Annotated in this window: 219 protein-coding genes, 2 tRNA genes and 2 pseudogenes (2 of these 223 only partly in view); 135 read left to right on the forward strand and 88 right to left on the reverse strand. The window is 64.2% G+C overall.

Features of this window, described 5'->3' with window-relative positions:
- Positions 1-322: the 5' portion of a protoporphyrinogen oxidase HemJ gene (gene hemJ, locus E4P09_RS06215; protein ID WP_137388660.1), read on the reverse strand. 116 nt of this gene lie to the left of the window's left edge; only the first 322 of its 438 coding nucleotides appear in the window; its start codon is at positions 320-322; its stop codon lies off the left edge, out of view.
- Positions 315-1,388, reverse strand: coding sequence for a uroporphyrinogen decarboxylase (gene hemE, locus E4P09_RS06220; RefSeq protein WP_137388661.1), 1,074 nt, complete (start codon positions 1,386-1,388; stop codon positions 315-317). The genes hemJ and hemE overlap by 8 nt, the downstream gene beginning before the upstream one ends.
- Before the next feature lie 404 nt (positions 1,389-1,792).
- Between hemE and E4P09_RS06225 the strand changes: the two genes are divergently transcribed.
- Genes E4P09_RS06225 through dnaQ form a run of 5 tightly spaced genes read left to right on the forward strand, consistent with a single transcriptional unit; the run spans position 1,793 to position 5,419 of the window.
- Positions 1,793-2,620, forward strand: coding sequence for a pyruvate, water dikinase regulatory protein (locus E4P09_RS06225; protein ID WP_137388662.1), 828 nt, complete (start codon positions 1,793-1,795; stop codon positions 2,618-2,620).
- Positions 2,617-3,219 carry a Maf family protein gene (locus tag E4P09_RS06230; RefSeq protein ID WP_338048989.1) on the forward strand — a complete coding sequence of 201 codons (603 nt, stop codon included), beginning with the start codon at positions 2,617-2,619 and terminating at the stop codon, positions 3,217-3,219. The genes E4P09_RS06225 and E4P09_RS06230 overlap by 4 nt, the downstream gene beginning before the upstream one ends.
- Positions 3,216-4,061 (forward strand): shikimate dehydrogenase, encoded by an 846-nt coding sequence (locus tag E4P09_RS06235; RefSeq protein WP_137388663.1) that lies wholly within the window; start codon positions 3,216-3,218, stop codon positions 4,059-4,061. The genes E4P09_RS06230 and E4P09_RS06235 overlap by 4 nt, the downstream gene beginning before the upstream one ends.
- Entirely contained in the window at positions 4,058-4,669 is a 612-nt protein-coding gene (coaE, locus tag E4P09_RS06240) for a dephospho-CoA kinase (RefSeq protein WP_137388664.1), read from the forward strand. The genes E4P09_RS06235 and coaE overlap by 4 nt, the downstream gene beginning before the upstream one ends.
- Positions 4,670-4,672: 3 nt before the next feature.
- Positions 4,673-5,419, forward strand: a complete 747-nt coding sequence (gene dnaQ / locus E4P09_RS06245) for a DNA polymerase III subunit epsilon (RefSeq protein WP_137388665.1) — start codon at positions 4,673-4,675, stop codon at positions 5,417-5,419.
- 42 nt (positions 5,420-5,461) lie between these two features.
- Here dnaQ and E4P09_RS06250 read toward each other — a convergent pair whose 3' ends face one another.
- Positions 5,462-11,029, reverse strand: coding sequence for a hypothetical protein (locus E4P09_RS06250; RefSeq protein ID WP_137388666.1), 5,568 nt, complete (start codon positions 11,027-11,029; stop codon positions 5,462-5,464).
- Positions 11,030-11,252: 223 nt separating this feature from the next.
- Between E4P09_RS06250 and E4P09_RS06255 the strand changes: the two genes are divergently transcribed.
- Entirely contained in the window at positions 11,253-13,670 is a 2,418-nt protein-coding gene (locus E4P09_RS06255) for an FAD-dependent oxidoreductase (RefSeq protein ID WP_137388667.1), read from the forward strand.
- Here E4P09_RS06255 and E4P09_RS06260 read toward each other — a convergent pair.
- The 4 genes from E4P09_RS06260 to E4P09_RS06275 all read right to left on the reverse strand — a co-directional run bounded on the left by E4P09_RS06260 (position 13,667) and on the right by E4P09_RS06275 (position 18,923).
- Positions 13,667-14,434, reverse strand: a complete 768-nt coding sequence (locus E4P09_RS06260; protein WP_137388668.1) for an ABC transporter substrate-binding protein — start codon at positions 14,432-14,434, stop codon at positions 13,667-13,669. The two genes, E4P09_RS06255 and E4P09_RS06260, sit on opposite strands and share 4 nt — an antisense overlap.
- A gap of 80 nt (positions 14,435-14,514) precedes the next feature.
- Positions 14,515-14,979: a cyclic nucleotide-binding domain-containing protein gene (locus tag E4P09_RS06265; protein ID WP_137388669.1), complete on the reverse strand. Its 465-nt coding sequence runs from the start codon at positions 14,977-14,979 to the stop codon at positions 14,515-14,517.
- 44 nt (positions 14,980-15,023) lie between these two features.
- Positions 15,024-17,750, reverse strand: coding sequence for an ABC transporter transmembrane domain-containing protein (locus E4P09_RS06270; protein WP_137388670.1), 2,727 nt, complete (start codon positions 17,748-17,750; stop codon positions 15,024-15,026).
- A 165-nt stretch (positions 17,751-17,915) separates the two neighbouring features.
- Complete coding sequence (locus tag E4P09_RS06275) at positions 17,916-18,923, reverse strand: radical SAM/SPASM domain-containing protein (protein ID WP_137388671.1); 1,008 nt, start codon at positions 18,921-18,923, stop codon at positions 17,916-17,918.
- Positions 18,924-20,072: 1,149 nt separating this feature from the next.
- Here E4P09_RS06275 and E4P09_RS26855 point away from each other — a divergent pair.
- The 11 genes and pseudogenes from E4P09_RS26855 to E4P09_RS06330 form a co-directional block, all read left to right on the forward strand.
- Positions 20,073-20,318: pseudogene (locus E4P09_RS26855) on the forward strand (glycosyltransferase); the annotation flags it as partial.
- A gap of 270 nt (positions 20,319-20,588) precedes the next feature.
- Entirely contained in the window at positions 20,589-21,857 is a 1,269-nt protein-coding gene (locus tag E4P09_RS26860; protein WP_137389265.1) for a glycosyltransferase family 4 protein, read from the forward strand.
- A gap of 7 nt (positions 21,858-21,864) precedes the next feature.
- A complete protein-coding gene (locus E4P09_RS06290; protein WP_137388672.1) occupies positions 21,865-22,944 on the forward strand; it encodes a glycosyltransferase family 4 protein in 1,080 nt (359 codons plus the stop codon).
- Positions 22,941-24,122: a glycosyltransferase family protein gene (locus tag E4P09_RS06295; protein ID WP_137388673.1), complete on the forward strand. Its 1,182-nt coding sequence runs from the start codon at positions 22,941-22,943 to the stop codon at positions 24,120-24,122. The genes E4P09_RS06290 and E4P09_RS06295 overlap by 4 nt, the downstream gene beginning before the upstream one ends.
- Positions 24,119-24,874 (forward strand): polysaccharide deacetylase family protein, encoded by a 756-nt coding sequence (locus tag E4P09_RS06300; protein WP_137388674.1) that lies wholly within the window; start codon positions 24,119-24,121, stop codon positions 24,872-24,874. Before E4P09_RS06295 ends, E4P09_RS06300 begins: the two co-directional genes overlap by 4 nt.
- Positions 24,861-25,424, forward strand: a complete 564-nt coding sequence (locus E4P09_RS06305; protein WP_137388675.1) for an AAA family ATPase — start codon at positions 24,861-24,863, stop codon at positions 25,422-25,424. The genes E4P09_RS06300 and E4P09_RS06305 overlap by 14 nt, the downstream gene beginning before the upstream one ends.
- Positions 25,425-25,494: 70 nt before the next feature.
- A complete protein-coding gene (locus tag E4P09_RS06310) occupies positions 25,495-26,058 on the forward strand; it encodes a hypothetical protein (RefSeq protein WP_137388676.1) in 564 nt (187 codons plus the stop codon).
- Complete coding sequence (locus E4P09_RS06315; RefSeq protein ID WP_137388677.1) at positions 26,055-27,965, forward strand: ABC transporter ATP-binding protein; 1,911 nt, start codon at positions 26,055-26,057, stop codon at positions 27,963-27,965. Before E4P09_RS06310 ends, E4P09_RS06315 begins: the two co-directional genes overlap by 4 nt.
- The gene (locus E4P09_RS06320; RefSeq protein WP_137388678.1) at positions 27,962-29,905 is read left to right on the forward strand and encodes an ABC transporter substrate-binding protein; all 1,944 of its coding nucleotides are present in this window, start codon (positions 27,962-27,964) and stop codon (positions 29,903-29,905) included. The genes E4P09_RS06315 and E4P09_RS06320 overlap by 4 nt, the downstream gene beginning before the upstream one ends.
- 58 nt (positions 29,906-29,963) lie before the next feature.
- Positions 29,964-30,989: an ABC transporter permease gene (locus E4P09_RS06325; RefSeq protein ID WP_137388679.1), complete on the forward strand. Its 1,026-nt coding sequence runs from the start codon at positions 29,964-29,966 to the stop codon at positions 30,987-30,989.
- A complete protein-coding gene (locus E4P09_RS06330) occupies positions 30,986-32,173 on the forward strand; it encodes an ABC transporter permease (RefSeq protein ID WP_239025037.1) in 1,188 nt (395 codons plus the stop codon). The genes E4P09_RS06325 and E4P09_RS06330 overlap by 4 nt, the downstream gene beginning before the upstream one ends.
- A 5-nt stretch (positions 32,174-32,178) precedes the next feature.
- Here E4P09_RS06330 and aroA read toward each other — a convergent pair whose 3' ends face one another.
- Positions 32,179-33,522 carry a 3-phosphoshikimate 1-carboxyvinyltransferase gene (aroA, locus tag E4P09_RS06335; RefSeq protein WP_137388680.1) on the reverse strand — a complete coding sequence of 448 codons (1,344 nt, stop codon included), beginning with the start codon at positions 33,520-33,522 and terminating at the stop codon, positions 32,179-32,181.
- Between the two features lie 146 nt (positions 33,523-33,668).
- Here aroA and E4P09_RS06340 point away from each other — a divergent pair, with 146 nt between their 5' ends.
- Both E4P09_RS06340 and E4P09_RS06345 read left to right on the forward strand, forming a co-directional pair.
- Positions 33,669-34,067: a TIGR02300 family protein gene (locus tag E4P09_RS06340; RefSeq protein WP_137388681.1), complete on the forward strand. Its 399-nt coding sequence runs from the start codon at positions 33,669-33,671 to the stop codon at positions 34,065-34,067.
- Between the two features lie 103 nt (positions 34,068-34,170).
- Positions 34,171-34,246: transfer RNA gene (locus E4P09_RS06345), tRNA-Ala, on the forward strand.
- Here the strand turns inward: E4P09_RS06345 and E4P09_RS06350 are convergent.
- Together E4P09_RS06350 and E4P09_RS06355 are read right to left on the reverse strand one after the other, a co-directional pair.
- The gene (locus E4P09_RS06350; protein WP_137388682.1) at positions 34,247-35,557 is read right to left on the reverse strand and encodes a methyltransferase domain-containing protein; all 1,311 of its coding nucleotides are present in this window, start codon (positions 35,555-35,557) and stop codon (positions 34,247-34,249) included. It lies immediately after the preceding tRNA gene.
- A gap of 109 nt (positions 35,558-35,666) precedes the next feature.
- Positions 35,667-36,596, reverse strand: coding sequence for a sulfotransferase domain-containing protein (locus tag E4P09_RS06355; RefSeq protein ID WP_137388683.1), 930 nt, complete (start codon positions 36,594-36,596; stop codon positions 35,667-35,669).
- Between the two features lie 243 nt (positions 36,597-36,839).
- Here E4P09_RS06355 and E4P09_RS06360 point away from each other — a divergent pair, with 243 nt between their 5' ends.
- The 8 genes from E4P09_RS06360 (at position 36,840) to E4P09_RS06395 (ending at position 49,434) form a co-directional block, all read left to right on the forward strand.
- Positions 36,840-37,787: a sulfotransferase gene (locus E4P09_RS06360; RefSeq protein WP_170984256.1), complete on the forward strand. Its 948-nt coding sequence runs from the start codon at positions 36,840-36,842 to the stop codon at positions 37,785-37,787.
- A 124-nt stretch (positions 37,788-37,911) separates the two neighbouring features.
- Positions 37,912-38,838 carry a phytanoyl-CoA dioxygenase family protein gene (locus E4P09_RS06365; RefSeq protein ID WP_137388685.1) on the forward strand — a complete coding sequence of 309 codons (927 nt, stop codon included), beginning with the start codon at positions 37,912-37,914 and terminating at the stop codon, positions 38,836-38,838.
- 18 nt (positions 38,839-38,856) lie between these two features.
- The gene (locus tag E4P09_RS06370) at positions 38,857-40,173 is read left to right on the forward strand and encodes an aspartate aminotransferase family protein (RefSeq protein ID WP_137388686.1); all 1,317 of its coding nucleotides are present in this window, start codon (positions 38,857-38,859) and stop codon (positions 40,171-40,173) included.
- A 38-nt stretch (positions 40,174-40,211) separates the two neighbouring features.
- On the forward strand, positions 40,212-41,858 hold the full coding sequence (locus E4P09_RS06375) for an acyl-CoA dehydrogenase family protein (protein ID WP_137388687.1): 1,647 nt from the start codon (positions 40,212-40,214) through the stop codon (positions 41,856-41,858).
- Positions 41,859-42,112: 254 nt separating this feature from the next.
- Entirely contained in the window at positions 42,113-43,891 is a 1,779-nt protein-coding gene (locus E4P09_RS06380; protein WP_137388688.1) for an N-acetylglutaminylglutamine amidotransferase, read from the forward strand.
- 19 nt (positions 43,892-43,910) lie between these two features.
- The gene (gene ngg, locus E4P09_RS06385) at positions 43,911-45,725 is read left to right on the forward strand and encodes an N-acetylglutaminylglutamine synthetase (RefSeq protein ID WP_137388689.1); all 1,815 of its coding nucleotides are present in this window, start codon (positions 43,911-43,913) and stop codon (positions 45,723-45,725) included.
- Positions 45,713-46,879: an osmoprotectant NAGGN system M42 family peptidase gene (locus E4P09_RS06390; protein ID WP_137388690.1), complete on the forward strand. Its 1,167-nt coding sequence runs from the start codon at positions 45,713-45,715 to the stop codon at positions 46,877-46,879. The genes ngg and E4P09_RS06390 overlap by 13 nt, the downstream gene beginning before the upstream one ends.
- A gap of 125 nt (positions 46,880-47,004) precedes the next feature.
- On the forward strand, positions 47,005-49,434 hold the full coding sequence (locus tag E4P09_RS06395; RefSeq protein ID WP_137388691.1) for a DNA translocase FtsK: 2,430 nt from the start codon (positions 47,005-47,007) through the stop codon (positions 49,432-49,434).
- A gap of 4 nt (positions 49,435-49,438) precedes the next feature.
- Here E4P09_RS06395 and E4P09_RS06400 read toward each other — a convergent pair whose 3' ends face one another.
- The 3 genes from E4P09_RS06400 to E4P09_RS06410 are packed head-to-tail and all read right to left on the reverse strand — an operon-like array spanning position 49,439 to position 51,926.
- The gene (locus tag E4P09_RS06400; RefSeq protein WP_137388692.1) at positions 49,439-50,389 is read right to left on the reverse strand and encodes an aldo/keto reductase; all 951 of its coding nucleotides are present in this window, start codon (positions 50,387-50,389) and stop codon (positions 49,439-49,441) included.
- Positions 50,390-50,432: 43 nt separating this feature from the next.
- Positions 50,433-51,167, reverse strand: a complete 735-nt coding sequence (locus E4P09_RS06405) for an aspartate/glutamate racemase family protein (RefSeq protein ID WP_137388693.1) — start codon at positions 51,165-51,167, stop codon at positions 50,433-50,435.
- Positions 51,168-51,191: 24 nt separating this feature from the next.
- Positions 51,192-51,926, reverse strand: a complete 735-nt coding sequence (locus E4P09_RS06410; RefSeq protein WP_137388694.1) for an aspartate/glutamate racemase family protein — start codon at positions 51,924-51,926, stop codon at positions 51,192-51,194.
- 142 nt (positions 51,927-52,068) lie between these two features.
- Here E4P09_RS06410 and E4P09_RS06415 point away from each other — a divergent pair, with 142 nt between their 5' ends.
- A complete protein-coding gene (locus E4P09_RS06415; RefSeq protein WP_137388695.1) occupies positions 52,069-52,785 on the forward strand; it encodes a GntR family transcriptional regulator in 717 nt (238 codons plus the stop codon).
- 26 nt (positions 52,786-52,811) lie between these two features.
- Complete coding sequence (locus tag E4P09_RS06420) at positions 52,812-53,351, forward strand: cytochrome b (protein ID WP_239025038.1); 540 nt, start codon at positions 52,812-52,814, stop codon at positions 53,349-53,351.
- An 11-nt stretch (positions 53,352-53,362) separates the two neighbouring features.
- Here E4P09_RS06420 and E4P09_RS06425 read toward each other — a convergent pair whose 3' ends face one another.
- Genes E4P09_RS06425 through pxpB form a run of 3 tightly spaced genes read right to left on the reverse strand, consistent with a single transcriptional unit; the run spans position 53,363 to position 55,917 of the window.
- Entirely contained in the window at positions 53,363-54,133 is a 771-nt protein-coding gene (locus tag E4P09_RS06425; protein WP_137388697.1) for a LamB/YcsF family protein, read from the reverse strand.
- A 4-nt stretch (positions 54,134-54,137) separates the two neighbouring features.
- The gene (locus tag E4P09_RS06430) at positions 54,138-55,178 is read right to left on the reverse strand and encodes a 5-oxoprolinase subunit C family protein (protein ID WP_137388698.1); all 1,041 of its coding nucleotides are present in this window, start codon (positions 55,176-55,178) and stop codon (positions 54,138-54,140) included.
- Positions 55,171-55,917 (reverse strand): 5-oxoprolinase subunit PxpB, encoded by a 747-nt coding sequence (gene pxpB / locus E4P09_RS06435; protein ID WP_137388699.1) that lies wholly within the window; start codon positions 55,915-55,917, stop codon positions 55,171-55,173. Before pxpB ends, E4P09_RS06430 begins: the two co-directional genes overlap by 8 nt.
- Positions 55,918-56,103: 186 nt before the next feature.
- Here pxpB and E4P09_RS06440 point away from each other — a divergent pair, with 186 nt between their 5' ends.
- The 9 genes from E4P09_RS06440 (at position 56,104) to E4P09_RS06480 (ending at position 63,780) form a co-directional block, all read left to right on the forward strand.
- Positions 56,104-56,742: a DUF1989 domain-containing protein gene (locus tag E4P09_RS06440; protein WP_137388700.1), complete on the forward strand. Its 639-nt coding sequence runs from the start codon at positions 56,104-56,106 to the stop codon at positions 56,740-56,742.
- The gene (locus E4P09_RS06445) at positions 56,739-57,569 is read left to right on the forward strand and encodes an amino acid ABC transporter ATP-binding protein (protein ID WP_137388701.1); all 831 of its coding nucleotides are present in this window, start codon (positions 56,739-56,741) and stop codon (positions 57,567-57,569) included. The genes E4P09_RS06440 and E4P09_RS06445 overlap by 4 nt, the downstream gene beginning before the upstream one ends.
- Positions 57,566-58,231, forward strand: coding sequence for an amino acid ABC transporter permease (locus tag E4P09_RS06450; RefSeq protein ID WP_239025039.1), 666 nt, complete (start codon positions 57,566-57,568; stop codon positions 58,229-58,231). Before E4P09_RS06445 ends, E4P09_RS06450 begins: the two co-directional genes overlap by 4 nt.
- Complete coding sequence (speB, locus tag E4P09_RS06455; RefSeq protein ID WP_137388702.1) at positions 58,215-59,189, forward strand: agmatinase; 975 nt, start codon at positions 58,215-58,217, stop codon at positions 59,187-59,189. Before E4P09_RS06450 ends, speB begins: the two co-directional genes overlap by 17 nt.
- A gap of 87 nt (positions 59,190-59,276) precedes the next feature.
- Positions 59,277-60,059, forward strand: coding sequence for a transporter substrate-binding domain-containing protein (locus tag E4P09_RS06460; RefSeq protein WP_137388703.1), 783 nt, complete (start codon positions 59,277-59,279; stop codon positions 60,057-60,059).
- Positions 60,060-60,120: 61 nt separating this feature from the next.
- Positions 60,121-60,771, forward strand: coding sequence for a GntR family transcriptional regulator (locus E4P09_RS06465; RefSeq protein WP_137388704.1), 651 nt, complete (start codon positions 60,121-60,123; stop codon positions 60,769-60,771).
- On the forward strand, positions 60,771-61,790 hold the full coding sequence (locus tag E4P09_RS06470; protein ID WP_239025040.1) for a hydroxyacid dehydrogenase: 1,020 nt from the start codon (positions 60,771-60,773) through the stop codon (positions 61,788-61,790). The genes E4P09_RS06465 and E4P09_RS06470 overlap by 1 nt, the downstream gene beginning before the upstream one ends.
- Positions 61,784-63,040, forward strand: coding sequence for a Zn-dependent hydrolase (locus tag E4P09_RS06475; protein ID WP_137388705.1), 1,257 nt, complete (start codon positions 61,784-61,786; stop codon positions 63,038-63,040). Before E4P09_RS06470 ends, E4P09_RS06475 begins: the two co-directional genes overlap by 7 nt.
- Positions 63,041-63,069: 29 nt before the next feature.
- Positions 63,070-63,780: a fumarylacetoacetate hydrolase family protein gene (locus E4P09_RS06480; protein ID WP_137388706.1), complete on the forward strand. Its 711-nt coding sequence runs from the start codon at positions 63,070-63,072 to the stop codon at positions 63,778-63,780.
- A 59-nt stretch (positions 63,781-63,839) separates the two neighbouring features.
- On the opposite strand, the gene E4P09_RS06485 is transcribed toward E4P09_RS06480, so the two are convergent.
- The gene (locus E4P09_RS06485; RefSeq protein WP_239025041.1) at positions 63,840-64,478 is read right to left on the reverse strand and encodes a TetR/AcrR family transcriptional regulator; all 639 of its coding nucleotides are present in this window, start codon (positions 64,476-64,478) and stop codon (positions 63,840-63,842) included.
- Positions 64,479-64,568: 90 nt separating this feature from the next.
- Here E4P09_RS06485 and E4P09_RS06490 point away from each other — a divergent pair, with 90 nt between their 5' ends.
- From E4P09_RS06490 to E4P09_RS06510, 5 genes are read left to right on the forward strand one after another with little or no spacing between them, the layout of a single operon-like run.
- Complete coding sequence (locus E4P09_RS06490; protein ID WP_137388708.1) at positions 64,569-65,696, forward strand: acyl-CoA dehydrogenase family protein; 1,128 nt, start codon at positions 64,569-64,571, stop codon at positions 65,694-65,696.
- A 47-nt stretch (positions 65,697-65,743) separates the two neighbouring features.
- Complete coding sequence (locus E4P09_RS06495; protein WP_137388709.1) at positions 65,744-66,505, forward strand: 3-hydroxyacyl-CoA dehydrogenase; 762 nt, start codon at positions 65,744-65,746, stop codon at positions 66,503-66,505.
- A complete protein-coding gene (locus tag E4P09_RS06500; protein WP_137388710.1) occupies positions 66,502-67,680 on the forward strand; it encodes an acyl-CoA dehydrogenase family protein in 1,179 nt (392 codons plus the stop codon). The genes E4P09_RS06495 and E4P09_RS06500 overlap by 4 nt, the downstream gene beginning before the upstream one ends.
- A gap of 30 nt (positions 67,681-67,710) precedes the next feature.
- Positions 67,711-68,883, forward strand: a complete 1,173-nt coding sequence (locus tag E4P09_RS06505; protein ID WP_137388711.1) for an acetyl-CoA C-acetyltransferase — start codon at positions 67,711-67,713, stop codon at positions 68,881-68,883.
- A gap of 1 nt (position 68,884) precedes the next feature.
- Positions 68,885-69,889 carry an NAD(P)H-dependent flavin oxidoreductase gene (locus tag E4P09_RS06510; protein WP_137388712.1) on the forward strand — a complete coding sequence of 335 codons (1,005 nt, stop codon included), beginning with the start codon at positions 68,885-68,887 and terminating at the stop codon, positions 69,887-69,889.
- 78 nt (positions 69,890-69,967) lie between these two features.
- Here E4P09_RS06510 and E4P09_RS06515 read toward each other — a convergent pair whose 3' ends face one another.
- The 3 genes from E4P09_RS06515 to E4P09_RS06525 are packed head-to-tail and all read right to left on the reverse strand — an operon-like array spanning position 69,968 to position 72,088.
- Positions 69,968-70,180 (reverse strand): hypothetical protein, encoded by a 213-nt coding sequence (locus tag E4P09_RS06515; RefSeq protein WP_137388713.1) that lies wholly within the window; start codon positions 70,178-70,180, stop codon positions 69,968-69,970.
- A gap of 20 nt (positions 70,181-70,200) precedes the next feature.
- Positions 70,201-71,370, reverse strand: coding sequence for a zinc-dependent alcohol dehydrogenase (locus tag E4P09_RS06520; protein WP_137388714.1), 1,170 nt, complete (start codon positions 71,368-71,370; stop codon positions 70,201-70,203).
- Positions 71,371-71,383: 13 nt separating this feature from the next.
- Positions 71,384-72,088 carry an SRPBCC family protein gene (locus E4P09_RS06525; protein ID WP_137388715.1) on the reverse strand — a complete coding sequence of 235 codons (705 nt, stop codon included), beginning with the start codon at positions 72,086-72,088 and terminating at the stop codon, positions 71,384-71,386.
- A gap of 184 nt (positions 72,089-72,272) precedes the next feature.
- Between E4P09_RS06525 and E4P09_RS06530 the strand changes: the two genes are divergently transcribed.
- On the forward strand, positions 72,273-72,488 hold the full coding sequence (locus E4P09_RS06530; RefSeq protein WP_137388716.1) for a DUF3072 domain-containing protein: 216 nt from the start codon (positions 72,273-72,275) through the stop codon (positions 72,486-72,488).
- A gap of 108 nt (positions 72,489-72,596) precedes the next feature.
- Here the strand turns inward: E4P09_RS06530 and E4P09_RS06535 are convergent, their stop codons facing one another.
- The 11 genes from E4P09_RS06535 to E4P09_RS06585 form a co-directional block, all read right to left on the reverse strand.
- Positions 72,597-73,907 (reverse strand): NAD(P)/FAD-dependent oxidoreductase, encoded by a 1,311-nt coding sequence (locus E4P09_RS06535; RefSeq protein ID WP_137388717.1) that lies wholly within the window; start codon positions 73,905-73,907, stop codon positions 72,597-72,599.
- Positions 73,908-73,910: 3 nt separating this feature from the next.
- Complete coding sequence (locus E4P09_RS06540; protein ID WP_137388718.1) at positions 73,911-74,639, reverse strand: NAD-dependent deacylase; 729 nt, start codon at positions 74,637-74,639, stop codon at positions 73,911-73,913.
- Positions 74,640-74,685: 46 nt separating this feature from the next.
- Complete coding sequence (locus E4P09_RS06545) at positions 74,686-76,407, reverse strand: aminotransferase class V-fold PLP-dependent enzyme (RefSeq protein WP_137388719.1); 1,722 nt, start codon at positions 76,405-76,407, stop codon at positions 74,686-74,688.
- A 172-nt stretch (positions 76,408-76,579) separates the two neighbouring features.
- Positions 76,580-77,752 carry an ABC transporter substrate-binding protein gene (locus E4P09_RS06550; RefSeq protein WP_137388720.1) on the reverse strand — a complete coding sequence of 391 codons (1,173 nt, stop codon included), beginning with the start codon at positions 77,750-77,752 and terminating at the stop codon, positions 76,580-76,582.
- Positions 77,753-77,814: 62 nt separating this feature from the next.
- Positions 77,815-78,816, reverse strand: coding sequence for a branched-chain amino acid ABC transporter permease (locus tag E4P09_RS06555; protein WP_137388721.1), 1,002 nt, complete (start codon positions 78,814-78,816; stop codon positions 77,815-77,817).
- A 3-nt stretch (positions 78,817-78,819) separates the two neighbouring features.
- Positions 78,820-79,737, reverse strand: a complete 918-nt coding sequence (locus E4P09_RS06560) for a branched-chain amino acid ABC transporter permease (RefSeq protein WP_137388722.1) — start codon at positions 79,735-79,737, stop codon at positions 78,820-78,822.
- Positions 79,738-79,761: 24 nt separating this feature from the next.
- Complete coding sequence (locus E4P09_RS06565) at positions 79,762-80,463, reverse strand: ABC transporter ATP-binding protein (protein ID WP_137388723.1); 702 nt, start codon at positions 80,461-80,463, stop codon at positions 79,762-79,764.
- 5 nt (positions 80,464-80,468) lie between these two features.
- Positions 80,469-81,230 carry an ABC transporter ATP-binding protein gene (locus E4P09_RS06570; protein WP_137388724.1) on the reverse strand — a complete coding sequence of 254 codons (762 nt, stop codon included), beginning with the start codon at positions 81,228-81,230 and terminating at the stop codon, positions 80,469-80,471.
- Positions 81,231-81,302: 72 nt separating this feature from the next.
- Positions 81,303-82,313, reverse strand: coding sequence for a zinc-binding dehydrogenase (locus tag E4P09_RS06575; RefSeq protein WP_137388725.1), 1,011 nt, complete (start codon positions 82,311-82,313; stop codon positions 81,303-81,305).
- A gap of 40 nt (positions 82,314-82,353) precedes the next feature.
- A complete protein-coding gene (locus tag E4P09_RS06580; RefSeq protein ID WP_239025042.1) occupies positions 82,354-83,877 on the reverse strand; it encodes a class I adenylate-forming enzyme family protein in 1,524 nt (507 codons plus the stop codon).
- A 13-nt stretch (positions 83,878-83,890) separates the two neighbouring features.
- Positions 83,891-84,310: a PaaI family thioesterase gene (locus tag E4P09_RS06585; protein WP_137388726.1), complete on the reverse strand. Its 420-nt coding sequence runs from the start codon at positions 84,308-84,310 to the stop codon at positions 83,891-83,893.
- A gap of 165 nt (positions 84,311-84,475) precedes the next feature.
- Here E4P09_RS06585 and E4P09_RS06590 point away from each other — a divergent pair, with 165 nt between their 5' ends.
- Positions 84,476-85,096 (forward strand): VOC family protein, encoded by a 621-nt coding sequence (locus tag E4P09_RS06590; protein WP_170984257.1) that lies wholly within the window; start codon positions 84,476-84,478, stop codon positions 85,094-85,096.
- Here the strand turns inward: E4P09_RS06590 and E4P09_RS06595 are convergent.
- Positions 85,093-85,821, reverse strand: coding sequence for a GntR family transcriptional regulator (locus tag E4P09_RS06595; RefSeq protein ID WP_205042026.1), 729 nt, complete (start codon positions 85,819-85,821; stop codon positions 85,093-85,095). The two genes, E4P09_RS06590 and E4P09_RS06595, sit on opposite strands and share 4 nt — an antisense overlap.
- A gap of 144 nt (positions 85,822-85,965) precedes the next feature.
- Between E4P09_RS06595 and E4P09_RS06600 the strand changes: the two genes are divergently transcribed.
- On the forward strand, positions 85,966-86,250 hold the full coding sequence (locus E4P09_RS06600) for a hypothetical protein (RefSeq protein WP_137388729.1): 285 nt from the start codon (positions 85,966-85,968) through the stop codon (positions 86,248-86,250).
- A 43-nt stretch (positions 86,251-86,293) separates the two neighbouring features.
- On the opposite strand, the gene E4P09_RS06605 is transcribed toward E4P09_RS06600, so the two are convergent.
- From E4P09_RS06605 to E4P09_RS06615, 3 genes are read right to left on the reverse strand one after another with little or no spacing between them, the layout of a single operon-like run.
- Complete coding sequence (locus E4P09_RS06605) at positions 86,294-87,877, reverse strand: alpha-amylase family glycosyl hydrolase (protein ID WP_137388730.1); 1,584 nt, start codon at positions 87,875-87,877, stop codon at positions 86,294-86,296.
- Between the two features lie 2 nt (positions 87,878-87,879).
- Positions 87,880-88,884, reverse strand: a complete 1,005-nt coding sequence (locus E4P09_RS06610) for a TIGR03885 family FMN-dependent LLM class oxidoreductase (protein WP_137388731.1) — start codon at positions 88,882-88,884, stop codon at positions 87,880-87,882.
- 19 nt (positions 88,885-88,903) lie between these two features.
- Positions 88,904-89,275, reverse strand: a complete 372-nt coding sequence (locus tag E4P09_RS06615) for a sensory rhodopsin transducer (protein WP_137388732.1) — start codon at positions 89,273-89,275, stop codon at positions 88,904-88,906.
- 118 nt (positions 89,276-89,393) lie between these two features.
- Between E4P09_RS06615 and E4P09_RS06620 the strand changes: the two genes are divergently transcribed.
- The gene (locus E4P09_RS06620) at positions 89,394-91,016 is read left to right on the forward strand and encodes an alpha-amylase family protein (RefSeq protein ID WP_137388733.1); all 1,623 of its coding nucleotides are present in this window, start codon (positions 89,394-89,396) and stop codon (positions 91,014-91,016) included.
- Positions 91,017-91,024: 8 nt separating this feature from the next.
- Here E4P09_RS06620 and pdeM read toward each other — a convergent pair whose 3' ends face one another.
- From pdeM to E4P09_RS06645, 5 genes are all read right to left on the reverse strand, one after another.
- On the reverse strand, positions 91,025-91,753 hold the full coding sequence (gene pdeM / locus E4P09_RS06625; protein WP_239025043.1) for a ligase-associated DNA damage response endonuclease PdeM: 729 nt from the start codon (positions 91,751-91,753) through the stop codon (positions 91,025-91,027).
- Entirely contained in the window at positions 91,746-94,292 is a 2,547-nt protein-coding gene (locus tag E4P09_RS06630) for a ligase-associated DNA damage response DEXH box helicase (RefSeq protein WP_137388735.1), read from the reverse strand. Before E4P09_RS06630 ends, pdeM begins: the two co-directional genes overlap by 8 nt.
- Before the next feature lie 36 nt (positions 94,293-94,328).
- Entirely contained in the window at positions 94,329-94,820 is a 492-nt protein-coding gene (locus E4P09_RS06635) for a DUF992 domain-containing protein (protein WP_170984258.1), read from the reverse strand.
- Positions 94,821-94,845: 25 nt separating this feature from the next.
- Complete coding sequence (locus E4P09_RS06640; RefSeq protein ID WP_137388737.1) at positions 94,846-96,459, reverse strand: phosphoenolpyruvate carboxykinase; 1,614 nt, start codon at positions 96,457-96,459, stop codon at positions 94,846-94,848.
- 260 nt (positions 96,460-96,719) lie between these two features.
- Positions 96,720-97,115, reverse strand: coding sequence for a carboxymuconolactone decarboxylase family protein (locus E4P09_RS06645; RefSeq protein WP_137388738.1), 396 nt, complete (start codon positions 97,113-97,115; stop codon positions 96,720-96,722).
- Positions 97,116-97,224: 109 nt separating this feature from the next.
- Between E4P09_RS06645 and ndk the strand changes: the two genes are divergently transcribed.
- Entirely contained in the window at positions 97,225-97,647 is a 423-nt protein-coding gene (gene ndk, locus E4P09_RS06650; protein WP_137388739.1) for a nucleoside-diphosphate kinase, read from the forward strand.
- A gap of 4 nt (positions 97,648-97,651) precedes the next feature.
- On the opposite strand, the gene E4P09_RS06655 is transcribed toward ndk, so the two are convergent.
- Together E4P09_RS06655 and E4P09_RS06660 are read right to left on the reverse strand one after the other, a co-directional pair.
- Positions 97,652-98,896 carry a patatin-like phospholipase family protein gene (locus E4P09_RS06655; RefSeq protein WP_137388740.1) on the reverse strand — a complete coding sequence of 415 codons (1,245 nt, stop codon included), beginning with the start codon at positions 98,894-98,896 and terminating at the stop codon, positions 97,652-97,654.
- A 155-nt stretch (positions 98,897-99,051) separates the two neighbouring features.
- The gene (locus E4P09_RS06660) at positions 99,052-99,477 is read right to left on the reverse strand and encodes a hypothetical protein (protein WP_137388741.1); all 426 of its coding nucleotides are present in this window, start codon (positions 99,475-99,477) and stop codon (positions 99,052-99,054) included.
- A gap of 296 nt (positions 99,478-99,773) precedes the next feature.
- Here E4P09_RS06660 and E4P09_RS06665 point away from each other — a divergent pair, with 296 nt between their 5' ends.
- From E4P09_RS06665 to E4P09_RS06690, 6 genes are all read left to right on the forward strand, one after another.
- Positions 99,774-101,363: an ABC transporter substrate-binding protein gene (locus E4P09_RS06665; RefSeq protein WP_137388742.1), complete on the forward strand. Its 1,590-nt coding sequence runs from the start codon at positions 99,774-99,776 to the stop codon at positions 101,361-101,363.
- Positions 101,364-101,455: 92 nt separating this feature from the next.
- Positions 101,456-102,475 carry an ABC transporter permease gene (locus tag E4P09_RS06670; protein WP_275406457.1) on the forward strand — a complete coding sequence of 340 codons (1,020 nt, stop codon included), beginning with the start codon at positions 101,456-101,458 and terminating at the stop codon, positions 102,473-102,475.
- Positions 102,472-103,404, forward strand: a complete 933-nt coding sequence (locus E4P09_RS06675) for an ABC transporter permease (RefSeq protein ID WP_137388743.1) — start codon at positions 102,472-102,474, stop codon at positions 103,402-103,404. The genes E4P09_RS06670 and E4P09_RS06675 overlap by 4 nt, the downstream gene beginning before the upstream one ends.
- Positions 103,401-104,243 (forward strand): ABC transporter ATP-binding protein, encoded by an 843-nt coding sequence (locus E4P09_RS06680; protein WP_137388744.1) that lies wholly within the window; start codon positions 103,401-103,403, stop codon positions 104,241-104,243. The genes E4P09_RS06675 and E4P09_RS06680 overlap by 4 nt, the downstream gene beginning before the upstream one ends.
- A gap of 1 nt (position 104,244) precedes the next feature.
- Positions 104,245-105,027 carry an ABC transporter ATP-binding protein gene (locus E4P09_RS06685; RefSeq protein ID WP_137388745.1) on the forward strand — a complete coding sequence of 261 codons (783 nt, stop codon included), beginning with the start codon at positions 104,245-104,247 and terminating at the stop codon, positions 105,025-105,027.
- An 18-nt stretch (positions 105,028-105,045) separates the two neighbouring features.
- Positions 105,046-105,654: a glutathione S-transferase family protein gene (locus E4P09_RS06690; RefSeq protein WP_137388746.1), complete on the forward strand. Its 609-nt coding sequence runs from the start codon at positions 105,046-105,048 to the stop codon at positions 105,652-105,654.
- A 6-nt stretch (positions 105,655-105,660) separates the two neighbouring features.
- On the opposite strand, the gene crcB is transcribed toward E4P09_RS06690, so the two are convergent.
- The gene (gene crcB, locus E4P09_RS06695; protein WP_137388747.1) at positions 105,661-106,050 is read right to left on the reverse strand and encodes a fluoride efflux transporter CrcB; all 390 of its coding nucleotides are present in this window, start codon (positions 106,048-106,050) and stop codon (positions 105,661-105,663) included.
- Positions 106,051-106,177: 127 nt separating this feature from the next.
- Between crcB and amaB the strand changes: the two genes are divergently transcribed.
- Positions 106,178-107,722, forward strand: a complete 1,545-nt coding sequence (gene amaB / locus E4P09_RS06700; RefSeq protein ID WP_137389271.1) for an L-piperidine-6-carboxylate dehydrogenase — start codon at positions 106,178-106,180, stop codon at positions 107,720-107,722.
- A gap of 172 nt (positions 107,723-107,894) precedes the next feature.
- Here the strand turns inward: amaB and E4P09_RS06705 are convergent, their stop codons facing one another.
- Positions 107,895-108,572: a FadR/GntR family transcriptional regulator gene (locus E4P09_RS06705; protein ID WP_137388748.1), complete on the reverse strand. Its 678-nt coding sequence runs from the start codon at positions 108,570-108,572 to the stop codon at positions 107,895-107,897.
- A 172-nt stretch (positions 108,573-108,744) separates the two neighbouring features.
- Here E4P09_RS06705 and E4P09_RS06710 point away from each other — a divergent pair, with 172 nt between their 5' ends.
- From E4P09_RS06710 to E4P09_RS06765, 12 genes are all read left to right on the forward strand, one after another.
- Positions 108,745-109,614 (forward strand): fumarylacetoacetate hydrolase family protein, encoded by an 870-nt coding sequence (locus E4P09_RS06710; RefSeq protein ID WP_137388749.1) that lies wholly within the window; start codon positions 108,745-108,747, stop codon positions 109,612-109,614.
- Complete coding sequence (locus E4P09_RS06715; RefSeq protein WP_137388750.1) at positions 109,611-110,387, forward strand: alpha/beta fold hydrolase; 777 nt, start codon at positions 109,611-109,613, stop codon at positions 110,385-110,387. Before E4P09_RS06710 ends, E4P09_RS06715 begins: the two co-directional genes overlap by 4 nt.
- 79 nt (positions 110,388-110,466) lie before the next feature.
- Positions 110,467-111,816, forward strand: coding sequence for a metal-dependent hydrolase family protein (locus E4P09_RS06720; protein ID WP_137388751.1), 1,350 nt, complete (start codon positions 110,467-110,469; stop codon positions 111,814-111,816).
- Between the two features lie 28 nt (positions 111,817-111,844).
- Complete coding sequence (locus E4P09_RS06725; protein ID WP_137388752.1) at positions 111,845-112,843, forward strand: branched-chain amino acid ABC transporter permease; 999 nt, start codon at positions 111,845-111,847, stop codon at positions 112,841-112,843.
- Complete coding sequence (locus E4P09_RS06730; RefSeq protein WP_137388753.1) at positions 112,840-113,889, forward strand: branched-chain amino acid ABC transporter permease; 1,050 nt, start codon at positions 112,840-112,842, stop codon at positions 113,887-113,889. Before E4P09_RS06725 ends, E4P09_RS06730 begins: the two co-directional genes overlap by 4 nt.
- A 45-nt stretch (positions 113,890-113,934) precedes the next feature.
- The gene (locus E4P09_RS06735) at positions 113,935-115,176 is read left to right on the forward strand and encodes an ABC transporter substrate-binding protein (protein WP_137388754.1); all 1,242 of its coding nucleotides are present in this window, start codon (positions 113,935-113,937) and stop codon (positions 115,174-115,176) included.
- A 6-nt stretch (positions 115,177-115,182) separates the two neighbouring features.
- Positions 115,183-115,971 (forward strand): ABC transporter ATP-binding protein, encoded by a 789-nt coding sequence (locus E4P09_RS06740; RefSeq protein ID WP_137388755.1) that lies wholly within the window; start codon positions 115,183-115,185, stop codon positions 115,969-115,971.
- Positions 115,964-118,189, forward strand: coding sequence for an ABC transporter permease (locus E4P09_RS06745; protein ID WP_137388756.1), 2,226 nt, complete (start codon positions 115,964-115,966; stop codon positions 118,187-118,189). Before E4P09_RS06740 ends, E4P09_RS06745 begins: the two co-directional genes overlap by 8 nt.
- Entirely contained in the window at positions 118,189-119,052 is an 864-nt protein-coding gene (locus E4P09_RS06750) for a phosphoenolpyruvate hydrolase family protein (protein ID WP_137388757.1), read from the forward strand. The genes E4P09_RS06745 and E4P09_RS06750 overlap by 1 nt, the downstream gene beginning before the upstream one ends.
- Entirely contained in the window at positions 119,049-121,283 is a 2,235-nt protein-coding gene (locus E4P09_RS06755) for a flotillin family protein (protein ID WP_137388758.1), read from the forward strand. Before E4P09_RS06750 ends, E4P09_RS06755 begins: the two co-directional genes overlap by 4 nt.
- A gap of 7 nt (positions 121,284-121,290) precedes the next feature.
- A complete protein-coding gene (locus E4P09_RS06760) occupies positions 121,291-121,734 on the forward strand; it encodes an SRPBCC family protein (protein ID WP_137389272.1) in 444 nt (147 codons plus the stop codon).
- Between the two features lie 19 nt (positions 121,735-121,753).
- Positions 121,754-123,262, forward strand: a complete 1,509-nt coding sequence (locus tag E4P09_RS06765; RefSeq protein ID WP_137388759.1) for an SRPBCC family protein — start codon at positions 121,754-121,756, stop codon at positions 123,260-123,262.
- Between the two features lie 17 nt (positions 123,263-123,279).
- Here E4P09_RS06765 and E4P09_RS06770 read toward each other — a convergent pair whose 3' ends face one another.
- On the reverse strand, positions 123,280-124,347 hold the full coding sequence (locus E4P09_RS06770; RefSeq protein ID WP_137388760.1) for a maleylacetate reductase: 1,068 nt from the start codon (positions 124,345-124,347) through the stop codon (positions 123,280-123,282).
- Positions 124,348-124,722: 375 nt separating this feature from the next.
- On the opposite strand from E4P09_RS06770, the gene E4P09_RS06775 reads away from it, so the two are divergent.
- The 13 genes and pseudogenes from E4P09_RS06775 (at position 124,723) to E4P09_RS26440 (ending at position 136,747) form a co-directional block, all read left to right on the forward strand.
- Positions 124,723-126,282, forward strand: coding sequence for an ABC transporter substrate-binding protein (locus tag E4P09_RS06775; protein ID WP_170984259.1), 1,560 nt, complete (start codon positions 124,723-124,725; stop codon positions 126,280-126,282).
- Positions 126,283-126,358: 76 nt separating this feature from the next.
- Positions 126,359-127,300: an ABC transporter permease gene (locus E4P09_RS06780; RefSeq protein ID WP_137388762.1), complete on the forward strand. Its 942-nt coding sequence runs from the start codon at positions 126,359-126,361 to the stop codon at positions 127,298-127,300.
- A 5-nt stretch (positions 127,301-127,305) separates the two neighbouring features.
- Positions 127,306-128,220 carry an ABC transporter permease gene (locus E4P09_RS06785; protein ID WP_137388763.1) on the forward strand — a complete coding sequence of 305 codons (915 nt, stop codon included), beginning with the start codon at positions 127,306-127,308 and terminating at the stop codon, positions 128,218-128,220.
- A gap of 10 nt (positions 128,221-128,230) precedes the next feature.
- Positions 128,231-129,304, forward strand: a complete 1,074-nt coding sequence (locus E4P09_RS06790) for an ABC transporter ATP-binding protein (protein WP_137388764.1) — start codon at positions 128,231-128,233, stop codon at positions 129,302-129,304.
- Entirely contained in the window at positions 129,301-130,296 is a 996-nt protein-coding gene (locus tag E4P09_RS06795) for an ABC transporter ATP-binding protein (protein WP_137388765.1), read from the forward strand. Before E4P09_RS06790 ends, E4P09_RS06795 begins: the two co-directional genes overlap by 4 nt.
- Positions 130,297-130,449: 153 nt before the next feature.
- On the forward strand, positions 130,450-131,469 hold the full coding sequence (locus E4P09_RS06800; RefSeq protein ID WP_137388766.1) for an AraC family transcriptional regulator: 1,020 nt from the start codon (positions 130,450-130,452) through the stop codon (positions 131,467-131,469).
- 138 nt (positions 131,470-131,607) lie between these two features.
- Complete coding sequence (locus tag E4P09_RS06805) at positions 131,608-132,768, forward strand: muconate cycloisomerase family protein (protein ID WP_205042027.1); 1,161 nt, start codon at positions 131,608-131,610, stop codon at positions 132,766-132,768.
- A 27-nt stretch (positions 132,769-132,795) separates the two neighbouring features.
- Positions 132,796-133,155 (forward strand): YciI family protein, encoded by a 360-nt coding sequence (locus E4P09_RS06810; protein ID WP_137388768.1) that lies wholly within the window; start codon positions 132,796-132,798, stop codon positions 133,153-133,155.
- 22 nt (positions 133,156-133,177) lie between these two features.
- A complete protein-coding gene (locus E4P09_RS06815) occupies positions 133,178-133,888 on the forward strand; it encodes a dienelactone hydrolase family protein (protein ID WP_205042028.1) in 711 nt (236 codons plus the stop codon).
- A 70-nt stretch (positions 133,889-133,958) separates the two neighbouring features.
- Positions 133,959-134,162 (forward strand): hypothetical protein, encoded by a 204-nt coding sequence (locus E4P09_RS25860; RefSeq protein ID WP_170984260.1) that lies wholly within the window; start codon positions 133,959-133,961, stop codon positions 134,160-134,162.
- Positions 134,155-135,549: an amidase gene (locus E4P09_RS06820; protein ID WP_170984261.1), complete on the forward strand. Its 1,395-nt coding sequence runs from the start codon at positions 134,155-134,157 to the stop codon at positions 135,547-135,549. The genes E4P09_RS25860 and E4P09_RS06820 overlap by 8 nt, the downstream gene beginning before the upstream one ends.
- 81 nt (positions 135,550-135,630) lie before the next feature.
- A pseudogene (locus tag E4P09_RS26435) lies at positions 135,631-136,239 on the forward strand (enoyl-CoA hydratase-related protein); the annotation flags it as partial.
- A 4-nt stretch (positions 136,240-136,243) separates the two neighbouring features.
- Positions 136,244-136,747 carry a CoA transferase gene (locus E4P09_RS26440; RefSeq protein ID WP_239025098.1) on the forward strand — a complete coding sequence of 168 codons (504 nt, stop codon included), beginning with the start codon at positions 136,244-136,246 and terminating at the stop codon, positions 136,745-136,747.
- A gap of 19 nt (positions 136,748-136,766) precedes the next feature.
- Here E4P09_RS26440 and E4P09_RS06835 read toward each other — a convergent pair whose 3' ends face one another.
- From E4P09_RS06835 to E4P09_RS06855, 5 genes are all read right to left on the reverse strand, one after another.
- Positions 136,767-137,378 (reverse strand): DNA-3-methyladenine glycosylase I, encoded by a 612-nt coding sequence (locus tag E4P09_RS06835; RefSeq protein ID WP_137388772.1) that lies wholly within the window; start codon positions 137,376-137,378, stop codon positions 136,767-136,769.
- 81 nt (positions 137,379-137,459) lie between these two features.
- Positions 137,460-138,443 carry a cyclase family protein gene (locus E4P09_RS06840; protein WP_205042029.1) on the reverse strand — a complete coding sequence of 328 codons (984 nt, stop codon included), beginning with the start codon at positions 138,441-138,443 and terminating at the stop codon, positions 137,460-137,462.
- Positions 138,444-138,545: 102 nt separating this feature from the next.
- On the reverse strand, positions 138,546-138,833 hold the full coding sequence (locus E4P09_RS06845) for a YciI family protein (protein ID WP_137388774.1): 288 nt from the start codon (positions 138,831-138,833) through the stop codon (positions 138,546-138,548).
- Positions 138,834-138,907: 74 nt separating this feature from the next.
- On the reverse strand, positions 138,908-139,525 hold the full coding sequence (locus tag E4P09_RS06850) for a TetR/AcrR family transcriptional regulator (protein ID WP_137389274.1): 618 nt from the start codon (positions 139,523-139,525) through the stop codon (positions 138,908-138,910).
- Positions 139,526-139,675: 150 nt separating this feature from the next.
- Positions 139,676-140,149: an Lrp/AsnC family transcriptional regulator gene (locus E4P09_RS06855; RefSeq protein WP_137388775.1), complete on the reverse strand. Its 474-nt coding sequence runs from the start codon at positions 140,147-140,149 to the stop codon at positions 139,676-139,678.
- Positions 140,150-140,241: 92 nt separating this feature from the next.
- Here E4P09_RS06855 and E4P09_RS06860 point away from each other — a divergent pair, with 92 nt between their 5' ends.
- Complete coding sequence (locus tag E4P09_RS06860; RefSeq protein WP_137389275.1) at positions 140,242-141,162, forward strand: EamA family transporter; 921 nt, start codon at positions 140,242-140,244, stop codon at positions 141,160-141,162.
- A 144-nt stretch (positions 141,163-141,306) separates the two neighbouring features.
- Here E4P09_RS06860 and E4P09_RS06865 read toward each other — a convergent pair whose 3' ends face one another.
- The 13 genes from E4P09_RS06865 to E4P09_RS06925 form a co-directional block, all read right to left on the reverse strand.
- Positions 141,307-141,927: a hypothetical protein gene (locus E4P09_RS06865; protein ID WP_137388776.1), complete on the reverse strand. Its 621-nt coding sequence runs from the start codon at positions 141,925-141,927 to the stop codon at positions 141,307-141,309.
- A gap of 424 nt (positions 141,928-142,351) precedes the next feature.
- Entirely contained in the window at positions 142,352-143,602 is a 1,251-nt protein-coding gene (locus E4P09_RS06870) for a cation:proton antiporter (RefSeq protein ID WP_137388777.1), read from the reverse strand.
- A gap of 66 nt (positions 143,603-143,668) precedes the next feature.
- Positions 143,669-144,049: a hypothetical protein gene (locus E4P09_RS06875; RefSeq protein ID WP_137388778.1), complete on the reverse strand. Its 381-nt coding sequence runs from the start codon at positions 144,047-144,049 to the stop codon at positions 143,669-143,671.
- Position 144,050: 1 nt separating this feature from the next.
- On the reverse strand, positions 144,051-146,579 hold the full coding sequence (ctaD, locus tag E4P09_RS06880; RefSeq protein ID WP_137388779.1) for a cytochrome c oxidase subunit I: 2,529 nt from the start codon (positions 146,577-146,579) through the stop codon (positions 144,051-144,053).
- Positions 146,576-147,553 carry a cytochrome c oxidase subunit II gene (gene coxB, locus E4P09_RS06885; protein ID WP_137388780.1) on the reverse strand — a complete coding sequence of 326 codons (978 nt, stop codon included), beginning with the start codon at positions 147,551-147,553 and terminating at the stop codon, positions 146,576-146,578. Before coxB ends, ctaD begins: the two co-directional genes overlap by 4 nt.
- A 7-nt stretch (positions 147,554-147,560) precedes the next feature.
- Positions 147,561-148,004, reverse strand: coding sequence for a c-type cytochrome (locus tag E4P09_RS26190; RefSeq protein ID WP_205042030.1), 444 nt, complete (start codon positions 148,002-148,004; stop codon positions 147,561-147,563).
- The gene (locus E4P09_RS06895) at positions 148,001-148,942 is read right to left on the reverse strand and encodes a c-type cytochrome (protein ID WP_137388781.1); all 942 of its coding nucleotides are present in this window, start codon (positions 148,940-148,942) and stop codon (positions 148,001-148,003) included. Before E4P09_RS06895 ends, E4P09_RS26190 begins: the two co-directional genes overlap by 4 nt.
- Positions 148,939-150,708, reverse strand: a complete 1,770-nt coding sequence (locus tag E4P09_RS06900; protein WP_137388782.1) for a GMC family oxidoreductase — start codon at positions 150,706-150,708, stop codon at positions 148,939-148,941. The genes E4P09_RS06895 and E4P09_RS06900 overlap by 4 nt, the downstream gene beginning before the upstream one ends.
- A 14-nt stretch (positions 150,709-150,722) precedes the next feature.
- Positions 150,723-151,499: a gluconate 2-dehydrogenase subunit 3 family protein gene (locus E4P09_RS06905; protein ID WP_137388783.1), complete on the reverse strand. Its 777-nt coding sequence runs from the start codon at positions 151,497-151,499 to the stop codon at positions 150,723-150,725.
- Between the two features lie 20 nt (positions 151,500-151,519).
- The gene (locus E4P09_RS06910) at positions 151,520-151,873 is read right to left on the reverse strand and encodes a hypothetical protein (RefSeq protein ID WP_137388784.1); all 354 of its coding nucleotides are present in this window, start codon (positions 151,871-151,873) and stop codon (positions 151,520-151,522) included.
- Entirely contained in the window at positions 151,874-152,641 is a 768-nt protein-coding gene (locus E4P09_RS06915; protein WP_137388785.1) for a c-type cytochrome, read from the reverse strand.
- Positions 152,642-152,791: 150 nt separating this feature from the next.
- Positions 152,792-153,073 (reverse strand): SH3 domain-containing protein, encoded by a 282-nt coding sequence (locus E4P09_RS06920; protein WP_137388786.1) that lies wholly within the window; start codon positions 153,071-153,073, stop codon positions 152,792-152,794.
- Positions 153,074-153,176: 103 nt separating this feature from the next.
- Positions 153,177-153,779 carry a DUF2238 domain-containing protein gene (locus E4P09_RS06925; protein ID WP_137388787.1) on the reverse strand — a complete coding sequence of 201 codons (603 nt, stop codon included), beginning with the start codon at positions 153,777-153,779 and terminating at the stop codon, positions 153,177-153,179.
- A 204-nt stretch (positions 153,780-153,983) separates the two neighbouring features.
- On the opposite strand from E4P09_RS06925, the gene E4P09_RS06930 reads away from it, so the two are divergent.
- On the forward strand, positions 153,984-154,688 hold the full coding sequence (locus E4P09_RS06930; protein ID WP_239025044.1) for a phosphatase PAP2 family protein: 705 nt from the start codon (positions 153,984-153,986) through the stop codon (positions 154,686-154,688).
- A 241-nt stretch (positions 154,689-154,929) separates the two neighbouring features.
- Positions 154,930-155,364 (forward strand): hypothetical protein, encoded by a 435-nt coding sequence (locus E4P09_RS25865; RefSeq protein WP_170984263.1) that lies wholly within the window; start codon positions 154,930-154,932, stop codon positions 155,362-155,364.
- A gap of 684 nt (positions 155,365-156,048) precedes the next feature.
- On the opposite strand, the gene E4P09_RS06940 is transcribed toward E4P09_RS25865, so the two are convergent.
- Positions 156,049-156,663, reverse strand: coding sequence for a hypothetical protein (locus E4P09_RS06940; protein ID WP_137388790.1), 615 nt, complete (start codon positions 156,661-156,663; stop codon positions 156,049-156,051).
- Positions 156,664-156,938: 275 nt separating this feature from the next.
- Entirely contained in the window at positions 156,939-157,841 is a 903-nt protein-coding gene (locus E4P09_RS06945; RefSeq protein ID WP_205042031.1) for a PRC-barrel domain-containing protein, read from the reverse strand.
- Between the two features lie 633 nt (positions 157,842-158,474).
- On the opposite strand from E4P09_RS06945, the gene E4P09_RS06950 reads away from it, so the two are divergent.
- The 6 genes from E4P09_RS06950 to E4P09_RS06975 all read left to right on the forward strand — a co-directional run bounded on the left by E4P09_RS06950 (position 158,475) and on the right by E4P09_RS06975 (position 164,057).
- A complete protein-coding gene (locus E4P09_RS06950; protein ID WP_137388791.1) occupies positions 158,475-159,821 on the forward strand; it encodes a tyrosine-type recombinase/integrase in 1,347 nt (448 codons plus the stop codon).
- 76 nt (positions 159,822-159,897) lie between these two features.
- The gene (locus tag E4P09_RS06955) at positions 159,898-160,344 is read left to right on the forward strand and encodes a MerR family transcriptional regulator (protein ID WP_137388792.1); all 447 of its coding nucleotides are present in this window, start codon (positions 159,898-159,900) and stop codon (positions 160,342-160,344) included.
- Positions 160,334-160,909: a PIN domain-containing protein gene (locus E4P09_RS06960; protein WP_137388793.1), complete on the forward strand. Its 576-nt coding sequence runs from the start codon at positions 160,334-160,336 to the stop codon at positions 160,907-160,909. Before E4P09_RS06955 ends, E4P09_RS06960 begins: the two co-directional genes overlap by 11 nt.
- 149 nt (positions 160,910-161,058) lie before the next feature.
- On the forward strand, positions 161,059-161,883 hold the full coding sequence (locus E4P09_RS06965; RefSeq protein ID WP_137388794.1) for a hypothetical protein: 825 nt from the start codon (positions 161,059-161,061) through the stop codon (positions 161,881-161,883).
- Positions 161,884-162,156: 273 nt separating this feature from the next.
- Positions 162,157-163,110: an ArdC family protein gene (locus E4P09_RS06970; protein WP_010398869.1), complete on the forward strand. Its 954-nt coding sequence runs from the start codon at positions 162,157-162,159 to the stop codon at positions 163,108-163,110.
- Positions 163,110-164,057: a hypothetical protein gene (locus E4P09_RS06975; protein WP_137388795.1), complete on the forward strand. Its 948-nt coding sequence runs from the start codon at positions 163,110-163,112 to the stop codon at positions 164,055-164,057. Before E4P09_RS06970 ends, E4P09_RS06975 begins: the two co-directional genes overlap by 1 nt.
- 115 nt (positions 164,058-164,172) lie before the next feature.
- On the opposite strand, the gene E4P09_RS06980 is transcribed toward E4P09_RS06975, so the two are convergent.
- Entirely contained in the window at positions 164,173-164,475 is a 303-nt protein-coding gene (locus E4P09_RS06980) for a hypothetical protein (RefSeq protein WP_010398874.1), read from the reverse strand.
- 361 nt (positions 164,476-164,836) lie between these two features.
- Between E4P09_RS06980 and E4P09_RS06985 the strand changes: the two genes are divergently transcribed.
- The 38 genes from E4P09_RS06985 (at position 164,837) to E4P09_RS07170 (ending at position 199,931) form a co-directional block, all read left to right on the forward strand.
- Positions 164,837-166,984, forward strand: a complete 2,148-nt coding sequence (locus E4P09_RS06985; RefSeq protein ID WP_137388796.1) for a ParB/RepB/Spo0J family partition protein — start codon at positions 164,837-164,839, stop codon at positions 166,982-166,984.
- A 972-nt stretch (positions 166,985-167,956) separates the two neighbouring features.
- Entirely contained in the window at positions 167,957-168,121 is a 165-nt protein-coding gene (locus E4P09_RS25870; protein WP_170984264.1) for a hypothetical protein, read from the forward strand.
- A 198-nt stretch (positions 168,122-168,319) separates the two neighbouring features.
- Positions 168,320-168,877, forward strand: a complete 558-nt coding sequence (locus E4P09_RS06990; protein WP_137388797.1) for a hypothetical protein — start codon at positions 168,320-168,322, stop codon at positions 168,875-168,877.
- A 72-nt stretch (positions 168,878-168,949) separates the two neighbouring features.
- On the forward strand, positions 168,950-169,351 hold the full coding sequence (locus tag E4P09_RS06995) for a hypothetical protein (RefSeq protein WP_137388798.1): 402 nt from the start codon (positions 168,950-168,952) through the stop codon (positions 169,349-169,351).
- Positions 169,352-169,360: 9 nt separating this feature from the next.
- Positions 169,361-169,555 carry a hypothetical protein gene (locus E4P09_RS07000; protein ID WP_137388799.1) on the forward strand — a complete coding sequence of 65 codons (195 nt, stop codon included), beginning with the start codon at positions 169,361-169,363 and terminating at the stop codon, positions 169,553-169,555.
- A gap of 74 nt (positions 169,556-169,629) precedes the next feature.
- On the forward strand, positions 169,630-170,046 hold the full coding sequence (locus E4P09_RS07005) for a hypothetical protein (protein ID WP_137388800.1): 417 nt from the start codon (positions 169,630-169,632) through the stop codon (positions 170,044-170,046).
- Positions 170,039-170,683 (forward strand): antitoxin of toxin-antitoxin stability system, encoded by a 645-nt coding sequence (locus E4P09_RS07010; protein ID WP_137388801.1) that lies wholly within the window; start codon positions 170,039-170,041, stop codon positions 170,681-170,683. Before E4P09_RS07005 ends, E4P09_RS07010 begins: the two co-directional genes overlap by 8 nt.
- Before the next feature lie 159 nt (positions 170,684-170,842).
- Complete coding sequence (locus tag E4P09_RS07015) at positions 170,843-175,189, forward strand: bifunctional class I SAM-dependent methyltransferase/DEAD/DEAH box helicase (RefSeq protein ID WP_137388802.1); 4,347 nt, start codon at positions 170,843-170,845, stop codon at positions 175,187-175,189.
- Positions 175,190-176,227, forward strand: a complete 1,038-nt coding sequence (locus tag E4P09_RS07020) for a DUF7146 domain-containing protein (RefSeq protein ID WP_137388803.1) — start codon at positions 175,190-175,192, stop codon at positions 176,225-176,227.
- A 334-nt stretch (positions 176,228-176,561) separates the two neighbouring features.
- Positions 176,562-177,494, forward strand: coding sequence for a DUF2493 domain-containing protein (locus E4P09_RS07025; RefSeq protein WP_428977700.1), 933 nt, complete (start codon positions 176,562-176,564; stop codon positions 177,492-177,494).
- 164 nt (positions 177,495-177,658) lie between these two features.
- Positions 177,659-178,075 carry a hypothetical protein gene (locus tag E4P09_RS07030; RefSeq protein WP_137388805.1) on the forward strand — a complete coding sequence of 139 codons (417 nt, stop codon included), beginning with the start codon at positions 177,659-177,661 and terminating at the stop codon, positions 178,073-178,075.
- Between the two features lie 698 nt (positions 178,076-178,773).
- Positions 178,774-179,175: a single-stranded DNA-binding protein gene (locus E4P09_RS07040; RefSeq protein WP_137388806.1), complete on the forward strand. Its 402-nt coding sequence runs from the start codon at positions 178,774-178,776 to the stop codon at positions 179,173-179,175.
- A gap of 281 nt (positions 179,176-179,456) precedes the next feature.
- Entirely contained in the window at positions 179,457-179,717 is a 261-nt protein-coding gene (locus E4P09_RS07045; RefSeq protein WP_029371814.1) for a helix-turn-helix domain-containing protein, read from the forward strand.
- Positions 179,718-179,811: 94 nt separating this feature from the next.
- Positions 179,812-180,075: a DNA -binding domain-containing protein gene (locus E4P09_RS07050; RefSeq protein WP_170984265.1), complete on the forward strand. Its 264-nt coding sequence runs from the start codon at positions 179,812-179,814 to the stop codon at positions 180,073-180,075.
- Between the two features lie 112 nt (positions 180,076-180,187).
- Positions 180,188-180,442 carry a transcriptional regulator domain-containing protein gene (locus tag E4P09_RS26445; protein ID WP_083825825.1) on the forward strand — a complete coding sequence of 85 codons (255 nt, stop codon included), beginning with the start codon at positions 180,188-180,190 and terminating at the stop codon, positions 180,440-180,442.
- 190 nt (positions 180,443-180,632) lie between these two features.
- Positions 180,633-180,959, forward strand: a complete 327-nt coding sequence (locus E4P09_RS07060) for a DUF2285 domain-containing protein (RefSeq protein WP_083825826.1) — start codon at positions 180,633-180,635, stop codon at positions 180,957-180,959.
- 135 nt (positions 180,960-181,094) lie between these two features.
- On the forward strand, positions 181,095-181,376 hold the full coding sequence (locus E4P09_RS07065; protein ID WP_003167739.1) for a helix-turn-helix transcriptional regulator: 282 nt from the start codon (positions 181,095-181,097) through the stop codon (positions 181,374-181,376).
- Positions 181,377-181,393: 17 nt separating this feature from the next.
- A complete protein-coding gene (locus tag E4P09_RS07070; protein WP_137388807.1) occupies positions 181,394-182,554 on the forward strand; it encodes a replication initiator protein A in 1,161 nt (386 codons plus the stop codon).
- A complete protein-coding gene (gene parA / locus E4P09_RS07075; protein WP_137388808.1) occupies positions 182,551-183,189 on the forward strand; it encodes a ParA family partition ATPase in 639 nt (212 codons plus the stop codon). Before E4P09_RS07070 ends, parA begins: the two co-directional genes overlap by 4 nt.
- The gene (locus E4P09_RS07080; protein ID WP_137388809.1) at positions 183,186-183,440 is read left to right on the forward strand and encodes a hypothetical protein; all 255 of its coding nucleotides are present in this window, start codon (positions 183,186-183,188) and stop codon (positions 183,438-183,440) included. Before parA ends, E4P09_RS07080 begins: the two co-directional genes overlap by 4 nt.
- On the forward strand, positions 183,437-183,958 hold the full coding sequence (locus E4P09_RS07085; RefSeq protein WP_003167735.1) for a DUF2840 domain-containing protein: 522 nt from the start codon (positions 183,437-183,439) through the stop codon (positions 183,956-183,958). The genes E4P09_RS07080 and E4P09_RS07085 overlap by 4 nt, the downstream gene beginning before the upstream one ends.
- Entirely contained in the window at positions 183,955-184,500 is a 546-nt protein-coding gene (locus E4P09_RS07090) for a S26 family signal peptidase (RefSeq protein ID WP_137388810.1), read from the forward strand. Before E4P09_RS07085 ends, E4P09_RS07090 begins: the two co-directional genes overlap by 4 nt.
- A 68-nt stretch (positions 184,501-184,568) precedes the next feature.
- On the forward strand, positions 184,569-184,907 hold the full coding sequence (locus E4P09_RS07095) for a DUF736 domain-containing protein (protein WP_003167733.1): 339 nt from the start codon (positions 184,569-184,571) through the stop codon (positions 184,905-184,907).
- A gap of 3 nt (positions 184,908-184,910) precedes the next feature.
- Positions 184,911-185,696, forward strand: coding sequence for a lytic transglycosylase domain-containing protein (locus tag E4P09_RS07100; protein WP_137388811.1), 786 nt, complete (start codon positions 184,911-184,913; stop codon positions 185,694-185,696).
- Between the two features lie 250 nt (positions 185,697-185,946).
- Complete coding sequence (locus tag E4P09_RS07105) at positions 185,947-187,710, forward strand: relaxase/mobilization nuclease domain-containing protein (protein ID WP_137388812.1); 1,764 nt, start codon at positions 185,947-185,949, stop codon at positions 187,708-187,710.
- A gap of 30 nt (positions 187,711-187,740) precedes the next feature.
- On the forward strand, positions 187,741-189,732 hold the full coding sequence (locus E4P09_RS07110; protein ID WP_137388813.1) for a conjugal transfer protein TraG: 1,992 nt from the start codon (positions 187,741-187,743) through the stop codon (positions 189,730-189,732).
- A gap of 3 nt (positions 189,733-189,735) precedes the next feature.
- Positions 189,736-190,182 (forward strand): CopG family transcriptional regulator, encoded by a 447-nt coding sequence (locus E4P09_RS07115; protein WP_137388814.1) that lies wholly within the window; start codon positions 189,736-189,738, stop codon positions 190,180-190,182.
- Positions 190,183-190,347: 165 nt separating this feature from the next.
- Complete coding sequence (gene trbB / locus E4P09_RS07120) at positions 190,348-191,337, forward strand: P-type conjugative transfer ATPase TrbB (protein WP_137388815.1); 990 nt, start codon at positions 190,348-190,350, stop codon at positions 191,335-191,337.
- A complete protein-coding gene (locus tag E4P09_RS07125; RefSeq protein WP_137388816.1) occupies positions 191,334-191,666 on the forward strand; it encodes a TrbC/VirB2 family type IV secretion system protein in 333 nt (110 codons plus the stop codon). The genes trbB and E4P09_RS07125 overlap by 4 nt, the downstream gene beginning before the upstream one ends.
- Positions 191,666-191,947: a VirB3 family type IV secretion system protein gene (locus tag E4P09_RS07130; RefSeq protein WP_003170524.1), complete on the forward strand. Its 282-nt coding sequence runs from the start codon at positions 191,666-191,668 to the stop codon at positions 191,945-191,947. The genes E4P09_RS07125 and E4P09_RS07130 overlap by 1 nt, the downstream gene beginning before the upstream one ends.
- A gap of 13 nt (positions 191,948-191,960) precedes the next feature.
- Positions 191,961-194,417: a conjugal transfer protein TrbE gene (gene trbE, locus E4P09_RS07135; protein ID WP_137388817.1), complete on the forward strand. Its 2,457-nt coding sequence runs from the start codon at positions 191,961-191,963 to the stop codon at positions 194,415-194,417.
- On the forward strand, positions 194,414-195,193 hold the full coding sequence (gene trbJ / locus E4P09_RS07140; RefSeq protein ID WP_137388818.1) for a P-type conjugative transfer protein TrbJ: 780 nt from the start codon (positions 194,414-194,416) through the stop codon (positions 195,191-195,193). The genes trbE and trbJ overlap by 4 nt, the downstream gene beginning before the upstream one ends.
- An 11-nt stretch (positions 195,194-195,204) precedes the next feature.
- On the forward strand, positions 195,205-195,492 hold the full coding sequence (trbK-alt, locus tag E4P09_RS07145) for a putative entry exclusion protein TrbK-alt (protein ID WP_137388819.1): 288 nt from the start codon (positions 195,205-195,207) through the stop codon (positions 195,490-195,492).
- 3 nt (positions 195,493-195,495) lie between these two features.
- Entirely contained in the window at positions 195,496-196,854 is a 1,359-nt protein-coding gene (gene trbL / locus E4P09_RS07150) for a P-type conjugative transfer protein TrbL (RefSeq protein WP_137388820.1), read from the forward strand.
- Positions 196,851-197,540: a conjugal transfer protein TrbF gene (gene trbF / locus E4P09_RS07155; protein WP_010395139.1), complete on the forward strand. Its 690-nt coding sequence runs from the start codon at positions 196,851-196,853 to the stop codon at positions 197,538-197,540. Before trbL ends, trbF begins: the two co-directional genes overlap by 4 nt.
- Entirely contained in the window at positions 197,537-198,520 is a 984-nt protein-coding gene (gene trbG / locus E4P09_RS07160) for a P-type conjugative transfer protein TrbG (protein WP_137388821.1), read from the forward strand. The genes trbF and trbG overlap by 4 nt, the downstream gene beginning before the upstream one ends.
- A gap of 68 nt (positions 198,521-198,588) precedes the next feature.
- Complete coding sequence (locus E4P09_RS07165; RefSeq protein ID WP_428977701.1) at positions 198,589-199,713, forward strand: TraB/TrbI/VirB10 family type IV secretion system protein; 1,125 nt, start codon at positions 198,589-198,591, stop codon at positions 199,711-199,713.
- Entirely contained in the window at positions 199,710-199,931 is a 222-nt protein-coding gene (locus E4P09_RS07170; protein ID WP_137388823.1) for a DUF2274 domain-containing protein, read from the forward strand. Before E4P09_RS07165 ends, E4P09_RS07170 begins: the two co-directional genes overlap by 4 nt.
- Positions 199,932-199,959: 28 nt before the next feature.
- Here E4P09_RS07170 and E4P09_RS07175 read toward each other — a convergent pair whose 3' ends face one another.
- The 11 genes from E4P09_RS07175 to dapA all read right to left on the reverse strand — a co-directional run bounded on the left by E4P09_RS07175 (position 199,960) and on the right by dapA (position 211,889).
- Positions 199,960-201,009, reverse strand: a complete 1,050-nt coding sequence (locus E4P09_RS07175) for a LysR family transcriptional regulator (protein ID WP_239025045.1) — start codon at positions 201,007-201,009, stop codon at positions 199,960-199,962.
- Positions 201,010-201,103: 94 nt separating this feature from the next.
- The gene (locus tag E4P09_RS07180; protein ID WP_137388824.1) at positions 201,104-201,556 is read right to left on the reverse strand and encodes a PTS sugar transporter subunit IIA; all 453 of its coding nucleotides are present in this window, start codon (positions 201,554-201,556) and stop codon (positions 201,104-201,106) included.
- A 46-nt stretch (positions 201,557-201,602) separates the two neighbouring features.
- The gene (locus tag E4P09_RS07185) at positions 201,603-202,298 is read right to left on the reverse strand and encodes a response regulator transcription factor (RefSeq protein ID WP_137388825.1); all 696 of its coding nucleotides are present in this window, start codon (positions 202,296-202,298) and stop codon (positions 201,603-201,605) included.
- Positions 202,295-205,000: a sensor histidine kinase gene (locus E4P09_RS07190; RefSeq protein ID WP_170984266.1), complete on the reverse strand. Its 2,706-nt coding sequence runs from the start codon at positions 204,998-205,000 to the stop codon at positions 202,295-202,297. Before E4P09_RS07190 ends, E4P09_RS07185 begins: the two co-directional genes overlap by 4 nt.
- A 58-nt stretch (positions 205,001-205,058) precedes the next feature.
- Positions 205,059-205,634 carry a potassium-transporting ATPase subunit KdpC gene (gene kdpC / locus E4P09_RS07195; protein ID WP_137388826.1) on the reverse strand — a complete coding sequence of 192 codons (576 nt, stop codon included), beginning with the start codon at positions 205,632-205,634 and terminating at the stop codon, positions 205,059-205,061.
- A 75-nt stretch (positions 205,635-205,709) separates the two neighbouring features.
- Positions 205,710-207,779: a potassium-transporting ATPase subunit KdpB gene (kdpB, locus tag E4P09_RS07200; RefSeq protein ID WP_137388827.1), complete on the reverse strand. Its 2,070-nt coding sequence runs from the start codon at positions 207,777-207,779 to the stop codon at positions 205,710-205,712.
- 227 nt (positions 207,780-208,006) lie between these two features.
- On the reverse strand, positions 208,007-209,704 hold the full coding sequence (kdpA, locus tag E4P09_RS07205) for a potassium-transporting ATPase subunit KdpA (RefSeq protein WP_137388828.1): 1,698 nt from the start codon (positions 209,702-209,704) through the stop codon (positions 208,007-208,009).
- A gap of 30 nt (positions 209,705-209,734) precedes the next feature.
- Entirely contained in the window at positions 209,735-209,824 is a 90-nt protein-coding gene (gene kdpF, locus E4P09_RS07210) for a K(+)-transporting ATPase subunit F (RefSeq protein WP_114076011.1), read from the reverse strand.
- Positions 209,825-210,300: 476 nt separating this feature from the next.
- Entirely contained in the window at positions 210,301-210,549 is a 249-nt protein-coding gene (locus E4P09_RS07215; RefSeq protein ID WP_137388829.1) for a hypothetical protein, read from the reverse strand.
- 54 nt (positions 210,550-210,603) lie between these two features.
- On the reverse strand, positions 210,604-210,798 hold the full coding sequence (locus E4P09_RS07220; protein ID WP_137388830.1) for a hypothetical protein: 195 nt from the start codon (positions 210,796-210,798) through the stop codon (positions 210,604-210,606).
- A gap of 182 nt (positions 210,799-210,980) precedes the next feature.
- Positions 210,981-211,889 carry a 4-hydroxy-tetrahydrodipicolinate synthase gene (dapA, locus tag E4P09_RS07225; RefSeq protein ID WP_211325915.1) on the reverse strand — a complete coding sequence of 303 codons (909 nt, stop codon included), beginning with the start codon at positions 211,887-211,889 and terminating at the stop codon, positions 210,981-210,983.
- A gap of 239 nt (positions 211,890-212,128) precedes the next feature.
- On the opposite strand from dapA, the gene E4P09_RS25875 reads away from it, so the two are divergent.
- The gene (locus E4P09_RS25875) at positions 212,129-212,524 is read left to right on the forward strand and encodes a hypothetical protein (RefSeq protein ID WP_170984267.1); all 396 of its coding nucleotides are present in this window, start codon (positions 212,129-212,131) and stop codon (positions 212,522-212,524) included.
- 24 nt (positions 212,525-212,548) lie between these two features.
- On the opposite strand, the gene E4P09_RS25880 is transcribed toward E4P09_RS25875, so the two are convergent.
- The 3 genes from E4P09_RS25880 to E4P09_RS07240 all read right to left on the reverse strand — a co-directional run bounded on the left by E4P09_RS25880 (position 212,549) and on the right by E4P09_RS07240 (position 214,213).
- Positions 212,549-212,698 (reverse strand): hypothetical protein, encoded by a 150-nt coding sequence (locus E4P09_RS25880; RefSeq protein ID WP_170984268.1) that lies wholly within the window; start codon positions 212,696-212,698, stop codon positions 212,549-212,551.
- Positions 212,695-212,997 (reverse strand): hypothetical protein, encoded by a 303-nt coding sequence (locus tag E4P09_RS07235; protein WP_137388831.1) that lies wholly within the window; start codon positions 212,995-212,997, stop codon positions 212,695-212,697. The genes E4P09_RS25880 and E4P09_RS07235 overlap by 4 nt, the downstream gene beginning before the upstream one ends.
- 70 nt (positions 212,998-213,067) lie before the next feature.
- Positions 213,068-214,213: a porin gene (locus tag E4P09_RS07240; protein WP_137388832.1), complete on the reverse strand. Its 1,146-nt coding sequence runs from the start codon at positions 214,211-214,213 to the stop codon at positions 213,068-213,070.
- A 320-nt stretch (positions 214,214-214,533) separates the two neighbouring features.
- Here E4P09_RS07240 and E4P09_RS07245 point away from each other — a divergent pair, with 320 nt between their 5' ends.
- A complete protein-coding gene (locus E4P09_RS07245) occupies positions 214,534-215,310 on the forward strand; it encodes a 2-keto-4-pentenoate hydratase (RefSeq protein WP_137388833.1) in 777 nt (258 codons plus the stop codon).
- An 18-nt stretch (positions 215,311-215,328) separates the two neighbouring features.
- Here the strand turns inward: E4P09_RS07245 and E4P09_RS07250 are convergent, their stop codons facing one another.
- The 5 genes from E4P09_RS07250 to E4P09_RS07265 all read right to left on the reverse strand — a co-directional run bounded on the left by E4P09_RS07250 (position 215,329) and on the right by E4P09_RS07265 (position 217,086).
- Positions 215,329-215,601, reverse strand: coding sequence for a hypothetical protein (locus tag E4P09_RS07250; RefSeq protein WP_067179857.1), 273 nt, complete (start codon positions 215,599-215,601; stop codon positions 215,329-215,331).
- A 19-nt stretch (positions 215,602-215,620) separates the two neighbouring features.
- Complete coding sequence (locus tag E4P09_RS25885; RefSeq protein ID WP_170984269.1) at positions 215,621-215,782, reverse strand: hypothetical protein; 162 nt, start codon at positions 215,780-215,782, stop codon at positions 215,621-215,623.
- Between the two features lie 228 nt (positions 215,783-216,010).
- Positions 216,011-216,087: transfer RNA gene (locus tag E4P09_RS07255), tRNA-Arg, on the reverse strand.
- A 388-nt stretch (positions 216,088-216,475) separates the two neighbouring features.
- Entirely contained in the window at positions 216,476-216,832 is a 357-nt protein-coding gene (locus tag E4P09_RS07260) for a DUF1491 family protein (RefSeq protein WP_137388834.1), read from the reverse strand.
- Between the two features lie 47 nt (positions 216,833-216,879).
- The gene (locus E4P09_RS07265; RefSeq protein WP_137388835.1) at positions 216,880-217,086 is read right to left on the reverse strand and encodes a hypothetical protein; all 207 of its coding nucleotides are present in this window, start codon (positions 217,084-217,086) and stop codon (positions 216,880-216,882) included.
- A gap of 223 nt (positions 217,087-217,309) precedes the next feature.
- Between E4P09_RS07265 and polA the strand changes: the two genes are divergently transcribed.
- From polA to E4P09_RS07290, 5 genes are all read left to right on the forward strand, one after another.
- Complete coding sequence (gene polA, locus E4P09_RS07270; protein WP_137388836.1) at positions 217,310-220,246, forward strand: DNA polymerase I; 2,937 nt, start codon at positions 217,310-217,312, stop codon at positions 220,244-220,246.
- 17 nt (positions 220,247-220,263) lie between these two features.
- Positions 220,264-220,830, forward strand: coding sequence for an orotate phosphoribosyltransferase (pyrE, locus tag E4P09_RS07275; protein ID WP_137388837.1), 567 nt, complete (start codon positions 220,264-220,266; stop codon positions 220,828-220,830).
- Positions 220,831-220,849: 19 nt separating this feature from the next.
- Positions 220,850-221,650, forward strand: coding sequence for a class I SAM-dependent methyltransferase (locus E4P09_RS07280; RefSeq protein WP_137388838.1), 801 nt, complete (start codon positions 220,850-220,852; stop codon positions 221,648-221,650).
- A 139-nt stretch (positions 221,651-221,789) separates the two neighbouring features.
- Positions 221,790-222,710, forward strand: coding sequence for a DMT family transporter (locus E4P09_RS07285; RefSeq protein ID WP_205042032.1), 921 nt, complete (start codon positions 221,790-221,792; stop codon positions 222,708-222,710).
- Positions 222,711-222,801: 91 nt separating this feature from the next.
- Positions 222,802-224,997 carry a transglycosylase domain-containing protein gene (locus E4P09_RS07290; protein WP_137388839.1) on the forward strand — a complete coding sequence of 732 codons (2,196 nt, stop codon included), beginning with the start codon at positions 222,802-222,804 and terminating at the stop codon, positions 224,995-224,997.
- 6 nt (positions 224,998-225,003) lie between these two features.
- Here the strand turns inward: E4P09_RS07290 and E4P09_RS07295 are convergent, their stop codons facing one another.
- Positions 225,004-225,495 carry an MmcB family DNA repair protein gene (locus E4P09_RS07295; RefSeq protein WP_137388840.1) on the reverse strand — a complete coding sequence of 164 codons (492 nt, stop codon included), beginning with the start codon at positions 225,493-225,495 and terminating at the stop codon, positions 225,004-225,006.
- A gap of 92 nt (positions 225,496-225,587) precedes the next feature.
- On the opposite strand from E4P09_RS07295, the gene truA reads away from it, so the two are divergent.
- Positions 225,588-226,346 carry a tRNA pseudouridine(38-40) synthase TruA gene (truA, locus tag E4P09_RS07300; protein WP_137388841.1) on the forward strand — a complete coding sequence of 253 codons (759 nt, stop codon included), beginning with the start codon at positions 225,588-225,590 and terminating at the stop codon, positions 226,344-226,346.
- Here the strand turns inward: truA and E4P09_RS07305 are convergent.
- On the reverse strand, positions 226,336-226,887 hold the full coding sequence (locus tag E4P09_RS07305) for a hypothetical protein (protein ID WP_137388842.1): 552 nt from the start codon (positions 226,885-226,887) through the stop codon (positions 226,336-226,338). The genes truA and E4P09_RS07305 overlap by 11 nt on opposite strands.
- 25 nt (positions 226,888-226,912) lie before the next feature.
- Positions 226,913-227,341, reverse strand: partial view of a succinyl-diaminopimelate desuccinylase gene (gene dapE, locus E4P09_RS07310; protein ID WP_137388843.1) — the 3' end only. 735 nt of this gene lie beyond the right edge of the window; the window shows 429 of its 1,164 coding nt (coding positions 736-1,164); its start codon lies beyond the right edge, outside the window; it ends in the stop codon at positions 226,913-226,915.

The following is a 227,341-nucleotide window of genomic DNA, read 5'->3' on the forward strand; positions in this document are numbered from 1 at the left end:
CCATGGTCTTGCCGAGGAAGCCGTGCAAGCCGCTCATTCCCACGACGAGCGCCAGCTTGGCGTAGATCCAGCCGCTGCTCCATATGCCAGGACTGAAGATCCAGGCAAGCCCTAGGCCGAACAGCCATGTAGCGGCCATAGCAGGCCGCATGATGGCATTATATAGGCGCCGCTCCATGATCTTGAAGGTTTCGCTTTGAACACTGCCAATCTCTGCCGCACAGTGGTAGACGAACAGCCGCGGCAAATAGAACATGCCAGCCATCCAGGCAATCAGCGAGATGATGTGAAAGGTCTTGAGCCAGGGATAGAGCTCAGCCACCGGATTCCTCGTTTCTGGTCTCGCTGTCGCGCAGCCTCACCCGCGCGACGAACTGCGACACATGCTCGATCGGTGTGCTCGGCAGGATGCCATGGCCGAGATTGACCACATGCCGGCGGCGCGGCAGGCCCTGCACGAGTTCATCGACCGCCGCATCGAGGGCGGGCCCGCCGGCCAGCAACAACAGCGGATCGATATTGCCCTGCACCGCGCAGATCGGGCTCAGCTGATCGCGCATGACCTTGACCGACACCCCCGCGTCGACCGCCACGGCGTTCACCCCGGCCTGTTGGGCGAAATCGATGATGTTCGTGCCCGCAGCCCTGGGAAAACCAATGATTCGCGCATCCGGAACCTGCGCCCGCACCCCGGCGACCAGCTGCCGGACAGGCTCGATGCACCACCGGGAGAAGGCGCGGGCCGGCAGGTCGCCCGCCCAGCTGTCAAAGATCTGAACGGCTTCGGCGCCCGCCCGCAACTGCGCCACGAGGTAATCAATGGAAGCCTGGGTGATCACTTCGAGCAGCGCGGCAAACCAGCTCGGCGCGGCCAAAGCCGCAAGCCGCGCCCGCTCCCGGGTCGATCCTCTGCCTTCGATCATGTAGCTCGCCACCGTCCACGGGGCGCCGCAAAATCCGATCAGTGTCACATTGACGGGCTTGGCCGCCGCCACGCGCGCGACCGTCTCGTAGATCGGCGCAAGACGGTCAGCAGCACCTTCTAGCTTGAGCGCGGCAACCTGCTTGTCATTGGCCACGGTGGAGAGGACCGGGCCTTCCCCCTCGGAGAAGGTGAGGTCGGCACCCAGGGCCTGGGGGATCAGCAGAATGTCCGCAAACAGGATGGCTGCGTCGAGATCGAACCTTTTCAGGGGCTGCAGCGTTACCTCTGCGGCGAGTGCAGGATTATAGCACAGAGAGAGAAAAGAACCGGCCCTGGCGCGGGCCTCACGGTACTCCGGCAGGTAGCGGCCGGCCTGGCGCATCATCCAGACCGGACGTCGCAAAGGCGGCCGGCCGTCGAGAACCTCGAGCAAGGGTGCGTGCGACAGGGGAGAGGAAGCCATTCAGTTTACCAAATATTAAGAATCTGACTCTTAGACTCTGAAGCTGATATTGCCCGCCGAAAGTCGGGGGTTCAAAGCTGCGCCAGGCTTTCCCACAGCCCCGCCGAGTTTTGCCCGCTGATCCGTTTCATACCGCCCGATCGAGGCTGCCGCCCCCGAGGCCGCGGCACACTTGGGCCACGGCAACCCGGCTGGCTCCGCTATTAATCGTTTCTTAACAATTCGTCCACGCGCCCGTTCCTCCTGCCCAGCTTATGCCCCGAATGCGCGCGCCTCGACCCACAGGCCGGCGACATGTTGATAAAGCTCTGGACAGGCGAAGCAAGATGGCAGAAGGCTCACGCGGTCCAGTGAATTGTGCACAAATGATCCCTCGGGCTGACCTGAACATGTGAACAACCGGCGTGAAGACCTTTTTCCATCTGCACCTGATTTCGGACTCGACCGGCGAGACCCTGAACACGGTGGCGCGGGCTGCGGTGGCCCATTACACCGAGTTTCGCGCCATAGAGCACACCTATGCCCTGGTACGCACGCAGAAGCAGCTCAAACGGGTGCTGCAGGACATCGAGGAGACACCGGGGATCGTGCTGTTCACCCTGGTCGACCCTGAGTTGCGGGCAACCCTGGAGGCGCATTGCCGGCAGCTCGAGCTGCCAGCCATCTCGATCCTCGATCCGGTGGTCTCGACGCTCGCCAGCTATCTCAATGCCAAGTCGCAGCCCCGCATCGGGGCCCAGCACAGTCTCAATGCGGAATATTTCAGGCGGATAGAGGCGCTGAACTACACGATGGCCCACGACGACGGTCAGCATAGCAACGATCTCGACACCGCCGACGTGGTGCTGATCGGCGTGAGCCGCACCTCAAAGACGCCGACGAGCATTTATCTCGCCAATCGCGGCATCAAGGCGGCGAATATTCCAATCGTCCTGGATGCGCCGCTCCCGCCGAGCATTCACGAGGCCAAGCGGCCGCTGATCGTGGCGCTTGTTGCCACTGCCGAGCGCATCGCTCAGATCCGCCGCAACCGTCTTCTGTCGCTCAATCAGCCCGAAGACACGAAATATGTGGACCGCGCCGCCATCGCCGCCGAGCTGGTATTCACCCGTAAGCTTTGTGCAAGGCATAATTGGCCAATCATTGATGTCACGCGACGATCCATCGAGGAAACCGCCGCCGCCATTATGAACTTGCTGTATGAAAGACAGCACGCGAGGATCCACACATGATGCTCAGCCGTAGCCAGATTGTCCTGGCATCCACAAGCCCAGCGCGCCGGTCCATGCTCGAAGCGGCTGGCGTCAGACTGACCGTAGCGCCGCCCGAGATCGACGAGAACGCGGTGAAGCAAGCTATCGCTCCCAGCGATCCCGCCGATATGGCCATGATCCTGGCCCAAACCAAGGCAGTGACCGTTTCTGAGGCGAATCGAAGTGCCCTGGTGGTGGGTGCAGATCAGGTCCTGGCCGTTGATGGGCAGGTGCTCGACAAACCGAAAAGCAAGGCTGAAGCACGCGATCAGCTGCTGGATCTGCGGGGTCGGCAGCATGTCCTGTTCAGTGCCGTCGCCTGTGCCCGCAACGGTGCGGTCATATGGAGCCACGATGCGGAGGCTACCCTCTCCATGAGAGCCTTTTCCACCGAATTTCTCGGCGCCTATCTCGCGGCTCTCGATGAAAAGGTGACGGAGACGGTTGGCGGCTATCACCTGGAGGGCTTGGGTGCCCAGATGTTTGACAAGATCGAGGGCGACTACTTCACCGTTCTCGGCTTGCCGCTGCTGCCCCTTCTCGCCTTTCTTCGCGAAGAGGGTGTGCTGCTCACATGATTGCCAAGAGGCAGGCCTGTGTTATCGGCTGGCCTATCGACCATTCCCGCTCGCCGCTCCTCCACGGCTTCTGGCTCGAGAAATACGGCATCCCTGGCCGGTATGACCGAATTCCTGTCCGGCCGGAGGACCTGAGCGATTTCCTCCATGGTTTCCGCGCGCGTGGTCTGGTCGGCGGCAATGTCACCTTGCCCCATAAGGAAGCCGTGTTCAGGCAAGTCACCGTGCGCGACCCTCTCACCGCGAAACTCGGTGCGGTGAACACCCTTTATTTTGAAGATGACACTCTGTGTGGCACCAGCACCGACGGCTACGGTTTTGTCGCCAGCATCGAGCAAGAGGTGCCGGACTTCACCTTCAGCGGCGCGCGGGTGACCATCCTCGGGGCTGGCGGCGCGTCGCGCTCGATCATCGGGGTCATACTCGAGGCCGGCGCGCAGAAGATTTCGGTCGCGAATCGATCCCTCGCCCGCGCCGAGCAGCTGAGGTCCGATTTCGGACCGCAGGTCATACCGATGGAGTGGGGTCGTGCAGAGGATGTTCTGCCGGGCACAGACCTGTTGGTCAACACAACCTCGCTCGGCATGGCTGGCAAGGCGCCCCTGACCATCGATTTGGCGGGCCTTCCCGGTCATGCGGTCGTCAGCGATATCGTTTACGTGCCGCTCACCACGCCGCTTTTGACTGCGGCCCGCGCGCGGAACCTGCGCACCGTGGATGGTCTCGGCATGTTGATGCATCAGGCAGTGCCCGGGTTCGAGCGCTGGTTCGGAATACGGCCCGAGGTGACGCCTGAACTGCGGGCGCTGCTCGAAGCGGACATCGAGGGGCGGCGTCTATGATCAAGATCGGCCTTACCGGCTCGATCGCCATGGGAAAATCGGCGACGGCCGACATGTTTCGCCGTCTGGGCATCCCGGTGTTCGATGCCGATGCGGTTGTGCATGAACTCTACCGCAGGGGTGGCGAGGCGGTTGCACCCGTAGCGGCCCTGTTTCCTGAGGCCGTGACCAACGGTGCGGTGGATCGAACCGCCTTGGGCAAGGCGGTGCTGGGGGATGAGGCCAAGATCAAGGCGCTCGAGGCCATCGTCCACCCGCTGGTGCGGGCGCGCGAAGCCGCTTTCCTCCTGCAGGCGGAAAACGCAGGGGAGGATCTCGTGGTGCTCGATATTCCCCTGCTCTTCGAATCAGGGCAGCATGGGAGGGTCGACTGCATCGTCGTGGTGAGCGCGCCAGCTGAGGTGCAGAGGCAGCGCGCCCTGGCCAGGCCGGGTATGACCGAATCCAAGCTCCAGGCGATACGCGCCCGGCAGCTTCCGGACGAGGAAAAGCGGGCCCGCGCGGATTTCGTGGTTGACAGCTCCAGGGGCCTCGATGATGCCTTCGAGCAGGTGCGGAGCATTGTCGCGACGCTGCGGCGGCGTATGGCGGGTGAGGTTGGGGGTTGACCGATGAGATACATCGTTCTCGACACGGAGACGACCGGTCTGTCCCACGAGAACGGCGATCGCATCATTGAGATCGGCGGCATCGAGGTTCTCAACCATGTGGCGACCGGCCGGTATTTCCATGAATATCTCAATCCGGAGCGCGACGTTCATCCCGATGCGCTGCGGGTGCACGGGATCACCAACGAATTCCTGGCCAGCAAGCCAGTCTTTGCCGCCGTTGCGCAGAAGTTCCTGGAGTTTATCGAAGGCGCGCTGCTCGTCATTCACAACGCCGCTTTTGATATCGGCTTCCTGAATGCCGAGCTCCGTCGGCTGAACTATCCGCCAATCCTGGAAGAACAGGTTATCGACACGCTGGCCTTGGCTCGCCGGCGCCATCCCATGGGCCAGAACAGCCTCGATGGCCTGTGCCGTCGCTACAGTATCGACAATTCGAAACGCACCAAGCACGGGGCCTTGTTGGATGCGGAACTGTTGGCGGAGGTCTATGTCGAGCTGATCGGCGGACGGCAGCCCCACCTCACCCTGGTGACGGCGGAGGAGGTGACCCGCGAGGTGCGGGTCGTCCAGACGGTCACGCTAGGGCCGCGGCCAAGGCCGCTGGCTCCGCGATTGAGCAACGAGGAACGGCTGGCCCACAGTGCCTTCGTGCGGGAGCTCGGCAGCGAAGCAATATGGCTGAGCTTCTTGGAGACGATGGATAGCAGGACCCCGCAAGCCGTCGCCGAGATCGAAGTCGTCGCCTGATCGTCCGGGCGCGGCGCGGACCATGCCTGTGCCGCGCGGCCTCTAAATCCAGATGGTCGTGACCTCTTCCACCGCGGGCGAGTGCTCCCGCGCCTGGGCGTAGTGGCTGTAATACGGAAGGTCTTCCGACTGAGGCCGCACGACCGGGTCTGCGATGATCTCCAAAGTCTCGCGTCCCTCCCCTCCATTGTGTTGTCCAGTCTCTTCCACGTCTAGTGCGCGCTTCTGGCGGTTCTGTACACCCGCGCCGGAGTGCTCGCCCTGGTCCGCCTCGCTGCGCATTTGCGCATCCTTCTCGGCAATCTCCCTGACCTTGTTCAAAAGCCGGCGATCGAACTTGTGCTCCAGACCATTTAGTCGGTCGAAAATGCTGCTGCGTCCCGACCGGCCGCTTCCCATACTTGCGACCTCGGGCTCGACTGGCTCAGCTTGTTCGATCGGGCTGGGCTGCCGGTACTCGACCGGGGTTCCGCCTTCCCGGTCGGACGAGCCCTCTCCGCCGCTCGCTTCTGTCTGGTCTGCTGCCTGATCGGCGCGCTGCGCGACGTCTGCCTCGTGGTGATCGCCGATGACCCCTTCACTCGGCATCTGTTCCAACGCAGGCTCGATCTCTGCTTCGAGCGGAAGCGGTTTGGTCCGGACCACGATCGACCCGTCGCGCGGCAAGAACTGAAGTACGGCCTTGCTGTTTGTGAGCTCGCCATATTTCTCGTTCCAGTTGCGAGCGAACTGCACGGCATGCCAATGCCGCTCGCTGACCGTGTCCCCAGGCTGAAAGGTGTAATACTCGTTTTCATACCAATAGACACCACGCTCGACGCGATGCCCGCCATTCCGGATGACGGCACCGTCACCGATATCGCCTGGCTGAAAGTCGATGACCGGCATCTCGTCGGGTGAGACCGGCTTGATCTTGAGCGAAGTCACCGCTCCGTACTTGCCGTGCGGCTGGTTGAAGCTGCGCCCGAATCCCTCCCGCATCGGGATGAGCGGCGTGCTGACGGCATACACGCCGTCATCCAGCTCATGGACCTTGGCGCGCCCGAACCAATATTCCTCGTATTGAGCGTTCCAGCGCCGCGCCGCGGCTTTGGCCCGAACAACCGGCGACGTTCCCGGGACGTCATCGAAAAGTACGGTCCAGGCCCTGCCCTCATACAGATAGAGCGGGCCGAGATAGTCGACCCCGACATGATAGCCCTTCTCTTGAAGGGTGGTCGCGAGCGAGCGGCTGTTCTCCACGGAGTCACCGGCAAGACCACGAACATGCCAGAGATCGCGCCCCTCCAGCGACTGGTCGAAGTCGATCCAGTCCTGGAGAAAGACGTCACGTTTCAAGCCGTGGGCGGGATCGTCCTTGGCCACGACGAACAGCTCGGCTTTGTCGGCAAGCTCGGATATTCTTGTGGTGAATGGTTTGACGGACCTGCCGGCGGAGTTGATCGAGAGCACATCGGCGCTTGTTAAAGCGGGCTCATACACTTCGACTGGCATCTCGACGGTCTGCGCCCGCGACCGGATGCTCGTCAGGTCTATGCTCGTGAGGTCGGCGACATCCTCGTTCGAATAGCCGGCGCCAGTGAACATCCCTTCGCTGCCCTCCTTGGCAACCTCATCGACGGACTCGGGGTACTTGAAGCTGGATGCTTTGGATTCGCTCCCCTCATCGGCGGTCATCGCGTCGCCGACCCAGCTACTCCCCATGCCATCGTCAAATCCCTTGCGGCCGATAACCGTGGCGGTATCGCTGCGCAGGCTTTCTTCTAAGCCGTCCCATTGCTGGGCCACGATGACGGTGGCCTCATCGTCTCCGCTGTTTACCGACCCTCCTGATGAAGCATTGTCATCGACATGGGAGGCGGAAGAGGTGCCCCCTTGCTGAATCTCGTCGGCAGGGTGGCTTCGGCTGCCGTTTCCGGTGCCGGAGCGCTCGGGCGGTGCATAGGGCACATCATCCATTTCCGGCAGCTGCGGCCTTGAGCAGCATGGCCCGCCCCCCTTTAGACCCTCGCGCGGCACCAGCGTTCCGGTCCGCGTGTCGAAATCGTAGATTTTGCCGCTCAGCAACCCCCCGGTCCCCGACTCGATGACCCGGAACGACCCAGGGCTGCCGGGCACGGCGGCCCAAGTGACCTCCTTCTCCAGGCCGTCGAACCAGGTCTTGAGTATGACGCCATGGTTCACGTCGTACCCATACATCTTGCTCTGTGGCCGCACCGGCTGACCATCCGACAAGAACGCCGCGACCCGTTCGCGAAATGACGCCTGAGATCCGGACTGGAAGCCGCCTGCGCGGTTAGCCCCGTCGGGATCGGACGGAACATCCGTATCTCCGCCTGCATTGGAGGCTGCAGAACTGCGCTCGGCCGCCTCCTCCTCTCCGCCGCGCACGGCAGCTTCATTGTCGCCCGCCTTGATGGAAGCTGTCTCGGTGGCGGCTCTGCTCAAGGCTTCTTCGGTGACCGGCCTGGTGCGGACGGCCACCATCTTATCGCCCTCGAAGATCTGTACCACCGCCTCGCTATTGGTGGCTTTCCCATAAAGCTGGTTCCAATTGCGCGCGAACTGGAGGGCGTTCCAATGGCGCTCCTTGACGGTGCTACCGGTCATGAAGGTGTAGTACTCGTCCTGGTACCAGTAGACCCTGTCGCCCACCCAATGGCCGCCGGTGCGAATGACGCCGGCATCGGCGATCGTGCCGGGTTCCGGCCTTATGCCGAGCACCGGCAGGCTGTCCATCTCGATGGGCTCGATCTTAAGGACGGAAATTGCCCCATAAGGCCCTTTAGGCTCGTTATGGGCGCGACCGAAACCTTCCTTGATCGGAATGAGGGGCGTGCTGACCGCGAAGTCGCCGTCGCCCAAATCATGAGCTTTGGCGCGGCCAAAGGCATAATCATCGTAGCGGCCGTTCCAGAGCTGGGCGGCGGCCTTCGCCCGCCCTGCGGCAGGCGCGTCGCCCTGCTCGGAGAGCAACCACCATGCCCTGCCGCCATAGAGATATGTCTGCCCGAGCGCATCGTCGCCAACCGGCTGACCCTGCTGTTTGATGATCTCCCTGGTTGGCCCGTTGAGCTCGATCGGCTCGGTTAGGAAATCTTCTTTGGCCCAGAGTTCCCGCCCCACCATCGAGTCATCGAATTCCGTCCAGTCCTGACGATAGGCGGTGCGTTGAAAACCGGTGACCGGATCCTCTCGGGCGACGACATAGAGCGGTGCCTCTTCGGTAAGATCGGCCATGCGCATGGAGAAAGGCAATGGCGGCTCGTCTGATTTGACGGTCACGATGTCGTCCGCGAACGGGTTCACCGGTCGCGGTGCGGCGAACTCATTCAGCGTATCGACAGTGTTTCTGCTGTTTTCGCCCACGGACATGTCGATGCTGAGAACCTCTCCATCAGCATCGGAACCATCGGCAATTGCACCGCCCATGCTCTCGCGGCCCTCCTCGGCCGTGGACACGGAGCTTCCGTGACTCCCATTCTCCGTTTCGTCTCCTTTGCGGCCGATGACGGTGGGCGCGTTGTCGCTTTGCTCCAACGGGTTGTTTATGAGCGGCTCGTTGATCCCCGAATATTCGGCTGGCGTATAGGGCGGGTCTTCAGGGTCGAACGGCTTCGAACAGCACGGGCCGCCGCCCTTGAGCCCGTTGCGCGGCACCATGGCACCGGTTCGGCCGTCAATGTCGTAGATCTTGCCGGTCAGGAAGGCGCCTGTCTCGGGATTTATGGCCCGAAACGAGCCGGGACTGCCGGGCACACCCACCCACGTGACTTCCTGCTCCATGCCGTCGAACCAGGTCTTGAGCACCATCCCGTGGGTCGGATGGTCCGTATAGACCTTGTGCTGCATTTTGAGCGGCCTGGCGCCGGCCATGACATCGGTCATGGTCGCCGGCTGCGTGTTCACGACAGGGCCGGGGGCATGGCTTTCCTCCACGCCGGCGCGCATCGATCCCTCGATGCTTTCGACCAGATGGGGTGCACTGCCGCGGGCGCCAGCCTCGATGCCGGTTTCCGGGCTCACACCACCGCGACGCATGGACAGCGCGAACCCCCCAACCTCCATGGTAAGCGCCAAGCCGCCGCCGATGATCTGCTTGACCTGGTGGTGGCGAATGCCCTCTTCGATGTTGTAAATGCCACCGACGATCGGAATCTGGCTGATATACCAGTCTTTTAGGAAGTAAAGACCATTTATGAAATGGCGATGGTTTTCGGTCTCAGCCCCGTAATTCTCAACAAGTTTGTATGTTTCCTCCTTGATGTTTTCCTCGGAGAGTTCCTTCTCCGCAAGGCGGAGGTTTTCCTTTGCGCGGGCGATGACCCACGGGTTCTTCAGCAGATCGACGTCGTACTGGTTCTCTCTGTTCTGCAGGGCGTCCCGCGGCCTGATCTGATGCGCGTAATGCTCATGGTCTGCACGTTCGCAGGGCAGCACGAGCGTATGGCCGACCCCGGGGCGGTCCGCCAGCGTCAAGAAGCGTTCGAGCGGCGTCCCGTAGACGGTCTCGGTCAGCCCCCAAGGGTGGTGGGACGAGAAGGCGATCTTATGGGTCTGCAGGTACTCACGCGAGTGGCCGGTCATCTCCTCCAGGATTTCCAGCGCGGCCTCCTCGCGGTTGAAAGCCGGCGGTTTGCCGAAATTCGCATTCCAGCGCTCGGAAAAAATGGTGAGCGCCTGGTTCAGGATTTCTTCATCCGAGCCTTTGAGCTCGTCACCGCTCGATTGGGCTAAGTGAAGGGCCGCCTCCACCGTGGGGTTGAACGATTTGTCCGGGTGCTCCTGCCAGCGCTGAACCTCCAAGTCGAAAGCCTTGAGGAGGGCGGTCCGATCCTCCAGCCCCTGGGGCAACGGCTCCCCCCGGCCCACCGCTCTTTGACCGAGAACGCTGGCCAGCGAGAATTCAATCGTGCCGATCTTGTGCTGGCAATCCAGGCCTTTTTCCCTGGCCCATTCCGTCAGGATCTCCACCCGTTCTGAACTGCTCAGCCCGTCCACGCCGGCCAACTGCTTGATAGCGCCGTGCTCGGCGAGGTCCTTGATCGTCTTGCCCCGTGCATTCTCGAAGGTGAAGCCGTTGAACCGGGGCGCGGAATGGTCTTGGTGGTCATGGACATGATGCTGAAAGAGGTTGGCCTTGAGCCACTCCCGCTTGAGGGCGTCCATATACGTCTTCCGGACTGCCGACAGCCTTTGCGGCGAGCCTGCCTCGTGCGACAAATTTTCCGGCGTCAGATTGCTGTAGAGCAGGGCTGCCCTGTCCACGTGTTTTGCGAGGGCCGAATTGTGATCGCTCTTGAAGGCCTGCGAGAGATCCGTCGCACCTAAGGCGAAGCGCCCACCGAGCACCCGCGGATCGATCCTGATTTCGGGATGGTTTTCGTTGACCGTGCTGAGAGCGGCCATTGCGGAGAGCGGCTTGCGTCCGTGCGCCTCCCAGTCGACCCAGTCGAGCGACTGCCGCAGTTCAGGGATAATGAAGCGTCCGAGAACGGTGTTCGCCGCCCTGTCCCCCGGCGTGACGGCTTGCTCCTGGGCGCCCGCCTTGTTTTCGAGTTCCGCCGGCTGTTGTGGCCCTGAATCGGCGTCCGCGGAAGTGATTGTCATCCCAACCAGTCCTCATGTTGCACGATGGCGCAAATGGCGGGAGATGACGGCAGCGGATAGTGGTTTCTTGCTGGCCAAAAAACGACGACCCTGCATGGGTCCGGACTATGTACTGACAAATAGAATTCACCAGTTCGGGCAAATAACTCACTGGACGGCCCCGCGCTCTCCGCGCTCTACTGCGCCGCGATGATGGGTGAGGCGCTGCGACGGAGGCATCAGAATGAAATCCCATAGCCGAGTGGTGATCATTGGCGGCGGGGCGATGGGGGCCGGCCTTCTGTACCATCTGGCCCTGGAAGGCTGGACCGACGCGGTGCTCGTGGAAAAGGGCGAGCTCACCTCCGGCTCCACTTGGCATGCGGCAGGCCAATGCCCCCAATTCGTGGGCTCGCTGTCGATCGCCCATATCAACAATTACGGAACTGAGCTCTACCCCAAGCTCGAAGCCCTCACCGGCGTCTCTGCAACCTGGCATGGCTGCGGCGGCATTCGCCTCGCGCTCACCGATGAGGAGGTGAACTGGTTTAAATACGTCCACGGGCTGTCGAAGCTCGTCGGCTATGAAATGCATCTGATCGGCCCTGAGGAGATCAGGCAGCATCATCCCTTCATCGAGACCTTCGGTGTGAAAATGGGCGCCATGACGGTGACCGACGGCCATGTGGATCCGTCCGGCGTCACCAATGCCATGGCCAAGGGCGCCCGCGACCTCGGCGCCGAGATCTATCGGCGCACCCGGGTCACCGAGACCCGTCGCCTTCCCTCGGGCGAGTGGGAGGTGGTGACCGACAAGGGCACCATCATCTGCGAGCACCTGGTCAATGCTGCTGGCTCCTATGCGGATATTGTCGGCGGCTGGGTGGGGCTGAAGGTGCCGATCAGCAATATGCTGCACCACTACATCGTCACCGACCCGCTGCCGGAGATCGCAAGCCTCTCCAAGGAACTGCCGGTGGTGCGTGATCCCTATGTGAACGGCTATCTGCGTCAGGAGCAGCAGGGACTGCTGATCGGCCTTTACGAGCGGGAGGGCGCGACCGACTGCTTCAAGGACGGCATTTCCTGGGACTTCGAGAGCGAGCTGCTGCCGCCCGAGCTCGACCGTTTGATGCCGTGGTTGGAACGCGCCGCCGAGCGTTTGCCGCTGTTCGGACAGGCCGGTATCCGCCGCATCGTGCCCGGCGCGATCACCCACACGCCCGATGGCAATCTGCTGCTCGGTCCGGCACCGGGCTTGCGCAACTACTGGATGGCCTGCGGCGCCTCCTTCGGCATCTGCCAGGCGGCCGGTGCCGGCAAATATCTCGCCCAGTGGATGGTGCATGGCGCCGCCGACATCAACATGGCCGCGGTCGACCCGCGCCGCTACGGCAACTGGGCCAGCGGGGGCTACTGCCTGGCCAAGGCCACCGACGACTACCAGAACATGTATCAGCTGGTCGTACCGGGGGAATACCGGCTCGATGGACGGCCGAAGCGCACGTCAGCCCTCTATGACCTGCTGAAGGCCAGGGGCGCCCAATACATGGATGTGGCCGGCTGGGAGCGGCCGCGCTGGTTCGACAAGACGGGCGAAGGCGAGCGGCCGAGCTATCGCCACAACAACAGCTTCGCGCCGGTGCGCGAGGAAGCAATGGCCGTGCGCCAGCGCGTCGGCGTCATGGACATGTCGAGCTTCTCGAAATTCGAGGTCGTGGGCCCCGATGCGGAAGGCATGCTCAACCGCCTGCTCGCCAACCGCATGCCGCGCAAGGTGGGCGGCATCGTGCTGACCCAATGGCTCACGGAGAGCGGCCGCATCGAAGGCGAGCTGACGGTTTGCCGCCTGCGCGAGGACCGCTTCTACCTGCTCTCGGCCGCAGCCGCGCAGTTCCGCGATTTCGATATGCTGAGCCAAGGCCGGCTCCCGCATGAAAACGCCGAGGTGCGCGACGTCACCGAGGCTCTCGGCGTCCTGGTTCTCGCGGGACCCCGCTCACGCGACGTGCTGGCCAAGCTCACCGATGCCGATCTCGGCAATAACGCCTTCCGCTGGCTCACCGGCAAGGAGATCGCCGTCGCCGGGGTCCCCGCACGCGCCCTGCGCGTGAACTATGTGGGCGAACTGGGCTGGGAGCTCCATGTCCCGGCCGAGCGGCTGGTCGAAGTTTACGAAGCGCTCCTCGAGGCCGGCCGGGCGTATGGGATTGCCGATTTCGGCGCCTATGCGATGAACAGCCTGCGCCTTGAAAAGGCTTATCGCGGCTGGGGCTCGGAAATGACCAACGAGGTCAACCTCATCGAAGCCGACATGGAGCGTTTCGTGGCGCTGGACAAGCCGGACTTCGTGGGCAAGGCGGCGACCCTGAATGCCAAACAGCAGGGCCCGCGCATTTCGCTCGTCTATATGTCCCTGAGCGAAGGGGATGCCGAAGCCCAGGGCAATGAGCCGATCTATGCGGACGCGACCCTGGTTGGCGTCACCACCTCCGGTGGCCACGGCTATGCGGTGGGCAGGAGCCTCGCCTTCGGCTATGTCAAGCCCGAGCTGGCTAAGCCCGGCACGGCGCTTGAGGTCGAGATCCTGGGCGAGCGCCGCAAGGCGTTGGTTGAGGCCCAGCCGCTCTATGATCCGGAAAACCTGCGGCTGCGTTCCTAGTAGATCGAGAACGGGAAATATTTCGCGTTGATTTTCTGATAGGTGCCGTCCGCCAGAATCTCGTCGAGGGCCTCGTTGAGCTTCTGGCGCAGGGCTTCGTCTTCCTTGCGCACCGCAATACCGGCGCCAAGACCGAAATGTGCGGGATCGCTCAGCGGCTCTCCGACGAACTTGCAGCACTTGCCTTCCGGACTGTTGAGCCAATTGTAAACTGCGATGGATTGCACGAAGACCGCGTCCACCCGGCCGGCCACCAGGTCCAGCAGTGCCGTATCGTGCGAGCCGTAGAGGCGGATGGTCGAGTCCTTGTAGTTCTTCTCGAGATAATTGGCGTGAATGGTCGAGGACTGCGCGCCGAGCACCTTGCCGGCGAGTCCCTTGGGCGAAATGTCGGTGATGTCGGACGTGGTCAGCGCCACGAACCGGGCAGGCGCGTGGTAATACTTATCGGTGAACGCCACCACCTTCTTGCGTTCCTCGGTGATGGACATGGAGGCAACGATCGCATCGATCTTTTTTGAAAGAAGTGCCGGAATCAGCCCCTCCCAGTCTTGCGCGACGATCCTGCACTTCACCTGCATCTTCTCGCATAGCGCTTGGGCGATATCCACATCGAAGCCTTTGAGCTTGCCGCTCTCGTCGATGAAGTTGAACGGCGGATAGGCCCCCTCCGTTCCGATGACGAGCTCCGCCGGCTGGCCGAAACCTGGCAAGCTGGCCAGGAGCATGAAAACCGCTGCAAACACCCCCACCCGTATTCGCATTGTCGTACTCCCCATACAGTGCCGGCCGGAGCCGGCAGCTCTGATTATTGTCGCCTCAGCCCCTCCCAGAGCCGGGTCTATCAACCACCATTGCGCTGATGTTGGCGCGCTTCGGTCAGCTCCGTGGTCGTCTTGTGCAAGCGGCCGGCAAGTTCCCGCATGATCTCCACGGCCATTTCCGGGAATTCGGCGACCATGCGCAGGAAATGCTCCTTCAGGATCTTGAGGGTCTCGAGCCGCTCGACCGCCCGCACCGTCGCGGTGCGCGGCACCTCGCACAGGATCGCGATCTCGCCCACGAAATCGTTTGCTTTCACCTCGGCCACGGCGAGCTGCCCGTCGGGTGTATCGACCAGCACCTCTGCCGAGCCGGCGATGATCACATAGGCTGCATCGCCCGTGTCGCCCTGGTGGAACACCTCCTGGCCGGGCTCGAAAGACATGCGCTCTGACGTGAAGGCCAGGAGCTTCAGCTTCTGCGGCTCCACATTCGCAAAGAGCGGAATGCGGCGCAGAGCATCAACTTCGTCTTTTAGAGAAGCCATATCGTCCCCCTCCGGCGACTGCGCTTGAAGCCATGGGAAATGCCTCACTGTGCCATTGCCGTCTTCCGGGCGGTCTCACGGCCGATCTCCTCCCCGGCCGTGGCGCTGTCCGAAATCAGGCGACCCTGGTCAAACTTCAGTATACGTTCAAATCGCGGCGACAGGTCAGGATTGTTCAACACCCAGAACAAGCCGAACGGGCGATGTGGATCCTCTCTGGACGCCGCAAGGATCCGCTCGACGATTTCTGCGTAATTGCGGCTGTCCAGAGCGGACAAGGCGCGATTGACGATGAGAAATTCGACCCGCTTCATGAGCACCCGGGCGAGCGCCAGCTTCTGGCGCTGGGGTGCGGTCAGGCGCTTGCCGCCCGACCCCACGTTGAAGTTCAACCCGGCTTCGATGACGGCATGCTCCATGCCGAGCTCCGCAAAAACGCTGCGCATGGCCTCGCGCACGCGCCGCGGCCCGTCGGCGATGCCATAGGCGATGCGGCCGAACAGCACGTTGTCGAGCAGGTTGGAGGCTACGTTATAGACATCCGGGTCATAGAAGGCGACGAGCCCCTCGAGCCCGGCCGGCAGGTGAGCGCGGAATGCTTTGCGTGCCTCGACCAGGCGGTCGCGCAGCTGGCCGTCCATCAGGCCCAAACGGTGCCGGGGCTCGATATAGCCGAACGCCAGCTTCAGCAGTTTCGCGCGGTCATCGGCGCTGATCTCGCCGCCAGAGGCAAGCCGCGCCAGGATTGCCTTGTAGTCGGGAATTTCCTCGGCGCTCATCAGGCTGAGCTGCTCGAAGAACGGGTGGTCCGGTGGCAGGCCTGCGAACAAGTCGGTGACCGTTTCGGCGATCTCCCGTCCCATGTCGGTCAGCCGGTCCTCGAGGCTCTCCTCCCGCAGCACCTTGCGCATATAGGCGTTGGTGGGCAGGTTCGGCGTGGCGAAAGTGTCCGTAAGGGCGGTGCCGAACAGGAGGTTTTCCGCGATCGTCGCCTGATTGTTGTAGCGCTCGGGATCGAAAACCTCGACCAGCTGGTTCAGCGGCGGTTCGGAGACCATTCGGCGGAGATGCGAACGCGCCTCCAGTGCCCGGTGCATGATCTCGGGCGAGGCTTGCGGGTCGATCACCGACCGCAGGCCGAGGTCGAACATGTCCGCGTGCAGGTCGGCCATCATCAGCACGTCCATGAAGCGCGGCATGAGGTCCTCGGGCCCCGACAAGCCCGCGCCCTCGTAGTCGATCCAGTCCGCATTCACATCCATGGTGGTATTGCCGGAGGCCGCGGCCTCGGCCAGAAGACGGTCCGTCGGCTCGCGGGGTTGGTCCTCCTGCGACTGGCCGCGGACCGGCACATGGCGCAACCCGTACAGCAGCACGTCCCGGACCGAGGCATGCGGGAAATAGGAATCCGGTCCGATATAGCCGATCCGCCGGCCGGTGAACGCTTCGGGAAGCTCTTCCAGCGGCGCGCCATTGATGGTGACCCGGCCGGTGCTGGGCGGCATCAGTCTGGCCAGCACCTCCGCAACCGCCTCTGCGCCGCTGTTGATGGGGCCGATGGCGGCGACGCGCTCGTGCGGCTGGATGGTTAGCGACGTGTTCTCCAGGAGCCGGGCGCCGGTATCGTCGATCACGCCGACACCCGCCAACGCCAATGGACCTTCGATATGGGGAACAGGGCCCTCGGGCGGCAGCTGCAGCTTCGGGTCGAGCATGTTGTCGGGACAGAACTGCTCGATGACTTGGCTGTATTTGACCTGCACGTCGAGACGCTGCTGGTCCCAGTCGATCAGCTCCTTGATCGGCGAGGGCAGGTCCTTGTAGGCGCCGATCACCGCGACCAGCTGCCCGATATCGAGCGAGCCGCGCAGCGCGAAATAGCCGCCGATCAGGTAGAACATGAACGGTGTGAGCTGGGCCAGGAAGTTGTTGAGCCACTTGACCGCGAACTTCCGCTGATAGAGCTCGTAGCGGATGAAGAAGATCTCGCCGAGCCGGCTGGAAATGTCGGCGCGCTCGCGATTCGAGGCATCGTTCAGGTGGATCTCGGAGACGCCGTCGACGATCTCGCCCACCCGGCCGGCCAGGGCGCGCGCGGTGATCTGCCGCTGCTTGGAAAGCACGAGCAGCCGGCGCCGCAGCCGCGGGATGATATAGGCCTGGATAGCCACCACGCCGAACGCGATCATGCCGAGCCAGAAATTCTGCACCAGGATGAAGGCCAAGGCGGTCACCGCTTGCCCGCCCAGGAAAACCGGCTGGACGAAGGCATCCCCGATGAAGCCGCCCATCGGCTCCACCTCGTCCTTGATCATGGTGGCGACTTCCGGCGCCTTCACCCGTCGGAAATGGGTGAGGGGAAAGCGCATCACCCGGTCCACCAGGTCATAGCGCAGACGCCGCAGCATGCGCTCGCCGAGCCGGCCCTTATAGGTGTTGATATAGAACTTGAAGGCGCCGTTGATGCAGACCAGGGCCAGGAACGCCATCGACAGCGCCACGAGATAGCCCATGCGGTTGAGCTCGAAGCCGGAAAAGAGCTCGATATGGCCGCCACCGAGAAACTGTGGAAGGTCGAATGCGATGGTGAGGAACCGGGCCGTGGCGTCCGGATGTTCGAAGCCTTCTCCGGTGATTGGTCCGTTTACGATTTGCTTTGGAAGGTCGAGTGAAATAAAATAAATCGGCATGGACAGCAGAATGATCGTAAGGATCCAGATCTGCTGCTTTTTTGTGTGATTCCATATATACCAGAATAAATTGCTTTCCATCGTTTAATCCTGGAGCGTGCCCTGAATGCTATGCCGCTCAGGGTCAACGCTCATTTACTCAGCAATACGCCTTCCAAGACAGGAATTGGCGTGATTTCAAAGAACGTTCCGCCGCCTGTCGGCAATGTTCAAAATGTCAGCTAATTAACCACCATCCAAGGCTGATCATAATGCTTGATGCAGGTCAATCTTCATACCCATATTTTCTGCGTTCGAGTAGGAACATCCTTTACAAATGTCGAACTGCTTCAAATAGCCCTTGCGTCGCGCCCGCGCCGCCTCGTCCGAGCAGTAGGCGCGGATGAAGCCGCCTTCGCCGATATTGGGCAGCTGCACCATCTGGTCATAGTCAATGCAGCACAGCCCGAGGTCTCCGTTCCAGAAGACTACGGTCTGGTGCAAGGGCGCCGTGCAGGTCGCCCGCTGGATGCCGGTAGGATGCCGCCGCAGCTCCTCCTTGGTCGGAAGGAAACGGCTGAACTCCCGCTTTTCCGCCTCCGTCGTATAGGAACCGATGCTGAACGTCTTGAACCGGATCTGGTCGAACCCGATGCGCTCGGCCCATGCGCGGATATCGTCCATCTGGTGCTCGGAATAGCCCGTGAGCAGCGTCTGCAGCACGCATTTCGGGTTCTTCACCCCAAGCCGCCGGCGGGTCGCGAGGAATGTCTCGATATTCGCCTTGACCTCGTCGAAATCGGAATTGACCCGGTAGTTCTCTTGCGCCTCCTTCGAGAAGCCGTCCATGCACAGATAGACCCGGCCGAGACCGGCCCTGATCAGCCGCTCGGCCAAGCCTTCGCCAAGCTTGGTCGCGTTGGTGGAAAGGAACGTCTCATGCCCGTTCTCATGGGCATAGGCGATGAAATCCGGCAGCGCCGGATTGAGCGTCGGCTCGCCGGAGAAGTTGAAATACATCGCCGGCTTTTCCCGCACGCGCTTGAAATCGTCGATGATGCTCTTGAAGACGTCGAGCTTCATCAAGCCGCGCTTGCGGGTCATGGCGATGGTGACCGGGCAAACCGGACAGCGCAGGTTGCAGGAGTTGGTTACGTCGACGACGATGATTGTCGGCAGCTTTTTGAAATAGGACAGGGGCAACATTTGCGCGAAGAAGCGCGACACCCGTGCTTTCAAGGGAACGTGAGCCTCGAGGGCTTCGGTAACGGCCATGAGCTATCCTACATGTGGGGAGTTTCGGGCCATTCCGCGATGGAGGTGCGCAGCGCCCGGCAGGCCTACCGCCAGCTCTCGGCTGATAAAATGGAAATCACAGAGATGTGGTCCGCACTTGGGCATGGATACCTGCCTCCACGCCGTTTTAAGCCAGCTCTTCCCCTAGCACAATGCACCCCATCGTGACCACTGTCGAGACGGTCCCGCATCAACGCACTGTCATCCATCCGTTGCCAAGCTTACGCCAAATGGCGGTTCTCATGTCCAAGCATGCCGTGCTAGGGATGGAGATGGAGCCTTGTGGATCACTCCGCCGGAGAAGCGGGGATGGCGAACAGACACGGTGGACGAGGGGACCAGAGAATGTCTCGCGGCAAGCGCGACGGCGCCAAGATCCTGCTCTACAGCCATGATACCTTCGGACTCGGCCATCTCCGTCGCTCCATGACCATCGCCCATAGCCTGGTCGAGCGGCACAAGAAGCTTTCCGTGCTGATCCTCACCGGATCGCCCATCATCGGCGCCTTCGATTTCAGGTCCCGCGTCGACTTCGTCCGCATGCCCGGCGTGATCAAGCTGCGCAACGGCAACTACACCGCCCTCAACCTGCATATCGACATCCATGAGACCATCGGCTTGCGCCGTGCGATCATCGAACGCACGGCCGAGGTGTTCGACCCCGACTTGATGATCGTCGACAAAGAGCCGAATGGACTGCATGGCGAGGTTGCCGGTGCGCTCGCCATGCTGAAGGCGCGGGGCGCCCGCCTGGTGCTCGGCCTGCGCGACGTGCTGGACGAGCCCAAGGTGCTGCGCAAGGAATGGCGGCGCAAGCACGCCATGGAAACCGTGAAGGCGGCTTATGACGAAATCTGGGTTTACGGCAGCCGGGCGCTTTACGAACCCATGACCGGGCTGAAGGTCGAGAAAGCCGTGGAGCGAAAGCTGGTCTATACCGGCTATCTGCCGCGTCCGCTGGCAAAGACCCCCACCGCGCACCACTGGCCGGCAATCACCGAGCGCGATTTCCTTTTGGTGATGACCGGTGGCGGCGGCGACGGGGCCGAGCTGGTCGACTGGGTGCTCAGCACCTACGAGGCGCGCCGTAACCTGCCCTGGCCCGCCCTGATCGTGCTGGGTCCGTTCATGCCGGTCGAGCTGCGGGAAGCCTTTCACCAGCGCGCCGACCGTCTGGCCGATGTCGAGGTGATGGTGTTCCACAATCAGATCGAGCACCTTGTGCAGCGGGCACGCGCGGTGGTGTGCATGGGCGGGTACAACACCTTCTGCGAGGTCCTGACCTACGACAAGCCGGCGCTGATCGTTCCACGGACCCATCCGCGGCAGGAGCAGCTGATCCGGGCGAGCCGGGCCGAGGCCCTGGGCCTCGCGCGCATGCTGTTGGGAACGGATGATGCGGGCCGGTTTATGCCGGATATCGATGCCATGGCCGCGGCCCTTCATGCGCTCGTGGATCAACCGCCACCCTCGGCCTGCATGCTGCCGGGGCTGATGGCTGGGCTCGACACCGTCAACGCGCAGGTCACCCCCCTGGATCTACGGGCGGAATGGCGAGGCGGCCCGCGCCGGTCCCAAGCCGGGGGATTGCGCCGGCGAAGCCCGCGGCATGATGCGCAGCGTTGCCGGGTAACAGCCATCGCGATGGCAGACGAGGCTCGCGCTATTGCGGTCGTGCTCAAGGGCTATCCACGGCTGTCGGAAACCTTCATCGCTCAGGAGCTGCATGCGCTGGAGCAGCACGGGCTGTGCTTGCGCCTCTATTCCCTGCGCGATCCCACGGACGGCGCGCGTCATCCCGTGCATGAAGAGATTGCAGCACCCGTCACCTACCTGCCGGAATATCTCGTCGATGATCCATTGCGGGTGGTGAAGGGTTTGCTCCGATCCCTCCTGCTGCCCGGCTTCTTTCCGGCTCTGCGGGTGTTCCTGAAGGACTGGTGGCGCGAGCGTGACGTCAACCGTGGCCGGCGCTTCGGGCAGGCGGTGGTGCTGGCCTGCGAGATGCCGCCTGACGTGACGGAGATTTATAGCCATTTCCTGCACACGCCCTCGTCGGTCGCCCGCTATGCCGCGATCATGCGTCGGCTATCCTGGAGCTTTTCTGCCCACGCCAAGGACATCTGGACCATTCCCGCGTGGGAGAAGAGCGAGAAGATCCGGGATGCCAGATGGGGCACCACCTGCACCGCAGCAAACCTGGAGCACCTGCGATCGCTTGCACCGAGGGGTCACCAAGCCAAGCTGTTTCTCAGCTATCACGGGCTCGATCTCGCGCGTTTCCCCCCGCCGCCTGTCCGGGCCGCGCGCCGCGGCGATGATCCGGACGACCCGCTGCGCATCGTTTCGGTCGGGCGCGCGGTGCCGAAGAAGGGCTATGACGTTCTGCTCGATGCGCTGTCCCGGTTGCCGGCAAGCCTCTATTGGCGTTTCCTGCATATCGGCGGGGGTGAGAATGCCGCGGCGCTCCGCCAGCTGGCCGACCGCCTGGGACTGGCGGAGCGTATCGAATGGCGCGGAGCACAGCCGCAAGGCGAGGTGATCGGGCTGCTGCGCGAGGGCGACCTGTTCGTGCTGGCCAGCCGCATCGACAAGTCTGGTGACCGTGACGGTCTGCCCAATGTGCTGATGGAGGCGGCGTCCCAAGCGCTATGCTGCCTCTCGACATCCGTCTCGGCCATACCGGAATTCATTCTCGACAAGCAGACCGGATGCCTCGTTCCACCTGAAGATCCTGATGCCCTGGCGCAGGCGATCGCACAGCTTGCTAAAAATCCTGAGATGCGCTTCTCCTTGGGTCAGGCAGCACGGACAAGGCTCGTGACCTCATTCTCGAAAGATGCGTGCATCCGCAGTCTGGCCGCACGTTTCGGTATCAACGACAATGCGCGCGATGCCGCGGGCAGTCGGTAGGCCATAGATGCGCATTGCCTTCTACGCGCCGTTGAAGCCGCCCGACCATCCGGTGCCTTCGGGCGACCGGCAGATGGCCCGGCAGCTGATGGATGCTCTGCATTGCGCCGGCCATGACGTGATCTTGGCCAGCCGCTTTTCAAGCTTCGAGCCCACCGGTCAGCCCGACGCGCAGCAGAGACTCCGGGAGGAGGGCCGGCGCGCGGCGGACCAGGCGCTGCACGCGCTGCGCCATGGGGAGGCGCCCGGGTTATGGTTCACCTATCATCCCTATTACAAGGCACCCGACTGGGTCGGCGTGCATGTGGCCGAAAGCCTCGGCATTCCTTATGTGACCTGCGAAGCGTCCTACGCGCGAAAACGCGAGCAAGGCCCGTTTGCCGAAGCGCAGGCTCAGGTGCGCAGAGGCTTGGCCCTGGCGACGGTGAATTTCTGCTTCACGCGAGGCGATCGTGAAGGGCTCGAGCCCATCGTCCGGCCTGGTTCCCTGGTGGATTTGCCGCCCTTTATCGACGTGCGCCACCTGCCCCCGCCGGACCGCCCCCGAACACCGGAAAGCCCGGCGCGCTTGCTGGCCGTGGCCATGATGCGGTCGCGCGACAAGCTCGACAGTTATCGCGCGCTTGCGAAAAGCCTGTTTCTCATCAAGGAGCTGCCCTTTACCCTGACCATTGTCGGCGACGGGCCGGAACGCAACGTGGTCGAGGCGCTGTTCTCGTTTCTTGGACAGAGAGTGGCCATGACGGGCCAGATTGCCTCGGAGACCATGGCTGAGGTCTACCGGGAGGCGGATCTCTATGTCTGGCCGGGCTGTGGCGAGGCTTATGGATTGGCCTATCTGGAAGCGCAGGCCATGGGCCTGCCTGTGGTCGCGCAAAGCATCCGCGGTGTGCCGTCGGTCGTCGCCGATGGCGTGACGGGAACGCTGACGCGTGCGGGGGATGACGAGGGTTATGCCCGCGCCATCGCCACGCTGATCGAAGACGGCCGCAAGCGCGCGGCAATGGGTGCGGCCGCGCAAGAATTCGTGCGGGGCAGCCGGACCTTGCAACAGGCCGCGGCGGTGATTGCCGAGGCTTTGCCATGAGCCCCGCCGCGCGTCCTGTCCTGATCTGGGTCACCCATGTGCTGGGCATCGGCCATTATCAGCGCGTCATCACGCTCGCTGCCGCCTTGGCCGGGGCGGGGCTACGGCCCGTGGTGGCCTCGGGCGGCATGCCGGTGCCCGGCGCGCTGCCGCCGGGCGTTCTGCTGCGGCAGCTGCCGGCCATACGCAGCGCGGATGACGGCTATACCAACCTCGTGGACGAGAATGGCGAGGTGGCGAGCGAGAACCTGTTCCTGCGCCGCACGGACAGGCTCCTGCGCCTCTATCGCGAACTCGAGCCCGGCGCCATCGTCACCGAGCTCTACCCCTTCGGCCGCCGCCGCTTCGCCATGGAAGTGGATGCCTTGATCGCCCGCGCTGCGGCGGAACCGGCATGCAACCGGCCGAAAATTGTCTGCTCGGCGCGGGACATCCTGCAGCCTCCGTCGAGCGCCGAAAAGGAAGCCCTCATCCGTGGCCGGATCGAAGCTTATGATGCCATCCTGGTGCATGGCGACCCGAATCTGGTCCGGATCGAGCAATCCCTGCCGCTGATGGCCGAATTTGCCGATCGCATCCGCTACACCGGCTATATGGCGGGCGGGGGCGGCCAGGCGGCTGGGGCCTGCACGAGCGATGGCACGGACGAGGTGATCGTGTCTGCCGGCGGCGGCGCCGTGGGTCGCGATCTCCTCTTGGCAGCGGCGGCCGCCCGCCCCGACACGGCGGCGAAGGCGCTGACCTGGCGCTTCCTGGTCGGACACAACATGCCGCCCCGGCAAACGGCCATGCTGCGTGAGCAAGCCGGGGGCGACGGCGTGATCATAGAGCCGGCCCGGCCGGATTTTCCGGGCCTGCTCAGCCGCGCGCGGCTGTCGATTTCGCAGGCAGGCTACAACACTTGCGTCGACCTTCTTCGGGCGCGGGTGCCCGCTGTGCTCGTGCCTTATGCCGGTCCCGATGGCGGCGAGATCGAGCAGCCGCTGCGCGCGCGGATCTTTGCCGAGCGCGGCTTCGGGGTGGCGGTCGATCCCCACGGTCTGACGCCTAGGCGCTTGGCGGACGCGGTCGACCGTGCCCTTGGGCTCAATCCCCGCGATGCAAGTTGCCCCAATCTGGACGGCGCCGAACAGTCCGCGGCCATCATCCGCGAGATCCTGGGAGAACCCCCCGCGTGACAGCGGCCTTCTCGCCCCTTCTGCAGGAGCTCGACGCTTGGGCCGCACGCGGGCTCACACCCCGCCTGTGGTTGCGTGACGACGATGCGGTGGCCGATCGGCCGGAGCTCCGGCAGCTGCTTGCCCTGTGCGGGGCGGCGGCCATACCGCCGACCCTGGCGGTCATCCCAGCCAAGATCGAAGCCTCCCTGGAGGCCGCTCTTTCTCGCAACACCATGCCGATGCCATCCCTGCTGGTGCATGGCTATGCTCATGTGAACCACGAAGGACCGAAGGCCAAGAAGGCGGAGCTCGGCACGGCTCGGCCGCTCGCCGAAGTTGCCGCCGACACCGCCAAGGGTCTCGCCCTGCTGCACGTCGCCTTTCCCAGGGAAGCGCTGCCGGTGCTGGTGCCACCCTGGAACAGGGTGCGGCCGGATCTCGTGCCTCTCCTCCAAGACCAGGGCTACGAGGGGATCTCGACCTTCGGACCAGCATGCTATGCCGGCCTCGGGATCATAGAGGCCAACACGCATGTGGACTTGATGGACTGGCGCGCGCGGCGCGGCCGTAGCATTCCGGATGTGATCCGCAACCTCACGCACACTCTACAGCGGCAAAGAGCAGCAGATCCCGCTGAACCCGTCGGAATCCTCACCCACCACGCGGTGCATGACGAGGTCGCGTGGTCCTGCCTTGCCGATCTCGCCGATCTCGTTGCGGGGCGCGTGCTTTGGCTATCCGGTCGCGAGGTGTTCTATGCAGCGCCGTGACCGCTTCTTTGTGATCACCGGTGGCCCCGGTGCGGGCAAGACGACCCTGATTGAGGCACTCGCCGCGAAGGGTTATCACCGCTCCGTTGAGGCCGGCCGCGGCGTCATCCAACAGCAGACGGCCATCAATGGCCCAGCCCTGCCCTGGAAGGACCGTGCCCTGTTTGCCGAGCTGATGCTGAGCTGGGAGATGCGGTCCTACGCGCTGGCGGCCGGTCATACCGGCCCCGTCCTGTTCGACCGTGGCCTTCCCGACATCATCGGCTATTTGCGGTTGGAAGGCTTGGCTGTTCCCGCGCATGTCCATGAGGCGGCGCAATGTTTTCGCTATCATCCGACCGTCTTGATCGCGCCGCCCTGGGAAGCAATCTTCACCCAGGACGAGGAACGCAAGCAGACCTTCGAGGAGGCTTGCAGAACCTATGAAAACATGCGCAGGGTTTATGCGGATTACGGCTACGATTTGGTTCCTCTGCCACTGGCGCCCGTCGAGGACCGGGTCGCCTTCGTCGAGGGCCATCTGGAGCGGCACCTATTCTCTTTTTCGTGAAAAGCGCCTTGATCCCGCGCCTCGGCTGTGCGGATGATGGTATGGGCGGACCTGGGAAGGTCGGGGAGGCATGGCAGTATCCGAGGTGAACACTCGCCTGGCGGCGAGCGGGCAAGCAGGGCTGCGAGCGCGCCGGGACCAGAGCTTCCGGCCACCGGCCGCAACCGCTTTCACCGCCATTGGCCGGGCGCTCGCCGGCATTGCGCTCACCGGCGGGCTTGCCGCGATCACGACACCCGGCCCGTGGGGCGCCGCCATCCTGGGCGGCATGGCTGTGCTGTTTGCGGCATACGCCGCACGGACCCTTGCGCGTCATATGGCCGTAATCACCATCAGCGACGACGGAATAACCGTCGCGGGTTTGGTCCGGCGGCACATCCGCTGGAGCGAACTCGGCAGCGTTTCGCTGCGCTATTTCTCCACGCGGCGGGATGGGGAGAACGGCTGGATGGATCTCGTGCTGCGATCGGGAACGACCCGCCTTGCCATCGAGAGCGAGCACCCCGCCTTCGCGCCTGCGGCGCGCCATGCCCTGTCCGCAGCGGCGAGGGCCCGTCTCGCCTTGAGCGCCGCGACCATGGCCAACGCGCGAGCGCTTGGCATCGAACCGGACGGCGGTAGGTCACGGCCATGAGCACCGCGTTGCTGTCGATCAGGAACCTGGTCGTCGACTTTCTTACCATGGCGGGCTCCGTGCGGGCCGTCGACGGCGTATCCTTCGACATTCCTCAGGCGCGCACATTGGCCCTGGTCGGCGAATCCGGCTCGGGAAAGACGGTGATCAGCCAGGCCATCCTGCGCATTCTGCCCAGGGTTGCGCGGATCAAATCCGGCTCCATCATCTTCCGCGATCCCAAGCTCGCCGGAACCAACAAGGCAGAGCTCGATCTCGCCCGTTTTCCTGCGGATTCCGATCAGATGCGGAACATTCGCGGCGGCCGGATTTCCATCATCTTTCAGGAGCCCATGGCCTCTCTTTCGCCGCTCCACACGATCGGCGATCAGATCGGCGAGGCCCATCAGCTGCATATGGGATCCTCCCGGCAGGAGGCGCGCGAGGCGACCATCCGCATGCTCAAGCTGGTCGGCTTCGCCAACCCGGAAAGGGGGGTGGACACCTATCCCTTCGAGCTGTCGGGCGGCATGCGCCAGCGCGCCATGATCGCCATGGCGCTCATCTGCCGGCCCGCGCTGCTCATCGCGGACGAGCCGACCACCGCACTCGATGTGACCGTCCAGGCGCAGATCTTGAAGCTCATCAAGGATCTCCAGCACGAATTCCATATGGCTGTGCTGATGATCACCCATGATCTCGGCATCGTCGCCAACCTCGCCGACGAGGTGGTGGTGCTCTATCGCGGCCGCATTGTGGAAGCAGGCTCAACCGAGGTCATTTTCCGCGATCCGCAGCACCCCTATCTTAAGGCGCTGCTCAATGCCGTGCCGCGCTTCGACATGCGGCCGGACGAACGGCTCAAGGCGCTCCGCGAGGTGAAGCCGGTCGCTGGCGGCTATTTTGCCGAATGCACCACGCCGGCCCATTCGGGCGCCCCGCTGCTCGAGGTGTCGGGCTTGCGAAAGGCCTTCGCTTTGCGAAAGGGCAGCATGTTCAAGCCGGGCGGCACGCAGGCCGCGCTCGCCCTGCGCGACGTGAGCTTCACCGTTCATGCCGGCGAGAGCGTCGGCCTCGTGGGCGAGTCCGGTTGCGGCAAGACCACCACCGCCAAGATCATCGTGCGCGCGGTCACGCCGGACGCCGGTCAGGTGCAGTTCCGCCTGAACGGTGCCATGCGGGACGTACCCGCGTTGGAAGGCGAGGCGCTCAGCGCCTATCGCCGCGCGGTGCAGGTGGTCTTCCAGGATCCCTTCTCCTCGCTCAATCCGCGCATGACGGTGCTGGACCTGATCACCGAGCCCCTGGTGATCCATAACATCGGCAGCAACGAGGAACGCCGGGAGATCGCCAAGGAGCTGATGCAGCTGGTCGGCCTCGACCCCCGCTTCCTCGGCCGCTATCCCCATTCCTTCTCGGGCGGGCAGCGCCAGCGTATCGGCATAGCCCGCGCCTTGGCGCTCAAGCCGAACCTGTTGATCTGCGACGAGCCCGTCTCGGCCCTGGATGTGTCGGTGCAGGCGCAGATTCTCAACCTGCTCAAGGACCTGCAGGCAAAGCTCGGCCTTTCCTATCTCTTCATCAGCCACAATCTCGCGGTGGTGGACTACATGGCCGAGCGCATCCTGGTCATGTGCCGCGGCATGATTGTTGAAGAAGCCCCGCGCGAACAGTTCCGCGAGCGGGCGCAGCACCCTTATACGCGCGCCCTGCTGGCGGCCGTGCCGGAACCGGATCTCGACCATCCGATGGATCTCGACATGCTGATGAGCGGCTCGACGTCCGATCCGCAGGCCTGGCCCGAGCCGTACCGGATCTTGCCGGAAACGGAACTGAAGCGGACGGAGATCGCGCCGGGACATTTCGTGCTCTATGGGGAAACCGAGGCCCGCGCTGACCTTGAGCCGTGGCAAGAGGCCTTCGCATGAGCGCCGGCATCGCCCTGTTTCTCGTCCGCCGCCTCCGCATCGCCGGCCTCACGGGCCTGGCCTTGCTTCTGCTGGCCTGCGGCGAGATCCGTGCCCAGGCCCTGCCCAAGCTCGTCGAAACACCAAGCCTCGAAGCCAGCGTGAAGGCGGGGCTCCTGCCGCCCGTCGACCAGCGCGTGCCCGAGGAGCCGTTGATCGTCGATCTGCCTGCGCAAGGGCTGGAGATCGGGCGGCATGGCGGCTCCCTTCGCACCCTGATCGACAGGCCGAAATCCATCCGCTACATGGCCGTTTGGGGTTATGCGCGGCTCGTGGGCTACACGCCCGAGCTCGAGCTCGTGCCGGACATTCTCAAGGACGTTAAGGTGGAGAACGGCAACCGGGTCTTCACCTTCACCTTGAGGCGTGGCCACAAGTGGTCCGACGGCCATCCCTTCACCTCCGAGGATTTCCGCTACTACTGGGAAGATGTCGCCAACAACCCGAGCCTGTCGCCCGGTGGTCCGCCCACGAGCTTGGTGATCAAGGGCGAAGCGCCGAAATTCGAGGTCATCGACGAGGTGACCGTCCGCTATTCCTGGAGCCGTCCCAACCCAACCTTCCTCCAGGAGCTCGCCCGGGCGCGGCCGACCTATATCTACATGCCCGCCCATTACATGAGGCAGTTCCACGAGAAATACGCCGATCCCGATCAGCTCGCGCGCATGGTGGCCGCCGAGCGCGTGACCGACTGGGCCGCGCTGCACAACCGGCGCGAGACGATGTATGATTTCGACAATATAGAGCTGCCGACATTGGAGCCTTGGCACAACATCACGCTGGGGCCGACCACTCGCTTCATCATGCGGCGCAATCCCTATTTTCACCGCATCGACACGCGTGGCCAGCAGCTGCCCTATGTGGACGAGGTCATTATGGACGTTGCCTCGCCGCGCCTGATCCCCGCCAAGGTCGCGGCAGGCGAGAGCGACCTGCAGGCCCGTGGCCTGAACTTTTCCGACCTCGCCGTGCTGAAGCGCAACGAGAAGCGGTCAGGCTATCACGTGGAGCTGTGGCCGAGCGGCAAAGGCGCCCAGTTCGCCCTCTATCCCGATCTCAACTATGCGGACCCGGTATGGCGCAAACTGTTCCGCAATCCCTCGTTCCGCCGGGCGCTGTCGATCTCGATCGACCGCTATCTGATCAGCCGCACCCTCTATCTCGGACTGGCCAAGCCTGCGAGCAATTTCGTGCTGGAGCGCAGTCCGCTTTACGACAAGGAGCTTGCCGGCCTCTGGACCCAGTATTCGCCTGAGAAGGCCAATGCACTGCTGGACGAGATCGGTCTCACCGAGCGCGATTCGAGCGGCTACCGCTTGCTGCCTGATGGGCGACGGGCGGAGATCGTGGTGGAGACCGCGGGCGAGGACCCGGAGGAGGTGGATATCCTGCAGCTCATCGCCGAGGATTGGGCCAAGATCGGCATCCGCCTCCTGATCAAGCCCTCCATGCGCGATGCCCTGCGCGAGCGCGCCTATACCGGGCAGGTGATGATGACCACCTGGTCCGGCTGGGACAACGGCGTGCCGACACCGGACATGATGCCGGACGAGCTTGCGCCGACCCATCAGGACAACCTCGCCTGGCCCAAATGGGGCGAGTACTACGAGACGAAGGGCAAGTCCGGCGAGGCCCCCGATGTGGAGGAGGCCAAAGAGCTCATCGCCCTCTACAAGCAATGGTTCGATGCGACCGATAGCGAGCAGCGCGCCGAGATCTGGCGCCGCATGCTGAAGATCAACGCGGAGCAGCAGTTCGTTATCGGCGTCGTTGCCGGCGTACCGCAGCCGGTCGTCGTCTCCAACAAGCTGCGCAACGTGCCGAAGGACGCTTTCTATGGCTGGGACCCTGGGGCGCAGTTCGGCATCTATCATCCCGATCAGTTCTGGTTCGCCCAATGAAGCAACGCTCGGCCCATAACCCTCTCGGGGCAAAGGCGCGCGGAGGCGCAAAGCGCTGATGCTTCGCTATATCGTGCAGCGCCTGCTGGTGATGGTGCCCACCCTGATTGTAATCAGCTTGCTGATGTTCGTGATCATCCAGCTGCCGCCGGGCGACTATTTGTCGAACCAGATCGCCGAACTGAAGGCGCGGGGCGAGGCGGCGGGCCTCGAGAAGCTGGAATTCCTCAGGAAGGAATACGGCTTCGACGAGCCCTGGTATGTCCAGTATGGCCGCTGGGTCGGATTCCTGCCCGGGGCCCATGGCTTCAACGGCCTCTTGCAGGGCAACTGGGGCTGGTCCTTCGAGCATCAGAAGCCGGTGAGCGAGGTGGTCGGCGACGGCCTGCTCCTGACCGTCATCCTCAATGCCGCCGTCGTTCTGTTCATCTATATCGTCTCGTTCCCGATTGGGATGTATTCGGCCACCCGGCAGTATTCCTTGGGGGACTATGGCTTCACTTTCCTCGGCTATCTCGGGCTGGCCACGCCGAACTTCCTGCTCGGTCTGGCGATGCTCTATTTCTTCAACGTCTGGTTCGGCATATCCGTGGGTGGGCTGATGGACCCGAACTATATCGGCCAGCCCTGGAGCTGGGGCAAGGTGGGCTCCGTGCTTGCCCACCTGATCGTGCCGGTGGTGGTCATCGGCACCACGGGCACCGCCGCGATGATCCGGCGCCTGCGCGCCAACCTGCTGGACGAGCTGCACAAGCAATATGTCACCACCGCCCGCGCCAAGGGCCTCAGCGAAACGCGACTCTTGTGGAAATACCCGCTGCGCATGGCGCTCAACCCCTTCGTCTCCGATATCGGCAATCTGCTGCCCAGCCTGGTGTCCGGTTCGGTCATCGTGTCGGTGGTTTTGAACCTGCCGACCATCGGCCCGGTGCTCCTCGACAGCCTGACCAGCCAGGATCAATACCTCGCGGGCTTCATCCTGCTGTTCGTGACGGTGCTGACGCTGATGGGCATGCTCGTATCAGACTTGCTGCTGGCCGCGCTTGATCCGCGCATCCGGTTCGGCGGCGAGGTACGCAAATGACCAGCATGAGCAACACCGAATTGCGCCCGACCCGCTCAAGTCTGCCTCATTTCGTCTCGCACGAGCCGTTCGACCCGTCCGAGGCCGAGGTGCTCACGCCCGCGCAGGAACGGGTCTATCTCGCCTCCGGCTGGCGGATGATGTGGTGGAAGCTCAAGCGCCACAAGGTGGCGGTCGCCTCCGGCATCTTCCTGCTGCTGATGTATCTCACCATCCCGTTCACCGAGATCCTGGCGCCCTATAACAGCACGACCAGGCATGCCGACTATCTCTATGCCCCGCCGCAATCGATCCACTTCTTTCACGACGGCCGCTTCATCGGGCCGTTCGTCTATGGCTATGATTCACAGCCCAACCTCGAAACCTTCCGCTGGGACTACACCGTGAACCGCGAGAAGGTCTATCCCTTGCGCTTTTTCTGCCAGGGCGACCCCTACGCGCTGTTCGACATGATACCCGCGCGCTTCCATCTGGTATGCCCGGCGGAAGGCGGCGTGTTCTTCCCGCTCGGCACCGACCGCCTCGGCCGCGACATGCTCAGCCGCATCATCTACGGCACCCGCATCTCCCTCACGGTAGGACTGATCGGTATCACCATCTCCTTCATCCTGGGCATCACGCTCGGCGGCATGGCCGGCTATTTCGGCGGCTGGATCGATGCGGCCATCCAGCGGGTGATCGAGATCCTGCGCTCCTTGCCGGAGCTGCCCTTGTGGCTTGCCCTGTCGGCCGCCCTGCCGGTCACCTGGTCGCCCATCGTCATCTATTTCGGGATCACCATCATCCTCGGGCTCCTCGATTGGCCCGGCCTTGCGCGCTCCGTGCGCTCCAAATTCCTGGCGTTGCGGGAGGAGGACTTCACGTCCGCCGCCGTGCTCATGGGTGCCAAGCCCTCGCGGGTCATCGGGCGGCACCTGGTGCCCAATTTCATGAGCCATTTGATCGCCAGCGCCACCCTGTCGGTGCCGGCGATGATTCTCGGCGAGACCGCGTTGTCCTTCCTGGGGCTGGGGCTCAGGCCGCCTATCACCAGCTGGGGCGTTCTGCTGAACGAGGCGCAGAACCTGGCAGCCATCGAGTTCTACCCCTGGATCATCACCCCGATGGTCCCGGTGATCCTGGTCATTCTCGCCTTCAACTTCCTGGGCGACGGCCTGCGCGATGCGGCCGACCCCTATCACTGAGACGGCTAGGCCGACGAGATATCGGCGCCGAGTCCCTGCATCAGGGGCATGAACGAAGGAAAGCTGGTGGCGATCATCCGGCCGTCATCCACCGTCACCGGCTCACGGGAAGCGAGCCCCAGGGTAAGGAACGCCATGGCGATGCGGTGGTCCATATGAGTCTCCACCACACCGCCCCCCCTGGGCCGGCCAGCAGGACCTGCGCCCTCCACCATCAGCCAGTTCTCGCCCACCTCGTGCGGCACGCCATTGGCGGAAAGCCCAGCCACGATGGCGGCCAGCCGGTCGCTCTCCTTCACCTTGAGCTCATCCAAACCGATCATTTCGGTGCGGCCCTCGGCGCAGGCTGCTGCAATGGACAGGATCGGGTACTCATCGATCATCGAGGCCGCGCGCTCCGCCGGCACGCGCACACCCTTGAGCCGGCTATGGCGGACCTCGATGTCGCCCACCGGCTCGCCGCCGGCAAGGCGCTCGTTGCGGATTACGATATCGCCGCCCATCTCGACCAAGGTCTCGATCAACCCGGTGCGGGTGGGGTTCAGCATCACGTTCTCCAGGATGATGTGCGAACCCTCCGTGATCAGCGCAGCGACCAGAGGAAAAGCGGCTGAGCTCGGGTCGGCCGGTACCACGATCGGCTGCGGATTGAACTCGGTATGGCCACGCACCGTGATGCGCCGGCCGCCGCCTTCGGGCACCGTGGTGATGTCCGCCCCGAACGCCTGCAGCATCCGTTCCGTATGGTCCCGGGTCGGCACCGCTTCGATCACCGTGGTTTCGCCCGGCGTGTTGAGCGCAGCAAGCAGTATGGCCGATTTCACCTGGGCGGATGCGACCGGCAGGGTGTAAGCGATCGGGATGCCGCGCTCGGCGCCGGTGATGGTGGCCGGCAGCCGACCCCCCTCCGATGCGACAAAGCGCGCCCCCATTTGCTCCAGCGGCACCACGACCCGCCCCATGGGCCGCTTGCACAGGGAAGCATCGCCGGTGAGCACGGCCCGAATGGGCGTCGTGGCGATCAGCCCCATGCACAGCCGCACGCCGGTGCCCGCATTGCCGAAATCCAGCGGCGCCGAAGGCGTGGAGAAGCCGCCGACGCCCACCCCATGGACATGCCAGCGGCCATCATCGTCGCGGCTCACCTCGGCGCCGAGCGCGCGCATGGCGGCGGCTGTGGCCAGGACATCCTCGGCCTCCAGCAGGCCGTCGATCGTCGTCTCGCCGACCGTCAGTGCGCCCAGCATCAGCGCCCTGTGCGAGATGGACTTGTCGCCCGGCACCCTGACCTGGCCCTTGAGGCCCTTGGAATGGCGGGACACGAGGGGCGACTTGCCGACTTCTGCCATGCTGAACCTTACCCAAACTTCTTGCGAACCGGCGGGGTGGTACCATATAGGGAGCTCCCCGTCACCGTCCGCCATTTGCTTTTGACAGCCGCGGAGGCGCGTGGCATGGGGTTTAGCAATCCAGAACTAAGGCAAGGGTCAAATCGGTGGTCAAACCGGAACTTGGAACCAAGCGCAGCTGTCCCAACTGCTCTACGCGCTTCTACGATCTCCAGAAGGACCCCATCGTCTGCCCGAAGTGCGGTTATGCCTTCGTTGCTGAAGCGCTGCTGCCCTCAAAGATGGAGCATGTTGCGGCGGCCGCGCCCGTGGCCAAGGCTGTGGTTGTTCCCGACGATGAGGAGTTCGACGAGGTCGAGCTGGTCTCCCTCGACGACATCGAGGGCGAGGACAAGGATGACGACGAGGTGCCGGCCATCGAGGATGTCGAGATCGTCGACGATGACGTGGTGAAGGACGAGGATGCCTTCCTCGAGGACGATGACGAGGAAGGGGCGGACGTCACCGGTATCATCGGCGTCAATGATGACGACGAAGAGACCTGAAGGACGCCAACTTCTGCTTGATCTCGAAACTGGGCCGGCCTAAGAAGTCGGCGCTGCTTCCGCGGGCGGTTGCCCAACCCGCCGGCTGCCAAGGGAAGCGACAGGGGCCGTAGCTCAGTTGGGAGAGCGCTTGAATGGCATTCAAGAGGTCAGGGGTTCGATTCCCCTCGGCTCCACCATCAGCCACCTTTTCCATTCGCTGCGCTGTTCAAGCGGTCGAAGGCCTGGTCGAATTGGTCCAGCGGCGCGACTGCGTAGTTCTCCAGATTGTTGATCACCAACCGGTGCTGCCGGTGCGGCGCCTCGGCCTTGGCGACGAAATCGAACCAGGCCGAATAGACTTCCCGAATGGGATCGCCCCCGCCGTGGCCTGAATAAAGGCTCTGAAGCGCATCGGTCATTGGCGCTCCGGATTTAGCCCGCAATCTCGTGATCTCCTCAGGTGAAATCCGCTGCTGCAGACCGGGACGCCCGGGAACGAGCGTCAGCACGTTGAGCTGTTCGGCAACCTTGATGAGCTCGAAGCGTGGTTGATGCGTGAATGGACGCAGCTCATTGCGTACGGCGGAGAAGAGATCAAGTTCCAGCAGGACGTTTTCCATTGCTCCCGGAGCAAGGTTCTCAATGTCGCGTCCCTTGATATGCAGCCAGTCGCCTTTCGCCACGCCGACGCTGGTCTGGAGCTGATCATCGGCCAAGAGACGCTCGGCAAAGGTGCTCTTGCCGCACGAAGTGGGGCCGGCCACCACCACCAGGTTTTTGATCTGGCGCTTCCGCGCCTCGACGATGAAGCGGCCCTTGAACGGCGATTTCGTGACGGTGATCGGCTCGAATAGGGATGTGTGAGCGTTGAACAGCAGCTTCATGGCGGCCGGGGTAAAGAAGAAGGTGCGGCCGCTCATGCGGCCCCTGTCCTTCGGCGGCGCCAGCTGGATAAGCGGCAGATGGCTTGCGAGGAGGGACAGCGGGTTCAGCCATTTCCGGCCTCTGGTCGCCGACGAAGGTGCTGCCACCTCTAGGATGATCCTTCGGCGCGCGATCTTCATTATTTTCCGCAGCGCATGGACAGCGTCGTACATGTGGTGGAGAACGTTGAGGCACAGCACGATGTCAAATTGCCGGCCCTGAGAATCCCACGTCTCGAAATCCTCTTGCAGATACTCAGGGCTAAGGCCGACACAGTCCGCAAGCTCGGTTGCCCTACGCACCCGCTCGGCATTGGTGTCGAGTCCCACCGCTTCGCTTGCGCCCCGGCGCAAAGCTTCGATACAGAAATAACCGTAGAAGCTGCCGATATCGAGGATGCGCTGGCCGACGACCGGCTCCGAGAAGATGATGTCTGTCAGATATGACCGGTCGTGTCCTGGGGTCACGAGCCCGCCGCCCAGGTCTATGGCCTGGTAATGCAGCCCTTTGCTCTCGGCGAAAGCCGCGAGCTTTTTCCGGCTGGCGTTGCTTTCACCGGCGTCATGATTTGGTTTTGGTCGCATAAGCTCCACATGGTCATCGTTGAAGACGGCAATGCCGGGGCGGGGCACGCGACGGTCATGTCAAACCCCACTGGCTACCAACAGACGAGTTACGTCTGCCGCTCGCGCGCTAGCCGAGCAATGCGCCGCCTCCGGCAGGCGCTAGCGGCGGCGGCTGCCGTTCCTCCTTGGTGCTCGCAGGGCAGGCCACGTGGTAACCCCATTTGGGGTTGAGATTTTCTTCAACGATCTGTTTGAGCGTGCGCAGCTGTTCGGCGTCGAAATAGTCGAGATAGCCGTGCACCTTGCCGCGCCGCACCTTGAACGACATAGGATCGGAAGGATCGGCGGGCCGCAGCCCGGAGTTACGATAGTAATGAGCGCGCTCAAGGCGTTGCAGGTTCTCGAAAGCGCAAAACTCCACTGCCTCGCTAATTTCCTGATCGGAAAAGCGTTCGCCGAAGAAGTGCATTACCCGAGCAAGCTCGGTCTCCGGTTCGCCGCGGATCTCCTCGTATTTCGCAAGCATCATGCAGGGAGATGTCTCGATCGCGCGAAGCCACTGGTTCTGGTAAGCGATAATGGTATGGATCCCGTAGCCGGGCTCGGTCGCGAACTCGAACAGTTCCTTGCCCTTGGACAGGTTTTCCCGCTTGCCGGGCCCTCGTTTCGTGATTTGGTGATATTGCGATACGACGACGTCCACGGGATGGCGGCCTAGGAACAGGACCCGCTGGCCGCGATACATGCTCTTGTCCGAATTGAGGGCCGCGACACCGCCCAAGGGAAGACAATCATGTGAAAAGAGAACGTTGGGAATGCGCGGATGCAGCAGATGGAAGTCGTCGTATCCGATGAGCAGGCCGTCCGGCAAGTTATACCGAACCTGGTACAGCCGCGTGAGCATGGCCCTGAGCCATGTCCGGCCGGACTTCGGGAAGGAGATCACGATAAGATCCGCTTCGCGGATGCGCTTCTTCTCAGTCAGCAAGTCGCGAAAATTCTTCCGCGCCTTTTTCGAAGTGGCCAGTTTCGGGATGAGCTTCAAAGCCCGACGCATTCGCGAATATTCTCCTCGGCGGGTAGCGAAACCGGGACTGCAGCCCGTGCTCGCAGTGAACTGTTACCACCCCGGCATGTCACATGACAACAGCGGCGAGGATGGGATCGGGCAAGGGAAAAGAGCCGCGCGTCCATATGTGATTTACGGATCGTAGGAAAATATGTAAGGACCCCACGGTGTGGTGATGTGGCCCGAACTCATGGCTGGCGTCTGTTTGTTCTGGCCGAGTCGGAGGGTTCTGTGAAGCAGCAGCAGGCAGCCATTGTGGCGATACCCAGTGCCGCCTGGCTGGAGAGCGCGGTGCTCACGTACGGCCCCCGCAAAGCTGGTACGACCTTGCTGCAGAACCTGCTCGATGGAGGAGATCAGCTCTTTGCTTATCCGGCCGAGCTGAAGCTAAAGAGCCTCGTCAGGCACCCGCTTGGCGCGGACCCAGTAGGTCACTATGCCGAAACCTCCCGGATTCCGCAGATCGCATCACCGCATTTTGCGGTGGAGCGATATAGGCAAGCGTGGAACGCCGCCAGGTCCCGCCGTGACTGGCACCCCGACCTGCGGGAGCTCATCTGCTTCGATCTCGCGACGGTCTATGACCTATGTACGAACAGACCGCGACGTCCGTCGGGCTGGTGCGCGAAGGACGTGGGCGGCGACACGGATGCCATAATGCAGGCCTGGCGGCGCATGTTCCCCGAAGGCCGCGCGATCTTCATCGTTCGCGACCCGCTGATGATCACGCGCGCCGTCCTGCAGGACCGGCGCCGCAAGTCGATCCGCCTGCCCTTCAGGCGAATCCTGTATGAGACACTCGATCCCCTCAGGGTTGTCGCCAGTCAGGCGAAATACTTGACCGACTCCGACGTGCTCGTCATTTCCTACGAGCATCTCGTCCGCGACCCCAAAGCGGTGATGGGGCGGGTCGCCGACTTTCTCGGGATCGACTGGTTTCCGAACCTCGCCGTGCCGACCATATTCGGCGAGCCTGTCGTGGTGCGGACGGCCTCCCGCGCCGAAAGAAGCGTTTTCCACGAGGACCGAATCTGGACCGATGGCCTCACCTGGAGGGAAAAGCTCATCGTCGCCACCGTGCACGCACTGGCACAACTCCGGTCGCGCTATCGGGTCGATTATAATGCTCTGCGCCGCCAAGTCTTAGAGCAGATGAGGGCCAAGGCGCGGGCTGCTTAAGGGCAGATGCCGTGGCGGAATACTGACTGACGACACGTGTTCGCCTGTTGAGATGCGTATTCTTTCTCTCTAGTATCGCGGCAAAAATGCCGAAGAGGCGAAGCGCGCATCGCGGGAGCATGGCATGGACGCCGAGGGTATTCTTACCGCCGATACACCCTATCGCTATAGGGTAAGCAGGAAGCTCAATCTGTTTCTGGTGAAGAAGCTTAAGGTCTCGCGCGTGCCGGCGATCCGCACGAGCAAGACGTTCAATGCCTTGATGAGCCCGTTCTCGCAGCTTCGCCGGAAGCGTGCTGCGGCAAATCTGTCTCCACCTCCGTTGAAGATCGCCCAGGACCAGGGCTATTGCTTGCTCTCGCCGGCCGAAGTGCCGGAAATCACTCCCGCCATCAAGCAGGCCGATGACATCTATCAAGCCGCCTTGGCCGCCGGAAAGAATGCCGGGTCGGGCAAGGACAAAGACTATTTGTTCCCCATGGCCCGCGGCGCTGCGCTCAGCGAGTATACCGATATCATGCGGCTTGCGGTCAGCCGCCCCATACTCGATAGCGTGTCAGCCTATCTCGGCGAGGTGCCGATCGTGAGCCAGATCTCGGTTCTGGTCAGCCCGCCAAACGAGAGCCAGATCGGCAGCCAGCTCTACCACCTGGATTTCGCCGACGAGAAGCAGGTGAAGCTATTCGTCTATGTGCATGAGGTAGGTGAGGAGAACGGCCCGTTCACCTTTGTGCCTGTGGCTGAAAGCGAAAAGCTGGTGCGGCAGTTCAACTACGACCGCGGAAGGCTCACTCTCGAGCAGGTCGACAGCGCAATCGGCAAGCAGGGCCAGGTCCAGGTCATGGGACCGCCCGGCACGGCCGTGCTGGTTGATACCTCCCGCTGCATGCACTACGGCTCGAACCGGAACAAGACCACCCGTGTGGCCCTGCTCATCCAGTACACCCCGCACACCGTTCCCGAACAGCTTCCCACCGTCTGGCCCGTCGAGCACCTCAAGCGGCAACTGCAGCTCGATGAGATCCAGACCATGGCTTTGTCGTTGGACTAAAGAGGCTCAGGTGCAATCATGCTGACCAGTAGCTTGCGGAATTTGGGCCTGGATCAAGCCCTCGACCAGGCCGAGCGCCGGTATCGGGGCCGGAACCCTAAAAGCGCGGCGCGCCACGAGGCCGCAAGCAGAACCATGCCGGGCGGCAATACCCGCACGGTGCTGCACTACACGCCATTCCCCGTCGCCATCGTCAAGGGCGAAGGCGCAACGCTTACCGACCTCGACGGCCACACCTATACGGATTTTCTGAGCGAATACACCGCTGGTCTCTACGGCCATTCCAACGAGATCATTGCTTCAGCGGTGCGCGCCGCGCTGGCCAACGGCGTGGTGCTGGGCGGGCCCAACCAGTACGAGGCGGAGCTCGCCCGGCTGTTGTGCGAGCGCTTTCCCTCCTGCGAGAAGGTGCGCTTCTGCAATTCCGGCACGGAAGCCAATGTGAACGCCATCGGGCTGGCGCGCGCGGTGACCGGACGCACCGATGTCATGATCTTCGCCAATGCCTATCACGGCGGCGTCCTGACCTTCTCCGGCGGCGGCTCGCCCATGAACGTGCCGTTCCCCTTCATCACTGCCACCTACAACGATATTGAGGGCACCCGCCGGCTACTACAGGACAATGGCGAGCGGCTGGCCGCGGTCATACTGGAGCCGATGATGGGCTCGGGCGGTGCGATCGCCGCCAAGACCGAGTTCCTGCAGATGCTGCGCGAGGAAACGGAAGCGCTCGGCATCGCGCTGATTTTCGACGAGGTGATGACCTCGCGCCTCTCCGCCGGCGGCCTGCAGGCGAAGACCGGCGTTATCCCGGACCTCACCACCTTCGGCAAATATGTGGGTGGCGGGCTCACCTTCGGCGCCTTCGGCGGTAGGGAGCGTTTCATGGAGCGGCTCAACCCGTTCCGCAGCGACGGCCTCACCCATTCCGGCACCTACAACAACAACGTGCTGACCATGGCTGCAGGCGTCGCCGGCCTATCCAAGGTCTATACGCCGGAGGTGGCCGAGGCCTTCACCGCCCGGGGCGAGCGGCTGAAATCCGCTCTGAATCAAGTGGCGCAAAGGCGCGGTCTGCCGATCCAGGTGACCGGTGTGGGCACCATCATGTGCGTGCACTTCACCGATAAGGAGATCCGCTCGCCGCAAGACATACCACCGGTCGACCCCAGGCTGCGGGCGCTCTTCCACTTGGAGATGCTGGAGCGCGGCTTCTATATGGCACGCCGCGGGTTCATCAGCCTGTCTCTGCCGCTGACGGACGCGGACTATGACCGGTTCGCCGAGGCCTTTGACGACGTGATCACGCTCGTGCAGCCCCATCTGCCGGCCTGACCGGCGGCTAACCCCAAGGCTGACCGCCGGAGGCTGTCATGCTGTTCGCGCCGAAGACCGATCTCGAAACCCATGTGGTGTCGAACCAGCCGCCGGAGCTTTCCGACCGCAACCTGTTCACCACGGATCCGGTATTCCGGGCGGCAGCCCTGCGGGAAGGAGGCGACTGGCTGGAGCAGCCCTTGTCGACACTCGGCGAGGAGGTCGGCTCCGAAGAGGTGATGAGCTGGGGGGTGGCTGCGAACCGGCACCCGCCCGAGCTGCGCGCCTTCGATCGTTTCGGGCGGCGCATCGACGAGATGAGCTTCCATCCCGCCTATCACGCGCTCATGCAGCTCGCCATGGCGCACCGGATCCACGACATCGCCTGGACCGCGAACCGCCCGGGCGGGCATGTGGCGCATCTGGCCCTCCTTGCCCTGTTCACCCAGGCCGAGGCCGGCGTCATGTGTCCCGTCAACATGACCTATGCCAGCGTGCCGGCCCTGCGGCGGCAGCCGGATGTGACGGCGGAGTGGACGGAGAAGCTGCTGGGCGGCAGCTACGACCCGCCCCTGCGCCCGATTGCCGAGAAGAGCGGCATCACCATCGGCATGGCCATGACCGAGAAGCAGGGTGGCAGCGACGTACGGGCGAACGAGACGCGCGCCTATCCGATCGAGGCCCGCCGTCGCGCTTTCTCCCTTTACGGCCACAAATGGTTCTGCTCGGCCCCCATGAGCGACGGCTTCCTCACGCTCGCCCAGACCGATGCGGGATTGAGCTGCTTCCTCGTGCCGCGCATCACGCCCGACGGCGAGCGCAATGGCATCCAGCTCATGCGGCTCAAGGACAAGCTCGGCAACCGCTCCAATGCCTCCGCCGAGATCGAATATCACGAGGCCTATGCCGAGCTGCTGGGCGAAGAGGGCCAGGGCATCAAGGTGATCATCGATATGGTGCACCACACGCGCCTGGGCACCATCGGCAGCACCCTTGGTATCATGCGCATGGCACTGGCCCAGGCGATCCACCATGTGGAGCACCGCCGCGCCTTCCAAAAGCGCTTGATCGACCAGCCTGCCATGCGCGCTGTGATCGCCGATCTCGCCCTGGATTACGAGGCGGCGGTGGCGCTGGCGATGCGCGTAGCGCGCAGCTTCGATGCGACCGATGAGGAAGGCCGCGCCTTTTCCCGGCTGTCGGTGGCCCTGGCCAAGTTCTGGCTGACCAAGCGCGCCCCCAACTTCGTCTATGAATGCATGGAGTGCCTGGGCGGGGCCGGCTATATCGAGGAAGGACCTATGCCCCGGCTCTACAGGGAAGCCCCGGTGAATGCCATCTGGGAGGGCTCGGGCAACGTCATCGCCCTCGACATCCTGCGCACCCTCGCGCGCGAGCCCGTCGCCCGCGTGGCCTATCTGGAAGAGGTGGAGCAAGCGCGCGGCGGTAACACCCGGCTGGACGGGGCGATCGACGAACTCGTGAACGGCCTATCGCGGGCAAGCTCGGAAGAGGGGCAAGCCCGGGCAACCGCCGAGCAGATGGCGGTGGTACTCGAGGCATCGCTCCTGATGCGCCATGCGCCTTCAGCCATTGCCGACAGTTTCTGCGCCGCGCGCCTCGGCGCCGACCGCCACCTCTGCTACGGCGCCGGCGGGCAGGCCGTGGCGGTTGATGCGATCATCGCACGTCACGCGGTCTGATCCAGTGCCGCACCCAATCCGGCCCTTCGGAATTGACCTTTGCGTCACCGGCCGTTAACATTCGCCATCGCCTCTAGGTTGTTCTAGAGATCAGCCGGTATTTCCCCGCCGGTCTATCTGGCCCCTGAGGGGCAAAATCAACAGTCGATCGCCCGTTTTTGGAACCAATTGGCGATCAGGCGTTTTTAGCAGCGGCTGGGCTCTTCTGTCCTGACGCTTTGATTTATTTGACAGAATCGGGAGACACGTCACCGATGTGCGGTATTTGCGGCGAGATAACCTTCGACAACAGGCCAATACCGCTTTCGTCCATCGATAGAATGACTGCCGCGCTGGAGCAGCGTGGTCCTGATTCGCAAGGCGTTATCGCGCGTGGGCGGTGGGGACTGGGCCACCGCCGCCTGCAGATCATTGATCTGTCGCCCCGCTCCGAGCAGCCGATGACCGACCCTGACCTGGGGCTGAGCATCGTGTTCAACGGCTGCATCTACAACTATCGGGAGCTGCGGGCGGAACTGGAGGGCAAGGGCTACAGGTTCTTCTCCCAGGGCGACACCGAAGTGGTGCTGAAGGCCTATCACGCGTGGGGCGAGCGTTTCGCCGAACGGCTTACCGGCATGTTCGCCATCGCCATCATCGAGCGGGAGAGCGGCCGGCTCGTGCTCGCGCGCGACCGGCTCGGCATCAAGCCGCTCTATGTCGCGCAAACGCCGGCGGGCCTGCGCTTCGCCTCCTCGCTTCCCGCGCTTCTGGCAGCGGAGCGCGAGAACATCGACACGAGCATCGACCCGGTGGCGTTTCAGGCCTATATGACCTTTCACGCGGTCGTGCCGGCACCCTACACGATCCTCAAGGGTGTGCGGAAACTGCCCCCGGCGACCGTTCGCATCATCGAACCGGACGGGACTTCCCGCGACCATACCTATTGGGTGCTGTCCTTCGAACGATCCGCGGAGGACATCGAGCGCCCGGCGGAGGAATGGCGCGAGTTGCTGGCGGCCTCGCTCACCGAAGCGGTGCGTCGGCGGATGATTGCCGACGTGCCGGTGGGCGTGCTCCTTTCGGGGGGCGTCGATTCAAGTCTCATCGTAGGTCTGCTCAATAGGCTCGGGCAGAAAGGGCTGAAAACCTTCTCCATCGGCTTCGAGGCCGCCAACCAGGAATCCGGCGACGAGTTCATCTATTCCGACCTGATCGCCGAACGCTTCGGCACGGACCACACCAAGATCTTCGTGCCGTCGGAAAAGCTGCTGGCGGCCTTGCCCGCGACCATCAGGGCCATGTCGGAGCCAATGGTCTCCTACGACAACGTCGCCTTCTACATGCTCTCTCAGGAAGTGGCGAAGCATGTACGGGTGGTGCAGAGCGGGCAGGGCGCCGACGAGGTGTTCGGCGGCTATCACTGGTATCCGCCGCTGGCGAATTCGAATGCGCCGGCCGACGAGTATGCCCGCGCCTTTTTCGATCGCGATCACGCGACCTTCGCCCGCCAGGTCTCGCCGGCGCTGGTCAACGGCGATGCGGCCCGCGAGTTCGTCGAGGCGCATTTCGCGCTGCCCAGGGCGACCGACGCGGTGGACAAGGCACTGCGCCTCGACACCACCGTCATGCTGGTCGACGATCCGGTCAAGCGGGTGGACAACATGACCATGGCCGCCGGCCTCGAGGCGCGGGTGCCGTTCCTGGACCACGACCTGGTGGAGCTCGCGGCGCGGATTCCGGCGCGTCACAAGCTCCGCGACAACGGCAAGGGCATTCTCAAGGACGTCGCGCGCACGGTCATCCCGGCGGAAGTCATCGACCGGCCGAAGGGCTACTTCCCGGTTCCGGCGCTGAAGTACCTGGAAGGGCCCTATCTCGAGCTCGCCCGGGACGCCCTGACGTCGGAGGCTGCCCGGAACCGCGGACTGTTTCGGCAGGACTACCTCGCGGCGCTGTTCGAGGATCCCAAGGGCCACATAACGCCGCTTCGCGGATCGGAGCTGTGGCAGGCGGCGTTGCTTGAAATGTGGCTGCAGGCCAACGCAATCTGACCAAGGGCTGGGCGATATCATGATGGGAGAACAGACGAGGCGAGACCGGAAAAGCTGGTCGCGCGCCATGATGGCGCATCGCTTGAACCGCTTTCGGGACACGGGCCTGGTTCCGCCGCTCGACCATGGCCCGGAAGAGGGCCCGCGCAATGTGGCGCTCGATTGCGGCTGGGGGCGGCTGCTCTTTGCTCCCACATTCGAAACCACCGAGGCGCTCGTCGAGGCACTGCGCCTGGAGAGGCCGGAGCAGCGGGATATCGCCGTCTATATCCGCGATCCTCACGTCGTCGTGGCGGCAGCGCCGCAGGAGCTGTTCCTCGACCCCTCCCATACCTATCGGCTCGATCTGGCCACCTACCGGCAAGCAGCGGCCAAGCCGCGCGGCATTATGATCCGCCGCCTGTCTTCCCGTGAGGATGCGGATGCGGTGAACAACATCTATCTCAGCCGGAAAATGGTGCCGGTGCGGCCGGAATTCTTCCTGTCGCGCGCACGCAGGAACAGGGCGCTGATCCATCTGGTCGCCGAGGACGTCCATACCGGCCGCGTCATCGGCACGGTGACGGGCGTCGATCACGCGCGCATCGGCGGTCCTGGCAGCGGCATCGAGGGCTCGTCGCTCTGGTGCCTCGCCGTTGACCCCCAGGCCACCAGGCCGGGCGTGGGCGAAGCGCTGGTCCGCCATCTGGCGGAGCAGTTCCAGGCACGCGGCGCACCATGGCTCGATCTCTCGGTGCTGCACGATAACGAGCAGGCCATCGCGCTTTACGAGAAGCTCGGTTTCGTCCGGGTGCCCTGCTTTGCCGTGAAGCGCAAGAATCCCATCAACGAGGCGCTGTTCGCCCCACCGCCGCCGGACGAAGCGCGGCTGAACCCCTATGCGCGGCTGATCGTCGACGAAGCCCGCCGCCGCGGCATTCTCGTCGAGATCACCGATGCGGATGCCGGGTTCTTCCGGCTCACCTACGGCGCGCGCTCCATTCATTGCCGAGAAAGCTTGAGCGAGCTCACCTCCGCGGTCGCCATGTCGATCTGCGACGACAAGACGGTCACCCGACGCGTGGTGGCGCGTGCCGGCGTGAGGGTGCCCGATCAGATCATCGCGGGCGACATGGAAGCGCTGGAAAGCTTTCTCGCGAGATATGACCAGGTTGTCGTAAAGCCCGCCAAGGGCGAGCAAGGCAAGGGGGTCACCGTCGGCCTGAGCGATTCCGATGCCATCATGAAGGCGATCGAGCTGGCCCGCACCTTCAGCGATCGCGTGCTGATCGAGGAATATGTGGAGGGCAGCGACCTGCGCTTGGTGGTGATCGATTACAAGCTGGTGGCGGCCGCGATCCGGCGCCCTGCCCACATCATCGGCGATGGTCACACCTCCGTGCGCGACCTCATCGAGCGCCAGAGCCGGCGGCGGGCGGCCGCCACGGGCGGTGAGTCCCGCATCCCGACGGACGAGGAGACGGAGCGCTGCCTGGCCGAGGCCGGCGTCTCCTTCGACAGCGTTCTCGAGGCCGGCCGGGAGGTGGTCGTGCGGCGCACCGCCAATCTCCACACGGGCGGCACCATCCACGACGTGACCGACCACGTGCATCCCGATCTGGTCGATGCGGCCATCCGCGCAGCCCGCGCCATCGAAATTCCGGTCACGGGGATCGACTTCGTGGTGCAGAGCCCTTATGAAGCGGATTATGTGTTCATCGAGGCCAATGAGCGCCCGGGGCTGGCCAATCACGAACCGCAGCCCACGGCGCAGCGGTTCATCGACTTGCTGTTTCCGCACTCGATGCCAGCATCGGCCCGCGCCACGTGGACCGGCGAGGCATGCTCCGGATGAGGATTGATATCGGCTATCTCGCGGATGTGCTGGAGCGCCTCCTCGCGATACCGAGTCCGTCAGGCTACACCGACAATGTCGTTCGCGCCTGCTGCGCAGAGTTGGAGCGGCTCGGCATTCCCTTCGAGATCACCCGGCGCGGCGCCATACGCGCCGTGGTGCGCGGCGAGCATCGGCGGCCGGCCCGCGCCTTGGTCGCCCATCTGGATACGCTCGGCGCGCAGGTGCGTGCGCTCAAGGAGAACGGGCGCCTGGCCCTGGTGTCGATCGGCACCTGGTCGGCCAGGTTTGCCGAGGGCGCCCGCTGCACGATCTTTGCCGAGCGCGGCGCTTACCGCGGCAGCATTCTGCCGCTCCTGGCCTCCGGCCATGCCTATGGCGATGCGGTCGACAGCCAGCCCGCCGGCTGGGACCACGTGGAGCTGCGCGTAGATGCTTATGCGCGCAACGAGAAGGATCTGGCGGCGCTAGGGATCGCCATCGGCGACATCGTGGCCATCGATCCACAGCCCGAGTTCCTGGAGAACGGCTTCATCGTCTCGCGCCACCTCGACGACAAGGCGGGTGTCGCGGCCTTGCTCGCCGCGCTCAAGGCGGTGATGGAGAGCCAGGAGGCGCTGCCCGTCGACACCTTCTTCGTCTTCACCATATCCGAGGAGGTGGGAGTTGGGGCTGCCGCCGTGCTCACTGGCGACATCGCCTCCATGGTGACGGTCGACAACGGCACGTCCGCACCGGGCCAGAACAGCCGGGAATTTGGCGCGACCATCGCCATGGCGGATATGAGCGGCCCCTTCGATTATCACCTCACCCAGAAACTCATACGCCTGTGCCGCGATGAGGATATCCGCTATCAGCAGGACATCTTCCGCTTCTACCGGTCCGACAGCGCCTCGGCAATCGTGGCGGGGCACGACGTGCGCACGGCGCTCATCACGTTTGGGCTCGATGCCAGCCATGGCTATGAGCGCATCCATATGCATGCTCTGCGCTCCGTGGCCGAGCTGGTGACCGCCTATGTCCGCAGCCCCGTCGAGATTGAGCGCGACGCCATCGATGTCGGGCCGCTGGAGGGCTTCACCTCGCAGCCCACCGAGGAAGCCGAGCAAAAGCTCAAGCCAACCAGCGAGACTGGGGATAACGGCGTTCGCTGACGCCCGGGCCCGCATCCGAGGCGGTCGATTTCGTCCCGCTCACACTCTTCGTTAACGCTGGCCTTGCTATCCAACAGGGGGATGGAATCGGGGCGATCGACCCTTCTGAAGTCTGGCGAGTAATCATGCGTTCTTCCACACGGCCTTTTACTGTCTACGATTTCTCACGCCGGACCGTCAGCCAACATCCTTCACCGGGCGGGCAGCCCCTACCAAAAGCGCCGCCCAAGACCGGCAGAAGCAAGCTTGACGAGGTGCTGCTCGGCTCGGCCCCCGTACCGAGCTGGCTTCAGCAATTCTCGCGCGGGGCAAATGCGCGCTTCACGCGCACGCCGGACTATCTGCTGAAGTCGCGCCAGCCGCCGGCGCCGGGCGCACCAGCCGATACTTACGAGCCAACCCTGCGCGACGAGACGGCCGAGGATGATCTGATCGCGTTCGACGAGATGCCGGACGGGGAGTGCCCGGCGCCGGCACGAACCGGCGAGCCGAGCCCCTCGAATTGGGCGGAGATCGCGTTCGCACCAGCCAATCAGGACGATGCCCTGCCGCCGCCGGCCGATGCCGAGGCGGATGTCGCTCCGGATGAAACGGCCGGACAAGATGCGGATATGCGGGAGGCGGCCGAGGAGGCGAGGGAGCCCGCTACCCTGCTGGCCACGCCTCCCGGTTCCCCCGTGTTCAGCTTGCGGGCCTCATTCTCATGGTCTCCCTTTGGGCCGGTCAGCCCGCCGATCGCGCCGGTGGAGGAGCCACAGCCGCGGCCGGCCGCATCCACTCACGCGCCCATGCCGGCGCCTGTACCGCCTGCCGTGCCACAGCAAGCAGTGGCCGATGCAGCGCCGGTGCATCCGAGCGCCATCCCGCCGGTGCCGATCGTACGCGCGCCGAGCAGCCCGCCGGCACAGGTGGTGCCGCCCGCGCCGGCCCGGCCAGCCGCTGCCGCCAAACCGGCCCGCGCACCGTTCCCCGGGCAGCAGGCGTTTGAGCGGGACTTGCCGCCGGATCACGCGAATGGGGAATACGAATTTCCGTCTCTGTCGCTGCTTGCCCTACCGCCGGCCAGCGAGCCCTGCTACGAGCTCTCCGAGCGCTATCTCGAGGATACATCGGAGCGCCTGCAGCGCACCCTGCACGATTTCGGGGTGAAGGGTGAGATCATCGACGCCAATCCCGGCCCGGTGGTCACCCTTTACGAGCTTGAGCCGGCGCCCGGCACCAAGCTCAGCCGCGTCATCTCGGTCTCCAGCGATATCGCACGGTCGATGAGCGCGGTTTCGGCCCGGGTGGCGGTGGTCGAAGGCCGTAACATCATCGGCATCGAGCTGCCAAACCAGCGCCGCGAGACGGTCTGGCTCAGGGAACTGCTGTCCAGCCCCGACTTTGCCGAAGCCACGGCCAAGCTCGGCCTGTGCCTCGGCAAGACCATTGGCGGCGAACCCGTCATCGCCGATCTCGCCCGCATGCCCCATCTGCTGGTGGCCGGCACCACCGGTTCCGGCAAATCGGTGGCCATCAACACCATGATCCTGTCGCTGCTCTACCGGCACAAGCCGGAGGACTGCCGCCTGATCATGATCGACCCCAAGATGCTGGAGCTCTCCGTTTACGAGGGCATTCCGCATCTGCTCACCCCGGTGGTGACCGATCCCAAGAAGGCGGTCGTGGCGCTCAAATGGGCGGTGCGCGAGATGGAGGATCGCTACCGCAAGATGTCTCATCTCGGCGTGCGCAACATAGATGGCTTCAACGCCAGACTGGCGGAGGCGCGCGCCAAGGGCGAGACCATCGTGCGCCGCATCCAGACCGGCGTCGACCGCGAGACCGGCGAGCTGCTCTTCGAGGAGCAGGAGATGGATCTCACAGCGCTGCCTTATATCGTGGTGATCGTGGACGAAATGGCCGACCTGATGATGGTCGCCGGAAAGGAGATCGAGGGCGCCATCCAGCGCCTCGCCCAGATGGCGCGGGCGGCCGGCATCCATATTGTCATGGCCACCCAGCGCCCGTCGGTCGACGTGATCACCGGCACGATCAAGGCCAATTTCCCCACCCGCATCAGCTTTCAGGTGACCTCGAAGATCGACAGCCGCACCATTCTCGGCGAGATGGGGGCCGAACAGCTGCTGGGCCAGGGCGACATGCTGTACATGGCCGGCGGCGGGCGCATCATGCGCGTGCATGGGCCCTTTGTCTCCGACGCCGAGGTGGAGAAGGTGGTGGACCACCTCAAGCGCCAGGGCCGGCCCGAATATCTCGATGCGGTCACCTCCGACGAGGATGATGACGATGCCCCGGCAAGCAGCCCCGCGGGCGACGATGATGACGCGGTGTTCGACAAGGGCATGTTCGGCGAGGACAGCGGCGACCTCTACGAGCAGGCGGTGGCGGTGGTGCTGCGCGACCGCAAGGCTTCGACCTCCTATATCCAGCGCCGGCTCAAGATCGGCTATAACCGCGCCGCCTCAATCATGGAGCAGATGGAGAACGAGGGCATCGTCGGCCCCGCGAACCACGCCGGCAAGCGCGAGATCCTCACGGCCAAGCCGCGCTGATGTCTCAGGCACTCGCCTGGTCGAGCGCCTGGATGTCTTCTGGGTCAAGCTTCAGCGTGGCCGACTTAACCAGGCTCGCCAGCTGCTCGGGGCTGGTGGCGCTGGCAATGGGCGCCGTTACCCCCTTGCGGGTGAGAAGCCAGGCCAGGGCAACCTCGGCCGGCTTGGCGCCATGGCGGGCCGAAACCTCGTCCAGCGCCTTGAGGATGCGCTCGCCGCGCGCATTGAGATATTTGCCCACGGCCTCGCCGCGCCGGCTCTGGGCAAGATCGGCCGGCGACCGGTATTTGCCGGTGAGGAAGCCCGATGCCAGTCCGTAATAGCTGATGACCCCGAGATCTTCCCTCACCACCAGATCGCATAACGGCCCCTCGAACGCGCTCCGGTCATAGAGGTTGTAGCGGGGCTGCAAAGTCTCATACCGCGGCAGACCCTTGTCACGGGCCACGGCCAGCGCATTCGCAAGCTGCTGTGCGTCCAGATTGGACGCGCCGATCGCCCGCACCTTGCCCTGCTGCAGCAGGCTGGCATAGGCGGCAAGGGTCTCTTCGTAAGGCGTGTCCGGGTCCGGCCAGTGCGACTGGTAGAGATCGATGACGTCGACCTGCAGACGCCGCAGGGAGTCCTCGACCGCCTGCATGATCCAGCGCCGCGACAGGCCTTTCCGGCCCTCGCCCATGTCGGACGCGACCTTGGTGAAGATCAGCACCTTGTCCCGCTTGCCCGGATTGGCTTTCAGCCACTTGCCGATGATCGTCTCGGATTCGCCGCCTTGGTTTCCGGGCTTCCAGCGCGAATACGAATCCGCCGTGTCGATGGCGTTGAAGCCCGCATCCACAAAGGCGTCCAGCACGGCGAAGCTGGCATTCTCGTCGATGGTCCAGCCGAAGACATTGCCGCCGAGCACCAGCGGCGCGATCATAAGATCTGTTCGACCCAGGCGTCGAAATTCCATGTGCGGCTCCGCAGTGGTTCGGCTCTAAAGGCGCATGGAACGCTCAGTAGTAGCCGGTATAGGCAGGCTGGTGTGTTGCGTGCTTGAGCTGCCGGATCATGGTCATGTAATCGAACACCGGCAGCCCGGTCGCCCGGTTCACCGCCGCAGAATAGGCGGGCATCATCGCGGATTCCAGCAGGAAGGCACCGAGATCGGCGTCGGCCCGCACCATGTCGCGTGCCGCGGCGACGATCTCCTGCTCGATGCGGTCCGGATCCATCGGCTCGTCATGGCCGAGCACGGAGGCGCGGAAATGCGCGGCCGTCTCCATGCCGTGCACCATCACCTTGCGCTGGGCATCGATGCCGCTCAGCGCCAGCGTGCGGTTGCCGAGCAAGCAGGCATCCGCCGTGATTACTCCGATCGACCGGTGCCTTGCGAGCAGCATCGAGATGAACGGCAGCTGCGACAGGCTCGACAGCAGCACCGGCACCTTGGCGGCGCGGGCCACCGCTTCCTGGTAATGGATCAGGAGCCCGGAAGCGCCGGTGATGGCCCGCACGCCGCGCAGCTCGAGCGCGCGTGCCGCGGCAAGGACCGCATCTTCCAGCGCCGCATCGCCCCGGGCCACGCCGGCCGTGGCGGCGCCGGCGGCCGTGCAGTAATAGACCGGGAAGTCGTAGCTCTCCGCATGCGCCACATGACCCGGCGCGAATACCGCGTCCTCATCGAGCGTGATCACGCCCACGGGATAGCCATAGCTGCCCTTCCGCGGCCGCGAGGGGTAAACCGGCATGAGACAGGCTCCGAGTCGAGCGGTTCACTGGAGATGGGCGTAAGCCGGCGGCCGGGTCGCCGCTTCCAGCTGGTTGATCATGGTCACGAAATCGAACACGGGCAATCCCACCGCATCCTGTACAGCCTTGGCATAGGGCGGGGTCATCGAGCATTCCAGCAGCACGGCGCCCACATCGGGGTGCTCGGCCATGATCTCCCGGGTCACCGCGACCACCTCCTCGGTCACCAGGTCGGAATCGATACCGCCGGCCTCGTCGAACACCGCACGCTTGAACTCCGGCCGGTCCTGAAGCCCGCGGATCACGAGCGGGTTGGGCACCCCGATGCCGGCGCGGGCCAGGAAATCCGGCGTGAGATTGGAGGAGTCCGCCGTGATCACCGCGATCGGCTGGGTCGGCGCGAGCATGGCCGCAACCGTCGGCAGCTGCAGCAGGCTCGACATGGCGACGGGGATGCGCACCGCCTCGCGCACCGCATCCTGGAACTGCAGCATGAAGCCGCAATCGCTGGAAATGCCGCGCACCCCCTGCTTCTCCAGCTCCACGGCGGCGGCGGCCACCTGCGAGGCGAACTCCGGTGCGCCCGACAGGCACGCGGCCGTCGTAAGCCCAGGCACCGCCTTGTAGATGACGGGGTAGCGATAGGTGCTGGCGTTGTCCACATCGCCGGGAATGAAGGGCAGCAGGCAGTCGAGCTGAAGAATGCCAATGGCATGTCCGCCGCTGCGGCTGCCGGGATTTACGCTATAGGTGGCCATTCCGATCCTCCTGCGTTGGGAAGACTTCGAGCACGATGCCACGCGAGATAGCGTTGAGACTACAGATTGGATTTAGAAGTGTCTACAGGGTCATTCCGCAACGAATCCGTGCTATGCACGCGCGGATTGCGGGGGCGTGGTCATGACGGTGTGCAAGCGTAGCGCAGACGTGGTCGACCGGGTTTACGCCACCCTGCAGGAATGGCTTGCGGACTTCGCCATCAGGCCAGCCGAGCGCATCAACGAGGTGGAACTCGCCGCGCAACTGGGCGTGAGCCGGACGCCGGTGCGGGAGGCGCTGAACCGGTTGACGACCGAAGGCCTGGTCATCTTTGCCCCCAATCGCGGCTTTTTCTGCCGCAGTCTCACGGCGGGCGAAATCACAGCCTTGTCTGAGTTGCGCCAGGCAGTTGAAGGGGTGGCTGCCGCCCGCGCCTGCCAAAGGGCAGGGGACGAGCCGATCAATGCCCTTGCGCAACATTGGTCGGAGATCCTGGCGCGCATGGACGAGATGTCCGCTCCGGATCTGGCGATGGCGGATGAGCAGTTTCACCAAGCCCTGGTCGGGCTCGCCGGCAATGCGGAGCTCGACAAGCTCATACGCAATATCAATCTGCGCCTGCGCTTCGTCCGGCAATGCGCAATCGAGCACCCTCGGCGCCGGCGAGATACCGCGGCCGAACATTTGGAGATCATCCAGGCGCTGAAGCGGCGCGAGGCGGCCAAAGCGCGAGCGACGGTCGAGCGGCACGTGCGGATCACGCCTGCCGACGCAGCCGACATTGTCGCCCAAACCATGGCGCGCATGATCGGGTCTGCCGGCTCGCAATCTGGCGACCCGCCCGCAACTCCGATATGATCGGACAAACTTTGGGGAATCGCGACGTGTCGACCATTCCGGCGCAAACGAAGGTGGAACGTTTTCATCCCGCCCTACGGGCGCTGCACTGGATCGTCGCGCTGCTGGTGCTGATCGTGCTGCCTGCGGGCATTCTCATCAAATTCATGACGGAGGACGACAAGCCGGCCTTCTACCTCGTGCACGAATCGCTCGGCTTTCTCATCTTGTGGTTCATGCTGGCGCGGGTGGCCGTGCGCATGAGCCATCCCATTCCGGCCGAGGTGGAAGAGCCGGTGCCTGCCTTCCGCGCGCTGGCCAAAACCGTGCACATATCCCTGTACGTGACCTTGATCCTGCAGCCCATCTTCGGCTTTCTCGCCACCAATGCTTTCGGCTTTCCCCTGCAATGGTTCGGCGCCGTGACCATACCGAGCCCCATCGGCAAGTCGGACCTCGCGCCATACCTGATGGGCGTGCATATCTTCCTGGGCTACACCATCCTCGCCCTGTTCTGCCTGCACATGGGCGGCGTCATCTACCACCAGTTCGTGCGCCGAGACTCCCTGCTGCAGCGCATGTTGTAGCCGGCTGAGGCTCAGAGCCAGTCGCCCATGGGAGCGAGGTGGTGTCCCGCCGCCTCCAGCCGTTCCCGAACCCGCCGCGCCATGGCGACCGCCCCGGGCGTGTCGCCATGCACGCAGATCGTGTCGACTCGCAGCGGCAACCGTTTCCCGGACACGGTCATCACCTCCTGATCCTCCACCATGCGCAGAACGCGCTCGGCCGCGAGCTCCGCGTCATGGATGACGGCGCCCTCCAGCTTGCGCGACAGCAGGTTGCCGTTATCCGCATAGGCGCGGTCCGCATAGATCTCCCGCGCGACCCGCAACCCCATTTCTTCGCCGGCCCGCTCCGTCGGCAGGCCCGGCATCACGACAAAGATGTAATTGGGGTCGACCGCCTTGATCGCACGGGCCACGGCCCGGGCAAGCTCGATATCCTCGTTCGCCATGTTGCCCAGCGAGCCGTGGGTTTTCACATGAGTGAGCCGCTGGCCGATGCTGTGGGCGAGCGCCTGCAAAGCGCCAATCTGGTAGATGATCGCCTTCTCCACATCCGCCGGCCGCTCGCCGTGGATTGGGCGCCGTCCGAAGCCCCACAGGTCGAGGAAGCCGGGATGAGCACCCGCGCCAACGCCATTCGCCTTGGCCCCTGCAAGGGTACGGGCCATGACCAGCGGATCGCCCGCGTGAAAGCCGCAGGCGATGTTGGCCGATGTGACCACCTCTAGCATCGCAGCGTCATCACCCAGCCTGTAGACGCCGAACCCTTCTCCCATGTCGCAATTGAGATCGATCTTGGTCATGGCATTACTCCTGAGCTGCCGGCGCCGAGGCCGAATGAACGCCGCTGATGAGATTGGCTGCAAGCAGCCGTTCGGACGTCAATCCAAACACGCCCTCGACCACTGGTTCCAAACGGTCGGCCATCCCTTGCAGCTGCGCCCGATATTGGCGGGTGATCTCCACCGCCTGCTCGATCGGGACCTGCTGGAACCGGATCTCTTCTCCCGGCCTGCGCTGGGCGATGCGCGGCAGGTCCGCCTCGATCACGGTCGCGATCTTGGGATAGCCCCCGGTCGATTGGCGGTCGGCCAGCAGCACGATCGGCCGGCCGTGGCCCGGCACCTGCACACTGCCATTCATAATCCCATCGGAGATGATGTTGAAGCCGTCCGCATGCGCGATCGAGGGCCCGTCCAACTGGCAGCCCATGCGGTCCGTCTTCTGCGACACGCGATAGGTGGAATTGAGAAAGGTATCGATCCCCGCCTGGCTGAACATGTCCGCTTGCGGCCCCAGCACCACCCGTATCGGCCCGCTCCAGTCCGGCCGGCGCGGCGGGGGAAGGGCAAGACGTGGACCTGACGGCAAGCTCGGCCGCAGCGGCAGGCGATCGCCTGAGATCAGCGCCCGGCCATTGAGGCCACCAATGCCCGAACGGGAGTGGGTGGAGAGGCTGCCTAAGGTCGGCGGAATGTCGAAGCCGCCCTGCACCGCGAGATAGGCCCGAACGCCGGTCCTGAACGTCCCGATCTCCAAAACGTCGCCCCGTTCGAGATCGAGGCTGGTGTACCCATCGGCGGCCTTGCCGTTGACGGTGATGGGCCCCTCGGCCCCGGCGATGCTCACACGGCATGCCGGCGCATCCACCCGGGCGGCAACACCGGTGAAGGTCATCTCGATGGCCGCCATGTCCAGTGGATTGCCGACCAGCGTGTTGGCCGTGGCCAGGGAGAGCATGTCCATGGCGCCCGAGGCGGAAATGCCATACCGCTGATAGCCGCGTCGGCCCCGGTCCTGGAGGGTCGAGAACAGACCACCCTGAGTGATCAAGATGTGGTCAGCCATGCGCGCTCTCTTCCACCGCGACCTCGACGCCGGCTTCCGCCGCCGCGCACATGTCTTCATAGTCCTCCACCGAGATGGGCGTAAACCGCACCCGGTCGCCCGGCTCGAACAGGAATGGCTGGCTTGCCCGGCGCGGATCATAGGTGCGCACCGGCGTCTGCCCAAGCAGGTGCCAGCCGCTGGGCAACTCCAGGGGCGGCGAGATCGCCGCCTGCATGCCGCCGATCGAAATGGTGCGCGGTGGCGTCTTGAGGCGCGGATCGGTCCTGCGGCTGGTATGAATGGCTTCTGGCAAGCCTCCGAGATACGAGAAGCCCGGCGCAAAGCCCAGCATGTAGACGCGGTACTCCGCGCCGGCGTGGCAGGCGATCAGTTGCTCCGGCGTCATCCCGTGACTCTGCGCAACGAATTCGAGGTCAACCCCATGTTCGCCGCCATAGCACACGGGAACACGCCAGCATCGGGCGTGCTTGGTGTTCCGCTCGTCGGTTGGCCATAGGTCGAGCACGGTCTGGCACAGCGCATCCCGCGACAGCCGCAAGGGATCATAGAGCACGAGCAGCGACCGGTAGGTCGGCACCATCTCCTCTATGCCGTCGAGTCCGGTCTCCGCCAGCGCGTCGCTCAAGCGGATCACCCGGCTGTTCACGTCCTCGCTGACGATATTGCCGAGCTCGATCGTGAGCCCGGTCTCGCCGGCGTCGAGAAAGCGCGGAAACGGATAGATGCCATCGGTCATGGCGCGCAGCCAGTGTGCCTCGAGCGGGAAGGTTGCCCTCCTAATAGCAGATGCAGGAGGAGCCCGCGACCGCTCTTGTTCCCACCAGAGCACGATGAAAAGCTGGGCAATCCCTGCCTAAAAATTCCACTTGCATTCCACTGGTATACCGAAGACGCTGGTGAAGAAACAAGAAGGGGCGGGGACATGGAGCTGCAGCTCATCGAAAGGCTCACGCTGCCGGCAGGCTATGGCAAGGCATTGCGCCTGCGGGAAGGCCAGCAGCTGAAGCTCATCAACATCCATGGCACGCAGGCCGTGGATACTTGGGCTTTCGTCGATGGCGATATGAGCGAGCATCTGTCCATGGACAATCTCCGCTCGTTCAACAGCACGGTCTATGTGAACAAGGGCGTCGCGCTGGTCAGCAACCACCGCCGGCCGCTGATCTCGATCGTGGAGGACACCTCCGCCGGCAACCACGACACGCTGCTCTGCGCCTGCAATGCCGACATCTACCGGCAGCTCGGGGTTCAGGGCTACCACCGCAGCTGTGCCGACAACCTGCACGAGGCCCTGGCCGAACTGTCCTTGAGCCTGCCTTTCACGCCATCGCCGCTGAACATGTTCATGAATGTCTCGGTGAATCCGGACGGCAGCCTGAACCGGCTCCTCCCAACGTCCGCGCCTGGGTCATATGTCACCTTGCGCGCCGAGACCGATGTGGTCGTCGCATTCTCCTGCTGCCCACAGGACGTGACCACCATCAACGGCCTGGACCGCAAACCGCGGGACTGTACGATCGAGATCTACGCGCCCGCCAGCCAGCCGGGGGCGTCCTCATGACGCTTGCGGCCGGTGCACCCGATGGCGCAGGGCCGCTGATCAGCGTCCGCGACCTTCGCAAGAGCTTCGGTGCGCACGAGGTGCTCAAAGGCATATCGCTGGATGTGCAGCGAGGCGAGGTCGTCGCCATCATTGGGGCTAGCGGCTCGGGCAAGAGCACTTTCCTGCGCTGCCTCAATGTCCTTGAGGTGCCGACCGCCGGCCAAATCCTGTTTGACCGCTTCAATTTCGACTTCGGCGCCGACAAGGGCCGGCCAACACCCCGCCAGCTCACCGCCCTGCGCAGCGAAATCGGCATGGTGTTCCAGAGCTATAATCTCTGGCCGCACATGACGGTTCTTGAGAATGTCATCGAAGCGCCGATGCAGGTGAAGAAGATGCCGCGGGCGGAGGCGGTCGCCACCGCCGAGGGGCTGCTGAGCCGCATCGGTCTTGCGGAAAAGCGCAACGCCTATCCCGCCCATCTCTCGGGCGGCCAGCAGCAGCGCGTAGCCATTGTTCGGGCGCTTGCCATGTCGCCCAAATTGATGCTGTTCGACGAGGTGACCTCCGCCCTTGATCCGGAGCTGGTGGGCGAAGTGCTCGCGCTCATGGCGGCGCTCGCCGAAGAGGGCATGACCATGCTCCTCGTCACCCACGAGATCGGCTTTGCCCGGGATGTGAGCACCCGCACTGTCTTCTTTGACAGTGGCCTGATTGCTGAGGACGGCCCCCCGCGCGAGGTTCTGTTCAAGCCGAAAAGCGAGCGCCTGCGCCAATTTCTGAAGCGGGTGCTGCACGAGCATGTGGCAGAGGAGGCGCACGCCACCATGGGGGCCCATCCATGACCATGATCTCCGATTGGTGGGAGGGTTTCGCTCCTTACGTGCCGGGCTTCCTGCACGCCTCCTGGCTGGTGCTGGTGATCACCGCCCTGGTCATCATCGTGAGCTGGATCTGCGGCCTCATTGCCGCCCTGGGCAAGCTCTCGTCCATCCCTGTCCTGCGCCAGGTGAGCACCTTCTATATCTGGTTCATCCGCGGCACCCCGACTCTGATCCAGATCTTCATCGTCTATTTCGGCTTCCCGCAGCTGGGGATGCGTCTGTCGCCCTTCGTCGCGGGCGTGCTGGCGCTCGGCATCAACAGCGGCGCCTATGTGGCCGAGATCATCCGGGCCGGCCTGTCCGCCATACCCAAGGGCCAGACGGAATCCTCCCTTGCCTTAGGCATGAGCCGCTATCAGACCATGAAGCGCATCATCCTGCCGCAGGTCTCCAGGATCGTCCTGCCGCCGATCACCAACGAGGCGATCACCACGCTCAAGAATACGTCGCTCCTCTCCACCATTACCGTGGTGGAGCTGACGCTCTATTCCCAGACCATTATTGCGACGACTTTCCGGCCATTCGAATTCTACATCGCCACTGCACTCATCTATCTGGTCATGACAACGATCCTGTCCCAACTGGCCACACGATTGGAACGTCACTATGCCCGTTACGTCTGACGCGGCCGGGGCAGCGAGCGTGCTGCCGATCAACTCGCTGGAAACGCCCCGCTTCTGCGGCGTGCCCACCTTCATGCGCCTGCCACAGGCCACCTCTCTCGATAATCTGGATGCGGCCATTATCGGCCTGCCGTCCGACTCGGGCGGGCCATACCGGACGGGCGCCCGCTTCGGACCGAATGCGGTGCGTGCCATTTCGGTGATGCTGCGGCCGATCAACCCGTATCGCGGCATCAATGTATTCGAGCGTCTCCGCGTTGCCGATGTGGGCGACGCATCGGTCGTTCCGGGCTACCAGGAGGAGTCACTTGGCCGCCTGGAGGAATCCCTGCGCAGCCTGGTGGATGCCGGCGTGGCGCCATTCAGTATCGGCGGCGACCATTCCGTTTCGCTGCCGGGCCTGCGGGCGGTTGCCGCGCGACATGGCCCGCTGGCATTGATCCATTTCGACAGCCATAGCGACACCTGGGATAAATATTTCGCGGGCAAGCGCTACTCGGCGGGCACGCCCTTCCGCCGCGCCGTGGAGGAGAACCTCGTCTCGCCCGAGCACTCGATCCAGATCGGCATGCGGGGCTCGCTGTTCCAGACCAACGACGTCAGCCAGTCGCTCGACCTGGGCTATGAGGTCATCACCACCGATGGCCTGTTCGAGATGGGAATCCCCGCGGTCGTAGATCGCATCGCCCAGCGGGCCGCAGGCCGGCCAGCCTATATCAGCTTCGACCTCGATTTCGTCGACCCGGCCTTCGCCCCAGGCGTGCAGACGCCCGAGGCTGGCGGCCCCTCGTCCCGCGAGGCGCTCGATCTTCTGCGCCGGCTGCACGGTGTGAACCTGGTCGGCTGCGACGTGGTCGAGCTGAACCCGCTCTACGACGGCCCGGCCCAGACCACGGCGCTGCTTGCGGCGACGGTCATGGCCGAGCTCCTGGCGCTGCGCGCCGCTACCGGATCCTGAGGCACGGGTGACATGATGGACATAACCGGCGCCCAGCCTCATGGATGCTCTGCAACAAGCGGAAACAGAGGGGGAATGGAGGTGCGTATGAAGCTCTTTGCATCGATGGCCGCGGCGCTGGTCGCCGCCTTTATGATCCAGCCCGCAGCTGCCCAGGAACTGGAGCTGATCAAACCCGGCCAGCTGTCGGCCGCCACGGAAGGCACCTATCCGCCGTTCAGCATGCGCACGCCGGACGGCCAGCTTGATGGGCTCGAGATCCGGGTCGCGAAGGAGATTGCCCGCCGGCTGGGCCTCGAATATGTACCGGTGGTGATCAAGTGGGAGTCCCTGCTGGTTGGCCTGATGAGTGACCAGTACGACTTTGCCAGCGCCGCCATGGACATCACGCCGGAGCGCCAGAAGCAGGTGCTGTTCGCCGATGGCTGGCTCGAGTCCGGCGGGCGGATCGTGACGCAGAAGGATAGCCCGATCAAAAAGCCGGCCGACGTCAAGGGCAAGACCGTGGGCGTGCTGGTGGCCACCACCTGGCAGAAGATCGCCGAGGGCCTCGGCGCGTCGGTCAAGACCTACAAGGCCGAGTCCGATGCGATCCAGGATCTCGTGAACGGCAATATCGACGCGGTGATCACCGACTCGATCGCGGCTGCCTATGCGATCCAGGCTTCCAAGCTGCCGCTGGTCATGGTGGATGAGTATGTGAGCCATGTGCAGAAGGGCTTCCCCTTCAAGAAGGACAAGCCCAATCTGGTCCGCGCCGTGAACAAGGCGCTCGCCGACATGATCGCCGATGGCACCTATGCCAAGCTGACGGAGCCGCTGGTGGGCTATTCGCCCGCTCCGAAGGAGCCGATCCGCAGCCAGTTCTGAGCAGGCAAACCCGGCCGCTGCGGCGGCCGGGCCATTTTCACTTTTCGGAGCAAACCACACGATGAGCCCTCCCGCCGGCCGTGCAGAGAGTCTCGGCAGGACCGCCTATAACGAGATCCTCGACCGGCTGCTCAAGCACGAGATCCCGGTCGGCTCGGTGCTGCAGGAGCGCAGGCTCGCAGAACAGCTGGACATGTCGCGCACCCCTGTCCGCGACGCGCTCAACCGGCTGGAAAGTGAAGGCTTCATCATCCGCAAGCCGGGCCGTGTGCTGGTGGTGAAGGAGTTCTCGACCCGCGAGCTGATCGAGACCCTGCATGTTCGGCAGATCATGGAAATGGAAAGCGTGACATTGGCCACCGGCCGCATTCCGGCGGAGGAGCTCGACGCGGCTGAGGCCGGTATCCGCGAGCTTTTGGAACGCGCTTCACCCAGCGCCGAGGACGACTGGGACGTGGACAACCGCTTCCACTGCATGATTGCCGACCGCAGCGGCAATGCGGTGCTCGCCAAGTTCATTCGCGACCTGCGGGTCAAGACCTACATGTTCAACCTCGACCGGGTGCCGGAGCGGTTCGAGATCGGCCATCGCGAGCATCTCGCCATCATCGACGCCCTGCGGCGCAACGACCGCGACGCGGCGCGTGCCGCCATTCACGGCCATATCGAGAATGTCAAGCTGAGCATCATCGAGAAGCTCAGGACCATCTGATGGAGCACGCGCGCGGAATGGAGGGACGTTGCCTCATCCTTCAGCCCATCCACCTGGCAGGCATCGAAGCCTTACGCCGCGCCGGCCTTACGATGCGAACGGCTTCCAGCCTTGACCACGAAGCCCTCCGCGAGGAGATCCGCGACTGTCGCGCCGTGCTCACCCGCAACGCAGCCATTACTCGGCCAATGATCGAAACGGCGCCTGCCCTGGAGGTGATCGGCGTGCACGGCATCGGCGTCGACCCGATCGCGGTGGATTTCGCCGCCGAACGGGGCATCCCGGTGGTCAACACGCCATACGCCAATGTGCGCTCGGTGGCGGAACAGGCGATCGCGCTCACCCTGCATCTCGCCAAGGCGATCGGGCCCGCCGATCGGGCGGCACGCGCAGGCGATTTCGATTTCAAATACCGCGCCCGCCTCGTCGAGATCGAGGGGCTGACCTTCGGCGTGATCGGCTTGGGCAATATCGGCCGCGCCACCGCCAGGCTGGCCAAAGCTGTCGGTTTTCGCGTGGGCGCCTATTCCCGCGGCAAGCCTGATGAGGTCTTCGCCGCCGAAGGCATCGAGCGTTTCGCGAGCGTGGACGCGCTGCTCCAGGCCAGCGATGTGGTCTCGCTGCATCTTCCGGCCCGACCCGGCGCGCCCCCGCTGATCGGCGCCCGCGAATTGCGCCTCATGAAACCCACAGCCTTTCTCATCAACACGGCCCGCGGCGCCTTGGTCGACGAAGCCGCCCTGGCCGAAGCCTTGGCGGCCGGACACATTGCCGGGGCCGGACTCGATGTCTTCGCGCGCGAGCCCCTTTTGCCGGATTCTCCACTCTGTAGGCTGGACAATGTGGTGCTGACGCCGCATACGGCGGGCTCGACTGGCGCGGCCCTGAAGCGAACGGCAATACAGCTCGCAGAACAGGTGCTCGCGGTCCTGTCAGGCCGGCGTCCTGATCATCTGGTCGACCCGCAGGCCTGGCCGCGCTTCGTTGAGCGCCGTGCGAGAGGTGAGGCAAAATGCTGACCGTCGACATGGACCTGGCGCGGCGCCTGTTCGAGACGCTCGCCGAGAAGACGCAGGACCCGCCCGGCATAACACGGGCCGCCTATGGTGCGGGCGAGGAATTCGCCCATGGGCTTGTGCGTCAGGTGGGCCGGGATCTCGGCCTCGTTCAGGCGGTCGATGCGGCCGGAAATCTCTATCTCACGCTGCCGGGCCGGCAGCCCGAGCTGCCGCAATGGATCATCGGCTCCCATCTCGACTCCGTGCCCCACGGCGGCAACTACGATGGCGCAGCGGGGGTGATTGCCGGGCTCTGTACCATCGCGGCGCTCAAGCACGCTGGCATTGATCCGCATCGAAGCATCACGGTAATGGTGATCCGCGCCGAGGAGAGCACCTGGTTCCCCATCTCCTATCTGGGCAGCCGCGCTGCCTTCGGCTTGCTGCCGGGCGAGCTCTTGGACACCCCGCGCAGCGACACGGGCCTGAGTCTTTACGTCCATATGGCTGAGCTGGGCCTGCGTCCCGACGCGGTGCGTCAAGGCGAGGCCCACCTCAACCCTGAGCACATTCACGGCTTCATCGAGGTCCATATCGAGCAAGGGCCGGTGCTGGAGATGGCCGACAAGCCCCTTGGCCTCGTCACCGGCATCGCCGGCAGCTTCCGCTACCGTACGGGGCGTTGCATCGGCAGTTACGGCCATTCCGGCGCGGTGCCGCGGCCCTACCGGCAGGACGCGGTGGTGGCGCTGGCCGAGCTGATCACCGGCATGGATGAGATCTGGGCCAAGCAGCTGGCGGCCGGCCGCCACGCCACCGTTACCTTCGGCGAGGTCGGCACCGATCCTGAGATGCACGCCTTCAGCAAAGTGCCCGGCGAGGCCCGCTTCTGCCTCGACGTGCGGAGCGATCGGGTGGAGACGCTGAACCTTCTGCACGCCGAGCTGATGGCCCTGGGCGCCCGTATCGAGCAGAAGCGCGGCGTGCGCTTCCTGTGGGGCGAGCGCACCGGCAGCACACCGGCCCCGCTCGACCCGGAGCTGCGCCAGGGGCTTGCGGAAACAGCCACCGCTGAGGGCATAGGCTTCGTCGAGATGGCCAGCGGCGCTGGGCATGATACGGCCGTGTTCGCCAATGCCGGCGTGAAGGCGGCTCTGATCTTCGTGCGCAACCAGAATGGCAGCCACAATCCGCACGAAGCCATGCGCCTGGAGGATTTCGAGCAGGCATGCAACCTGCTCACCCGTTTCATCGCCCTCCAGGAGCAGTAAGGACTGAGGTACGAGTGGGAGTATCCGAAATGACTATTCGAGAGAAGTCCGCGGTCGCCTATCTGTTCGAGCCGACTCCGCGCCCGGCCGTCCCGGTTGCCGGGTCGGACAAGCTGTTCCCGGTGCATCGCATCTATTGCGTCGGCCGCAACTATGCGGACCACGCCATCGAGATGGGCCATGACCCGAACCGCGAGCTGCCCTTTTTCTTTCAGAAGAGCCCGGATTGCCTGGTGCTGAACGAGAGCGACTTTCCCTACCCCACCCGCTCCGACGACGTACACCACGAGATCGAGCTGGTGGTCGCCCTCGGCAAGGGGGGCGCGGATATCCCGGTGGAGAGGGCGCTCGACCACGTCTTCGGCTATGCGGTCGGTCTCGACATGACCCGCCGCGACCTGCAGGGCGAGGCGAAGAAGCAAGGCCGGCCCTGGGAGGTCGGTAAATCGTTCGAGGCCTCCGCGCCGTGCTCGGCCATCGTGCCGGCATCCCGCATCGGCCACCCGGCTAAAGGCGCCATCTGGCTGAATGTGAACGGCACGCAGAAGCAGAGCGGCGACATCGACCAGCTGATCTGGAAAGTGCCGGAGATCATATCCTACCTGTCCGGCCTGTTCACATTGCAAGCTGGCGACCTGATTTTCACCGGGACGCCCGCCGGCGTCGGCCCGGTGGCCCGGGGCGACAAGCTGCATGGCGGCGTCGACGGGATCGCCGAGATCCGCACCCGGGTCGTCTAGAGCATTTCGCGCGAAGTGGATACCGGTTCGCGTAAAGAAAATGCGACCAAGCCGGAAATCTAGCCTGAGCGCGGCGCGATGCCCGTGGTGAGCAGGTCGACCATGTGCTCGGCCAGATCGGCGGCTGGCGTATCGCCGTCCTGGCGGAACCAGAAGGCTGGCCAGTTGAGCGCGCCGGCCAGCACGAAGGCGGCGAGGCGCACATCCGTCTGCTTGATGGAGCCGTCGGCTACCCCTTCGGCGATCAGACCACGCATGGCCGTATCGATCTGTCGCTTGAGCGAGCGGAACCGCTCGGCGCTATCCGGTGACAGAGCGCTCGCATCGGTGCGGATCACGCAGCGGCCGAAATCGGTCATGTTGATCTCGGCATAGAGGCGGAGGAAGACCTGCAGCCGGTCCAGACCGGTACCCGGCTGGGCACGCGCCTTGCTGGCCGCCTCCTGCAGGCGCTCCAGCCCCCGGGTCAGGCATTCCAGCAGCACCTGATCCTTGTTGCCGAGATAGTGGTAGATCGTGGGCTTGGATACCCCGAGGCTGGCGGCCACCTCGTCCAGCGAGGTTGCGTGGAAGCCGCGCGCGTTGAACATTCTCACCGCAGCCAAAAGGATCGCTTCGCGCTTCTGCGCGCGCTCCTCGTCCCGCTCCTTCTGTGACCTGAACGGCGAGGGGCCGATGCTGAATTCCGTGTCGCTCAAAGATGCCCACCTGGTTGAGGCTTCTCGAATTGACATGGCGTAACACAGCATGATAGCTACTGGCCAGTATATAATCTACGGAGAAGTTTCTTGCTTCTTTCCGAGACCCAGCAGGCCGTACGTGATGCGGTGCGCGCCTTTGCCCAGGCGGAAATCCGCCCGCGCAGCGCTGCGTTCGAGCGCGCCGGGGGCTACCCGCCCGAGCTGTTCACGGAACTTGCGGGCCTCGGTCTCATGGGCATGAGCGCGCCGGAGTCGGTCGGCGGCGCCGGGGCTGATTGCGTATCCTATGCCCTTGCCCTGATCGAGATTGCCGCCGCTGACGGCGCGCTCTCCACCATTCTCTCCGTTCACAACAGCCTGGCCATTTCAGGCCTGTTGAAGGACGGCACCGAGGCGCAGAAAGAGCGCTTCCTGCCGGAGCTGATCAGCGGCCGTATGATCGGCGCCTTCGCCCTGACCGAAGCGGATGCAGGCTCCGATGCGGCGGCGATCCGTACCCGGGCAACGCGGGTGGACGGCGGCTGGCGCATCGATGGCGCCAAGCAGTTCATCACCTCTGGCCGCATCGCCGGCGTGACCATGGTCTTCGCCGTCACCGACCCGGAGGCGGGCAAGCGCGGCATCTCTGCCTTTCTCGTGCCGAGGGATACGCCCGGCTACATCATCGACAAGGTGGAGCACAAGCTCGGCCAGGGTGCATCCGACACCTGCGCTCTACGCTTCGAGAACATGTTCCTGCCTGACGAGCTGCTTCTCGGCCAGCCGGGGCAGGGCTACCGCATTGCATTATCCAACCTCGAGACCGGGCGCATCGGCATCGGCGCCCAGGCCGTGGGCATGGCCCAGGGCGCTCTCGAGACGGCCGTCGATTACGCCCGCGAGCGCCGGTCCATGGGCAAGCCCATCATAGAGCATCAGGCGGTCGGTTTCAGGCTCGCCGATCTTGCGGCGCGGCTGGAAGCCGCCCGCCAGCTGGTGCTGCACGCGGCCAGCCTCAAGGACGCGCAGCGCCCCTGCCTGAAGGAAGCCTCCATGGCCAAGCTGGTGGCATCGGAGACTGCCGAGGCCGTGGTTTCCGGCGCCATCCAGACCCTGGGCGGCTACGGCTATCTCGAAGAATTTGGCTTGGCCAAGATCTATCGGGACGTCCGTGTCTGCCAGATCTACGAGGGCACATCCGACATCCAGCGAATGGTCATCGCGCGCTCGCTTTAGGGCGGGCCGACTCGCGGCGCAGAGTTTCACGGGGAAAGGAAGACGGAATGCAGATTGAAGGGGTTGCAGCGATCGTGACCGGAGGGGCCTCCGGGCTTGGCGCCGCCACCGCCGAGCGCCTGGCGCGCCTGGGGGCCAAGGTCACGATCTTCGATCTCAATCAGGATCTCGGTGAGGGCAAGGCGGCGGAGATCGGCGGCCGGTTCATGGCGGTCAATGTCACCGAAGAGGATGCGGTCTCGGAGGCGATGGCCAAGGCGGAAGGCTTGCATGGCAAGGCGCGCATCCTCGTGAACTGCGCCGGCATCGGCCCGCCCCAGAAGACGGTGGGCCGTGAGGGTCAGCCGCATGCCCTTGCCGATTTCCGCAAAGTGATCGAAATCAACCTGGTCGGCACCTTCAACGTGCTGTCGAAATTTGCGGCGTCCCTGAGCAAGGCCGAACCGCTGGGCGAGGAGCGCGGCGTCATCGTCAACACCGCTTCCGTTGCCGCTTTCGACGGACAGATCGGCCAGGCCGCCTATTCCGCCTCCAAGGGCGGCATCGTGGGCATGACCCTGCCGGTTGCGCGCGATCTCGCCCAGTTTGGCATCCGGGTGGTCACCATCGCGCCCGGCCTGTTCATGACGCCATTGCTGGCCACCCTGCCGCCCCAGGCCCAGGAGTCGCTCGGCAAGCAGGTTCCCTTCCCGAACCGCCTCGGACGGCCGGAGGAATACGCGCAACTGGTGGAGAGCATCGTGACCAATCCCATGCTGAACGGCGAGGTCATCCGCCTCGACGGCGCCATCCGGATGGCACCCCGATGAGCGGCGTCGGCATAGAGAAGGCGGCGGAAATCGCCGCGCGGGTAGAGGACTTCGTTCGCAACGTGGTCATCCCCTACGAGAAGGACCCGCGGCGCGACAACCATGGTGGGCCGCTGGACGAACTCGTGTTCGAGATGCGCGAGAAGGCGCGGGCCGCAGGGGTGCTCACCCCGCACATCCTGGCCGATGGCAGCCATCTCTCCCAGCGCGAGACGGCCATGGTGCTGAAGAAGTCGGGCCTGTCGCCGCTCGGCCCGCTCGCCTGCAACACCAACGCGCCCGACGAAGGCAACATGTACCTCCTGGGCAAGGTCGGCAGCCCGGAGATCAAGGAGCGGTTTCTCAAGCCGCTGGTCGAGGGCCGCGCCCGCTCCGCCTTCTTCATGACCGAGCCGGCCTCGGAAAACGGTGCGGGCTCCGACCCCTCCATGATGAAGACCACCTGCGTGCCCGACGGCAACCATTGGGTGATCAATGGCCGCAAGGCCTTCATCACCGGGGCGCAAGGCGCGAAGATCGGCATCGTCATGGCCAAGTCTCAGGACGGCGCTTGCATGTTCCTGGTCGATCTGCCCGACCCCGCCATCAAGATTGAGCGGGTGCCCAACACCATCGACAGCTCCATGCCTGGTGGTCATGCCGTCGTCACCATCGACAACCTGCGCGTTCCCGCCGACCAGATGCTGGGCAACAGCGGCGAAGGCTTCAAATATGCCCAGGTCCGCCTGAGCCCGGCCCGCTTGTCCCATTGCATGCGCTGGCACGGCGCCGTCACCCGCGCTCACGAGATCGCCACCGCCTATGCGGTGAAGCGCCAGGCCTTCGGCAAAGTGCTCATCGACCACGAGGGCGTGGGCTTCATGCTGGCCGACAACCTCATCGACCTGAAGCAGGCCGAGCTGATGATCGACTGGTGCGCCGACGTGCTCGATACCGGCTCGCTCGGCACCGCCGAAAGCTCCATGGCCAAGGTCGCGGTCTCCGAGGCGCTGTTCCGGGTGGCCGACCGCTGCATCCAGGTGATGGGTGGCTCCGGCGTCACCGAGGACACCATCGTCGAGCAGGTGTTCCGCGAGATCCGCGCCTTCCGCATCTATGACGGCCCGACCGAGGTGCATAAATGGTCGCTGGCCAAGAAGATCAAGCGCGAGGCAATCCAGGCGAGCCAGCACTGACCCACATCCGCCTCAGGGAGAACGAGACAAATGGCCGAAGCCTATATTGTTGAAGCCGTGCGCACCGCCGGCGGCCGCCGTGGCGGCAAGCTCGCCGGCTGGCATCCCGCCGATCTCGGCGCCGAGGTGCTCAATGCCATCGTCGACCGCACCGGGCTAGATCCCACTGCGATCGAGGACGTGATCGTCGGCTGTGTCACCCAGGCGGGCGAGCAAGGGTTCCACCTCGGCCGCAACGCAGTGCTGGCGTCCAAGCTGCCCCAGAGCGTCCCGGCGGTGACCATCGACCGGCAGTGCGGCTCGTCCCAGCAGGCGATCCAGTTCGCCGCCCAGGCCGTGATGTCCGGCACCCAGGACGTGGTCATTGCCGCCGGCATCGAGAGCATGACCCGCGTGCCCATGTTTTCGAATGTTGCGCTGCATCAGAAGGAAGGCATGGGCGTCGGCCCGTTCAGCGAGCGTATCCAGAAGCGTTTCGGCGTGGAGGGCTTCAGCCAGTTCATCGGCGCCGAGATGATGGCCGAGAAATATGGCTTCAGCCGCGAGGAGCTCGACCGCTATGCCCTGCGCAGTCACCAGCGCGCCGCGGCGGCGGTGAAGGCCCGGGCATTCGACGAGGAGATCGTGCCGATCACTATCGAAACGCCCGAAGGCCCGCAGCAGCACGCGGTGGATGAGGGCATCCGGTTTGACGCCACGCTGGAAGGCATTGGCTCGGTGAAGCTGCTGCAGGAAGGCGGCCGCATCACCGCCGCCAATGCCAGCCAGATCTGCGATGGCGCTTCCGCCGTGCTCATCGTCAGCGAGAAGGCGCTGAAAGAGCACGGCCTCGAGCCCCTGGCGAGGATCCATAACCTGACCGTTACGGCAGGCGATCCGGTGATCATGCTGGAGGAGCCGATCCCGGCCACGCGCAAGGCGCTGGCCAAGGCGGGTATGACCATCGATGACATCGATCTCTATGAGGTCAACGAAGCCTTCGCGCCGGTGCCGCTGGCCTGGCTCCAGGAGACCGGCGCCGATCCGGACAAGCTCAACGTGAACGGCGGCGCCATTGCGCTCGGCCATCCCCTCGGCGCATCCGGCACCAAACTGATGGCCACTCTGGTGCACGCCCTGAAGGCCCGCGGCAAGCGCTATGGCCTGCAGACCATGTGCGAAGGTGGCGGCATCGCCAATGTGACCATCGTCGAGGCGGCATGACATGACCATTCGCACCCGGTTCACCGAACTCGTCGGCATCGCGCATCCCATCGTGCAGGGCGGCATGATGTGGGTAGGGCGGGCCGAGCTGGTCGCGGCTGTTTCCAATGCGGGCGGCCTGGGCATTCTTACCGCCTTGACGCAGCCGACGCCGGATGATCTGCGCCGCGAGATCGACCGTTGCCGCGCCATGACCGACAAGCCGTTCGGGGTAAACCTGACCATTCTGCCGTCGGTGAACCCGCCGCCTTATGCGGAATACCGCAAGGCGATCATCGATAGCGGCATCCGCATCGTGGAGACTGCGGGCTACAAGCCCACCGAGCATGTGGAGGAGTTCAAGTCGCACAGCATCAAGGTCATCCATAAATGCACCGCCGTACGGCACGCCCTTTCGGCCGAGCGGATGGGAGTGGATGCCATCTCGATCGACGGCTTCGAATGCGCGGGCCATCCCGGCGAGGACGACATCCCCGGCCTGATCCTCATCCCCGCCGCCGCCAATAAGGTGAAGATCCCCATGATCGCCAGCGGCGGGTTCGGCGACGGGCGCGGCCTCGTGGCCGCGCTTGCGCTGGGTGCCGACGGCATCAACATGGGCACCCGCTTCTGCGCGACCGTCGAGGCCCCGGTCCACGACAACGTCAAGCGCTACATGGTGGAGAACGACGAGCGCGCCACCAACCTGATCTTCCGCAGCCTCAGGAATACCGGCCGCGTCGGCAAGAACAGTGTATCAGACGAGGTGGTGCGGATCCTGTCGGAGCCCGGCACCAAGTTCGAGGATGTCGCTCACCTGGTGCGGGGGGTGAAAGGCCGGGAGGTTCTGGAAACCGGCAATCTCGACGCGGGCCTCATCTGGGCCGGCCAGGTGCAGGGCCTGATCGACGATATCCCGACCTGCGCCGAGCTGATTGCGCGGATCATGCGCGAGGCGGAGGAGATCATCACCGGCCGGCTCGCTGGCATGCTCAGCCCGGCCCGGCGCCAGGCCGTGAACGCGTGAGCGAGCGAAAAACAAAGGTCTTTCCAATCTGTCACGCACGGCCTTGAGCCGTGAATCCTGGGCCGCTCGGCACGCCCTTCAGCCCGTCGACCCCATATTGGCATCGTCCTCGCTGCCGATAGGAGGCAGCGCGCCGGTGCCCGGTGTCGCATCGGGATTCATCAGCCGCGGATCGGCATGGGGGCCAGCGGGCGGCATTCTGCCCCGATCCTTCTTTCCGGTCTTGCCGGGCTGCGGCGCGCCCTGCTGCATGGCCTGAGCGACGCCTATAGGCTTGTTCTTCTTCTTCATGATACTCTCCCGGAGGGGACTTACGGGACGAACACTGCCCGCACACACCCGTCCTGCTTATGCTTGAACATTGCATAGCCGCGCGGCGCCTCCTCGAGCGGGAAGCGATGGGTGGCGAGGAAGGACGGGTCGAGCTCACCCTTCTCCACATGCGCGAACAGGCGCTTCATATAAGCTTGCCCGTTCTGCTGCGAGGCGCGCACGGTGAGCCCCTTGTTCATGATCATGCCGAGCGGGAACTTGTCCATGATGCCATAGACGCCGAGCACGGTCAGGGTGCCGCCCTTGCGGCAGGCCTGAATGGCCTCGCGCAGCGCCTGCCCGCGGTCGCTGTGCATGTACATGAACTGCTTGGCGCGGTCATAGGCATATTGCAGGCCCGTGCCGTGCGCCTCCATGCCCACCGCATCGATGCAAGCATCGGGGCCGCGGCCGCCGGTCATCTCCCTCAGCATCTCGGGAACACTCGCCACGGCCGTATAGTCGATCGTCTCGGCGCCCACGTGCTGGCGCGCCATCTGCAGCCGCTCCGGGAATCGGTCGATGGCGATCACCCGTTCCGCACCCATGAGAAACGCGCTTTGCTGCGCCATTAGCCCGACGCCACCGCAACCCCACACCGCCACCGTGTCCCCCGGCCGGATATTGGAGAGGTCGGCGCCCATATAGCCGGTGGGCGCCGCATCCGAAAGGAACAGCGCCTGCTCGTCTGTCAGCGCCTCCGAGACCTGGAAGCAGTTCTGGTCGGCAAAGGGCACGCGGATATACTCCGCATGCGACCCGGCATAGCCGCCGAACACATGGGTATAGCCGTAGATCCCCGCCGTCGTGCATCCCAGAAGGGGTTCCTGCAGCTCGGGCTTCGGATGGGTGTTGTCGCACAGCGAATGCAGATCGTGCTTGCAATACCAGCATTGGCCACAGGTGACGAAGGAAGGCACCACCACCCGGTCGCCTTTCTTCACCTTGCTCACCTCGCGGCCGACATCCTCGACCACGCCCATGAACTCGTGGCCGATCACGTCACCTTCCTTCATGCCCGGCAGATAGCCATCAATGAAGTGCAGGTCGGAGCCGCAGGTGGTCGACATGGTCACCCGCAGAATGCAGTCATGCGGATTGACGATCTCGGGATCCTTGACGGTTTCGACACGAAGATCGTTGACGCCGTTCCAGCAGAGCGCGCGCATGGTGACTTTTCCTTCAGACGGTATTGCTGCGGGCAGCGGGCTGCCTTTCGGTGGTTGGAACCTCGCCAGTCTGCACCAGGCTCTTGAAGTAATGCAGCGCCTTGCCGGCCAGCGCCGAGGGCACCAGGCTGTCGAACATTCTCATGGCGCCGCGGCCGAGCGTTCCGCCCGGCGGATCGAACCGGGCGCGGAGAGTGACCACCGTGCCGCGGTTGCCGGTCGCCGGATGGAGTGACACCGACGCCTCGCTGACCCAGGCCGCGCCGCCTTCCGCCGGCTGCCAACGGAGAAATTCGTGCGGCCGCTCCTCGACCAGGCGCATTTCCCATTCGGCGCTAAGGCCCGGGCCTGCATCAATAGCCCATGTGGTGCTGCCGTCACCCGAAGGCCTGACATCGCCGAAGGGTGCGAACACCTTGGCCACCGTTTCCGGGTCACGCCACCGGCGGTAGAGTTCCTCTCTCGGCACGTCCTCGATGGTGATGGATTTCTCCAGTTCGGGCTGCGGCGAGAAGTCGGACACTCCGCCGGCGCGGTGCTCTCTGCCTCGGCGCGAGGCGATCAGGCCGAGCGCCACCGCACCGCCCGCCACGGCCAAGGCCACGCCCACCGCCGAGCGCGTTCCCGAAAACCCGCGCCCGTGCCGTCGGTAGGGCGGCTCTCCATGTGGCCGTTGTCCGCCGTGGCGGGATGGGAATTCCTCGTGATGCTGGGTCATGAAGCACCTCGTTGGGCCGCATCGGCCGGTAAATCCCTGGTGAGGTTGCATGGGGGCGTGCTCGTAGGCCCGCCTGCCCCGTTTCATGCGAACATCAAACACCCCGCCAAGGTTCCCAGTTCGGCCAGGAACCGGCACGCCTCCGCCCGCATTGTCCTGCGGCAAGGACGCTGACGAGGTTGCCATGTCGGACGAGAACCCGAAGACGACCCCCTCCTCCAATATGGAGAAGGACCCGAATGACTGGGTCAGCGGCGACGAGCCGATGACCGGCGCGCAGGCATCCTACCTGAAGACGCTGTCGGAGCAGGCCCATGATCCCGATGCCTTCGCCGAAGACCTCACCAAGGCTGAGGCGTCGCGGCGCATCGACGCGCTCAAGGCCAAGCTGAAGCTGTAGGCCTGCTAGAGCATTTGCGGAGCGAACGTGGATACCGGTTCGCGTGACGAAAGTGCGATCAAGGAAGAACTTAGAGCGGATCCGCGATTCAAGGAAAGCGGAAACGATCTAGCCCGCCAAGCGGTCGATATGGTCCCGCAGCTTGTACCAGGCGAGCATGCCCGGCAGGAACCACGGGCGCCCATCATAGAGCGGGATCGTGGGGAAGGGCAGGCCAGTGAAGGCGCTCTGCTCGTTCGGGCCGCCTATCATATTGCGGGCCGCCTGATAACCGAGCCAGCTCTGCATGGCGACGCCGCTGCCTTGGCAGCCAAGAGCATAATGCATGCCTTGATGCTGGCCGAGATGGGGGATGAAGTCGAAAGTGAAGGCGACGTTTCCGGTCCAGCTGTGGGTGATCCGGACATCCTGCAGTTGCGGCCAGACACGGCACATCATCGCATGCAGCCGGCGTCCGCTCTCGCGCGGGTCCATGGCCGCGGTGCCGACCCGCCCGCCCCATAGCACACGCCGTCCATCCGGCGACAGGCGGAAATAGCTAAGCACACGCCGTGAATCCGCCAGCACCCGGCCGCGGGGCACCAGGTCGCGGGTAAGCGCGTCCGGCAACGGCTCGGTCGCGATGAGGAAGCTCGCGACCGGAACCACGCGCCGCCTGAGCCACGGTGTCGCCGGCCCGGTATAGGCATTGGTGCCGATCATCACCTCTTCGCACGCGATCGCCCCCCGCTCCGTCTCGACTTGCCAACGGCCGCCGTTCCGTTGCAGCCGCGTCACTCGCGTCTTGCCGAACAGCATCGCGCCCGCCCGCTCCGCCGCCTGTGCCAGACCGCGCACGTATTTGGCTGGATGCAGGCCCGCCGCTGCCTCCACCAGCTGGCCGCCGCGATAGTGGTCGCTGCCGATCTCTTCCCGCTGGCGTTCCGGCGGCACCATATAGGCGGGTGCGCCCGTCAGCTCCGCAATCCTGTCGACCTTGGCTGCAAGCTCGTCGTAATGCTTGCGTGAATAGGCGCAGACGAACCGGCCCGTCCGCTGGAAATCGCAGTCTATGCCCTCCCGCCCGATCAAGTCCTCGATGAAAGGCAGCGTGCCGATGGCCTCCCGAACAAGCCGGTCGGCGCGTTCCGCTCCAAGCTGGCCGGACATATCCGCGAGCGCCAGCTTGAGGCCGCCGTTGACCAGCCCGCCATTGCGGGAGCTCGCGTTGAACCCGATCGCGTCGGCGTCCAGCACCGTAACGCTCGTTCCCCTCCGGGCAAGCTCCAGGGCGCAGGACAGGCCGGTATAGCCGCCGCCGACCACCACAACGTCGCTGCGCTGGGGAAGCTCGCCCGGGGACGGACTTGCAGGTTCAGCCGCCTCCCACCAGTATGGACGCCCCTTGAAATCCGGCGCGAACAAGCTCTCGAAGCTCATTGCCTACTCCCGAACCGCTCGCTCGGTCCCGCCCAGCATGTCCTCCACCCAGGCCGGCACCGTCTCGCTGGCCGGCCCGTACCGCCGGTCATCGAACAGATAGGCGCCATCCGAGGGCTCGAGATTGATTTCGCAGGTGCGGATGCCACGGGCGCGGGCCTCGGCAACGAAGCCCGCCGCCGGGTAAACCGTGCCGGACGTGCCGATCGCCACGAACAGATCCGCATCATCGAGCGCACGACTGATGGTGTCGAGCTCGAACGGCATTTCGCCGAACCAGACCACATGCGGCCGCAGCCGGCCGGTTTCGCCGCAGGTGCCGCAGCGATCTGCACGCCCGAGATCATTGCGCCACTCAGCCACGCCCTCGCAGGCGGCGCAGCGTGCCTTGAGCAGCTCCCCATGCATATGCACGACTGCTTGCGACCCTGCGCGCTCGTGCAGGTCGTCGATGTTCTGGGTGACCAGGGTCATGTGCCCGCCTTGTTCGGCCAGGCCGGCCTCCAGCCTGGCCAGGGCATGGTGCGCTGCATTGGGCTGGGCGGAAAGCAGGTTCTTGCGGCGCGCGTTGTAGAACGCGTGCACCTCGTCCGGATTACGCGCAAAGCCCTCGGGCGTGGCGAGCTTCATCGGGTCGAAGCGCGCCCAGATGCCCGTGCCCGCCTTGTCGCGGAACGTGCCGAGCCCGCTTTCAGCGGAAATACCTGCCCCGGTCAGGACGAATATCCTCATAGGGCTGATTTATCATGCAATGCCGAGGATTCACACCCAGCGCAGGCTATGTCAGCGCCGACTGGAACAGTTCTGCCGGCGTGCGGCTCGCCTCTGCATCCGCATGAGTGGCCTGCGCCCGGCAATCGCAATCGGCTGGAATCCAGAACCAGCGCATCGCCTCGACAGCGGGTGGAAGGGTTGCCTCGCTGGCATCGGGCGAAACCTCCCTGAGCTCCTGGGCCAGAGCACGCGCCTTGTCCAAATAGGTGGACAACGGCTGATTGCCCGCACCCGCGTTGGAGCACGAGGGACGCCTTAGGCCGGTTTCGTCGATCCTGATGTCCCGCAGCCGGCAGATCGGCGCATCGCCGAAGGCACGGTGCCGCCAGCGGCCGGTCGCCAGGCAGAAGTCATAGAGCGGCAGAAAGGCGGGCCCGTGCTCCGCCACGAACCGCACGGCATCGATGATGTAGTCCACCTCCTCCGGCGACATCAGATAGTGGAGGTTGAGGCGGATCCACCCCGGCCGCGCCAACAGGCCGTGGGCCCCCGCGGCCTGGAACAGGCGTCGCGACTGCGCCTCGTCGATGCCCAAGAGCCTGTGAGCATAGGGACCGGCGCAGAACAGCCCCCCGCGCAGCTGAATGCCGAACAGGTCGTTGAGCAGCTGCACGATGAAGGCATGGTGCAGGAACCGCCGGCCGGCCTTGATCATCAGCGAAAAGATGGCCAGCCGCGAGGAGGCTTCCCGCCCCAGCACCAGGATGCCCGGCACCGTGCGCCAGCGGGCCAGTGCTCGCTGAACATAGAAATCCTCGATTTCCCTGATGCGGTCAGGCCCGACCGCATCCTTGACCATGAAGGCGAGGGCTGCCCTGACCGCCGCCACCGAGGCGGGCGTGCCGCCCTCTTCGCGCCGCTCCAGCTCGTTGTAGTAAGCATGGCCGAACGGGGTCACATAATGCACGGTGCCGCCGCCCGGCTTGCAAGGAACCGGCCGGCGAATGACGCCGCGTTTCACCGCCAGAATGCCCGGCGTATCGGGGCCGCCGAGGAATTTGTGCGGGGAGAGGAAGACCGCGTCCTTGCAGAGCTGTGGATCGGCGGGCGTTGACATGTCAACCGGATCATACGGGCCCGCCGCCGCGTAGTCCCAGAAAGCAAGGGCGCCATGGGCATGCAGAATCCGGGTGATGTCCTCGGTTCGCGTGCGGATACCGGTGACATTCGAGGCTGCGGAAAAGCTGCCATAGACCGCCCGGCCGGGCTGCACGCGCCCAAGCTGCTCCTTCAGGCAGGAAACATCCGGCTGGCCTTTTGGATCCTCAGGTATGACAATGAGGTCCACATCGCATTCCCGCCACGGCAGCTCGTTCGAGTGATGCTCGTAAGGACCGATGAACACCACGGGCCGGCTGCTGTCGGTAAGCGCGGGGGCAGCTTTGCCCGGCTTGAGGTCGAGCAATCCGATCAGCTTGGCGATGGCGTCCGTGGCGCCGGTGCCGCAGAACAGCACGGCATCGTCAGGCCCGGCCCCGAGCGAGCGCGCGATGATCTCGCGCGCCTCCTCCACAAGCGATCCCGTTTGGCGCCCGGTGAAGGACTGCCGGGAATGTGGATTGGCGTAGAAAGGCAGAATTTCGCCGTCGATGAAGCTCTCGATCGAGCGAAGGCTGCGGCCGGACGCGGTGAAATCCGCATAGACCAGCGGACGTGGCCCGAATGGCCCGGGAATAGATGCGCCGCAACCGACGAGATCGCTCCGCAGCTGGTCAATGAGAGACATCTGGGCCCGCGTTTTTGGATGCTGAAATCTTATTTCCTATCCCATGAAATGTCAACGCGGACGCGCAAACGCCCTTCCTCCCTGAACAGCCAGTCGCGCACGCAACATGCGGCCGCCGGGACACCATCACCAGACTAGCCCGGTGATGGCACCCTGGTGCGTCAGAAACGTGTCAGTTTTCGGCAAGGGTTTCGATGTTGCCGTCCTTCACTTGCGACACGAAGACGTGCTGGCGGGAGACCTCGCGTGTCTCCGGATCGATGCTCAGGTCGCCGTTGGCGCCCTTGAAATCTTTCGTGTTGTTCGCAAGCTCGTCGCGCACCCGCTCGCGGGTCACATCGGGCCAGGCGCGCGTTGCCGCCTGCATGATCAGCGTCGCCGCATCGAACCCGTAAGCCGACCACACGTCCGCCTTGCGGTTGTACTTGGCCTCATAGGCCTTGATGAAACTCTGCACGTTGGGGTCGGGATTGTTGGGGTTGAAGATGGTGGCGAGGTACCAGCCGTCCATCGCTCCACCGGCAAGGTTCACCGAGCGCGGTGTGACACCCACCGCCGAGTCCACCACCGGAACGTCGCCCATGCCCAGCTGCTGCAGCTGCTTGGCGAAGTTGGCGGCTTCCTCCTCCAGCATGGCGAGGTAGATGGCTTCTGGCTGCGCCCGTTTCAGCTGGGTGATGATGGCGCGGAAATCCGTGGTGCCGTCCTTGTAGACGGAATGCTGCACCACTTCTCCGCCGCGCTCCTCCAGCTGCTTGATGAAGGCATTGGCCACCGCCACGCCCCAATCCGTCTGGACCTGCATGACCGCCACCTTCTTCTTGCCGAGCTTGTCGACGATGAAGTCGGCCATGGGCGGCACATAGACGTCCACGGTCTCGCTCGCCCGGAACATCCACTCGTTCATTTTGGTGAGGTCCGGGTGCGAGGCGCTCGGCGTGAGCTGCACCAGCCCGGCCCGCTCATAGGTATCGGCCGCGGCCATGGTCGCCGTCGAGCTGAAGTCGCTGATCGAGGCGATCACATCGGCCTGGTCGGCGAGTCGCTCGCCGATATTGATCGTTTCCTTGGGGTCTGCCTTGCTGTCATAGCACTGCAGCACGAACTTGGCCTCTGGCAAGGCCTCCGAGGCGTTATAGGTCTCCACCGCAAGCTCCGCGCCCTGCTTCATCGGCTCGCCGAACCCGACCAGCGGGCCAGACAGCGGCAGCGAGCAGCCGATGACCAGGGTTTTCTCCTGTGCCTGCGCCGTCAGCGGGGCCATGCTCACCAGCGCGGCAACTGCCGCCGCGGCGAGGGATCCTGCCCATCTGCTGATGCGAGCCTTGTGTGTGCTCTCTTTCATTGCTCACCTCCATGCTCCTGATGTGACGGGATCAGGATCCCGATGCCGCTCTTCTCATGCGGCTATTTCCAGCCGATGCCGGCCTTGCCGTCTCGTCCTGGCCGCCAGGCGCAGCCGAACCAGCGCCGCACGAAGGCGATGGCCGCGGTCTCGCTGAACAGCCCTCTCGGCATTGCGACGATCGCAATGAATAGCACGATGCCGACCAGGATCATGCGCAGTTCGCCCACCTCGCGGCCAAGCTCCGGCAGCAGGATCATGATCAGCGCGCCAATGATCGCCCCGGGCAGGCTGCCGAGGCCGCCGACCACCACCATGGTCAGCACCAGGATCGATTCCGGCAGCCGGAACATGTCCGGGCTGATGTAGCGCGTGCTGTGGGCGAGCAGCGCGCCCGAGAGGCCCGCGAACGCCCCTGCGATGGCGAAAGCTTGGATCTTCAGCAGGTTGGCGTTGATGCCCATGGCTTCCGCACTCTGATCATCCTCCCGCAGCGCCCGCAGCGCATTACCGTAATAGGAATGCGTAATGCGGTGCAGCATCCATAGGGATGCGAGCATCACCACCGCGATCACGTAGTAAGTGGCAAGGCGGCTGGACAGGTCGATCCCGAAAATCTCGATCGGTGAGATGCCGCGGATGCCCAGCGGACCGCGGGTCACGTCATACCAGTTGGTGATCGCGAGCGTGATGATCTCGCCGATCGACAGGGTGGCCACCGTGAAGAAGATGCGCACCAGCCGAATGGCGGGAATGCCCGTGAGAAAGGCGAAGGCGCCGGAGAACAGCATGGCCGCCGGCAGGGTCACCAGGAAGGGCAGACCGAATTGGGTGGAGGCAATGGCCGCCACATAGGCGCCGATACCGTAGAACGCCGCCTGCGCCAGCGAGAGCAGACCCGCCGTGCCGCTCACCAGGTTCAGGCTGGCCGACAGGATGATGAAGATCATGCTGAGATGGGCCAGCCGGAACAGGTAGCCCTGGTCGAGCGCCAAGAGCCCGCCGGGGATGGCCAGCAGAACGAGGGCGAGGAGCGCACCGGTCCAGATCGCAGGGCGTGCCATCGTTCACATCCGCTCAGAACGCTTGCCGAACAGGCCGCTGGGGAAGAACAGCAGGGTGAGCAGCAGGTAGAAATGCGGCACCACCTCGACCCATTGCTGGTAGGAGGGAAAGGCATTGGCGAGCAGGCTTTCCGACAAGCCGATGATCAGGGCGCAGACCACTGCGCCGAGGATGTTGTTGAGCCCGCCCATCAGCATGGCGATGAAGGCCTTCAGCATGGGCGTGAAGCCCATGAACGGAAAGATCTGGCCGTAATAGAGCCCCACCAGCAGACCGGCAATCGCCCCGAAAGCCGAGCCGATCATGAAAGTGCGCACGATCACCTTGTTGGCATCGACCCCCACATAGAGCGCGCCGAGGAAGTCGTCGGCCACCGCGCGGATCTCGCGCCCCGCATTGGTGCGATAGAGCAGCACCTGCAGGAAGGCCAGCATGGCGATGGCGGAAGCGAAGATCACGAGGTCGCCATTGGCCACCGTGAGCTCGCCCAGCGCGATCGGCTGGTTCAGCAGATAGTCCGGCGGAATGCTCTGCGCCTCGCCGCCGAAATAGAGGGTGAGTGCCTCGCGGGCAATGATGCCCATGGCCAGCGACGACATGAGGGTCGCCTCCCGCATGGCCCGCGATTTCAGCGTCGCCTCGTCCCGCGAGCGCCGGAACGGGCGGAAGGCGATGCGCTCGAGCCCCCAGCCCAGCAACAGGCCGACAATGGCAACCAGCAGGATAAGCGCGACGATCGGCGGGGCGAACATCAGGATCAGCACGAGCGCGGCGAAGGCGCCGAGCGTATAGATCTCGCCATGGGCGAAGTTCACAGCGTTCAGGACGCCAAAGATCAGGGTGAAGCCGATGGCCACCAGCGCATAACCGAAGCCGATGCTGATCCCGTTGATCACCGCCTGCGCGAAATAGATGTCCATCCGACGCGGTCTTTCCTTGCTGCGCTAGCCGCCGAGATAGATCCGGCGGATACGGTCGTCCTGCTCCAGCTCGCTCGGCCGCCCCTCCATGGTGATGCGGCCGCTGTCCATGACATAGGCATAGTCGGCGATCTTGAGCGCCGCCTTGGCATTCTGCTCCACCAGCAGGATGGAGGTTCCCCGCTCGCGGATCCTCACGATCAGGTCGAAGATCAGCTTGACGATCTTCGGCGCGAGCCCGAGCGATGGCTCATCCAGCAGCAGCAGCTTCGGCCGTGCCATCAGCGCCCGCGCGATGCACACCATCTGCTGCTCGCCGCCGGAGAGCGAGCCCGCCTTCTGCTGCAGCCGCTGCTGCACGATCGGGAACAGCTCCACCACCTCGCCGAAGGCCGCCTCATAGTCTTGCGCCGGCAGCACGGCGCCACCCAGCTGCATGTTCTCCGCCACGGTCATGTTGGGAAAGAGGTGCCGTCCTTCAGGTGCTTGGGCGATACCCAGCCGGACGATCTCGTGGGTGGGGCGGCGGTCGATGCGCTCTCCCTTGAGCAGGATTTCGCCGCCCGATGGCCGGTATATGCCCATGGTCGCTCGCATCAGCGTGGTCTTGCCCACCCCGTTGCTGCCGAGCACGGTCACGATCTGGCCTTGCGTGACCTCGAGGCTCACGGACTGCAGGATGCGCTGGATGCCGATGGTGACGTCGAGGCCTTTGATCTCCAGCATGACCGTCACTCCGCCCCGAGATAGGCTTCGAGCACCGCCGGGTCGCGCTGGACCTGGTCGGGTGGGCCGTCCGCGATCTTGCGCCCCGAGGCGAGCACCACCACCCGCTCGCACACGCTCATCACCAGGGTCATGTCGTGCTCGACCAGCAGAATGGTCAGGCCCTTTTCATGCAGCCCGCGAATGAATTGGCCGAGCGCTGCGGTTTCCGTCTCGTTCAGGCCGGCGGCCGGCTCGTCCAAAATCAATAGCTTCGGCTGCGCCGCCAATGCCCGCGCGATCTCCAGATATTTCCGGCGGCCGTAGGAGAGATTGGCCGCGAGCTCCGCCGCCACATCAGTGAGCCCGGTCTGCTCCAGGGCTTCCCACGACCGCCGGCTGATCTCCTCGGAATAGGTGCCCCCGCGAAAGGCGGTAAGGGGCGACACGCTCTCCCGGCCGATCGCCCCGACCGAGACGTTGTCGAACACGGTCATGGTGGGGAAGATGCGCAGGTTCTGAAAGGTGCGCGCCACCCCCAGGCGCGCGATCTGATAGGGCTTGAGCCCGGCAATGCCTGTCCCGCGCACTGAAATGGCGCCATGGGTCGGCCGCACGAAGCCGGTGATCAGGTTGAACAGGGTGGTCTTGCCCGCGCCATTGGGTCCGATGATGCCGACGAGCTCGCCCTCGTCCACGGACAACGTGACGTCGTCGATCGCCACCAGCCCCCCAAAGCTGCGGGTCACCGCCTCGATACGAACCAGTTGTTCTCGCGTTGGCGCCACCGCCACCCCTCACATGCACTGCCCGTGGGATGATCCAATCGGGCATGCCCCCCAAGCCGAGCCCGCTCCCCTCTACGGTCGGATAATGAGCTTGCCGAAAATCTGCCGGTCTTCCATCAGTCGCAACGCCTCTTTGGCCCCCTCCAAAGGCATTACGCGATCGATCGACGGCTTGATCTTGCCCGTGCGCACCAGGTCGAGCAGGGCATGCAGATCCTCGCGCGACCAACCATTGGAGCCGCGGATATTGAGTTCGAACGTCCAGATATAGCGGATGTCCTCCTTGGGGTCGAAGCCCGCAGTCGCCCCGCAGGTGAGCAGGCGGCCGTCCTTGCGCATCACCTTGAGCGAAGGCACCCAGGTCTCGCCACCCGTGAAGTTGACCACCACGTCGACCCCACCTTCGCCCTGGCCGAACACCCGCGGCTTACCATAGAGGTTGCGAACCGCCTGCGGCCAGTCCTGCTCGCGGTAATTGATCAGGTGGTCGGCGCCGAGCGCCTTGAGTTTCTCCAGCTTGTCGGCACTGCTCGCGCAGGCAACGACCTCTGCGCCCAGCATCTTGGCGAGCTGCACGCAGCAGGTGCCCACCCCGCCGCTCGCGCCCAAGATAAGCACCTTCTCCCCCGGCTTGATGTCGCCGCGGGTGACCATCATGCGGTGGGCGGTGCCATAGGCGACCGGCAGGGCGGCCGCGTCCTCGTAGGACACATCGTCCGGCAGCTTGATGAGCTGGTGCGTCGGCACCTTGAGATATTCCGCAAGCCCCCCTTCGATGGTCTCGCCCACGAGCCCGCCCTTCACCCGGTTGATGGGATCGATCAGCACCCGGTCGCCCACCGCCCAGTCCTTAACCTCGGAGCCAACCGCGACGATGTCGCCGGCCACATCGATGCCCATGATCATCGGCATTTTGATCTTGATGCCGGGCATGCCGTGCAGGGTGAACAGATCATGGTAGTTGAGCGATGTGGCCTTCACCGCCAGAACCACCTCGTCCGCCTCGGGCGTCGGGTCGGGGAAGTTCCCGTCGAAAACGAGCTCGTCGAGCGTCCCGTGCTGGTGAATGACCATGGCCTTCATAGGCTTAACTCCCTCCTGTTCCTGGGCGCCGCGGCTAAGCTCAGCTGCGCGGCGTGAAATCCTTTGCTGCCCGCGCGATCAGCGCCTTGCGGTCGATCTTGTTGGTGCCGGCCAGCGGCAGCTCTTCGATGAAGAATACGGCCCTTGGATGCGCGTAGGCCGGGCCATGGCTAAGCGCGAACTGCTTGATGTCCTCTTCGCTCACCGGCTGGCCGGGAACCCTCACCACATAGGCGACCGGCAGTTGGCCCTTCACCTCGTCTGGCACGGGAACCACCGCGGCCTGGTGCACGGCCGGATGGCGCTCCAAGAGCTTCTCCACCTCGCCGGGATAGATGTTCTCGCCGCCGCAGACGAACATGTCGTCGGCGCGGCCTACGAAGAAATAGAACCCGTTCTCGTCGCGCCGCATGATATCGCCGGTGTCATACCAGCCGTCCTGCAGGCGCTTGGCGGTAATATCGGGCAGATTGAGATAGCCGGGCATCATCGCCTGGGTGCGGATGTGCAGCACGCCTTCATCCGGCGTCTCGCCGCCCACCAGCCGCACCTCCACCCCGGGCGACGGGTAGCCGAGCGACGTGTCGGGCCGGCGCAGGCCTTGCGGATGCGGCCCGAACGCCACCGGACCGGATTCCGTCGTGCCGAAGCTCACGCTGGTCTCTGCGCCCGGGAAGATCTCCTTGATCTTGTCCATCAGCCCTTGGGTCACCGGCGCCGACCCCGTGGTCACCATGCGCACGCTGGAGAGGTCGGCCGAGGCCAGCGCCTCCTTCTCCTTGGCCACCAAAGCGAGCATGGTGGGCACCGATGTGAGCAGCACGCAGCGGTGCTCTTCGATGGCGCGGATATACCCCCGGGCCGTGAACCGTCGCATCAGCACGTTTATGGCACCCAGCCGGAACAGCAGCTTGCTATAGAACAGCGCGTTCATATGGAACAGCGGGGCCGCCACCAGCACCGGCTGGCCATGGGCAATGGGGCGCATATGCTCGAAGACGCCGGTCGCCCAGAGATAGCCGCCATGGGTGAGCGGCACGCCCTTGGGCCGGCCAGTCGAGCCGGAGGTGTAAAGGATCGTTGCCCATTCCTCCGACCGCATGGTCGCGCTGGTGAACGGCCCGGCATCGAGGAATGCCTCGAACCCATCTGCCTCCGCGCCGTCGAAATCCGCAAGGGGCAGCCGGCCTTCCACCATGGCGCGCCGCTCGCCGTCCACGAAGGCGAACACGCAGGACGAATCCTGAAGGATAAACGCGATCGTGTCGGCGCCGAGCCGGCTGCTGATCGGCACCGGCACGAGGCCGGCGCGCATTATGCCCATATAGGCGATGAGATAATCCGGCCGGTTATTGGCGAGGATCGCCACCGAAGCGCCCCGCTTGAAGCCGCGTGCGCTGAGCGCTCGCGCCACCGCGTTGGCATCCGCATCGAAGGCGCCCGCGGTGATCGCCTCGGACGAGCCATCCTCGCGCACGTCGATGATCAGGGTGCGCTCCGCCGGCACGCCCGGGTCCAGGATGTCGCCGAGGTTACCGGTTTCCGCGGCCCGCATTTCGCTCATCTTGCTTGTTTCCTCATCCCGCCTTGGCGCCGTAGCACCCGCGGCCCACTGCACAAAGCCGGCCCTGGTCGTCGAACACGTCGATATCGACCACCGCCACCGTCCTGCCGGCGCGCCGCACCTTCGCCTTGCCGATGAGGTAGGCGCCGCCGGCGGGCCGCAAGTAGTCCGTGCGGAAATTGATCGTCGGCACGGGCGCGCCCACCGTGAGAATGACGGCAAAATCGCCGACCGTGTCGATCAGGGCGGCGATCGGCCCGCCATGCACCTGGCCCGTGCCGTCGGAACGCTCCAGCTCCGCTCGCATGGGCATTTTCATGGTGATCTCGCCGGCGTCGTGATCGGCTGCTTCGATCGTTAGTCCGAGGAAACGGATAAAAGGCGATGTCTCGATGATCTTGTGCAGCGCATCGGTGGTCAGACGCTCGGTCATACCAGGTTCCATGCTTGAGGTGTCGATAGGGCTCAGGAGAAATGTTAGCGTGGGAAGCCGCTATCATTCATCCGCACAGCAGCCCTGTCAACGATGGGCCGTTCGTGGCAGTTTATCCGCGAGACACCAGCCGATCATCCATTCATTCGCGAGGCGAGGAATTCAATGAACAAGCTTGACCATCTTCTCTGGGGTTCACCATCGCTCGACGCCGGGATCGATGAATTCGAACGCCTCACGGGTGTGCGGCTGAGCCTTGGCGGCCGGCACGAGGGATTCGGCACACGCAACGTCCTCGCGACGTTCGGCGATGGCACCTATTTCGAGATCATCGCGCCCGATCCCCAGCAGACGCTCACCGATACCCTGGGCGAGGTGCTGGGCAAGCTGGAGCGCCCGAAGCTGTTCACCTTCGCGGTCAGCACCACCGACATACCTGCCATGCACGAGCGGCTGAGCCGGGTAAGCCTGCTGAGCCGGCATGTGAAGATGTCGCGCACCAGGCCGGACGGCGAGGTGCTGAACTGGCAGATCCTCTATCCGGAAGGGCATCCATTCGGCTATTTCGTGCCGTTCTTCATCCAATGGGACACGCCGCACCACCCCTCGCAAATGGCTTCCGACGGGCTGACATTGCGTTCCTTCACCGTCAGCCATCCGCGTGCGGAGGAACTCAAGGCGCTGTACGGCACGCTCGATATTCCGGTCCGGGTCGAACAGGCTGCGCAGCCCGCGTTCCATGCGCTCATTGGCACACCCAGGGGCGAGGTCGAGCTGACGGGCTAGCCACCGATCTGAATCTCGACCGACTGGAAGTTCGAGCTGGCCAGGATCGCATCCAGCACCATGCGGCGTGCCGCTTCGATCTGCGCGATGGTGACCTTCTCGGCCGTTTCGCCGTCGCCCGCCACCAGCGCGTCGATGAGCTCACGGTGCTCGTGCTTCATCTCGTCGGTGCGATTGCGCAGGGCAAGACCGAGGTGGAACAGGCGCGACATTTCCTCCAGGATGTGGGAGAGGATGCGGGTGAGCTTTTGGTTGCCTGCCCCGTCCACCACGGCGATGTGAAAATCCTTGTTGGCCTCGAGGAAAGCGCTCTCGCTTGCCCGGTCGCCAGGCACATAGCCCGCCTGGCAGATCCGCTCCAGCTCCTGGATGCGCTTGGGATCGATCTTGCCCGCCGCCTTGCGCGCCGCGGCCGGCTCGAGCAGCAGCCGGATCTCGAACAGCTGGTGCACGTCACGCAGGGTGATCGGCGCAACCACATAGCCCTTGCGCGGCAGCGACTTCACGAACCCGTCCTGCACCAGCCGCGACAGGGCCCGCCGGATCGGCGCCTTGCCGAGCCCGATCTGCAAGGCGAGCTGCGCCTCCGTGATGGCTGCCCCGGGCTCGAACTCGCAGCGGATGATCTTCTCCTTGATCCGGTCATAGGCGATCTCGCCGAGTGTCCGGGCAGTTTCCTCCGGGGCAACGGGCGCAAGCTTGGGAATGGCGTGGGATCGGCTCATCGGTTCCGACATTTCAGTGAGATCTGCTTGAGCATCGAAGCTATGTATCTTGACAGCGTTGTTTGGCAAAACGGTTCCTCGGGCAAGCAAAAAGAACCAACTCTCGCCGTGACGCGTTAAGCCTCCAGCAGCAAGGAGGACGTCATGCTCAGCGACGCCGCGCGACTGTACAATTCCATCAGCACCCTGCACGCTGCCCTCGTCGATGCCGGATTGCGAGGCGACTTCGAGCTTCGGCTCAGCGCCGATGACGGGGCGCAATTCGAGCACATGGTCACGAGCGGCGGCACGCAGTACCGAGGCGAGGTCGTCGAGCCCTATTCCCTGAGCCCCGGCGAGCGCGCCATGGATATGTCCGGCATCCGCATCGTCTGGCCGGCAGGCGGCAGCCCTGCCCACGAGCCCGGCCCCATCCAACCCGCGCCCTGATCGCCCGGTGCGGCCAGCATCGGAACGCCAATACGGGCAACCCCTAAAGGAGCACCAGTCCCTCGTTTGGGCGCAACATGAGTGCGCCTTGGACAGGCTCCAGCCGGTCGAGATGGGTCGAGAGGGTGATCCGCCACGGGCCTGCCGTACGGCCGGGCAGGCTCACTTCGGCAGGGGCGCCGCCGAGATTCAATGCGACGAGAGCCCGCTCCTCCCCGTGCCGCCGCTCGTAGATGAGTAGGTCGCCCTCGGCCTCGATGGGGTGATAGTCGCCGATCTGGAACACTGGCCTGGCGCGCAATGCGATGAGTTCGCGGTAAAGCGTCAGGATCGAGCGCGGGTCGTCCTGCAGCACCGCCACGTTGCGCCGGCCGAAATCCGGGGAGAGCGGCAGCCACGGCTTGGCAGTGGAGAAGCCCGCGCCGGGCGATGCGTCCCACTGCATCGGCGTGCGCTGCGGGTCGCGACCCACACCGAGGCCTGGCTCGTTCTTCTCCCAGGGGTCCTGGGCGTCCTCCGGCGCGATCGGCACGTCTTCGAGCCCGATCTCGTCGCCGTAATACATGGTCGGTGTGCCGCGCAGGGTGAGCAGCAACATGGCGGCGACCCGCGCCTGCTCCTGGCCGACGCGCGAGGCGATGCGCGACTTGTCATGGTTGCTGAGGACCCAGTTCGGCCAGCCGCCGCGCGGCAGCGCCCCCTCGTATTCGGAGATGATGCGGGCGAGGTTGCGGGCATGCCAGGTCGCTTCGATGAGCTGGAAATTGAACGGCAGATGGGTCCCGCGCAGCTCGGTGCCGTAATAGGCCACCAGCCGCTCGATCGGCAGATAGATCTCGCCGATCAGCACCCGGTCCGGGTATTCGTCGACGACCCCACGCATCTCTGCGATCACGTCGTGCACATCGGGCTGATCGGTCGAGTGAACCTGCAGCAGCCGGCGGATGGTCGGATCTCCCGGCTGATAACCCGGATTGGGCGGGTTGTCGCGGAAGTCCGGGTCCTTCATCAGATGCCAGATCACGTCCACCCGAAAGCCGTCGACACCCCGCTCCAGCCAGAAGCGCAGCACGTCATACATGGCGGATCGCACCTTCGGATTGCGCCAATTGAGATCGGGTTGCTGCTCCAGGAACGCGTGGTAGTAGTACTGTCCGGTGGCTTCGTCCCAGGTCCAGGCGCTGCCGCCGAAATTGCTGACCCAGTTGTTGGGTGGCCCGCCATCGGGTGCGGGGTCGCGCCAGATGTACCAGTCCCGCTTCGCGCTCCCTCGCGATGATCGGCTTTCCAGGAACCAGGGGTGCTGGTCGGACGTATGATTGGGCACGTAATCGAGGATCAGCTTCAGGCCGCGCGCATGGGCCTCTGCCAGCAGCGCGTCGAAGGCGGCCAGATCGCCGAAAATCGGGTGGATGTCGCAATAATCCGAAATGTCGTAGCCGAAATCGGCCATGGGCGAGGGATAGATCGGCGAGACCCAGATCGCGTCGATGCCGAGCCAGCTGAGATAATCGAGGCGCTGGCGAATGCCGTCGAGATCGCCGATGCCGTCGCCGTTGGAATCCTGGAACGAGCGGGGATAGATCTGGTAGAAAATCGCGCGCTGCCACCAGTCTCGGCCGTCCATCGCTATGCCGTCCCCTTTGCTGTCGATGCGATCCTTTCCGCTGCGCCAAGCACGGCCGGGAGGACCCGGTCGCCGAACGCCTCGATGAAGTCTCGCTGGTTGCGGCCGACATTGTGCAGATGAATCTCTTCGAAGCCGAGGGCGAGGTCCTCTGCGATCCAGTCGATGTGCCGGGTGAGGCCGGCGGATATGCGCACGCTCTCGTCCAGGTCTTCCGGCCGGACGAACCGGGTTGCCGCGTCGAACTGGGCCGGCAGCTTGAGCTCGGCCGCGACGCTGCCGGCCAGCGTGTTCGTTCGCCACTGCTCATGCGCATTGCGGCGGGCCTCTTGCTCGCTCCCCGCGAAGGAGAGATGCACCTGCAGGAACAGCGGCTTGCCTCCGCCACCGCCTTCCCGAAAGGCGTCGACCATGGCCTTGAGCTGGTCGCCCGGCTTGTTGATGGTGATGAGACCGTCGGCCCAGCCGCCTGCCCAGCGCGCCGTCTCCGGCGTGAGGGCAGCGGCGATGATCCGCGGCGGTGTGTTCGGACGGGAATAGAGCCGCGCCTCTTCGACCGGGATCAGTCCGTGGCGCGTGACGGTCTCGCCTGCCCATAGTGCGCGGATGATCTCGGCGCTCTCCTTGAGGCGCGCATCGCGCTCGGCCTTGAGCGGCCAGCGCTGGCCGGTGATCCGCTCGTTGAGCGCCTCGCCCGAGCCCAGCGCCATCCACAGCCGGCCCGGAAACATTTCGGCCAGGGTGGCGCCGGCCTGCGCAATGATCGCCGGGTGATAGCGCATCCCGATCGGCGTTGTCACAACGCCGAACGGCAGCTCGGTCTTTGCCATGGCCGCGCCCAACCAGGTCCATGCAAAGCCGGAATGGCCCTGAGCTTCGCTCCACGGGGCAAAATGGTCCGACGACATGGCGGCCGTGAAGCCCGCTTTCGCTGCCAGCTCAACATGCGCAAGCAGCTCGCTGGGCGCGAACTGCTCATGCGAGGCGTGGTAGCCGATCTTTGGCATCGAGACTTGGTGTCCTGGATCAGTCTTGCGAATAGGCAATAGTGGTGATCAGCGCGTTTTCGGCTTGTCGGCTGTCAAGCCTCGTATGCTGCACCACGATCGGCTCGTCCGAGACGATGGTGCTGGAATACGGTGTCCCCAGGGGAACGGGCTCGGGATCATTAAGGTCGTTGAAGCGGATATGGCAGCTGCGGCGCGCACCGACCGTCACCTTGTAGGGGCCGGCCGGCTCGCGATCCGTGAAATAGAGCATGATCGTGACATGTGCGTCGCGGTCCCCGGTGTTCAGCAGGCACGCTGTCTCATGGCTCGTCATTTCCGGCTCCGGCCCGTGGCTGCTGGCCGGAATATAGCCCTCCGCGATCGCCCAGATCTTTCGTCCAATCGGCATATCCGTCCTGTCCCAAGCTTGCGCTGCCCCGCACGGAACGAAAAACGGATTGAAACCGTTCCACAACCGCTCCGCTATCCGCGCTTCGCTTGTCGGGACATTTCGGGACGTCAGCACGATGCCAGAGCTTTGGTGGAAAGATGCCATCATCTACGGCATCGACGTGGAACGCTTTCATGATGGCAACGGCGACGGGATCGGTGACTTTCAAGGCCTGATCTCCAAGCTCGATTACATCGCTGACCTCGGCGTCACCTGCGTGTGGCTCCTGCCATTCTACCCGTCCAACAATCGCGACAACGGCTACGACATCACCGACTATTTCCGCGTGCACACCCGCTATGGCACGTTCGAGGACTTTCTTGCTTTCGTGCGAAGGGCAGGCGAGTTGGGCTTGCGGGTCATTCTGGATCTGGTGGTGCACCACACCTCCGATCATCACCCTTGGTTCCAGGCCGCCCGGCACGACCCTAAATCGCCCTATCGCGACTTCTACTATTGGACGGACCATCCGCCACCCGCACGACCTGGCAAGGGGCCGATGTTCCCCGGCGAGGAAAAGAGCGTCTGGACTTATGACGAGCTCGCGGGCGCCTACTATCATCACCGGTTTTACCGGTTTCAGCCGGGCCTCAATCATAGCAATCCAAAGGTGCTGGCGCAGATCGAGGAGGTGGTCGACTACTGGCTGAGCTTCGGCGTCTCCGGTTTCCGGGTCGATGCAGCCTCCCACATGGTCGAGCGGCCGATAGGGCCGGAGCCGGTCGACAAGTCCCACGCGGTGCTGCGCCATCTCTATCACCACACGGTCACCCGCAAGCCGGACGTGCTGTTGATGGGCGAAGTGGATGAAACGCCGGAGCGGCTGAAGGACTATTTCGACGGCGAGCAGCTGAACATGATGTTCAACTTCCTGCTCAACAACTACCTGATCCTGGCCTTGGCCTCCGAGAAGGCCGAGCCGGTCCGCCGCGCCATCGACATGTTGCCGCCGGTGCCCCTCAGCGGGCAGTGGGCCAATTTCCTGCGCAACCTCGACGAGGCCGATCTTGAGCGGCTCGCGCCGGAGGAGATGGAGGTGGTCAACAAGGCTTTCGCGCCGAAGCCGGAGATGCGGATCTTCGGCCGCGGCATCCGCCGCAGGCTTGCCCCCATGCTCCAGGGCAACAAGCAGCGCCTGAAAATGGCCTACAGCCTGCTGTTCTCGCTCCCCGGCTCGCCGGTGATCGTCTATGGCGACGAGATCGGCATGGGCGAAGACTTGTCCCAGCACGGCCGCAACAGCGTGCGAACGCCAATGCAGTGGTCGGCGGCCAAGAACGGTGGCTTCTCGTCAGCACCGAACAACCGGATCATTCAGCCGGCCGTCGAGGACGGTCCGTTTAGCTATAAGTCGGTGAATGTGGAGCTGCAGCAGAGCCGGCCTGATTCGCTGCTCAACTTCATCAAGCAGCTTGCCGCCGCGCGGCTGGCCCACAAGGAGATCGGCACGGGCTTTGTCGAGTTCCTGGAAAGCAGCTCCGAGCAGGTGCTGGTGCATCGCTATCCGCCAGGAGAGACCGCCCTGGTCATCATGCACAACCTCAGCGGCAAGGAAGCACCGGTCGACATCAAGCTCGGCATCTCTGCCCAGCCGCGGCACGAGCCCATTCTCGGCGGAGACATACCCGATCCGGTGGAAGGTCGGCTGCATCTCAAGCTCGAGCCCTACGGCTTCCGCTGGATCCGGGTGCACCGATAATCCGAGACCTAAATCCCGTCTGGCAGCAGCACGCGTGAGGGCAGGGGGTAGACGCCCTCCCGGCCCAGCATCCACACCCCGAAGCGGTCGCCGGGAAACACGCCGGCAAAGGCCCTGCTCTTTACGTTCAACCCGCCGGTGAAGGCGCCGAAGGCCGGCATGACCAGGCGCCGGCCGTCGCTGGCGAAGCACTTCGCCCGCAGTCGCAGGCCGCGCCGCGCAACCGCCGCCACCGGATGAAGATGGCCGGCGATCTCCGATTCGAGGGCCAGGCCGGTACTTGGCTCGTGCCGCAGCACCACGGGGCCGAGCCGCAGCTCGCTCGCCACGCGGCCGCCCAGGTCATCCGGCGGTTGGCGGTCATGGTTGCCGATGAGCCATACCACTTCGTAAGCCTCGGTCAGCCGCCGGATCCGCGCGATGTCGTCCGAATCCAGCCGCTGCCGCGCGTGGCCGTCATGAAAGCTGTCGCCCAAGGATATGACCGTGTCCGGTCGTAGCCGCGCGCAGACGGCGGCCAGTGCATCCAGCGTCGAGCGGGTGTCATAGGGCGGCAGGTGCACCCCGCGGGCAGCGAAGCTCGAGCCCTTTTCCAAGTGCAGATCGGCCACGATCAGCGCCCGCATGTCAGGTGCATAGAGCGCGCCGGACACGTCCGGCACCAGCGCCAGGCCGTCGATGCGGATGGACGGGTCCTGTGCGGCGCGACGCTGGACATATGACGGCTGGCTAGACAAGGCGCATGGCTTCTTCAATGAGGGCGTCGGCTGCTTCGGCAAGAAGAGCCTCATGCGCTTCGCCATAGATCTGTTCGCGTCCGATCTCAAGCATGACCGGCACGGCCAGCGGCGAAACCGTCTCCAGCGGCCTGTGGACGATATGCCCCTTGATGCGGCGGAGCAGGGCGCCGAGCCTGCGGATGTCGAGCAGGCCCTCGGCCGCATCGTCCCACGCGGCGCGCAGCAGCACGTGGCGGGGCTCGTGTTGGCGCAGCACGTCGTAGATGAGGTCCGACGAGAAGGTCACCTGCCGTCCGCTCTTCTCCTGGCCCGGATGGCGCCGCTCGATGAGCCCGGCAATGATGGCGCAGGTACGGAAGGTGCGCTTCATCAGGTTTGATTCGGCCAGCCAGGCATCGAGATCGTCACCCAGCATGTCCTCGTCGAAAAGTCTGCCGAGCGGCAGCTTGCCGGCGCTGATCATCAGGGCGAGGTCGCGCGTTCCCCACACGGCAAGCGCGTACTCATTGGCCACGAAACCCAAGGGCCGCGCCCGCATGCGATCGAGCCGCCGGGTCAGCAGCATGCCCAGGGTCTGGTGCGCCAGCCGGCCCTCGAACGGATAGCACACCAGATACCAGCGGCTGCCCCGCGGAAACGTCTCCACCAGCATCTCGTCCGCCTTGGGCACCACGGACTTGAACCGCTGCACCGAAAGCCAGTCCCGCACCTGGTCCGGCAGCTGCCGCCAGTCGTCCGGCCGCGACAGCATGTTGCGCACCCGCTCGGCCAGATAGGTCGAGAGTGGAAACTTGCCGCCTTCGTAAGAGGGGATCTTCGGGTCTTCCCGCTCGGCCCTCGTCACCAGCGCATCGAGCTCATCCAGGCCCTCGAAGCGCAGCACCTGGCCGGCGAACACGAACGTGTCGCCCGGCGAGAGCTGCTCGATGAACCATTCCTCGACCTCGCCCAGCACCCGCCCCCCGCGGGAGACCACCCCCTTGCCGCGCCCGCGGCGGCTCACCAGCCGCACCCGCAGCATCGCCGCCTCTACGATCGTGCCCACATTCAGGCGGTACTGCTGAGCCACCTTCGGGTGCGAGATGCGAAACCGCCCGTCCGGCTGGCGCCGCAACTTGGCATATCGTTCATAGCTGCGCAGGGCATAGCCGCCGGTGGCGACGAAATCCACCACCGCATCGAAATCCGCCCGGGTCAGCCGCCGGTAGGGATAGGACGATCGCACCTCGTCATAGAGTACGTCCGGATCGAACGGCTCGGCGCATGCGGAGCCGAGCACATGCTGCGCCAGCACGTCGAGTTTGCCCAGCATGGGCGGCTGGGTATCCTGCTGGCCCTCGGCGGCCGCCGCTTTGGCCGCCTGGCACTCCAGCACCTCGAAGCGATTGGCCGGCACCAGCAGGGCGCGGGAGGGGTCATCAAGCCGGTGATTGGCGCGGCCGATGCGCTGCAGCAGCCGGCTCGCCCCTTTCGGCGCGCCCACATTGATGACTAAGTCTACGTCGCCCCAGTCGATGCCGAGATCGAGGGTAGAGGTGCACACCACCGCCCTGAGTCTTCCCTCGGCCATGGCGGCTTCCACCCGCCGCCGCTGTGCCACGTCAAGCGAGCCATGATGCAGGGCGATGGGCAGATTGTCCTCGTTGATATGCCAGAGCTCCTGGAAGATCATCTCCGCCTGGGAGCGGGTATTGACGAACACCAGCGTCATGCCCGCATCGCGAATGGCCTGGTAGAGATCCGCCATGGCATAACGGGCGGAATGGCCGGCCCATGGCACCCGCTCCTCCGACCGCAGGATGGAGATGTCGGGGTCTGCGCCCTTCCCACCCATGACCAGGGCAGACAGGGTCAGCTCGTCGCGCGACGGTTGCGGCATCAGCCATGCGCGCAGTCGGTCTGGCTCGGCGACGGTTGCGGACAGGCCGATGCGTCGCGCTTGTGGTGCAAGCCGGCCGAGCCGCGCCAGGCCCAGCGCCAGCAGGACGCCCCGTTTGCTCGCCACCATGGCATGTAGCTCGTCCAGCACCACCGCGCGCAGTCCTGAGAACAGCCGGGCGGCATCCGGCAGCGCGATGAGCAGGGCCAGCTGCTCCGGAGTGGTCATCAGGATATCCGGCGGCGCCATCCGTTGCCGCTGTCGTTTGGACTGCGGCGTATCGCCCGTGCGCGTCTCCACCTGGATCGGCAGGGCCATTTCCCTGACCGGCCGTTCCAGGTTGCGCGCCACGTCGACCGCCAGCGCCTTGAGCGGCGAGATATAGAGCGTGTGGGGGCCAAACCGGGCCTTGCGCGTGCTTGCATCCTCGCCGGCGAGTTCCACCAGGCTCGGCAGGAAGCCGGCGAGTGTCTTGCCGCCGCCGGTGGGCGCGATCAGCAGGGCCGACCGGCCGGTAAGCCCGTGTGCGAGCAGCTCCAGCTGATGCGGCCGCGGCGACCAGCCCTGGTCGGTGAACCAGCGGGCAAAGCGCGGGGGCAGAGCCTCCCGCCCTGATTGGATGAGCGCGTCGCCGGAGGTGCCCGCCGGAGCGCTCACAGGACGCGAAGGCCCATGGAGAGGCGGCCGGCTGCCTTACCGCTTGGCAGGGCGTAGGTCGAGCTGCGTGACGCCCACCGCTGCATTGAGGCCTCCGGTCTGGGTCTGCATGCCGATAGGGTCGAGATGCACCGCTCCCTCGCCCTCGCGCACGAGGATATTGGCGCCCGAGCCGACGCCGATGGTCGCCTCCACCGTGAAGCCGCGATAGGTTCCAGCGAGCGCCCGGCGTGGGATGCGGCTGGTCGGTGCCAGCACCCGCCAGCTGATGGAGGTGTTGCCGATCACCCCGACCTCGACCCCGTATTTGCGGAAATGGCCGGCATACACCTGGGCGCGGCCCCGCCGCGGGTGGTAAACGCAGCGCACCGGCCGATTCGACCCGAAATGCAGCGCCACATCCGGCCCCGGAACGTCACAAGTCAGCGTGCCGACCACGCGTAATGCGGCGGCTGCGCCGACCGGTTCACCGGCGCCGGCGAGCCAGGCCGCCAAGCCAAGCACGATACCGGCGGCAACCGCTCGCATCCGCGGTATCATTGCCGCAGAGCCCTCACTCTGCCGCTTCCTTCCAAATGGGCGCTGCCGCGCGCACCTCGGGGTCGACGTGAGACTCGAAACGCTGGAAGTTCTTGTTGAACATCTTCACCAGCGCTTTGGCCTGTACGTCATAGGCCTGCTTGTCGGCCCAGGTCTCCCGCGGCGAAAGCAGCTTGCTGTCGATCCCGGGAACGGCGGTCGGCACCAGGAAGCCGAAATTCGGGTCGGTGCTGAACTCGGCCTTGTCGAGCGATCCGTCCAGCGCCGCATTGAGCAGCGCGCGCGTCGCAGCGATCGGCATGCGCTGTCCCACCCCGTACTTGCCGCCGGTCCAGCCCGTGTTCACCAGCCAGCACGAGACATTGTGCGTGGCGATCAGGTCGCGCAGCAACCGTCCGTACTCACCGGGGTGGCGCGGCATGAACGGGGCGCCGAAACAGGCCGAGAAGGTGGCTTCCGGCTCGGTCACGCCCTTTTCGGTACCCGCGACCTTCGCCGTATAGCCGGAGATGAAATGGTACATCGCCTGGCTCGGCGACAGACGCGCGATCGGCGGCAGCACCCCGAACGCGTCCGCCGTGAGCATGATGATGTTGCGCGGCTGCGGCGCCAGTCCCGTGTCGCTGGCGTTGGGGATGCTGTGCAGCGGATAGGCCGAACGGGTGTTCTCGGTCAGCGAGCCGTCATCAAGGTCGAGCTCGCGGGTGACGGGATCCATCACCACGTTCTCGAGCACCGTGCCCCATTGCCGGGTGGTGGCATAGATCTCCGGCTCGGCCTCGGGCGAGAGGCGGATGACCTTGGCATAGCAGCCGCCCTCAAAATTGAAGATGCCGTTCTCCGACCAGCCGTGCTCGTCATCGCCGATCAGCGTGCGGCTGCTATCGGCCGAAAGCGTCGTCTTGCCGGTGCCCGATAGGCCGAAGAAGATCGCCGTGTCCCCGTCTGCGCCCACATTGGCCGAGCAATGCATCGGCATTACGCCGCGCGGCGGCAGCAGGTAGTTGAGGGCGGTGAACACCGATTTCTTGATCTCGCCCGCATAGGACGTGCCGCCGATCAGCACGAGGCCGCGCTTGAAGTCGATGGCGATCACCGTTTCCGAACGCACCCCGTGCCGCTCCGGATCGGCGCGGAAGCCCGGCAGGTCGATGATGGTGAGCTGTGGCTGGAAGGTCGTGAGGTCCTTGGCCGGCGGCACGATCAGCAGATGCTGGATGAACAGCGCATGCCAGGCATATTCGCAGAAGATCCGGGTCGACAGGCGGTGCACCGGGTCGGCGCCGCCATAGAGGTCCTGGACGAAGAGCTCCTTCCCTTCCGCATAGACGAGGAAGTCCTTGTAGAGCTGGTTGAAATGCTCCGGCGAAAGGGGCCTGTTGTTATCCCACCAGATCTCGTCCCGGGTGGTTTCGTCGCAAACGATGAACTTGTCCTTGGCTGAGCGGCCGGTGTGCTGGCCGGTCGACACAACGAAGGCGCCGCCTTGAGCGATCGACCCTTCGCCCCGTTTGACGGCCGTCTCGTACAACTCCGCTGCGGTCTGATTCCAATGCACCTTGGCGACCGCACGGAACCCCGTCGCCTCCGCCCCCAAGGCTGTGTTGTAACGCCCGCACTGTTTCACGCCTATCTCCTGGCCTTATCCTCGCCGCATCGCGGCTTCTGCAATCTGCAGCACCTGCAAAATGAACAACTCGCAAGCTCTTCGAAATGACCGAAAACCGCGGCGACTTCCCTGCGGCAGACAGCCACAGCGTTCTTCGGTCCCACAGTGAAGCCGCAAAATTAGGCCGCGTCGCGGCAGGCTCCAGGTCAGGGCCTACAACTCTATGCAATCTCCGCCCTTTGGACAATGCCTCCGGAAGAGGACGAATTCCGGGGCGTTCACCTGTCGCTGTCGGGTTTTTCATCCAGCGGCACGCGATAGGCGGTCGCCAACCGGTTGGTCATATTGGCGAGGCCGACAATCGCATAGACTTCCGCAAGCATTTCGTCCGTCACGCCCTTCGTCCGCGCCGCCGCCGTGTGGCTCGCCTGGCAGTACGCACAGCCATTGGTGATCGACACCGCGATATAGATCAGCTCCTTCACCGCCGGGTCGAGATGGCCGCCCGCGCCCATCACGTCCTTGAGCGAAGACCATACATGGTCGAGCATGCGCGGGTCGTTCGCCAGATATTTCCAGAAATTGTTGACGTCGGGCACGTTCCGTGAGGATTTGATGTCGTCGTAGATGGCGCGGACCTCGTCGCTCGCATCCGCATACTCGATTGCCTTCATGTGAACGCCCTCTGCTTGCCTCTGGCTCGGCTTGAAGGAGTGTAGGTCCGCCGCTATAAACCGCGCCACCCTTAAATCCATGACCTGATCCAATCACAAGAGGACGACCATGGCGCTCGAGCGCACCTTCTCGATCATCAAGCCCGACGCGACAGCGCGCAACCTCACCGGCAAGATCATCGCCAAGCTGGAGGAGGCGGGCCTGCGCGTCGTTGCGCAGAAGCGCGTGAAATGGACACGAGAGCAGGCGGAAGCCTTCTACGCCGTGCACAAGGAGCGGCCGTTCTTCGACGACCTGGTGGCGTTCATGACGTCCGGCCCGATCGTCGTGCAGGTGCTGGAGGGCGAGAACGCGGTGGCCCGCAATCGCGAGGTCATGGGCGCGACCGACCCCGCCAAGGCCGACCCGGGCACCATCCGCAAGGAATTCGCCGAGAACATCGAGCGCAACTCCGTGCACGGTTCCGACAGCCCGGAGAACGCGAAGATCGAAATCGAGCTGAACTTCCGGCCCGAGGAGATCGTCGGCTAATCCGCTAACGCGTGCTGACCGTGCGCGCAAGCCGCTGGCTCGGCTGATTCGGCTTGTAGCGCTCGAACCCCAAGGCGGGCGGCATGGCCATCCATTCCGCGCCGCTTCGGCCGATGGCGTAGCCGCGCCTGTACAACGCCTGCATGTACTGCACGTCGAAGCCTGTATTGCCCGTGTGCTCGAAATCAGCGGGAATGGCAGCCATCCGAAACGCGAGGCCATGCGCCTGCGCCAGGGCATAGAGGCGGAACAGGTCGCCGATGCCGTGCGCCTTGGTGAGGGTGTTGAGCGAGCGTGCAATGGTCGGCAGCAAGCTCGGCTTCGTGGGTGAATATTCCGGGCTGAGCTTCCCGTTGTGAATGACATAGAGCTGGCGCGGCACATGCTGACCGCGAGGCGACAGGGCCTTCATGAACAAGGCCGGGAAGATGAAGGCATTCGCGCTGACCGAGCCGTCCACGTGCAGCTCGTCATAGTGCGCGCCGTTCGCGGCAACGGCGATCCTCACCGGCGGAAAGAAGCCCGGCACCGAGGCCGAGGCCAGCAATACCGACCGGAACAGGGTGAGCCGGCCGGGTTCTCCGCTCGCCGCGATCGCCCCCATGTCCCAGATCACCGGCCGCTGCGCATCGAGATTGGTGGTGGCCACGAAAAATCGCCGGCCGCGCCGGTGCTCTGTCGCGACCTCATCGAGATAGGCCGCATCGATCGTACGAGCGATCAGTCCGGCGAGCGGTGCGTCGTCGGCAAGCGATTCGCCCCCCAGCAGAACGGGCAGCAATCCGCGCCATCGCATGATGTGCTGTCCACCATATTGGGTATAGAGCGCGGTCAGCTGCGCATCGCGCGACGGGCCGAGAAAGGCCAGGGCGCCGATCAGCGCGCCGGTGCTGACGCCCGTGACGACCTCGAATCGTGGCCGACTGCCGCGCAAACTCCACCCGGCCAGCACGCCGGCACCGAACGCGCCGTTCTCGCCGCCACCCGAAATCGCGAGGAAATCGAGCCTGTGCGGCGCGCGTCCTGCGCCCCGGTAGGCGCCGGCGCGATGGGCCGCCTGCAGGGTCGCCGCTGCATCATCCGTGTCCGGCAGTACATCGCCCCAGAAGCGGATTTGCGGATAGCCGGCCGGGTTGGCGGCCCGGAGCTCGGCAGGCGGAACGGGGTGGCGCGGTTGAAACGACGTGCAGGCGACAAGGCCTGCCGACAGCAAGACGATGGCCCCAGCTCGCAGCAAGCTGGTTATCATGATGGCGATGTCCCCAAGTGAACCCGCGCCATTCTGGCTGAACGCGCCCGCTCTTAAAAGTTGTGTGTATGGAAATCACGCGCGATATGCGTGAGTTGCGCGCCGATGTGTCCTCGAGGCCGCACCGGCTGCTTGGGGCCTGCGCCTTGTTCGCGTCAAGGGCGCCGCTTGTGCGGGACCACGTCCCAGATCTGCTCGTCGTAGAGATGGAGATCGACCGTGCCGTCCTGTCCCTGCGAGATCGTGAATGTGTGATCTGTAACGTCCAAATACTTGTAGCTCACTTTCAGGACGTGGCGCCCCACCTTCACGACGAAGCCGTCAAACTCCTTCTCGATTTTGATGTCCTTGAGGGCGGCATTTCCGATCTTGAGATGCTCGACCTCGACTTTCTCCACGATCTGGAGGTCTGCTGACCACGGAACCAGCAGATGATCCGGAACGGGGGTCCGGCAGAAATGGGTGTCGGGATCCACAGGACCAAAGGAGATGACCGGCCCTTCGTCGTGATCTTTTGCTTTGGCGACGTGAACCGTGAAGACATTGGAACCGTCGTGGTGAGTGCCCCTTGCCTTTGCCATAATCCTTACTCCGCGTTGTAAAATTCGCCTCCGTCTCACCCAGCACACATGCTTGAGTGGAGCAAAATACGCCTTGAGCTTGGGAGAAATAGACTTAGAAAAACAACCTATGATTGAAGATAAATGCTTGGCATGGTTAAGATTTAGCCCGGGAAATGCCTTCAAATCGCGCGAGGCAGCCCGGCTTGTCCGCCGCGCGTGCGCCGGCGCCTTTGCCGAAGGAAGTATGGACAGCGGCGCGGGCTCAGATGCACACTCCTGTTTCAACACGCGAAAAGGGAGGGAAACCAATGCGAATGCCTCGGCTCCGAGAGTTCCTGTCGGCAACAGTGATCGTGCTCGGCCTGTCAGGGCCGGCCATTGCGGATACGCCCGCCGACACCCTGGTGCAGGCCTGGCAGTTCGACGACATCATCTCGCTCGATCCCGCCGAGATCTTCGAGCTTTCCGGGGCCGAGATCGCCGGCAACACCTATGAGCGGCTGATCGGCTACGACATCAACGACGTCTCGAAGCTGCACGGCGTGGTGGCCGAGAGCTGGACCGTGTCCGAGGACGGCAAGACTGTCACATTCAAGATCCGTCAGGGCCGCAAATTCGCATCCGGCAATCCGCTGACCGCCAACGACGTCGCTTATTCCCTGCAGCGCGCCGTGTTGTTGGACAAGTCGCCCGCCTTCATCATCAACCAGTTCGGCATCACCAAGGACAATGTGAAGGACAAGATCAAGGCCACGGGCGATTACGAGTTCACCTTCACTATGGACAAGCCCTATGCCATCAGCTTCGTCCTCTATTGCTTGACCTCCACCGTCGCTTCGGTCGTCGACAGCAAGCTGCTTATGGAGAACGAGAAGAACGGCGACTTCGGCTATGAGTGGCTGCGTACGCACTATGCCGGCTCCGGTCCGTTCAAGATCCGCGACTGGCGGGCCAACGAGGTCATCGTGCTGGAGCGGAATGAGAACTATGCCGGCGACGCCCCGCCGCTCGCCCGGGCGATCTATCGCCATATTCCGGAAACAGCCACCCAGCGCCTGCTGCTGGAAAAGGGTGATGTGGACGTGGCCCGCAATCTCGGCCCAGAAGAGATCGCAGCGGTCTCGGGCAAGGACAACATCGATATCGTGCAGGCGGCGAAGGGCACGCTTTACTATTTCAGCCTGAACCAGAAGAATGAGATGCTGGCCAAGCCGCAGGTGCGCGAGGCGATCAAATATCTCGTGGATTACGATGCGATCGCCGACACCATCATGAAGAACCTCGGCGAAAAGCATCAGGCCTTCCTGCCCAAGGGCTTCCTGGGTGCGATCAACGACACGCCCTACAAACTCGATGTCGAGAAGGCCAAGGGGTTGCTCGCCGAAGCCGGCTATCCCGACGGCTTCACCATCACCATGGACGTGCGCCAGACCCAGCCGATTGCGGGCATGGCCGAGGCGGTTCAGCAGACCCTGGCCCAAGGCGGCATCAAAATGGAGATCATCCCCGGCGACGGCAAGCAGACGCTGACGAAATACCGGGCGCGCCAGCACGACATGTATATTGGCCAGTGGGGTGCGGACTATCAGGACCCGCACACGAACGCCCAGACTTTCGCGTCAAATCCCGACAATTCCGACGATGGCCCTTCCAAGACCCTGGCCTGGCGCAATGCCTGGCCCACGCCCGAGCTGAACAAGCAGGTGGATGCGGCCATTCTTGAGAGCGATACCGATAAGCGTGCCCAGCTCTACCAGGCTATGCAGAAGGAGGTGATGGAGACTGGCCCCTTTATCATCATGTTCCAGCAGATCGAAGTCGCGGCCGTGTCCGACAAGGTCAACAACTTTGTGCTGGGCCCGTCGTTTGACACCAATATCGTTGCCTCGGTGAGCAAAGACTGACATTGGCGCTGAGGGGCACAGCACGGGTTGGCGCCGCCTCCGAAGCTGCCGTCGGCGGGGTTCGCAGAGGCGGCGCGGCAGCCTTCCCGGCGGTGATCCGCATCAGCTGGCGCATTTTGCGCTTCTTGCTGATGCTGGCCATCACCCTGGTGGGTCTGCTCGCCATGACCTTCGTCATCGGCCGGCTGGTACCGATCGATCCGGTGCTCGCCATCGTCGGCGACAGGGCATCGCCCCAGGTCTATGCGCGCGTTCGCGAGGAACTGGGGCTCGACCTGCCGCTCATCCAGCAGTTCTGGATCTATTGCAAGCAGGCGGTGACCGGCGATTTCGGCCGCTCGGTGCTCACCTCCAACCCGGTGCTGCAGGACATCGCCCGCTATTTCCCCGCCACCCTCGAGCTTGCCACCCTCGGCACCATCATCGGCACGGTGATCGGCATACCCCTTGGCGTGTTTGCCGCGGTGCGCGCCGGCAGCCTGCTCGACCAGATCGTGCGCGTGATCGGGCTGGTCGGCTATTCCGTGCCGATCTTCTGGCTGGGGCTGATGGCGCTCCTCCTGTTCTACGCCAAGCTCGGCTGGGTGGCCGGGCCGGGCCGGCTTGACATCGCCTATGATTATCTCGTGACCCCCGTCACCGGCATGCTGCTGATCGACAGCCTCATGCAGGGCCAGATCGACGTGTTCTGGAACGCGCTCTCCCATATCATCCTGCCGGCAAGCCTGCTCGGCTACTTCTCCTTGGCCTATATCAGCCGCATGACCCGCTCGTTCATGCTGAACGAGTTGGCCCAGGAATATGTCACCACCGCCCGCGTCAAGGGCCTCTCGGAAGCGCGGGTGGTCTGGTTCCACGCCTTGCGCAACGCGGCCGTGCCGCTGGTCACGGTCATCGTGCTGTCCTATGCCAACCTTCTCGAGGGCTCCGTGCTGACGGAGACCGTCTTCGCCTGGCCCGGCCTCGGCTCCTATCTCACCAATTCGCTGCAGAACGCCGACATGAACGCGGTGCTTGGCGCAACCCTGGTGATCGGCGTCACCTTCGTGGGGCTCAACCTGGTGTCGGACCTGCTCTATCGCCTGCTTGATCCGAGGACGAGAACGCCATGACCGACGTGACCGGCCCCCGCTCCGCCGCTTCGCTCAGGCAATGGCTGCTTGCGGCCGAGCCTCAATCGCGCACCCAGGCCCGGCTCGGTCGGATGTATGTCGGCTGGCGCACGCTTATGGGCAATCCGCTCGCGGTCATCGGTCTCGTGATCGTGCTGGTTCTGGTGCTGGTGGCGATCTTCGCCGATGTGCTGGCCACCCACTCGCCTGTGATCGGCGGCGATCTGCGCACCGAGCGCCTGCTGCCGCCAAACGCGGAATTCTGGCTCGGCACCGATGACCAGGCTCGCGACATCTATTCCCGCATCATCTATGGCTCGCGCCTGACGCTCGTGGTGGTGGCCCTGGTCACGGTCATCGCCATGCCCGTCGGCCTGTTCTTCGGCACCATTGCCGGCTATTTCGGCGGCATCGTCGATGCGGCCTTCATGCGCATTACCGATATCTTCTTGGCCTTTCCGCGCCTCGTGCTGGCGCTGGCTTTCGTGGCGGCGCTCGGGCCCGGCATCGAGAATGCGATCATTGCCATTGCCATCACCATCTGGCCGCCCTACGCCCGCCTGGCCCGCGCCGAGACGCTCACCATCCGCAACAGCGAGTTCATCCATGCGGTGCGCCTGCAGGGTGGCTCGGCCCCGCGCATCATCCTCAAGCACGTGGTGCCCCTGTGCACGTCCTCCGTCATCGTCCGCGTGACGCTCGACATGGCCGGCATCATCCTCACCGCCGCCGGCCTCGGCTTCCTAGGGCTGGGTGCGCAGCCACCCTCGCCCGAATGGGGCGCCATGATCGCCTCCGGCCGGCGCTTCATCATGGACCAGTGGTGGGTGGCGGCCATGCCGGGCCTTGCCATCTTCATCGTCAGCCTGGGCTTCAACCTGCTGGGCGATGGCCTGCGCGACGTGCTCGACCCAAAGGCCTCGCGATGACCGGTCCCGCGCTTCTCACCGTCGAAGACCTGCATGTGCGGTTCCACCTGCGCCGGGGCACGGTCGAGGCGGTGCGCGGCGTATCCTTCACACTGGGGCGCGAGCGGCTCGGTATCGTGGGTGAATCCGGGTCGGGCAAATCGCAGACCGGTCGCGCCATTCTCGGCCTGGTTCGCCCGCCGGGAGAGATTACCGCCAAACGGCTGACCTTCGACGGCATCGACCTGCTCAAGGCTCCGTCCCGCCAGCTGCGCGCTCTGCGCGGCAGCCGTATGACCATGGTGATGCAGGACCCGAAATACTCCCTCAACCCGGTCATGACGGTGGGCCGCCAGATGGTCGAGGCCTATCGCGCCCACAACCGCAAGGCCGGCCGATCGGAGGCGCTCGACCGCTCCGCCGCCATGCTTCAGGCGGTCAAGCTGCATGATCCCGCCCGCGTCATGGCGCTCTACCCCCACGAGCTGTCCGGCGGCATGGGCCAGCGGGTCATGATCGCTATGATGCTGATCACCGAGCCCGACCTGCTGATCGCCGACGAGCCAACCTCGGCTCTGGATGTCACCACCCAGCTCGAGGTGCTGCGCATCCTCGACGAGCTGGTGGCGGAACGGGGCATGGGCCTCATCTTCATCAGCCACGACCTGGAGCTCGTCGCCTCGTTCTGCGACCGGGTGCTGGTGATGTATGCGGGCAAGGTGGTGGAGACGCTGCCCTCCGGCGATCTCCACGCCGCGCAGCACCCCTATACACGTGGGCTCATGGGCTGCCTGCCGAAGCTGGTGGGCGACAGCCACCCGCTCCCTGTGCTCAAGCGCGATCCTGCCTGGGCTGCATGACATGGCCAAGCCCCTGCTCGAGATCGAAGACCTTGGCGTCGTGTTCGGCTCGGGCGGCAGCCGCTTCGTCGCCGTGCACGAGGTGAGCTTCGTCTTACAGGAGGGCGAATCCCTGGGCCTGGTCGGCGAATCCGGTTCGGGCAAATCCACGGTGCTGCGTGCTATTTCGGGGCTGAACTCCATCTCGCAGGGCGCGATCCGCCTGCTGGGCAAGCCGCTTGGCGCCCGCCGGGACATGAGTTTCTTCCGCACGGTGCAGATGGTCTTTCAGGACCCCTACGGCTCGCTGCATCCAAGGCACACGGTCGACCAGATCCTGTCGGAACCCCTGGCCATTCACCGGATCGGCAACGCCTCCGATCGCATCGTCGCGGCCTTGCGGGAGGTCGGGCTCGGGCCAGGCTTCCGCTTCCGCTATCCGCACCAGCTCTCCGGCGGGCAGCGCCAGCGAGTGGCCATCGCCCGCGCGCTGATCCTGCGCCCCAGGCTCATTCTGCTGGACGAGCCGACCTCCGCGCTGGACGCTTCCGTCCAGGCGGAGATATTGAATCTGCTCGAAGACCTGCGCCGCGAGCACGGCTTGACCTACATCCTGGTGAGCCATGATCTTGCTGTTGTCGCACATCTGTGCGAGCGCATTCTGGTGATGCGGCACGGCGCCGTGGTGGAGCAGACCACGGCGGCCGCTTTGCGCCGCGGCGAGGTCGAGAACGACTATACTCGGGAAATGCTGGAAGCCGACCAGGGCTTTGTGAGGCGTCCGAGGTCTGCCGCAATGTCATAGAAACGGAAGGGGCCACTCATGAGCGATGAGATCGTGTTCTACTCCAACCCGCGCTCGCGGGCGCTGATCGTCCATTGGATGCTGGAGGAGGTCGGCGCCAAGTACCGCACCGTCACCCTCGACCTCCAAAAGGGCGAGCAGCGGCAGCCGGACTATCTCGCCATCAATCCCATGGGCAAGGTGCCCGCCATCGTCCATCGCGGCAACGTGGTGACGGAGACGCCGGCCATCATCGCCTATCTCGCCGACGCCTTCCCCGATGCCGGGCTCGCCCCTGCCGTGGACGACCCGGCGCGCGGGCCCTATTACCGCTGGCTGTTCTTCGGCGGCAGCTGTTTCGAGCCGGCCCTCCTGGACAAGATGATGAAGCGGCCACCAGTGGAGCCGGCCGGCATGACCGGCCATGGCTCCTACGAAGACGTTCTTGCATCGCTCAAGACCGCGCTGACGCCGGGCCCCTATCTCTTGGGCGAGCGCTTCTCCGCGGCCGATGTCTATATCGGCTCCGAGCTCGGCTGGGCCATCAAGTTCGGCGCGCCCGGGCTCGACACTGAGCCGGTCATCACCGATTATGTGTCTCGCATGGCCAGCCGGCCGGCTTTTATGCGCACCATCGGCCAGACCTGACCGGGCTCACGGTGTGATGGCCCGCATGACCGCCAGCCCGGCAAACAGCGCCGCGATCGACAGCACCACCGACCCCAGCACGTAGACGGCGGCGATCGAAAGGTCGCCCCGCTCATAGAGCACGGAGGTGTCCAGGGCGAAGGCGGAGAAGGTGGTGAACCCGCCGAGTACGCCGGTCATCAGGCAGAGCCGCAGCCATTGCGGCGCCTCGGTGGTGAAGGCGAACAGGCCGGCGAGGAGCCCCATGATGAAGCAGCCTGCGATGTTGACCGCCATGGTGCCCGCCGGGAAATCCGGCCCGACCAGATACAGCGCCAGCCTATTCACGCCATGGCGGGCGGCGCTGCCGATGCCGCCGCCCAGGAACACCACTAAGTATGGCCAGAAAAATTGCATGGGCGGGTATTTTTTCCGAATCATCTGCGCGGGACGGCCGCAAGCAGTATCGCCATCCGGCGCATATCTGCTAGAGGAGTCGGCAAGACACCTGTTCGGTTAACCCAAATACGAAGGTAGTGCCATGATGACGGCCGCCATGAAACTCCCTCTCCCTGCCGATGTCGATGCGCTGCTGTCCGGCCTCGGCATTCCAGCTAGCCGATACAAGGATGGTGGTCTGGAGGTCAGAACGCCCATAACCGGCGAGGTGATCGCCAGCGTGCCGGAAGCGGATGCCGCCACCGCCCGCGAGGTGATCGAGCAGGCGCGCAGCGCGTTCCTCTTCTGGCGCAACGTGCCGGCGCCTCAGCGCGGCGAGCTGATCCGGCTATTCGGCGAGGAGCTGCGGGCGCACAAGGAGCAGCTCGGCCGGCTCGTCTCAATAGAAGTGGGCAAGATCACCTCCGAAGGCCTCGGCGAGGTGCAGGAGATGATCGATATCTGCGACTTCGCGGTGGGTCTCTCGCGCCAGCTCTATGGCCTCACCATTGCCACCGAGCGCGTGGAGCACCGGATGATGGAGACCTGGCACCCGCTGGGCGTCGTCGGCATCATCTCCGCCTTCAACTTCCCCGTGGCCGTGTGGTCGTGGAACACGGCGCTCGCCCTTGTCTGCGGCAACAGCATCGTCTGGAAGCCGTCGGAGAAGACACCGCTCACCGCCATGGCCAGCAAGGCGCTGTTCGAGCGCGCCGCCAAGCGCTTCGCCGAAAGCGTCACGCCCGTGCCCGATGGCCTGTTCGGGCTGCTGATCGGCGGAAGCGAGCTCGGCGAGATCCTGGTGGATGACCACCGCGTGCCGCTGGTCTCCGCCACTGGTTCCACTGCCATGGGCCGCGCGGTGGCGCCCCGCTTGGCCCAGCGCTTTGCCCGCGCCATCCTCGAACTCGGCGGCAACAACGGGGCCATCGTCTGCCCGTCTGCGGACCTGGATCTCACTTTGCGTGCCGTGGCCTTCGCCGCCATGGGCACCGCGGGCCAGCGCTGCACCACGCTGCGCCGCCTGTTTGTCCATCGCAGCGTCTATGATCAGCTGGTGCCGCGCCTGGCCAAGGCCTACGGCTCGGTGAAGGTCGGCAATCCTCTCGAGGCCGGCACCCTGGTCGGACCGCTCATCGACGAGCGCGCCTATGCCAACATGCAGAAGGCGCTGGAGCAGGCGCGGTCCCTGGGCGGCAAGGTGACCGGTGGCGAGCGGGTGCACGAGGCGGAGGCGCCCCAAGCCTATTACGTGCGGCCGGCCCTGGTGGAGATGCCGGGCCAGGTTGGCCCCGTGGACCAGGAGACCTTCGCCCCCATCCTTTATGCCATCGCCTATGACGATTTCGAGGAAGCGCTCAGCCTCCACAATGCCGTGCCCCAGGGCCTGTCCTCTTCGGTCTTCACCAACGACCTGCGCGAGGCCGAACTCTTCCTGTCGGCGCGCGGATCCGATTGCGGCATCGTCAATGTCAATATCGGCCCGTCCGGCGCGGAAATCGGCGGCGCCTTTGGTGGCGAGAAGGAGACCGGCGGCGGCCGTGAATCGGGCTCGGACGCCTGGAAGGCTTACATGCGCCGCGCCACCAACACCGTCAATTACGGTCGCACCCTGCCGTTGGCTCAGGGCGTGAAGTTCGACGTGACGTGAGGCAGGTAATCCGCGCGCCCGAGGTCAAGGCCGCGCGGATGGATGTCCGGTATGGTGGGCAGGAGTGCAGGCACCGCCCTGCGAGGCGCGAGAGCTTATGGTCTCTCGCGCTGCTGTGGTCGCGCGATCCTCGAACGACTCGGTTCGAGCCACTCGGCACCGAAGTGCAGCCCTAATGCTGCCGCCCCAGCAAGTTCTGCTCGACATTGACCAGATGAGCCTGCATCGCCGATCGCGCTGCTGAAGGGTCGCGGCGCAGGATGGCCTCGAGGATCGCCGCGTGCTCGGTGCAATAGCGCTGGCGGCGTTCCTCGGAAAACGACCTCTGCTTCATGTCGAACCACGGCGCCTGGTTGCGCAGCATGCGCAGCACGTTGTGGATCTCGCGCAGGAGCTCGTTCCGGCAACAGCCGAAGATCCGGTGGTGGAACTCCGCATCCCAATGCTCGAATTCAGGCATGTCGGTTGCATTGCAGGCGGCGTCGTGCGCCTCGCGGACGGCGTTGATCTCGGCGGCGCTGGCCGTCGTCGCGGCACTTGCCGCCGCCGCAGGCTCGAGCAGCAGCCGCACCTCCATCATGTCGGCGGGGCTCGAGCCCGCCATCCGGCTCACCGCCTCGAGCATCGACGGATCGGCCGCCGGGGCAACATATGTGCCGCGGCCCACGTGGCGCAGGATCATGCCGCTGTCCGCGAGCGCGACCAGGGCGCGCCGGATCGTGTTTCGGGCAACCCCGAATTCCGCCGCCAGTTCGCGCTCCGGCGGCACCCGACGGCCATCCGACCACTCGCCGGCCTCGATGCGCTCCTTGAGCGCAAGCGCAATCTCTGAAGCAACCAGCCGGGGCATGCCGTCTCTCTTATGTGAGCCAATGTTGAACCATTAGCACAGCCATGCTCTCCGGTCCAGCGCGTGTAGGTCGGGTTTTTGCGGTCATTTTTTCCATTGCGCTCCAGGAGCCATCCGGTCTACGTTTGCACCAACGAGGCCACATTGGCTCAAAAAAATGCGGGAGGAATGGATGCGGCTTGCCACGGTCTCGATCAATGGGGAAAGGCGCGTCGGCCTTGTCGATCTCGATGACCGCACGATCGCACCGTTCGATTTGACCATGGACGAGGCCGCGAAGGGTGTCGTCGCCCTGATCGGCCGCGAGACGCTGCCGCCGCTCCTTTCGCCCATCGGGTTGGACCGGGTTCGGATCGAAGCGCCCATTCCAAGGCCGTTCCGCAATATCTTCTGTGTGGGCAAGAACTATTACGAGCACGCGGAGGAGTTCGCCAGGAGCGGCTTCGATTCCAGCGCGGCAGCTGGGGCGGTGCCGAAATTCCCGATCATCTTCTCGAAAGTGCCGGAGACGGTGATCCCCAGCGCCGCGGCGGTGCGGATCGACCCGAAGGTCTCGCCCGCGATCGACTACGAGGCGGAATTGGCCGTGATCATCGGCAAAGGCGGCCGCGGTATTTCTCACGAGCGGGCGATGGAGCATGTCTGGGGTTATACGATCGTCAACGACGTGACGGCGCGGGACCTGCAGGGCCGGCACAGCCAGTGGCTGATCGGCAAGTCCCAGGATACGTTCTGCCCCATGGGGCCGTGGGCGGTGACCGCGGATGAGATCGACCTCGGCAATACCGGCATTCGCTGCTTCGTCAATGACGAGCTGCGGCAGAACTCCAATACGCGCCTGCTGATCTTCGACATTCCGACAATCATCGCGACCCTCTCCGAAGGTCTCACCCTGCAGCCGGGCGACGTCATCGCCACAGGCACCCCCGCCGGCGTCGGCATCGGCTTCGACCCGCCGAAATATCTCAAGAGCGGCGACGTGGTGCGGATCGAGATCGACGGCATCGGCGTCTTGGAGAACCCGTTCGAGGCAGCCGCATGAGCACGATCAGCACGGGGCGGATGGTGGTCGAGGTGGCCGGCGAGGGCATGCCGGTCGTCATGGTGCCCGGTCTTGGCGGGACATCGAACACCTTCCAGCCGCAAATGGAAGCCTTGCGCGGCTTTCGGGTGATCCGCCCCGATCTGCCGGGGTCCGGCCGTTCGCCGGTGGCGCCGGAGGCGCAGACCATCGAGACCCTGGCCCGCACCGTCGCGGAAACGGCAAGAATGCTCGGTGCCGAGCGCGCGCATTTCGTCGGTCACTCCCTGGGCACGCTGGTCTGCCAGCGCATCGCGGTCGAATGGCCGGAGCTCGTGGCGTCCCTGACCTTGTTCGGCGCCTTGACGGAGCCGACCGAGGCGGCGCGGACCGGGCTTGCGGCGCGGGCGCAGGTCGCGCGCACGGACGGCATGGAGCCGATCGCCGACCAGATCGTCGCCAACGCGCTCTCGTCCGCCACGCGCAGCACGCAGCCGGCGACGGTCGCCTTCGTGCGTGAATCGGTGATGCGGCAGAATCCGGAAGGTTACGCCCGCATGTGCGAGGCGCTCGCCAAGGCGCAGGCGGCGGATTTTCGGCGGATTTCCGCGCCGACCCTGTTGATCACCGGTGATGCGGACGTGGTGGCGCCGCCGAGCATGGCGCAGATGATCGCCGACAAGGTGGCCGGCGCGCAGCTTACGGTCCTTGACCGCGCCGGTCACTGGATTACGCTCGAAAGGGCGCAAGATTGCAGCGAAAGAATGGGTGGTTTTCTCAGAACCGTTCAATAAAGATCACAAGGACGAAGAAGATCGCCCGCCCGAAAAATGGCGGCAACGATCCGGCAATTATAGTCCATGGGAGGACGTCATGGCGGACAATGGCAGCTATGGACCGCGCTGGAGCTCGACCGCGCGCGAGGGCGACGGTGTGTTGTTCACGAATGTCCGGATCCTCGATGGGACCGGAGAATATCCCTATACCGGCGAAGTGCTGGTCCAGGGCAACCGCATCAAACAGATCACCAAGGGCGGCTCGCGTTTCGGCGCCGGCATGACCGGCATGAATGGCGGCGGCGCGACGGTCATCGATGGCATGGGCGCAACCCTGATGCCCGGCATGATCGATGCGCATCTGCACCTCTCCTGGAACAACGCGCCCGGCATCGACCCGATCCAGATGATGCCGCCGGAGGAGCACATCCTGGTCACCGCCGAAATGGCGAAGCTGGTGCTGGATGCGGGCTTCACCGCGGGCCGGGGCGCTGCGGCGGCAAAGCCGCGGCTCGATGTGGTGATCCGTAACTTCATCAATGCCGGGCGGGTGCCTGGCCCGCGCTATACGGCCGCCGGGCCGGAGATCACCACTGTCGGCGGGCTGGGCGACAGCGCACCGTCGCACATTCCTCATGAGGGCTTGAACCTGGGGATCGTGGTCTCGGGGCCGGAGGAAGTGCGCCGCACCGTGCGCATGCTGATCAAATACGGCGTGGACTCGATCAAGCTGAACCTCTCGGGCGAAGAGATCACCGGCATGCGCGCCGAAGAGACGCCCATGGCGGAGGAGGAGGTCGCCATGGCGGCCAAGGAGGCGAAGGCGCGCGGCAAGGTGCTGGCGGCGCACGCGCGCTCCTCGGAATCGGTGAAGCAGTGCATCCGCCACGGCATCCAGAACATCTATCACGCCTCGTTCGCCGACGAGGAGGCGCTGGACCTGCTGGAGGCCAACAAGGACAAGCATTTCGTGGCGCCAGGCCTTGCCTGGTTGATCCGCACCGCGCGGCATGCGGGCGAGTGGGGCATCAAGCCGGGCTCGGAGATCTCGATGATGTACGAGCGCGAGCTCGAGATGGCCGTCGAGACCATGAAGAAGATGCACCGTCGCGGCATTCGCGTGCTGATCGGCGGCGATTACGGCTTCGCCTGGACGCCGCAGGGGACCAATGCCAAGGACATCGAATATTTCGTCGACCTGATCGGCATGTCGCCCATGGAGGCCATTCTCGCCGCCACCAAGTATGGCGGCCAGATCATGGGCATGGGCGACGAGCTCGGCCAGATCAAGGAGGGCTATCTGGCCGACCTCCTGCTGGTGGATGGCGACCCGCTCGCCAATGTCCGCATCCTCCAGGAGCAGGACCGGCTCCTCGCCATCATGAAGGACGGGAAGTTCCACAAGAAGCCGCAGATGCAGGAGCAGCGGCGGCGGCTGATCGCCTGAGGCACCACTTGGAGATTGGGACACCGAGGTGAAGCATCCCGTCTGGACAGCGGTTTGGATCGCGCTCGCCGCCTTGGCCGCATGGCTCGTCTTCGCGGTCTGGCCGGACTGGCTCGTCGATCTGATCGGCGCCAAGCGCATCTTCGTGACCACGATCCTGAACGGGATCACCCTGGCAGGGCTCTATTTCCTGGTGGCCAGCGGGTTCACCCTGGTGTTCGGGCTGATGCGCAACGTCAATCTCGCCCACGGCTCGCTCTATCTGTTCGGGGGCTATGTGGGGCTGAGCGTGCAGATGGCGACCGGCAATTGGCTGCTGGCCGTTGCGGCGGGCTTCCTCACGGCGGCTGCCGCAGGTGCGCTGATGCAGGTGCTGGTGTTCCGGCGCATGGAAGGTGACGACCTGCGCCAGACCCTGGTCACGATCGGCATCTCCATCGTGGCCGCCGACCTGATGCTGGCCGCATGGGGCGGCAATACCTACCAGTTCTCCATACCGGCGGTGCTGGACGGCGCGGTGACGACGCCCCTCGTCTCTTCCGTCCGCTCCAATGGCGACGAGGTGATGATCAAATATCCGCTCTACCGGCTGGTGGTGCTGGCGGTGGCACTGGCAATCGGCGTGGGGCTCTGGCTTCTGCTCAACAAGACCCGCATCGGCATGATGATCCGCGCCGGCGTCGACGACCGGGCCATGCTCTCGGCCACCGGTGTCAATGTGCACGTGATCTTCGCGATCGTCTTCGCCATCGGCGCGGGGCTTGCCGGGCTTGCGGGCGTGGTGGGCGGGTCGGCGTTGTCGATCGCCCCGGGCGAGGACATCCGCTATCTCCTGGCTTCGCTGGTGGTGGTGATCGTGGGTGGCATGGGCTCGATCACCGGCGCCGCCATCGGCGCCCTGCTGATCGGCCTCGCCGAGCAGATCGGTCTAGCCTATTTCCCAACCTACGCGGTGGTCATCACCTTCGTCATCATGGTGGTGGTGCTGGCCGTGCGGCCGCAGGGCATCATGGGGCGCGCCGCATGACCGCGATCGACGCCAATCCGCCGCGTGGACAGGCCGTGCCGGATTGGCTGGGCCAGGCTCATCCCGCGACATTGCTGACGGCGGTTTTCCTCCTCCTCTATCCCGCCTTCGCCTCGTCCTTCTTCACGTTCCAGATCGGCGCGAACGCGCTGCTCATGGGAACGATCGCGCTCTCGCTGATGATGCTTGCGGGCTATGGCGGCATGGTCAGCTTCGCCCAACTCACCGTCGCCGGCATCGCCGGCTATTGCGTCGCCATCTTCGGCACCAACGGGTCGGGGGTGATGGGCCTCGGCTGGCCGTGGTGGATCACTGTGCCGTTCTCGATCTTGGTCGCCGCGGTGTGCAGCGCCCTGATCGGCGCTTTGGCGGTGCGCACCGCCGGCATCTACATGATCATGATCACGCTGGCGATCGCCACGGCATTCTTCTACTTCGTCCGGCAGAATTACGAGATCTTCAACGGCTTCAACGGCTTCCATGGCGTCGCGCCGCCAACCCTGTTCGGCATCTATCTGCGCGATCCCCTGCCGTTCTACTATTTGTGCCTCGCGGTCGCCGCTTTCTTCTATTTCGCCGTCCTGTATGCCGCCCGCTCCACGTTCGGCCTCAGCCTGCAGGCGATCCGCGACAATCCGCGCCGCATGCAGGCCTTGGGGTTCCATGTGGCGGCGCACCGGATCTTTGCCTTCTTCCTCGCCGGCCTCATTGCCGGCACCGGAGGCGTGCTGCTGGTCTGGTTCAACGGGCAGATCTCGCCGGGGACGGTCAGCGTCGCCGGGGTCGTCGACGTGCTGGTGATCGCGGTGGTCGGCGGCATGCGCAAGCCGATCGGTCCGTTTCTCGGTGCCGTGCTGTTCGTGCTTGTCAAGAATTTCGCCATCGACCTCATCGGCGCCGACCGGTTCAACACCATCATCGGTCTCACCTTCCTGGCAGTGGTGCTGTTCTCGCCGGACGGGCTGCTGGGCTTGTGGGAGCGGTTCAAGGCCGCAAATGTCACGGCTTCTTCGCGATCCATTCTGGGTCGCGGGGGAACGGGCTGAGAAGAGGGAGCCAATAACAATGAAAGCACAAGGGAGAAACGACTCATGAAGATCGCAAGACGATCCCTGTTTTTGGGTGCGTTGATGCTGTCCGCCTTGTCCCCCGCGCTGGCGCAGGAGACGATCAAGGTGGGCGGGCTTGCAACCCTCGAAGGCCCGTTCACCGTCATGGGCGAGGACGGCCTGCGCGGTGTGCGCCTCGCGCTCGACGAGGTGAACAACGAGGTGGCCGGCAAGAAGATCGAGCTGATCACCGCCTCGTCCGACGCCTCGCCCGACAGCGCGCTCAAGGCGGCGCGCAAGCTGGTCGAGCAGGATGGTGTTCAGATCCTGATCGGCCCCCTGTCCGGTTCGGAAGGCATCGCGGTCAAGGATTACGCCAAGAGCCATCCGAATGTGACCTTCATCAACGGTTCGTCCGCCGCCCAGGACACCACCCTGTTCGATCCGGCGGAGAACTTCTTCCGCTTCTCGACCGACGGCGTTCAGTGGATGGCCGGGCTCGGCGAGTATGTGTTCAAGGAGAAGGGGTTCAGGAAAGTGGCCGTGGTGGCCGAGGATTATTCCTTCCCTTACAGCCAGGTGCAGGGCTTCATGGTCCCGTTCTGCAAGCTGGGCGGCAAGGTGCCGGAGAAGTTTTGGGTGCCGATCGGCAACAAGGACTATTCCTCGGTGATCGCGGCCCTGCCGGATGACGTGGACGCGATCTTCGTGGCCCTGGGCGGTGCGGATGCGGTGAACTTCCTTTCGCAGTACCAGCAGGCCGGCGGCGAGGCCCCCATCATCGGCGGCTCCATCACCGTGGACCAGACGGTGCTGGGCTCCAAGGGCAAGATCCGCGAGGCCATTATCGGCACCTCCGCCGCCGGTCCGACGGCGGATACCTGGGATGATCCGCGCTGGACGGAATTCGTGGCGGCCTACAAGAAGGCCAACCCGGACGGCTTTCCGTTCCCCTCGCTGTTCGCGCACGCTTATTACGTGAACACCAAGGCGGCCCTGCTCGCCCTGAAGGAGGTCAATGGCGACCTCTCCGACGGCGGCAAGAAGTTCCGCGAGGCGCTATCCAAGCTGAAGTTCGACACGCCGACCGGTCCGGTCTCGATCGACGAGAACCGCAACGGCATCGCCTCGATCTTCATCACCGAAGTGGTGGAGGGTGAGGACGGCAACCTGGTGAACAAGGTGGTGAAGGTCGCCGAAAACGTGAACCAGACCTTGGGCGAGCCGCAGGCCGAATTCGTGAAGAACGGTCCGCCGAGCCGCGACAACCCGGACTGCAAGTAAGGCAAGATGGCCGAACCGGCACCAGCCATGCTGCACGAGAGCGGGGCCTATGCCCTGGAGCTCGAGGGCGTCGGCCGCCGGTTCGGCGCCCTGACGGCGCTGGCCGATGTCACCATGACGGTGCGCGCCGGCGAGCGGCGCGCGGTGCTCGGCTCGAACGGCGCCGGCAAGACGACCCTGTTCAACACCATCACCGGGGACTTCGCGCCGAGCGAGGGACGTATCCGCTTCTTCGGCGAGGACGTGACCGAATTCCCCGCCTATGAGCGCATAAGGCGGGGTCTGCGCCGCACCTACCAGATTTCGCTGCTGTTCGGCGGGCTCACCGTGCTCGACAATGTGTTCCTGGCCTGCCGTGGCGTTTCCCGCCGCCGCTTCTCGCTGTTGCGGCCGCGGCGGGACGACGCCACCATGGAACAGGCCGAGCGCATCATCCGGGCGGTGAAGCTCGACGGCGACCGGCTCACGCCGGTGGCCGAGCTGAGCCATGGCCGCAAGCGTCAACTCGAGATCGCGCTCGCGCTGGCCGGAGCGCCGCGCTTCATACTGTTCGACGAGCCGGCCGCGGGACTGTCCACCACCGAACGGCGCGACCTGATCGAGATCCTCAACGCGCTGCCGAGCCATATCGGCTACATCATCATCGAGCATGACCTCGACGTGGCGCTGCGCGTCTCCGAGCGCGTCACCATGATGCATAACGGGCGCATCTTCAAGGAGGGCACCCCCGCCGAGATCGAGAGCGACCCTGAGGTGCAGGAGATCTATTTGGGGGGCGGGGGCGGCCATGGCTGAGAAGGCGAAACCCGTCCTGCGCATCCGCGACCTGCAGGTCTATTACGGTGAATCCCATGCCATTCAGGGCGTGGACCTCACCCTCCCATCGGGCATCCTGTCGATCGTCGGCCGCAACGGCATGGGCAAGACCACCCTGTGCAACACGGTCACCGGCCTCAAGCGGCCGCGGTCCGGGTCGATCGCCGTGCTGGGCCGCGAGGTCTCGGGTCTCGATCCGCATCAGATCGCGCGCCTTGGTGTCGGCTATGTGCCGCAGGGACGGCGCGTGTGGCCGAGTCTTTCGGTCAACGAGCATTTGCGCCTGGCAGCCCGCGGCGGCCCGGACGCGGCCTGGACCGTCGACCGCGTGTACCAGGCCTTCCCGCGCCTTGCCGAGCGCCGCAGCAATGGCGGCGGCGAGCTGTCCGGCGGCGAGCAGCAGATGCTGGCGATCGGGCGCGCGCTGCTCGGTGATCCCAAGCTTCTGATCATGGACGAGCCGACCGAAGGCCTCGCCCCGGTGATCGTCGAGCGCGTCGAGGCGATGCTGCGGGAGCTCGCCGAGGACGGCGACATGGCCGTCCTGCTGATCGAGCAGAACATTGGGGTCGCCTGCGAGGTCGCCGAGCATGTCGCGATCATGGTCAATGGCCGCATCAACCGGATCATGCCGGCCGCCGAGCTTGCCGCCGACCGCGAGCTGCAGCAGCGTCTGCTCGGCGTGGGCCGCGCCGGCGACGACCTGGAACCCGCACCGTCGCCGGCCGCCGCCCAGGCCGCCGAACAGCGGATGTCGGAGGTGTTTCGCGTGGTGCGCCGGGATGGCGGGCTTGCCGAACCCATGGAGACGCCCAGCCGAGCCGGCTACCGCACCGTCACCCAGATGCCGAACCGCTGGTCGCTCAGCGATGCGGAACTTGGCCGCGGCGTCCGGCCCGCTTCGTTGCGCGCCATGCAGCCGGAGGCGCGCAACGATCTCTTCGCCATTCCCGCGAGCGAGCGCCATGGCCGGACCGCGCTGGTGGTCGGCACCTTCGACACCAAGGCCACCGAGCTGAAATATCTGCGCGATCTCCTGCGCGATCTAGGCATCCGCACCCGCACGGTCGACCTGTCCACATCCGGCAAGCCGTCCAGTGCCGACGTGCCGCCGCAAGAGGTGGCGGCCGCCCATCCGCGAGGCTCCAGCGCCGTGTTCAGCGGCGACCGGGGTGCGGCGATCGAGGCGATGGCGCTTGCCTTCGAGCGCTGGATCATGCGTCAGCGCGACATTGGCGGCGTGATCTCCGCAGGCGGCTCGGGCAACACCTCCCTCGCCACCGCCGGCATGCGGCGCCTGCCGGTGGGCATGCCGAAGATCATGATCTCGACGGTCGCCTCGGGCGATACCGCGCGCTATGTGGGCGCCTCCGACGTTCTGATGATGTATTCGGTCGCCGACATCCAGGGGCTGAACTCGATCACCAAGCGCATTCTCGCCAATGGGGCGCATGCGCTGGCCGGCATGATCGCGCGGGCGCCCAACGCCGCGCAGCGGGTGGCGGATGCGGCCGCCGCCAAGCCCGCCCTCGGCATCACCATGTTCGGGCTGACCACTCCCTGCGTGCAGCAGGTGACCGCGGCCTTGGGTGATGATTACGACTGCCTGGTCTTCCACGCAACCGGCGTCGGCGGGCGGTCCATGGAAGGGCTTGCGGATTCCGGCATGCTAGCCGGCGCGCTCGACGTCACCACGACCGAGATCGCCGACATGATGATGGGCGGCGTCTTTGCCGCGACCGAGGACCGGTTCGGCGCCTTCATCCGCGCGTCCATTCCCTATGTGGGCTCGGTCGGCGCGCTCGACATGGTCAATTTCGGCCCGCGCGACACCGTGCCTGCGAAATACCAGGGCCGCAACCTGGTGGTGCACAACCAGAACGTAACCCTGATGCGCACCACGGCGGCGGAAAATGCCGAGATGGGCCGCTGGATCGCGCGCCGGCTGAACGAGATGCGCGGGCCGGTGCGCTTCCTGCTGCCGGAAGGCGGCGTGTCCGGTCTCGACCAGCCGGGCAAGCCGTTCCATGATCCCGCCGCCGACCGCGCCCTGTTCGAGGCAATCGAGCAAACCCTCGATCAGAACGGCCAACGGCGGCTGATCCGCGTGCCGGTCCATATCAACGACCCCGCCTTCGCCGCGGCCCTGGTGGCCGCCTTCCGCGATATCGCAGCCCCCCTGAGGAAGAGAGCCTGATGCCCCGCTTCGAACGACAAGCCCTGCTCGAGAAATTCCGCGGCATGGTCGCGCGCGGCGAGCTGATCATCGGCGGCGGCGCGGGAACGGGGCTGTCGGCCAAATGCGAGGAGGCCGGCGGCATCGACCTCATCGTCATCTACAATTCCGGTCGCTACCGGATGGCGGGCCGCGGCTCGCTGGCCGGCATGATGGCCTATGGCAATGCCAACGAGATCGTGATGGACATGGCGGCGGAAGTGCTGCCGGTCACCAGGAAAACCCCGGTTCTGGCAGGGGTGAACGGCACGGACCCGTTCTGTATCTTCGACAAGTTCCTGGATGATCTGAAGGCGGTGGGCTTCTCGGGCGTGCAGAATTTCCCAACCGTCGGGCTGATCGATGGCGTCTACCGGGCCAATCTGGAGGAATCCGGCATGTCCTATGGGCTGGAGGTCGACATGATCGCCAAGGCTCACGCCAAGGACATGCTGACCACGCCTTATGTGTTCAACGAGGACGAGGCGGCGGCCATGACCCGGGCCGGCGCCGATATCATCGTGTGCCATCTGGGGCTGACCACCGGCGGCTCCATCGGCGCGCAGACCGCGCTGAAGCTCAAGGACTGTCCGGCGCTGGTCGATGCCTGGGCGGAAGCCGCGCGGCGGGTGCGCGACGACGTCATCGTGCTGGTGCATGGCGGTCCGGTGGCCCAGCCGGAGGATGCGGAATACGTGATCCGCAACACGAAGAACTGCCATGGCTTCTATGGCGCGTCCTCGATGGAGCGGTTGCCGGTGGAGCAGGCGATTACCGAGCAGACGCGCAGGTTCAAGGCGATCGGCCGGGGCGTAGGGGTGATGGAGGCGGAGGAAGGTCGATGACTACTCAGACACTTGGATCGGTCATCCTGTGGCTGATCGTAATCGCGGTCCTCACGGTGATCGCGGTCTATCTGCTGCGCTGGCTCTACCGTCGCTCGACCAAGGAGACGGCTTTTGTCCGCACCGGCTTCGGCGGCGAGAAGGTGATCATCAACGGCGGTGCCTTCGTCGTGCCGGTGCTGCACGAGATGACCATGGTGAACATGAACACCATGCGCGTCGAGGTGCGTCGGGGTCAGTCCAACGCGCTGATCACCCGCGACCGGATGCGGGTGGACCTGATCGCGGAGTTCTTCCTGCGGGTGAAGCCGACCGAGGAGGCGGTGTCGATCGCCGCCCAGACGCTCGGGCGCCGCGCCATGAGCCAGGACGGCATCCGCGAGCTGTTCGAAGGCAAGTTCGCCTCGGCTCTGCGCGCGGTGGCGGCGGAGATGACGCTCCAGGAGATCCACGAGCGGCGCAACGAGTTCATGAGCCGGGTCCGCGAGCAGTCGCGGGAGGCGCTCGCCTATAACGGGCTCGAGCTCGAACATGTTTCGCTGGTGGACCTCGACCAGACCAGCCTCGAATTCTTCGATCCGTCCAATGCGTTCGACGCGGAGGGCCTGACCCAGCTCACCGAAACGATCGAGATGCGCCGCAAGATGCGCAATCTCATCGAGCAGCAGACCATGATCGAGATCCGCAACCAGAATCTCGACAGTGAGCGGCGGGTGCTGGAGATCGAGCGCGAAAGCGAATATGCGCGCATCGAGCAGGAGCGGGAGATTGAGATCCGGCGGGCCATGCAGCGGGCTGAGCTGGCCCGCGAGCGGGCGCAGCGCGACCACGAGGCCCAGCAGGCCATGCTTGCCGCGACGGAGGCGACGGAGAAGACCCGGATCGCCCAGGAGCGGGCGATCATGGAGAGCCGCATCGCCAGCGAGGAGGAGACCCAGCGCCGCGAGATTGCGCGCCGGCGGGCGATCGAGGCCGCCGAGCTCAAGAGCCGCGAAGAAACCGAGCGCGAGCAGATCGCCCTCGAGCTGGCGATCGAGCGCCAACGCATCAGCCGCCAACAGGAGCAGGAGCAGCTGGAGGTCATGCGCCGCAAGGCCGTCGAGCTGGCCGAACGAGAGCGGGAGATTGCCCTGTCGCGCAAGGCCGTCGAGGTCATCGAAGCCGATATCGAGGCCAAGCGCGCCGAAATCGTCTCACGCAGCGAGGTGGAGCGCGAGCGCCTGGCGAGCGAGCGCAAGGTCGATGAAACCCGCATCGAGCGGGAGCGGGCCCTCCAGCTGCTCGAAATAGCGCGGCGGCAGGCCTTCGAGGAGGCGGAGATCGCGTCGGGCGAGGAGGTCGAGCGGGCGCGGATCACGACGGAGCGGGGCCTGAGCGAGGCGCGGCTGGTGCGTGACCGCGAGCTGCGCAGGCTGGCGATCGAGCGCGACAAGGCGCTGGAGCTCGCCGAAATCGAGAAGGCCATAGCGGTCGCCGCCAAGACCAAGGACCGGTCGGCGGCCATCGCCGAGGCCGAGGCGGCGCGCGCCCAGGCCATCATCGCCGAGGAGCAGGCCATGACCGCGCGCGAGCGGGAAATCGCCGAGCGGCGCAAGGCGGTCGAACTCATTGCCGCCCAGCGCGAATCCGAGCGGGAGCATCTGCGCCTGACCGCCAAGGCCCAGGCGGAGAAGGAGGCGGCGGCCAGCTTCGCCGAGGCGCAGCAGATCGCGGCCGAGGGCGAGGCCAAGGCGGTGCGTATCCGCGCCGAGGCGAGCGCAGTGCGCTACAAGGTCGATGCGGATGGCCAGCGCCAGGCGAACGAGGCGGAAAACCTGCTGACCCTGGAAGCGCGCGGATCGCGGGCGCGCATGAAGCTGCTCGACAAGATCGAAGGCATCATCCGCGAAAGCGTGCGGCCGATGGAGAAGATCGAAGGCATCAAGATCCTGCACGTGGACGGCATCACCGGCGGCAACGGCAATGGCACCGGCGGCCGGAACGTCACCGACGAGGTGATAGACAGCGCGTTGCGCTACCGCGTGCAGGCGCCGATGATCGACAATCTCATGAAGGAGGTGGGCATCGAAGGCGGCAGCCTCGGCCGCATGACCGACGTGCTGCGCGATGCCAAGGACTTGGATTCCATCGTCCGCGGCCGCAAGAAGGACAAGCCGGCCAAGCCCGCCGCGCCGACGCCCGCCAATGGCGGCGAGCTTGCGGCGCGCGACCGGGATGACGACGACGACTGAGCCGGGAATGACCAAGGTCTATACGTCGACCGTGATCGGGGCGCCCGCGGGGCAGGTCTGGAGCGCGGTACGCGACTTCAACGGGCTGCCCTCCTGGGCGCCTTTCGTGGCCGAGAGCCGCATCGAGCAGAACCATCCGCCGGACCGGATCGGCTGCATTCGCAACTTCGTGCTAAAGGACGGCGGCCGCATCCGTGAGCGGCTGCTGGCGCTTTCGGATTATGATCTGTCCATGACCTATTCCATTCTCGAAAGTCCGATGGGGGTCAGCAATTACGTGGCCACCCTGAAGCTCACGCCGGTCACCGACGGCGACCGGACCTTTGCCGAGTGGAGCGCGGAGTTCGACCATGCGCCGGGGCGGGAGCGGGAGCTTACCACCCTGATCGGCACCAATGTGTTCCTGGCGGCCCTGACATCGCTCAAGAACCGGTTCGGGAGCGGGGCATGAGCTCGGCGCCCGGCCCGCGATGACGGTTCATCTGGTCCGCAGCACGGTCATCGAGGCGCCGGTCGAAAAGGTCTGGGCGCTGCTGCGCGATTTCAATGGCCATGGCGGCTGGCATCCCGCCGTCGCCGCAAGCCGCATCGAGGCGGGGGAGCCGGGCGATCTCGTCGGCGCGGTGCGGGCCTTCACCCTCAAGGACGGCGGCCTGCTGCGCGAGCAGTTGATTGCGCTTTCCGACCGCGAGCATTCCCTGACCTATTGCCTGCTCGAGGCGCCGGTCCCGCTCCACAACTACGTGGCGACCCTCCGGCTGAAGCCGGTCACCGATGGCGATTTCACCTTTATCCATTGGGAATCCCGCTTCGATCCCCCGGAGGAACACGCGGCGCACCTCACGCAAATGGTCGCCAGCTCGATCTACGAAGCAGGTCTGGACGCGCTCAAATCGAGGCTGAAGCGCAGCCCGCCCTCGCGACATTCACCCGCTGGCACACTGGGCGGCGTCCTCGCCCGGCGTGCGGATCCCGCGCCTGCGACTTTCATCGCCGGCCCGCTTCCCGCGGAGGCTATGGTCGTCTCCCGTTATGGCGGCCCGGAAGTGATGGCGTATCGCAGGATCGAGGTGCCGCGGCCGGGCCCGGGCGAGGTCAGGGTCCGGCATCACGCGATCGGCGTGAATTTCATCGACATCCACTGCCGGCGCGGCGACTTCAAGATGCTGGTGCCGCCCGATATTCCGGGCATGGAGGCGGCTGGCGAGGTGGTCGATGTCGGCCGCGGCGTTGCCCATCTCAAGCCGGGCGACAGGGTGGTCTATGCCTGCGAGCCGGTGGGCGCCTATGCGAGCCTGCGCACCATGCCGGCCGGATCCGTGGTGGTGCTGCCTGACGATATTGCTGCCGAGGCGGCGGCCGCCATCTTCATGAAAGGACTGATGGCGGATCTGCTGATCACCGATGTGCACCCGCTCAGAACCGGCGAGACGATCCTGGTCCGCGGGGCGGCGGGCGGGGTTGGCCTTTTATTGGTGGCCATGGCCAAGGCGCGGGGCGCCCGTGTCATCGGCGTCGTCTCCAGCGCGGCAAAGGCGCAGGCGGCGGCCGAGGCCGGATGCGACCTCGTCGTCACCCATGCCGACGACCTCTCCGCTGCGGTCGACCAGGCGACGCGAGGCGAAGGGCTCGATGCCGTATTCGATCCGTTCGGACAGGCAAGCTTCGAAGAATCGGTCCGGCTGCTTGCAACCCGCGGCCATCTCGTCGCCTATGGCCAGGCCTCGGGTCCGCTGGGCGAGCGCAATATCGACCGGCTGGCCAGCCGGTCCGTCCGGCTGTCTCGGCCCAACTTCACGCACTATACCGAGCGGCGTGCCGAGCTCGAGGCACGGGCGGCACGGCTGTTCGACCTCCTGCGGCAAGGCGTGATCCGGCCCCGTATCGCGCAGCGTTTTCCTCTGCGCGAGGCGCCGGAGGCCCATCGGCGACTCGAGGCGCGGGAGAATATAGGCGGCTATCTGCTCACCCCGGAATAGACCACCCAGGTCCCGTGTCATTCCACCATCGGCGGCTCGCCGGCCCATGCCCGCGCAAGGAGCCCGCGAATGGCACCCGGTTCCATTGGGCGCGGGTTCCAATAAGGGCTTGCCATGGCGGCATCTGCCACGGCGTCGACGCCATCGCGCGGCATGCCGAAATCGCGGAGGCCCTCGCGCACGCCGAGCGCACGGATCAGATCATACATGCCCTGCGCGGCATCATCCGCTCCGATGGCGCGCGCCGCGCCCGCCAGCTCCTCGCCCGCGACCCGGAGATTATAGGCGATGGCGTGCGGCAGAACGATCGTGTGCGTCTCCGCATGAGGCAATTCATACATCCCGCCAATCGTGTGGCAGAGCTTGTGGTGGAGCGCCATGCCCACGCCCTGCAGGCACATCGCGCAAAGCCAAGCGCCGTACAACGCATCGCGGCGCGCTTCGGCACTGTCGGGCCGCTGGGTGACCGCGGGCAAGGCTCGGGCGAGAACGCGAATGCCTTCTTCCGCCATGAGCGAGATCACCGGGTTCTTCTCCCGCGCGTACAGCGCTTCGGTCGCATGCGCGATCGCATTCATCCCCGACGTCACCGAAAGGCGCACGGGCAAGCTCATCGTCAAGTCGACATCGTAGATCACCGTTTCCGGCAGTACCTTGTCCGATCTAAGGGTCGTCTTCGCTCCGCCTGCCGTCTCGCCGAGAATGCTCGTCATCTCGGAGCCGGCATAGGTTGTCGGAACGACCAGTTGCGGAAGGTCGCTGCGCAGGGCGATGGCCTTGCTCAGTCCGATCGTAGAGCCGCCGCCGACCGCCACGATGCCATCCGCATTGACCATGCCGATCTTGGTCAAGGCCTTTTCCGTGATGTCGACCGGCGTATGCATGGCCGCGCCGGGGAACACGCATTCATCGCTCAGCCCCAGGCGTCGCGCGATGCCGATGGCATCAGCTTCTTGGTCCGGCGTCGACACGACGAGCGCGCGTCTGATCCCCAGCAGCTCCACCTCCTCGGCAAGCTGATTGATCGTGCCTGTTCCGAAGATCACTCGGGCAGGGTATCCCTTGTAGACGAAGGTGTTGCGCATGGATGTCTCTTCACTTCTGCCGACGCCCCGGCGCCACCACGATAACGCCGCCCGGTTGCCACGGCGCCATCGGCCGAAGCCGTGTCGCCAAATTCGATGGGCGTCCGATCGCTGTAAAGATCGGTTTGCGGATACTTGTCCGCTTTTGGCAAGCTGACGGGGCACGACCCTTCCGGCGTCGGTGACCTCGGGTTCGCTGCGTAGATTGGATAGCGTTGCGTGGGGCGGATAGCGGGTGCCACGCGGAGATGATTATTTCGTTCCAAACACGGTGCAGAGCGCCGGTGACACAACAAAGGGGGAGGGACGGAAATGAACACTCTGCGTGGATTGCAATCGGTCGTTGCTGGCCTCGCCGCTACGGCGTCGCTTGCGTTGGCCCTTGCGACGAGCGAAGCCCATGCCGGCGGCACATTGCGTATCGCTATTACCGCTGCGGATGTTCCGACCACGACCGGCATGCCGAACAACGGCTTCGAGGGTTTTCGGTTTCTCGGCTTCCCGGCGTTCGAGTCTCTCGTACACTGGGATCTGTCGCGTTCCGACCGCGCCTCCGACATTATTCCCGGATTGGCGGAAAGCTGGAGCCAGGACCCGGCCGACCTGACCAAATGGACGTTCAAGCTGCGGCAGGGCGTGAAGTTCCACGACGGCACGGACTTCAATGCCGACGCGGTCGTCTGGAACCTGGCCCGCTTCTACGATCCCGATTCTCCACAATTCGACGCGCAAGGATCAGCCGCGACCCGTGCACGCAACCCGAATGTGAAAAGCTGGCGCAAGGTGGACGATCACACCGTCGAGATCGTCACCGACACGCCGCTGAGCTATTTCCCCTATCTCATCGCCTATGCCTTGATGGTGAGCCCCGCGCAATTCCAGAAGGTCGGCGGAACTTGGGAGGAATTCGCCAAGGCGCCGGCGGGAACGGGCCCCTTCCGGATCGTCGAGTTCAAGCCGCGCATCAGCGCCACCATGGAACGATTCGACGACTACTGGAACAAGGCGTCCATCGCCAAGCTGGACCGGATCGTCATCTATCCGATGCCGGAGGAAACCACTCGTCTCGCCGCGTTGCGGTCGGGTCAGGTCGACTGGATTGAGATGCCGCCGACGGACGCGATCCCGAGCCTCAAAGAGGCCGGCTTCGAAATCGTCACGCACAGCTACCCACACGTCTGGCCGTGGGAGTTCAATATCAAGAAGCCGGATTCGCCATTTCGCGATAAGCGGGTGCGGGTTGCCGCCAATTACTGCATCGACCGCGACAGCATCGTCACCTTTCTGAACGGCACCGTTGAGCCGGCGGTCGGGTTCTTTAACAGGTCGCATCCGCTGTTCGGAAACCCGACCGAGCGCTACACCTATGACCCCGACAAGGCCCGCAGGCTTCTCACCTCGGCCGGTTACGGCCCCGATAAACGTGTGAAGGCGAAGGTCCTGATTTCCACGGCAGGCTCCGGTCAGCGCACGCCGCTGCCCATGAACGAACTCCTACAGCAGACCCTTTCGGGTTGCGGCTTCGACTTGGAGTTTGAAGTGGTGGACTTCGGCAGCCTTCTGGTGGCGTTGCGCAGCGATCCGACGGGGCCGCAGGCGATGGGCAGTGACGCGATGAACATGAGCCTGGTCACGTCCGACATATCCATGGTGGCCCGCTGGTTCTGGTCCGCCAACTTCGCCCCCAACGGGTCCAACTGGGGCAACTGGAAAAATGACGAATTCGATCGGGTGCTCGAACAGATCCAGCGCTCTACCGATCAGGAATTGATCCGCGAAAAGAGTGCGCGTCTACACGAGATCCTCGTCGATGACGCGCCCTGGCTCTGGGTCGTTCACGATCTCGCGCCGCGCGCCATGTCGAAGAAGGTCAAGGGCTTCGTGCCGGTCCAGGCGTGGTTCCAGGATTTCACCAAGATCACGATCGACGAGTAACATCGTCAGCCCGCGTGTGGGCCGGCCTTGCTCGCGGCCGGTCCTTGGAAGCGCGCTCTTCGACATGGACGCTAACATGCTTCAATTCGTTCTGCGGCGCATCGCTTACGCGGTTCCCGTGCTGCTCGGGGTCTCCGTCGTGGTGTTCGCGCTGGTGCAGCTTTCTCCTGGCGATGTGGTTGACATTATGGTGCCACCGGAAGCGTCCAAGGAGGTCGCCGCGGCACTGCGCAAGCGTTACGGTCTCGACGAGCCTATCCATGTCCAATACCTGCTCTGGCTCTGGCACCTCCTGCAGGGAGACCTCGGGACGTCGATTTTCACCGGTCAGCCGGTCGCCAGCGAGCTTAGGGGCGCCCTGCTCAATACACTGAAGCTTGCCATTCCGGCGACATTGCTGGGAATAACCCTGGGCATCGTCCTCGGCACGCTCGCCGCCCATTTCAACGGCACCTGGCTCGACAAGCTGTTCTCCGCCACCTCGATCGCCGGTGTCAGCCTGCCTCATTACTGGGTTGGGATTGTGCTGGTCGCCATCTTCGCTGTCGTGCTGAACGTGCTGCCCGGTCAGGGGATGGGCCCCGACGGATTCCCGACGAGCTGGGAGCATATTCGGCATCTTATCCTCCCCGTGATCACGATGTCGCTGATTCCGATGGGCGTCGTCAGCCGGTTGGTTCGCGCCAGCGTGCTGGAGGTGATAGGCCGCGATTTCGTCCTGACGCTACACGCGAAGGGACTGCGGGGCAGGCGCGTGCTGCTCCACATTTGCAAGAATGCGGCGCCGCCCGTCCTTGCCATCATTGGTCTTCAGTTTGGTTATCTCCTCGGCGGCTCCGCACTGGTGGAAACGGTGTTCAACTGGCCGGGATCTGGCAACCTGATGATGCTCGCGGTGTTCCGCCGCGACGCGCCTGTTCTGTCCGCCACGATCGTGGTCCTCGCTGCCATTTTCGTCGTCATAAACATCGTGGTCGACGTTCTCCAGGCGCTGATCGACCCGCGAATCCGCCGGTGAGACCCATGCGATACGAAACGGATAGCCTCGCGGAACTGACCGGGTTTGCTGATGCGCAGGCGGAACTTGGGGAGCGGCCGCGGCGGGGATACTGGGCGCGCGTCTGGTTGCGGCTGCGCGGCGATCGCGTCACGCTCTTGGCAATGGCGGTGCTGCTTGCCCTGGTCCTGGCGGCGATTTTCGCCCCCTGGATAGTCACCCACGATCCATTGCAGGGATCGGTTGTTGCTCGGCTAAAAGGGTTCGGCTATGGCGGGCACATCCTGGGCACCGACGAGACCGGGCGCGACATGTACAGCCGGCTCGTCTATGGCGCCCGGTTATCCCTGATCACCGGTGTGCTCCCGGTATTTCTCGCCTTGCTGGTGGGCGGTTGCCTTGGGGTCGCCGCCGGCTATTTCCGCGGTCTTGTCAACACCCTCGTCATGCGGGTGATGGACGTTCTGTATGCATTTCCCTCGATCCTCCTGGCGATCGCGATCACCGGCATGCTCGGCTCCGGCATCGGCAACACCATTCTCGCCCTCACCATCACGTTCATCCCACCGATGGTGCGCATATCGGAGACGGTGACGAGCCAGGTCCGCGCGATGGATTATGTCGAGGTGGCAAGGGCCAGCGGTGCGCGCCCGCTCATGGTCATGCGCTACCACGTGTTCAACAACATTCTCGGCCCTATCCTGGTCTATGCGACGAGCCTGATATCGATCTCGATCATCCTCGCCGCCGGCTTGGGCTTCCTCGGTCTCGGCGTGGCGCCGCCCAACGCGGAATGGGGGCTCATGCTCAACAATCTCCGCTCGGCGATCTGGGTCAATCCGTTGATCGCCGCGCTGCCGGGCGTGATGATCTTCGTCACTTCCATGTGTTTCAACCTTATGAGCGACGGCCTGCGCCGCGCCATGGATCTGCGCCTCTGAGGAAGCACCGATGGCCTTGACACGGACGGAAATAACCTCCGCGACGGCAGTGCCATCTGGCGCATCGCGGCCGCTGCTGGAAGTGAGCGATCTCCGCAAGTTTTTTGCCATCAGGGGCGGGGTGCTCCGTGGACGGGCAGCCACGGTCAATGCGGTCGCGGGCGTCAGCTTTGACGTCATATCCGGCGAGACCCTGGGCATCGTCGGTGAGTCCGGCAGCGGCAAGTCGACCACTGCCCGCCTGCTGATGCACCTGGTCGAACCGGATTCGGGGCGGATCGTGTTCGACGGCCGGACAGTTGGCCGTGGCGGCATTTCACTGCGGGAGTTCTACCGTTCGGTGCAGATGGTGTTCCAGGATTCCTACTCTTCCCTCAACCCGCGCATGCCGGTCGCGATGTCCGTTGCCTTCGGGCCGATGGCGCATGGTGTATCCCGCGCCGCTGCACTGCGTCGCGCTGCCGATCTGTTGGCGCAGGTCGGTCTCAATCCCCGCCTGTTTTCTGACCGCTACAGCCACGAGCTCTCCGGCGGTCAGCGGCAGCGGGTGAACATCGCCCGCGCGCTTGCGCTAAATCCCCGCCTCGTTTTGCTGGACGAGGCAGTGTCGGCGCTGGACAAGTCCATCGAGGCGCAGATCATCGATCTGCTGCTCGACCTCAAGAGCGAGCTGGACCTGACCTATGTCTTCATCAGCCACGATCTGAACGTCGTCCGCCATCTCAGTGACCGCGTGCTTGTCATGTATCTCGGAAAGATCGTCGAGATCGGTCCGACGGCGGCAATCTACGGTAATCCCCGCCACCCCTATACGCGTGCACTCCTCGCCTCGATGCCCTCGATGGATCCCCGGCGGCGAACGGAAAAAGCACCGCTGACGGGCGATCCTCCCAATCCCGTCAGCCCTCCGTCCGGCTGCCGTTTCCGCACCAGGTGCCCGTACGCGGAAGCGGTCTGTGCGGCCGTCGAGCCGGCATTGCTGGGCGGGCAGGGGCTGGCTGCCGACCCACAGGTCGCCTGCCACATGTACGACCCGGCATCCGGCCACAGCCAAGCGGTGGCGACCGAAGGAGCCTCGCAATGAGCACAGAGCCCCTCGTTTCGGTGGAAGGGCTCAGCGTACGGTTCGACACGCTGGAAGGCGCGATCCACGCGGTCAATGGCGTGAGCTTTGACCTGGCCCAGGGGGAGGTCCTGGGCATTCTCGGCGAGTCGGGATCGGGCAAGAGCGTCGCCATGCGGGCGATCTGCGGATTGCTGCCGCACTATGCGAGGGTTGCCGGCAAGGTCCGTTTTGCCGGCCGAGAGATACAGGATCTGGATGACGCGGAACTCAGCACCATCCGCGGGTCCCGGATTGCGATGATTTTCCAGGAGCCGATGACGGCGTTCGATCCGGTGTTCACGGTCGGCGATCAAATCGCTGAGACGATCGTCCGGCATCGCGGGGTGAGCTGGCGGGATGCCATGCGTCGTGCGGAGGAACTGCTGGAGCGCGTGCAGATACCTTCCGCTCGGCGGCGGCTCGCCGCTTATCCGCATGAGATGTCCGGTGGCATGCAGCAGCGCGCGATGATCGCCCTGGCGCTATCCTGCGAGCCTCAATTGCTGCTCGCGGACGAACCGACGACGGCGCTCGACGTCACTGTGCAGATTCAGATCATTTTGCTGCTGAGAGAGCTGCAGCGTGAGCTGGGCATGTCGGTCATCATCGTCACCCATGACGTCGGGGTCGCTATCGAGATTTCCGATCGCCTGGCGGTCATGTATGCCGGCCGCTTCGTCGAGACCGGACCAACCGCCGACGTGGTCGAGCGCCCGGGCCATCCCTATACCGACGGCCTGCTGTCTTCGACCGTGCTCCGGGCGCAAGCGGGTCGCAGGCTCAACGCCATTCCAGGTGCGCCGCCCGATCTGAAGGCGTTGCCGCGCGGCTGTGCCTTCGCGCCGCGCTGCCGCAATGCGCAAGAGCGGTGCAGGATGGAACTGCCCGTTCTCGCCGATCTGGCCCCCGGCCGGGCAACGCGCTGTCCGCCGCTCCGTGAAGGCCGGATCACGGTTGGGCGCAATTGGTGATGCGGCCCGAAATTTGACCTGTGCCGGACGAAGCTTGGGCATCATTGCTGGTTGCGAGAGCGCCTTGACGAGCAATTGGCTTAGGCTCAATGCTAATTGCACCCGCACGTCCCGCCTGGAAGCAGACGGATAGGAACGGGAAAGGGTCGAAGGATGAGCCAGGTAACCTCCAGGTCCGCCAGTCTTTCGAACTACATGAACATGATGCGCGGCGCCGAGATCGCGCTGCGGACCAGTTCCATCGACGAGGCGCAGAAGCATGTCAGCACCGTCTTCTCGCGCCAGCGCATTCGGGTCGAGCGGCCGTCGTTCAAGCTCGACTTCCTGCACCGGCACATACGCCTGCCGGATTTCTCCGTTCATCGTGTCCGCTACGGCGCGCCCGTCTGGAAGGAGGTCGTGGTCCCGACCAACTTTGTTGCCCTTCAGATAACCCTTGCCGGCGAGTGCATCGTCTTCGACGGTGCCCGGGAGATCGTGACCGGCCCGGGACAAATGTCGGTGATCAACAGCGGACGACGTTTCGAGAAATTCTGGTCGCGCGACGCCGAGCAACTCATGGTCTGCATCGATCGCCGCCCTCATCGTGGCGCGGCGACCTCGGTTTCGCCTCGCGCCAGCCTGAATGGCATTACCTTCGACACAGATCCTGTTTCCGCCGAGCGGGTTCCGCTGCTGGCGGGTGTTGTCGCCGCCATCTGCGCCGATTTCGACAGCGGCAGCGGCTGCATCTCCGATCCGGAGATTTCGCGCCAGATGTTCGAGACGCTGGTGCTGCTCATGCGGCGCGGGCTGCCGCACCATGACGCTGCGGCGCCGGGGCCCGCCTCGCAGCCTGCGCCCTATTACATCATCCGCAGCGAAGCGTTCCTATCGCAGAATCTGGCCGCCGAGATTACGCTGGAGGATATTGCCCAGGCGGCGGGAGTGTCTTCGCGGACGCTATGCAACGGATACCGCCGCTTTCGCGGCACCACGCCGATGGCGCGCCTGCGCGACCTGCGCTTGAAACGCGCGCGGGAGATGCTGGTTTCGGCCGAGGGAGGCACAACCGTGCGCGATGTCGCAGGCGAATGCGGACTGAACCACCTCGGACGGTTTTCCCGCTACTACGCCGAGCGCTTCGGCGAGCACCCCTCCTTTACATTGGCGCGCAGCCAGAAGCGGCACTGACCGGAGCACTTTCCTGCCGGGATCGGACATGGGTGCGTGGGGTGGATAGCGACCCCGCCGGATGCCCGCTTAAGTCGGCGCATCTGCATTTGTCCATCCGGGAACACAAGACCGATGCATCAACTCGCCCAGGACGGCTTGGCAATCGCGCTCGCTGCTGCAGCTAGCCGTGAGGACGAGATTGAACGGATCGAGACGGCGATCGTCGATGTCCCGCTGCGGCGGACCCATTTCCATGCGTCCGGGACCCATGCCGGGCAGAGCTACGTCGTGGTCGAACTGCGGACGCGGGGCGGCGCCGTCGGTATCGGAGAAGGCGTCACACCTGGCGGCCGAGCGTTCTGGGGTGGCGAGAGCGTGGAGACGATCAAGGCGACGATCGACTCCTATCTCGCGCCGGCCCTCATCGGCTGCAGCGTCTTCGCGCATGAAACGGCGCTGAAGCTGATGGATCGCGCCGCGGCGCGCAACAATTTCGCGAAAGCCGCAATCGATATGGCGCTGCATGACGTCGCCTGCCGCCTGCTCGGTGTGCCGTTGTCGGCGCTGTATGGCGGCAAGGTTCGGGATTCCATTCCCGTTCTGTGGCCGCTCGCCACCGGCGACTTTGAACAGGGTGCAGAGGAGGCCATTCGCCTTCTGTCCGAACGTCGCCATCGAATCTTCAAGATGAAGCTCGGCCAAGGCGATCCAGCTGCCGACGTGCGTGGCGCGTCGAAGGCGATTCAGGCGATCCACCGGCAGTTCCCGGATGCTTGCGTCACGCTCGATTTCAACCAGGCGTGGGACGAGCAGACCGCGGCGCGGTGGCTGCCGGAACTCGAACAGGCAGGCGCAGCGCTGATCGAGCAGCCGGTGGCCGCCTGGAATGTCGAGGCGATGGTGCGGCTCGCTGCGCGCCTGGACATTCCGGTGATGGCGGATGAGGCTCTCTGGGACTATCACGACGCCTACGAGTTTTTCCGCCGTGGTGCGAGCGACGTCTATTGCGTCAAGGCGGCGAAGGGCGGCGGGCTGCGCCGCGCCTACAAGGCAGCTGCGATCGCGGAGGCGGCCGGCATCCCGCTCTGCGGAGGCATGGCGCTGGAGAGCTCGCTCGGCACGGCCGCCAGCCTTCAGCTCTTCGCCGCGCTCCCTGACCTCGCCTGGGGTTGCGAAATGATAGGCCCGCGGCTCATCGCCGAGGACTTGAGCACCGAACCCGTCCAATACCGCGACTACGAGGTGATAATTCCGGATGGGCCCGGAATCGGCCTCGTACTTGATCGTGACAAACTGCGCCGCTTTCAGCGCCCGTAATCCATCCACCAATCAGAGAGGTGAGAGATGTTCTATTCGATCTTCATCATCGACAAGGAAGGCAGTGGCGCCCAGCGCGTGCCGGCCGTGGAGGCGCACCGCCAGTACATCAAGGATCGCGCGCATAAGATACTTGCTGCGGGTGCCACATTCGCGGACGACGGAAAGACGGTGCGCGGGGGCAGCTATATCGTCGAAATGGACAAGGACGAGGTCGAGCGCTTCGTGGCCGAGGATCCCTTCACCCTGGCGGGTATCCGCGAGAAGGTTATCGTGCAGCCCTGGATCAAGGCGTGCTTCAACGGGGAGTTCCTCATCACCGTGACCCCGCCCGGCCCCCCCGACGTCAACGAGCGGCTGATTGAACCGGAGCGCAAGTCGGCGTAGCCGGCGTTGGGAACTGACCGGGATGCGCGTGATGCTCAACGAGACGATTGCGGTCAGAGGCGCTCGGATGGGCGCCTATCTGGCCGGTGCCGGCACGGAGAAACGTCCCGGCATCCTGCTTCTGCAGGAAATATTCGGCGTCAATAACGCGATGAAAATAGCCGCGGATGCTTTCGCCCGCGACGGCTATGTCGTGCTTGCGCCGGATATTTTTCACCGGCTCCAGCCGGGCATACAGCTCGGCTACAGCCCGGAGGAACGAGAGCAGGCTATTTCGCTCTGGGATCGGCTTGACGACGATCTGTCGCGCGAAGATGTGGCGGCGGCGGCGAAAGCGCTGCGCACCCATCCCGCCTGTACCGGCAAGGTCGCGTCGGTCGGGTTCTGTCTTGGGGGCAAGCTTGCGCTCTTCACCTCGATTGAACACCTGGTCGATGCCGCGGTCGCCTTCTATCCGGTGTCGGTGCCGACATATAGGGAGCGGCTTGGCGAGCTTGGTGTGCCCGTCCAGGTTCATCTTGGCGCGGTCGACCAGCACACGCCGCCGGAGATCCAGTCGATCCTGAAAGAGGCGCTTTCCGCTTCGCCGATGCACGAGTACTTGCTCCACGAGGGAGCCGGCCACGGCTTCTACAACAGCGTGCGCAGTTTCGGCTATCATCCGCAGGCGGCGGCCGATGCCCATGCCAGCGTGCTGCGCTTCCTGCGCCGCATCATCGGACCCTTCAGCTGACCCCGCGAGACCGCCAGCCGGCGCGGCCGCGGCTGGTCCGCCTGCATTGATCGCCAACTGGACAACTGCCATGAGTGACACGGAATCGATTTCGCTTGAGGAGTTGCGATCGCGCTTGGCAGCGCGGGGCTTTTCCCCAGGCGAGGCAAGCTTGAGGGAAATACAGGATGCCTGGCCGTATTTCCAGGCGATGCGGGCGCGATTGCGCCGCGGCTACGGCTACCATGATCAGCCCGCCCACGTCTTTCAGGCCGGAGCGAACGCTCATGAGTGACGCGCTCCACTTCCTGACTGTTTCGGAAGCGGCCGGCCTGATCGCCCGCAAGGAAATCTCTCCGGTCGAACTCACGGAGGCGTTCCTTCAGCGCATCGAGGCAGTCAATCCGATGGTGAATGCCTATGTCTTGGTGACGGCGGAGCGCGCGCTCAATGATGCGAGGCGGGCGGAACGGGAAATCGTTGCGGGCCACTATCGGGGTCCGCTGCACGGCGTGCCCGTGGGGATCAAGGACAATTACGACACCGCCGGCATCCCTACCACGTGTCATTCGCATCTGCATGTCGACCGGGTGCCGGAGAAGGATGCCTGGGCCGTCGCCGCGCTTCGGGAGGCCGGCACGGTTCTTCTTGGCAAGCTTGCCACGCATGAGTTCGCCTTCGGCGGACCGTCCTGGGACCTGCCATTCCCACCGGCCCGCAATCCCTGGAATCCAGAGTGCTATGCGGGTGGGTCGTCGAGCGGCGCGGGTGTGGCGACGGCGGCCGGGCTGGCAATCGCCACGCTCGGCAACGATGCCGTCGGATCGATCCGCCAACCTGCCTTCTTCTGCGGCATTACCGGCCTGAAGCCTACCTACGGCAGGGTGCCGCGCAGCGGCGTCGTGCCGCTCGCCTTCTCTCTCGACCATTGCGGGCCGATGACGTGGAGTGTCCGCGACGCGGCCCTGATGTTGCGGACGATCGCCGGATACGATGCCGAGGATGCGGCGAGCGTCGCGCGCGAGGTCGACGATTACGAGGCCGCGCTGACCGGCGATATAAGCGGCGTCAGGATAGGGGTCATCCGCCATTTCTATGATGGCGACGAGCATGCCGGCCCCGAGGTGAAGGCGGCGATGGACGCCGCGCTCGGCGTGTTCGCCGATTTGGGGGCGGACATCGACGAGGTCACGTTGTCGAGCCTCCACGACTATAGCGCGTGCTGCATGACGATCATGCTGAGCGAGGCGCTGGCGATCCACGAGCGCGATCTCAAGGCGCATCCTGAGAAATACGGCGCGGTCGTCCGCGATCGGCTGACCCTGGCAAGCCAGTTCAGCGGTGCCGACTACGTGCAGGCGGTCCGGCTCCGCCGCGCGTTGGCCGCGGAGGTGGCCAGGGCACATGAGCGGTTCGACATTCTCGTGACGGCGGGCGGCTACGAACCGGCGCCGAAAATAGGCGAGGTCGAGAAGTTCTATCTGCTCAAGCGGCCGCTGATGACGACGCCTTTCAACGCAACCGGCACGCCGGCCATTTGCGTGCGCAACGGGTTTAGCGCCACCGGCCTGCCGCTCGGCATGCAGATTGCCGGCCGCGCGTTCGACGAAGCGACGGTGTTGCGGGTGGCGGATGCCTACGAGCGCGCGACCGGATGGAAGGACGTGCGACCGCAGATATAGGGCCGCGGTGGAACCGCTGGTTTCAGGATTGTCGGCGCCGTCTCATGCACCGCAAAACGGCAATCATTGTGGGATGTGGACATGACCGAAAACCGCGATCAGAGCGCATTAGCAAAGGTCCACGACGCGGGCGAAGGCGTTCGGATCATCGAGTTCGATAGGAAGGAGAAGGCCAATACCTTTTCCGAGGAGATGCTCCGGCAGATCGCCGGCGCGCTGAGCGATGCCCAGCACGATCCCACGGTACGCGCGGTCGTGGCGACAGGCGGCGATAAGGTGTTCGCCGCCGGTGGCGACTTGAAGGAATGGGAAGACAAGACGCCGCTTGATCTGTGGGGAAGTAAGCGCAACGAATACTGGCGTATTTTCAACGAGTTTCCCAAACCGTTGATTGCCGCAGTCAATGGCTATGCGTATGGCGGGGGGTGCGAGTTCGTTCTGCAGTCGGATATCGCCATATGCGGCGAAAACGCCCGGTTCTGCTTGCCGGAGATTTCGCTGGGCTTCGTTCCCGGCCGCGGCGGCACGCAGCGCCTGCCCGTTCTGGCCGGGCGCGGCGCCGCCTCGCTGATGATCCTGACCGGTGATCCCATTCCAGCCGGCCGCGCCTTGGAGCTAGGTATCGTGGTGGAGGTCTGCCCCGACGCTAACACCCTCGGGCGGGCGGTGGAGATCGCCCGCCGCATCGCCATGCATCCGACCCTCCAACACTTATCGTTGTGCGGAGGGAACTTGGGTCTGCATCACCTCGACCTCCGACCGGCTGTTCGCCCGGCTGTGCCGCGCGATCGGCCGTCCGGAACTCGCCGACGACCCGATGTTCAGCACGAACGACGCGCGTTCGGCCAATCGCGTCCGACTGGATGCCATTATTGCTGCATGGGTCGGCGCTCGCACCTTTGCGGAGGTCGAGGCGCGGATGATCGAAGCATCGATCCCGGCGAGCAAGATCTTCTCAATAAAGGATTGCGTGGACGATCCACATTACCGGATGCGCGGATCGATCATCGAAGTGTCAAGCCGTAACGGAACCGCTGTCAAGCAGCCCAACATCTTTCCATTCTTCAGCGGCGAGGACGCGCCCGCGGTTCGCTGGCCGGGCCCAGCGCTCGGCGAGCACAATGGCGAGATCTTCCAGGGGCTCCTCGGTCTCGGCGAGGACGATCTTCGGCGCTTGCGGGCAGAGGCTGCGATCTGATCGCCGGAGGCCGGGAGCCTCATCTGACTGGCTTTCTGAAGTTCTTGCGCGCGCGCTCGACCTTGGCTCTCGCGATACACTGCTCTACGTGATCGTTGATTAGGCCCATCGCCTGCATGAACGCATAGACGGTGGTCGGCCCGACGAACTTCCAGCCACGCTTCTTGAGCTCCCGCGACAGCGCAACGGAAGCCGCCGAGGTCGAGGCGGTCTGCGGGCTTGCGAGCTGCTCGTCGCCTGGCTCGTACCGCCAGATGAATGCCGCGAGCGAGCCTTCTTGCCTGACGAGGTCCTGAGCGCGCTGCGCGTTGTTGACGACCGCCTCGATTTTCCCGCGGTGGCGGATGATGCCTTCATCCCTGAGCAGGCGCTCGACGTCGCGCTCTGTGAAGCGTGCGATCCTGTCAAAGTCAAAGCCGTGAAAGGCGGCCCGAAAGTTCTCGCGCTTGGCCAGAATGGTGCGCCAGCTCAGCCCGGACTGAAAACCTTCCAGGCTCAGTTTTTCGAACAGGCGGTAATCGTCACTGACGGGAAATCCCCATTCCTCGTCGTGATAGGTAAGAAATTCCGGAGCAGCGGCCGACCAGGCACAACGCGGCGCCCCGTCAGGTCCGATTATTGTTCGTCCCATTGGCAAAATCTCCCTACCTCTGCCGGATTTGCCATCTCCGCGGGGTTCCGGCCGCGGAGATGGCGTCCTCTGATTTGAGTTTCAGCTTCGGCTCTTGGCGGCGATCGGGATCGCAAGCGGCCGCATCGGCGACCCGGTCGCCCCGCGCAGCTTCAGCGGTGCTCCGATGAACAGGAACTCGTAAACCTGGTCCTTGGCGAGATCCTCAAGCCACATCACCTCCATGAAGGGGACGCCCTTCTCGGCGAGGAGATAGGTGTGGACGGGGGCGAAGTTCTCGGCATCCGTTGACGGGAAGCTTTCCAGGCCGAAATTGTCGGCACCAAGCAGCATTACCTGCTGCACCTCGACCAACCACTGCGCCGCCGCGAGGCTCAGGCCGGACTGGTTGAAGAACTGGTATTGCGACTTGTCAGGCCAGACCGTCATCAGGCCGGTGCGGATCAGGACCACGTCACCCGGGCGCAATTCGCTGCCCTGCCGGGCCAGCGCCCCCTCGAGGTCGGCGGGGGTGATGGCGTAAGAAGCCGGCAGGTGCTGCACTCCCTTGAACGCTGCGACGTCGACAAGCACACCGCGAGCCACGATCGGCGGTATCTTGTCGGCGCCGGATTTGGTCCAGCCGCGATCGCCCAGTGCTTCGCTGGCGCTTACCTCGTTCCAGATTTTCCCGTGGAGGCCGAAATGATTGAGGCTGTCGATATGGGTCCCGGTGTGGGTGTTCATCAGGATCGTGTCGCTCGAGTGGGAGACCAGGGCCCCGCCTTCCTTGCGTGTCGGCTCATGGGTCTTCCAGATCTGGTAGGCGGGATCGCCAAACGCATCGGCGCAGCAGGTGGGCATTCCGACGAACAGGTCGACCGATAGGTCGTAGACCTTTCCGCTGCTGATCTGTCGGAGAACGTCTAGCCGAGACTGGTCGGTCATCATGTTGAGGGTGCCGATTTCGTCGGTTACGCTCCAAGGGCTGCGCCCTACGGCATTCGTAGCGATCTGCGCATAGGTCGCGCCAGCCACGGCGAGCGCAGCGCACAGCGTCGTCAGGCGAAGTATCAGTCGTCTCATGTTGCTGCTCCTTGTCATCTGTGAATGGCGCGATCGGCACAACAGGAAGCCCCCTCCGCTCGACATGGTCGGGCGGTCCTGCAACGCTTGCTGGGGAGGGGTTCAGCCGAGCAGGAAGCTCAGCCGGTCGCTCGCGCGCGCCGGGGTGATCTCGATGATCTCGGCAGTGACGACACTCTCGGCGACGAAGGGGTCGGCTTTGACCCGTTCCTCGAGTTCCGAACGCGTGGTGCCGTGCGCCAGGATACCCCCGCCGAGGTTGGGCTGGAGAGTGCCGGTCAGCAGGAACACGCCGTCCTCGAAGCCACGCTTGATCCATTCGTTATGGCTCGGCATGAGCCGGCCGGCTTCGCTCTTGTTGCCGGAAAATCTGAGTAGGACGATGAACATCGTAGCGGTCTCCCATTCGAGTGGACGGGTTGGCAGCCCAGCCGCGTCGCGGCGAAGCGTCCTGCTGGCTCGGCCTAGTGCCTTGCGCGCGCGGCTTTGCCGTGCCCTCGATCCGCTCCGGGCCCGGTCTCGCTGGCGTATGATTTCAGCCATTCGCACATCTGCTGAACTTCCTGCTTGATGAACGCTTCATCCCGGAAGGCGCTTGCCAGCGTTGCGACACCCTGGCTGCGGGCGAGAAGATGCATGGCCAGTTCGTCGGCGTCCTCACGGCCGAGCAGCGTGAACTGCCGGCGCAGCCAGGTCCGAAAGAGCGTGAACAGCTTGTTCGCGTCGCCCTGCGAAGCATGGTTCAGCTTCGCAAGCTCGCTGCACAACGTGCCGACGGGGCAGCCGTAACGCTTTATATCGGCGCGGTTCGCGATCAGGATGTAGATGAAACTCCGGATGCGATCCTCGGGCGTTTCACCCTCGACCTCCCAGCGCTCCAACATCATTCGCGTGTTGGCGAGACGCTCGTTGATGACGGCGTCCAGGATCTCATCCTTGGTCTTGAAGTAGTAATAGAAGTTGCCGCGCGAGATCTGCACGGCGTCCGCAATATCCGAGAACGAGGTGTGCTCGAAGCCCTGCCGATAGAAGAGATCGTCAGCGGCTTCGACGATGTGATCGCGGGTGCTCTTTGCGGTCATGACACGCGCGCCACGTCGATAGGGGTGGTCATCTGTCCTCCGGCGGCTATGGTCAACGATTTGGACAAGCGTCCTAGACAATTTAGGACGGTCGTCCAAATTATGTCAAGCGCCATCGAGGGCAGCGGATCGACTCCGGGACCGGTAGCGTTACCGGAACACAGGCATTCTGGGTTCAAACGGCGCAGACTGGACGATAGCCGAATTGGTTGCGCCGTATGGAACGATCCGGTCAAGGACAGCCTCCATCTGGCGCACATCGCGGACGTGTGCGATCGCGACGAAACAGTCATCACCGGAGACTCGATCGCATCTGACGATTTCCGGCGTGCCGCGGATCGCCTCAATCATATTTTTCATCTCGCCAGGCAGAGGTCGCGCACGGATCATGACCGTCAGAACATAGCCCAGCTTGGCGGGATCGATCCGCACGCCATAGCCGGTGATCACGCCGCGATCTTCTAGCCGCCGCACACGTTCAGCGATACTGGGTGCTGACAAGCCGATGCGGCGGGCCAATTCCGCGTTCGACAAGCGCGCATCCTCCGACAGGGCAATCAGGATGCGCCGGTCGATGTCATCAAGACCAGCTTCCGATGGCTTCTTTCGATTTCGCTTGTCCATTTTCGATTTTGCCTTCCTTCATGAACCTCTTTCAAGATTCTGCTGGCACCATGACCATTCAGGACGCACAGGCGCCTGAGTATCATGCAGCCATGAGCGATCAACCCCCCGCCGCAACCACTCCCTCTTTATTGTCGCAGACGGCCGAGCGGGTACCTCCGCACGTTTGGTTCGGCGTCTCGGCCGTTTTCCACTATCTTGGACCATCCTTCGCGGTGCTGCTATTTCCGGCCGTCGGGGTTCTTGGCGTTGCGTGGTTTCGCATCGCCTCCGCCGCGCTAATATTCGCGCCGATCACCAAACCATGGCGCATCTTCGCCCGAGCCTCGCGGCGCGAACGCGTGTTGCTTCTGTCACTAGGCGCCTGTCTCGCGGCAATGAACGCCGCCTTCTATCTGGCGCTGGAGCGCCTCCCGATCGCGCTTGTCGCGGCAATAGAGTTCGTTGGCACGATTGGGGTCGCGCTATGGGGGCTCCGGACCGGTCGAAACTGGCTTGCCTTCGCCTTGACGATGATCGGGGTCGCATTACTGATTGACGTACCTTGGCTTCTCGGCATCGGCAGCGGCGCGGCATGGTCCTCCGATCCACTCGGCCTCATGTGGGCAACTCTGAACGGAGGCCTCTTCGTTCTCTACATCATTCTCGGGCACAAGATCGCTCAAGCCGGGGCATCAGGAGGGGTCGAGCGTTTGGGCGCGGCGATGTCGGCCGCCTTCTTTTTCGTGATCCCGATCGGCCTTTTGGACGCGATTGATGCCTTCGATAAGCCGATTCTGGTGCTTGCCGGGGTCGGCGTCGGCATCTGCTCTTCGGTCATCCCCTATGTCTGTGACCAACTCGCCATGTCACGCCTGCCGCGCTCCAGCTTTGCACTGCTCTTGGCTTTGCTACCGGCTACGGCGACGATCATCGGCGTGATTGTCCTGCGGCAAATGCCGGGGCTTGTTGATCTTGCAGGGGTGGCGTTGGTCATGTTGGGGGTCGCGATCCATCGGCAAAGCAAGATCTAGATCTCCTTTCGCCGAAACCCCGCCGTGGGTAAGCGCGAAGATCCCGTCCCGCAGTTTTTCTCATGCGGGTCCAGAACGCGCCAGTTCAGTCCGCCCTGGCGGCCTCACTTGCGGCGGGGAAACAAAGAGCACGTATCGATCAGTCTACCGGTCGCGCTCCAGATCGGCGAGCAGTCTTCTCCGCTCACGCCTGGTTCTGATTTGCTGTGTTTGGAGGCCTTCGCCGTGGATCCGCATCGCGCCGTCTTTCTCGAGCAGCACGAAACGTCTGCGGGCGCCGATCGGAAGGTCTTCGGAACCGTAGATGCCCAGCGCCTCGATCACGACGGAGCGGATGGCCGTCTGCAGGCCCTCGTGATCCGAGCCGTGCCCGTTGCCCCTCAGAACGTGGCGCACGAGATTGCCGAAGGAGCCAATGTCCCTGAGTTCACCGCCTGCCAAAGGCCCTTGCCGGGTGCGTAGCCTGGGATCCGCGGGAGCATCGCCTTCCAGGTCGAGCATGTCGGTCACGGGGTGGACGATCGCCTCGTCGGGCGTTTCGAGCGTGACGATGACGCTCTGCACATAGACTGGCCCCGAACTCATGTTGCAAATGAAGCAGCGTGCCTCAACGCCATCTCCCGCGCCCCGCATGATGAGCAGCGTTGCCCGCAACTGCCTCCGATAATTGCTGATGAACACCTGGAGGTAGATCAGCCAGATAAGTAGCGTCCCCATCCCGGTCAGCGCGGCGATCAGCTCGCGATGCTCAGCGATCCACTGCAATTGGATCCTCCGGAAGGGGCGGGCCGTACCCGAGCGGGCCGGTGGTTGTCGGGATTGGCGGCGGTTGGGCATATCCGGACGACATCTAGAATTCGACCGGCGGCAGATGGTTGACGCCGTGTGCGCCATAGCCCAAAACCTTCAGTCTTGGCACCAGCCGTTGTGCCGTCCGGCAGGTAGTCCGGTTGCCGCCGAGATCGTGAATGTCGCAATACGCAAACTTATCGAGGGATGTGCTGGCCGTCGCGGAAAGCGGGACCTTCGAGAGTGAATGCCATCGGCTCCTCCTTTCTTCCGATCGCGTGCTCTCCAGCCCAACCCGGTATTGAAGCAAGAGTTCCTTCGGTGCTCGAGCTGGAAAAGCCTCGTGCACGGAGCAGCGTTGCGGAGTGTGCCGCATTCACCGGGTCCGCCTGCGCTCGGCTCATCCGCCGCCGGTCTTGCCTTGGGCGTCCTTTGGCTCGGCCCGGCGCGAATAGACCAGCTTGCTTATGGGCGCGGCGGTGGCACCATGTGCGATGATCGAGGCGAGCACCGCAGCACTTGCGATTTGCCACACCAGGGGGTCGCCGCCTCTCGAAAGCGTGAAAAGGGCATAGAAGAAGGCTGATATGCCGATCGGTCCGAACCAGGCGAGGTACGCGAGGTCGCGCCCGTTCAGATGCCCGCGCATGAGGGGGAAGAGCACCAGGAAAACTGGCGGACGTCGCAGAAAGAGAACGCCAATCGCGAAAACAAGCACAGGCCAGCCAAGCCGTTCCCAGGCTTGCCAGGGCAGCGCCATACCGAACAGCACGAAGATTGGCGGCGTGATCAGATGATTGATTGCCTCCTGAACATTCTCTTCCTCTTGCTTGGTGTTGGTGTCTGACGCCAGGTTGAACGCGATGCCGGCGACGAAGACGGCAATAAGAGCATCTCCCTTGAGAAGACGGCTCGCGCCGAGCGTGAACAGCGTCAGCGCGAGCGTGAAGGTCAACACCGAGTAATTCTCGATGATGCCGTTTTCGCGCGCCCAGCCCAGCAGTCGGGCAGTGCCGGCGCCCAGGATGCCGCCAAGGACGGCCGCCACCATGACGCCCAGCACCACGCCCCTGACGAACCATTCCTCGACAATGCTGCCGCTGCCGCCAATCACCAGCAAGGGCAGAAGCGCGAGCAGATAGGCAAGCCCGTCATTGGCACCGGATTCAAGGCTCAGTGCGGCGCGCACCCGGGCCGGCAGCTGCTCCTTGGAAAATTTTCCCGTCACGATGTTGCTGGAGACGATCGGATCGGTCGGCGTCAAGACTGCGCCGACGAGCAGCGCGGTCCACAGCGGCAGGTCGAAAATCAAGCCGGCAAGCATGGTGCTGCAGGCCCACATCCCGAGCATGCCAAGCGTAAGCGCCACGACCGCGGGCTGCGCCAGGGTGCGCAAGTCGTTCCGGCTGAGACGCAGGCCTATGCCCATCAGCCCGACAGCCAGCGTAATCCTCGCCGATTCCTCCAGGATGGTGTGCTGATCACCCCAGGTGCGAATATCGATGATGTTCAATCCCGCCGGTCCCACCAGGATTCCCAACGCGACGGCCACGATCGGCATGGAAACCGGCGAATGCTTCATCCTCTCGGAGACGAGCCCGATGGCAAGGATCAGCGCACCGGCTATGGCGAGTGAGAGATTGAGCTGCATGCACCGTCCTCTCGTCCCGAAGGCAGGGGGCTTCACCGCGGGCCTGCCCAGTTTGCTCTGCCGGGCTCATTGGCAAGCGGCCAAGAAGAAGAGGGGAACCGTAACGTAGACCACCGCAACGCCACTCAGGAAGCAAAGGAGAAGGCTGCCGACGGCCATGAACCGGTGCCGCGCCTGTCTCTCGTTTTGGGGGGTCTCGGACCCGCCGGACTGCGTCCAGCGCCGCCAGGCCAGCAGGATGAGCACCGCGATGATCGCCAGCGCGATCCCGCTGGCGATGATCACGGCCGTTCTGACGGCGCCCCATTCTCCCGGACCGCTCGTGCCAAAGCCGAAGGCGCAGCCCACCGCGACCAGGATGTAAGCGACGAGAAAGTGCGCCGTCCAGACCAGCGGGCCGGCCACCATGCCGATGAGGCTATCGCGGTCGATGACATTCATCGGCATGTCAGATCACCCTCGGCCAGAGATGGACGATGACGAGTGAGGCCACCGCGACGCCGGTCGTGTAGTGCCAGAACAGTTCGACATTCATGAGCGACTGGCGCCGGTCGGGCGTGACCTTTCCCGCGGCGGCGCGTGCGAGCATGTAAAGCACGAAGATCGTGCTGATCGCCATGTGGAAGCCGGTCCAGGCGACGAACATCCAATAGACGGCCGCGAAAGCGCTCTGCGTTGGGAGGAGTCCGGTAACGAGAAGCGACTGCAGCATTGCGCCCGCGCCGGCGATCATCGCCAATAGCGCCAGGATCAGACCGACGACGAGCGCGATGAACAGGCCGCGCCTGTTGCCGAAGGACGCCAGCCGGAAGGCGAGGCTCGAGACGAGCACGAGCCCGGCGGCAGCAGAAGCCCAGCCCAGTCCACCCTCGGGCACGGGCGGAGAAAGGTCGCGATTGACGGTCCACAGGAACAGGAGCGAAAAGATCAGCGATACGAATGCCGCCAGATCGAACAGCACCAGGAGGGCCATGCCCCAGAAGCCGTGGGTTTCGGTGCCGTTCACATGCATCGGGCAGGTTTCCCCACGCCCTATGTCGTATCGGTTCGGCTCGGGCAGCGGTTCGGTATCCCACATCCAGACGACGCCGGCAGCGATGACGACCAGGGCAGCGGCGGCGCAAAGCCACCACAGCTTGAAGATCGCTAACCCGAAGAAGCTCGCGGTGCCGACAGCGGCTACGAGCGGGGTCCAGCTCGGGTGCGGAAGAAGGATGACCTCCCTGGGTTCGCCCATCACCGTGCCCGTTCGCAGCGTCTTGCGGCGCATATCGGGACTGTCGGCCAGGTAGAATTCGCCCCTGTCAATGCGGTCAGCCAGCCCGGGCTCATCCCAGAGAGGATATGTCGAGGAGACGATGGGGACGCTGCGCAGAGAGAAGGCCGACGACGGCGTCACCGTGTGCCATTCCAGGGTGCCTGCATTCCAGGGATTGTATCCCGCATCCCGGCCATGCTTGCGATGCCAGTAGAGCCAGTCCCACAGGAAGACGGCCATGCCGGCGGCAACCATGTAGGCGCCAACCGACGAGACGAGGTTCAGCCAGTCCCAGCCAAGGTCGGCGGGGTAGGTGTAGACGCGCCTAGGCATGCCGCGCAGGCCTGTGATGTGCATCGGGAAGAAGGCCACGTTGAAGCCGACGAAGATCAGCGCGAAGGACAAGCGCCCGAGTGTCTCCGACATCAGCTTGCCCGTGGCGAGCGGCATCCAGTAATGGAGCGCGGCCAGTACCGGCATCACGGCGCCGCCAAAGAGCACGTAATGGAAATGGGCGACAACGAAATAGGTATCGTGCACCTGGAAGTCCACGGGAACGAGCGCCACCATCACACCAGTGAGCCCGCCGGCCACGAAGATGAAAATGGCGCCGAGCGCATAGAGCATCGGAACCTTCAGCAGTACACCCGGGCCGCTCCAGATGGTGGCGATCCAGGCAAAGACCTGGATGCCGCTGGGTATAGCGACCGCCAGGCTCGCGGCCGAGAAGAAGCTGAGCGACATCATAGGAATTCCGGTGGTGTACATGTGATGCACCCACAGGCCGAAGCTCAGGAAGCCCGTTCCCACGGCGGCGAGCACGATCCATACGTAGCCGGCGAGCGGTGCCCGGGCGAATGTCGGGATGATGGTGGACAGCATTGCCGCGCCGGGCAGGAAGATGATGTAGACCTCGGGATGGCCAAACAACCAGAAGAGATGCTGCCAGAGCAGCGGATCGCCGCCCTTCCCGGCGTCGTAGAACGGCCAGTGAAAGGCGCGTTCGACCTCCAGAAGAATGTCGCCGAGCACGAGCGGCGGAAAGCCGAACATGATCATGAAGCCGAAGACCAGCATGTACCATGCGAAGATCGGCATGCGGTCGAGGCTCATGCCGGGCGGGCGGAACTTGAGGATGCCGATGATCAGCTCGATCGAGGCGGCGACGGCCGAGACCTCGATGAACCCGATGCCGAGCAGCCAGAAATCCGGCCCGTAGCCGGGCGAATATTCCGGGCCGGTTAGCGGCACATACATGAACCACCCCCCGGCCGGCGCAATTTTGAAGAGGAGGCTCCCAAGGGCCATCAAACCGCCCAGCAGATAGGCCCAGTAGCCATAAGCGGAGATGCGCGGGAACGGCAGATCTCGCGCGCCGAGCATCTGCGGCAGGACGTAGATGGCGACCGCTTCCATGATCGGCACGGCGAACAGGAACATCATCGTCGTGCCATGCATGGTGAAGATCTGGTTGTACCAGTCGGCCGAGAGGAGGTCGTTTTCGGGGAGCGCGAGCTGTGCGCGGATCAGCATCGCCAGGAGGCCGCCCACCAGCAGGAAGAAGATGGCGGTGAGCACGTAGAGCTCGCCGATGACGGTGTTGTTGATTTCCTTGAAGCGTCTGAGGCCCTTGGGGGGCGCCCAGATTTCTCGGAGCTGCCACAGACCGGCATCGTGGCGGGCCGCCTCCTCGAGCTGGCGGGTCGAGGTGAAGGTCATTCCAGGCTCTCCAACCATGCGGCGAGCGCGCGCAGCGTCGGTCCGTCCAGGCGGTCGAATGAGGGCATGCGGTTGCCTGGCTTGAGGTGCTGGGACGAGGCGATCCAGCCCGCGAGGTTGCCGACCGAGCCGTTGAGCCAGCCAGCACCGATGGAAAGCCGCCCCCCGACATGTGTGAGGTCCGGCCCGATCTCACCGTTCGCGCCCGCAAGGCCGCGCACAGTGTGGCAGCTGCCGCAACCCTCGCTTATGAAGGCCGCCCGCCCGGCTTGGTATTGTTCCGTGATCGGAGCCGGCGCCGGCCGGGCCTGCGTCGAGAGCCAGTCATCGAACCGGTCGGCAGGTTTCACGACCACATAGAAGGCCATTTTGGCATGCTGCTCGCCGCAATACTCGGCGCACTGGCCGCGCGTGATTCCGGTCTCGGTCGGGGTGAAGGCGACCCGGTTCACATGCCCTGGAATCATATCGATCTTCCCGGCGAGACTCGGAATCCAGAAGCTGTGAATGACATCTTTTGTGGTGACGGAGATGCTCACTGGGCGATCAACCGGCAGGCGGAGCTCGTTGGCGGTCTCGATGCGCTCGCCGTTTGGGCCGAGGTAATGCACCTCCCACCACCACATATGGCCAGTCACATGGATCTGCAGTGCCTCGTCTCCGGGCGGCGTGCTGATGCGCAGGCTGACGAGGACGGTGTAGACCATCAGGGCGCCGAGCGTGACGGCGGGGAACACGAAGCCGCCAAGCGCGATGAAGGTGGTTTTCCGGAAAGGCGGATGGCGCCTGCGGCTGAGTATCGCCCAAGCGAGCAGGCCCATGACCAACACGAAGATCACCGCACCGGACACAAAGACAAGATTGCTGAGGGTGAGGATGGCCTCCGCCTGCGGACTGCGCGGTCCGTAGACGCTCTGAACCCCTTCTTGCCCCTCGAAAAGCGGAGCCACGGCCGATATGGATACCCACGCCATGCCGGTATCACCGCAGTGTGTATAGATAGGCGGCGATATGCCGAGCCCTGTCCTCGGGTATGCCCATGTCGGGCATGGCGGTGCGGGGAGCCATGTCGGGTGCGTTCATCACCCAACGCACGAGATTATCCGGCGTGTTGGGATACTGGCCCGCAATGAAGGCGCGGAGGGCAAATTCGGTTAACGGAGGCCCGACGATGCCGTCCGCCGACCGGATACCCGGAATGGTGTGGCAAGCCGGACAGCCATATTCCCGGATGAAGCTTGCGCCAGCCTGCGCATCGCCCCCAACGATGCGCATGCCCTGCGGGATCTCCGAGTCCTCGCACCCCGCAAGCGCCAGCATGATCAGCAGCGCGGCCCCGGCGGCTCGCGCTGGAGCGCGTTCGAGGGACGGTCGGGCTAGCGTGCGTGATCGGCCGGGTCGCGGATCTCGTCGGGCGATCATCATTCCAAACCAGCTCCACCCGGCTGGCTTTCGTTTACGCCGCCCTCCCCCTGCTGGGCGCCGCTGGTGCCACGCCCGCTGCCCTGGACCCCGCCAGGCTGTCTCTGGCCAGGTCGGGTGGTACCCGTCGGGCTCTGCGCAGGCTGGCCGCGCGGGGCCGTGCCGGCGCTCCCACCGGAGGCCGGTGCAGGCTCCGTCTCTTGGGCTGGACGGGTCCCTGGCGGTCCGCGCTCTCCGACCTGCTCGAGCGTGAGATAGAGGTCTTCTTGGGGTGTCACCTCCGCCGGCCGCAGCGAGGCGAAGTAAAGCGAGACAGCGCGGATCTGGTCGTCCGTCATGTTCTTCGCCACGAATTCCATGATGTTGAGGGGGTCGCCATCCCGCACCCCTCGCTTCCATAGCATCAACTGGTGCTCCAAGTAGGGGGCGAACTGGCCGGCGAGAAAGGGGTAGATGGGCGGCGCGCCGGCGCCGTCCTCGCCATGACAGGTGTTGCAGGCCGGAACACCGCGACCGGGCACGCCGATCGCTGCGATAGCGCCGCCAATCTGCAACACTTGCTGATCGACATCTGGCGGGGGCGGGTACGGGGCATCGTCGATCGCCGCATAATAGGCGGAGACGTCCGCCATCTCGGCGTCGGTCATCTCGCGGGCCACCTGCTGCATCACCTCGTTGGGTCGGAGGCCGGCGGCGAAATCCTTGAGCGTCTTGTAGAGATACCAGGCGCTCTGGTCGCTCAGGCGCGGAAAGGCGCCGCTGCTGTCGCCCGAACCGTTGAGATCGTGACAGCGGGCGCAGGCGATCCCTCCCGCCTCCTCGTAGAAGCCCCCGGTCGCGACCCAGCGCCCGCGATTGACGTCCGGCCCTGCTGCCATGGCTGCGGAAGCCGCGGCGGCGGCAGCCCCTAACGCAACCAGGATGGCAGTCCGGTGTCTCATGTCGGCACCAGCGGGCGGGGATTCTTGAGATAGTCGTTGATCATGTGCTCGACCGCCCAATAGGCGAGGGCGCCAACCGTGTCGGTCGGGTTATAGCCGGCATTCTGGGGGAACACGGAAGAACCCATCACCCAGAGGTTATGGAGGTCCCAGGACTGCAGGAACTTGTTGACGACGCTCCTGGTCGGATTGGTTCCCATGATTGCGCCGCCCGTGTTGTGTGTCGTCTGGTAGGGAACGATGCTGTAGTGGTCGTCCAGCCAGTTGACGGAGATTTGCTGCCCGCCCATCGCACGCGCGATTTCCCAGGCCCTGCTCGTCACGTAGCGCGACATCAGCCGGTCGTTATGCGGGAAGTCGAAGGTGATCATGCCCAGCGGCTGGCCAAAGGCATCGGTATAGGTCCGGTCAAGGCCGATATAGTTGCCTCTGTGCGGCATGGACGAGCCGTGCACGGTCAGCGTCGCCGTGCTGTTGTAGTGGCGCTGAACCGCCTTCTTCCACGCGACGCCCCAGCGCGCGGTCCCGTCGGGCACGGGATGCCGGTGGATCGGCCGTCCGGTGGTCGTATAGGCGGCGATATAGGCCCCGCCGATGAAGCCGAGCTCCGAGTGGTCGAAGCTGCCGGTGTTGAAATCGTCTATGGCGGTGCCGAGCGCGCCGGCGCCCATGAACGGGTTCAGGCGCACGTCGGGCGCATAGAAGACGCTCGCGCCGCTCATCGTCTGGTAGGTGTAGTTGCGACCGACCGTGCCTTCGCCGGTCACAGGGTCGTAGGGCGCGCCGATCCCCGAATTCAGCATCAGCACGACATTGTGGTGCGCGAAGGCGCACAGCGCCACCAACTCGGCCGGCTGGAACACCTCCCTGCCGCGCGCATCGATATAGGTGACGCCGGTGGCGCGCTTGGATCCGCGATCCCATTCCACTCGCAGCACGTAGGACTGGAGCCTGAGCTCGAAATTCTCGTTGGCCATGGCGAAGGGCAGGATCGCCACCTGCGGGCTGGCTTTGGCGAAGTGCTCGCAGCCATAGGTCTCGCAGAAGCCGCAATACATGCAGGGCTGGAATTTTGCCCCGTAAGGATTGGTGTAGTGCCGCGTGACGTTGGACGAGGGCACCGGGAAGGGATGGTATCCGAGACCGGAGGTCGCGTTTGCGAACAGGTGGCCGGCATAGGCCTGCTTCATGGGCGGGTTCGGATAGGGCTCGCTGCGCGGACCCTCGAACGGGTTGCCGCCTTCCTGGATTTTGCCGTTCAGGTTGCCCGCGATGCCGGAGGTGCCGCAGATCTTCTCGAAGAACATGTAATACGGCTCGAGCTCCTCATAGGTGATGCCCCAGTCCTGGATCGTGAGGTCAGCGGGAAGGAAATCCTTGCCGTAGCGTTCCTCGACCCAGCTCCGCAGCACGAAGGACTCGGGCTGGAAGCGCCAGGTCTGGCCGTTCCAGTGCACCATGGCCCCGCCAGCTCCCGTACCGGGAAGGAACGAGCCGAGCTGCCGCATCGGCAGCGCCTTCTGACCAATCACATTGCGGAAGGTGATGGTCTGGACGCTCGGATCCTGCATCAACCCATGCCGCACGGAGTACTTCAGCTCGTCATGCATGTAGGGGGACTGGAAGTCGGGAATTGTCTGGCGCATGCGGCCGCGCTCCAGTGCCACCACGGAGTAGCCCTCTTCCGCCAGCTCCTTTCCCAGGATCGCGGCGGTCGCTCCGCCGCCGACCAGCGCCACGTCGACCGGCTTCATCCGGATCGCCATCGTCGTCTCCTTGCTTAGCGGGTTGCGTGGTGGCTGTGCGATCGCGCGCTTTGCGCCATGCTCATGGGCGGGCGCTCGTAGGGCTGGTTGTACTCGGTGACGAGGTCCACATACTGGGCATAAGCGCCGGGAAAGCCGATCATGCGCCAGGAGATCATGTCCTGGTTGCCGCCATAGGCGGGGTCGGCGAACCACCCTTCGATCGTGTTTGCAAGCAGCGTCTCGAAGAACACCGAGCTCGGCATGGACGGGAGCGGCACCTCGCCCGATTCCAGCATTTCCAGGATGGTGATCTGGTCAGCCACGGGCAGATCCCAGAATTCCGTGCCGCCGCCCTCGCGCTGGGAAAGCCAGGTCCGGATCTCCTGGATGCCGGTGCGGTAGAGCTGCGCGGGCGTGAACGGCAGCTGATATCCTTGCTGCGAGGTGCCAAGATCCCAAGGACCCTCGAGATACATCCTGGCCCCCACACCATAGGCGCCTGCAAGCTGGCGATCGATGAACTCGGGAACGCCCGCCCACACCGCACCCGGCCATTTCTCGTCCGGGGGAATCAGCCGGTCGACCGCGGCCTCGACGAAGCGGGCCTCGTCCAGGGTGAAAAAGAACATGACGTCCTGATGCCCAGCGCGAGGGTCCCCGGCGGGCAGACCACCGCCGACGGGGGAGGTCGGCGGGGCAACGGGTTCAGTTTGCGCCGCGGCGGGCGTGATGAGGCGCTCGGGAACGGCCGCCACTGCGCCTGCCGCCCCTGCGGCCTTGAAAAGGCTCCGTCGCGAAAGTTTTTCCATTTCCTTCCTCCCTTCGATTGTTATTCCTGCACAAGCTTCTCCATGCAGAAGGCGTGGGCGTCGGTCCCTTCCCACTCGCTGCAGAGCTTGGCGCTCGGCAGCTCGGGCAAGCTGACTTCGGAGCTTCCCGACTGAGTTTCCTTGATGCCGCTGTAGCCTGTCGTAATGGCATTGGTGACGCCGGCTCCGACCTGCGCCACGTAATCGTTCGGCCAGCCGTACTGGTTGGTCCCGCCGTCTTGGCTGCTGGATTGTGGCGCCGTATCGGTCGCGCTCTCCTCGATCCCTTGCGCAAACACAATGCCGGGCAGCAAGGCCCCGAGTGCCGCGTAAACAACCGCCTTGGCGTTTCGCTTGAGAGACCGCGCAGCCATCTACTTCACTCCAGGGATTTCATCGGGAATGGGCGTGATCATCGGCGGGGGAGAGACTGCGGCGGTTGGCCCACCCGTTGGTTCCGGCGTCACCTCGGGCGGCCGCAGGGAAGCGAAATACTGCGCCGCCGCCTCGATCTGCTGGTCCGTCATGAGGCTGGCGATATAGGCCATGATCCCGAACGCCTCGCCTGTCCGCTCGCCTTTCTTGAAGAGGTGAAGCTGCTCTCTGAGGTAGGTGGCGTACTGCCCGCCGATGAACGGATAGGTGGGCGGAAGGCCAATGCCCTCCGGGCCGTGGCAGTTCACGCATGCCTGTATCCCCTGCTCGGGAGCTCCCATTGCCGATAGAAGCGCGCCTTGCTGCAGGATTTCGGGGTCAACATTGGGTGGCGGAGGGTAGGGAGCATCTTCGAGCGAAGCGTAGAATGCCGAGACGTCCCGCATCTCCTTCTCGCTCAGAGCCTTGGCGATCGGCTGCATGATCTGGCTGGGCCAAGCGCCGGATGCGAAAGCCTGCAGGGCCTCTACCATATATCGATAAGTCTGGTCGGTCAGGCGGGGGAAACCCGCAGTGCTGTCGCCTGCGCCATCCATGCCATGGCAGCGGAAGCAGGCTCCTCCGGGGGATCTGTCATAGGTGCCGACCGCGATCGCCCGCCCATTTTCGATGTCGGCCTCGGCCGCGTCCTGCGCCTGGCCGGACATTGCTGTTGCAATGATTGCGCCGGCGGCAATGCCTGCTGTCAGCAGCTTCCGGAAGGGCATGCTGTCCCCCCTTGAGTTGAGGGTCCAACCGGCTTTTTTCGAGATTTGTTCCCGCTAGAGGCAAAAAATCAGGCTGCGGTCGGCCGGGGTTCCGGAGGTCCGAGAATTTGGAGACGAAGAGTTGGTAGGCTCTTTACCCGATCGACGGCTTCACTCTTCCGGACCGTCAGGTGCCAGATTGGGCACGCGATCGAGCGCGGCGACCGGCAGATAGCCCGTTTCGGTTCCGTAGGAGACCAGGCACCAGTCGCCTTGGCATGCGTGAAGCTGGACAGTGCCTCCTGCGGGTATCAGGTATTTGCGCTCACAGGAAAAGCTCGGCCCGATACGCATCATCACCTCGCCCTGAACCTCCGCCAAAGGTCGAGTGCCAAGTTCCTGGTCCAAGTTGGCGGCGCGAGCCGAAAATCCGGCACTGGAGCACTCGTCCATTCTCGGAGACGCTTCCTGTGACTGGACGCTTGAAGCGAGGGCGACTGCATTGCCAAGCGCGACTGCCAAGAAGATTTCGACCAGATGTTTCATATTGCCCTTCTTAACGCTCGCTGCCTCGCAACCGACCCGCATCCAGGCCAAGGCGTTGCTGGCGCCCGATGACCCAACCGGCGAGCAACGCACCCCCCGCCGCCCCGAGCACGTCAAGCACAAGATCGACGATCGTGTCTCCGACACGGAGATTTAAGAAGATCATCTCGATGATTTCCCAAGCGACGCCCAGCCCGAAGCCTATGGCAACGATTGTGCAAATGAAGGTGAAGCTCTGAGGTGCACCGCCGATGACGCCCCGCGTCCATCCGAGGTGGCCGATCGCGGACATGACAGCGAGAGAGCTGAACACGTGTACTACTTCGTCATACCAGACGACCCGATTGAAGTAGTCGAAGGACCATCCAAGCGCGTTCAGGATCGCCGCAAGAATCACGAGCAGCTTCAACAGGCCGGGCAGACGATCCTGTATCAGCAGGAATGTAAGTGAGACCACGAAGAAGGCGGCAATGGCCCAGGCGCCGTTCCATCTCTGCAACCACAGAACTGCCACGAATGCGATGGCTTGCAGCAGAACGCCCAGCCAGGCGAGTGCGCGGAACGTGCCGCTGCCGATCGGCAGGCCTATGCTGCTGCCGGGGGACCGGGACATGAGCCCTCCATTGATCCAGATCATGCTGTTCATCGCCACGGCCCAAAGATGGCCCAAGCCAGCCAGCTCCGTTTATCCGGTCAGATCGATGTCTTCGGAGCGCTGAAAGTGGCGAACGACGAGTGAAATCGGAACACCGGTCAGACGTTCCGAATAATCCGGTTCACAGTGCACGGATCGCCGGATCGCATGGAAGGAGCGCCCGTGATCGACAAACTCTCCAGCGTGATTGGCCGCCGGGAGTGGCCCGTCGTAGTCGCCCTGTTCCTGCCCGCGGCCGCCCTTTGGGGCTTTATCGAGCTCGCGGATGAAGTTGCGGAGGGGGGCACGAAAGCTGTGGATCGGGCTCTGCTTCTTGCGTTGCGCAGCCCGGGCGACCCGGCGCAGCCGTTGGGCCCCGAATGGCTCGAGGTAATGATGCGCGACTTCACGGCTCTGGGCGGTGTCGGCGTGCTGACGCTGATCACGGCTGCGACAATCGGCTACCTTCTTTTGCTTGGCAAGCCCAGAGCGGGATTTGCCGTGCTCATCGCCGTTGGCGGGGGCATTCTCCTGAGCACCGCCGTCAAGATGGGCATCGACAGGCCAAGACCTGAGCTGGTGCCTTATGCCACCTATGTCTCTACCGCGAGCTTTCCCAGCGGTCACTCGATGATGGCGACGGTGGTCTATCTCACATTGGCCGCCATGCTTGCCCGCGTGCGACCTCGTTGGCAGACAAAGACTTACATCCTGTCGTGGGCGGTTCTGATTTCGCTGCTCGTGGGCGTGAGCCGTGTCTATCTCGGTGTCCACTGGCCGACGGATGTGCTGGCCGGGTGGACGGTCGGCTCGGCTTGGGCGCTCACGTGCTGGCTCGTCACCCTATGGCTGCAGCGCAGAAACGGTGTGGAGAGCGAGCTCGGCTAGCCTGTAAAGGTCGCCTCAATTTTTGCGCACATTAAGGGAACTGGCCACCAGGCCGCATGTTGAATGCGAAGCGGGGTGCCGGCAACTGAGGCTGGCCATTGCGGATGGCTCTAGTTGTTCCGCCCGCGATCCACAGGATCACCGAACAGAGGGACCCGTTCGGATGCCCCGGCCGGGTCACTGAATGGCGTAGACCGGCGCCTCGTTCATCGAAAAACCTGAAACGAAGAAGGAGACTCCAATGGCAAACACTCAATGGACCAAGACCCTTCTCGCCTCGACGGTCGCGCTTGGGCTCTTTGCTGCACCGGCCGCTGCTGTGGAAGATTTCAGCGCGTGGGACACCAACGACGATGCCGGTCTGAACAATGAAGAGTTCGCGACAGGTTTTGGCGATGTCGGGGTGTTCGACGACTGGGACACCAATAACGACGACATGCTATCCCAGAGCGAGTTCGATGCTGGTTACGGCGAGCTCGATACGGCCGAGGCGAACTTTAACGGGACAGTGGACTACGACGCGTGGGACGCGAACGACGACGATCTCCTGTCGGAGAACGAGTTCTACGACGGCGTGTACACCAACTACGATGATGACGGCGACAATATCATCGAAGAGCCCGAGTTCGCCGATATCGGCGACGACATCGGAGACGGTGGGTTCTGGGACGTCTAGCGCAGGCTCGGCAAATGTCTCAAGACCGACCGAGCGCCATAGTCGAACCAGATCCGGCTGGCGCTGTGAAGCCGCCCGTCACTAGGTTGAGTGGCGGGCGGCTCGCCCATGTCCTGCCAAACATCTCGGCTGGGCGGGAATTTGAGCACACGCGAGCTTTGCTCGTGCTGTGAGCGGCCGCGCGCCGGACGCTGATTCCGTCGTTGCTGATCCACACTTTTCTCTGCCCGGAGAAGTCCCGCTGCAGTAGCACTCGACCGGTTCACCACGCGCGAGCTGCTCGATCGAACTCGCACCACTCGCGCACGTGACGCGATGTTGATCCCCTCGGGCGCTTTTGCGGATCCACAGCGGAACCATGCGACACCCGGCCTGGTGCACAGGCGCGGAGGCCCGGCCGTGAAGCGGCGCCACTGCAGTCCTCCGCTCACTATCGGCTTAGCGCAATCGGCCTTGAGACCGGTGACCCAAGACGAGCTCGCCGCGCGCTTAAAGGCGGAGCGCCGCAACGGCGCCTGCACACTCACAGGAGGCCTGTTTCCTTCTCCCTTGAGGGCAGCGTCTCACCCAGCGTCTCTGTCCAGGCGGTCCGGGTGATGCCTTCCAACAAAGGTGCCGGCGCGGTCCTTACCGGTAAGGCAGTGTCCCGCTGGCTGCGGGCTCTCCGCAGCCAGCCAGCAGAGATCACTGCTTGATTGTCGCCTCGTCCGGATTGGTGACGTCGGAGTTCGGCACTTCGAAATTCAGCGACTGCGTGATCTCCGGCGGATTCCCCGCCATGACCTGCTGAATCGCCTCGCTGTACTCGGCCCGGGCCTCCTGCACTGACTTTTCGCCTTTGATGACGTCATTCGCAAGGTTCAGTGCTAGGAAATTCGCCAGTTCCTTGTCGCACCGGGCCGCCAGCTCGCCCTTGGTGCGCTCGGCGATGACGCTGCCATCGAAATGGGCGAGATCGTCGAACAGATCCGGAGGAACGTCATAGTGGATGACCTGCTCCAGCACGTCCTTGTGGGGCATCGGAAAATTGTGGTCGGTTTCATACCCATAGACGATGGTGCGAACCCACGGCCCGTTCCCGCGCCATATCAGCAGCGTCTTCGTTGTCTCCTGCGGCTGGCCGTACTTCTCGATCATCGCCTGTGCCGCTTTCTTCGAGGTTTCCGGCCAGTCCTGGATGATCTGTTCAGCCTTTGCGGAGTCCTGCTGCGCCAGCGCCGTCTGGGCACCGCCGAGGGCGGCGATCAGAACCAGCGTCCCCAGAATGCATGAGCTTTTGAATGGGTGATCTTGGAACATCGGCTTCTCCTTGCATTTGGGTTCAGACTCGCGAACCAAGGCTGCCGTTCATTGTTCCGTTTTTTGCAAGCGGCGCCTCCCATGTCGCCTTGCCGACGCACTGCCCGTAAGCTCTGCCGAACTCCGCGCCGAGCACTCCCCTGCCGCGACTGCCTGAATACGAGCGGCAGCGGACAGGGATGCTATCCGGTATCCCAAAGCAGGAAGCTGGTGAAGTCGTAACCACCGAGACGGGCCCGCGGCTGCAAGGCCGTCGAAAGCTGGGGTTCATCCGTTCATTCGGTTTGGTCGGTCTGCCGCGACCCTTGGCTCTGGGGCTGACGGTCCTCCCCTGTCGAGCCGGTGGTCAGCGCATCGTTGTGCAGATCGACCCTGGTCTTCAGCTCATCATAGTCGAACTGCTCCAGAGTCGCGATCTCGGCGCGATCATACCCAACGCCGTAGTACGGCACACCGGGATTCCAGCCATATCCATAGCCATAGAACGGATAGGCGTAATAGCCGCCACCAAACGCGGAATCGGCACTCACCACCACTGCCCGCAGGTTCCCGTCCGTCGTGAAGATCAGATCGGACACGTTGCCGTAGCCGACATCGCCGTTCAGATAAGCGTCATCGTTCAAGAGTTCCGTCGCCTTCCAGATTCGCGGGCCTGCTTCCAGGTCCTCCTCGACGACGTGCGTATAGCCGGTCTCGTTCTTTTGCAGATAGGACACCCTGAAGGGTGAATAGTCGGGTAGGTTATCTTCGGTCAACGGCACCGTGACCCGACCGAGATCCGGACTGATGCTGGCCTGATCCCATGGGATGAGCACGTGAGTGTCTCCTATATCAAGGAAGCCGCCCACCTCGGCGATAATCCCAAGTAGCCTGCCCTTGTCGCTCACGATGAGATTCTCGACCTCGCCGATCTCTTCGCCATTCATCCCGAAGACATCCGCGTCAATCAACCGCTCGGCGCTCCATCCCTCGGCATAGAGTGGCGCGTAGCTCCACTCTTCCAGAACGAGGACCGGGGGCCGATCGCCCTGCTGGTCTGCCTGCTGCTCTTGGCCCGTTTGAGGTTGGCTCTCACTCTGCTGCACCTTCTGCTGGTTCTGCGCCTCCGCAGGGACCGCATAGCAGATGCCCATCGCGGTTACCGCAGCGATGACGAGACTAGGTCCGTTCCGTATCATCGCTTGTTCTCCTTTGATTTCGTCTGGTTGTTCTTTGCCGCCGCTCGACCGGCATTGCCGGACATGTGCCCAGCATCTTTGCGGTGCACCTGAGAACAGGGACGGCTGTTGCAGCCCCAAGCACTTTCCTGGTGGGGTTGTTCCGACTCTGGTGGGGGGTGTCACGCCGGCCGATCGACGGGAGGAAATGGCCAAATGGCTGCCGCAACCTCGACCCGCACCTTTTGTCCGGGTCTCGCGGTCTTCGTCGTTACTCGGCCATCCGCTGACGACCTTCGCCCGTTCGTCAGCTGAGCTGCTGCCGCGGACCCGATGATCTTACATCGCGGCGGCTCACAACGGTGAGTATTTGGTGAGTTACTGTTCCCGCCGCGTCTTCCAAGCGAATAACTACTTGAAATAATTGGCGCACCCGACACGATTCGAACGTGTGACCTCTGCCTTCGGAGCAATTTAGGCTGCCTATCCGAAATGCACGATAGAGCACGCTAGGCTACGATAACCCATTGAAACCACTGGACTATGGGGTTTTCTACGCCGAAATGTCTATCCAAAATTTCGCTCCGATCTTCATCCGGCTGCTTCCGTGGTGCTTCCGCGGAAACAGCCCCTCTCCAGCAGAGGAGAAGCCACATGGCAAAACTGACCAAGCGCATAGTGGACGCCGCCGACGTCCGTGAAAAGGACTACTTCATCTGGGATGACGAGCTGCCGGGCTTCGGCCTTCGCGTTTTCACCTCGGGCAAGCGTAGCTACCTCATCCAGTATCGCGCCGCCGGCCGGACGCGACGCTTCACGATCGGCCTGCACGGTATCTGGACGGCAGAGACCGCCCGGCAGGAGGCTAAGGTTCAGCTTGGTCGCGTCGCCAAGGGCGAGAACCCGTCCGAGGAACGCCAGCTCGACCATCAGGCCATCACCGTCAAGGAGCTGTGCGCCCTCTATGTCGCCGACCTGAATGCGGGACTGATCCTCGGCAAGGGCGGCCGCCCCAAGAAGCCGTCGACCATCGTCACCGACGCCGGCCGCATTGAGCGGCACATCATCCCGCTGATCGGCACGCGGCGGGTGAAGGATCTCGTCAAGGCCGACATCAACAAAGTCCTCAAGGACATCATGGCCGGCAAGACGCGAGTCTCTGTCAAGACGAAGAAGCTGCGCGGCAAGGCCATCGTGCGCGGTGGCGCGGGCACGGCGACCCGCACTGTCGGCCTGCTCGGCGGCATCCTCACCTATGCCGTCGAGGCCGGCATCATCGACCGCAATCCCGCCCACGGCTTGAAGAAGCCGAAGGACAATGTGCGCAACCGCCGTCTGACGGAGGCCGAGTATCACATCCTGGGCGACATTCTGCGAAACGCGGCCGAGACCGAGAAATACGCGATGACCGTCGACATCATCCGCCAGATCGCCATGACAGGCTGCCGCCGCACCGAGATGATCCGGCTCATGCGGACCGAGGTGGACGCGGCGGGCAGTTGCCTGCGCCTCGTCGACAGCAAGGAAGGCGCTTCCGTCCGCCCCATCGGGCTTCCCGTCGTCGAATATCTCGAGGAACGCTGCAAGGACCTGACCGGCACCTATGTCTTCCCCGGCCAGGGCGAGGACAACGCCTTCGGCAGCTTCCCGAACCACTGGGAGCAGATATTCAAGGACACGCCGCTAGCCGATGTCACGCCGCACGTCCTGCGCCACAGCTTCGCCAGCATCGGCAACGATCTCGGCTTCACGGAGGTCACAATCGCGGCGCTGGTCGGCCACTCCAAGGGGTCAGTGACGAGCAAATACATCCATAGCCTCGACACTGCGCTCATCATGGCCGCAGACACCATCTCCGGCTACATCAAGGGCCTTCTCGACGGCGTCGCCTTTAAGCAGACCGCCTATGCCCTCGACCGGGATTCCCGGAAGGCGGCGCTGGCGCGTTTCCTCCAATCGGCGGCCGTCAACGAGCAGGAGGAGCTGCCTCTTGCGGCGTAACCGACACCATCAGGGGGTTTCAGTTATTGCAGTTGGAGCCCGCAACGACTATATTGGCTGGTCAGGAGAACCCATCATGGCCAGCCAAGTCGTCAAATTCGCCGGTCTCTCGGACCGCGACCGCAAGAAGGTCTCGCCTCTGCCCAAGCTGGCGGAGGGCGACCGCGTCGAGCTGCGCGTCCGGCGCCGCGACGGTCACGATGAGACCCTGACCCTGCCGCCCGCGGCGGCGAGCGCCGTCGAGGCCCTGATCACGCACCTGCTCAGCGGCGAGCGCGTGGCGGTTCTTTCCGAGGATCAGGAGCTGAGCCCCACCGAGGCGTCCGAAATCCTCGGCATCTCGCGTCCGCTCGTCGTGCTGCGCATGGACCGGGGCGATCTGCCCTTCCGTTATATCGGCAAACACCGCCGCGCCTCGCTCAAGGACGTGCTGACGCTGAAGGCCAAGCTCGACGTCCGGCGCAAGGCCATGCAGGACCTCGCCGCTGACGCCGAGGATCTCCATCTTCGCTATGGCGTTTAAGTCCGCCGTCGCCATCTACGATGCCTGCATCCTCTACCCCTTCCATCTGAGGAATGTCGTCGTGCAGGCGGCGGTCGACGGTCTTGTCGATGCGCACTGGACGGAGGCGATCCATGACGAGTGGATACGCAACCTACTGGCCAATACGCCGGGTCTTCCGCCCGAGCACCTGCAAGCGACGAAGCAGCTCATGAACGTCGCCGTGCCGGAGGCGACCGTCACCGGCTACGAACGGCATATCCACACCGTGAGCCTGCCCGATACCGATGACCGCCACGTCGCGGCGGCGGCGATCGAGGCTGGCGCGTCGATGATCGTCACCTGGAACCTGCGTGACTTCCCCGTCGCCGAGTTGAGGAAGCATGGTCTGGCGCGGCAATCGCCGGACGCCTTTCTCGTCGGTCTCTACGAACAGGCCCCGGATATGCTGCTCGCCTCGCTGGCGAATGCGCGCAGCAATCTCAGCCGGACGCGCGTCTCGGCCGCCGATTTCGTCGGCATCCTGCGCGACCAGAGGTTGGTCAAGCTCGCGGCGCAGATCGAGAACCACGTCAGCGACCTGTAGGGCTGCTTTCCGCGTTTGCTGAAACCCGGTTCTGCGGATTTACGATGCGAGGCTGTTCCTCAGTGCCCCTTGCGCTCACCAGGCGGGCAGGCAACAGCATCGCCATAGAATATAAGTGTTGTTCATTTCAGAGGGATGTTTCCGCGAACATGGCCAAGAAAACGGTCGAAAGAATTAATCCGACGCCCTCCACCGTAAAGAAGCTCTTCGCCTATAGCGGAAACCAGTGTGCCGTCCCCGATTGTCAGGAGCAGCTTGTCGACGCAAGCGGCGCCATGCTGGGCAAGGTCGCCCATATCTGCGCCGCCGAGAAAGGCGGGCCGCGCTTTGACGTTGACATGAGCAACGAAGACCGCCGCGCATTTGAAAACCTGCTTCTGGTTTGCGGCAAGCACCATGACATCATCGACCATCAGCCCAATGTGACGACCTACACGGTCGAGGTGCTGCGCAAATACAAGGCCGATCACGAAGATCGTTTCAAACGGGCGGAGCTACAGCTCATCGCGCAGATCACGGACACGACCCAGGCCAGGCTGCCCACCTATCCGGAAACGCTGAAGCGGTTCGGAGAGGTCTTCGATGTCACCGACTCGATGAATCTCGACGAGGAAGTCGCCGGGCTGACCACCTTCATCGACAGGCTGAAGGAGCTTCCCCTCGAAGAGCGGGCATTCGCCATCAAGCTGGCCGAACGCATGAGACGTCGGGACGTCGATGACCTGCCGGCCGAAGACGTGGTCGGCGCGTTCAACCTTGGAAAAACCAGGCTGCGTCAGCATATGACTTTGCTGGAGCATCACCTGCTTGGCGATATCACCGAAGGGCATGGCTACCAGCAATATATCGTGCGGCTGTGGGACCGCGATCCCGGCGGCAATCCCTGGATAGAGATGCTGGAGTTCTGCGAAAAGACGGGCATCACCATCGACAGCCTCCTCTATGATCTCAATTTCGCGCAGTACGACGGCTGACGGCAGTATGGCGGCGCGGTCGCCTCCAACAGCCTCACGGCATCAGGAAGGTTGATCGGTTTGCCCGGCAGGGCTCGCAACCATCGTTTCCACGACTGTCTGCATTTTTGGCGGGGGAAAGCCTTCCCCCTGGCCGGCACTTCGTTGCCGGCGCACCCCCTTCTGCGGGGAGACCCCGCAACGCCCCCTTTAGAGTGAGAGTGCGGACCGGGTTTGCCGTGACGGGTTGAGGGCTGGAGAAGAGGTCTCCGGCGCCCGTCGCGGAGAACCGCGATGTCCAGACAGGATCGCAGCGCGCGCCCCGGCTCGGATCGGGCGAGCCTTTACGACGATATCACAAACAAGATCATCGGCGAACTGGAGGCCGGCCGCTTCCCTTGGGTTCAGCCCTGGGGCTCGGCCGCGGTCAAGGCGCCGCTCGCCATGCCGCAGAACGCCGCCACAGGCCGGCGCTATTCGGGGATAAACGTCCTCATCCTTTGGGGCGCCGTCATCGAGCATGGTTTCCCCGGCCAGAGCTGGCTCACCTTCCGCCAGGCGCTTTCCCTCGGCGGCAATGTCAGGAAGGGCGAGCGCGGCACCACCGTCGTCTATGCCGATCGTTTCACCCCCGAGGACGAAAAGCGCCGCGCCCGCGAGGCCGGCGAGGACGCTCAGGCGATTCCGTTCCTGAAGCGCTTCACGGTCTTCAACGCCGCTCAATGCGACGGCCTGCCTGAAGAAATCGCCGTCGTCGCACCGCCGCCCGAACCGGGCCTGATCGAGCCGCGCGTCGAGGCCCTGATCCGGGCGACCGGCATCGACTTCCGCATCGGCGGAGACCGCGCCTTCTATGTCCCGGCGCATGACTATGTCGTCGTTCCGCCGCCGCAGGCGTATTTCGAGCCGATCAACTGGCACCGTACGGCGCTGCATGAGCTCGGACACGCGACGGGCCATCCCTTGCGCCTCGGCCGTGATTTCTCCGGCTCCTTCGGCACCAAGAAATACGCCTTCGAGGAGCTGATTGCCGAGATCAACGCGGCCTTCTGCTGCGCCTCGCTCGGCATCGCTCCGACCGTCCGCCATGCCGACTATATCGGCTCCTGGCTAGACGTCCTGCGCGAAGACAATCGCGCCATCGTCCGAGCCGCCTCCCAAGCCAGCAAGGCGGCCGACTGGCTTCTCAGCTTCCTGCCGGATGCCGGCAGCATCGACCAGAACGACGACGAGCGGGAGGCGGCGTGATGAACGCGCTCGCCTTTCCGGGTTTCGTCCCCGACCCCGCGCAGTCGGTCGACATCCGCCTGCGCGTCCTCAGCCTGGGCGCCGGCGTCCAGTCCACCACGCTGGCGCTGATGGCGGCGCATGGCGAAGTCGGCCCCATGCCCGATTGCGCCATCTTCGCCGATACCGGGTGGGAGCCGCAGGCCGTCTATGACCATCTCGCCTTGCTGCGATCGCCCAATGTCCTGCCGTTTCCCGTCCATATCGTCTCGGGCGGGGATCTGCGCGCCGACCTCATCGCCGGCGCACAGGGCGAGCGCTGGGCCTCCATTCCAGCCTTCACCCGCACCGTGACCCCGGCCGGGAGCGAGCTTCCCGTCTATGACGAGGATGAAAACGGCGATCTCGTCGTTGTCGGCTCCCGCATCGTGGCTACCGAGCGGGCCAGCATCGGCATGATCCGCCGCCAATGCACCGGAGACTACAAGATCGTGCCGATCAGGCGGAAAGTGCGCGAGCTGCTCGGCATCGCCGGGCGGCGCTCGCCCACGTCGCCGGTCGCCGAGCAATGGATCGGGATTTCGCTCGACGAGGCGCTTCGCATGAAGCCCTCTTTCGAGAGCTGGCAGGTCAACCGCTGGCCCCTGATCGAGCGGGGCCTTACTCGCCAGGATTGCCTGCGCTGGCTGGAACGGCATGATTATCCGCTGCCGCCCAAAAGCGCCTGCATCGGGTGTCCGTTTCATTCCGACAATCACTGGCGACAGATGCGCGATCATGATCCCGAAGCCTGGACGGACGCCGTGTCGGTCGATGCCGCCATCCGCACCGGTTTCCGCGGCATCCGCGCCGAAGTCTATCTGCACCGCTCCGCCGTGCCACTGGACCAAACCCATCTATCGACGACCGCCGACCACGGCCAGCTCGATCTCTGGCCGAACGAGTGCGAGGGCATGTGCGGCGTCTGATTTCCTGAAATCCGCAGATGCGCAAAGCCGCTTCTCCGGCTTTCCGGGTGTCCGGTTCTGCGGTTTTCCGCGTTTCCGGTTCGTCAGCTTGCAGCCTTGCGCCACGACGCTCAGCCTACCGGCCGTCCTTCATCAACCCTGCCCAGACAGCGAGAATATCGCCTTCGGCCGCGTTGTCCTCAGCGACAACCACGCTGAACACGGCGAGCGTGCCGGCGAACTCCTCCATATCCATCACGCCCCGTGCGTGAAGCATTGTCGCCAACAGCATCAGTGCCTTGCCTTGTGCGGTAATGACGGCCCGGTCCGCCTCGGAAAAGCGGACATGGCGGGCTGGCGACGCCCCCAGCCATCGGCGCAGAACACGCGCCAAGTCCGCCCAGGGCGGATTTCTCCAGCCAGAAATCATAGCGTCCATAGACAATTCCCCGCCGCCCCGACTGGCGCCGGGACGGTTGAACACGCGTGAACACTGGGAACCGCGCCCCACGTATTTCCCACGCCGGGCAAGCCCGACGCCGATGGGTATTCTATTCCGTGGGCCGCCCGACATAGTCGGTGACCCAGTGTTCAAACGCTTGATGCGATCGATGCGGTGTTCAAGCCGCAGGCGATGCAATCCCTATGGCACAGGAAGACAGTCCTGAACATCGCCGTTCCATTCTCGCCCCTGGCCAGACGACAGGGTCCGACCAGCAGAGTGAGAGGGAGGTGGGGATTTTCGTGACGGGTTCGGGTCGAGAGAGAGGCTCTCGGCGCCCGTCGCGGAGACTACCACGATGGCTACTGCCGCCCAGAAAATCATCCTGTCGCCTTCCCGCGACATCCCCTTCAACAAGCTCGTGCTCAGCCAATCGAATGTCCGACGCGTCAAGGCCGGCGTCTCGGTCGAGGAACTGGCCGAGGACATCGCCCGCCGAGGCACGCTCCTCCAGAGCCTCAATGTCCGCCCGGTCCTCGACGCCAGGGGCGATGAGACCGACATGTATGAAGTTCCCGCCGGCGGTCGCCGCTATCAGGCGCTCGCCATCCTCGTGAAGCAGAAGCGACTCGCCAGGACCGCGCCTGTGCCCTGCGTCGTGCGTGATCCCTCCACGTCGATTCTCGCCGAGGACGACAGCCTCGCCGAAAACACCCAGCGCGTGCCGCTGCATCCTCTCGATCAGTTCCGGGCCTTCTATGACATGCGCCGCAAGGGCATGAGCGAGGAGGAGATCGCTGCGGCCTTCTTCACGACCGCGCAGGTGGTGAAGCAACGCCTGCGTCTGGCCTCTGTCTCGCCCACGCTCCTCGACATCTATGCCGAGGACGGCATGAAGCTCGAAGAGCTGATGGCCTTCACCGTCAATCCCGACCATGCCCGCCAGGAGCAGGTCTGGGAGACGGTCCAGACCTCCCACAATCGCCAGCCCTGGTATATCCGCCAGTTGCTCACTGAAACCACGGTGCCGGCCACCGACAAGCGCGCCCTGTTCATCGGCATCGAAACCTATGAGCAGGCGGGCGGCAGCTTGCTGCGCGATCTCTTTCAGACCGATGGAGGCGGCTGGCTTCAGGACCCCGCGCTTCTCGACCGCCTGGTCGCGGAGAAGCTCAAGACCCTCGCCGAGGAAATCGCCGCCGAGGGCTGGAAGTGGATCACCGTCGATACCGATCTGCCCTATGGCTACGATCAGGGGCTGCGGGCGCTCGACTTCACCCTCGTCGATCTGAACGATGACGAGCGCGCGGCCCGAGAAGCCCTGCGTGAGGAATACGAACGGATCGAGGCTGAATACTCGGAAGCCGATGAGCTGCCGGACGAGATCGACCAGCGTCTCGGCGAGATCGAGACGGCGCTCGAAGCCTTCGAGAAGCGCCCGGTCATCTACGATCCGGCCGACATCGCGCGTGGCGGCGTCTTCATCAGCGTCGACCGCAATGGCGAGCCCGTCGTCGATCGCGGCTATGTGCGCCCGGAGGACGAGACGCCGGTCGGCGTCGAGGACCCCGACGGCGAGGCCGAAGCCACCGGTACCGAAGTCGCGGCATCCGGCACCGTTCAGCGCGCCGTCATCACCATCGGCGGCCAGTCGGCCGAACCGGAGGATGACGACGAGGAAGACGTCATCAAGCCGCTGCCCGAACGGCTCGTTACCGAGCTGACTGCGCACCGCACCCTGGCGCTCCGCGATGCCGTGGGCGCCAATCCCCAGGTCGCGTTTACCGCCTTGCTGCACAAGCTCGTGCGCGACACCTTCCAGCGGACGGCCACCTCCGGCGCCAGCCTGCAGGCGTCCGTCAATCACGTCTTCTTCCGCGAACAGGGCAAGGATCTCGCCGAGACGGCCTATGCCAAGTCCGTCATCCAGCGGCATGAGGACTGGAAGGCTGACCTACCAGCCGATGAGGATGCGCTGTGGGACTGGCTCGCCGTGCTCGACGACGCCAGCCGCATGGCGCTGCTCGCGCATTGCGTCAGCTATGGGATCAACGCCCTCTATGAACGGCCCAATCCCTACAGCGGCAGCGGCGTGTCGCAGTCGGGCCTCGACCGGCGTATGGCAGAGGCCGATCGACTGGCCCGCGCCACCGGCCTCGACATGGTGGACGTCGGCTTCCGACCCACGGTCGAGAACTATCTCGGCCGCGTGACCAAGCCCCGCATTCTTGCGGCCGTCCGCGAAGGCGCGGGCGAACGCGCGGCCCAGCTCATCGACCACTTGAAGAAGGGCGACATGGCCAAGGAGGCCGAACGCTTGCTGGCCGACAGTGGCTGGCTACCGGAGCCGCTGCGCCTGATCGACCATGACGAGCCGACCACGTCCGATACCTCGGAAGGCGAGGCCGAGACGGCGCTCCCAGCCTTCCTTGCCGGTGAGGACGAGGACGAGGAAACCGCCGAAGACCCGGAAGCCGAGGCGCCAGCGATGATCGCCGCGGAATGACGCCAAACCCCGGCGGGCGGTCGAAGCCGCCCCGCCGTCTTCATTTTCAGCTTCAAGGCCCGGCGATCCGTCGTCGGGCCTTTTTTCATTTTCGGGGAACTCCCACCTCCGACATTTATCTACCAGCCGGCCGTCAAATGGCGGTAGCCGGTTCCCCTCTCAGTGGGATTTCCGCTCATAGACGTGATTGAGGTTATCGGCTTGGTGCTGGAGGCTCCTCGCCACCGTTGCAGCCGCGGCCCGGTTCGGAAACGCCCCTGTTGTCATCCCGTTCAGGCTTACGCACCACCCATCGGGCTTCTCAATGACCGTATAACGCCGTCGCTCGCCACCGATATTGGCGGACTTACCCGTCAAATAGCCACTCATCATGAGCGTCGATCGCCTTGTTGGTTCGGTGTGTCGGGCTTCGTCCAAATCCCGAAGGCCGCTCCGATAACCGTTATCGCCATACGCCAGGATGATCGGCTGCTCTCGTTCGTCTTCATCGTTGCCCGCAAAAGTGCATTTCTGCTCATGGTTTCACCTCAACAAGAGGCCGCATCAAAGCTTCGAGCGCGTATGAATTCCATCCTGACGCAGCCGGCCGCTCATAGTATTCTCATCAATTCGACCCGTGGACCTCGGCGCCATGCAACGCCACAGCGGGCCAAGCTCGTGCCCGGACAGCTCAGACCCTCAAACATCTTCGCTTTACCATTAGGCGGGAAGTGCGAGGCGATGGCATCCCTTTTAGATTGATGATCCGGCTGCTGTCTGATGCCGGACACCATCCCGCTTCCATTCGCAAACCTTGGTCCGATCCGTCTCCTTATCAATCAACCCGCAAGGGGTCGGCTTACGCGCGCGTGCCGCCCTCGGGGATTCGGAAAAAGTCCGAACGCCCGAGGGTGATTGCAGAGCCGGTCAGACACTTCGGGCGCCTGTCGCGCGGGGGATGGTCCCCCGCCTCCCAAGACAGGAGCCGGAACCATGTCCTATGCAGATGCCACCGCCTTCGCCGCAAGCCTCGCCACTACGCTGATGGTTTCGATCATCGTCTTCCAGGCCGGGGACGGCACTCACGGCGCGATGCCCGCCGACGAATTCGATGGCGACGAAGAAATGGTCAGGCTGGAACTTGATCCCTTCGGCTGAGGCGCGACAGCGCCTCACCCCGACGGCTCGGACAGCGGAAGATCGCGTCCGGGCCTTCAGCACTTCGATGGCCGGCCATCGCCGGCAGCGGCGCCGGCTCATGCCCCGGCAAGGGAGAGTGAGAGTGCGGACGGGTTTTCCGGGACGGGTTGGTTGCCGGAGAGAGAGCTCCCGGCGCCCGTCCTGGAGCATCCTGCGATGGCCCTTGCACCTCAAACCAACTTCGCCCCGATCGGCGACATCCTCGCGCATCAGATCCTGCCCCGGCTGCGCCTTGCCGCGAAGCTGCCGCTGCGCATCACCTGCATCGGCACGGCCCGCTATGTCGGCACCGATGAGGCCGATAGCTTCGACCGCAACGTCTTTCTCGGCGACCGCCCGTCGCTGGAGAACGCCAGCAGCTTCGCGGCCGTTTCGGTCAGGCGCGGCGGCATTGGCTTGGGACAAGATAAGACGCTGCGCTTTCATCCACGCTTCGCCGTCATCCAGGACAACGATCAGAACCTGGTTCTGGCCGGCGAAATCCGCGCCGGGATCATTCTCTGGCAACCGCCTGTCGCCAGCGACGGCGAGGCCCGTCGGATCGTGACCGAAGCCAGCCGCCTGCGCGGACTGGCTTTCGCCGCCTCCGGCCGGGGCGAGCAAGGTGCGGCCCGCAATCATCGCCACCAGGCCGGCCTGCTCGAAGCACGCCTGGTCGACCCCTTCTGGCGCGAGGCCGCCGCCGGTCTGCTCCGGCTGCCACAGGCCGCCTGATCCCATCCCCGATTTCCACCCATGCGACCCGGCGCTTCGCTTCGCCGGGTTCTCACCTATGGAGTTTTTCCCATGCCGAAATTCGTCGTCAGCAAAGGCCACGACGCCTTCGTCTATTACGAAACCGTCCTAGAGGCCGACACGCCCGAAGAGGCGCGAAGTCTCGTCCGAAGCGTTCATTACGAAGGCGCATGGCTCCCCACCGGCTATGTGCAGGAGTTCGACGATTACGAGATCGACGAGCACAGCGGCGTTCGCCTCCTCGACGACGGTGAAGCCGTCGAGGCGTTCCTGACCATCGGCGTCACCGCCCACGAGCGCGACGCCTTGCTGGCGGGGCTGCGCCTCCTCCAGCTCGCCCTTGGGCGCGGCGACCTCGAACCTGCGCTCGAAAACATCGTCACCAATGACGGCGCGCATACCGGCCTCGATCCGACACGTATCGACGCTCTGTGCGAACGCATCAACGTCTAGGTGGTGGCGATGTCTGCGACCTACCTGCGCCTCGACATCCTGGTCTGGGACAGCGAGCGCGCCGTAATCCGCGCCGCGCGCTGCAAGCAGGCTTTATCGGCCCGGCGCGATCCCGCACTGCGGGGCGCGCGAAAGCGGTTCTATCGCGACATGCTGCGCCACCATGCCGATGCCCAGCGGCTTGTGGCGCAGTTCCGCCTCTGACGCTTCCGCACCGCGTCCATCCCTTGAACCTCGCCCGGCCATCGCGCCGGGCTTTCTCGTTTCAGGAGCCTGACATGGCCAACTACTTTACCCATTTCTCGTGCCTTCTTGACGTCGGCACGCCCGATAATGCCGCCCGAGCGCTCGACCTCTACAACAAGCTTTCGGAGGAAGGCGCTTCCGACGAACCGCCGTCCGAGGGGTTTCTCCTATCGATCCAGCCGGAGCACGGGGGTGCCCGGCTCTGGATGCGCGATGACCAGACAGGCGATCCCGAGCGTCTGCTCCAGTTCGTGAAGATCTGCGCGACCGAGTTCCGCCTCAGTGGTCTCTGGGGCTTCCAATACGCCAACACCTGCTCGCGGCCGCGCCTCGACGGTTTCGGCGGCGGCGCTCATGTCCTCGACCTCGCCACCGGCGAGACGGTGGCATGGACCTACACCGATGGCTGGCTCGCCCAGGTTCTCGATGGAGGCGGCTCAGATGAGTAAGGTCATCGAAACCACGGTCTATCAGCTCGACGAGCTTGCTGACGCCGCCAAGGAGAAGGCCCGCGATTGGTATCGCGAAGGCGGCTTCGACTACGACTGGTATGATGCCGTTTACGAGGATTTCCAACAGATCGCGGAAATCCTCGGCCTTCGGCTCAAGACCCGCAGCGTGCGACTCTACGGCGGCGGCTCCCGGCAGAAGCCCTGCATCTGGTTTCGAGGGTTCTGGAGCCAGGGCGACGGCGCCTGCTTCGAGACCTTCTATTCCTACCGGAAAAACGCCCCGCGCCGCATCAGGGAACACGCGCCGCAAGACGCCGAACTGCACTGCATCGCCGATGCACTTCAGGCGGTCCAGCGGCGTAATTTCTACCAGCTTAGCGCCGAGGCGAGCCATCGCGGTCACTACTACCACGAATACTGCATGACGATCTCGGTCGAGCGCGACAGTCCAACCTATCAGGATATGACGGCCGATGCGGAAGACGCCGTGGCCGAGGCGCTGCGCGACCTGGCCCGTTGGCTCTATCGGCAGCTCGAACGCGAATACGAGTATCTCACCTCGGACGAAGCCGTCGATGAGGTCATCGCCGCCAACGAATACACCTTTACGGCAACCGGCCGCCGCTTCGGCTGAACCCGGCAAGCGTCCTGCCATTCGGCAGGGCGCTTTTTTCATGCCAGCCACGGCCCACCTTTCGAGAGGCAGAGGGAGGCCGGGACGGGTTTGAGCCTGTGCGGTCGAGAGAGAGCGCTGCGCGGCTCGATCCTGTCCCGCTCTCCCGAGGTCTTCCCCATGAACATGATTTCCGCATCCGCGGCGGCATCGGTCGCCGGGCCGCTTCCGCTTGCCTCCGACAGCGATACCGCCACGTCCGTCTTTTCGGCAGCGGGCCTTCTCCTGCCTCATCTCGAGCGCGGCCAGCGTATCGACGCGGCCACGCTGCGCGGCGCGATGGAAACCGCCTTTGGCGCGTCCGATACCGCCGGCGCCTGGGACTGGAAAACCGCTTATGACGCCTGCGAGGCGGCGACCGTTCTCTTCCTGCGCAAATACGGAAAGGCGCTTTTCCGTAAAGCCGGGTCTCCGAGCGACAGCCTGCCGCTGCTGACGCGGATCGCCGGACTGCTGCCGACCCATACGCGGCGCTCGGAGGAAGCGCAGACCTTCCAGCAATTCTCTACCCCGATCCCGCTGGGGCTGGCCGCCGCGACCGCCGCCGCCATCACGCCTGCCGACCGGGTTCTGGAACCCTCGGCCGGGACCGGGCTTCTCGCCATCCTCGCCGAGATCGCCGGCGGCGCGCTCGTCGTCAACGAGCTGGCCGAATTGCGCGCCGGTCTTCTTTCCTCCCTCTTTCCCGCCTTGTCCGTCACGCGTTTCGACGCGGCGCAGATCGACGATCACCTCGATCCTGCCCTGGTCCCGTCCGTGGTGCTGATGAACCCGCCGTTCTCGGCGCTGGCGAATGTCCAGGGCCGCGTCGCCGATGCCGCCTTCCGCCACGTCGCTTCGGCGCTTGCGCGCCTTGCGCCCGGCGGGCGGCTGGTGACGATCACCGGCGCGAGCTTCGCCCCCGATAATCCTGCCTGGACCCCGGCCTTCGTCCGGCTGCAGGAGCGCGGTCGCGTGGTCTTCTCCGCCGCAGTCGATGGTTCTGTCTATGCCAAGCATGGCACGACGATCGATACCCGGATCACTGTCATCGACAAGCTGCTCGCCGACGATCCGGCGATCTTCCCGACCGCTCCCGGCGTCGCACCGGATGCCGCTACGCTGATGACCTGGATCTGCGCACACCTGCCTGCACGGCAGCCCGTCGATCCCTCTGTCGTCGTTCCGGTCGCCGCAGCGCCTGCGCCCCGCACCGTGCGCGGCTATATCAACCGCACGGCAAAAGCTGCTCGCCCGGCGCCCCAGACCGAACCGGAAGCCGCACCGCTCGACTATGAGACCGTCGATTGGCAGCCGGCCGAGGGCGGCCACATCACCGACGCCATCTATGAGGAATACGGGCTTCAGGTCATCCGTATTCCCGGCGCCCAGGCCCATCCGACCCAACTCGTCCAGTCGGCGGCGATGTCGAGCGTCGCGCCGCCGAAGCCCAGCTACCGGCCGCATCTGCCGACGACCATCCTCGGCCTTCTGTCCGACGCGCAGCTTGAGACCGTCATCTATGCCGGCCAGGCCCATGCCGACCATCTCGCCGGGGCCTGGACCGTGGACGAGACTTGCGATGTGGTCAGCGCGGCGGCCGAGGACGCCAAGAACGCCGTCCGCTTCCGGCAAGGCTTCTTCGTCGGTGACGGCACCGGCGTCGGCAAGGGCCGGGAATCCGCCGCCATCATACTCGACAACTGGATGCAGGGCCGCCGCAAGGCCGTCTGGATCTCGAAGTCGGACAAGTTGCTGGAAGACGCGCAACGCGACTGGTCGGCGCTCGGCATGGAGCGCCTGCTGGTCACGCCGCTGTCGCGCTTCCCGCAGGGCAAGCCCGTGACGCTGCCCGAAGGCATCCTTTTCACGACCTATGCCACGCTACGCTCTGACGACCGCGGCGATAGGGTTTCCCGCGTCAAGCAGATCGTCGAATGGTTGGGCGAGGATTTCGATGGAGTGATCATCTTCGACGAGGCGCATTCGATGCAGAACGCCGCAGGCGGCAAGGGAGAACGGGGCGATGTCACCGCCAGCCAGCAGGGCCGCGCCGGACTTCGCCTCCAGCACGCCCTGCCGGATGCCCGCATCGTCTATGTCTCGGCGACCGGCGCCACCACGGTCCACAACCTCGCCTATGCGCAAAGGTTGGGCTTGTGGGGCGGCGAGGATTTCCCCTTCGCCACGCGGGCCGAGTTCGTAGAGGCTATCGAGGGCGGCGGAGTCGCGGCGATGGAGGTTCTCGCCAGGGACATGCGCGCCCTCGGCCTTTATACGGCCAGGTCATTGTCCTTCGCCGGCGTCGAATACGAGCTGGTCGAGCATGAGCTGACCCCGGAACAGACCCGCATCTACGATGCCTATGCCGGGGCCTTCGCCATCATTCACAACAATCTGGATGCGGCGATGGAAGCGGCCAATATCACCGGCAGCACCGGCACCTTGAATCGGCAGGCGAAATCCGCCGCGCGCTCGGCCTTCGAGTCGGCCAAGCAGCGGTTTTTCGGCCACCTCCTGACCAGCATGAAAACCCCGACGCTGCTCCGCTCCATCGCAGCCGATCTGGAGGCGGGCCATTCGGCCGTAATCCAGATCGTCTCGACCGGCGAGGCGCTTATGGAACGGCGGCTGGCCGAGCTGCCGACCGAGGAATGGAACGACGTCCGCGTGGACATCACCCCGAGGGAATATGTCCTGGACTACCTTGCCCATTCCTTCCCGGTGCAGCTCTACGAGCCGTTCACCGGCTCGGAGGGCAATATGTCGTCGCGGCCCGTCATGCGCGACGGCCAGCCCGTCGAAAGCCGCGAAGCAGTCGCCCGCCGCGACGAGCTGATCGCGAAACTCGCCAGCCTACCACCAGTGCCGGGCGCGCTCGATCAGGTGATCCAGCATTTCGGCACCGATACCGTCGCAGAAGTGACGGGCCGGTCGCGGCGCATCATCCGCAAGGCTGGCAAGGGCGTCACTGTTGATCGCCTTGTCGTCGAGAACCGCGCAGCTTCGGCCAACCTGGCCGAAACCCAGGCGTTCATGGACGACGGCAAGCAGGTTCTGGTGTTCTCCGACGCCGGCGGCACCGGCCGCAGCTATCATGCCGAACTGTCGGCCCGGAACACGCGGCTGCGCGTCCATTACCTGCTCGAAGCCGGATGGAAGGCCGATACTGCGATTCAGGGGCTTGGCCGAACGCACCGGACCAACCAGAAGCAAGCGCCCCTGTTCCGGCCGATCACCACGAACGTCAAAGCCGAAAAGCGCTTCCTCTCGACCATCGCCCGCCGTCTCGACACCCTGGGCGCGATCACGCGCGGCCAGCGCCAGACCGGCGGTCAGGGCCTGTTTCGGCCCGAGGACAATCTGGAATCGCATTACGCCCGCGACGCGCTGCGCCAGCTCTACCTGCTGCTGGTCCGCGGCAAGGTCGAGGGATGCTCGCTCGACCGCTTTGAGAGCGCCACCGGCTTGAAACTGATGGACTCCAACGGCATCAAGGATGACCTCCCAGCCATCACGACCTTCCTGAACCGGCTGCTGGCCTTGACGATTGAGCTTCAGGGCGTGCTGTTCACCGCCTTCGAGCAACTTCTGACGGCGCGCATCGAGGGCGCCATCGCGTCGGGCACCTATGACGCCGGGCTGGAGACGCTGCGAGCGGAGAGCTTTGTCGTCACCGACCGCCAGACGATCTATACGCACCCGCGCACCGGCGCCCAGACCCGCCTACTGACCATCACCGAGCGCAAGCGCAACCATCCGGTCACGCTGGCGGAGGCCATAGGCAACCTGGACGATCCGCGCGCGGTCCTGTTGGTCAACGAACGGTCGGGCCGCGCCGCCGTGCAGGTTCCGACCACCAGCGTCATGCTCGACGATGGCGAGATCGACCGCCGTGTCCGGCTGATCCGGCCGATGGAAGCGCACAACATCCCGGTCAAGACCATGCCCGAGACCCATTGGGTCGAAGCCGACCGGGACGCCTTCGCCTCGGCCTGGAATAACGAGATCGCCGAGGTGCCGGAGTATTCCGACAGTACACTGCATATGGTGACGGGACTGCTCTTGCCGATCTGGAAGCGGTTGCCGAACGAGTCCACCCGCGTCTATCGGCTCCAGACCGATGCCGGCGAGCGGATCATCGGTCGCCGCGTCTCCCCTGCCTGGGTTGCTCACGCGACTGCGACCGGCGCCGCCTCGATCACCCCGGAAGATGCCTTTACCGCCCTGATGGACGGAAAGACGATCCTCGATCTCACCGAGGGCCTCCAGCTTCGCCGGGTCCGCGTCATGGGCGCGCTGCGCATCGAACTCACCGGCTTCACCGATACAATGCGCCAGCGCCTCACGGCCTATGGCCTCTATCACGAGATCATCTCGTGGAAGCTGCGCTTCTTCGTGCCGACCGATGCCCAGGGTCCGGCCATCATCGGCAAGCTCTTCGACCGCTGGCCGGTCGAAGGCATCGGCGAACGGGAGGCCGCATAAATGGCTGCACGTCACGCCTCGGAACTGGCGCATCGTCTCGGCCGCGAGGCCGAGGCGGTCTGCCGCGAATATCTGTCCTCCGGTCGGAGGGCAGGCAATTACTGGCAGGTCGGCGACGCGCAGAACAGCCCTGGCCGCTCCCTCTATGTCCGGCTCAGGGACACGCACAAAGGCCCGGCCGGGAAATGGACCGACGCCGCCACCGGCGACCATGGCGATCTGCTCGACATCATCCGCGAGGCGCTTGGCCTCGTCGATTTCAAGGACGTGGCCGAGGAAGCACGCCGTTTCCTCAGTCTCCCGCATCCCGCGCCGGAACAGACAAGGACACCGACCGGCAGGACATTGAGCATTGCCGTCGGTTCGCCGGAAGCGTCGCGGCGGCTGTTCGCCATGTCGCAGCCGATCCCCGGCACGCTCGCGGCGACCTACCTCAGCGGGCGGGCAATCACGTCGCTCATCGGCGCCACCGCGCTACGCTACCATCCCCGGTGCTATTACCGGCCCGACGAGCATTCGCCCACGGAGATCTGGCCGGCGATGATCGCGTCCGTCACCGACCTTGACGGGCGACAGACCGGCGCGCACCGCACCTGGCTCGCCCCGGACGGCTCGGGCAAGGCGCCTGTCGAAACGCCGAGGCGGGCGATGGGCGACCTTCTCGGACACGGCGTCCGCTTTGGCGTTGCCGGCGATGTGCTGGTCGCCGGAGAGGGCATCGAGACCGTGCTGTCGCCCCGTCAGGTTCTGCCGCACATGCCGATGCTGGCGGCGCTCTCGGCCGCACACCTCGCCGCCATCCTGTTCCCGGCGACGCTGCGCAGGCTCTATGTCCTTCGCGATCGTGATCCGGCTGGGGACGGCGCGAGAGACAGCCTGATCGCCCGAGCTGCGAGCGTCGGGATCGAAGCGGTTGCGATGTCGCCAGCGCGCGAGGACTTCAACGAGGATCTGCGTTGGCGCGGCGTCGATGCCCTCCGGGCGGCCCTGAAGGATCAGCTTCATCCCGTGGACGTCAGCCGGTTCATGGAGGGGTGAGAAGATCGGCGGGGGATGGGGCGAAGCTCTGTATGGCTCCGCCTGCCGTCTCCACTCATCATCGGGAACACCCTTCCCGCGTCGGAGAGGGCGCCCACGGCCTTCTGAGAGGGCGATCGGCTCACAAACGGGCCAGCCGGGCAATGGCGCTGCGCTTTCGGCTATTTTCCGCCGGCGGAGCAAGCCCCGCCTTTGCATCGCGAAGCAAAATAGCCGGCTTGGCCATCAAGGCCCTCGCGGGAGCACGAGGGCTGCCAGGCCGTCCCGCCCGTGAGCTTCGACGCCTGCGAAGGCCGCGATGGGCGCGGTCTCCAGACGAAGGATGCTCCCGATGATGAACGAAGACGATGACGCAGGCTTCGAGCCGTTCCACACCTCATCCCCCACCGATCACGTCCTCACCGAACTCCAGCTCTATGGCTACCGCCCCTTCCAGGACGAACCCGATCCGCGTCCGCTGCCGGAGGGCAACACCGTCGCCGCAGCCGTCGCAGACATCTTCGACGCCCTCGTCTCGACGCTCGGCGACACCCGCCTCGAACCAGATCTCGACGATCTCCTCTGGTCGACGGTCAATCTCTTCCATCGCGCCGCCGACCGGGTCGAACGCGAACTCGACGACAACGAGCAGGGGCAGCGCCGCCTTCAGCGGGAACAGGATGGCAGCGAGGTCAAGAGCGTCGAACTCGAACGCCTCACGGCGGAGGGACAGACCCTGGTCGAACGGCGCAACAGCATGGAACTCTTCCGCGATCTCTCGGCGGACGCCTTCGAGCACCACACCGGCACACCCTGGCGGCCGCGCAGCGGTTCGATGGTCAACCATCGCAACCTCACCTCGGCAATGATCGACAGCCGCGATTTCCTTGCCGCTAAGCGCCGGGCCGAGACCGAGGTGCTGCTGCCCGCCGGTCCCAGGGTCGCCGTGACGGGCGGTGCGGACTTCAACGATCACAACCTGATCTGGACGAAGCTCGATCAGGTCCATGCCAAGCACGCGGACATGGTGCTCCTGCACGGCGGCTCGCCGAAGGGCGCCGAACTGATCGCCTCCCGCTGGGCAGACAGTCGCAAGGTGCCGCAGGTCGCCTTCAAGCCCGACTGGACGAAGCACGCCAAGGCCGCGCCCTTCAAGCGCAACGACGCCATGCTCGATGTCCTGCCGGTCGGCGTCCTGGTCTTCCCCGGCACCGGTATTCAGGAGAACCTTGCGGACAAGGCGCGCAAGCTCGGCATCCCGGTCATGAAGTTCGACGGCGGCGCGTAAAGCGCCGCCGCTCGGCGGCCTGCCAGCCGCCTCTACTTGACTGAACAGGAGGTTGATGGCTTTCTTGAAGAATATTTGCAGCAACGGCGAACTGGCATAGTCGCAGGCGGAGCGTATTATCCAGCAGCCTGTGGTGATCCTCAATCGTTCATGCGGAGGCTGCCGTGACCCTCATCTTGCTTGCCATCTCCCTGACGATCGCGCTTTGTGTCATCGCCTACAACTTTGCCATCTACGCCTTGCCGTTCATGGTCGGGCTAACGGCCTTTCAATATGTCTATGGAATGGAGGCCGGCTTCCTGCTGTCGGCGCTCGCCGCCATCGGCGCGGCGCTGCTATCCGTGGCGCTGGTCATCGCCGTCGTAGGCTTTGCCAAGAACCCGGCCTTGCGGCTCATCGCCCTCGCCGTATTCGCTGTGCCGGCGATGATCGCCGGTTATGCGCTCGTGCATGGCGTCACGAAGAACTTCTTCGACTCGACGATTATGCTGAACCTGCTCGGCGGCGCGGGCGGTCTCTTCATCGGCATCGCGGCGATGCTCAATCTCAATGCGCTCGGCACAGGCGTCCTGTCTCGCTGATGCGATCGCGAATCGTCGCTCGTCACAAAAAAATCTGCGCCGGCTTGCACCGCCGGGCTTCCGGCATCCTGCTCTGAGGAATGGCGCAGCCACCGCTGTAACGGCCAGGGCCTTCGCTCTGCTTTCCCCCGCTGTGGAAGTCGGTCATCGGCCGATACCCTCCCAGCCTTAGCAAGTCGCCACTCTCCGCATCGTTCCCGTGCGTATCGTTGCGTCCGCAAACACCTTCATGCTCTCCAGCCCCGCAATTATCGCACCTTCGGCCGACGGGGTGGAACAACGCCATACGCCCTGGAGCCCAATAGCCGTTTCGTCCTGGTCCCGGCTCACCTTCCGACCGGTGGCGTGCTGTGGCTCGTGACGGCGATCCCGGCGGCGCACACCCTGCTGATGCGGGTTTCATATCGGGGCCTGTAGCGCCCTCGTTGCCGGGAAGGACGAACGGTTCTGCTGTGCGTCCCCGGTGTGAGCTTTCCGAGGCGCCAATCCCTCCGACTGACTGATCCCCTAAGTCCGTTCGGTTTCCGACCGCAACCCCCGCGGCTCCGGACCGTGTTGCCGCGCAAGCGCGGCTGCCCGCTCCACTCCGGGCCTTAAGGGCGAGGTGCCGCCAAGGCGGCACTTGCTGGCGTCTCCCGACGGCCTTGGCCGGGTCTCGTCGGAGGGATGGCCCCTTCGAGAAGCAACGGAGACTTACAATGCAGAACATCGTCATTCTTGCCGGCAACATCGGCCAGGACCCCGAAACCCGCAACACCCAGAGCGGCCCCTCGATCACCCACTTCACGCTGGCCACCTCGCGCCCCCGCTACTCGGAAGGCAAGGTTGTCCGAGACAAGGACGGCTACCGCGTCCAGGACACCGAGTGGCACCGGATCACCGCCTTCAACGGCCTCGGCAAGACGATCCAGCAGCATTGCGAGAAGGGCATGAAGGTTCTGGTTCGCGGCCGCATCCACTACACCAAGTGGACCGATCAGCAGGGCGTTGAGCGCTACGGCTGCGAGATCATCGCCGAGACGGTGGACTTCCTCAGCCGGGCAAAGCAGACCCAGAACGAAGACGGCAAGTTCATCGACGACGATGACATCCCGTTCTGAGCGGGATACCGGGAGCCCGGCGGCGCAAGCCGCCGGGATTTCCTAATTGTCTGGCGTTCCTGGCATGAGTCGTCGTCTCCCGGCAGCACGATAAGCCTCGAACAATCTCTCCTGCTCGCCTTGGCTTGGAGAGAGAACCCAGCACTGCCCGAATCGCCCCCGCCACTGACCAGACGTCAAATCTCTAGGAACACCGATTCTGGGTCGCTTTCCACTCCAACTCCGTCTATAATAGCCGTAGTTCTGGCGTGACGTTGACGCACGGTGGGAGGTGATCATGCATGATCACTTCCCGACAAACACGGGCCGCGCGCGCATTACTGGGTTGGACACAGGAGATGCTCGCTGACAAGGCCAAGGTTTCGCTGACGGCGCTCAAGCGCATGGAGTCGGCCGCTGAACTGCGTGTGTATGAAAGCACCAGCGACCAGGTCCGCAGAGCGCTTGAGGCCGAAGGAATCGCCTTCATCAGATCGGGCCGCAACGAAGGGGTTATGCTTGTCGATGTGCACGAAGCAGCCGAACGCAGCAGAGTCCGGTAATTCCCACCCTTCTACCGCCTCCCGCTTGTCATCGTCGCGCTGTAATGGTGCTTAAGAATAGCAACCGCCATCCCAGAGTGTCACGTGCCGACTAATGACCACAATTGATTTCCTCGACGAAGCCCCTTCCATGCTGTCGCTCACCGAATATGACCGACAGCACATCAAGCTCTATGCTCGTCTGCTGGACGCAGAGGCAGATGGAGCAGACTGGCGGGAAGCGGCCGAGGTTCTTTTCGGCATCTGCCCAAGGACTGAGCCGGACCGCGCTCGCCGCATCCACGACAGCCATCTGGCTCGCGCACACTGGATGACCGAGCACGGCTACCGGCAGCTCAGGCGCGGCCAGCCTCATTAGATCCCGTGTTGTCTCAAGTGCAACGCCTGTTGCGCCTTGCAACCTTCCCAAGAAATAGAATCCCCGGAATCAATTCGCTCTGTACGCGTATTCGCTGAACGGGGAGGATTAAATGACGCCCGATACAAGAGAATGGCGATCATCAACTACATACGACTATCTCGATCGGGCAGATGTAGATGCACTGGCGTGGGAGTGCCTTCGGCGCAATCTCGATTACCAGCGCGACTACGCAAACTCCATCCGCATGGCCTCCGAACTCGGGCCTGAGACCGAAGCGATCGGCGATCGCTGGGGTCTCCGATTTCCCCGCCAGGCCCAGCCTGAATGCACTCGAACAACCTGTTTTCTGGACGCCGGAAGCTGACACCAGCGTAGTCCATATCGGACCCGCCCCGGAAATTGAGCAGGTCAGCCCTCGCATTTTCGAGGATATTCGCTCGGAAATCAGCCGCAGTTCAGAGGAAGGACTGCATATATCGGTTCTCACCGGAAGCGGTCGCCTGCACCTTGTCGCGAGAGCGGGTCTCGAGCCGACGCAGTCCATCGCCGCCATCATTCCGCTCGACGCCCACAGCCTGGATCGTGTCCAGTCACTGATCAGACTCTGGCGAAGCCTTCACGGCCTGCCTGTGCCACAGGACAGTCGGATGACGGCGCAGCAGCGCCGTCGTCTCAAGAACATGCTGCGCGCCGCTGACGGCCGTTTGCACAACGCCGACTATCGCGAGATCGCCGAAGCGATTTTCGGCGTTGAACGCGTTGCCAGCGACCCCTGGAAAACGTCCGCGCTCCGGGACGCTGTCCTCGATCTGGTCAAGGACGGCTTCGCGATGATCGACGGCGGTTACCGCAAGCTTCTTCGCCATCGCCGTCGTTCGTAACCTGCGCTACTAGGGCAAGGTGTGCGAATTAGCCCCCCCCAAGTTCGCACTCCCCCTTCGCTATTCTTCTTCGCCACCGTGGCCTTCGTTCGCCGCTGATCGCCAGCGGCTCCCGCGAAAGCCACGGAGGCCACCATGAACGCCAATCTCGCGACCCTGCCGCCGCGCTTCCTCCGCACCAAGGAAGCCGCCGAATTCCTCAGTCTCTCGGCCCGTACCCTCGAAAAGCACCGGACCTACGGCACCGGGCCGGCCTATCGCAAGCTTGGCGGGCGCGTCGTCTATTCCGTCAATGAGCTTGAGGCATGGGCTGAACGCGGCGCCGTGACGTCCACCTCCGATCCGCGGGGCAGCGTGCTGCCCGCGAAACGCCATGAGCCCGCACCGGCATCCCATGCCGGCCGTCACGCTCGCTGATCCGCGCGGTCTTTTCAATGACGACGCGGCATCGCCCATCTCCGGAGCGCGGACAACTCGATCTGTTCCACGCGCTCCCTGGCGATTTCGCGCCCCGCGACGCGCAGGACCTCATGGCCTATCCGTTCTTCTCCCTCTCCAAGTCACACCGCACCGCGCCGATCGATTTCGTCGCCGGCGACGTGAGCATCCGCGTAGAGGCGGTTCCCGATCATGGCATGGCCACAATCTGGGATGCCGACATCCTCATCTGGGCGGCGAGCCAGATCGTCGAAGCGCGCGACAAAGGTCTTCGCACTTCGCGCCTGATGGCCGCCACCCCCTACGAGATCCTCAATTTCATCGGCCGCGGCGTATCGATGCGCGATTATCAGCGCCTCAAGGCTGCCCTCGACCGGCTGCAGTCGACCACGGTCACAACCTCGATACGGCAAGCAGCCGAAGGCCGCCGCCACCGTTTCTCCTGGATCAATGAATGGCAGGAGCGCACCGATCGCCAGGGGCGTCCCGCCGGCATCGAGCTGATCGTGCCGGACTGGTTCTACCGCGCCGTTCTCGACGATGCGCTCGTCCTGACCATCGACCGGGACTATTTCGGTCTCACTGGAGGCCTCGATCGCTGGCTCTACCGCATTGTGCGCAAGCATGGCGGCAAACAACGCAATGGCTGGCGCTTCGACTTCCGCCACCTGCATCAGAAATCCGGCAGTCTTTCGCCATTCAAGCGCTTCGCGTTCGAGCTGCGCGACATCATTCGCCGCCAGCCATTGCCCGGCTACTCGCTGTTCCTTGAGGTCGAAGTCGGCGGCCGGTTGCTGCTTGCTTTCGAACCATCGGCGGCCTGTGGACAAGCTGTGGACGGCCTCGTGCTATCAGGAACCCGACCTATCGTGCTATCGGGAACCGGAGGCTCGTGCTATCGGGAACCGAAACAGGGTATAAGCTCTGGAAACAAAAAGCGAAATCGCGCCCTTAACTTAGAGTCTAACCAAGAATCTAACTTTGAAGAGCGCGCGCGCGATGTGGAAAACATCGCCGGAAGGCGGTCGAACCAGTCCAAAAAGCCATCACTTCAAGCGCATGTAACCGATCAGGCTCTTCGTAGCTCCGCCTGTACGGACCGCTCTTCCGGCCACGCGCGTCGCACCTTCGGCGACGAGCCTGGAGGCGCGAAATGATCGTCGCGCTTCTCAATCAGAAGGGCGGCGTCGGCAAAACGACGCTCGCGCTGCATCTCTCCGGTCAATGGGCGCGTGAAGGCAAGCGCATCACCCTGATCGATGCCGACCCGCAGGGATGGGCGCTCGACTGGTCGCAGCAACGCACCCGCGAGGGCCTGCCTCGCCTGTTCGGCGTCATCGGCTTGGCGCGCGACACACTTCATCGCGAGGCGCCCGAACTCGCGCGTGACGCCGATCACATCGTCATCGACGGACCACCGCGCGTTGCAGGTCTTATGCGTTCGGCGCTGCTCGCCGCCGATCTTGTCCTGATCCCTGTGCAGCCGTCACCTCTCGATGGCTGGGCCTCGGCCGAAATGCTGGCGCTGCTCGCAGAGGCCCGAATCTATCGGCCGCAACTCCTCGCCCGCTTCGTACTAAACCGCTGCGCTGCACGCACCGTCATCGCCCGCGAGACCGCCGAGACACTGGCCGATCACGATCCGCCCCTGATGTCGGCGACGATCGGCCAGCGTGTCGCCTTCGCCGACCTGGCGCAGTCCGGACGCCTCGTTTTTGAGGCCGACGACAATAGCGCGGCCGCGCGCGAGATCGCCGCCCTGACTGCGGAAGTCGGGAGGTTGGCGCCATGACCAAAGCCAGCGCCCGGCGTGGCTTCGTCGCCCGTCCTTCCGACCCAGACGACTGGATCAAGTCCGCTGAACCGGTGTCGCCCGGTCCAGCTTCCAGCACGGGCTTCACCGCAAGGCTGACCATCGACGTCACGCCGGAGGTGCGCGGTCGCATCAAGATCGCCGCCTTTCAACGCGGCGTCACCGTCGCCGACATGCTTCGCGAATTGCTCGCGCGCGAATTCCCCCACTCGCCAGGAGACCCGTCATGACCGGCATCGCGGCCCCCCGCATGCGCGGCGGCTCGATGCCGTCGTCTTTCCAAACCGACCGTCTCACCCACGTCGAGCTGACATGGGTGGAAAAGCAGATCGAATACTGGATCAGGTTCGGCCAAGACGTGCAGGAGACGATCCTTGATCGCCGCCGCCGCGTCCTCTCCTTCAGGCCCGGCACGACTTTCGCCTTCGTCCGATGGGCGTCCAACGACTTCGGCACGATCATCTCGCGCATCGATATCGTGCGCGCCATCACGCCCGGCGAAGCCTATCAGACGTTGCCCTTTGTGCGCCCCGGCGGCGACATCCTGCTCAAGATCGAAAGCTGGCCGAAGGTCGAACGCGTGCTGCAGCTCATCGACGCGATCGAGGCCCTTTCGCTCGATCCGGCCGAAGCCGCGCCAGACTATTGGCGGCATGTACACAACCGACTGAGCGCCGGCCAGGACGCACGCCGCTACTCGCGCGATCAGCACCAGGCGTGGCTTAAGCGCCGGAGGATCGCGCCATGACCGACCTCAAATGGGCCATGGCGACGTTTGTAGCGTCCAGCGCGATCGCCGTGACGACGTGGATCGACGCCCCCACGAAACTCATCTGGAATGCCTCGGCCAGCACCCCGATCGGTTTCTATTCGGTCGAACCTGCAAAGCGGCTCGAAGTCACCGATCTGGTCGCCGTCGCTGCGCCGGAACCGATTGCGAGCTTTCTCGCCGACGGCGGATACCTGCCGCGCGACACGCCGCTCCTGAAACGGGTTCTCGGCCTTCCCGGGCAGACCGTCTGCCGCTCCGGCGTCCTGATCAGTGTCGACGGCGTCGCGATGGGAACGGCTCTCCAACGCGACCGCATCGACCGCCCGCTCCCCGATTGGCAGGGCTGCCGCATCGTCGCGGACGGCGAGGTCTTCCTCATGAACTGGGACATTCCCGACAGTCTGGACGGCCGCTATTTCGGCCCGATCCCGGCCAGCGCCGTCATCGGCCGCGCGGTTCCCTTGTGGACCGACGAGGACGGCCACGGCCGCTTCGAATGGCGGGCGCCAACGCGGTGATCGCCCAGCCTGGGGCGGGCGTACTGCTCGCCCAATCCTTCTCCACCGCATCTTGAAAGGAAACCGCCATGCCGCAAATCGGCGAATTCACCCGCGAGGAATCCGGCTTCACCGGCCGCATTCATACGCTCACCCTGTTTCGCGAGATCACCATCGTTCCCGTCGATCCTTCGGACGTCGAGAACGCGCCGAGCTACCGCGTCCATCACGGCGCGGATGACAACGCACCAGAGATCGGCGCGGCCTGGACGGAGTCCAGCGAAAAGGCTGGCGAATATCTCTCACTGCTGATCGACGACCCCAGCTTTGCGCAGCCGATCCGTGCCCGCCTGTTCCAGAACGGGGCTGATACGACCTCCTGGTCTTTGCATTGGAGCCGCCCTCAGAAGCGCGGCGAACGGGAATAGCGCATGCGGATCGCTCGCACCAAGCCCGCATCGCCGATGTCAACCGGGCGGCCTCGCGCTGCCCGGTGCGTCATCCTCTTCCTCCTTTCCGGCCTGTCTGTTTCCGCCGCGCCGCCGCTCGCCGTACTCGCGCAGAGCGCCCCGTCGATCGCGCAGCCAATCCGCGACCCTCACGCCGCCTTCGTGACCGAAGCCTCGCAGCGTTTCGGCATTCCCGAACACTGGATCAGGTCGGTGCGCCGCGTCGAAAGCGCCGATGACGTGCGCGCCGTCTCATCGGCGGGCGCAATGGGCCTGATGCAGGTCATGCCCGCCGCCTGGGCGGAATTGCGCGTCCGTTATGGCCTTGGACGCGATCCGTTCGACCCGCGCGACAACATCATCGCTGGTACGGCCTATCTGCGCGAAATGTACGATCGCTACGGGTCGCCGGGCTTTCTTGCAGCCTATAACGCTGGACCCGGACGCTATGAGGAATACCTCGCGGGCCGCCCCCTTCCGGCAGAAACCCGCGCCTATGTCGCCACGCTCGCGCCATTGATCGGCGGGGCAAACCTGTCGCCACCCGCACCGGGGACCGTCGCCGTTGCCGCCGCCGACCCGCACGCTTGGCGACGAGCGCCGCTCTTCGTCACGCCGTCAGCCCACGGTCTGGATGCGCGCAAAACGACATCCGAACCGCAAGACAACGACGCCCCGACTGCGCCGTCATTGGGCGAAGGTCCCGCCAATTCTGCGCAATACGGCAGCATTTTCGTTGCCCGTGCCGATGATGGAGACCCGCAATGAGCCGGTTCGCATCATGGCGCAGCTTGGCGTGTTCCCGAGAGCGTTGTGCGGAAGGGTGGGAGGAGCAGAGAGCAGCGACAGCAGGACGGCGAGATAAAAGGGCCTCGCCAAATTCGCACAAGCCATTGACATGGCTTGTCTTTTGGCGTGCCGGTCGGTCGGGTCGCGTGCCGCGACTGCTGTTTTACCCAGCGATTTCAACAGTGTTTTCGGCACTGTGCGCCTTCGCGCCGTCTCGGGAGGTCCTCCCATGAGCGAAGGCGACAGCGATTTCCGCGTTCGCCCAGGACGCATCAAATCCACGCGCGCACCCAAGTCTAAGAGCTTCATCAATCAAGTGCTGAGGGCCTCGAAGAAGGCCGGGCACAGCTCTGGCGAAGGGCAGACCGCCAAGAGAAGCGCCGGCCGTGGTCATTCAACCTTCGGGCGTGGACGAACCAGCTTCAGCCGTTCGCGCATATTCAGCGCTTCGCGCCGTGTCGTCATCAAGGCGCGCGTGGTCCGCCATCAGGGCAAGTCATTCCGCGCCGCGTCACTCTCGGCTCATATGTCCTACCTGAAACGCGAAGGCGTCAGCCGTGACGGGGAGAAGGGAGTCTTGTTCGACGCGACGAACGAGCGCGCCGACGATCTCGCCTTCTCCGACCGATGCAGGGATGACCGGCATCATTTTCGATTCATCGTCTCTCCCGAAGACGCGGGGGAGATGACCGATCTGCGGGAGTTCACCCGCGACCTCGCCAACCAGATGGAATCGGATCTGGGCACCAAGCTCGACTGGGTCGCCGTCGATCACTGGAACACCGACAATCCGCATGTGCATTTGCTTGTGCGCGGCGTCGACGAGACTGGCGCCGATCTGGTCATCTCGCGCGATTACATCAGCCGCGGCCTGCGCTCCCGCGCCGAGGATCTTGTCTCCATCGAGCTCGGCCCCAGGCCCGAACATGAAATCCGCAACGCGCTGGAAAAGGAAGTCACCGCCCAGCGCTGGACACGGCTCGATGTTGAAATCCGCATCGCCGCCGACGAGACCGGCTTTATCGACCTGCGCCCCGAGGCGAACGGCAAGGCCGATCCCTCGCTGCGCCGCCTGATGATCGGCAGACTCCAGCATCTCGAAAGGATGGAGCTCGCGGCACAAGGCTCTCCAGGGGAATGGACCGTCGGGCTGCAGGCCGAACGCACACTGCGCGATCTCGGCATTCGCGGCGACATCATCAAGACCATGCACCGCGCCTTCACCGAGCGTGGTCAGGATCGCGGCGTCAGCGATTACACGATCGACGGCGGCGGGGCGGGTTCACCCGTTATCGGCCGCCTGGTCGATCGCGGCCTGCATGACGAGCTGACCGGCGAAGCCTATGCGGTGATCGACGGCACGGACGGCCACGCGCACCATGTCCGCTTCCGCGGGATCGAGGCCTTCGAGCATGCGCCCCCGATTGGCGGCATCGTCGAGGTGCGTCGCTTCGGCGGCCCCGACGATTCCCGGCCGACGCTGGCGCTCGCCAACCGATCGGACTTCGATCTCAACCGCCAGATCACGGCGCCGGGCGCGACCTGGCTGGATCATCGCCTGGTTGAGCGCGAGGCGATGCCCATGTCGATGGGAGGCTTCGGCGCCGAGGTGCGCGACGCCATGCAGGCGCGCGCCGAGCATCTGGCCGATGAGGGCCTTGCCCGCCGGCAGGGCCAACGCATCCTGCTGCAACGTGATCTGCTCAATACGCTGCGACAGCGCGAGCTCGATGCCGTTGGCACGAAGCTCCAGAGCGAACACGGACTGCCGTACCAGAAAGCGCAGGCCGGCGAGCATGTCGCCGGTGTCTATCGCCAGCGTATCGCGCTCACCTCGGGCCGCTTCGCCATGATCGACAACGGGCTCGGCTTCCAGCTCGTGCCCTGGACACCGCCGCTCGAAAAGAAGCTCGGCCAGCATATCGCCGGCGTCGCCAAGGGGCATGGCGGCATCGAGTGGAGCCTGGGCCGCCAGCGCGGCCTGGGCCTCTAGCACCACAAGCAGCAAGAAAGGACCCGGCGAATGTCCGCCACCAAAATCCTCTGGGGCCAGATCCTTACCGTCTTTTTGATCATCCTCCTCACCACCTGGGGCGCGACGCAATATGTCGCCTGGCAACTTGGCTATCAGGCCCAGCTCGGCACACCATGGTTCGAGCTTGCCGGCACGCCGATCTATTATCCCCCGGCGATCTTCTGGTGGTGGTACTTCTTCGACGCCTATGCGCCGGGCGTGTTCGCCAAGGGCGGCGTCATCGCCGCATCAGGCGGCTTCATCGCCATCTCGGTCGCCATCGGCATGTCGGTGTGGCGCGCCCGCGAACAGAAAAATATCGAAACCTATGGCTCGGCTCGATGGGCGAAACCGCAGGAGGTGAAGACGGCGGGCCTGCTCAACCCTGACGGCGTCGTCCTCGGTAAGCTCGATCGTCACTATCTTCGCCACGACGGACCGGAGCATGTTCTGTGTTTTGCTCCGACCCGATCCGGCAAGGGTGTCGGCCTCGTCGTCCCAACCCTGCTGACCTGGCCGGGCTCCGTCGTCGTCCACGACATCAAGGGCGAAAACTGGCAGCTCACCGCCGGCTTCCGCTCGAAGCACGGTCGGGTCCTGCTGTTCGACCCCACCAATCCGAAATCGGCCGCCTACAATCCTTTGCTTGAAGTGCGGCGCGGCGAGTGGGAGGTGCGCGACGTCCAGAACGTCGCTGACGTCCTGGTCGACCCCGAGGGTTCGCTGGAGAAACGCAACCACTGGGAAAAGACCAGTCACTCTTTGCTGGTCGGCGCCATCCTTCACGTCCTCTATGCCGAGAAGGACAAGACCCTCGCCGGCGTCGCAGGTTTCCTGTCCGACCCGAAGCGCCCGATCGAAACCACGCTGGCGGCGATGATGACCACGCCACATCTCGGCGAGGCCGGCCCGCATCCTGTCATCGCTTCGACGGCCCGCGAACTGCTCAACAAGTCCGACAACGAGCGCTCCGGCGTCCTGTCTACCGCCATGTCCTTTCTAGGCTTGTATCGCGATCCCGTTGTCGCCGAGGTGACACGCCGCTGCGACTGGCGCATCGCCGACCTTATCGAGGACGCGCGGCCGGCGACCCTCTACCTGGTGGTCCCGCCATCCGACATCTCGCGCACCAAGCCGTTGATCCGGCTTGTGCTCAACCAGATCGGCCGCCGCCTGACCGAGGATCTGCACACCAAGGCCCGGCGACACCGGGTCCTGATGATGCTCGACGAGTTTCCGGCTCTCGGCCGTCTCGACTTCTTCGAAAGCGCGCTCGCCTTCATGGCCGGCTACGGCATGAAAGCCTTCCTCATCGCTCAGTCGCTCAACCAGATCGAAAAGGCCTACGGCGCCAACAACTCGATCCTCGACAACTGCCATGTCCGCGTGAGCTTCGCTACCAATGACGAGCGCACCGCAAAGCGCGTCTCGGATGCGCTCGGCACCGCCACAGAAATGAAGGCGATGAAAAACTACGCCGGGCACCGTCTGTCGCCCTGGCTCGGTCACCTCATGGTGTCGCGCTCTGAAACCGCGCGTCCGCTGCTGACCCCCGGCGAGATCATGCAGCTTCCGCCCAACGATGAAATCGTCATGTTGGCGGCGACCCCGCCGATCCGGGCCAACAAGGCGCGCTACTTCGAGGACAAGCGCTTCGTCGAGCGCGTACTGCCCCCACCAGACCCGGCTAAAACCAGTCGCACGACGCGCAAGGATGCGTGGACAGAGCTGAAGCCGCAGGCGCCGGACGCTGCGCTGCTCGCCGAGATCCAGAAGGCCGAGCAAGACGCGGCCAATAGCGGCCTTCGTCGAGAGCCCGAGCTTCCCGACCATGTCGCAATCGTCAAGGAAACGACCGATCCGAACCCTGCCGACGAGTTCAAAGCCCTGCTCGACGACGAACCCGAGGACGCCGCGCGCCAGCGGCAAGCGCTTCGCCGCCAGATGAGCGGCATCGCGCGCCAGGTCGCCATGGACCCCAACGACAATATGGAGCTCTGAGCCATGCGCGACCGGATGAACGTATACTTCCCGCCCGAGATGCTGCGCCAGATCGCCGACCTTGCTGACCGAAAGAAAATCTCACGCTCGGCGATCGTCGAAGCCGCAGTCGCATCGTTTCTCTCGCCAGATGGAGCAGACAAGCGCGAAGCCGCCCTCACACGCCGTCTCGACCGTATGACAAGGCAGATCCAGCGCATCGAACGCGATCTCGGCATCACCGCCGAGACGCTAGCGCTATACGTTCGCTTCTGGCTGTCGGTCACACCGCCGCTGACCGGCGACGCCAACGCCGCTGCGCAGGCAAAAGGCCGCGAACGCTATGAAGGGTTCATTGAGACAATCGGGCGACGACTACAGCAGGGTCAGAGTTTCCTACGGGAGATTCCGGACGACGTGGCTCCTGACCTAGAACCTGGCGAAGGCGATTCGCCAGAAGCGAAGCAATAGTTATACCCTCTTCGAATCTTCCCGAAGTCCGCTCCGCCGTTCGCCTGTATTTGCACTCTACGCTACTACTACGACAAAGACTTGTTGAATCAGCCCAACTTCGGGCTCTTTTAATCGTCCCCGATCCAGGGCCGGCTGAACGGTCCCTGGCCGCAAGGGGACGACATGGCGGCATCTCACCAGAAATCGGAAGCGATCACGCGCGGCGCGCGCATGCTGCGCACAGCCCTTGGACCGGCCATCGCGCGGTTTCTGGAAGACCCGTCGATCGTCGAGGTGATGCTCAATCCTGACGGCCGGCTCTGGATCGACCGGCTGTCCGAAGGTCTGTCTGACACAGGCGAGCGGCTGGCGCCCGCAGATGGCGAACGGATCGTGCGACTCGTCGCGCACCATGTCGGCGCCGAGGTCCATCCCGGCAATCCGCGGGTGTCGGCCGAACTGCCCGAAACGGGGGAGCGGTTTGAGGGTCTGTTGCCCCCAGTTGTTGCGGCGCCGGCTTTCGCGATCCGCAAACCTGCCGTCGCAGTCTTCACGCTCGACGACTATGTGGCCGCCGGAATCATGTCGGCGGACCAGGCCGAGGCTCTGAGCGGGGCGGTCGCCGCTCGGGCCAATATCCTTGTCGCCGGCGGCACCTCGACCGGCAAGACCACGCTCACCAATGCGTTGCTCGCCGAGGTCTCCAAGACCACGGACCGCGTCGTCATCATTGAGGACACGCGCGAACTGCAATGCTCCGCACCCAACTTAGTCGCCATGCGCACCAAAGACGGTGTCGCCACCTTGTCGGATCTGGTGCGGTCCTCACTGCGATTGCGCCCAGACCGCATTCCGATCGGAGAGGTCCGCGGCTCCGAAGCTCTCGACCTGCTTAAGGCCTGGGGAACGGGTCATCCGGGCGGCATCGGCACCATCCATGCCGGCACAGGGATCGGTGCGCTGCGCCGCCTCGAGCAACTCATCCAGGAAGCCGTCGTCACCGTCCCAAGGGCGCTGATCGCCGAGACCATCGACCTTGTGGCCGTTCTTGCTGGTCGTGGCTCGCAACGCCGGCTCGCCGAACTTGCGCGCGTCGATGGCCTTGGCCCGGACGGCGACTACCGCGTCACTCCCGCAACCTCAGCCTCAAGCCCAACAGGAGATCCCTCATGATCCGTCACGCCCGGCGCATCCGCCACCATATCACGGCAGCAGCAGCCGTCACCTATGCGACCCTGATCCTCACCCCGGCCGCTCACGCTTCCGGTTCGTCCATGCCCTGGGAAGCGCCGCTTCAATCGATTCTGCAATCGATCGAGGGCCCGGTCGCCAAGATCGTCGCGGTCATCATCATCATCGTCACCGGCCTCACACTGGCCTTCGGCGACTCGTCCGGCGGGTTCCGCCGTCTGATTCAGATCGTGTTCGGTCTGTCGATCGCGTTCGCCGCATCCAGTTTCTTCCTCTCCTTCTTCTCGTTCGGCGGCGGGGCGCTCGTCTGATGGCGGGGAGGCTGGAACAGCTCGACGAGGTGCCGGGCTTCACCGTGCAGGTCCACCGGGCGCTAACCGAGCACATCCTGCTCGGCGGCGCCCCGCGCTCCATCGCCATCATGAACGGCACTTTGGCCGGCGCCGTCGGCCTCGGTCTGCGCCTCTGGCTTGTCGGCCTTGCCATCTGGGTTGTCGGCCACTTCGCCGCCGTCTGGGCCGCCAAGCGCGACCCGCTCTTCGTCGAGGTCGGGCGGAGGCATCTGCGCATCCCCGGCCACCTGTCGGTCTGAGGGAGCACCGCCCATGATGAACCTTGCCGAATATCGCCGCACTGCCAGCCGCCTGGCGGATTTCCTGCCTTGGGCGGCTCTGGTGGGCCACGGCGCCGTCCTCAACAAGGACGGTTCGTTCCAGCGTACCGCACGCTTCCGCGGCCCCGACCTCGACAGTGCCGTTGCGGCCGAATTGGTCGCGGTCGCGGGACGCCTCAATAACGCCTTCCGTCGGCTCGGCTCTGGCTGGGCGATCTTCGTTGAAGCGCAACGGCACGAAGCCTCGACCTATCCCAAGAGCCGTTTTCCCGATCCGGCTTCGGCCTTGGTCGATGCCGAGCGTAAGGCCGACTTCGAAGAAGCCGGCGCTCATTTCATTTCCGGCTACTTCCTGACCTTCACCTACCTGCCGCCGGCCGAAGATGCGGCGCGGACCGAAGCGTGGCTCTATGAAGGACGCGACCGAAGCGGCGTCGATCCGCACGAAGTCCTGCGCGGCTTCATCGATCGCACCGACCGGGTGCTGTCGCTGCTCGATGGTTTCATGCCGGAATGCGGCTGGCTCGATGACGCCGAGACGCTGACCTATCTGCATTCCTGCGTTTCAACCAACCGTCATCGGGTGCGGGTCCCCGAAACGCCGATCTATCTGGATGCGCTGCTCGCCGATCAGCCGCTCACCGGTGGGCTTGAGCCGCGTCTGGGACATTCCGATCTGCGCATCCTCACGATCGTCGGCTTCCCCACCGCGACGACACCCGGAATCCTGGACGAGCTGAACCGTCTTGCATTCCCCTATCGCTGGTCGACACGGGCAATCCTGCTCGACAAGACCGACGCCACCAAGCTGCTCACCAGGATCAGGCGGCAATGGTTCGCCAAGCGCAAATCCATCGCCGCAATCCTGAAAGAAGTCATGACCAACGAGGCATCCGCCCTCGTTGACACCGACGCAGCCAATAAGGCCGCAGACGCCGATCTCGCGCTCCAGGAACTCGGGGCCGACTATGCCGGCCAGGCCTATGTCACGGCGACGATCACCGTCTGGGACAACGACCCGCGGATCGCAGACGAAAAGCTGCGTTTGGTCGAGAAGGTGGTCCAGGGCCGCGACTTCACCGCCATGCCCGAGACTATCAACGCCGTAGACGCATGGCTCGGCTCGCTGCCGGGCAATGTCTACGCCAATGTTCGGCAGCCGCCGATTTCCACGCTCAATCTCGCCCACATGATCCCGCTTTCAGCGGTGTGGGCGGGGCCGGAACGGGACGAGCACTTCGGGTCGCCCCCCTTGCTGTTCGGCAAGACCGAAGGAAGCACCCCGTTCCGGTTTTCCCTTCATGTCGGAGACGTCGGCCATACACTCGTCGTCGGTCCGACTGGTGCGGGCAAGTCCGTGCTGCTGGCGCTGATGGCGCTCCAATTCCGCCGCTACGAAAACTCTCAGGTTTTCGCCTTCGACTTCGGCGGCTCCATTCGGGCCGCAGCATTGGCGATGGGCGGCGATTGGCACGACCTTGGCGGTGATCTGACGGACGGCGCCGAGTCTTCCGTATCACTTCAGCCTCTCGCGCGCGTCCATGACGTGCCCGAACGCGCCTGGGCCGCTGACTGGCTCATCGCCATCCTGATGCGCGAAGGCATCCAGATCACGCCAGAGGTGAAGGAACACCTCTGGTCCGCCTTAACGTCGCTCGCCTCCGCCCCTGTCCAAGAACGCACCATCACCGGCCTGTGCGTGCTGCTGCAATCGAACGATCTCAAGCAAGCCTTGCGGTCCTATTGCGTCGGCGGGCCTTATGGTCGGCTTCTTGATGCCGAGAATGAGCATCTTGGGCATGCAGCGGTGCAGGCGTTCGAGATCGAGGGCCTTGTCGGCACAGGCTCTGCGCCCGCCGTTCTCGCCTATCTCTTCCACCGCATCGGCGACCGCCTCGACGGATCGCCCACACTGCTGATCATCGACGAAGGCTGGCTCGCCCTTGATGACGAAGGCTTCGCAGGTCAGCTCCGCGAATGGCTGAAGACCCTGCGCAAGAAGAACGCCTCGGTCATCTTCGCCACCCAATCGCTCAGCGACATTGATGGCTCGGCGATCGCCCCGGCCATCATCGAGAGCTGCCCGACGCGGCTGCTGCTGCCTAACGAACGGGCGATCGAGCCCCAGATCACCGCCATCTATCGTCGCTTCGGATTGAATGATCGGCAAATCGAGATCCTCGCGCGGGCCACCCCGAAGCGGGACTACTACTGCCAGTCGCGACGCGGCAACCGCTTGTTCGACTTGGGCCTCTCCGAAGTGGGCCTCGCGCTCACCGCGGCTTCCTCCAAAACCGATCAGACGGCCATCGCCAGGATCTTCGCCGAGCATGGGCCGGACGGATTCCTCCCCGCATGGCTGCGCCTGCGCGGCGTCGACTGGGCTGCCGACCTTATCCCCGATCTCGCCAATCTCGTTCCCCCAGCCCCCAAGGAGACTACATCATGACCATCCATCGTTCCCGCTCGCGCGCACTATTCATGGCCGCGACAATGCTGGCGATGCCCGTCGCCCTGTCGCCGATCTTCATCTCTCCGGCGCATGCTCAATTTGGCTTCGGACGGATCGTGTATGATCCGTCCAATTACGCGCAGAACGTGCTCACTGCCGCGCGCACGCTGGAGCAGATCAACAACCAGATCACACAGCTTCAGAATGAAGCGCAGATGCTCATCAATCAGGCGCGCAATCTTGCGAGCCTGCCGCATTCCTCGCTCCAGCAGCTTCAACAGGGCTTTCAGCGCACGCAACAGCTTCTGAGCCAGGCTCAGAACATCGCCTTCGATGTTCAGAGCATCGATCGGGCCTTTCAGCAACAATACGGCAATGTCTCACTGTCGACGACGGAACAACAGCTCGTCGCCGATGCGCGCTCACGCTGGCAGAACACCGTGGGCGGACTGCAGGACGCCATGCGCGTCCAGGCCGGCGTGGTCGGCAACATCGACACGAACCGCGCCGAAGTTTCGACGCTGGTCGGCCAAAGCCAGGGGGCGACAGGCGCGCTCCAGGCGACCCAGGCCGGCAACCAGCTTCTCGCTCTCCAGTCGCAGCAGCTCTCCGATCTTGTCGCATTGCTTGCGGCCGATGGACGTGCCGGGGCGCTGACCGAAGCAGAAAGGGCTGCCGCAGCCGAACAGGGGCGCGAACAACGCCGCCGGTTCCTGACGCCTGGCTCCGGCTATCAGCCCGGCAACGCCCAGATGTTCAACAACGGCAACTGAGGGCGCGAGCATTGGATGGCAAGCTGCTGGCACGGCTCGGCGCGGTCGTCTTCGTCGCCATCGCGATCACTGCGACGGCGATCGAGATGACCCGGAAGGAGGAAGCTCCCGCAGAGGAGCCCGCGCGTCTCGCAGAGCCCGTGCGCGATCCCCTGCGCGAGGCTCAACGCCGGTGCCAGCAGCTTGGTCAAAGCGCCGCAAGCGATGCGGACTGCATGCGCGTCTGGGCCGAAACCCGCGACCGCTTCCTCGGCCGTGCGCCGGCGCCCACAGCCCCACCTCAGAATCAAGGACAGTGATCCATGGGCGGCACCGGCGTCATCGACACATTCCTCGGGACCTTCACCCGCTACATCGATTCAGGCTTCGGCCTGCTTGGCGGCGAAGTCGCCTTCATCGCCACAACCCTCATCGTCATCGACGTGACGCTGGCAGCGCTCTTCTGGTCCTGGGGAGCTGACGACGACATCATCGCGCGCCTTGTAAAGAAGACACTTTTCGTCGGCGTCTTCGCCTACATCATCGGCAACTGGAACAATCTGGCGAACATCGTTTTCGACAGTTTCGCCGGGCTCGGTCTGAAGGGTTCGGGCACCAGCTTCACCGTTCAGGATCTTTTGCGCCCCGGCAAGGTGGCGCAGACCGGCCTTGATGCCGCCCGTCCACTGCTCGAATCCATTTCCGATCTGATGGGGTGGATCGCCTTCTTCGAGAACTTCATCCAGATCGCCTGCCTGCTGTTCGCATGGGCTCTGGTGCTTCTCGCCTTCTTCATCCTGGCCGTGCAGCTCTTCGTAACGCTGATCGAGTTCAAGCTCACTACGCTTGCCGGCTTTGTGCTGATACCCTTCGGGCTGTTCGGCAAGACCGCCTTCATGGCCGAGCGCGTGCTGGGCAATGTCGTGTCATCCGGCATCAAGGTCCTGGTGCTTGCCGTCATCATCGGCATCGGATCGACCCTCTTCTCCCAGTTTACCGCTGGCTTCGGCGGCGAGACCCCTACGATTGACGAGGCCATGGCCGTGGTCCTCGCTGCGCTTTCGCTGCTCGGCCTGGGAATCTTCGGTCCTGGCATCGCCAGCGGCCTCGTCTCAGGCGGTCCGCAGCTCGGCGCCGGCGCCGCAGTCGGCACGGGGCTTGCCGTCGGCGGCGCGGCGCTGGCCGCAGGTGGTGCAGCGGGCCTGGCCGTCAAAGGCGGCGCCGCCGCCATGTCCGGTGGAGCCGCCGCCGTGCGTGGTGGCGCTGCCGCTGTCGGCGCTGCATCCTCGGCCTACAGTCTCGGTTCTCTTGGTCAGACTGGCGCGTCGGGCGTGGCCTCGGGCCTCGGAGGCGTCGCACGCGCAGCAGGTTCGGCTGCCGCATCGCCGCTCAAACGCGCCGCAACGAAAGCTGGCGAAAGCGTCAAGTCCAGCTTCGCCGAAGGCGCGAAGGCCGGTTTCGGAGCCACCGGCGGGTCCTCGACCATGGGGACCATCGGCGGCGCCGACGCTGCCCACGCTTCCGCCAGCCCTCCGCGAGATGGAGCCCCTGACTGGGCGAAGCGCATGAAACGCAGCCAGGCCCTCAGCCACGGCGTCTCAGCGGCCGGTCACGCCGTGCGCTCCGGCGACAGCCATGGCGGCGGCTCTTCCGTCAACCTTTCTGAAAGTGATCGCTCATGAGCCTCTTCAAACGACCCGCTACCCACTATGGCAAGACACCCGAGCCTGAAACACCATATCAGAAGGCAGCTCAGGTCTGGGACGAACGCATCGGCTCGGCCCGCGTGCAGGCGAAGAACTGGCGCTACATGGCGTTCGGCAGCCTGATTCTCACGGCGGGGTTTGCCGCAGCCCTGGTCTGGCAGTCAGCTCGCGGGACCGTCGTGCCTTGGGTCGTGCAGGTCGATAATCTTGGCCAAGCGCAAACCGTCGCGCCAGCCTCCGCGGACTATCGGCCCAACGACCCTCAGATCGCTTTCCACCTTGCTCGCTTCATCGAACAGACCCGCGCGATTCCGTCTGACGCCATCATTGTGCGCCAGAACTGGCTTCGCGCTTATGAATGGACCACTGATCGCGGAGCCGCAGCGCTGAACGATTACGCCCGTTCCAACGACCCCTTCACACGGGTCGGCCGCCAGCAAGTCGCCGTAGAAGTCTCAAGTGTGATCCGGGCTTCCCCCGATAGCTTCCGTGTCGCCTGGACAGAGCGTCACTATGAAAACGGCCAGCTCGCCCGAACGGAACGCTGGACCGCCATCCTGACCATCGTCATCCAGACGCCGCGCGACGCAGAACGCCTCCGCGCCAATCCTCTGGGCATCTATGTCAATGCCATCAACTGGTCGCGGGAGATGAGCCAATGAGCCGCCCTCCGATGAGCAAATCCGCGTTTCAGGTTTTATCCAGATCTGGCCTCGCGATCGTTCTGCTTTCCGCGACCGTACTTGCCGGTTGCGCGACCAATCGGCCGCCGCAAATCAGTTACGACTCGAACGTGCCGCCGCTGCCCGCCGTGCCGGCAGTCGTCACGGACGCGCAGCCGAGGCCATTGCATGTCCCTCCGGCATGGACGCCGGCAAGAGGGGGGACAGCCGCCAACACCCCGGAGGGGCGCGTCCAGAACGCCAACTCGGCCGCCCGCGTTCAGCCTCGCCGCGAAGGCTATTTCAACTCGATCCAGATCTATCCGTGGAGCGAAGGCGCGCTCTATCAGGTCTATGCCGCGCCCGGGCAGATCACCAATATCGCGCTGGAGCCAGGCGAGAGCCTGACAGGGGCCGGCCCCATCGCCGCTGGCGACACGGCACGATGGATCATCGGCGATACCGAAAGCGGCAGCGGCGCGACCCGTCGCGTCCATATCCTCGTCAAACCAAGTCGCGCTGACATCACGACCAACCTCGTCATCACGACCGATCGGCGGGTTTACATGATCGAGCTGCGCTCCGGCGAAGCGCCATATATGCCCGCCGTCGCTTGGGCCTACCCGCAGCCGCCCGCAGGTCAGAGGCAGAGCGTCCCGGCGACGCCCGTCATCCCCGTCGCCTCGGCGCGCAACTATCGCTACGGCTTGACCGGCGATTCATCGCCCTGGCGGCCGGTGTCGGTCTATGATGACGGACGGCGGGTCTATGTCGAGTTCCCGCGCGGCATCGTGCAGGGCGAGATGCCGCCGCTGTTCGTCATTGGTTCCGATGGCGAAGCGCAGATCGTCAACAGCCGCATTTTCCAGCACATCCTGATCGTCGATCGTCTTTTCGGCGCAGCCGAGCTGAGACTCGGCAGCGGCGACCGCCAGCAAACCGTCAGGATTGTCCGCACCGACGGGAGGCCAGCGTCATGAGCAACAAGGAAGATAACCGCGATGACGGCCTGGCGCCCGCCGGTCCCACTGTAGAGTCAACCTCGACCATGCGGCTGCGCGCTGAGCCCCCGCGCGTTACCCGGCTGTCCCGCAAGGTATTGGCTGGTGTCGGCCTCGTCGCCAGCATCGGCATCGGCAGCGCGCTGATTTATGCGTTGCAGACGCGCCAAGGCGGGCCTGGCAACGAGGAGCTCTATTCCACGGAGAACAGAACCACTGCCGATGGTCTTGCGGGACTGCCGCGCGACTATACCGGACCGGTCCTCGGCCCGCCTTTGCCAGGCGATCTCGGCGGTCCGATCCTCGACGCCCAGAACCGCGGCCAGCCCGTCGTGCCGCCAGCAATGGCGACACCCCAGGTCGATCCCGAGGAGCAACGCCGTCTCGCCGAGGAGGAAGCAGCTCGAACGAGCCGGGTGTTCTTCCAAACAGGACCTGGAACGGGCGCGCCGCCTGCAACCCCAGCCATGAGCAGTCCGTCGCTGGCGGGCCTCGGCCTGCCGGGTCAGATGGGAACACCAACCGCCCAAGAGCGGCAGAGCGCTTTCCTGAACGCTGCTGTCGATCGGCGCACGGTCGCGCCAGATCGCGTCATGGCCCCGGCATCGCCCTATGTGCTTCAGGCCGGCGCGGTGATATCCGCCGCCCTCATAACCGGCATCCGCTCCGACCTTCCAGGCCAGATCACCGCCCAGGTGACCGAGCACATCTATGATAGTCCCACCGGCCGCATCCTGCTCGTCCCCCAAGGCACCCGCATCATCGGCGAATACAGCAATGATGTCGGCTTCGGACAGCGCCGCGTGCTGCTAGTCTGGAACCGGCTGATCTTGCCGAACGGACGCTCTATCGTCCTGGAACGCCAGCCCGGCGCCGACACGCAAGGCTATGCCGGCCTTGAGGACGGCGTCGACTACCATTGGTGGGACCTTGCGAAAGCCGCCGGGTTGTCGACCCTTCTCGCCGTGGGCGCCGAGATCGCCGTCGACGATGAGGACCGTCTGATCCGCGCCATTCGTGACGGCGCCCAAGACACCATCAATGACGCTGGCCAGCAAATCATCCGCCGTCAGTTGCAGGTCGCGCCCACCCTGACAATCCGGCCGGGATTCCCGGTCCGGGTGATCGTCACTCGCGACCTGGTGCTCGAACCCTATGGAGCAGCGCAATGACCAAACTGAAGCTCGGCCCGATCGCCGAGGATAAGCCTGTAAAGATAACTCTGGATCTGCCCGGCGCTCTGCACCGTGACCTCAGTGCCTATGCTGAGGCGCTTGGTCGTGAATCCGGCCAACCCGTCATCGACCCCAAAAAGCTCATTGTTCCGATGCTTGAGCGGTTTATGGCAACCGACCGGGGGTTCGCCAAAGCTCGCCGAAATCGCGACTGATAGTGATCCCGGACGTCGTCCGACAAGATCAGATAAGCCGCAGACGGTCTCCAGAGCCTTTGGACGCCAGTTTTGAGGCTAGCGATAGAAAACGCCGAAGTGCCGGATTATCCCGCCCGGGTGCCCACACTGCGCTGAACGGCACTATGTCTTCGTCCTCGACCAGAGGTCGCAGTACGAGCCGGGGGACTGAAACAAAGCTCCAGCCGGCCGATACCACGGTTATGCCCCTGCCGATAGCGACCATATTCATCAAGGTCTCCTGGTTGCATGGCATGATCTTGATGGCGGGATAGGTGCTGTAATCCGCCAAGCGACGAACGATGTAATCGTGGACTTCGAGTCCGGGCGCGCATTTCGTTGCCAGGAATTTCTGGTCGCGGAGCCACGACCATTCAATCGTTTCACGCTCGGCTAGATGATGATCCGCCGAGAACGCAACATGCACTCGCTCTTGCCAGAGTTCGGCGGTTTCACAATCGGCGATCGCGCCGTTTCCGGTAAAGAAAGCGATATCCAGTTGCCGGGACCGCAGTGCGGCTATGTGTTCGGCCCTTCCTCCATCCCTGATCTCTATGGCTACCCCTGGATGTGACAAGGCATACTGTTCAATCAGCTCCCTCAGAAACCCGCCCGCGAGCGATGTCAGGACGCCGATGCTCAGGCTTCCGCTTTCACCGCGGCCCGCAGCACCGGCGGTTCGGGTCGCTCGCATGATCTGGTCAATCGCTGGACGAACGGCGGCGACAAATTGCTCTCCGGCATCCGTCAGGCAAATTCCGGAAGGGCATCGCTCGAAGAACGAAACGCCCACCACATCCTCAATGCGTTGCACGCCCCGGCTCACTGTCGCCGGATACTGCCCCAACGCCTCCGCAGCCCGCCGAAAGCTGCGATAGTCCGCCGCCGCCACGACATACTGAAGCGCGCTCAGATCAAATGGGATCTTCTCGGACACGGGAGGAAAAGAAGGCCCCTCTGAGTCCTGGTTTTCCTCCTCCATCCGCTCGACCTTCAGTCCGCCGGCGGAGGAAGCGATAACTGCCTCAGGATCAATGGCCTCGGGCAACAATCCCATTTGTGAAAAACCGCCACGGTCAGTCCTGGCGTCGCCACACGGGGGAAGCCAGCGACCTCTACGACCGCCTGCCTATCCGGTCGTCGGATACTCCTCATACCGGCTGTTCCACCAGGATGGAGTAAGCGGCATGCGCCGACTTCGCGCCGCGCAGCATTTTCATGACCTGCTCATCGCGCATCCGGCGGGCGACCGCGGCGAGAATCTTCAGGTACTCGTTGCTGCCTTCGGGGGACGACAGCAGCAGAAAGACAACATCGACCGGAAGGTCGTCCACTGCCTCGAAATCAATGGGCTTCTTCAGCACCATCAGCGCGGCGAAGGATGTCTGAAGGCCGGGGACTGGTGCATGAGGCATGGCGACGCCATGGCCGATGCCAGTCGAACCCAGACGCTCGCGGCCCAGCAACGCCGTGTGGATCGCTTCTTCGGTCAGCCCCGTGCGGGCGGCCGCATGCGCGGCCAGCTTCTTGATCAGGACGGCTTTTGTCGAGATGGATAGATCAAGGATCACGTCCTCTGGTGCAATTGCAGATGACAGGTTCATAAGAGTACTCACGTTAAGTCGCCCGCCCGTGGACGAGCGCGCGCGGTCACTGCTCCGGCTCACGGAGGCGGTAACCGACACCTGTTTCAGTAAGGATATATTGCGGCTGATCGGGCGTGGCCTCGATCTTCTGCCGCAACTGGCGGACATAGACCCGCAGATACTGGACATCGGTCGAGCCGCCCCACACATGCTTGAGGATGTGCTGGTGCGTGATAACCTTGCCCGCGTGCTGCACGAGAACGCGCAGGATTTCGTATTCCTTGGGTGAGAGCTTCACCTCCTTGTCTGCGACCTTGACGATCCGTTTCACCAGGTCGACCGAGAGATCGCCGACCTGGAATATCGGACGCTCGCCCTGCTGCTGGAGCTTGTGCCTGAGCGCCACCCGAATGCGCGCCGCCAGCTCGCGCATCCCGAATGGTTTGGTGAGGTAATCGTCGGCTCCCAGTTCCAGCGCCTTGACGATGCCCGTTTCATCGGTCCGGCTGGAGAGGATGACGATCGGCAGTTCGACGAGCTCGGCCCGCCACCGTTCAAGCAGCTCATGGCCCGAGATATCGGGCAGCCCAAGATCGAGCAGAATGAGATCGGGCTTTTCCTCGGCGAGAAGCGCGACGGCCTCCTCGCCATTCGCGGCCTCGACCATGGCGTAGCCCTCGGCTGTCAGCCCGACACGCAGGAGCTTCCTGATCGGCGGTTCGTCATCGACGACGAGAATCTTGACTACGGACGTACTCATATCCTTCCTTCCAAAGTCGAGGGCTCCGGCCCGATCGGAAACCGCAGCGTGAAAATGGCGCCGGTTCTGTCGGCCCGGTTGGTCGCGAAAATCGTCCCGCCCATCGCCTCGACAAAACCCTTGCAGATCGACAGACCGAGCCCGGTCCCAGCCTGGACGTGGTCCTTCTTCCGGACGCGATAGAAACTGTCGAAAATCCTCGTCAGATCGTCGGGCGGAATGCCGGGACCTTCATCGACGATCTGCAAGACAACGTGGCTGTCTTCCGCCCATGCCCTGATCGAGATCAGCGAGCCCGTCGGCGCATATTTGCGAGCATTGTCGAGCAGATTGAACAGCACCTGCTCGAACAGGACCGGATCGAGGCGGACCATCGGCAGATCGGACGGCACCGCGAGGTCCAGCTTATGGAGAGCCAAAATCTTTTCGGCTCGGCGCAGGGCGCTGCCGACGCTGTCGCCGATGAACAGTGGTGTCAGCGACACCGCCGCAGCGCCGGATTCCAGCCGTGTCATGTCGAGAAGGTTCGCGATGAATCGATTGAGTCTCTCGGCCTCTTCGACAATCGTCGTCAGCAGCTCGACCCGACCGGAATCGGTCAGGGATGTCGAATAGTCTCTCAACGCTCCCGCCGACCCGAGAATTGACGCCAAAGGCGTCTTGAGGTCATGCGAAAGCGACGTCAGAAGCGCGGAGCGCAGCTTGTCCGCCTCGGCGGCCAGACGAGCATTGTCGACATCGGCGACCAGTTGGATACGCTCGATCGCCAGAGCAGCCTGGTCAGCGAGGGAATCGAAAAGCCGCTGTTCCGCAGGCGTCAGCACCGGCCCCTGCTTGTCATTGTCCAGACCGATGACGCCGACCCGTGTCCTCCCGGTCTTCAGGGGCAAGTAGAGGCGCTTCGCGCCCGGCAGCGTGTCCGCGCCACGCCCTGCAGGCTTGTCATGCTCCCAGGCCCACTGAGCCGCCGCAATGTCCGCATCGTCGAGCGTGTCATCGGGCGGGAAACCCGCCTGGACCGCGATGCGGCCGTTCTCCGGCAACAGAGCGACGACCCTGACCTGAAGCATGGAAGCGATCTGATAGACCGTCGCCCAGAGGACGTCGCCCAAGGTGCCGGCGCCCGCGAGCTTCTTGCTGAAGAGATAGAGGCCCTCGGTCGTTTTGGCCCGCTGGCGCGCCGTCACGGCTTGCCGTTGCACCCGTCCCGCCAGATTGCTGGCAATCACCGCGACGCCGAGAAAGAACGCGAAGGCGACGACGCTTTCGGGGTCGCCGATATCCAGGGTGTAGCGCGGTTCGAGGAAGAAGAAGTTGAAGACGAACGCGCTGACCACGGAGGCGAACAACGCCGGCCAAAGCCCGCCTCCCATCGCCGAGGCGAGCACGGCCATCAGGAAGACAAGGGCGATGTTGCGCACATCAAGAAAGCGCGAGAGCGCCGTTCCGATGCCCAGCGCCACGGCGACGTAAAGGGAACTCCAGAGATAATGGCCGAAGTCGAGCCGTCGTTTGGGCCGCGCGCTGAGCGTCGCTGGAGGTCGCGTTTCCTCACCGTTGCCCGGCGAGATGACGTGCACGCTCACGTCCGTCTTGGCGCGGATCAGGTCATGAGAAACGGAGCCCGCGAAAAGCTCCCGCCACCTGGGCGAGGTCGGCATGCCGACGATGACATGTGTGTAGTTGTTGGTCGACGCGTAGGTCAGAATCTCTTGCGCAACGTTCTCGCCGGGCAGGGTAACGGCCTCGGCGCCGAGTTGCTCGGCAAGACGCAGTGCGCTGGCGATCTTGTCCTTATTCTGCTCGGAGAGCCGGGCATCCTTGCTCGTCTCGACGTGAACCGCGGCCCATGGCGCACGAAGCCGGTCCGCCTGGCGGCGGCCATAGCGCACGAGCGCCATCGCTCCGGGCCGTTCGTTGATGCACACCAGGACGCGCTCACCGGCCGACCACGGCCCGGCGATCGCATGCGCCTGCATATGGGTGACCAACTGGTCATCGACCCGCTGCGCCGTGCGCCGCAGCGCCAACTCACGAAGGGCCGTCAGATTGCTTGGCGAGAAATAGTTCTGTGTCGCGCGCTTCGCGGTCTTGGGCAGATAGACCTTGCCCTCGTTCAACCGCTTGATCAGGTCGCCCGGCGTAATGTCGATGATCTCGATGTCGTCGGCGCGGTCTATGATCGAGTCCGGAACGGTCTCCCGCACCCGGATTCGTGTGATCTGCGCCACCACGTCGTTGAGGCTTTCGACATGCTGGATGTTAAGCGTGCTGTAGACGTCTATGCCGTTGGCCAGCAGTTCCTCGACATCGAGATAGCGCTTGGGATGGCGACTGCCAGGAGCGTTGGTGTGGGCGAGCTCGTCCACCAGGACCAGCGCCGGCTTGCGCGCGAGGATCGCGTCGATGTCCATTTCATCGAGCACATGCCCTCGATAGGGCACAGCGCGACGCGGAACGATCTCGAACCCGTCGACCAGAGCCTCGGTCTCGGCCCGCCCGTGGGTCTCGACCACCCCGATGACCACGTCGACGCCATCGGCCCGCTGAGCCCGGCCCGACATGAGCATCTCATACGTTTTGCCCACACCCGGCGCCGCCCCAAGAAAGATCTTGAGGTGGCCCCGCGTCTCCCGCTGCGCATTTTCCAGCAATGCATCAGGCGATGGCCGGCTCTGCTCTCGTATTGGGTGGTCAGACACTTAATTGACTCCGGATCAACGGTCAGGACGGCTATTATAGCCGCCCTGACGACTTCATTCAGCCTCTGCTGGCGTCGTCGAGCGCCAGGTTCAGCTTGAGAACGTTGACCACGGGCTCGCCCATGAAGCCGAGCATGCGCGGCTCGACATGCTGATCGACCAATGCGCGCACCACAGCCTCGTCGATACCGCGCGCTTTGGCGACACGACCCACCTGGAAGTAGGCGGCTTCGGGCGTGATGTGCGGGTCAAGTCCGCTGCCCGATGTCGTCACCAGATCCATCGGAACTGCCGCATCGCCACCGTTCGCCGCGCGCAGAGCCTCTGTATCGGCGGCGACGCGGTCGCGAAGCGCCTGGCTGGTAGGGCCAAGGTTGGAGCCACCCGAAGCGCCCGCGTCATAGCCGTCGGAGCCGGCCGCCGACGGGCGGGGGTGGAAGTAGCGCTCGCCGGTGAACCGCTGGCCGATCAGCTCGGAGCCGACGACCGTGCCGTTGCGCTCGATCAGGCTGCCATTAGCCTGGAAGGGAAGGATCGCCTGCGCGATCCCGGTGATACCGAGCGGATAGAGAAGCCCGGTGATGATGGTGAAGGCTACGATCATGAAAATCGCAGGTCGGATTTGCTTAAGCATCTTTGTTTGTCCCGAATGATCCGCCGCTGAACAACAGCAAGGACGCGGAATGATTTCGTGGTCGTCGGTCCCGCCTTAGGCGAGACCGACGGCGGTGATCGCCATGTCGATGAGTTTGATGCCGGCGAAGGGCACGAGAATACCGCCCAGGCCGTAGATCAGGAGGTTACGGGACAACAGCGAACCCGCTCCGATGGCGCGATACTTGACGCCTTTCAGCGACAGCGGGATCAGCGCCACGATGATGAGGGCGTTGAAGATGATCGCCGACAGGATCGCGCTCTCGGGCGAAGCGAGGCCCATGATGTTGAGCGCGCCGAGCTGCGGATAGAAGACGAGGAACATCGCCGGGATGATCGCGAAATACTTCGCGATATCGTTGGCGATCGAGAACGTCGTCAGCGCGCCGCGCGTCATCAGCAACTGCTTGCCGATTTCCACGATCTCGATCAGCTTGGTCGGGTCGCTGTCGAGATCCACCATGTTGCCGGCCTCGCGGGCGGCGACCGTGCCGGTGTTCATGGCGACGCCGACATCCGCCTGGGCGAGCGCCGGGGCGTCATTGGTGCCGTCACCACACATGGCGACCAGCTTGCCCTTGGCCTGCTCCTCACGGATCAGCGCCAGCTTGTTCTCCGGCGTCGCCTGCGCCAGGAAGTCATCGACGCCAGCTTCGGCGGCGATGGCCGCCGCGGTCATCGGGTTGTCGCCGGTGATCATCACCGTGCGGATACCCATGCGGCGCAGCTCGGCGAACCGTTCCTTGATGCCGCCCTTGACGATGTCCTTGAGGTAGATGACGCCGAGCAGGCGGCCATCCTTCACCACGGCGAGCGGCGTGCCGCCTGCCTTGGCGATCTGGTCGGCGATGCCCTGAAGCTCACGAACGCTTTCGGCGGACGCGCGCGGGCTGCCGGTCGCCACTGTTGCGAGATCCACGTGCTTCAGAACCGCATCGACCGCGCCCTTGCGGATGGTCGAACCATCCAGGTCGACGCCGCTCATCCGGGTCTGCGCCGTGAAGGGGACGAAGGTGGCGTTGAGGCTCGCCATGTCGCGCGCGCGGATGCCGTATTTTTCCTTGGCGAGCACTACGATCGAGCGGCCTTCGGGGGTCTCGTCGGCCAGCGAAGCAAGCTGCGCTGCATCGGCGAGTTCCTTTTCGGTGACGCCCCGGATCGGCCGGAACTCGCTCGCCTGACGGTTGCCGAGCGTGATCGTGCCGGTCTTGTCGAGCAGCAGCGTGTCGACGTCGCCAGCGGCTTCAACGGCACGGCCGGACATGGCCAGAACATTGAAGCGGACCAGCCGGTCCATACCGGCAATGCCGATGGCCGAGAGCAGTGCGCCAATGGTGGTCGGAATCAGCGTGACGAACAGGGCGACCAGAACGATGATGGGAACATACCCGCCCGCATAGGTCGCGAAGCTCGGAATGGTCACGACCGCCAGAACGAAGATCAGCGTCATGCCCGCAAGCAGGATATTGAGCGCGATTTCGTTCGGCGTTTTCTGGCGCTCGGCGCCTTCAACGAGAGCGATCATCTTGTCGATGAAAGTCGAGCCAGCCGCGGCCGTGATCCGGACCTTGATCCAGTCGGAGAGCACTTGCGTGCCGCCAGTGACGGCGGAGCGGTCGCCACCAGACTCGCGGATGACAGGGGCCGATTCGCCGGTGATAGCCGCTTCGTTCACCGACGCGACGCCCTCGATGACTTCGCCGTCAGAGGGGATGATGTCGCCGGGCTCGACGAGAACAACGTCACCAACCTTCAGCGTGGCCCCGGGCACCATTTTGTAGTCGGAGCCGCCGTTCGAAAGCAGCTTGGCCTGGGTCTCGCTGCGCGTGCGCCGAAGCGATTCCGCCTGCGCCTTGCCGCGCCCTTCGGCGACGGCTTCGGCAAAGTTGGCGAAAAGCACTGTGAACCAGAGCCACAGCACGATCTGCAGCGAGAAGCCGACATTTTCGGCCCCGGTCGCGATGTCCTTCAACAGCAGCACCGTCGTCAGCACCGAGACGACCGCGACGACGAACATTACGGGGTTTTTGGCGAGGCTCTTCGGATTCAGTTTCCGGAAGGCATCGCCAATGGCCGGTACAAGTATGCGAGCGTCCAGCATGCTCGCGGATTTGGACTGGTTCATAAGAAACTCCAGCGAGTTTGTTCTTGGGGGCCAACCACTCGGTCACGCCGCCGCGAGCAATTCAGTGATAAGTTTGGCGAGGAGCACCACGCCCCCCAAAGTCAGTGTCATGCCGAGAATGATCGTCGATGCCCTGGGCGGTCTGGCCGCCCCTCGCTTCTGAAACCAGGAGCGAGGGTTCACGACAAATCGGATCGATCTCAGCCATTTGGCCGTCATCGCGATCCTCAGAACGTCTGGCCCGCCAGCATGGCGAAGTGCTCGACGATCGGACCCAGCGCCAGGACCGGGAAGAACGTCAGGCCGCCGACGATCAGCGTCACGCCAACGACAAGGCCGATGAACAGCGGTCCCGTCGTGGGCAGTGTTCCCGTCGATGCCGGCACGCTCTTCTTGGCCGCGAGCGAGCCCGCGATCGCCAGGACCGGCACGATGAGCAGGAAGCGCCCCATCAGCATCGCGAGACCGATAGTAATGTTGTAGAAGGGCGTATTCGCGCTCAGACCGGCAAAGGCGCTGCCGTTGTTGTTGGCGCCGGACGTGAAGGCGTACAACACCTCGCTCAATCCATGCGGGCCAGCGTCCTGGATGCTGGACAAGCCAACAGGAAGAACGACGGCGATCGCGGTCAGGGCCAAGATGGCGAGCGACGGTCCAAGCATCGCGAGGATGCTCATCTTCACTTCCTTGGCCTCGATCTTCTTGCCGATATATTCCGGCGTGCGACCGACCATCAGACCGGCGATGAAGACGGCGAGGATCGCGAAGATCAAGGTGCCGTAGACACCGGCGCCGATGCCACCGAGCGGCGGGATCTGCATGTTGAACAGGGGCACAAGGCCGCCAAGCGGCATGAGGCTGTCATGCATAGTGTTGACGGCGCCCGTCGAGGCCGACGTCGTTACGACGGCGAAGAGCGAGGAAAGCGCAATGCCGAACCGCGTCTCCTTGCCTTCCATGTTGCCGCCCTCGAGGCCGAGCGCATGCAGGATGGGGTTGCCGGCAGCTTCCGCCCAATAGACGACGCCGATGCCCGCGACGACGATGGTGAGTATCGCGCCAAGCAGCGCCCAACCCTGCTTCTGGTTGCCGATCATGCGGCCGAACACATTCAGCATCGCAAAGGAGATCGAGTAGATCGCCAGAATGTGGATCAAGTTGGTCAGTGCCGTCGGATTCTCGAACGGATGGGAAGAGTTGGCGTTGAAGAAGCCGCCGCCATTGGTTCCCAGATGCTTGATGATCATCTGCGAAGCGACAGGGCCCTGCGCGATGGTCTGCTGCGCGCCTTCAACCGTCGTGGCGACGGTGTAGGGGTTCAGGTTCTGCGGAACGCCTTGCCACACCAGCACCAGGCTGCCGACGATGCAGATCGGCATCAGGATGTAGAGCGTCGCCCGCGTCAGATCGACCCAGAAATTGCCGACGGTCTTGGCGGACGCGCGAGAGAAGCCGCGAATGATCGCCATGGCCCCGGCCACGCCCACAGCCGCCGACACGAAGTTCTGCACCGTGATGCCGGCCATCTGTGTCAGATAGCTCATGGTGGTTTCGCCGCCATAGCCCTGCCAGTTGGTGTTGGTCATGAAGCTGACCGCCGTGTTGAACGACGAATCCGCGCTTACAGCACCCATTCCGGCCGGGTTGAAGGGCAAACCGCCCTGGATGCGCTGCAAGAGATAAAGCAGTGCGAAACCGGCCAGGTTGAACAGCAGCATGGCGCCCAGGTAGGTCGTCCAGTGCTGCTCTTCCTTCTCACTGGTTCCGGCCATGCCATAGAGGCCGCGTTCCACGGGTCCCAGAACCGGCGAAAGGAAGGTCCTCTCGCCGTTCATGACACGCGTGATGTAGCCGCCGAGCGGCTTCACCAGCGCGATGACGATCCCGAGAAAGACTAGGATCTGTATCCATCCATTTATGGTCATCGGTCGTTTCTTTCCGAGCTGTTGCCTTGATCAGAACCGCTCGGGACGAGCGAGGGCGTAAAGCAGGTAGCCGGTGATAAACACCGCGACTGCTGCCCCAAGGAAATATTCCAAGATCATGTTGCCGCCTCCTGGGTCAGAGCTTTTCGCAAAGCTTGATGTATCCAAACATCAAGGCGAAGAATCCGAACCCTATCGCTAGTACAAGAACATCCATTGCTTTCGCCTCCGGCGCCGCTGTTGGTACAAATGGCCGCCCAGGATGGATCGTCCTGACCGGTCACAGGTTGAATTCTTCCAGCGCGCCCTTGCGTACGCACGGGTGCCGGAGGAGGAATTTGACGGAAATATGGACGCGAACCGCATATAGGTTCGAGAGAGAACGGGGCCTCAAAAAATAGGAATCCAATAGTTATTTTGGCGGCGCGCATAAAAATTCCATAGGAATTTCTGCCAAACCGCCCATTGGCAAGCAAAAAGCCCACCGACTCGGTAGAGGCGGCAGGCTTTGCTTATGTCAACGAGAAGAGTTACTTCTCCATCTCACTCGTCACGGTAACGTCAGCGAGCGTGAGCGAGTCATCGATAGCAACCGGCTAGGCGGCGGCCCGGCGTCCAAACAGCGGGTCAAGGCTCAGGCGCTGGCTTTCGGCCATGCAGATCACAGCCCCTGTCGCGTTATTGGTTTCCTGACGGGCGAAGTGAATCGCCGCATCCTTGCTGACAAAGCAGCCGCCGACGAGGTTACGCTCATCGCGGACGGTCCAGCATCCTCGGTTGTCCTGGCCGACGAAAAAATGATTTAGAGGTTGGGGAGGCTCTTTCGGCTGAATGGCGCTTGCCATGGAAGATGATCCTGATTGTTCGTTGAAGAGTGAGCTGTGGACGTCGTTGGCGCGCTAGCCGGCCAACGCGGTGACTGTGGCGACAGCCGCAATCACGAGGGCCATCACGACTCCGAGCCGCAGGAACATTCCAACGTCGGCCATCGGCTCATCCGAGCGCACGGCAACCTTGGCTTCGCCATCCGTCCGCCCAGGGTTGGCCTTGTTCTGTTGTTGCATCGCATAGAAATAGTATCCGAGAGGGTGCATTGAAGAGATCCTTTCTCAGTATCGGCAGGCCATTCCACTCGTCGAGTCAAATGATGCCTTTTGCCGATACATTGAATTTAAAGATGTCGGGATTTGTTCTCCATTTCACGGATAGCCGGATTTCATAGTATTTTCATTGGAGAACACAGCAGCATCATGCTGTTCTTATAAGGGCGATCCGATCAGGCCGAGAGGGGGACGAGAGACCTCTCGGCGACCAAAGACGTATCGATCTCCAAGGAGTCGATCTCCGCCACGGCAGCGCGTATTCTTGCTGCGGTGCCTTCAGTGACCTCGACCAGCGGAAGGCGGACGGCGGGCGAGTATCCGCGCGCGCAATGCAACGCGAACTTGACCGGGCATGGGTTGCTTTCAAGCTCCAGCGCCTCGATCAGCGGGAAAAGATGGGCGTTGATGCGCCGAGCTTCCAGATAGGCACTCTTCCGCACCGCGCCGATCATCGCCGCTGTCAGCATCGGGGCGACGTTCGACACGACCGAAATGGCGCCGTCGCCGCCAGTCGCCATGAAAGCCAGCATGGATCGGTCATGGCCGGAAAGCTGCGTGAAACGATCGCCGAATCGGACGGCCATCGTGCTAGCCCGCGTCGGATCTCCGCTTGCGTCCTTGACGCCGACAAGACCGGGCAGGTGCGCAAGGCGGTCGAGCGTTTCGATCCTGATATCGACGGCCGTCCGGGAAGGCACGTTATAGATGATGATCGGCAGCTCGGCAGCTTGCGCGACGCTCTCGAAATGCCGGAACAGGCCCTCTTGACTCGGCCGACTATAGTAAGGCGTGACGACCAAAGCACCATCCGCGCCAAGGCGAGCCGCCTCGCGGGTCAACTCCACGGTACGCCGGGTGTCGTTGGTGCCCGAGCCGGCGATCACCGGCACACGGCCATTGGAGACCTCGACGCACAAGCGGATCACCGCCGCCCATTCCGGATGAGACAGGGTCGGCGCCTCGCCCGTAGTGCCGCAGGCGACAAGCCCCTGTACGCCCTGGTCGATCTGCCAGTTGGCGAGTTCCGCCAAGGCGTCGAAAGCGATAGCCTCACCCCTGTACGGGGTGACAAGTGCGGTCATCAGACCGCCGAATAACGGAGGGTCGCCACTGGGTTTCATGCTGCCTCTTCTCCACGTTTCGAGAGTTCTTTTGGTCGGCGCTGGCGACGATCGAGGGAGCCCAGCAGTGCGATCAGCATGGCAGCGGCCAGATCGTCGTGTCGGCCCACGCACCTGCGCAAATTGCCTCGATCGCTCCACGCCACGCGACAACGCCAACGATCTCCCGAGCGGCCCATCGACCAAGGATGCCGCGTTGGTTGCAGATGCGCTCCGAGTTCGAGAACCGCTTCAAGCAAGGCATTTGCTTCGAGCAGATCACGGAGCCGGCGGTGCCGTCGAAACTGCGACTGATCTTCGCGCTCCTCGATAATCCTCACAGCCAGCCAGATGTGGTGCTCCTTGAGGACCCGAGCCATCTCCAACTGCGTCCTCAGGCCTGGCAGCGCAGCCAGACGGCTTTCACCGATACCCGGCCTTGGATCGTCGGCTTGGAGATCTGGAGCCGCAGGGCGTGTCATGCCGCTCTCAGAAAAACTATGGCGACGACCTGCACCGCGGCACAGCTCGCAGCAAACATCAGAAGCAGGTATTCCGATCTACGGCGTCGCTCGCGTTTGCTGAACCTCGGTTTCGGTCGTGGCAACCTGGGGTGAGCAGGACGGCCCGAAAATCTGCATTCAGCCGCCATTTCTGAGCACCAGGTAGATGCTGGGGCCTGCGGCAGCAAGAACAGCGCAACCGGCGATCACCACGAGAGCGATGATCTCCACGGCGCAGCGGAAGACGTGTCGGGAGACTTGGCGCTTGCTTGGTACAGCCCGGCTCAATTTTCGCCCTCGCTCCCCATCTGACGCGGCTCGCGCCGCCGACTGAGGTTCATCATCTCCAGGCAGAAGCGACCGTCTGTCAGTTGAAGATAGAGGCGGTAGCAGCCGTAGCTCTCGCCTATCAGCCTTGCCGCACCGACCGCATCATTGCGCGTCGGGTGGCACCATTCGGAGTCTTCACCTTCAAGATGCACAGTCCAGCGATCATCATAGTTCCGATAGACCCAGAGAACGGGCAGGACCGGATACAAAGTCGCTGTGGCTTGAGGAGCCTCCAATTTCGATATGATCTGTTCCAAACACATGTTTCACCTAAGCTCGCAGTGCGTTTGCGGAGCCGGTGGCTCCGCATTTCCGGCTGCGCCCGTCCTAGAAAAGCACCCCGGCCTCAAACATCCCGCGTACCTGGTCGCGCTTGTCGAAGTTGGAGCCAAAGCCGTAGCCTTCGGTGACCCGATCGATGCGGGTGTACGAAAGCTCGGTACGCGCGAAGAAGATCCCGCGCTGGTAGGTCGGCGTCACCGTCAGCGACCACGCCCTGCTTTTCGGCCCGTAGAGCAGATTGGTGGGGGCGCAGTCTGCGGCGACGCCGCAATCTCCTCCGCTTGAAGCGATGTACTCGGCACGTCCAGCGATCGAGAAATTCTCATTGATGGCATATCGAGCCAGCAGCGCTCCGCCGAATGTTTCGGCGGAGCGCTCAATCCCGATGTCCCTGTTCGAGCGGACCGTTGTGTATTGCAGGTAGGGCTGGAGCGTCAGCGGGCCGTCGACATAGGTGTAGATCACATTGAAGATGCTACTGTTGTTCTGCGCCAGAGGCGTCGCCGCGCCGGTCTTGCCGGACTCTGCAAAATTACCCGCGGCGACCAGCGTGATCGTGCTCGACGGCGTCGCCGCATAAGACAACAGACCGGATACCCAGTTGTAATCCCCTGAGTAGAAACCATCATTGACCGACACCGAAGCGTTGACCGGCCCATTGCTATAGTTCACCTGCACACCGCGGCTGATCGCCGGCTCCTGGTTCCAGAGCAGGCCGCGCGCGATATTCATATTTTGGAAGGTGAAGGTCGATTCCGCGCCGATCAACGTCGGCAGTAAACCCGCCTGCACTGAGATATTCGGCGACAGCTCGAGCTTGCCATAAGCAACCGGCACCGCCCCGTACAACTGATCGGTGACGTCGGTTGCGCGGTTATAGGCCGAGCCCAAAGAAGGCAGCGAGTAGACACCGCCCTGGACGAAGAACGTCAAGGGCGCCCCGGTTGTCTGCACCTGAATTTGGGCATTGCCGATATCGACGAGGGGATCTGTCGTTCGAGGATCGACTCCGGGAATGCCGTTCGTCTGCGCATTGCCGATGCCTGTGAGCTGGCCGGTGATATGAAACCGGCCAAACACGCCCGCATCCGTACTCATCGGATCGGGGTTCGGGCGCAGAGGACCACCAAAGCTCGGCGCGCTCAGGGGTTCCGCCGCTGCCTGGCCAAGACCCATCATCGAACCGGCCATGATCGCGACCGCGCCAACTGCGCTCCGGCAAAGCGTCCGCCGACGCCCAGACCCCGGTCTTGTTGGACGACCGGCCTCGGCTGTGGCCGTTGCGGCGGGTGCGAGGGACGGTTTAAGCGGCTTCATACCTTCAGATCCTTCCGGTTTGGTGGGACCCTCAAGCTAAATAGAGCCGCATATTATTTCGACGGGAGCTCAGCCGCGCTGCGATAGTATTTTCATAAGAAAAAGCCCTGACAAAAATATGCGTACTCATATAGTCGGATTTTTATTTGACTGATCACGACTTTGCGCTCTCTCTCGCGCGGGAGTGTGCTTCTATGATTGACCAGAATCTCGACTATCTCGCTAACTTGCTTTGCCAAAACCGTCGGCAGGGAATTACCTCAGATATCCCGTTCGATCTGCTTCGAAGCGAGGATGACGCCTGGGCGGTGCAGTCAGCAGCAATCTCGGCCTTCGCCAATGACGCGGTAGGATACGCCCTCATAGGGACTTGCCCGGCCATTCGCGGCTCGCTTGGCCTTGCCAGTCCGATCTACTGCCCGATTCCTGTGGGAACAGTGCTTCAGGACTCCCACGGGCCGTTCCGGATTCCCCAGGGTTTCATCGGGGCACAATGCGAAATCGTCTTTACGATAGGAGGTCCCCTGGGGGCGGACCATTGGCCCATCACTCGCGATCAATTTTGCAAGGCGATCCTGAGCTACCAACCGGCTATCGGTCTTGTCGGGCGACGTGGTCACCTGACTGGGCAACCGCACCTGGCCGCCATCGCTGACTATGCGTTCCATGTTTCGACGATCGTTGACAAATATCATGAGCCAACAAGCCTGGAGGCCATCGACAGGATCGACATGCGAGCGTCGATCAATAACGTTCCGGCGTTTCAGTCGGCATCGGGAGAGGGGCTGGTTGATCCGATAAACTCTGCGCTCTGGCTCGTGAATGACCTGATCGCCAGAGGCAATTATCTCAGCGCCGGCGATATCGTAGCTACCGGATCGATCATCCCGATGCTGCTGCAAATCCTTCCTGGTCAGGAACTGAAGGTCGAGTTGTCAGGCGTTGGTGACGCATCCGCACGGTTTCTTTGAACCAAAAGAAGCAGCCGATCAGACGGCCAACTGATGGCCACTGAAAATGTATAGACCCAACGCCGTCGCTGCCAACCATAGGGCTTCATCCCAATAGGTGAAGCTGGTCTTGCCGAATCGTTCGCCGCGATGAACTGCGTAAGCGACGGCCATTACGCCGTATATGCCGGTCCACAGCGCGAATGTGGCAAGGAAGTTCTCGCTCTTCAAAATGTAGGCGATTGCCGCAGCGACGACCAGCTTGATGCCATAGCGCCCAATATGCTCTCGCGACTGCTCGTCTAACCGCATAACACGCCTGGATCGTTCGTTAGTTCAGGCCGAAGACGAGAGACAGCCGGTAGCCGACATACCCAACGCCGATCGCGGTAATCGCCAGGACAAGCAGCAAGCCAAGCCCGCCGTTCCCCGGCTCTTTCTGAGGGCGCGGCGCCTCGTTCTGATTCTTCCGGACCCTATCATTTCCAGCCATTTGCGATGAGCGCTCCCTCAGCGCTCCAGTGCGCAGCTCTTTCTAGGATGCTGCTGCATAGGAATTCGAGAGGGACGGTCCGCAAGCTGCATAAGCGGATTTTATTTCGGAGCTTGATGTGCGTTGCTAGGTGAACTGCATCACGGGGTCAGGATCGAAAACCTTACTCCCCCGTTCCACTTCGATCTTGGGAACAGCGGCAGAAGTGTTCATGGTTCTGGTATGAAATGGCGCGCCCGACACGATTCGAACGTGTGGCCTCCACCTTCGGAGGGTGGCGCTCTATCCAGCTGAGCTACGGGCGCATCGATATTCAGATAGTGTCCGAGACCGAACGGGGTCAATCCCGAATCGAACAAATGCATCGACGGCAAACGGGGCGGGTCCTGAACCTGCCAAATTTCGCCGTTCGTCCTCTACAACCTCCTCTCAGTTTGCTTCCGTGGCGCTTCCGCGACCTTTGGATGCGACTTCATGCTTCCGTCGAGTTCCGCCAAAGCATTGGTTTTGCTCGTATTTTTCGACCCGCATACACAGCAAAAAGAGCTTGCCTTTGCCTTCGGAGGGCAGCGCTCTATCCAGCTGAGCTACGGGTGCTTGGGCCGCAAGCCGCGTTGGCGCGGACCATAGCGCAATGACCGCTGTTGGACAACAGCCATCGAGGGGTGATCGGCGGGTGTCCGATGGTCCGGTCTATTCGATGACGTCTTCGAGCTGATAGAGGCCGCGTGGGTCCTCTATCTCGAGCACCCACAGGTCGCTATCCCGCTGCGATTGGCGCTGGATATAGGCATCGGCCGTAGCCTCATCCACGGGCTCAGGCCCCGTCGCCCGCATCCAGCCCCGCTCTCCCGCCATAGTGCTGGCCGGGGTGAAGACCGTGCAGTCCGCACGGCCCCGATACACCTTGATGAGAATAGATCCCGCATCGGGGTCGCCGCGGCGGCTGATCACCGCCGGGACGGCCAGGGCATCGCAGCGACGAATCTGGGCAGAGACCCACAGCGCCGAGCGAATGCGGGGCGGGGGTGAGAACTCGTCAGGCTGCAAGGAGATTTGAACCTGTGTGGGCTGGCCGCCTCGCGGGCCGCCGCCCGTTAGTTGACGCGATGTGACCCCGGCTCTTGCGCCCAGGTGAGGACCGTGTCCGAAACCCGCACGCCGTAGCCGTCGACCGGCCTGGTCGCGCCGAAAGGCCCGGAGAAGGCCACCACCGCCAAGCCCATGTTGATCAGGCACAGTGCCGCAATCAACAGCATCAGCACCCGCCTGTCATGATTGAGAACTTTCGCATCCGTCCGCATGATCGCGCTCTTCTCGCTTCCCATGACGTGACAGTAACAGCCATTTTCATGAATAGTTCCTGAAGCTCGAGCAGTGCTTCGCCCGCCAAATTCCGCGAAGATGGGGGGCTGGTTAATGACGGCTTCCACAGTCTTGCCACATTTTATGCGACCGTGTCGTTGCCCGCACGCGCCACTTGGTTTGGGTGGCATCGGCGCGTGGGAGGTGGCATAGTGCCCGCCGATGAACATGCTCGCCTCCAAACCCGCTCTCTCGGCCACGGACCGCCTCTATCTCGTAGACGGTTCCGGCTATATTTTCCGTGCGTATCACGCGTTGCCGCCGCTCAACCGCAAGAGCGACGGCTTACCCACAGGCGCCGTGCTCGGTTTCTGCAACATGCTCGCGAAATTTTTGCGCGATGCTCAGAACGGAGAGAAGCCGAGCCACCTGGCGGTGGTGTTCGACTATTCGGCCAGGTCTTTCCGCAACGAAATCTATGCGGAATACAAGGCCCACCGCCCGGACGTGCCGGAGGATCTCATCCCGCAGTTTCCGCTGATCCGCCAAGCGGTGCACGCCTTCAACGTGCATTGCATCGAGATGGAGGGCTACGAGGCCGACGACATCATCGCCACCTATGCCCGCCAGGCGGCCGAGGCGGGAGCTTCCGTCCGCATCGTCTCGTCCGACAAGGACCTGATGCAATTGGTGCGGCCTGGCGTGGTGATGTATGACCCGATGCCGGGCAAGGAGAGGATCATCGGCGAGGCCGAGGTGTTGGAGAAGTTCGGGGTGCCGCCCGCGAAGGTCATCGACGTGCAGGCGCTTGCGGGCGATTCCGTCGACAACGTGCCGGGCGTTCCCGGCATTGGGGTCAAGACCGGTGCCCAGCTCATCAGCGAGTTCGGCGATCTCGATACGCTGCTGGCGCGCGCCGGCGAGATCAAGCAGCCCAAGCGCCGGGAAAAGCTGATCGAGTTCGCCGAGCAGGCGCGCATCTCCCGCGAGCTGGTGCGGCTGAAGCACGACGTGCCCTTGGAGGTGCCGGTCGACGCGCTGACGGTGCAGGAGCCTGACCCGAAGACGTTGGTCGCCTTCCTCAAGGCCCTGGAGTTCACCGCCCTCACCCGCCGCATGGCGGCGGCCTATGATGTGGATGCGGACCAGGTGGAGCCGGCACCGCTCAAGCTCGATGCCTGGACCCCGAAGCTCGCGCTGCCGGAGAGCCCGCCGGATGCCGGCCCTGCCGAGCAGGCGGCCAGAATTGCCGCGGCAGAGCGCGCAACCCCTCAGGCGGGGGCGGCCGCCCAGGCCGAGGCTGTGCGCGCCGTGCCGTTCGATGCAACGCGCTATGCCTGCCTCAAGGCGGAGGAAGAGCTCGACGACTGGGTGGCCGACATCTACGCCCAGGGCTATGTGGCCCTGGACCTGCGGGTTGGCGGCGGCGACATGATGACATGCGACATCGTCGGCTTTGCCCTCAGCACCGGGCCGGGGAAGGCCTGCTATGCCCCCTGCGGGCACAAGGCCTCGCCGGGGCTCGACTTCGGCGGGCACGATATTCCCCAGTTCCGCCGGCCCGACCTGTTGACCAAGCTCAAGCCGGTGCTGGAGGATCCCTCGATCCTCAAGGTCGGGCACGACATCAAGGCGACGACCCTCATCCTGTCGCGCCACGGCATCGAGCTTGCGCCGCTCGATGACGTGATGCTCATGTCCTATGCGCTGGAGTCCGGCCTCAACGGCCATGGGCTGGAGGATCTTGCGAGCAAGCATTTCGGGCATCAGCCGGCGGCGCTGAAAACTCTGCTCGGCTCCGGCAAGGCCCAGCTCACCTTCGACCTGATCGGGCTTGACGGCGCCTCATCCTATGCCTCGGAACGGGCGGACCTCATCCTGCGGCTGTGGCTCATGCTGAAGGCGCGGCTGGCGGCCGAAGGCGTCGCCACGGTCTATGAGACGCTCGAGCGCCCGCTTGTGCCGGTGCTGGCCAGAATGGAGCGGGAAGGCATCATGGTGGACCGCCAGGTGCTTTCGCGCCTGTCGGGCGAGTTCGCGCAGATCATGGCTGGGCTCGAAGCCCAGATCTATGGAGCCGCTGGCGGGCCGTTCAATATCGGCTCGCCCCAGCAGCTCGGCGCGCTGCTCTTCGACCGCATGGGCCTGCCGGGCGGAAAGAAGACGAAGACCGGCGCCTGGAGCACCGGAGCGGATGTCCTGGAAGCGCTCGCCGCCGAGGGGCACGAGCTGCCGAGCCTGGTGCTGGACTGGCGCCAGCTCTCGAAGCTCAAGAGCACCTATACGGACACGCTGCCCAGCCACATCGATGGGCAGGGCCGCATTCACACCAGCTTCGCCCTGGCCTCGACCAGCACCGGGCGGCTGTCGTCGTCGGAGCCGAACCTGCAGAACATCCCGGTGCGGACCGATGCGGGGCGCAAGATTCGCACCGCCTTCATCGCCAGTCCCGGCCACAAGCTGGTGAGCGCCGACTACAGCCAGATCGAGCTGCGCATCCTGGCGCATATGGCCGAGATCCCCCAGCTCAGGCAGGCCTTCGCCGACGGGCTCGACATTCACGCCATGACCGCATCGGAGATGTTCAACACGCCGATCCAGGGCATGGACCCCATGGTGCGGCGGCGCGCCAAGGCCATCAATTTCGGCATCATCTACGGCATCTCCGCCTTCGGGCTCGCCCATCAGCTGGGTATCCCGCGCGAAGAGGCGAGCGAGTACATCAAGCGCTATTTCGAGCGGTTTCCCGGTATTCGCGACTATATGGAGACGACCAAGGAGACGTGCCGGCGCCAGGGCTATGTGAAGACGTTGTTTGGCCGGCGCTGCCATTTCCCCGGCATCAACGTGAAACATCCCTCCGAGCGCGCGTTCAACGAGCGGGCTGCCATCAATGCGCCGATCCAGGGTTCGGCCGCCGACATTATCCGGCGGGCGATGATCCGCATGCCCGGCGCACTGGCGGCGGCGAAGGTTCCCGCGCGCATGCTGCTGCAGGTGCATGACGAGCTGATCTTCGAGGTGCCGGAAGGCGAGATCGAGGCGACCATGGCCGTGGCGGTGAAGGTCATGGAGGCGGCCGCGGAGCCGGCGATAAAGCTCCGGGTGCCACTCAAGGTCGATGCGCGCGCCGCGGATAATTGGGAAGCGGCCCATTGAGGCAAGAGGTTTCGGGGATGCGTGAGGATTTGCGGCGCTCGCGGCTGATGGCGATCATCCGCGAGCGCTCGTTCAAGGACAATGTCGAGGTGACGCTGGCCTCAGGCCGCAAGAGCAACTTCTACTTCAACATGAAGCCCACCATGCTGCATCCGGAGGGGGCGGGGCTGCTCGCCGAGCTGGTGCTGGACGCGTTGGGACCGAGCCGGCCCGACTATGTGGGCGGGCTCGAGATGGGAGCGGTGCCGATCGTGTCATGGACCGCGGCGGCAAGCTTCCTGCGCGCCACGCCCGTGAAGGCCTTCTTCGTGCGCAAGAAGGCCAAGGAGCACGGCGCCAAGCTGCTGGTCGAGGGGCTGGCCCCCGGCGAGAGCCTGGAAGGAAAACGGGTGGTGGTGGTGGAGGACGTGACCACAACGGGCGAGTCGGCCCTCAAAGCTGTGGAAGCGGTGCGCGAGGCCGGCGGCCACGTCGTCCAGGTGCTCACCCTGGTCGACCGCCAGGAGGGGGCTCAGGAGACGATGGACCGCGCCGGGCTGCCTTTCGCCTCGATCTTCACCGCCGCCGAATTCAGGGGAAACTAGCCGTCAAAGGACGCGTCTCATGACATTCGGCAGTGATGATGACGACGGCGATGAGGGGCAAGTCGGCCCCGGCAAGCCGCGCACCGTCCTGGAGCTAATCTGGGGTGAGGGCTGGTCGCTGCCGGGCGGGCCGGAACGAGTCGATCGGCTGATTGCCGGGCTGGATCTGAGCCAGGCGCAGGTGCTCGACATTGGCTGCGGTTCGGGCGGTGCGGACATCTACCTCGTCCAGAAGCATCATGCAGCCCATGTCACCGGCATGGACCAGGATGGTGAGCGGCTGGCCGCGGCCAGAAGGAAGGCCGCAGACCTTGGACTCGTCGACCGGCTTTCCTTCGCCGAGCTCACGGCCGGTGTCCTGCCCTTCGGCGATGCCCAGCTTGGGGTGGTTTGCAGCATGAACAGCTCGGGTCGCCTCGCGGAGGATAACCTCGCTCGCGAGAGCCACAGGGTGCTGCGTAGCGGCGGGACCGTTGCCGTCAGTACGTTCGTGGCGGGCGACGGCGGCACCTCTTCGCCCGCGCTGCGCCGCTACTTCGAGTTGGCCGGGTCGGCATTTCCTCCGCTTCCGGCCGACCAGTATCGCGACGCGCTCCGGAACGCTGGATTCTCTCAGATTTTGGAAACGGATCAAACCGCCTGGTATGCCGGCGTGGCCCGCAACGAGCTTGCCTCTTTTCAGGGTGCCATCCGCAACGAGATGGTCGAGCTGTTTGGCCAGGCCGTTGCCGAGGACGCAACCGCTGCCTGGAGCACGCTGATCGCGGCGCTCGACCGTGGCGAGTGCCGGCTTCTGGATATGCGCGCCCGCAAGCCTTGAGCGGAGAGCCGCGCGCCGGCCTCCATGCCTGCGGCGCCATTGCGGCTTTACCTGGGCGCGATCAGGATGCAGTTTGCACGGGCCCATTGGGCATCCCGCTTCCTCGCCAGCCCTCCCTGGCGTCTCACGCCCGTTCCTCATGTCTGCCTCCGCTTCCGAATCCAGCGCCCGCATCCGCGGCATCTTCATGATGATCGCGGCCTTCACCTTGTTTTCGGGCCTCGATGCCACGGCGAAATATCTGGGTCAGACCTACCCGGTGGTTCAGGTCGCGTTCGCGCGCTACGGGTTCGCGGTCGTTTTCGCGGTTTGCTATCTTGTCTGGCTCAATGCGCTCGCCCATATCCGCGCGCGCAACTTGAAGCTCCAGATCATCCGCGGCCTGCTCTTGGCCGCATCCACGGCGTGCAACTTTCTCGCCCTGCGCTATCTCCAGCTGGCGGAGACCGCCTCCATTTCCTTCTCAAACCCGTTGTGGGTCTGTGCCCTCTCGGTGCCGCTCTTGGGCGAGAAAGTCGGCCCGCGGCGCTGGATGGCAGTGGTGGTGGGGTTCATTGGCGTGCTGATCATCGTGCGGCCGGGAATGAGCGGCTTCCAGCCCGCGGCGATCATCTCGATCATCGCCGCCCTGTTCACCGCGCTTTATCAGATCGCCACGCGCAAGATCGCCGAATACGACAGCGCGCTCACGACGATGTTCTACACCGCCGCCGTCGGCGCGGCGGCACTGCTGCCGGCGGTTCCGGCCGTCTGGGTCACGCCCGATGCGCAGGGCTGGGCGCTCATGATGCTGGTCGGCGCCTTCGGCACCATCGGCCACCAGCTGCTCATCCACGCCCACAGGCTTGCGCCCGCCGCAGTGCTGGCGCCCTTCTCCTATAGCCAAATCGTGATGATGGTGGTGATCGGCTATTTGGTATTTGGTGATTTGCCCGACCTGTGGACGGTGGTCGGCGGGGTCATTGTCGTCGCCAGCGGGGTCTACCTGTTCTACCGCGAGCGGAAGGTCAAGGGCAGGGCTGTCGAGTCATCAATCGGACACGATTCTTGCTCAGGGTGATCATGACTATTCGCTTGATTTTTTTAGCAGTGGGTTAAAGCCCTGTCCCTACAGTGAAAAAATCGGGTGTGGGCAAGTTCAGGCTGAATCAATGGGCGTATTCCGATCGCGGGCCAGGGCCGATGTCGACAAAAAAGACGTCCGCGAGCCCCGGCTCTTTGCGGCCGAAGACCGGCGCTCGGGCTTGAGCAAGCCGGGCGGGCAGGATGGGGGCAAGCGAAACGGCAGAGGCAGCGGCCGCGGTCCGCGCAGGAAGCGGTCGTGGCTGGCGCGCTCCGTCTATTGGACGCTGACCCTCGGGCTTTGGGGCCTGATCGCCATCATCGGCATCTCCGTCTATTTTTTGCTGGCGCTGCCTAACGATACCTTATTCAAGATCCCGGCCCGCGAACCGGGCATGGTGCTGCTGGCCGACGACGGCCAGGTGCTGGTCGAGCGCGGCTCGTTCACCGGCGACGACATCCGGCTCGACGAGCTGCCGCCCTATGTACCGCAGGCGGTGCTGGCGATCGAGGACCGGCGCTTTTATCAGCATTTCGGCATCGATCCCATCGGGACGTTCCGCGCCGTCATCGCCAATATGCGGTCGGGCAGCGTGGTGCAGGGCGGCTCGACCCTCACCCAGCAGCTGGCGAAGAATCTGTTCCTCGAGTCGGACCGCACGCTGGAACGCAAGATCCAGGAGGCGGTGCTGGCCTTATGGCTGGAGCATGAATTCTCCAAGGAGGAGATCCTCCAGCTCTATCTCAACCGGGTCTATTTCGGCGCGGGTGCCTATGGCATCGAGGCGGCGGCGAAACGCTACTTCCACAAATCGGCCCGGGACCTGAACCTGGCCGAGGCCGCCACCCTCGCAGGCCTGTTGAAGGCTCCCTCCAACTACAACCCGATCAGGAACCCGGAAGCGGCCGAGGAGCGCGCCTATGCGGTGCTCAACGCGATGGTCGAGGAGCACTATATCACCCGGGAGCAGGGCCAGAAGGCCATCGACAACCCGGCGGGCGTGGTTGGGCCGGCAGAACTGCCGGCGAGCCGCTATGTGGCCGACTGGATCGCCGACATGGTGCCGAACCTGATCGGCAGCTACACGGAAAGCCTCATCGTCGAGACAACCATCGACAGCGCGATTCAGGATGAGACGGAAGCCGCGGTGCGCAAGCATCTGGCCGGCGAGGGCGCCAAGCAGAATGCGCAGCAGGCGGCGGTTGTGGTGATGGATGCGGCCGGCGGCATCAAGGCCATGGTCGGCGGCCGCTCCTACAGCAAGAGCCAGTACAACAGGGCCGTCAGGGCCAAGCGGCAGCCTGGCTCGGCCTTCAAGCCCTTCGTCTATCTGGCCGCCATGGAGCATGGGTTCTCGCCAGACAGCGTGCTGGTCGATGAGCCGGTGCGCTTCGGCAGCTGGACGCCGGAGAACTACTCCCGGCAGTATTTCGGGCCGGTGACTCTGCGGACGGCGCTCGCCCGCTCGCTCAACACCATTGCCGCGAAGCTGGCGGTCCAAGTCGGACCGGAAACGATCATCGAAGCGGCACATCGGGTAGGCATACAGTCGCCGCTTGCCCCGAATGCCTCGATCGGCCTCGGCACCTCGGAAGTGACGCTGCTGGAGCTCACCAGCGCCTACGCCGCCTTCGCCAATGGCGGCTACAAGGCGATCCCCTTCGTCATCAACCGCATCGTCACCAAGGGCGGCAAGGTGCTCTATGAGCGCATCCCGGCCGAGACCGGGCGGGTGCTGGACCCGGTTACCGTGGGTGAGATGAACGACATGATGCGTACGGCCATCCACGACGGCACCGCCAAGCGCGCCATGCTAGAGGGGCAGGATGCCGCCGGCAAGACCGGCACCAGCCAGAATTTCCGGGATGCTTGGTTCGTCGGCTACACGGCACATCTGGTGGCGGGCGTGTGGGTCGGCAATGATGACGGAACCCCCACCAACAAGGCGACCGGCAGCGGCCTTCCCGCCGCCATCTGGAAGGATGTGATGGCCGATGCCCATCGCGGCATGCCGGCGCTGCCGCTGCCCGGCGTACCGGCGGACGAGCCAGAGATCGGCCAAGCGCCCTATGTGGCGCAGCGCGAACGGCCCTCGGTGGGCAACAGCATCGTGCAGTTCTTCGAGGGCCTGTTCGGCACCCGGCCGGCGAGCGCTTATCCGGAGCCTCACTCGGGTGCGCCACGGTCGGCAGCCCCCAGGGGCGCGCAGACGGCGGAAGGTTGGAACGCGCGCGCGATCAACCAGCGCGACCAGCGGCAGCGCCATATCGACCTTGGGCGATGAGTTTCCTCACAAGCAGTCGGCGCCGCCGGACAGCGGATCGCGCAAATTGTGCAGGCGCAGGGCAGCGGCGCGGGCAAAGCGCAGGGTGACCGCCTTGCGGCGCGCAGCCGCCAGACGGATTTCCGCGATATCGCGGACGATTTCGGCCCCGAAGCCGTCGGCGATGATGAGGCCAGCCTCCAGCGGCATGATCTCGGGCGACATGGCCGGCGGAATGGCAAAATAGAGCCGGTCGCAATAGTCCCAGTATTCCGGCCATTTCTGGTCGGTGCGAAAATCGGTGATGCTGGATTTGATCTCGATGATCCAGATATCGCCGCGCTCGTTCACCGCCATGATGTCGGCACGCCGGCCAGAGGCCAGCGGCAGCTCGGTCACGGCTGCAAAGCCTGCGGAGCGCAACAGGCGGCAGACCCCCCGCTGAACGGAAGCTGCCGTTTCGGACTGGCGGCCGTCGGCCAGTGGCCATGCGGCGGAAAGGGGCGCAGGTTGGCTCATGCCCTATGGTTACCGCTTGCGTATGGCCCCCGCAAGGGCCGTGACGGAAGGCGCATTCGCTGGTATCGAGCCTGATCACAGCGAGGGAGCGGATGCCGCGTTACAAGCTCACCATCGAGTATGACGGAACGCCGTTCGGCGGCTGGCAGCGACAGGAGAATGCCCCCACCGTTCAGGAGGCGCTGGAACAGGCCGTCTTGAGCATGACCGGGGAAAGCGTGACGGTGATCGGGGCTGGCCGCACCGACGCGGGCGTTCATGCGCTGGGGCAAGTGGCGCATGTGGACCTTGCCCGCGCCTTTCCCGGAGAGCGCCTGCGCGGCGGGCTCAACTTTCATCTGCGGCCGGCGCCGATCGCTGTGCTTGGCGCCGAGTCCGTCGATGACAATTTCCACGCGCGGTTCTCGGCCATACGGCGGCACTACCTGTACCGGATCGTCAACCGCCGCAGCCCCCTCGTGCTCGATCGTGACCGCGCCTGGCACGTGGCGCGGCCGCTCGACGTGGCGGCGATGCATGCGGCCGCACGGCATCTCATCGGCAAGCATGACTTCACCACGTTCCGCTCCGCCCATTGCCAATCGGCATCGCCTGTCAAGACATTGGATCTACTTTCCGTGAGCCGTTCCGGCGAGATCGTCGAAATTCGCACGAATGCGCGGTCGTTTCTGCACAACCAAGTGCGATCCATGGTGGGCAGCCTGAAACTGGTTGGCGAAGGCAGCTGGACCCCCGCAGACATGGCCGCCGCCCTCCAAGCCAGGGACAGGGCGGCCTGCGGCATGGTGGCACCACCCTGGGGCCTCTATCTCACCCAGGTCGACTATCCCCCAGCGCCGGTCAGCGAATGAGGGCCGATGCGAGCAGGCTGATGATCACGTCGATCGCGGTGAGTGCGAGGGCCACGCCCGCCGTGGTGGCAAGGGCCGTGCGGGCGATGAACCAGCGGAAATAGAGTGCGACCAGGGTGACGGCGATACTGGCGACCACCAGCCCGTTCGCACCGAGCAGGCCATAGCGGCTGAGCAGGGCGGGCGGCACCATGGAGAACACGATGAACACCGCCGACCAGTTGTAGGCGATGAGGAAGGGCACCAGCCTGCCCGCAAGCCCGAGCAGGCGCACGAGGACCACGGCAAGGCCGATGAAGGCAGCCCATTCGACCAGCAGAGCCAGGAGCTCGCGGCCATAGGACGTCGGCTGCGGCGGGGTCGCGAGATTGTTGCTGGTGGCGATGATGAACAGATAGATCGGCGCCACGATCACAATCGCGGTGAAGGAGTTCCTCAATCCCTCCATCGAGACGTTGAAGTCGCCATAGCCGCCGGTATCGCGATTGAGGAGGCGCCAGGTGCCGCGCATCGCAGCAGAGAACTCTTCGGACGAGATCATCTCGGTTGGCGCCCTGTCGCTCGCGTTACCGCTGGAAATAGCGCTCCAATATCCGTTCGTAGATGCGCGTCGTCGCCGCAAGCTCGGCCGCCGGAATGCGCTCGTCCGTCTGGTGGATGGTGGCGTTGACGGGGCCGAACTCGACGACCGGGCAGTAGTCCTTCACGAAACGGGCATCCGAGGTGCCTCCGCCCGTGCTCAGCGCCGGGGTCACGCCGGTGCACTCGGCGATGGCGCCTGCCACCAGGTCGACGAGGGCACCGGGCTCGGTCACGAAGCTGTCGGCGTTGGAGGAGAACGCGAGACGATACTCCCCGCCCATCTCGGACTTCACTTGGTCGCAAACCGCGGTGATCCAATGCTCGAGGCCGGCTCGGCTATGCTCGCTGTTGTAGCGGATGTTGATTGCGGCGTGCGCCCGGTCGGGAATGACGTTCTCCACCGTGTTGCCCAC

Source organism: Rhodoligotrophos defluvii (assembly GCF_005281615.1).
Lineage (GTDB): Bacteria > Pseudomonadota > Alphaproteobacteria > Rhizobiales > Im1 > Rhodoligotrophos > Rhodoligotrophos defluvii.

Bases quoted from the DNA above. Each gene is read 5' to 3' on its own strand.
- E4P09_RS25865 (WP_170984263.1), top strand. From the start codon at position 154,930: ATGGCAAACACTCAATGGACCAAGACCCTTCTCGCCTCGACGGTCGCG.
- E4P09_RS07095 (WP_003167733.1), top strand. From the start codon at position 184,569: ATGCCGCAAATCGGCGAATTCACCCGCGAGGAATCCGGCTTCACCGGC.
- E4P09_RS06895 (WP_137388781.1), bottom strand. From the start codon at position 148,942: ATGAGACACCGGACTGCCATCCTGGTTGCGTTAGGGGCTGCCGCCGCC.
- E4P09_RS06355 (WP_137388683.1), bottom strand. From the start codon at position 36,596: ATGCGTCGGGCTTTGAAGCTCATCCCGAAACTGGCCACTTCGAAAAAG.
- E4P09_RS07080 (WP_137388809.1), top strand. From the start codon at position 183,186: ATGACCAAAGCCAGCGCCCGGCGTGGCTTCGTCGCCCGTCCTTCCGAC.
- E4P09_RS06265 (WP_137388669.1), bottom strand. From the start codon at position 14,979: ATGGCTTCTCTAAAAGACGAAGTTGATGCTCTGCGCCGCATTCCGCTC.
- E4P09_RS06580 (WP_239025042.1), bottom strand. From the start codon at position 83,877: ATGAGCGAAATGCGGGCCGCGGAAACCGGTAACCTCGGCGACATCCTG.
- E4P09_RS06395 (WP_137388691.1), top strand. From the start codon at position 47,005: ATGCGTTCTTCCACACGGCCTTTTACTGTCTACGATTTCTCACGCCGG.
- E4P09_RS06520 (WP_137388714.1), bottom strand. From the start codon at position 71,370: ATGCGCGCGCTCTGCTGGAACGGCGTCAACGATCTTCGTGTCGAAACC.
- E4P09_RS06575 (WP_137388725.1), bottom strand. From the start codon at position 82,313: ATGAAGGCCATGGTCATTCACCAGCACGGGACGCTCGACGAGCTCGTT.
- E4P09_RS07010 (WP_137388801.1), top strand. From the start codon at position 170,039: ATGAGTAAGGTCATCGAAACCACGGTCTATCAGCTCGACGAGCTTGCT.
- E4P09_RS06780 (WP_137388762.1), top strand. From the start codon at position 126,359: ATGCTTCAATTCGTTCTGCGGCGCATCGCTTACGCGGTTCCCGTGCTG.
- E4P09_RS06620 (WP_137388733.1), top strand. From the start codon at position 89,394: ATGCCAGAGCTTTGGTGGAAAGATGCCATCATCTACGGCATCGACGTG.
- kdpC (WP_137388826.1), bottom strand. From the start codon at position 205,634: ATGCTTAAGCAAATCCGACCTGCGATTTTCATGATCGTAGCCTTCACC.
- E4P09_RS06750 (WP_137388757.1), top strand. From the start codon at position 118,189: ATGCCCCGCTTCGAACGACAAGCCCTGCTCGAGAAATTCCGCGGCATG.
- E4P09_RS06505 (WP_137388711.1), top strand. From the start codon at position 67,711: ATGGCCGAAGCCTATATTGTTGAAGCCGTGCGCACCGCCGGCGGCCGC.
- E4P09_RS25870 (WP_170984264.1), top strand. From the start codon at position 167,957: ATGTCCTATGCAGATGCCACCGCCTTCGCCGCAAGCCTCGCCACTACG.
- E4P09_RS06645 (WP_137388738.1), bottom strand. From the start codon at position 97,115: ATGAAGGCAATCGAGTATGCGGATGCGAGCGACGAGGTCCGCGCCATC.
- E4P09_RS06680 (WP_137388744.1), top strand. From the start codon at position 103,401: ATGACCGGTCCCGCGCTTCTCACCGTCGAAGACCTGCATGTGCGGTTC.
- E4P09_RS06610 (WP_137388731.1), bottom strand. From the start codon at position 88,884: ATGCCAAAGATCGGCTACCACGCCTCGCATGAGCAGTTCGCGCCCAGC.
- E4P09_RS06975 (WP_137388795.1), top strand. From the start codon at position 163,110: ATGAACGCGCTCGCCTTTCCGGGTTTCGTCCCCGACCCCGCGCAGTCG.
- E4P09_RS06320 (WP_137388678.1), top strand. From the start codon at position 27,962: ATGAGCGCCGGCATCGCCCTGTTTCTCGTCCGCCGCCTCCGCATCGCC.
- pyrE (WP_137388837.1), top strand. From the start codon at position 220,264: ATGCGTGAGGATTTGCGGCGCTCGCGGCTGATGGCGATCATCCGCGAG.
- E4P09_RS26860 (WP_137389265.1), top strand. From the start codon at position 20,589: ATGGCAGACGAGGCTCGCGCTATTGCGGTCGTGCTCAAGGGCTATCCA.
- E4P09_RS06720 (WP_137388751.1), top strand. From the start codon at position 110,467: ATGGCGGACAATGGCAGCTATGGACCGCGCTGGAGCTCGACCGCGCGC.
- E4P09_RS07290 (WP_137388839.1), top strand. From the start codon at position 222,802: ATGGGCGTATTCCGATCGCGGGCCAGGGCCGATGTCGACAAAAAAGAC.
- crcB (WP_137388747.1), bottom strand. From the start codon at position 106,050: ATGCAATTTTTCTGGCCATACTTAGTGGTGTTCCTGGGCGGCGGCATC.
- E4P09_RS06845 (WP_137388774.1), bottom strand. From the start codon at position 138,833: ATGTTCATCGTCCTACTCAGATTTTCCGGCAACAAGAGCGAAGCCGGC.
- E4P09_RS06685 (WP_137388745.1), top strand. From the start codon at position 104,245: ATGGCCAAGCCCCTGCTCGAGATCGAAGACCTTGGCGTCGTGTTCGGC.
- E4P09_RS07250 (WP_067179857.1), bottom strand. From the start codon at position 215,601: ATGCGGTTAGACGAGCAGTCGCGAGAGCATATTGGGCGCTATGGCATC.
- E4P09_RS06740 (WP_137388755.1), top strand. From the start codon at position 115,183: ATGGCCGAACCGGCACCAGCCATGCTGCACGAGAGCGGGGCCTATGCC.
- ndk (WP_137388739.1), top strand. From the start codon at position 97,225: ATGGCGCTCGAGCGCACCTTCTCGATCATCAAGCCCGACGCGACAGCG.
- E4P09_RS06560 (WP_137388722.1), bottom strand. From the start codon at position 79,737: ATGGACATCTATTTCGCGCAGGCGGTGATCAACGGGATCAGCATCGGC.
- E4P09_RS06990 (WP_137388797.1), top strand. From the start codon at position 168,320: ATGGCCCTTGCACCTCAAACCAACTTCGCCCCGATCGGCGACATCCTC.
- E4P09_RS07240 (WP_137388832.1), bottom strand. From the start codon at position 214,213: ATGGCCGGTTCGATGATGGGTCTTGGCCAGGCAGCGGCGGAACCCCTG.
- E4P09_RS06815 (WP_205042028.1), top strand. From the start codon at position 133,178: ATGCGCGTGATGCTCAACGAGACGATTGCGGTCAGAGGCGCTCGGATG.
- E4P09_RS07105 (WP_137388812.1), top strand. From the start codon at position 185,947: ATGAGCGAAGGCGACAGCGATTTCCGCGTTCGCCCAGGACGCATCAAA.
- E4P09_RS06945 (WP_205042031.1), bottom strand. From the start codon at position 157,841: ATGATACGGAACGGACCTAGTCTCGTCATCGCTGCGGTAACCGCGATG.
- E4P09_RS06730 (WP_137388753.1), top strand. From the start codon at position 112,840: ATGACCGCGATCGACGCCAATCCGCCGCGTGGACAGGCCGTGCCGGAT.
- E4P09_RS07070 (WP_137388807.1), top strand. From the start codon at position 181,394: ATGACGACGCGGCATCGCCCATCTCCGGAGCGCGGACAACTCGATCTG.
- E4P09_RS06390 (WP_137388690.1), top strand. From the start codon at position 45,713: ATGCTCCGGATGAGGATTGATATCGGCTATCTCGCGGATGTGCTGGAG.
- E4P09_RS06995 (WP_137388798.1), top strand. From the start codon at position 168,950: ATGCCGAAATTCGTCGTCAGCAAAGGCCACGACGCCTTCGTCTATTAC.
- E4P09_RS06235 (WP_137388663.1), top strand. From the start codon at position 3,216: ATGATTGCCAAGAGGCAGGCCTGTGTTATCGGCTGGCCTATCGACCAT.
- E4P09_RS06965 (WP_137388794.1), top strand. From the start codon at position 161,059: ATGGCCAAGAAAACGGTCGAAAGAATTAATCCGACGCCCTCCACCGTA.
- E4P09_RS06535 (WP_137388717.1), bottom strand. From the start codon at position 73,907: ATGAGCTTCGAGAGCTTGTTCGCGCCGGATTTCAAGGGGCGTCCATAC.
- E4P09_RS06415 (WP_137388695.1), top strand. From the start codon at position 52,069: ATGACGGTGTGCAAGCGTAGCGCAGACGTGGTCGACCGGGTTTACGCC.
- E4P09_RS07065 (WP_003167739.1), top strand. From the start codon at position 181,095: ATGAACGCCAATCTCGCGACCCTGCCGCCGCGCTTCCTCCGCACCAAG.
- E4P09_RS06410 (WP_137388694.1), bottom strand. From the start codon at position 51,926: ATGGCCACCTATAGCGTAAATCCCGGCAGCCGCAGCGGCGGACATGCC.
- dapA (WP_211325915.1), bottom strand. From the start codon at position 211,889: ATGACCGCACTTGTCACCCCGTACAGGGGTGAGGCTATCGCTTTCGAC.
- E4P09_RS06855 (WP_137388775.1), bottom strand. From the start codon at position 140,149: ATGGACAAGCGAAATCGAAAGAAGCCATCGGAAGCTGGTCTTGATGAC.
- E4P09_RS06315 (WP_137388677.1), top strand. From the start codon at position 26,055: ATGAGCACCGCGTTGCTGTCGATCAGGAACCTGGTCGTCGACTTTCTT.
- E4P09_RS07165 (WP_428977701.1), top strand. From the start codon at position 198,589: ATGCGGCTGCGCGCTGAGCCCCCGCGCGTTACCCGGCTGTCCCGCAAG.
- E4P09_RS06920 (WP_137388786.1), bottom strand. From the start codon at position 153,073: ATGGACGAGTGCTCCAGTGCCGGATTTTCGGCTCGCGCCGCCAACTTG.
- E4P09_RS06260 (WP_137388668.1), bottom strand. From the start codon at position 14,434: ATGCGAATACGGGTGGGGGTGTTTGCAGCGGTTTTCATGCTCCTGGCC.
- E4P09_RS07025 (WP_428977700.1), top strand. From the start codon at position 176,562: ATGAACGAAGACGATGACGCAGGCTTCGAGCCGTTCCACACCTCATCC.
- dnaQ (WP_137388665.1), top strand. From the start codon at position 4,673: ATGAGATACATCGTTCTCGACACGGAGACGACCGGTCTGTCCCACGAG.
- E4P09_RS06835 (WP_137388772.1), bottom strand. From the start codon at position 137,378: ATGGGACGAACAATAATCGGACCTGACGGGGCGCCGCGTTGTGCCTGG.
- E4P09_RS06925 (WP_137388787.1), bottom strand. From the start codon at position 153,779: ATGTCCCGGTCCCCCGGCAGCAGCATAGGCCTGCCGATCGGCAGCGGC.
- E4P09_RS07185 (WP_137388825.1), bottom strand. From the start codon at position 202,298: ATGAGTACGTCCGTAGTCAAGATTCTCGTCGTCGATGACGAACCGCCG.
- aroA (WP_137388680.1), bottom strand. From the start codon at position 33,522: ATGGCAGAAGTCGGCAAGTCGCCCCTCGTGTCCCGCCATTCCAAGGGC.
- E4P09_RS07000 (WP_137388799.1), top strand. From the start codon at position 169,361: ATGTCTGCGACCTACCTGCGCCTCGACATCCTGGTCTGGGACAGCGAG.
- E4P09_RS07245 (WP_137388833.1), top strand. From the start codon at position 214,534: ATGATTGACCAGAATCTCGACTATCTCGCTAACTTGCTTTGCCAAAAC.
- coxB (WP_137388780.1), bottom strand. From the start codon at position 147,553: ATGGCGTGGGTATCCATATCGGCCGTGGCTCCGCTTTTCGAGGGGCAA.
- E4P09_RS06595 (WP_205042026.1), bottom strand. From the start codon at position 85,821: ATGAGCCGATCCCACGCCATTCCCAAGCTTGCGCCCGTTGCCCCGGAG.
- ctaD (WP_137388779.1), bottom strand. From the start codon at position 146,579: ATGACCTTCACCTCGACCCGCCAGCTCGAGGAGGCGGCCCGCCACGAT.
- E4P09_RS06500 (WP_137388710.1), top strand. From the start codon at position 66,502: ATGAGCGGCGTCGGCATAGAGAAGGCGGCGGAAATCGCCGCGCGGGTA.
- E4P09_RS06365 (WP_137388685.1), top strand. From the start codon at position 37,912: ATGGACGCCGAGGGTATTCTTACCGCCGATACACCCTATCGCTATAGG.
- E4P09_RS06875 (WP_137388778.1), bottom strand. From the start codon at position 144,049: ATGCCGATGAATGTCATCGACCGCGATAGCCTCATCGGCATGGTGGCC.
- E4P09_RS07125 (WP_137388816.1), top strand. From the start codon at position 191,334: ATGATCCGTCACGCCCGGCGCATCCGCCACCATATCACGGCAGCAGCA.
- E4P09_RS07115 (WP_137388814.1), top strand. From the start codon at position 189,736: ATGCGCGACCGGATGAACGTATACTTCCCGCCCGAGATGCTGCGCCAG.
- E4P09_RS06760 (WP_137389272.1), top strand. From the start codon at position 121,291: ATGACCAAGGTCTATACGTCGACCGTGATCGGGGCGCCCGCGGGGCAG.
- E4P09_RS06765 (WP_137388759.1), top strand. From the start codon at position 121,754: ATGACGGTTCATCTGGTCCGCAGCACGGTCATCGAGGCGCCGGTCGAA.
- E4P09_RS26190 (WP_205042030.1), bottom strand. From the start codon at position 148,004: ATGATGATCGCCCGACGAGATCCGCGACCCGGCCGATCACGCACGCTA.
- E4P09_RS06600 (WP_137388729.1), top strand. From the start codon at position 85,966: ATGCTCAGCGACGCCGCGCGACTGTACAATTCCATCAGCACCCTGCAC.
- E4P09_RS06735 (WP_137388754.1), top strand. From the start codon at position 113,935: ATGAAGATCGCAAGACGATCCCTGTTTTTGGGTGCGTTGATGCTGTCC.
- E4P09_RS06985 (WP_137388796.1), top strand. From the start codon at position 164,837: ATGGCTACTGCCGCCCAGAAAATCATCCTGTCGCCTTCCCGCGACATC.
- E4P09_RS25860 (WP_170984260.1), top strand. From the start codon at position 133,959: ATGAGTGACACGGAATCGATTTCGCTTGAGGAGTTGCGATCGCGCTTG.
- coaE (WP_137388664.1), top strand. From the start codon at position 4,058: ATGATCAAGATCGGCCTTACCGGCTCGATCGCCATGGGAAAATCGGCG.
- E4P09_RS25885 (WP_170984269.1), bottom strand. From the start codon at position 215,782: ATGGCTGGAAATGATAGGGTCCGGAAGAATCAGAACGAGGCGCCGCGC.
- E4P09_RS06290 (WP_137388672.1), top strand. From the start codon at position 21,865: ATGCGCATTGCCTTCTACGCGCCGTTGAAGCCGCCCGACCATCCGGTG.
- E4P09_RS06440 (WP_137388700.1), top strand. From the start codon at position 56,104: ATGGAGCTGCAGCTCATCGAAAGGCTCACGCTGCCGGCAGGCTATGGC.
- E4P09_RS07020 (WP_137388803.1), top strand. From the start codon at position 175,190: ATGGCTGCACGTCACGCCTCGGAACTGGCGCATCGTCTCGGCCGCGAG.
- amaB (WP_137389271.1), top strand. From the start codon at position 106,178: ATGACGGCCGCCATGAAACTCCCTCTCCCTGCCGATGTCGATGCGCTG.
- E4P09_RS06980 (WP_010398874.1), bottom strand. From the start codon at position 164,475: ATGGACGCTATGATTTCTGGCTGGAGAAATCCGCCCTGGGCGGACTTG.
- E4P09_RS06790 (WP_137388764.1), top strand. From the start codon at position 128,231: ATGGCCTTGACACGGACGGAAATAACCTCCGCGACGGCAGTGCCATCT.
- E4P09_RS06450 (WP_239025039.1), top strand. From the start codon at position 57,566: ATGACCATGATCTCCGATTGGTGGGAGGGTTTCGCTCCTTACGTGCCG.
- E4P09_RS06810 (WP_137388768.1), top strand. From the start codon at position 132,796: ATGTTCTATTCGATCTTCATCATCGACAAGGAAGGCAGTGGCGCCCAG.
- E4P09_RS06715 (WP_137388750.1), top strand. From the start codon at position 109,611: ATGAGCACGATCAGCACGGGGCGGATGGTGGTCGAGGTGGCCGGCGAG.
- E4P09_RS06275 (WP_137388671.1), bottom strand. From the start codon at position 18,923: ATGGCCGTTACCGAAGCCCTCGAGGCTCACGTTCCCTTGAAAGCACGG.
- E4P09_RS06785 (WP_137388763.1), top strand. From the start codon at position 127,306: ATGCGATACGAAACGGATAGCCTCGCGGAACTGACCGGGTTTGCTGAT.
- E4P09_RS06480 (WP_137388706.1), top strand. From the start codon at position 63,070: ATGACTATTCGAGAGAAGTCCGCGGTCGCCTATCTGTTCGAGCCGACT.
- E4P09_RS07110 (WP_137388813.1), top strand. From the start codon at position 187,741: ATGTCCGCCACCAAAATCCTCTGGGGCCAGATCCTTACCGTCTTTTTG.
- E4P09_RS06820 (WP_170984261.1), top strand. From the start codon at position 134,155: ATGAGTGACGCGCTCCACTTCCTGACTGTTTCGGAAGCGGCCGGCCTG.
- E4P09_RS06635 (WP_170984258.1), bottom strand. From the start codon at position 94,820: ATGCGAGCGGTTGCCGCCGGTATCGTGCTTGGCTTGGCGGCCTGGCTC.
- E4P09_RS06795 (WP_137388765.1), top strand. From the start codon at position 129,301: ATGAGCACAGAGCCCCTCGTTTCGGTGGAAGGGCTCAGCGTACGGTTC.
- E4P09_RS06445 (WP_137388701.1), top strand. From the start codon at position 56,739: ATGACGCTTGCGGCCGGTGCACCCGATGGCGCAGGGCCGCTGATCAGC.
- E4P09_RS06800 (WP_137388766.1), top strand. From the start codon at position 130,450: ATGAGCCAGGTAACCTCCAGGTCCGCCAGTCTTTCGAACTACATGAAC.
- trbJ (WP_137388818.1), top strand. From the start codon at position 194,414: ATGACCATCCATCGTTCCCGCTCGCGCGCACTATTCATGGCCGCGACA.
- E4P09_RS06960 (WP_137388793.1), top strand. From the start codon at position 160,334: ATGGCGTTTAAGTCCGCCGTCGCCATCTACGATGCCTGCATCCTCTAC.
- E4P09_RS06405 (WP_137388693.1), bottom strand. From the start codon at position 51,167: ATGCCGGTTTACCCCTCGCGGCCGCGGAAGGGCAGCTATGGCTATCCC.
- E4P09_RS06705 (WP_137388748.1), bottom strand. From the start codon at position 108,572: ATGCCCCGGCTGGTTGCTTCAGAGATTGCGCTTGCGCTCAAGGAGCGC.
- E4P09_RS06465 (WP_137388704.1), top strand. From the start codon at position 60,121: ATGAGCCCTCCCGCCGGCCGTGCAGAGAGTCTCGGCAGGACCGCCTAT.
- E4P09_RS06325 (WP_137388679.1), top strand. From the start codon at position 29,964: ATGCTTCGCTATATCGTGCAGCGCCTGCTGGTGATGGTGCCCACCCTG.
- E4P09_RS06615 (WP_137388732.1), bottom strand. From the start codon at position 89,275: ATGCCGATTGGACGAAAGATCTGGGCGATCGCGGAGGGCTATATTCCG.
- speB (WP_137388702.1), top strand. From the start codon at position 58,215: ATGCCCGTTACGTCTGACGCGGCCGGGGCAGCGAGCGTGCTGCCGATC.
- E4P09_RS06555 (WP_137388721.1), bottom strand. From the start codon at position 78,816: ATGGCACGCCCTGCGATCTGGACCGGTGCGCTCCTCGCCCTCGTTCTG.
- E4P09_RS06655 (WP_137388740.1), bottom strand. From the start codon at position 98,896: ATGATAACCAGCTTGCTGCGAGCTGGGGCCATCGTCTTGCTGTCGGCA.
- E4P09_RS07285 (WP_205042032.1), top strand. From the start codon at position 221,790: ATGTCTGCCTCCGCTTCCGAATCCAGCGCCCGCATCCGCGGCATCTTC.
- E4P09_RS06840 (WP_205042029.1), bottom strand. From the start codon at position 138,443: ATGAGACGACTGATACTTCGCCTGACGACGCTGTGCGCTGCGCTCGCC.
- parA (WP_137388808.1), top strand. From the start codon at position 182,551: ATGATCGTCGCGCTTCTCAATCAGAAGGGCGGCGTCGGCAAAACGACG.
- E4P09_RS06495 (WP_137388709.1), top strand. From the start codon at position 65,744: ATGCAGATTGAAGGGGTTGCAGCGATCGTGACCGGAGGGGCCTCCGGG.
- E4P09_RS06745 (WP_137388756.1), top strand. From the start codon at position 115,964: ATGGCTGAGAAGGCGAAACCCGTCCTGCGCATCCGCGACCTGCAGGTC.
- E4P09_RS07085 (WP_003167735.1), top strand. From the start codon at position 183,437: ATGACCGGCATCGCGGCCCCCCGCATGCGCGGCGGCTCGATGCCGTCG.
- E4P09_RS06545 (WP_137388719.1), bottom strand. From the start codon at position 76,407: ATGTCTCTCATTGACCAGCTGCGGAGCGATCTCGTCGGTTGCGGCGCA.
- E4P09_RS07040 (WP_137388806.1), top strand. From the start codon at position 178,774: ATGCAGAACATCGTCATTCTTGCCGGCAACATCGGCCAGGACCCCGAA.
- E4P09_RS06915 (WP_137388785.1), bottom strand. From the start codon at position 152,641: ATGCCCTTCCGGAAGCTGCTGACAGCAGGCATTGCCGCCGGCGCAATC.
- E4P09_RS06540 (WP_137388718.1), bottom strand. From the start codon at position 74,639: ATGAGGATATTCGTCCTGACCGGGGCAGGTATTTCCGCTGAAAGCGGG.
- E4P09_RS06710 (WP_137388749.1), top strand. From the start codon at position 108,745: ATGCGGCTTGCCACGGTCTCGATCAATGGGGAAAGGCGCGTCGGCCTT.
- E4P09_RS07305 (WP_137388842.1), bottom strand. From the start codon at position 226,887: ATGATCTCGTCCGAAGAGTTCTCTGCTGCGATGCGCGGCACCTGGCGC.
- polA (WP_137388836.1), top strand. From the start codon at position 217,310: ATGAACATGCTCGCCTCCAAACCCGCTCTCTCGGCCACGGACCGCCTC.
- E4P09_RS07005 (WP_137388800.1), top strand. From the start codon at position 169,630: ATGGCCAACTACTTTACCCATTTCTCGTGCCTTCTTGACGTCGGCACG.
- E4P09_RS06690 (WP_137388746.1), top strand. From the start codon at position 105,046: ATGAGCGATGAGATCGTGTTCTACTCCAACCCGCGCTCGCGGGCGCTG.
- E4P09_RS07220 (WP_137388830.1), bottom strand. From the start codon at position 210,798: ATGCACCCTCTCGGATACTATTTCTATGCGATGCAACAACAGAACAAG.
- E4P09_RS06380 (WP_137388688.1), top strand. From the start codon at position 42,113: ATGTGCGGTATTTGCGGCGAGATAACCTTCGACAACAGGCCAATACCG.
- E4P09_RS06475 (WP_137388705.1), top strand. From the start codon at position 61,784: ATGCTGACCGTCGACATGGACCTGGCGCGGCGCCTGTTCGAGACGCTC.
- E4P09_RS06530 (WP_137388716.1), top strand. From the start codon at position 72,273: ATGTCGGACGAGAACCCGAAGACGACCCCCTCCTCCAATATGGAGAAG.
- E4P09_RS06675 (WP_137388743.1), top strand. From the start codon at position 102,472: ATGACCGACGTGACCGGCCCCCGCTCCGCCGCTTCGCTCAGGCAATGG.
- E4P09_RS06515 (WP_137388713.1), bottom strand. From the start codon at position 70,180: ATGAAGAAGAAGAACAAGCCTATAGGCGTCGCTCAGGCCATGCAGCAG.
- E4P09_RS06955 (WP_137388792.1), top strand. From the start codon at position 159,898: ATGGCCAGCCAAGTCGTCAAATTCGCCGGTCTCTCGGACCGCGACCGC.
- E4P09_RS06590 (WP_170984257.1), top strand. From the start codon at position 84,476: ATGAACAAGCTTGACCATCTTCTCTGGGGTTCACCATCGCTCGACGCC.
- E4P09_RS06910 (WP_137388784.1), bottom strand. From the start codon at position 151,873: ATGGCTGCGCGGTCTCTCAAGCGAAACGCCAAGGCGGTTGTTTACGCG.
- E4P09_RS06305 (WP_137388675.1), top strand. From the start codon at position 24,861: ATGCAGCGCCGTGACCGCTTCTTTGTGATCACCGGTGGCCCCGGTGCG.
- E4P09_RS07045 (WP_029371814.1), top strand. From the start codon at position 179,457: ATGATCACTTCCCGACAAACACGGGCCGCGCGCGCATTACTGGGTTGG.
- E4P09_RS07175 (WP_239025045.1), bottom strand. From the start codon at position 201,009: ATGGGATTGTTGCCCGAGGCCATTGATCCTGAGGCAGTTATCGCTTCC.
- kdpA (WP_137388828.1), bottom strand. From the start codon at position 209,704: ATGACCATAAATGGATGGATACAGATCCTAGTCTTTCTCGGGATCGTC.
- E4P09_RS07295 (WP_137388840.1), bottom strand. From the start codon at position 225,495: ATGAGCCAACCTGCGCCCCTTTCCGCCGCATGGCCACTGGCCGACGGC.
- E4P09_RS07180 (WP_137388824.1), bottom strand. From the start codon at position 201,556: ATGAACCTGTCATCTGCAATTGCACCAGAGGACGTGATCCTTGATCTA.
- E4P09_RS06525 (WP_137388715.1), bottom strand. From the start codon at position 72,088: ATGACCCAGCATCACGAGGAATTCCCATCCCGCCACGGCGGACAACGG.
- E4P09_RS07170 (WP_137388823.1), top strand. From the start codon at position 199,710: ATGACCAAACTGAAGCTCGGCCCGATCGCCGAGGATAAGCCTGTAAAG.
- E4P09_RS07280 (WP_137388838.1), top strand. From the start codon at position 220,850: ATGACATTCGGCAGTGATGATGACGACGGCGATGAGGGGCAAGTCGGC.
- E4P09_RS06370 (WP_137388686.1), top strand. From the start codon at position 38,857: ATGCTGACCAGTAGCTTGCGGAATTTGGGCCTGGATCAAGCCCTCGAC.
- E4P09_RS06270 (WP_137388670.1), bottom strand. From the start codon at position 17,750: ATGGAAAGCAATTTATTCTGGTATATATGGAATCACACAAAAAAGCAG.
- trbL (WP_137388820.1), top strand. From the start codon at position 195,496: ATGGGCGGCACCGGCGTCATCGACACATTCCTCGGGACCTTCACCCGC.
- E4P09_RS06665 (WP_137388742.1), top strand. From the start codon at position 99,774: ATGCCTCGGCTCCGAGAGTTCCTGTCGGCAACAGTGATCGTGCTCGGC.
- E4P09_RS06375 (WP_137388687.1), top strand. From the start codon at position 40,212: ATGCTGTTCGCGCCGAAGACCGATCTCGAAACCCATGTGGTGTCGAAC.
- E4P09_RS07265 (WP_137388835.1), bottom strand. From the start codon at position 217,086: ATGCGGACGGATGCGAAAGTTCTCAATCATGACAGGCGGGTGCTGATG.
- E4P09_RS06310 (WP_137388676.1), top strand. From the start codon at position 25,495: ATGGCAGTATCCGAGGTGAACACTCGCCTGGCGGCGAGCGGGCAAGCA.
- E4P09_RS26445 (WP_083825825.1), top strand. From the start codon at position 180,188: ATGACGCCCGATACAAGAGAATGGCGATCATCAACTACATACGACTAT.
- truA (WP_137388841.1), top strand. From the start codon at position 225,588: ATGCCGCGTTACAAGCTCACCATCGAGTATGACGGAACGCCGTTCGGC.
- E4P09_RS06430 (WP_137388698.1), bottom strand. From the start codon at position 55,178: ATGGCTGACCACATCTTGATCACTCAGGGTGGTCTGTTCTCGACCCTC.
- E4P09_RS06970 (WP_010398869.1), top strand. From the start codon at position 162,157: ATGTCCAGACAGGATCGCAGCGCGCGCCCCGGCTCGGATCGGGCGAGC.
- E4P09_RS06900 (WP_137388782.1), bottom strand. From the start codon at position 150,708: ATGGCGATCCGGATGAAGCCGGTCGACGTGGCGCTGGTCGGCGGCGGA.
- E4P09_RS06585 (WP_137388726.1), bottom strand. From the start codon at position 84,310: ATGACCGAGCGTCTGACCACCGATGCGCTGCACAAGATCATCGAGACA.
- trbF (WP_010395139.1), top strand. From the start codon at position 196,851: ATGAGCCTCTTCAAACGACCCGCTACCCACTATGGCAAGACACCCGAG.
- E4P09_RS06510 (WP_137388712.1), top strand. From the start codon at position 68,885: ATGACCATTCGCACCCGGTTCACCGAACTCGTCGGCATCGCGCATCCC.
- E4P09_RS06755 (WP_137388758.1), top strand. From the start codon at position 119,049: ATGACTACTCAGACACTTGGATCGGTCATCCTGTGGCTGATCGTAATC.
- E4P09_RS06870 (WP_137388777.1), bottom strand. From the start codon at position 143,602: ATGCAGCTCAATCTCTCACTCGCCATAGCCGGTGCGCTGATCCTTGCC.
- ngg (WP_137388689.1), top strand. From the start codon at position 43,911: ATGATGGGAGAACAGACGAGGCGAGACCGGAAAAGCTGGTCGCGCGCC.
- E4P09_RS06250 (WP_137388666.1), bottom strand. From the start codon at position 11,029: ATGACAATCACTTCCGCGGACGCCGATTCAGGGCCACAACAGCCGGCG.
- E4P09_RS07050 (WP_170984265.1), top strand. From the start codon at position 179,812: ATGACCACAATTGATTTCCTCGACGAAGCCCCTTCCATGCTGTCGCTC.
- trbE (WP_137388817.1), top strand. From the start codon at position 191,961: ATGATGAACCTTGCCGAATATCGCCGCACTGCCAGCCGCCTGGCGGAT.
- E4P09_RS06940 (WP_137388790.1), bottom strand. From the start codon at position 156,663: ATGTTCCAAGATCACCCATTCAAAAGCTCATGCATTCTGGGGACGCTG.
- E4P09_RS06230 (WP_338048989.1), top strand. From the start codon at position 2,617: ATGATGCTCAGCCGTAGCCAGATTGTCCTGGCATCCACAAGCCCAGCG.
- E4P09_RS06400 (WP_137388692.1), bottom strand. From the start codon at position 50,389: ATGGAATTTCGACGCCTGGGTCGAACAGATCTTATGATCGCGCCGCTG.
- E4P09_RS06605 (WP_137388730.1), bottom strand. From the start codon at position 87,877: ATGGACGGCCGAGACTGGTGGCAGCGCGCGATTTTCTACCAGATCTAT.
- E4P09_RS06350 (WP_137388682.1), bottom strand. From the start codon at position 35,557: ATGCGACCAAAACCAAATCATGACGCCGGTGAAAGCAACGCCAGCCGG.
- E4P09_RS07090 (WP_137388810.1), top strand. From the start codon at position 183,955: ATGACCGACCTCAAATGGGCCATGGCGACGTTTGTAGCGTCCAGCGCG.
- E4P09_RS07015 (WP_137388802.1), top strand. From the start codon at position 170,843: ATGAACATGATTTCCGCATCCGCGGCGGCATCGGTCGCCGGGCCGCTT.
- E4P09_RS06565 (WP_137388723.1), bottom strand. From the start codon at position 80,463: ATGCTGGAGATCAAAGGCCTCGACGTCACCATCGGCATCCAGCGCATC.
- kdpF (WP_114076011.1), bottom strand. From the start codon at position 209,824: ATGATCTTGGAATATTTCCTTGGGGCAGCAGTCGCGGTGTTTATCACC.
- trbB (WP_137388815.1), top strand. From the start codon at position 190,348: ATGGCGGCATCTCACCAGAAATCGGAAGCGATCACGCGCGGCGCGCGC.
- E4P09_RS06860 (WP_137389275.1), top strand. From the start codon at position 140,242: ATGAGCGATCAACCCCCCGCCGCAACCACTCCCTCTTTATTGTCGCAG.
- E4P09_RS07215 (WP_137388829.1), bottom strand. From the start codon at position 210,549: ATGGCAAGCGCCATTCAGCCGAAAGAGCCTCCCCAACCTCTAAATCAT.
- E4P09_RS06550 (WP_137388720.1), bottom strand. From the start codon at position 77,752: ATGAAAGAGAGCACACACAAGGCTCGCATCAGCAGATGGGCAGGATCC.
- E4P09_RS06425 (WP_137388697.1), bottom strand. From the start codon at position 54,133: ATGACCAAGATCGATCTCAATTGCGACATGGGAGAAGGGTTCGGCGTC.
- E4P09_RS06850 (WP_137389274.1), bottom strand. From the start codon at position 139,525: ATGACCGCAAAGAGCACCCGCGATCACATCGTCGAAGCCGCTGACGAT.
- E4P09_RS06330 (WP_239025037.1), top strand. From the start codon at position 30,986: ATGACCAGCATGAGCAACACCGAATTGCGCCCGACCCGCTCAAGTCTG.
- E4P09_RS07100 (WP_137388811.1), top strand. From the start codon at position 184,911: ATGCGGATCGCTCGCACCAAGCCCGCATCGCCGATGTCAACCGGGCGG.
- E4P09_RS06460 (WP_137388703.1), top strand. From the start codon at position 59,277: ATGAAGCTCTTTGCATCGATGGCCGCGGCGCTGGTCGCCGCCTTTATG.
- E4P09_RS06660 (WP_137388741.1), bottom strand. From the start codon at position 99,477: ATGGCAAAGGCAAGGGGCACTCACCACGACGGTTCCAATGTCTTCACG.
- E4P09_RS06905 (WP_137388783.1), bottom strand. From the start codon at position 151,499: ATGGAAAAACTTTCGCGACGGAGCCTTTTCAAGGCCGCAGGGGCGGCA.
- hemE (WP_137388661.1), bottom strand. From the start codon at position 1,388: ATGGCTTCCTCTCCCCTGTCGCACGCACCCTTGCTCGAGGTTCTCGAC.
- E4P09_RS06470 (WP_239025040.1), top strand. From the start codon at position 60,771: ATGGAGCACGCGCGCGGAATGGAGGGACGTTGCCTCATCCTTCAGCCC.
- trbG (WP_137388821.1), top strand. From the start codon at position 197,537: ATGAGCCGCCCTCCGATGAGCAAATCCGCGTTTCAGGTTTTATCCAGA.
- kdpB (WP_137388827.1), bottom strand. From the start codon at position 207,779: ATGAACCAGTCCAAATCCGCGAGCATGCTGGACGCTCGCATACTTGTA.
- pxpB (WP_137388699.1), bottom strand. From the start codon at position 55,917: ATGACCGATGGCATCTATCCGTTTCCGCGCTTTCTCGACGCCGGCGAG.
- E4P09_RS06295 (WP_137388673.1), top strand. From the start codon at position 22,941: ATGAGCCCCGCCGCGCGTCCTGTCCTGATCTGGGTCACCCATGTGCTG.
- E4P09_RS06950 (WP_137388791.1), top strand. From the start codon at position 158,475: ATGGCAAAACTGACCAAGCGCATAGTGGACGCCGCCGACGTCCGTGAA.
- E4P09_RS06770 (WP_137388760.1), bottom strand. From the start codon at position 124,347: ATGCGCAACACCTTCGTCTACAAGGGATACCCTGCCCGAGTGATCTTC.
- E4P09_RS06255 (WP_137388667.1), top strand. From the start codon at position 11,253: ATGAAATCCCATAGCCGAGTGGTGATCATTGGCGGCGGGGCGATGGGG.
- E4P09_RS07130 (WP_003170524.1), top strand. From the start codon at position 191,666: ATGGCGGGGAGGCTGGAACAGCTCGACGAGGTGCCGGGCTTCACCGTG.